We start from the raw sequence: 230,686 nt of genomic DNA, 5'->3' as shown, positions 1-230,686 counted from the left end.
TCGACTGGTGGACGATTCTTATCTGGGGAATTCCCCTGGCTTTCCTCGTAATCATCGGACTCCAGTTCTTCCGCCAGATGCGCATGCAGGGACAAAATATGTTTAAAATCGGTCAGTCTAAGGCCAAGCTGCAGGATGCCGAAAAGGTTGATACTACTTTTGATGACGTGGCCGGTCTTGAAGGAGCTAAAACCGAACTGCAGGAAATTGTCAGCTTTCTCAAAAATCCCAATCAATTTGATTCTCTTGGGGGCGAAATCCCTAAAGGACTGCTGATGGTAGGGCCTCCGGGGACCGGTAAAACCCTGTTAGCCCGGGCGGTCGCTGGTGAAGCAAAAGTACCTTACTTTACGATTACGGGTTCTGATTTTATGGAAATGTTTGTCGGAGTAGGTGCAAAGCGGGTACGCGACATGTTTGAAAAAGCCAAGGAGAAAGAACCTGCGATCATATTTATTGATGAAATTGACTCCATTGGACGTAAACGAGGGGCCGGCGTCGGCGGGGGACATGATGAACGTGAACAGACTCTTAACCAGCTACTAGCCGAACTAGACGGATTTGAACCTAACGAGGGCGTAGTCGTTATTGCAGCTACCAATCGGCCTGATATCCTGGATAAAGCGCTACTTCGTCCCGGACGTTTTGACCGGCAAATAACGGTTCACCTGCCTACCCAGGAACACCGTGCTGAAATATTGAAAATACACGCCAAGAATAAGAAGCTTTCTGATGAAATTGACATAGAGGAAATTGCCCGCTCTACGCCCGGATTTAGCGGAGCTGATTTGCAAAACCTTCTTAATGAAGCTGCTCTCATCGCTGCCAGACACAAGCGCAAGGCTGTTGAACAACAGGATGTGGACCAGGCACGGGACAAAGTCATGATGGGCTTGAAACGTGAAGGGATTCGCCTGTCGGACCATGAGAAAAAACTACTGGCTTATCACGAAGCGGGACACGCTGTTGTAGCAGCGGTATTGCCTAATACGGATCCCATTCATAAAGTCACTGTTATTCCACGCGGGAAGGCGATGGGTGTGACTATACAAATGCCGGAAAAAGAAAAACTGCTGTATGAAAAAAAATATATGCTTGATCGCATGGCAGTGATGATGGGTGGACGCGCCGCTGAAAATCTTATCTTTGATACTGCAACCAGTGGCGCTGAAAATGATCTAAAACAAATTACCAAGCTGGCCCGCAAGATGGTTCTCGACTGGGGCATGAGCGATAAATTTAACAATATTGCTTTCGGTGGTCAGCGCGAACAGGTTTTTCTCGGCGAACAGATGGGAAGTCAACAGGATTTCAGTGACAGTACGGCTCGGGAAATTGATCAGGAGGTTCATCAAATTCTCAAAACAGCCTATGAACGTGCGTTAGAAGCCATTACCGAACACCGTGATATCCTCGACCGTCTCGCAGATGAACTGATCGAGCATGAAGAAGTCTCCGGAAAGTTAGTAATGAAGTGGCTTAACGGCGAGGAGGGAGAGGAAGAAGAAGTTGGAAAAGGCGAGGAGGAAACAGACGAAAAGGATAAAAATTAAGGTGAATCTCATTCTTCCCGTTCAGAGAAAGAATAGTATCTTTATTCTCAACACCTGCTTGTATTTTTCTTTGATTTCTATCATTATGATCCTGAACTGACATTTCTGTCTTAACCTTTTGGAAGCTCTATGTGGAAAGAATTTAAAGCCTTTGCGGTTCGGGGCAATGTCATCGACATGGCGGTGGGTATCATTATTGGCGCAGCCTTTACGGCGGTGATTCAATCGCTTGTAAAAGATATTATGATGCCCCCGCTGGGACTTATTGTCAGCGATATCGACTTTAGCAACGCATACATTATCCTTGCGGAAGGAACTACTTCTGCTCCCTACGAATCTCTACAGGCTGCTGAACAAACCGGAGCGGTTATTCTGCGCTACGGCTCCTTTCTTAATAACTTTATCAGCTTTGCGTTTGTATCCTTTGCTGTCTTTATTTTAATACGATACATAAATAAGCTCAAAGATCCGAAAAAAACTCCGGAACCGGTTTCACCTACTATTAAAAAATGTCCCCACTGTTTATCGGACATTCCATTGGAAGCAACCCGCTGCCCGCATTGCACCTCTAATCTCAAAGAATCAGCTTCCTGATGTCATTTATTCTTCTCTTGGGATTAACGGCGGCTACCTTGACAACGATTGCATTTATTCCCCAAGTCATTAAAACCTGGAAGACAAAATCCGCCGATGACCTTTCTCTTGGCATGTACTCCATATTTTGTACCGGAGTTCTATTATGGCTTATATACGGTATCCTGATTGGAGATATCCCGGTTATTGCGGCTAATACTGTTACTCTGATACTGGCGTTGACGATCCTTTTCTTCAAATTTTTCTATAAAGAATAAGGCAGCTGACCAGCAACTCCATATTCTTTCTTACACAAAGAACATGACCATAAGCGTATATAAACCAGCAGCAAGGCCGGCAGCAGTAAGTGCCAGAGGTATTTGTGTATGAACGTGATCCATGAGATCACAACCAGTAGCTAATGAGGAAAGAATAGTGGTATCAGAAATAGGTGAGCACTGATCTCCAAAGACACTCCCCCCGACTACGGCCCCAAAGCAAAGAGTGATAAAAAACTCCTCCGGCAGTACCGCCCAGGCCAGAGGCATCGCAACCGGAAAAACGACTGCATACGTTCCCCAAGAAGTACCAGCTGAAAATGCGATGAGCATACAAAGTGCCATCAACAATGCTGGAAGCGCTACTGGCCCGATAGCATCTCCTACAAGGGCCACCACATACTCGGCAGTTCCTACTGCCTCTGCCACCTCTTTTAGCGTCACTGCCAGGGCCAGGATTATAGCGCCAATGGTCACTCCTTTACAGCCATCTACAAAACCATCCATTACCGTTTGTAAATCCATTCCCTTGGCCAGCGCAACAAACATTCCGGTCAGTACCGCCAAAACAAAAGCCTCAGCAATTAACAGTGTAGGGTCTTCAGTATTTCCCATAATATAGGCTGTATAGCCGTAGGGAATAATGGCTACTCCCAAGAGCGTGCCAATAGGACCAAAGAAGTCTACCAGTCCTGAACTATAGTCTTCCGGGATATCCAGCTCCGTAAGTTCTGAGGCGGCCATCGGCTGGGCCTCATCATCATCCAGCTTTCCCTCCTCCCGGGAACGGCTCATGGCGTTACGTATCTTCTTTCCTGGGATCCACGGCCATAGTTCCCATGCAAAAAGCAGGGTTAATAACAGGGCAATGATTCCATAGAAATTGAATGGCAATGCCTGAAAAAAGAAGTTTACGCCATCCTGCGTAGTCTCAAACAAGGGGATCGTTCCGGCTACCAGTCCCGCAATATAAATAGGCCACACATTAAAAGGGATAACAGTAGCAGCCGGTGAAGCCGTGGAATCCACCATATATGAAAGTTCTTCGTGAGAAACATCATGTTTGTCTGCAATAGGACGAACGGTTGCCCCGGTCAATACCGTGCTGATTGTACCGCCCTGGTGAAAAACCAAACCCATTAACCAGGTAAAAAACTTGGCACTTTTTGGACCCTGCACTATTTTAGCGCCCGCCCACTCAGCAAAACGCTCTGCACCACCTGTCCGCGTCCATATACCTATAAGTCCGCCGAGCGACCAAAGATAGACCAACAATATTAAAGCAAAGCTTTCTGTACCTATAGATGGAATCAGGAATCCCTGCACTACATTTAAATTACCCGATATAACCCCTCCCAATACAATGCCCACAAACAGGGAACTGATCACTTCCCGTGTCCAAAAAGCCAATCCTATGGCTACAAGCGGCGGCATTACTGACCACCATCCAAAGTGATTATCCTGCTCCGGGATATCACCGGCAAACACCACTCCTAATACGATAAGGATAAACGTAATCCCTAGATTAATTCTGTTTCCCTTTGAAATTTTGGCTATCAGCTGATTTGTATCTGGCATATATTCATTTCTTAATTGTGATGGGCTCCCTTAAGCTGTTTAAAAGCTGTCAACTAAGCAAGTTCACTCTATCATATACTTCTCAATTTTCTATATTAAAGCGTATTGATTAAATTTTTTATATATACCATCGGCTTTCTTTTTTATGCTCACAACGAAAGACTATTTACGAAGCATACTGGCTATCATCGTTTTTTTTGTGATGCTGATTATTGCCACTCCCCTTATTCTTTTTCTGCTGATTATAACCTTGGGACGGGCTTCCAATTTTGTTGTTGAATCTATTGCCCCAGTCATTGTTAAACCGGTATTCTGGGTAAGCGGAATCTCATTTAACATAGAACTGCATGCTGATTCAATTACTGCTCCTGCGGTCTTTATAATCAATCATACTTCTACGCTGGATGTATTGACTATCCTTGCTCTTGGGTTACCTAAAATACGTTATGTTGCCAAATGGGAATTCCAGTACAATCCTATTTTCTTTCTTCTGGGCAGATTAACGGGGCAGATATTTATTCAACGAAAAAAGTCCGAAGAAGCCATTGCCAGACTCCAGAACACATATGAACGTATACAAAAAAAGCAGCTCTCAGTAATTATGGCTCCGGAAGGCTCGCGCAGTCATCCCGGCGTTATCGGTCCCTTTAAAAAAGGCCCGTTCCATATGGCTATGGATCTGGATTATTCCATTGTGCCTATCTATTTCGAAGGCAATCGGGAACTCAGCAAGGGAAATTCCATGCTTACCCAGGCGGGAAAGTTAACTGCCCATATCCATGAACAAATTGATGTATCTGACTGGACGGAAGGAAACCTGGAAAAGCATATCATACAAGTACGGCAGCGGTATCTAAAATGGGCTGGTGTTAAGGACGATAATGTGGATCCAATTGCATAATTACACAGTTAAAATTTAAAATGTTGAAGGGTAAAGGTTAAAAGACTACAGTTATTGAAAGCCAAATATTTAATAAAGGATGGACATACATTTCTGGAAAGCCGTTTTCAATTAACTATTAACTGATAACCAGCAAACTGTTTACGATAACAATCATGAGTATTCACAATATTGAAATTAAAGCTCACTGCAATAATCCTGATGCTATCCGGGATATCCTACAGAAGCACGGTGCTGACTTCATAGGCACCGACCATCAGGTTGATATCTATTTCCAGGTGCCGCAGGGACGGCTAAAGCTGAGAAGGGGAACGATCGAACAAAAACTAATTTTTTATCAGCGTAATAATCAAAAAGGACCCAAATCCTCGGATATTCATCTCGTGCCGGCAACACATCCACAAAAAATGCAGGCCCTCCTGGAAAACGCACTCGGAACCAAGGTAACAGTGGACAAACAGCGGGAAATCTATTTCATCGACAATGTTAAATTCCACATAGATGAGGTAAAAGAGCTGGGTAGTTTTATGGAAATCGAAGCTATTGATGAAGACCGGACGGTCGGAGAAGAAAAGCTACAGCAACAGTGTCAAAAATATATGGCCCTTTTTAACATTCAAGAAGAAGACTTGGTTGCCGAGTCTTATTCCGATCTGCTTTTAAAAAGATAAAACTATCTTAACAGAGGCTTTGTAAAACCTCCTTATCCCCATCTTTTATTCTCTTCCACCTTGTGGCATTACCCCAAAAGGCTCATAAAACGCTAGGAGCATTTAACTCCTCAGGGTGGACAACCTCCGGATACGCTGATTACCGCTCTTGGCCACCCTTCGTCACACAGAAATGGTCCGGGGAGAGCTCTGTCGCTTTCAAGAAAAAAGTAGGAATACCCCGGCCTTGAAAAGTCAGGCATTTTATCCAACATAAGTTCACAGCCCTGATAAGTTACTATATTCAATCCTTCTGTCTTCCTTTCCTAAGGAAGAACTCAGATAAAACTTATACAGGACGAGAACCAAAGTTCCCTTTGGAGAAAGGGGATTTAGCGGAATTGAAAACTATCAGCCTGTAACATTCCTAAAAACCAATTCTCGTGCCCTATGGAATGGAGCTCAATTCCACGGGGCCTGTCCGCCTTCTCCAAGGCGGAACTCCTTTTCTAAGGTTATGACAATCTAAAAAAATATGGATACAGGAGCACTAACGATCGATACTGTTATCCGAAATCTGCCATCTGCTAACCGTCATCCCAGACAACCCATCACTATCGCCTTATTTTTAATTCACAATTGAACTTCGAACCTGCAACATTTAACCTTAAACCTGTAACCCTATATCCTCAAAATGGGCGATCTTTTCGATAACTGAAATAATTACTCAACCGAAAAGCCTATACCCTCGTACCGCCGCTGAGCAGGTATAGAATGGCCATACGGACTGCCACCCCATTGGTCACCTGGCTCAGGATTATCGACCGCTCATGATCGGCTACAGCGCTTTCCATCTCTACCCCGCGATTAACCGGACCGGGATGCATAATGGTAAAATCCGGATACTTCTCCAGATGCTCCATGGTTATGCCAAACATCTGGTGATACTCCCGTATACTTGGAAACAGCTCTGTACCATCCTCCTGCCTCTCCAACTGGATACGCAACGCCATAGCGATGTCGCACCAGGCAAGCGTCTCATCCAGATCGTAAGAGACATTGGCCCCCAGCTCATCAACATAAGCCGGCATCATGGTCTTTGGTCCACAGACCGCTACCTCGGCACCCAGCTTAAGCAACCCGATGATGTTTGATCGTACCACCCGGCTGTGAGCAATATCCCCGATAATAGCTATATGGCGACCGCTAAGATCCGGATAAACCTGCTGCATGGAAAAGAGATCCAGCAGCGCCTGCGTGGGATGCTCATGGGCTCCGTCTCCGGCATTAATAATAGCCGCATCCACACAGCGGGTCAGGAAATGCGGTACGCCGGGACTTTCGTGACGCACGACCACCATATCAATTTTCATGGAACTGATATTCCGAATGGTATCTTTGAGTGATTCCCCTTTTTTAACACTGGATGAACCCGTTGAAAAGTTAACGACATCGGCCCCCATACGTTTCTGCGCCAGTTCAAAAGAGAGCCGGGTGCGAGTGCTATTTTCATAAAAGAGATTAACAATCGTTTTGTCTCTTAACGTAGGCACCTTGGGTACCGGGCGATCCAAAATCTCCCGAAAATACTGAGCCTGGTCCAAAATATATTGAATATCATCGCCGGAATAGTGAGCCAATCCCAGCAGATGTTTTTGCTGAAAGTCGTAATCTCCTTCTCTTTCCTGGAGTTTTATCTCTTCACTCATTATTCCTCCTCTGAATTTTTAACCACGTATACCGCATCTTCTCCGTCCAGCTCCTGAACTTTTACCCGTACCTCTTCCTGAACATGGGTAGGAAGTTTCATACCTACATAATCCGCACAAATCGGAAGCTCCCTATGGCCCCGGTCAATCATACAGCAAAACTTAATACTGTGGGGGCGCCCATAATCCATTAGCGCATCCATTGCCGACCGTACCGTACGTCCAGTATAAAGTACATCATCAATGAGAATGACATCGCGATCGTAAAGATCGAAGGGAATTTCTGTGACTTTTACTTCCGGCATTTTCAGGCGGCTTCGGAAATCATCACGATAAAAGGTAACATCCAGCACTCCGAAATCAGGTTTAAAACCGTATTCCTGTTCAATAATATCCACAATGCGCCTGCCAATATGCACCCCGCGGGTCTGCATGCCGATAATAGCTACTTGTTGGGGATCGTCGTGCGGCTCCAAAAACTGATGGGCAAATCGCAAAAAGGTGCGATTCAGTTCTTCGGCCGACATGATTTTAATCGTGTTCAAACGGATATCCTCGTTTGGTCTTTTTTTAGTAGATGAAAGTAGGCAATGCACAGTAAGAACACAACCCTAAGATAAATAAGAGTTTTTATATATGGCAGCTTGAACTTTTTGGGTGGCGGATGAAGGATGGCGGATAACCTAGCCCCATCATAAAATAAGTTAAACGGCCAACCGGCTTCTGCGTTCAAGCTCGTTCGTCAATGCCTCTTTCTTTTATTAGGTTTTTCCCATTTATTTCTTTCCGCACCTATTTGTTTTGCTGAAGTTGGTGGGATCAGGTGTCATGGAGTTGCCACATCCCATATATATAGCGCGGGAATTAATTCCCGCGCTAGTGATAATAAGGTAATAAATCCATTCGGCCTTGAAGGAACAAAAACATATTCCCTCCGGCCTTTGGTTGTGAGCCGACCAGAGTAGGAACGGGAGAATCGGTCGTCAAAAAACATTTCTGAGCGACCATACAACAATTGAACTTTAGGAACCCTATCTAAGATAAGACCCATAAAAAAAGCCCCTTCCGTTGCCGGAAGAGGCTTTAAAATACTAGCTTAATGGGCTATGTCTTATTCGACATCCCACCAGAAGTTCGAAGTATTGTTATCTTCACCAGGAGTAAGGCTCGAAACACCAGCTTGGTAACTTTGGCTATTCGTTCCCTCCTCAGCACTTGGATAAATGTAACGGCTAGGAATCTCTCCACCGTTTGTCGCATCTACCGCAGGGTACAAGCCAGGATAACCCGTTGCGGTATAAGGATAATCACCGCCGCGGTTATTGCCCCAGTCCATATTATCATTAGTACGACGCCATTCGGACCATGCATCAAATCCCATGGGAAAGAGTGCGACCCATTTTTCTTCAGCAATAACCTGCTCCATACCACCATCAGCGGTTGCAGCATCAACAAGGCGCTGTGCTGCAAAATCTGAGCCATCACTATCTAATGCATCATTTTCATCCCAGTGTGTGTCAACACTTTCGTAGGACATCATGATACCGTTCGTCAACATATCAGCAGCACTTTCGTTGGTCCAGCCTAACTCAGCTGCTTCTGCACGATTTAAGTAGGTATAAGCCGCTGTCATATAGGGGAGATCACTACCGGCATCTGCAACTGCGCTGCTAATAGAGGCTCCACTATTTACAATTCCAGCTATACCATAGGCACCACCAGAAGAAGATGGCTCACTAGATAATACATTTAAACGATCATCATAAGTAGTATTAGAATATACGATTGTTGAATCGTCATTTGTATCACCCATTAAAGCATCTGTAAAAGAATCTGCTAATACGTAATCAGACCCCCGGTTTTGGGACAAAGGATTCGTCGCGCCCGGAGAGTTTTGATAATCGTACCAAGCTTCATTAGCAACGGTTTCTATGACCCCAGCCTCATGATTCAAAGCAGCTGCAAATTCCTGAGCAGCAAAGTCCGCCGACTCAGTATCAGATAACTGAATTGCTAACTGCAAAATGAAAGAGTTGGCAAATTTTTGCCATTTCTCCATTTCGCCACCGTAAAGAACATCTCCGGTCGGCCCCATAGCATCGGGATCTATCATATCTCGAGCGGCTTTTACGCGCTCAATAAGGTTCTGATAGATCGTCTGCTGATTACTATAGGCAGGCGTAGTATTATCCAGCCCGCGGAGTGCTTCTCCCACGGAACCGTCACCGTTACTATAGGGAATAGGTCCCCAAGTATCTGTAACGCGTTTGAATACCAATGCGCTCATAATTTCCGCCACGGCCGCCTGGTTATCGGGATGACCGAAACCGGGAACAGTGCTTGGGATTTCCTCGGCTGTAGTTATTTCATATACTTCCTTGAAATTACTCAGTACCCCGGAATAATAATCGGTCCAGGGATACTGATTCTCTCCATAGGTCATTTCCGTAGTATACGTACTTTGAGCCTGGTACTGCACATAAAGGGTTGGATTGTTGAAGTAGGCACGTCCCCAGTTCGTAAAAAACTGGTTCATCCCACCAGCAAGCAATCCTTCCACATTTGCTTCCTGCGGTACGTCATCATCCTGGTTAATATCGCCGAAATCGACGCTATCACAAGACACTAACGTTACCGTAAGAATACATAAGAATATTGGTAATAATCTAAGTTTCTTCATGGTTAACATCGTTAAAAGGTTACTTTTACATTAAAGCCATAGCTTTTCGTACCTGGCAGCTGACCATTTTCACCATACGTTTCGGCGAGTTCAGAAGGGTCCCATCCATGGACATTATTATCTGCGACAGCTATCATCCAGAGGTTACGACCAACTACTCCTACAGTGGCGGATTGGAGAAAATTACCTATCCACTCACTAGGCAAAGTATAGTTAATACTAAATTCACGAAGCTTCACAAAGTCAGCGTCACGAATAAATGGTTCTGCAATAGTATTTGACTGCCACTGACCGTAATAATCAAAGGCAGGTACATACGTATCAACTGCATTACCATCCGCATCAACACCAGTCACGTGAACACCACCGCCTTCAGAGACAGGATCACGCTTAGGATTACCGCGGTCATTATTGTCAGCTGTTTCCTCAAGCAGGCCTGAATATTGACCCCACTGTTCGGAAAGCGTAAAGAACTGACCACCCTTCTGGAAATCGATGCTGGCAGTCATACTCAATCCTTTATAAGAAAGGGTATTAACAAATCCACCAGTCCAGTCGGGAAGCACGCTGCCAAAGTATTGATTTTGTTCTACAGCAAATAATCCGCTTTCATTAACAATCGGCTGACCGCTCTCATTTCGGCGAATTCCGGGACCTCGTAACTGTCCCCATTCTTCGCCAAGTCTGTGATTTAACGATACATAACCAAAAGCCGCCGTAGTATTGGACATTTCATAAGAATCCAGTCCTTCAGGAAGGCCGGTTACGACAACACTATTTGTTGACCAGTTAACCGTTGCATCCCAGCGGAAATTCTGGTTGACTACCGGAGTTACATCCAGTGTAAGCTCAACCCCTTCACGCTCTAACGAACCTGCATTGGTTAGATATTCGGTGTATCCAGTACCTGAAGACAGGCTGGCCGGAACAATCTCATCATTACGATTCTCCAAATAATAGGTAGCATTTAAACCGAGACGATTACCGAAGAACTCGAGGTCGGTACCCAGCTCAAAAGAAGAACTAAGGGCCGGCTCGATATTAGGATCAACCAGTGTTTCGTCCGTAAAAAGTAACGGATTAGCATTTCCAGTTCTCGGATTTGTGAAAGGATCCTGCTGAAGTGAATATACCTGATTAATGCGTTCAGCAGCAACATCATTACCAACCTGCGCCCAACCAGCACGCAACTTACCGTTGGTAAGGATATCGGAATCAAAGAACTCAGTAAATATGAAGGATAGACCGACGGAAGGATAACCGTAGCCGTTGTTGCCTGAGGGCAGCGCAGAACTGTAGTCCTGACGATAGGTTCCGTCAAGATACAAGAAGTCCTGATATCCAACTGTCGCCTTGGCAAACATACTCAAGACTTTTTTATTCCAGTTGCGCTCAACAGGTATTACCTGCTCGGCAGAGTTGCTGAAACTATATACATCCGGCAGAATTAATCCTCCGTTTTGCCAGTTATCTCGTGCCATATCAGCACTGAATCGTTTAAACTCCTCTATTCGTACTTCACCACCAACGAAACCATTAATAGACACATCACCAAAGTCCTCATCATATCGCAATCGAGAACTGAAGTTATGCTCTTTGATTTGGTCGCTGTATTCACCGAATGAGTTAATCCATTCGTTATAGAGTGTTGGAGCTGCTGAGTACGTTAAACTATAAGGCAGTTCAAATCGCCTTCTATAATCTTCAGAAGTGGTACTGGCACTACCAACCAATTCTAAATTGCTATTTATCTGATAAGACAAATCAACATTCAACAATAAATTATCGGTGTCGCGTGTTTCGTTATACCGATCCATCCAGGTATATGGATTATACCAGAAAGCGGGCTTATAGTATTCTGACTCAGAACCCCCAAATAATGCAAAAGGTGCTGTAGCCATAATACCAGGTCCCCAGTTATTCCATGAAGCAGTATAACCCTCTGGTGTTTCCAGATCCTTAAGTTCTCGGATCTTATCCATTTCCAGGTTCCGTGCAAACCAAGAGTTGAACTGTCCGGATGTCTGGTTTCCATAACCGTCATCACGAACTTCTCCCTCAATAGCCTGAGTAGCGTAATTCACTTTCAGGCCTACGTGGAAGTCATCGGTAACGTCGTAATCAAAGCTACCGTTCAACGTCTGCTTGTTCAAGTTAGAGTATGGCAGAATACCTCCCTGGGTAAGATTGGAAAAAGCCAACCGGGTATTGTAGCGATCCGTGTTATAATTGATCGCAAAGCCGGTTTTATTGGTCACACCGGTTTCATAAAAGTTCTCAATATTGTTGGGAGCAGCATCCCACGTAGAAGTTTCTCCGTAATAGGGACTATCGGGATACATGTTATACCAGGCAATATAGGGTTCACCGTCAAATTCCGGACCCCAGCTCTCATCGGCATAGCCGCTTACGATATATCGCTCACCGTCAAGAGGTTCCAAATACTCTGGATAGTCTGCATAAAGGCCTTCCAGACTTCCAGCAAGATTACCCATATTAAATCCGTTCTCATAATCAAGTGTTACCCACTCTGATTCTCCAGAGTATCCTTTTCCATATTTATTCTGGAAATTCGGCAGATAAGCAACCTTGTCAAAGGTAGTAGCGCTATTCAATTCGACGCTCATACCGGCTTCCTGGGTTCCTTTTGTCGTAATAATAACAACACCATTCTCACCACGCTGTCCGTAGAGTGCCGTAGCATTCGGCCCCTTAAGCACGTTAACATCCTGAACATTATTCATATCCACAATATTAGGATTGTCAACCGGCACACCATCTATTACATAGAGTGGTTCGGCTAAGTCATCCGTAAGGGATATCGCTCCACGAATACGAATATTACCAAAATCGCCGAGCTTGGAACCAGCCTGTCCAACCATCTGGACACCGGCAACCTTTCCAGCAAGCCCTGTTTTGATATTCGCATCTTGTGTAACGTTCAGCTGTTCCTCAGAAACATTTTGCGTAGAAAACGAAACCGTTCGCTGGCTAACTTCTTCACCAAGCGCCGTAACAACGACCTCATCAAGCTCTACTCCTGATTCAAGCTGAATATCGATTGTAACATTTTCTTGATCAATGGTCACCTGCTGCTCAAATTCGGTGTATCCCACATAAGTGGCCCGAATAGTATAGGTCCCATATTCAATATTATCAATGGTAAATCCCCCATCTACATCTGTGGGAGCTCCTCGTTCAAGTTCGGGTATATAAACATTTACCCCTGGTAATGTTTCCCCGGAACTTGCATCCGTAACGGTACCGCTCAAACTACCGGTCTGGGCAAAAGCCGTACCGACAGAAAGAACACACACCATTACTGTGTATAGTAACTTTCTAAACATAAAGTACCTCATTATTTATTAACGATTAGATTATAGACCAAAGAAAAAAAGACATTAAGAATTTCCTTAATACATAAATGCATAAGGATATCTTTCTGTCTTCTATTAGATTATATATAGCCCATTGTAAAAGCCTGAACAGGATAATATATATTTAATTCCTTGATAATATAATAAACATTGGCTGTCAGCGTTAAGTTAGGTTTTCTTCGTAAGAATTGAAAACATTTTTTTACGCTGACCCCCTACTTTTACGAAATTCCATAAATAGTAAAGGAACAAAACCTTCACATAGTACAATGAAAGGGAAAAGGGATCTTTACTCAATATCTTCCCCTATCTTATCAGATTAAGGAATCAGGATTCTGCTGGGCTGAAAAGTCCAAAGTGTGCTTATTTGTTGTTCTGTCCGAACAAAAATGCTGAATTAAATCATTTTTATTAGCGGTCTATAGGAGTACAGATTACATGTTCAAGGTTAAATGCTTGAAAGATGCAGGTACCGGATTCTTCCAGTAAAAATTTTAAATGAAAAATTAGGAATTAAGAATTAGGCGGCAGCGGTCAGTTATCAGATTGTGGATTAAAAAATTAAAGGTTGAAAATTACATGTTGACGAAACGGATTCCGGATAGCAGATGCTTGATTATGGGCACCATATCATTAATATATTTTAAGAGGAAGCATAAACCGCTACTTTTTGACCCATCCTACACTATTACACTATAAAAATATAGCTTCGTAGAGAAGTGGGTAATGACAGGCGTTGTTTTATTTTTCATATATATGGAAAGGTGTCTGCCATATATATCGGAAGGAGATTCCCATTACTATGGGAAGGAGTCTCCTATATATATGGGAAAATGTTTGCCATTACTATTACAAACAGATTGTAAAAGTATTACAAAGTGTTTGTAATACTTTCGCAGGGAGATTGTCCTTACTAGGGCACAGTCTGTGCTCTTAGTAGGACATGATCTCTGTGCTTACTATGAGAATTAAATTACAGCTAACTGAGCCGAAATACACTGTCTCGGCACGTGATACGATAGTTTTTCTGCTATTTGACGGAACGCATTATTAGGTATTGGTTGAACTATAAGAATCATCACGTTAATCCCACGTTCTTACTGATACTTTTTCCATTGTTCAACCAGCAGGCGGACACAGTTAAAAAGTATCCAAAAAATCTAGATGTATTTAACTTGTTCGCACTGACAGCAGCTGCAGCCGCTGGTCACAGCCCGCAACACCGCGAATGTCAAACAGAAATTCGTCTGGAGAGGCATGTCACTTTATAAAAATTAATCTTCTTTATTCTTTACCGCCTCGTATGTTGAATTGGCACAAAAGGCTCCTAAAAAAGCCAAGGACCATTTAACTCCTCGGTGCGGACTGCGGTCGCGAACGTTGATGACGGCCACCGCCCGCCCCTCGTCAAGCAGAAATTTTCCGGGTTGATTTTATCGCTTTCAATAGGGTTACAAATACAAGGTTTAAACGGCTGGGTAGTTGGAGCCAAGAATGGCCTTTATTTCGATAATCGATCTATCTCTAGCGCGGGAACTAATCCCCGCACTACTCATTAACAAGCATATCCGATTAACTTATCAATACTCCTGCCCTCCTTCTCCAAGGAGGAACTCTCCAATACTTGCCTTATATAAACAAAAGTCTATTTCCTCCGGCCTTTGAATATGTTACTGGTAAAAGTGCAGGGGTTGTAGTGGCAAAAAACCATTTTTGTCTGACGACCAGCGGGAGGAGTTTTAAATGATTTTAACGAAGACCCCTAGACGAGAGCAACATTTTCATCGTCGATCATTTTTTTGGGTTCTTCCAGCTTGTTTGGTCTGCCCACTGGCGGATCGTCGTTTAAAAAATGGAACAAGACATTAAGGTAAAGGAGGCAGACATCTTATATTGTTTCAAGCTACCTGTCAATAAGCGTGCAATTTCGTACCTTTAAAATGAAATCATTTAAGATTCTCAATAATAAAACAAAGCTTTTCCCTTATGCCTGTAACAAATGATGAAATTGCTGAACGCCTTCGCGAAATATATCAGCTGATGCAGCTGGCAGGCGAAAACCGCTTTAGGGCTATCGCTTTTGACCGGGCGGCCCAGACCATCGAATCGCTCAATGACGATATCAACGACTATATTGAAAACGATTCACTGACCGATATTAAGGGCATCGGAGACTCCATTGCCGAGGATATTCGTTCGTACGCTGAAACGGGCACTATTGAAGTGCTAGAGTCGCTCCGAGAACGCATTCCGGAGGGCGTTATTAAATGGCTGGACATCTCGGGACTGGGGCCAAAGAATATTGCTAAAATCCACAAAGAGCTGGGCATCTCCGAATTGGAGGAACTTAAGGAAGCCTGTGAAGACGGACGGGTAGCTTCTCTCGACGGACTGGGAGAAAAGTCGGCACAAAAGATACTAAAATCCATTGAGTGGATGCAGCAGTTTGATAAGCGCTGCCGCCTGGATGAGGCCGTGGAAATTGCCGATCCCATGTATAACTTCCTCAGGGATCAGGAAGGGGTTGAAGCGATAGAAGTCGCCGGTTCGCTGCGGCGTTCCAAGGAGACCATCGGAGATGTTGATATCCTAATCGGGGCTGAGGAAAAATATATTAAAGACCTTTTTGATACTTTTGTGGGTCACGACCTGGTGGTAGAGGTACTTGGCCGCGGGGACACGAAAAGTTCTATCCGTACTAAAGACGGCAGGCAAGTAGACCTTCGTATCGTCAGTCCGGATCAGTTTCCCGCAGCACTGATGTACTTTACCGGCAGCAAGGAGCATAATGTGGTGCTGCGTCAGCGGGCCCGCGAGCGGGGGCTCTCACTCAATGAATATGGCCTTTTTGAACTAAATGAGGAGGGCGATACAGATTTTAACGAACCTATTGACTATTCTTCCGAAACAGATATCTACCAAAAGCTGGATCTGCATTTCATCCCTCCCGAGCTCCGGGAAGATCGCGGGGAGATCTCTTTCTTTGAGCAACATGAAGAGATGGATCTGGTAACCACGGAAGACATCCAGGGAGTCATACACGCACACAGCACCTGGAGCGACGGCAAGTACTCTATCCGCCAGATGGCCGAAGGCTGTATTGAACGCGGATATACCTACCTGGGAATTTCCGATCACTCCCAGACAGCAGCCTATGCCGGGGGACTTTCACCCGACGAAGTAAAGCAACAGTGGGAGGAAATCGATCGCCTGAACGAGGAGTTCCTGGAAGAGGGAACTGACTTCCATATCTTCAAAGGCATTGAGTCAGATATCCTGAGCGACGGCAGTCTTGACTATGAGGATAGCCTGCTGGAGGGCTTCGACTTTGTTATTGCCAGCGTACATTCGGGGTTGGGAATGGACCGAGAAAAAATGATGGAGCGCTTTCGTAATGCTATCAAACATCCCGCTACCCGTATTGTAGGTCATCCAACGGGACGTTTGCTGCTTAAACGCGACGGGAGCGATCTCAATATGAATGAACTTATTGAACTGGCAGCCAAACATAATACGGCCATTGAAATCAATGCCAACCCCCATCGATTGGATTTGGACTGGCGGCACGGTAATAAAGCGCGCGAAACGTTACTGATGTCTTCTATTAATCCTGATGCCCATTCCATCGACGGTATAGATCACATCCCCTATGGGGTACGTATTGCCCGAAAAGGAAAATTTGAAAAAGAACGCATCCTCAATACAAAGTCGGTTGAAGAATTCCGGAAGTGGCTTGTCGGAACATAACAACCGGGGGGGCATCAGTCCCTCCTTCATACTTAATCCAGCAAGTTTATTCGTTGTTAACTTGTGTTTGATGTATTTATATAAACTACATTGCCTGCACCTTCTTTAAAACCGGCGCCGGGTCTGTATCTTTGTCGTCTTCAAATTTATAGGAAGGTACAATCTGCTTCAGCATTCTTTTCGTCTGTTCATTATCTCCGATATAGGCGTATTTGAGAAGCTTATCAATCGTCATTTCAAAATTGTTGATCGGAAGCTCTTTTCTTTTTGCCACATGTATTTTTTCGTGCTGCGTAGAAGAAGTCTGCTCCTTATCGGTAAGTAACTCTTCATAAAGCTTCTCACCGGGACGCATACCGGTAAATACAATATGAACGTCTTCGTTCGGCACCAGTCCGGATAACTTTATGAGATCCCGGGCCATATCAACGATTTTGACAGGCTCTCCCATATCCAGTACATAAATAGAACCATTATTTGCCTGTCCCCCGGCCTGCAATACCAACTGGGAAGCTTCGGGAATAGTCATAAAATAACGAGTCATGTCGGGATGGGTAACCGTTATGGGATCTCCCCGCTTTATTTGCTGCTTAAATTTAGGGATAACACTCCCCCTACTGCCCAATACATTTCCAAAACGTACCGATACGAATACCTGATCTCCCCGGCATCGCTGGGCTCCCCACTGCACAATATACTCAGAAATACGCTTGGAGGTCCCCATGACCGAAGTGGGATTTACCGCTTTGTCAGTAGAGATATTAACAAGTCGATTGATATTATATTTAAGGGATAGCTCAACAAGATTTTTAGTACCTCCTACATTGTTCAAGATAGCCTGCTGTGGATTTTGCTCCATTAAAGGCACATGCTTATAAGCCGCTGCATGGAAAATAACCTCTGGCCGGTACGACTGTATGATAGATTCCAGCACATCCCGGTCGCATATATTTGCGATCCTCGTAATACAGTTTGCATCCATTTTAATGTTACTCAATTCCTGATCAATACTATAAATATTATATTCACTTTGATCTACCAGCAGTATCTCTTTTGGATCAAATTTCAGAACCTGACGCACCATCTCTGAACCTATAGATCCTCCTGCTCCGGTAATCATGACCACACGGTCTTTGACATAATCTGATATTTTTTTGTTTTCCAGCTCTACCGGTTCCCTTTTGAGCAGATCCTTCATATCTACATCACGTATTTCTGTAAGCGTAATATTTCCATTGATAAGTTCATGGAGGGATGGTAGAATCTTATAATTTGCTTCTACTTCCCGGGCCATCTCCACTACTTTTCTTACCACTTTACCAGGAGCAGAAGGAATAGCAATTAGTACTTCCTCTACTTCGTGCGTGCTTGCTACTTCCTGCAGGCTACTAAGAGGACCAAACACCGGGAGACCCAAAAACTTTTGAGACTGCTTATTCGGATTATCATCAAGAAATCCCACCGGCTTCATATTCGATTCGGGGTGCCTCAACATCTCGCGGGCCATCATCGTACCAGCTTCGCCAGCCCCCACAATGAGAATATTCCTTTGCTCGGATTGGTGCCCCTTGTTTTTCCTTCTATGTTCATCCCAGAAGCGAGCAGAAAACCGAACGGCAAACAATAACAAAAATGATAAAATTAGTTCGATAAAAGGAACGCTATAGGGTATGAAAAAGAAGCTACTCTCCCTGAATAATACGGCTAGTGCCATTAGCAAAGCGGAACTGCCTGCCGTTGCTTTAACGATGGAATATACATCCAGAACGCCCACCTTATGCCAACTTTGCCGGTTTAGCCCCAGTTGATAGACAAACAATGCCTTAAAAGGGAGCATGGCTGCCATGACATAAAGAATATGGGGTCCATAGTCAAAAACCGGCATCTCCAGACGTAACGCATACGCAATCGGAATGGCTAAAGTCCAAAGAGAAAGATCGATGATCGTTTTTAGGGCAACTTTTTGACGTATAGAATCCATTTTCGTAATAATGTCTGATGATAATATTTGACTGAATAATGTTGACCTGAAGACTTACCTGTTCCTCAAAGCTTCAGATACTACTGCGATAAAAAATAAATATGAGTCTTCTGACTACTCCTCAGGAGGAGTATTAAATATTATTCTTAATAATTAAGAGACTATTTTAACTTATATCCCTTAAATTTGTTCCCGTTTATATTTTTCATAATTGATAAATAACATACCGATAATATGCCCTGTATGGCTTCAAGGCCTATCATTATAAGAGAAGAAATGTCAAGGAAGCCAACTTGAAAAGACAACCGTCCTATACCTAGTAATAACTGTATCTTCCTGGACGAAACACTCTAATCAGGCCTTGAGTTATGAGCTGTTCGGAGCAAGGAGGGAGAACCGGCAGTAAATAAGCTTGTCTGAGCGACCAACGGGAGTGAGTTTGCTTTTTTACAGGTTCGAGCGGACGCGCTCAGGCGAAAAACCCTCAACCGGGATTCCACGGGGCCGGTCATTTTTTGGTTCCGTTTTTGCATGACTGAAAAAATGGAATAAGACAAGGAGATATTTTTAAAAATCCTGCTCTCTTGTCTCGGGAAATGTTCTTTATCTTCTCCCGCCTTTTAACGTTTCCCTACCACTTTTGGGTCGCCAAAAGTGACGCAAAAACGACCGGCGAACCGGCTTCGGCGTTCGGGATCGGGTGGTACGGAAATAAATGAAGATTTCGTTTGTTCGGTAGCCCTAAACAGAGATAGCCCGGAAGCGGTCATTGCTTTTACCACAGCGTTCCCCATTTATTTCTTTTTCGTACCTCCCGCTCCCTTTCCATGCCTCACCTGCTAAGGCCGGCGGGGTAGGTTGTGGAAGGACTAAAAAATTTAACCACAATCTAATCTTTCGCAAATACCGTAGCCCCCCCTTGTCAAGTAGAATTTTTCCGGGTTAGTTTTGTCGCTTTCAATATAGGATTAGTAATCACCCCGCGTTAAACAATCAGGGAACCAGACAGCTGCAAATCCCTAATCATCCCCCATAGTCCCCTTTGGTTCTCATGTGTTAACTTTCCAAAGGCCTTGCCAAAGGGGGGACTTTAATTTCCGGCTTTGAAAGGTATGATACCCACAACTGAAACTAAAAAACAGAAACAATCGTCTGTACGACTCTTTCACGATCTGCGGGCGTAAGATTTGATCCGGAGGGCAGGCATAACCCATTGTTAAATAGCTTATCCGATACTCCATTCCCATAATAAGGACATGAGTGAAACACCGGCTGTTGGTGCATTGGCTTCCATAGTGGACGCGACTCAATATTTTCTTCTTGTAATGCAAGTCGAAGATCTTCTCTGCTAACCCCATTGGTTTCATCCGGGTTAACCGTTATGGTCGTCAGCCAGCGGTTTGTACTCATATCCGGGTTAGGTTCTTCGTGAAAGGATATCCCCTCAATATCTGACAGTCTGGATTTATAGAATGAATAATTCTCCCTGCGCTGCGCTACTCTTTTGGGAAGCACCTGCATTTGTCCTCTTCCAATGCCGGCCACAACATTACTCATACGATAGTTATACCCAATTTGAGAATGCTGGTAATGCGGTGCGTCATCACGCGCCTGGGTACTCAAGAATCGTGCTTTTTCTATGAGCTTTTCTTCATCCGAAATAAGTGCCCCGCCTCCCGAGGTGGTAATTATTTTATTGCCATTAAAAGACAGGGTGCCCATTTTACCAAAGGTGCCGAGCGACTGTCCCTTATAGGTGGATCCCAAAGCTTCGGCGGCATCTTCTAAAACCGGGATCCCAAACTCTTCTGCTATATCCATGATTTCATCCATCTTACAGGGCATTCCATACAGGTGCACCAGGATGATAGCTTTGGGCTTTTTACCTTTTTCAATCCGATCTTCAATGGCGGTTCTCAAAAGCTCGGGATCCATATTCCAGGTATCCGGCTCACTGTCTATAAAAATGGGAGTTGCCCCCTGATATCTTATGGGATTTGCGGATGCGGCAAACGTAAAGCTTGAGCAAATAACTTCGTCGCCGGGCTGAACATCCAACAAGATTAACCCCAAGTGTAAGGCTGCAGTGCCAGAGGTTAAAACTGCCGTGTGCTTTGCACCGGTAAAGGCCGATATATCCTGCTCAAATCCATCGACATTGGGACCAAGCGGGGCAATCCAGTTTGTTTCAAATGCCTGTTGTACATATTCCTGTTCCTCTTCTCCCATATGGGGCGAGGAAAGCCAAATCTTTTCTTTCATTGCTTCACCTTTTTCTGTCTGTATAAAGGAAAATAGTCTTTGTCATCAAATTCTGTCTGGTCGTTTTCCTGCAGTGCGACGTAATTCAAGTTATTGTATCGCTGCTGATCATGTATGATTCTTAAAGTTGTAAACTGATTTTTTATGGGACTGAATCCTTTCTTAAAACGATAAAGCGAGTCTTCCTTGCTGTTTACTCCTCCCCCGAGGTGCAGCCATTTCTGAAATGAACCGGCGGCCCATTTTATCATCCCATCAAACATCAACTTTGAGGGGGCGTACTCCATGTAGGAAGTCCGGGTGGCACTAAGATGCGACTGTATAATGCCGTTAAAATCAGTAAAAAGTCCTCCAGCCACGACCTCTTTGCCTCTTTCGTCGGTGACGATCGCCAGATGAACATTTTCACCCAATACTTCAAATATCTTATCAAAGTACTCTTTGGAAAAATAGTAATAGTTGGAAGCGTCAAGCCGGTCCATTGACTGTTCATAGATAAATAGGAAATCTTTATAGTAGCTCATATCATCCAGGAAAAACTTAAATCCTTGCTCCCGGAGTTGCCGAATATCCTGGCGGTGATTGGAAGAGTAATCTTTTCGTATCAGATCCAGCTCTTTGTCAAGGGGGACCGATATGGTAAATCCGTGATACTTCTGTTCAACAAGTTTGCTTTGCTGCCATATAAAGGGATTGGACAGCGGATTCATTCGGATAAATGAAGTTATAAAATCTTCTTCGGCTGCATCCTCAATATACTGTTGAAGTATGGCATTCAACATATCCGGGGTAAAGGGTCTTTCAAAAAGAATACCCGGATAACCGTAAGGGCTGGTCAGATCATAATATTCTTTTCCCTTGGCAATGGAGTCTGGAATTTTCCGCTTGATCAGGGGAATCCATACTTTACCAGCATGGGTTTCTGCTATCCAGCAAATGGGCTCGCCTTCAATTATATTTGCGTCCAGCTGTACATATTCGGGAAGATGATAAAAATCATAGTAATCGGCCTGCTTCACCTGTTGCCACTTTCTTCCTTGTTTTTCTACAAACCCTGAAACCATATCGTAGCTATTTATTCATTAAATAAATTGTCTATTTTTGCTCGATTTTTATTTCACTGAAATCTTTTATAAAAACGTCTGGCCTCTGCACCTCCTCGTTTATTACCGAACTATTCTGTGGATGAATATTTGTACCGTCTTCCAATAAACAGACGGTATCCCACCCCAGGTTATTTGGGGCTATAAAGTCTTTCTGAATATTATCGCCGATATATATATAACCCTCGCCCTCTAGTTTATCTTGTATATACGCAAAAGTTCCGGGATCAGGCTTTTTACTGCCAAATTCTTCTGATATAAGAACTTCATCAAAATAATTTTGAAGCCCGAGGCTCTTCAGCTTATTTCTTTGGGTATGACTTCGTCCGTCTGTGATCAAGCCGGTGGTCATACCATTACGTTTAATTTCCTTCAATTTATCAGCAATATGGTCTTCGAGATATATATCCGGTTCATGGTTTCGGTACATCTGGATCAGATCGCTCTTGGTTTTTATCTCTACCTGATATTCTTCGATGATGGTTCCGAACACTTCTTCATCGTCTCGGTAAAGGCTCATCATTCTTTCAAACAGGCCTGGCTGCCCGGACTCTTTTTCCAGAACCTGTGCAATCTCCCGGAAAGCTGATTTCAGATAATCCACCTCCTTATACAGCGTATCATCGAGATCAAAAACAACCACGCTTTTATCACTAATTACCATAGCCATGCACCAGCACCTCATCATCATATCTTAGCATTAGTAGGTTTGCCTCCCACTTCTCATAGTATTCTATGGGTTGGTCAAACAGGTATTCTTCGATCAGCCACTTTGGGAAGTTCGCCCCGGACAGATAACTGAGCGGATATCCACCTCCAAAACGGGGATTAATCTCTATTCCATGGATATCCTGAGTTTCTTTATTCAAAAAGAGCTGCAGGGTAAGACATCCTCTTGCCCCGGATATATAGCCCAGCTTCTCTTTGACATAAGTAACAAGCAGATTCTTTTCGGTCAGACCTTTGTTTACTTCTCCACCCCTTACTTCAATACGTTTTCTGGGCACCACACATTTTAAATCTGAATTGCGGTCGTAGTATAAATCAAGGGTATATTCATCGTGCATCTGGTGATCCAGATATTCAAAGAAAAGCAGTTTTTCATCTTCCAGATGATAATCCCGCAGCTCGGAAGCATCTTTTATTACATAATTATTTTCACTACTGCTGCCATCACAGGGCTTGGCATAAATAGGATATCTTAAATTGTCTCTTTCTATAATTTGCGGCGTTGGAATATCTTTTTCCTCAAAAAATGCTATTGTATTCCGCTTATCCTGACATGCTTTTACCAGCTCTTTCTGTGATACCACCACCTTTACCCCACTCTTTTCCATTTGCTCTTTGTTTTCGGAAAGTATGGGTAATTCCGGATCGATAGTTGGGATAAGTAAATCCACATTGTGGTCCGCACATAGATCTGTGAGCGTAGAGATATAATCAGGACTGGTAACTTTCGGAACTTTAAAACTGCGATCTGATATTTGGCAGGCCGAGGAGAGCCCAGGATTTAAATCAACAGTAAATATTTTTGATTCCGATTCAACTTTCCGGGCTTCTTTCCGGAAAGCACGAACCAGAGAAACCCTCCTTCCTGCGGAAGTAATTAATATATTCATGGATAATACACGTTAATACTTTATTTATTAGCTATTTATACAATAAGTCCAGTGCCTCACAAACCTTCTCATATTCGGCGTAGTCGTCGCCCTTCTTTTTTGAGGGCTGCTGGGGCGAAGGGTCGTCAGCTGTAAGGTGTACTTCAGCTCCGTTGTTGTTGATTAATGATTTAATGGCAGTAATTGTTTCAAGCGGATCCCTACACACATCTTCATATTGCAGTACCAAGTAGTTAGATTCCGGTAACTGGTCAATCTGTTTGTGATAGGCCTTTTCCAGGTAATATACCTGTCCGGCCACCTGTTCCCAGGGAGTAAGATCGCGAAGCTGCTCAAAGTTTTGGGGTTTAAATGAGGCCCAACGGTCAACAGTTCCGAAGAGGCTCCGGCGTAGGTCCAACAATGATAATGCCGTATCTATAGGGGCCCTTTTAATCCAAACGAAGCAGGTTTTATTGAGCGTTTTTTGCATCCGCCGGGCATGCCAGCCGAGCATAAATGATTTAAAGGCTATGGGTTTTTCATAGGCCCACAACATATTTTTAAGGGTCCGGCCTACTCGCTCCCAATCTATATCTTTAGCCTGTTCTTCTGTCTTTTGATAGTGGGTATCATAGCTCAACAAATCGTACCACAGATAATTAAACTCATTCGGTTCATAAATTTTTTCTGTTTTACCATAATCTGAAGAGAGAGTGGAAGAGTAATTATCCCCCAGAAGTTTTTTAGATATTCGAATAGCTGAGACCGGAGCCTTCCAAAAACGGGCAATCAGGTTGTTGATATATCCGACGTCGAGGTGTGAATAAATAAGCTGGGTTAATAGAGTAGTACCGGATCGGGGAACCCCAATAACATGCACGCTTGGCAATGTCTCTTCCAGCTCCCTGTAGTGTTCCTGTTCAAACGGTTCGAGGTGATTGTTAAACGCCTCTATGAATTCTTCGTACCTACGATCTTTTTCAAATTTTTCAGTGACGTCCTGATACTTGATTTCTTCTTTTAGCATTTTACCATTTCTGTTTTCGTATATATGAAATTCAAAGAGTTTATTACTGATACTGCAAATCAGTTAAACTGTTTCTATTGCTCATTGTTATCGGATCCCTGAAAGGGTACGGTTATGACCTTGTCCCCGCCGGGTGAAACTCCCTGTTTTGTTAAAACGATATTCAGCGTTTTGGCTATTATTTTTATATCAAGCCACAGGGAATGATGATCTACATACCATACATCCATCTCAAATCTCTTTTCCCAGCTAACGGCATTTCGCCCATTTACCTGGGCCCAGCCGGTAACCCCCGGCCGTACTTCGTGACGCCTAGCCTGCTCTTCTGAGTAGCGGGGAAGGTATTCCATCTTTAGCGGACGCGGACCGACCAAGCTCATATCTCCTTTCAACACATTGACTAACTCGGGCAGTTCATCGAGACTGGTGCTCCGCAGTTTCTTTCCAAAGGGTGTGAGCCGTTCCTCATTATCAAGCAGATTCCCCTGATCATCTCGCTCATTAGTCATGGACCGAAACTTATACATTATAAATGGCTCGCCATGCAATCCCGGTCGTTTTTGTTTAAAAATAATGGGCAATCCTAATTTAAAATATATGACCAGTCCCAATACTAAATATACCGGCGATAAAAAAATAAGGCCGGCTACACTTGTGACAATGTCAAGCAGCCGCTTCAGTATATCATTTTGATTAGGTTTCATACGGATTTAGTTCGTTGGTTCTTCACAAGGAGTTCAAATACCTCTATGCATTTTCAACGGCAGCCAGCAGTGCAGCTTCTAATTGCTTAGCCAACAGGTTTCTGTTATATCTTTCTTTTGCGAGTGACTTTGCATTTTTTCCTGCCCTTTTTTGCCACTTCTTATCAGACAGATGTTCTGATAATTTAGCAGCAGCCTTTTTAAAATCATTGGGCGGAATAACAAGTCCGGCATCATTTTCTTGAAGGACTTCAGCCTGCCAGCCATAATAATTTATCGCAATGGGTGTACCTGATGCCAGTCCGTCAAAAAATTTATTGGCCGAATTTGCCCACATTTCTTCGAGATCCATAAAAAGAGAAGTAGTGATATCAGCAGCCGAAAAAAGAGCGGGCATCTCCTCTTTTGCCAACTTGCCAGGCATAAAAACATTGCTATTTAATACATCCAGTTCTTTAGCCAGTGATCTTATTTTTTGTTCTTCTGCCCCTCTCCCCACAATTAAAAATCGTACTTCCGGGGCGATCTTTTTCATCTCGGCTGCGACCCTCACCAAGTAGCAAACGTCGTTAATCTTGCCAAAGGTGCCTGCATAAATAACCAGGGGACGATCTCCAAGCCATTCATGGTTTTTCCTGAACTTTAGACCTTCTTCTTCGGGTACATCAAACAGCCCTATATCGCAGCTATTCGGAATCATATGAACCTTATTTTCTGGATAACCCGTGCGCAAAATCCCTGCTTTCATTCCGGGAGATAGGGCTACCACTTGGGAGGCGTTATTATAAGCTCTTCTTTCCAACCATTGTGCCATATAAATCAATAGTTTATTCTGGAGAGCACCGATGGCAATGGGAAGTTCCGGCCAGAGATCCCTGACCTCAAAGACCATCGGCCTGCCTTTTATTTTGGAAGCGAATATTCCTGGTATCGCAATGGTCAGCGGTGTACTTGTTGCAAAGACCACATCCCCCTCCAGCGATGCAGCCTTGGATGAAGCATAAGTAGCAAATTTTAGAAAGGCTTTGACCCGATTTTTAAATCCCATTTTATTGGAATAAGCTACCGGTAACCAATGTACCTGTATGCCGCTTTCTTCCGTTCTGTACCAGTCCGTTTTGTCGGTTGATTCCGACCGGTCTGAGGTTATCATATGCACTTCATGTCCCCAGTCCACGAATCGCCGCCCCATTTCATAGGAACGGGTACCTCCATACATTGATGGCGTATTAAAATATTGATGCAAATAAATAATCTTCATGGATCTTATACTCAGCTATAAGTTTAAAAATATGCCGAATTACAGAGTATCAATACTTTTCTGACCTCCAACACCAATTATTGATAGGTATATTATCTCTTAAAACATTACTCAATAATCTTTCAAGGTCTTTCATAATTATTTTTTGATTTATTGTGTAATCCCTGCATCAGTATTTTTATTATCCAATTTTTGCAAAAAATCTTTCGTTACCTTCCACCAGTCTGCATTACTATCCCATTCAAGCCGCGAAGGAGTCCAAATTACGATACCATCGGCATACTTACGGGCTGTTTTAAGCTGTATTTTCCAGAAATCGGGATCGAGAAACTCCCCTTTTAGCTTCTTGTTATACCCGTGATACTGCGGCCATAAAAACACATATACCGGTTTATCTTCGTTATATTTTCTTGCCTGTTTAATATTAGCGATAGCATAACGTACCCATCGCTGTCGGTCTTGATAGTATGTATAAAGAGAAGGGAAGAACACATCTACCTTGCTTGCAAGCTCCTCAAGATGACGATTTTTTTCTTCCCATTCCCGGTACCGTGATGAGGAGGTATCCTGTATGGCATTCCAGTAATCATGAACCGGCGGCAGGCTATAAAATCCGTATTGCATATCGGGCGTTAATTTCCTGAATGATTCCAGGACTTCTATATAGCGGTCAACACTTTGCTCAACGGTTTGCGCATTTCCTTTAATAGGCCAGTGCTCGATATCGATAACTGCAATATCGTTTTCCTGACGAGCCTTTTCAGCTTGTTTTTCAAGGAGGCTGTCAAAGGGTAAGCTTGTTGTGCCCTTAAGCTCCTGGGTCGTCTTTTTCCACAACCGGGTGGGATAAATAATATGGATCGGCTTTAAACCATATTGGGTTAAGTCTGGCTTCTCTCTATATCCCGTACCGTCAAAAACAACAAATGATGAATCAGGAACCATATTTCCTGTACTATCCGTTGCTGTCGCAAGAACATTTTCAGGTTCATCCTCTTTAACGGATAATGTGAATAGCAATAAAAAAATAAGGGATATATAAAGCTTAAAACGGGCCATGCTAAAACAGCCAGTATATATTATCGATAATTTTTTCTCTGGTTGAATCCTTTTAATTCAATTATCACAAAGATGTTTCATTGTTATTTAAAAATCTTACCCAATGAAACTACTGGCACACCTCCAATTTCCGTAAAGAGAGCTTTTAGATTTAGTGCCAAAGTAAATAGTTCGATACATAATAAGAAAAGGGGGGTCATAGCAACGTAAAATGGCAAGGGGGGGGCAGCTTTTAATGCCAATATTACTTATACACATCTAAAATTACATCCATAAATAAAAAAGCCATAAGACCCGTTTCTAAATAAGCGGATCTTACGGCTCAATTTTACAGGCAGAAACTCTTCCTGGTTTATTTATCTCATAACAAATAATCGATCTAAATTATATATAATATTCTAACTGCTAGTTAGCCCAATCGACCTTACCGAGGTCGACCATGAACTGCCGGGTGGCCACCCACCAGGGAGCATCGTTGTCCCAGTCCTCTTTATCTTTGCGGGGCATCCACAACACAATTCCATCAGCATACTTGCGGGCGGTCTGCAGCTGCAGCTCCCAAAAATCCTGCTCAATAAACCGCCCTCCAAATTCCTCGTAATACGGGTGGTACTGGGGCCACAAAAACACATACACCGGGTTGTCCCCATTTAAGTGGCGCGCCATTTCAATCTGGGCTTTGGCCTCTTTTACCCAGTACTCCTTGTCGTCGTTAAACGTATACAGGGAGGGATAAAAGGCATCCACTTTGTCGGCCAGCAGTTGCAGATCTTCGTTTTGCTGCTTCCATTCCTGGTAGCTGCCCGAATCCACGTTTTTGGTGGAGTTCCAGAAGCTGCGGATCGGCGGGACCCCGTAAAAGCCAACCTGCATGTCCGGGTCTTCGGCCTTGACCCAGTCCACTACCGTCATAAACCGGTCCAAATTGGCCTGGACGGTCTCTTGGTCGCCTTCCAGGGGCCAGTGCTCAATATTGATCACCATATCCCGGGTGCCGTTGCCGGTCGCATCGCGGACGATCCGGGCCAGCTTCTCCTGGTCGGGCATGGTGGTGGTCCCTTCCAGCTCGCTGGTGCTTTGCCCCCACAGGGACGGCGGATAGGCAATGCGAAGCGGGCTCAGTCCGTAGTTGTCCAGCGGCCACGGCTGCGGAACGTAACGCGTCCCGTCAAATACCTTGAAGGCCTCGTCAGATACTACCGGAAAATTGCCGTCGGTATTTGTAGGTTCTTTCCCCAAATCAGTCAAAAACTGCTGGGTTTCATTCCACCATGGAGCGGTACTATCCCATTCCATGCTGCCCGGCGTGGCAATAACTACTCCATCGGCATACTTGCGGGCGGTCTGCAGCTGCAACTGCCAGAAATCCTGCTCGATGGCCCTGTCTTCATATCCATCATAATAAGGATGATACTTAGGCCACAATATGACGTACACCGGGTTATCCCCGTTCAACTCATGAGCAAGCTTAATTTGCTCTTTGGCATCGGTTACCCACTTTTCCCGGTCATCAGTATAAGTGTACAGGGAGGGATAAAAGATATCCACCTGGTCGGCCAGGCTTTGGAGCCGGGTATTCATCTCTATCCAGCTCTGATACGCAATTGAATTCTCAGGCTTGGTCGACCTCGACACCTTTTGGACCGGCAGTGACCGGTATAAACCTACATCTAAATTAGGCTCAGCTTCATTAAGCCAATTTATAACCTCAACATATCTGTTCATCGCTTCCTGCACCTCAGTATCATTCCCAGTTAACGGCCAGTGCTGGATATTCAGGGAAAGCTCATTGGGTCCCAGGGCAGCATCATGGGCAATATTATTGACAAGTTCCTTGTCGGGCAGGGTTATTGTCCCCCGCAATTGTCCGAGACTTTGTCCCCACATCTCCGAAGAGTTTGCCATCTTGAAATATTCTATCCCTGACTGAGTTAACTCATCGGGTTTGGGACGAAAATTTGTGCCGTCGAGCACTTTAAATTCGCTGTCTGAAACTACCGGCAACTCGATACTATCCCAATAGTCTGGAGCTGATGTTTTCCCCAAATCAGTCAAAAACTGCTGGGTTTCATTCCACCATGGAGCGGTATTATCCCATTCCATGCTGCCCGGCGTGGCAATAACTACTCCATCGGCATACTTGCGGGCGGTCTCGAGCTGCAACTGCCAGAAATCCTGCTCGATGGCCCTGTCTTCATATCCATCATAATAAGGATGATACTTAGGCCACAAAATTACATACACCGGGTTATCCCCGTTCAACTCATGGGCAAGCTTAATTTGCTCTTTGGCATCGGTTACCCACTTTTCCCGGTCATCAGTATAAGTGTACAGGGAGGGATAAAAGATATCCACCTGGTCGGCCAGGCTTTGGAGCCGGGTATTCATCTCTATCCAGCTTTGATACGCATCCGAATCTGTGGGCTTCGTTGAGCGTGAGACCTTATGAATCGGGATCGAACGGTACAAGCCAATATTTAAATTGGGTTCGGTTTCTTTGAACTGATCGATGACATTGATATATCGGCTTACTGCTTCCTGCACCTCGGTATCATTCCCAGTTAACGACCAGTGCGGTATGCTAATAGAAAGCTCTGTAGAAGCTAAAATTGCATTATTGGCAAATTCATTAATTAGTTCCTGGTCGGGCAGGGTTGTTGTCCCCTGCAGCTGTCCCGGGCTTTTGCCCCACATGTCGTGAGTATTGGCCATAACAAAATAATCCATGCCTGATTCGGCCAGCTCATCGGGTTTGGGAGTAAAATTTGTGCCGTCAAAAACTTTAAAGTTACTATCAGATACCAGTGGTTCAGAGGTTGCCATCTCTCTTTCAGGGATACTTGAATCGGTACCAGTGATAGTATTTTCACTATCAGCACAACTCGCTATGAGGAGAATTACAAAAATATACTTTGTCCATGTAAATATGTTAGTGAGGTAAGATGGGCTAACATAGGTATTGTTAGCTTTGTTATTGGTGTACATTATGTGTGTTGTAAAGTTATAACTCATCCTTCCTATTTTAGATAGGGATAGTCCAGGACAAGATAATTGGTTGTTATTGAGGTATATAATAAGAAGTGAATACGCTTATTTAACTACAGCTATAATTCCTAAGAAGCCAAAGAAGTACACTTCAAACTTGTATCAATGGACCGTCCAAACCATATGGGTCAGTAGTATTCGTCCAAAATGATATCCTTTATTTATATACGTAATTTTTCGTAAATATACGTATATATACGTAAAAATAAAAGATAAATTTGTATTAATTAGCGAACTGGCTTGCTTCCCGATATTTAGCAGAGGATTTATATCAGATTAGTCTCTTATCTGGCATCCGGGGATAGAAAGGATCCCCTTTTTCTATCTCTCCCTATACAAAAAAAGATGGTGTGCATCAGAATAGTCTGGACTAAAGCCTCCGCATTAAAAATGCCGCGAAAAGTAGCTATTCGACCTTACCGAGGTCGACCATGAACTGCCGGGTGGCCACCCACCAGGGAGCATCGTTGTCCCAGTCCTCTTTATCTTTGCGGGGCATCCACAACACAATTCCATCAGCATACTTGCGGGCGGTCTGCAGCTGCAGCTCCCAAAAATCCTGCTCAATAAACCGCCCTCCAAATTCCTCGTAATACGGGTGGTACTGGGGCCATAAAAACACATATACCGGGTTGTCCCCATTTAAGTGGCGCGCCATTTCAATCTGGGCTTTGGCCTCTTTTACCCAGTACTCCTTGTCGTCGTTAAACGTATACAGGGAGGGATAAAAGGCATCCACTTTGTCGGCCAGCAGTTGCAGATCTTCGTTTTGCTGCTTCCATTCCTGGTAGCTGCCCGAATCCACGTTTTTGGTGGAGTTCCAGAAGCTGCGGATCGGCGGGACCCCGTAAAAGCCAACCTGCATGTCCGGGTCTTCGGCCTTGACCCAGTCCACCACCGTCATAAACCGGTCCAAATTGGCCTGGACGGTCTCTTGGTCGCCTTCCAGGGGCCAGTGCTCAATATTGATCACCATGTTCCGGGTGCCGTTGCCGGCCGCATCGCGGACGATCCGGGCCAGCTTCTCCTGGTCAGGCATGGTGGTGGTCCCTTCCAGCTCGCTGGTGCTTTGCCCCCACAGGGACGGCGGATAGGCAATGCGAAGCGGGCTCAGTCCGTAGTTGTCCAGCGGCCACGGCTGCGGAACGTAACGCGTCCCGTCAAATACCTTGAAGGTACTATCCGTAACTACGGGTGAGGACATACCCAAAAGCATATCCGCTATTTCTGTTTGCTTTGCCAGCTCTTTGTTATCGGAACAGCTGTTTATGAAAAAAGGTATGCTTATAATTAAACTAAGCGTTAAAATAGCGAGGATATTTCTTCCAAAATACATGTTATTGATCCTAAGAATTACTTCCCCATTATACTGAGAATGGTAGAACTAAGAATACAGGGAATAAATTAATGGCAGCCGTAAGCCAATAATTTTAACCAGAAAACATCCCTCATCCCTGTTTTGTATCAAGCCGTAGATACAATTACAGTATACTATGTATTGCAAAAGGCCTTAAATTGTTCCCCCAGAAAATCCTTTCTGCTCACTTTCAGACTTAAGTTATTGTCAATCAATAACTTGCTCGTAAAATTCATGCAGCTTCTTTGCCTCATTTTGCCAACTATATTTCTCTAGTACCGCCTGCCTCCCTCTTTCTCCCATTTCTCTGGCTTTATTGGGGTTACGAATCAGCCACTGAATTGCTTCGGCTATCCCATGTTCATTTTCCGGATCCACACAGATACCACACTCTTCCTCTTCTACTATACTTCTATAAAGCGGGAAGTCAGATGCTATCACAGGAAGACCCAGCGCCATATATTCAAAGATTTTGGTGGGCAGTGATTCCAGGTAATTTGGTACAGGCATCAATATTGCCATTCCGATATGGCAACCAGCCATGATCTTGAGTCCATCTTCCGGTTTTAAAAACCCATGGAGGCGAAGAGTTAAATCATTACTCTGGGCTATTTCTTGCAATTGATTTAAATGGGGATCCGCCCCACCTCCCACGCACTCGAAGTGAACTTCCATCCCCTGTTTGTCGAGTACTTTTAGTGCATCCAGTAAAATAGCGCTACCACGATTGGGTCCAATTCGTCCGATATATCCAATGGTTGGAGTTTGTTGCTTCTTTTTATGAATACGCGCAATCTTATGGGCTTTCGGCATATTTAACACGGTCTCAGAAGTGCGTATCCACGGATATTCCCGCTCATAGGATTCCTCAGCAAAAATTATCCCAAAACGATTTAAGGTTAATTTCTCGAATCCATGGTAAAGGGTGCACAGTATCTTTCGAATACTTTTAGGAACCCATCCCTTCGACCTGATGGAGCCCGGTACGTTTTCATGCATATCAAAAATCACCTTCTTGCCCTTCATACGTAGCAATAGTCCTACCGGAATAAGCTCCGGATCGTGCAGATGATATAACTGGGCATCCTCTTCGAGCGCGTGTTGGAAGGCTTGCATGGTCGTAATCAACATACGCTTTACACGGGATGATTGCCTTTCTAAACCGATAACCGGAATACCTTCAACCTTTCCACTTTCTGCATGAGGAATGATTAAGGTTAAATCATATTTCTCACTCAAACTTTTACATTCTTTCCAGAATATCCGATTGTCAAAAAGCTCATGTACAGAAGATATATGTACAATTTTATTCATCTGATAAAAAAGTTAATCGGGTTTATTTGTTTGAAATTTAAAACCAACATATTTACTGGATGTAGTATTTGTTGGAACAGTTAATCCAGTCCTACTTATATCCATAGCCAAAGCCTATTCTTCCACTTGATCTTCCTTAGTTTTCGGCAACATCATTAGACCCAAGGTGGCAAATAAAAATCGATTATCCGGTATATCCCCACTTACAAATGCGTTAAGCAGTGCGTTTGCAAAGACCATCAGAATAATTAACCGATATGGATTCGATTGTATGACTTTCCAGGATCCCAAATTGCGAAGGGCATAGACAAATAAGGTTGTCATAATCAACATCCCGGCGATACCAAATTCGAATAGCGTCTCCAGAATAATATTATGAGGATAGCCGCGTGCATCAGTACCTTCAACTAAAACCGGCCAGCTTCCCACTCCATACCCAATTAACGGCTGTTTTATCCATAGTTCGAGGGTGGTAACATAATAAGAAAAGCGGGCTTGGGCTGATCCGCCCATCCCATCATTACTTTCCAATAAGAGTTCTAATCGACGTAGAGTCGCTGGTGCGTCCTCTTGGTTCATAAGGTACACCATGCTGGCGATCGACAAAACGACAACCGCAGCTAGAAATGTAAACGACCTTTTGATCCATATTACCGAAGCCGATTCAAATTTGATACTGGCCAGAAGAGGTATCGAAATAGGAATGAGTGTTGCCAGTAAGGGTCCGCGTCCCCCTACGACAAAAAGTAAATAGAGTAAAAAACCGATTATGCCCAACCCTGCTATTTTCAATATTGTAGATCTGGAATAATACAGGATATATCCTAATATAATCAGTACGGCAGGTCCCAGTACTCGTCCGATTCCCAAATAATTTCCACCGAGAGCGGTGACCATCCGTCCCCCTGATTGTTGATAGGCAATAAAAGTTTCCACTGCAATCCAAAATGAAAAGAAGACCACCAGGATTATAAAGCGCTTCAACCGTTCGGTACGGGAGGAAACAATGATGCTAGTTGCCAGCAGGGGCCAATACACCAGCGTTGCTATATACATGGCTTTTTCACTGGCATATATTTCTCCCGGTGTCCAGAAGAAACTTAACAAAACGTACCCGACAAATATAAAATAGATAAAATTTAATTTTAGAGAATCGAGTACAAAGAAGAGATCTTTATAGATTAAGATATAAACACCTGCGGCTACACTTAATACAAGGAAGAGAGCGGTCAAATCTACCGGCACCCAGGCAAACCTCGGATCCGCTTTATACCGCCCGGCATTCAAAAAAAGCACCAGTAGTAATTCAAAGCTTAAAAAGCTTATGATATAGCCGCCAACTTTATTCATACCTTATAATCATATTTTTTGGCGAGCTCTCCTGCTATCGCTTGCAACTTTGCCTTATCCTCACCTTTCCAATGCTCATACCGCGGAAAATTGCCACTACGCTGTTTATTCTTAGGCCCCAAGTCCGTTTTCAGTTGTCTTGGCTGTGGTTCATTAACAAAGTTTAGGATCTCTGTAACCACTGCATCCGGCTGCTTAAACAATTCTTCTGATTTTACTGTCATGACCCTTTGTGGACAACTCTCTTTAAAGTCCTCAATCATCTGATTTGTCCGATTCCATAACCAGGATACCTTTTCAATCCTTGAATAGGTATCCCATTTATCAAAGGCTACATCCTTTTCAATAGGACGTATTTTCCCATAATCAGCTATATAATCACTAGTATAGTATCCTCTGCGCATGCCGCTGCGGACAAATGCACCGGGATGTCTGACTATGTGAACAAACTTTGCTTCGGGCATAAGATCTCGGACGGACGGGGCAAAAAATGTCAATCGGTTGTTTGTTTCCACATATCTTTTTTCGAACATGTAGGCATCCTGAATAAGATGGTATCGCGCCGCCAGGAAAGCAGCTTTCCCTCCTTTATGGTTTACCAGATCATTGTCGTAAAGATATCTTGAGGCAGTCGCTAATCTGGGTATAGCCTCGTGTTCAACATGCAGGGTATCGGACTGTTTCAGTAAATGGGTAACAAAGTCTGTCCCGCAACGACCAGTGGACAACACGAACAAGCCTTTTGTCTTTCCCATAACCCGCTCGGGCAGATCATCAAAATTCTGCATATTATCGATCGCCTTTTGACGGCGATATTTTGTTTTAAAGTAATCAACAGAGTTTGAAATGATTTCCTTTAAAACGCCGTTTATCTCTCGAACTCCAAATTTCATAAACTCATTATCTTTTAAAGGTTGAAAAAATAGACGAATCTATATTCAGATTTTTCTTGACCAATGCATATAGCCATACATTCCAAATGACCATGGAGATAGCCGTTGCTATAGCGGCCCCAATAGCTCCATACAAGTAAATCCCAACGATATTAAGCAGAATATTTATGACAGCGCTAATGCCAAACACTTTGGCACTTTGGTCTTGATTCCCGGTCATATTCATAAAATATCCTACGGATCCTACACTGGCATTTGCCAGTTGACCAAAAACCAAAATGATCAAAATGGTTCTTCCCTCTACAAATTCACTACCAAAAAGGGAAAGTATTAAACCTGAACCTGCAATCAGCACGAGACTGATTAAAAGAGTTGGCCAAAAAACATATTGAGCAATTTTTTTCGCTAACTCCCTCATGGCATTATGCTTTTCTTCCGCATAAAGTTTAGCAATAGTGGGAGCGGCAATAGCATTAACCGCTGACAAGATAAAACTTACCAAGGCAGCCGTTCGGGAAGCAGCATTATATATCCCCGCTTCTTCCGGACCTATCATAGCCCCGACTAAGATAAGATCGCTGCGCTGTATCACCACTAAAAAACTGGATACAAGCATTAACGGTAGTGATACCCTTAGCCAGGTAGGGGTTTCAAACCGAGCCTTTACATTGCTAATCTTCTGCCAGTTATTCTTGAGATAGACCAAAAACTGCCCGCCGACCGAAAGTACATGGCATAAGATTACCAGCACCATAGTATTGATAATACTTACATTACCATGATAGGCCTTATACAAAAAAAGGCTTGTAACTATTAGTATCGGCAGAACGATGACTTGTGGTGTAAAAGCGAGAGCCATTTTGTTTTCAGCTTTCGCCATACCCTGCTGTAAACTTAGCAGGGCACGTAAAGGAATAATGCAAAATCCTAACAGCAAGGTTAATCCGGCTAAACTTTGGAAACCAGGGCCATAGAGTTCTACAATAAACGAGGCTACCACCGCTACCAAAGCACCCGCACCCAGTGTAACCGCCCAGCTTTGGACAATTATACCTTTAAATAATCCCGTTTGCCTATTCGTAAGATAGTCAGGAATAAATCGCATTACCCCGGTGGAAAATCCCAAACCGGCTGGTATAGCCAGGAGGATAGCCCAAGATAGTGCATATACGTAAGGTCCGTATATTTCAGCTCCTAATATGCGGGCTAAAAAAATTTCTGAAAAATACGTCAGACCCGCACCTCCTACCCGAATGACAAATACGAGACTGGCACCTTTTACTAAAATTGACTTTAGTCCCTTTCCATCTAGCACCTCCCTGGCTTCCGCCTTTAGCTTGTCAATCAATTTCTATAGCCACCCTTATTTATAAAAAAGGTTCAAAACCAGATTATTTATCTGAGACGCTCAACAAGTAAAAACCCTGCAGCCGCACTGGATATGACAGGAGCTATAACCCGTACATAATCGATGAAGGCAGGACGGCGCTTTACCTGCAGTGTTACTATATCGTTATTCTGTAAATCATATTCAAACATCTCCTCCGGTTCCGGGTCCTTATAACGGTAATTAAATGTTTTCACATTTACCCGTTTATTACTCTCGTTATAGCGGGAAACTTTAATTTCCAACCGTACCTTTGACCAGTCCAGTGAAGTTTCATTACTCCGAAAACTTGTCGGGCCAAAACTGTAGGAAATGAGCTCTGGTAATTTGGTAGACTTCGGGACAAGATACCGGCCGGCACTATTTACATCTCCCCACACATTAAGGGTATCAGCAAACTCGCCGGGCTCCGCGATACGAATAATCCGCTCGGCCATCCGAAACTGATCACTGTATTGTAGTTGCCTGCCCTGTACTTGCGCTGTGGCCGGATAAGCCATTGCTACAAGAAATAAAACGATTATAAGATTATATACAATGTCTTTCAGCATAATAATGGAGGTGAAAGTTTTAGAGTTAAATAATGTGTATAACTGAATACTATCCTGATTAATGGAACATCACATCTTTAGTATGACATATCTTTAGTATGAGAATAATAATCGTTATAAGTGGATTGATAGTAGCTCGACCTGTTATAGTAATCCGTGCTCTTTGACGGATCAAAAGCCGTAATGGCGAATCCAAGTATATTCGCTCGAATTTTATGCAGATAGTCCAGGGTATGATCCAGTTCAACTTCTTCTGTTTTCCTGAATCTTGTAACTACTACAATTCCGTCTACCAGCTTCATAATAGGAGCTGCATCTGTAACGATACCATAGGGTGCAGTATCAATAAGCACATAGTCGTAGTGCATCCCGAGGTTTTCCAGCAGGTATTCAAATTTAGGATTTTGATTGATAGCAGCTGGATTTGTTGTCTGGCTACCGCTGGGTAAAATATCTACGTTATCAGATAAATAGGAAGGAGATTGAATGGCATTTTCCAGTTTCACATCTCCACGAATCACATCCACAACGCCGGGCGAACGATCTATCCCAAACATATTATGCATACTGGGCTTACCAAGATCCGTATCAACGACAATCACTTTCTTTTTCGCTTCGGCCAGCAGCACGGCTAAATTACTAACCGTTGTTGTTTTACCCTCGCCCTTCGTCGAGCTTGTGATCAAAATGGTTTTCCCCGAGTCATCATCCGACTGGGCATATATAATGTTATAATTCATTCGTCGAAATGCTTCCGCACCGGGTGAAATAGGGTCATGTACGGAAATCAGATCAGAAGAAATTTCCCTGTCTACAACATTTATTTTACTGGAAGAAACCTTCTTCTTAGTTGCTTTTTGCAATACGGGAATTATTCCTAAAACCGGATAATCCCTGGCTCGCAATTCTTCAATACTGGTAATTTTATCACCGAATGAATTCCGGATGGTTAGGTATCCAATGCTAAAGATACCTCCGATGAAAAAACTTACCAACAAATAAAGCTTCCTGTTGGGCTTAACGGGTTCTTGGGGGACATAGGCTTCGTCAACAACTCGTCCCACACCAAATTGAGTCTTTTGCCAAAGCATCATTTCATTGTATTGATCCGAAACGGTTCGATACATCTGCTCGTTGATTTCATGGTCCCTTCTCAATCGGGCAAGATCCATCATATTATCAGGAAGATTGCCAAAAAATTGGCGCTCCTCCTGTAGCCGTTCGTCCAAAACCTCTGCTTTGGCTTCGTACTGATTTTTTTCGGCCTGTAATTCTACCAGTCTTTGATTAATCTCACTAACATCTTGAGTTACTCCGCCATCGGAATTAGATAGCATACCAAGATATTGATCTTTTTCAGAGGTCAGCTCTCCCGTTAACTTCTTAATTTCCTCTTTCATATACTCAATCTCCCTATTAAGCTTTTTAAATTCTTCAGGGGGATTCTCGTCATTTTTCAAGCCGGGATTTTTTGAAAGATATAATGTCTTACGGGTCTGCAACTCAGCAAGCTGATACTGATAGCGTTCTAACCGTGGACCTGAAACCTCAGAATATTGCTCGGAAAGCCCGGGCTTAATATTATCTAAACGTTTCTTGTACTCCTCAATTGCAGAATTTACGGCCACTAAGTCTGCCTTCACTGTTTGTCGTTCCGTCTCCAGCTGACTCAAACTGGTAATAAGCTCCTGAGTTTGGGCATCGACCTCTACTACATTACTTTGATTCATAAAACTGCGGAGACGTTGCTCTGACTCCTTTAGTTTATTTTCCAGTCGATTCCGCTCTTCTTCCAAAAATTCTACGGCCGAATTGGCTGTTTTCCGGTTTATATTAGTAGAAGTGTTGGTATATGTCTCCATTGCCAAATCGACCATGTCCTTTGCTTCTAATCGCGAAGGGCTTTCAAAAGTAACCTGAACTAAATTAGCTTCGGTAGCTTTCTGACTAAAGTTTATCTTCTTTTGTATACGGTTAACCAAAGTATCCTGACTGACAACGGTGGAATCTTCCGGATAGTTTTTCCATAAAATTGGATATATTTCTCCATTCTCCATTCGTTGTCTATCCAATATTTCACTTGCCATATTCAGGGATATTTGACGGGAACGAAGAAATTGAAGCTCATTTTCCAAGGTACTGTTAGCACCAACGGCATAGGTCTTGTTAAGTAGATTTGCCAGCTCACCATTCTCAGCAGACCGATCCTGTGAAGTTTCCTGAATCATAATTGAACCGATCCCCTCGTAAACAGGAGTAACCTGGTAAGAGTAAACTAACGCCCCAACCATACATAAAAATATAGAACCAAGAATTAGTTTTTTGTGCTGCTTAAAAGCAGCAAATATTTTCTTTAGATCAATCCTTCTTTCTACCTCATCCCGTTTATTACGGTTTTGATCACTACTTCCCGGATTCCCTGAAGACATGCCTCCATTGTTATTGGTAAAGTCATTGCGATTCATGGTTTCATTAAATTTTATTGACCCTGATAATGATTTAACGCCTCATCCTACTTTTAATGGCTGTTTTTCTTAAACCTGAATCCGCGGAATTTGTTTCAATCAAAATAAAAAATACACTGTTCTCAGCTTTTGCCAATCGAAAGAAGAAAAAGCTGAGAAATTTACTCCGGCTAAAGTTTTTTTACACAGAGAGTAACTTTGAAAAGAGTTAGTTTTTATTACCTTTCAATAACTTTTTAATAAACAAAACCAGTGGATACATGGAATACAGAAAAATTGGATCTAGCGATTTAACGCTCTCGGCCGTTACTTTTGGCGCATGGGCTGCCGGCGGTTGGATGTGGGGCGGAACCGAACAAAATAATGCGGTGGAAGCCATTCGCACAGCCTATGATCACGGGGTCACTTCTATTGATACCGCTCCGGCCTACGGACAGGGACTAAGCGAAGAAATTGTCGGAGAAGCCATCAAGGACTATCCACGCGATAAGGTTCAGATCCTCACAAAATTTGGCCTGCGCTGGGATACCACAAAAGGAGCCTTCCACTTCGACAGCAAAGACAATGACGGCAACGATATTAAGATTCATAAATACGCCGGAAAGGATGGAATTATTAAGGAATGCGAAGAGAGTCTCCGGCGCCTTGATACCGATTATATAGACCTGTACCAAATTCACTGGCCCGATCCTACTACTCCAATTACTGAAACGATGGAGGCGGTTTATCAATTGAAAAAGGACGGAAAAATCCGCGAAGCTGGGGTTTGCAACTACGATGTGGCTCAAATGAAAGAAGCGGAAACCGTTATTAAGCTAGCATCTAACCAGGTGCCTTACAGTATGGTACGCAGGGATATTAAGGAAGAGGTAGTGCCTCACTGTATCGCAAATAATAAGGGAATTCTGGCCTATAGTCCCCTGCAACGAGGTCTCCTGACAGGCAAGATGGAACCGGGCTATTCATTTGCGGAAGGTGATACCAGGCCCAATGAATTTTATTTTTCTGATGAGAATATCCGGCGAACTAATCGTTTTCTAGATGCTATCCAGCCTCTTGCTGACGAAAAAGATGCGACCCTGGCCCAGCTGGTTATTAAATGGACCATTGAGCAGCCGGGTATCACTATTGCATTGGTAGGCGCACGTAATCCGGAACAGGCTGAACAAAATGCCAAAGCGGTTTCCATCGAATTAAGCGATGATGAAATCAGCTTTATAAATGAGGAACTTGATCAGCTTAGCTTGGTCAAGGAATAGTTATTTATCAAATATTTTACTAATACAAAGACCTGACAGGTTTTCTGCGACCTGTCAGGTCTATTAGCTTTGGGATCTTTACTCCACTTCCTCGATCTATTTATGAAAATAAGTGTCATTCCGTACTCTGACCTGATAATCCGGTATTTTCGCCCTGATGACTGGGCAGGATCTAAAGCAAATACACTTCTAAGCCATTATTTACACATTCCATAAGATCTTTCAACAGGTGTTCAGGATAAACTGAATTTGAAGTTTATAAAGCTATTAAATCTAAGAACTGGCAGGTAACAATAATTCTCGTATTTATTTAGTTTATTACTTGTTGGGAAACCACTAAAAAAAGGAAATTACTATGACACTACGAAGAAGAAGTATCCTGACATTCTTTATCGCTTTTGTGCTGTGTCTCTCTATGAGCGTAGAAAAAAGTACTGCACAACAGGCGCATAAAATAATTCTGGCCGGATATAACCACTCACCATCTGTGCCCACATCGGGTTCAGGGATGGCGACAGTTAGCTTTGAGAATGATACCTTAAAGGTGAAAGGTGACTTTAAAAATTTAGTAGGCGCCTTCAGAGGCGCCTACATCATGGTTGGAGAAAAAGGGAAACCCGGAAATATGCTGTTCCGGCTCGAGGTTGAAGTCAATGAGGAACGGACCGGTGGCGTGATAAAACCAAAGAACAATGCCTTTACCCTTAATGACGCACAAAAGCCACTACTCAAAGACGGCGAACTCTTTATCAATATAACCAGCTATGAACACCCCAGCGGTGAGCTGCGGGGACAGATTCCGGGCATGAATATTGACTAATGCTTTCTAGGCCTGCCAAATATGAATATCCGATTTCCGATTGATACCATTCATTTCATGGCGGCTGTCAATAATACAGTCACTCCATTCGGCTAGCTGCTGATAATCAATATCCGAATGATTCGTGGAAATAATAACGGCATCGAACCCACTAATGGTCTCTTCATCCCAATTTACGCTTTTTGTGCCAGTCCAGTAATCGTGCTCTCGCGTAGGCTTTACTTCCGGGATGTGGGGATCATAGTAGGATACTTCAGCACCATACTTATCCACCAGGTCCATTATCTTGAAGGTAGGTGATTCACGCATATCGTCTACATCAGGCTTATAAGCCAAACCAATAACCAATACCTTACTGCCATTCATCGGTTTTTTGTGGGCATTTAGCGCTTTTAAGGTCTGATTAACCACATATTGCGGCATGGAGGTATTAATCTCACCAGCCAGCTCAATAAAACGGGTATTCTGTTCGTATTCCCGCGCCTTCCAGGTCAAATAAAAGGGATCGATAGGAATACAGTGTCCGCCCAAACCCGGTCCCGGTACAAATTTCATGAAGCCAAAAGGCTTGGTATCGGCCGCATCCAAAACCTCATGCACATCAATTCCCATTTGTTGAAATACTACCTTTAGCTCGTTAACCAAAGCAATGTTCACGGCCCGAAATACATTTTCAGTTATTTTTACCGCTTCAGCTGTCTTGGTATTTGAAACAGGAACCGTCTGCACAATTGAGGTATCATAAAGAGCACAAGCCAGTTTGATTGCATCCTCTCCATGTCCTCCTACCACCTTGGGTATTTTAGAAGTATTGAAATTGGGGTTTCCGGGATCTTCTCGCTCGGGACTGTAAGCTACATAGAAATCTTCTCCCGAAGTAAGACCCGATTTGGATTCCAGTATCGGAATAATCAGTTCCTCGGTCGTACCGGGATAGGTGGTCGATTCCAAGATTACCAGCTGACCTTTTCGAAGATTTTCTCCAACGGTAAAGCAGGTCCGTTCTACATATTGCATATCGGGCTCGCGATGTTCGTCCAATGGTGTGGGCACACACATCATCAGAGCATCAGCTTCTGATAGACGCTTAAAGTCAGTCGTTGCATCAACACGGTCACTTTTTGCCAGTTTCTGCATCATCTCTTTGCCGAGATGTTTAATATACGGACGACCTTCATTAATACAGTTTATCTTATCTTTATCTATATCGAAACCGATAACCGGCATATCATTTTCATGAAAAGTCCACATGAGTGGTAGCCCTACATATCCCAGCCCTATAATACCTACAGTAAATTCTTTCTTGTCAATTTTGTCTAGTAACTCTTGAAGCATGATCTTTTATTTATGATAAATTCGTTATTCGTTTAATGTAATCAGATTATAAAAAGGATGAATATACGCATATTACTAATAGATATATACCCTTTTTATCTTACCCGATTTTTACTGCTTGAGTTCCAAAGGCTCAGAGTGAGCTATTGGCAGACTGAATACAAACGTCGTTCCCTCTCCCTCTTCACTCTCCACACTAATTGATCCACCCATTTTTGTAATAAATTCCTTACATAGTCCAAGTCCAAGCCCACTACCTTGTTCATTATGAGTTCCTGCACGCGATTTACTGTTTATACTGAATATTCCCTCCTGCTTTTCTCGGGGAATACCAATACCTGAATCCATAACCATGAATAATATTTCGTTACCGGTACTCTCTGCTTCTATCTCTATCTGATCGCCCTCATCGGTAAATTTAACAGCATTTGAAATCAAATTTCTGAGAACAAGTTGCAATAGAGTTTCATCCGCTTTTACTTTCAAGTCTTCTCTCACATTATTTACAAGGCTCACCCCCTTATACTCGGCAGCAGAATGATGCTCACTCATTACCATATCCGTTATCTGGCGGGCTGAAAGAGACTTTTGGTTTATTGTAAGTCCCGACATTTGATCCCGGGCCCATACCAATAAATTATCTAATAGATTGATGTTTTGATCAAGTCGAATCTCCAGCTCGCTTAACATCTGCCGACGCTCCTTTTCGGTAAGCTTATTATCTTTAAAGAGCTCAAGCATTCCCCTGAGAGAGGAAAGTGGTGAACGCAAATCGTGAGAAGCAATAGCCAGCAACTTATCCTTCACTTCATTTAACTCTTCCAGGTTTTTCCGTTCTTCCTGTAATACGGCATTCATTTGATCCCGTTCTTTCTTCCCCCGATACAACATGTAAAGCGAGATCAAAATAATAACTATAAATATTCCACCAACGATTAATCCTATATTTTGCGCTTTTATACGCTCTTCCTGGGCTTGCTGCTTTTCCCGCAGCAGACGGTTAACCTCTTGTTCATTTACTAGTAAAAGATGGGATTTCGTTTCGGCCAACTGTTGTTCATATGTCTCTGCATCCAGCACTTCTTTGCTCTCTCCCTCAGATTGCTTTTTCCCCTTCTGAACAATCTCAAATGGTACAGTTACCTTGCTATTTTCTGAAATAACACTCCCTTCTTCAGAAGACGGCAAAGCGTTTATATGTTGACTGCTTACCAATATTACAAGCAGCAGTAATATAATGCTTGCCAATCGCATTTGATGATATATTAAATGTTAAAATAAACCCTGAAAATCTATTTTTTGTCCTGCGAAAGTTCCAATTATTTATTTATAAATCAATGCAGAATGGGCAATATTAGCAAAACCTAATATTGAATTCGGGAGAGCTTTAAAATAAGAACAGCAACAGGTATGACCAGCACCTTGTCAAGCAAGGTTTGTCTTCAAAAAATTAGAATGGCTATCCTATACCAACATGGATACATGTGAAAATACTTAGAATCATAAATTCAATTCTAAATATTCGAAGTCATTACCAACTCATTTATTGGGTTGCCTAATCAGAAATAATATCCCCATTATTATGCTAATCCAGGTTGAAATCTATTGATACCTAAGTCTCATTCTCTCCTTTCCTATTTCCCGACTGCCTTATGTCCCATTGGCAAGCCGTCAATAACATTAAGGGCAGGTGTAGGATCTCCCATAATATAGAAATGGATACCGGGCACCCCTCCCTCCAACAATTCGGTACACTGTTGAATTCCCCATTCAATACCGATATTCCGCGCTTCGGTCGGATTAGCCTGTACCTCGTCAGAAAGTTCCTCAGGAATATTAAGATGGAAATATTTGGGCAAAAAGTTAAGATGCCGCTCTCTCGTCAGAATTTTCAGTCCGGGTACGATGGGGCACTCAATGCCCGCCTCCCGGCATTTATCCACAAACCGAAAAAAGGCTTCGTTATCAAAAAACATCTGTGTTACAATATAATCTCCGCCCGAATCCACTTTGTTTTTGAGCATCTGGATATCAAAATCAAGATTCGGAGCCTCAAAATGCTTCTCAGGATAACCGGCCACACCTACGCAAAAATTTGTTTCCTGGGCATTCGTGATATCATCCAGATAACGCCCTTCGTTCATGTCTTTAATCTGCTTGACTAAATCAACCGCATATTTATTGGTTGTCCCGTTCTTTAACCGCTGCACAGAATTTTCGGCGGCATCTCCCCGGATGGCCAGTACATTATCAATACCGAGATAATTCAGCTCAATCAGAGCATCCTCAGTTTCCTCCTTTGTAAACCCCTCACATATCAGATGCGGTACGGGATCCACTCCATATTTATGCATAATAGCAGCACATAGCCCAATCGTACCGGGACGCTTCCTCTTAATATGCCGCTTGATGGTTCCATCGCTCAGCTCCTCGTAATGTGATTCGGCGGCATGGTAAGTTACATCAATAAAGGGCGGATCATATTTCATCACCTGATCAAGCAGGTCAAATACCTTTTTTACGGACCCTCCTCTTTTAGGGGGAATAATCTCAAAGGATATTAGTGGCTCTTCTGCTCGACTATAATGTTCAACGACTTTCATTTAGTATACTATTTATTGTATCTTTGGGTAAGCAAAAAAATTTCAGCGGGTCATCGCTATATTGCGTATTTACGCATCAAAGGTAATCACTTGATGACTTAGTTGAAACTTTTTGTGCAAATACAAGTACCTAACAATCGATTACCGACCGAACGATATGACTTTTGACGAAATTCAGGATTTACTGAACGACCGTATTCTTATTCTGGATGGTGCCATGGGCACGATGATCCAAGAGCACAATCTTTCTGAAGAAGATTACCGCGGCGAGCGGTTTACTGACTATACAAAGGCTGAACTCAAAGGGAACAATGACCTTTTGAGCCTTACCCAGCCGGATATTATCAAAGATATCCACCGCCAATTCCTTGCCGCCGGTTCCGATATTATAGAAACCAATACTTTTAACAGCACGTCTATTTCACAGGCCGACTACCATATGCAGGACCTGGCCTATGAGCTCAATGTGGCCGCCGCTGAGAATGCACGCGAAGTAGCGGATGAGTTTACAAAAAAAACTCCCGACAAACCCCGCCTCGTTGCCGGTGCCATTGGCCCTACCAACAAAACGCTTTCCCTTTCACCGGATGTTGAAGATCCGGGCTACCGGGATATCACTTTCGATCAGCTGAAGGAATCTTATACTGAACAAATTAAAGGCTTGGTGGAGGGAGGCGTTGATATGCTGCTGGTGGAAACCATTTTTGATACACTGAACGCGAAGGCGGCCATTTACGCCATCCACAAATACGGGGAGGAAACCGGTAACGAAATGCCGGTAATGATTTCCGGTACTATTGTAGATCAAAGTGGACGTACACTCTCCGGGCAAACAACCGAGGCATTCTGGATTTCGGTTTCACACACCAAGAACCTGGTAAGTGTAGGACTCAACTGCTCGCTGGGATCCAAGCAGATGCGTCCCTATATCGAGGAACTAGCCAACATTGCCGACTGTCATACCAGCCTTTATCCCAATGCCGGGCTGCCCGATGAGATGGGCGACTATAATGAGTCACCGGAATTTATGGCGGATCAGATGCGAGATTACGCCGAATCCAATTTTGTAAACCTGGTAGGCGGCTGTTGTGGTACTACACCCGAACACATTGAAGCTATGGCTGAAGCTGCCAAAGAATGTGAACCGCGCCGGATTCCAGACCAAAAGCCATACCTGCGTCTCAGCGGCCTCGAACCCCTGGTGGTACGTCCCGATACCAATTTCGTTAATATCGGTGAGCGTACAAACGTCATGGGATCACGCAAGTTCAAACGTCTCATCAAGAACGAGGAATACGAGGAAGCGCTCTCGGTTGCACGGCAACAGGTAGAAAACGGTGCCCAGATTATCGACATTAATATGGATGAGGGCATGCTCGAATCGGAAGAAGTGATGGTCGATTTCCTGCAGCTGGTGGCTACCGAGCCAGATATCTCACGCGTTCCAATTATGATCGACTCCTCCAAATGGTCGGTACTTAAAGCGGGACTCAAAACGGTGCAAGGGAAATGCGTCGTGAACTCTATCAGCCTAAAAGAAGGCGAAGAAGAATTTAAAGAGCATGCGCGGGAGATCCTCAACTTTGGGGGTGCCGTGGTGGTCATGGGCTTTGACGAAAAAGGACAGGCCGACAGTTATGAACGTCGCATTGAAATTGCCGACCGGGCCTATCGTATCCTTACCGAAGAGGTTGGTTTTGCTCCACAGGATATCATTTTTGACCCCAATATCTTGACTGTGGCCACTGGGATAGAAGAGCATAATAATTATGCCGTTGATTTCATCCGCGCCACCGAATGGATTAAGGAGAATTTGCCGCTGGCCAAAGTAAGTGGGGGACTCAGCAACATTTCTTTCTCATTTCGGGGCAATAATAAGGTCCGTGAAGCGATGCACTCGGCTTTTCTGTATCACGCCATACAGGCCGGACTCGATATGGCTATTGTCAATGCGGGTCAGCTGGAAGTGTATGAAGAGATCCCTAAAAAGTTGCGGGAGCTTGTTGAGGATGTTCTGCTTAATCGCCGTGATGATGCAACACAACGGCTCGTGGATTATGCCGAGGAAATTAAGGATGATAAGACTGAATCCAAGGAAAAAACCCAGGAGTGGAGAACTAAATCTGTAGAAGAACGGATTCAACATGCACTGGTTAAAGGTATCGTCAAGCATATTGTGGATGACGTGGAAGAAGCGCGCCAAAAGTATGATCAACCTATCGAAGTGATTGAAGGTCCCATGATGTCCGGAATGGATGTGGTTGGTGATCTCTTCGGATCGGGCAAGATGTTTTTACCGCAGGTGGTAAAAAGTGCCCGGGTAATGAAAAAGGGCGTGGCTCATCTCATTCCCTATATCGAAAAAGAGAAAGCAAAGAATAAGAACAGTGAACCCAAAGCAAAAGTTCTGCTGGCTACCGTTAAAGGAGATGTACACGATATCGGCAAAAATATCGTGGCGGTGGTCCTCCGCTGTAACAATTTTGATGTAATTGATTTGGGAGTTATGGTTCCCTCAGATAAAATTCTTGAAGAAGCGCGCAAGAACAAGGTGGATATCATCGGACTCAGCGGACTTATTACCCCTTCGCTGGATGAAATGGTACACGTGGCCAAGGAGCTGAAACGAGAAGATTTTGAGCAGCCACTCCTCATTGGTGGAGCTACGACATCACGTACTCATACCGCCGTAAAAATTGAACCAAATTACGATCAGCCGGTTATTCACGTTCTAGACGCTTCCCGCTCTGTATCGGTAACCGGCAACCTGGTTTCCAAGACACTGCGCGAAGAATTCTTGAAAAAGACGAAGAACGAATATATAAAATTGCGCGAACGGCATGAGGGACGAGCCAATCGAAAAACCTATCTGCCGATTGAGGAGGCCCGGGAGAATGCCACTTCCATTAACTGGGAATCTACTGAGATCACCAAGCCCAATAAGCTGGGCAAACAGGTATTTGACAATTATCCCCTGGAAGAAATTCGGAATTATATCGACTGGGGACCATTTTTCATCGCTTGGCAGATGAAAGGAAAATTTCCCGAAGTTTTGGAAGACGAAAAGTACGGCGAAGAGGCTCAAAAACTCTACGACGATGCCAACGAGCTGCTCGATAAAATTATCGATCAAAAGCTGTTAAAGGCACGTGCCGTATTGGGATTGTATCCGGCCAATGCTGTGGGCGATGATGTGGAGCTTTATACTGATGACAGTCGTAAAGAGGTGCTTACCACCTTTCACATGCTGCGCCAGCAGGCCAAAAAGCGGAGAGGCCAGCCAAATAAAGCGTTATCTGATTTTGTAGCTCCCAAAGAGACGGGTATTCCCGATTATATGGGAGGTTTTGCCGTAACGGCCGGCATTGGCGCGCCAGAGCTCGTCCAGCAGTTCGAGGACGATCACGATGATTACAATGCCATTCTTACCAAGGCGTTGGCGGATAGACTGGCAGAGGCTTTTACGGAGCTACTGCATGAAAAAGTACGGAAAAATATCTGGGGGTATGCGCCAAATGAGAGCTATAGCAATGAATCGCTCATCCGCGAGCAGTATCAGGGCATACGACCCGCTGCCGGTTACCCGGCCCAGCCCGACCATACCGAAAAACGTATCCTATTTGACTTGCTTGATGTTGAAGAAGAAGCGGGCATTTACCTAACAGAACACTTTGCCATGAATCCAGCGGCCTCCGTTAGCGGTTTGTATTTTGCGCATCCCGACTCTACTTATTTCAATGTTGGTAATTTAGGCAAAGATCAAATCGAGCATTATGCACAGCGTAAAGATATGAGCGTGAAAGAAGTAGAGCGATGGTTAGGCTCGAACTTAAATTATGAGCCATGAAAAAGACATGCCAAGTCCTGGAAACCTGGCATGTCTGCTTCTTAAATAATTAAATTTATTCAGCTGGTTGCAGGCGTTCTACCTTGCTTTTATCCACAGCCTTCATAACCTCGTTCATATTACTCATATCCACCTTATTGGATTCTACATATTCAGCCGGCAAAATAACCACACGAAAGATCTGATCCTGCGTGTATTCACTGCCGACCGTGCTTAAGTCGGTATCTCCCGTTAAGAAGAGCTGTACATCGGCCACGGTATGATCAAAAGCATATTGAAGCTCACCATCATCAAAAAATACAGAAACGGGTAGCGGCTGCCACACGTCGTAACCCGTATCTCCATCCACCTCCCAAAGCAAATATACAGCGACAATATCAGATTCATATACTTCTATATTTGATGGAAAATCGAAATAACGACTGTAGTCATTCCCTCCATTAAAACTGGCTTCCACTTCAAAAGCCTGTCCCATAAGACTGGTTCCAGGAGGCCCTTCAGGTCCCATTGGCCCCCTTTCACCCTGACAACCAACTAAGATAAAGACAGATAATATAGCGACTAATGATTTCATAGGACCTCTGGTTTAAGTTATAATAATCAATTTTATATGAGCACTAACGCCTGTACACAACTTAATATTTCTAAAAAACTATACATTCACATATTCATGCTATTTCACTGATCACCCTCTTTGGATAGATTTTTTATAGACATTCATAACATCCGTTAACCTTTTATTCTTTTCAGTTATGAAACGTTTGTTGCTGTTTATTATCGGAGTTCTATTAGGAATTCAAGCCTGCTCTCCCGAACCTGTTTATCGTCTTAAAGCGGAAGCCGATAATAATCAAACCTCGTATTATCAGGGCGTGGAATATATCCATATGCAAAAAGACAGTGTGCAACTAACGGTAGGTTATTACGAGCATACCTCCAACCTTTTTGCTTTGGAAGTCGAAGTCATTAATAATTCTGACCGCTTTATCCGGGTAGCTCCCGACTCGTTTAAATACGAATCCTATGTCGGGGAGCAGCCTGAAAATCCCGGCAAGTTGCTTACCGTTAATACGGCTAAAGATCCTGAGCAAAAAATCCTGAATATTGATATGGAACTTTCCCGTCAGGAAGTCCGTCAAAAAGGCGATGAATTTCTATTTTATACCTTGCAGGGGTTAACAGTGGCAAGCGCAGTGGCAGCTGATACCAAGGAAGAACGAGAAGAGGCCGGGGAAGATTTGGCCGAAAATGCGGTACACCAACAAATTGATCGCGTGGAATATCGTTACGATCGCTCCAGCCTGCGACAAAGTCGCCAATTTTGGGAAGGTGAGGTCCTTCGCATTACCGATCTTTGGCCCAATGAGAGTATACGTGGACTCGTTTACTTTAAAACAGATCCTGAAGCCCGGCTATATAATATTATTATAAAGATCGAAGAGCTCCATTTTAACACTTGGTTTTTACAACAAAAGTATCAGCCGAAGCACAGTATTGATGAAGATTAAAAACTAGTTTATCTCTTGTGTAACTTCATCAAATATATCCTGCCGGAGAGGCCCTAAATCAAAGTAGTAGCCGTTTTCCTGGCGTCCTACATTCTGGCGATTGGTAAGCAAAATAATAGATATTGAATCCTGAGGTACAGCAACAATATTTGTACCCGTAAATCCAGTATGCCCAAAGGTCCCTTCCGGGGAACCTTTAGCAGATATCGTATTTTTATCCATAGCCCAGCCAAGCGCATTGCCATATTGATCTTTGGTCAAAAAGGTATCGATTACGGATGAGGAGATGAGGTGTCTTCCGTTCACTTCACCTCTTTCAAGCAACAGATCAACGAGCACCTGCAAATCATCAATGGTGGAAAAAAGTCCGGCATGGCCCGCTACACCATTATTGGCATACCAGGCATTGCCATCATTTACTTCGCCTCGGAGCGTATAATCCCGCCAATTGTTCCAGGAGTCGAGATCAACATCCACCTGGTACCCAAACGTATCATCATGTACCATCTGCTTTTCAAAAGGGTTGCCATGTGAAGTTGCGGCGATTGCTTCTGCCCTGACCTTTTTATTGAGAGGATTAAAAGTTGTATGTTGCAGGTTTAAAGGGATATATAATCTTTCATCGAAATAGTCATCCAGCTGTTGGCCCGAAATCCTCTCAATAATATCACCCAGCAGCATAAAACCGAGATCGCTATAGTGACGTTCGGCTCCCACCGGCCACTTAAGCGGTAGTGAAGCGATATATTGATACCGCTCCTGGATATTCGAAGCATGATAATAGGTAGGTACCCACTGTGGCAGTCCGGAAGTATGTGTTAACAAATGACGAATGGTAATCCCGGATTTTACTTCTCCCTTAAATTCCGGTAAATATTTATGAATAGGATCATCCAGTGCTATGGAGTCTGCATCGACAAGCATCATAATACCAAAAGTAGTGGCCATAACTTTGGTCAGAGATGCCAGATCAAATATATGCCCGGGAGTCATTCGTATGGGATCTTCCAATCGTTTCAGGCCATAATCATATTTTTGTGCATAACCGTAGGCCGCGCGGTGTAGGACTGAATCGCCTTTTTTTACCTGGATGACTGCTCCCGGGATATGGTCGGCGACAATCTCCCGCTGGATGAGTGAATCAATGGCCGGAACACGTGCAGACTGATTTATCGGAGCCGTTGAATCCTGTGAGCAGCCCGAAAACATGCCGACTAGTAGCAAAATTCCAAAAAATACTTTTCTATGCATTTACAGTGAAATTAGTCATTCATCCGATGCAATGGTGAGTACCGCCGACCCCTCAAAATTTCCATCCCTTAAATCATCAAGAGCCTCATTTGCCTGATCCAGCGGATACACCGTTATATTGCTGCGGACCGGAATTTGCGGAGCCAGTTTCATGAACTCTTCCCCATCACGCGTGGTCAGATTCGCCACTGATTTTATACTTCGCTCTCCCCAGAGGATCTTATAGGAGAACGAAGGAATATCGCTCATATGGATGCCCGCACATACCACCCGACCGCCTTTTTTCACACTTTTAAGTGCCTGGGGTACCAATGCGCCAACCGGAGCAAAGATAATAGCCGCATCCAGTGGTTCGGGCGGTAGCGTTTCTGATCCCCCGGCCCAGACGGCTCCCCGTTCCAGTGCAAACTGCTGCCCCGCTTCATCTCCCGGACGGGTAAAGGCATATACCTCTCGTTCCTGATGGACAATCAGCTGCGTAAGGATATGAGCTGAAGAGCCAAACCCATAGAGTCCTATTGTCTCACCTTCCCCGGCCATTCGCAGCGCCCGGTACCCGATCAGTCCCGCACAGAGCAGTGGTGCGGCCTGATGAGCATCATAAAATTCTGGAATAGGAAAGCAGTAACGCTCGTCGGCTACGGTAAACTCAGAAAATCCACCGTTAATATTATAACCTGTAAACCGAGCTTCATCACACAAATTCTCTTCCCCTCTTTCGCAGTACACGCACTCGCCACAGGTTTGTCCCAGCCACGGCACCCCGATTTTATCTCCTTTTTTAAATTTCCGTGCTTCAGACCCTGTTTTCTCCACCACACCAACGATCTGGTGACCGGGAATCAGCGGCAGGTTTAGCTCTTCAAGATCACCATCCAGAATATGGAGGTCGGTGCGACAAACCCCACACGACTGCACCCTGATCAGCACCTGTCGATTCCCCGGGGAGGGCTTATCCACCTCTTCAAGCTGGAGTGCTTCATTTGCCTTATGCAGGACCATTGCTTTCATAGTCCTGTAAATTAACGATTTCGAATCTGTGCTGAAAGCGATCCTACAATCACCACAATCAGGCTACCCACCACCGTATATAGCGGCCAGGCAATAGCCAGGGGCTCGCCAGGCAACAGATTGTGAATCGGACCCTCTACCATAAAAAGAAGTGAGGTTAATCCCGCGAAAAAACCGATCATTGCATCCCGCTTATCCGGCTTCGCAAACAGCCGACCTAACAGGAACGCCCCCAACAATCCCCCATAGGTATAAGAAGCGATACCGAGTCCCAATTCCACCACAGCAGGACGTTCCCCCTCTTGTAGCTGTAAAAATGCAAAAAAGAAGGCTGAGCCGGTCAAAATGATCGCCCAAACTACCGTAATAATGCGAGAAACATACAGGTCCTCATCCTGCGTATTACCTTTACCAAAGTATGGCTTGTAAAGATCAAAAGTAGTAGAGGAAGCCAGCGAATTAAGGGAGGAACTGAGACTGCTCATTGCCGCCGCAAACAGGGAAGCTACTATAAGTCCGGAAAAACCCATGGGTAGCTCTTCAACAATAAACTTTGCAAAAATTTCATCGTTGGTAGCCAGTCCCAGCTCAGTGGCCGACTGTGCATCATAAAATGCATACAGCAACAATCCGATAAATAAAAAGAGTCCAAACTGCAGAGCGACGACCACCCCACTCCATACCAACGCCTTCTGACTGTTCTTTGTATTACGGGTGGTTAACAATCGCTGTACAATCAGCTGATCGGTGCCGTGGGAAGCAACGGAAAAAACAGCCCCACCAATTAAAGCCGTAAAAAAAGTATAAGGTTGGGCAATAAATTCAGCAAAAGTTAGATCAAAACCGAAACGGATAACCTGAAGCTTATCTGTTTCGGCTGCCAGATTCAGAGCTCCACCTATTCCCTCCGGCAAATTGGAAATCATAATTGCTCCGGCAAAAACAGCTCCTCCTACATAAACAGCCATCTGCATGACATCCATCCAAACCACCGCCTTGATACCGCCAATAAGGGTATATATAAGAGTAACTACAGCAATAGCTGCAATTGCAAGCAAATAGACTTCAAAGTCAGTCCACCCCACAAAAGCTCCACCCAGTCGCATAATTATAGCCAGCGGAATGGCTGTAGCAAACAATCGTACTCCATCGGCCAACAATCGCGTAACCATAAACGTGGTGCTGGCTGCATTCCGCATAGAGTTGCCAAAACGCTCTTTTAAAAATTGATAGGCGGTTGTCATATTCCCGTCAACGTAGGAAGGAAGAAAGAGTAAGCTGACAATAATACGTCCCACAATATAACCCAGGGTTATCTGTAGAAAAGTCAGGTTTCCGCCATAAGCTACAGCGGGCACACTTATAAAAGTAAGCGTACTTGTTTCGGTGGCAACGACTGAAAACAGGACCGCCCACCAAGGAATATCATGCCCTCCCAAAAAATAATCTGCTGTTGAAGATTGCCGTCCGGCAATGCGTACTCCTATATATGCAACGCCCACAAGGTATACTAAAATAACGGCATAATCGACGAAAGAAAATTCCAATCCTACCCTTTTAATTTATTATTTGTCATTTACATTTCGCTCAAAATAGCGTTATTTACGAATTCAAATTATAGAACATTTTTTTTGTAACCCCAAAGTTACGACCAGCTATTTTTTTGCAGTTGGTATCCGTAATTAAAAAATTTGTCCATGAATTACTATAACGAAACCGAAAAAGTAACCTATTACGAACACATACCCACAGCTATTTACGGCAGTGCTTCCGATGCTTCCAAAGAGGTTGCCGGGGAAGTGGCCGATCTTATCCGCAAGCGTAATAAATCGGGAAAAAAAACGGTTCTGGGCCTGGCCACCGGTTCCACTCCGACCCAGGTCTACGGGGAGCTGATCCGGCTCCACAACGAAGAGGGGCTCTCTTTCGAGAATGTCATTACTTTCAACCTGGATGAATATTACCCGATGGAGCCTCACTCCCTGCAAAGCTATGTTCGGTTTATGAACGAGCACCTGTTCGATCATATCGATATCCCGGAGGAGCAGGTGCATATTCCGGACGGGACGCTGGAAGAAGAAAACATCAACGATTACTGTCGGGAGTATGAGGAAAAAATACGCGCCGCCGGCGGACTGGATATCCAGCTGCTGGGCATTGGGCGAACGGGCCATATCGGATTTAACGAGCCGGGCTCGCGTCCCGACTCCCGTACGCGACTAATCACCCTTGACCGCATTACCCGAAAGGATGCGGCAAGTGACTTTTTTGGGGAAGAAAACGTCCCCCGGCGCGCTATCACAATGGGCGTCGGAACCATCCTGGATGCTGACCGGGTCATCCTGATGGCTTGGGGGGAAGGGAAAGCTCCGATTATCCGGGAAGCCGTGGAAGGAAACATTCGCGAGCAGGTTCCGGCCACGTATCTTCAGGAACATGATAATGCCGAGGTTATTCTGGACGACGCTGCTGCGGAAAAGCTTACGCGCCGGAAGACGCCCTGGCTGCTTACCTCCTGCGACTGGGACGATCAACTTATCCGTAAAGCCGTGGTCTGGCTTTGCCAGGAAGTGGACAAACCGGTACTCAAGCTCACCGATGAAGACTATAACGAGCACGGCATGGGGGACCTGCTTACGCAATACGGTCCGGCTTATGATATTAATCTTAAAGTCTTTAATGAATTGCAGCATACCATTACCGGATGGCCGGGTGGAAAACCCAACGCAGATGATACCAACCGACCGGAGCGCGCCCAGCCCTTTCCCAAGCGGGCCCTGGTATTCAGTCCGCATCCCGATGATGATGTTATTTCCATGGGCGGTACCCTTATTCGCCTGGTAGAGCACGGACACGAGGTCCACGTGGCTTATCAAACGTCCGGTAATATTGCGGTGTTTGATGATGATGTGGTCCGTTTTGTGGATTTCGTCTCCGACTATAACGATATGTTTGATATGGAGCAGGAAGAAGCGGACCAGATGCTGGCAGAGATCAAACAGTTTCTGGACGAGAAAGCCCCTACCCAAGTAGATACCGATGAGATAAAACATATCAAAGGACTCATACGCAAGGGGGAGGCCAAGGCCGCGGGACGGTATTGTGGTATCCCCGAAGATCAGCTTCACTTTTTAGATATGCCATTTTATGAGACGGGGCGCGTTAAAAAGAAGCCCCTATCCCAAGAAGATATCGATATCGTCCGGGAACTCATTCGTGAGGTCCGGCCACACCAGATCTATGTGGCGGGTGACCTGTCAGATCCCCATGGCACCCACCGCGTCTGCTTAAAAGCCATCTTTTCCGCCTTGGAAGAATGCGGCGATGACGACTGGACCGGCGACTGCAAAGTGTGGATGTATCGCGGCGCCTGGCAGGAATGGGATATTAATGAGATCGAAATGGCCGTCCCGATTAGCCCACAGGAGCTGATGAAAAAACGTCGCGCCATTTTCAAACACCAGTCCCAGAAAGATCGTCCCCTCTTCCCTGGAGCCGACGAACGAGAGTTCTGGCAACGATCGGAAGATCGCAATCGCGGGACAGCCCAACTGTACGACAAGCTTGGCTTTGCCGAATACGAGGCCATCGAAGGCTTTGTAGAGTATAAGGACGTCTAAATGAATATATAATATATTTATCTGTTTCATATGGCCCATCGGATAAACAATGTTAATCCGATGGGCTTTTTTATTTAAAAAGGCTACAATTAACGTGAGTAAACAATAGACTTTATAGAGAAGTATTCCAGCTATGATAAGCTTTTAAGCTTATTCATATTACTTATTGTTTCAAGCCTAGACACTTAAAACAGCCATGCCTTTTATTTTAATCCTTTATCTCAAACACAGGCTAACTTAACAAGCCAGATTCAAGAGGCTTTCAACCATTCATAAAATTTCTGTATGGCCTTACCGCGATGGCTAATCTCATTTTTGACCTTCGAGGACAGCTCCGCAAAGGTCTGCTCATAACCATCAGGGCGAAATACCGGATCATATCCAAATCCCCCGTCACCATGTGGTTCAATAGTAATTGTTCCCTCGCAAACGCCTTCAAAAGTATAGGTATCCTTGTCAGTAACAAAGGCCACAACCGTTCGAAACCTGGCATTGCGCTCCGATGGATCCACATCCGAAAGTTCCATAAGCAATTTCTCCAGATTGTCCTCATCCGTTGCTGATTCACCGGCATAACGGGCCGAATAAACCCCCGGACGTCCGCCAAGAGCGTCTACTTCCAGGCCTGTATCATCCGACAAAGCCGGCAGTCCGGTTTCATTATGAACATAACGAGCTTTTTTCAAGGCATTACCCTCAAAGGTATCCGCATCTTCTATAACTTCTTCCAGATTCGGGAAATCGTAGGTAGACTTTAACTGGATATTCAGCGGAGCTAATGTCTCCCGAAGTTCTTTTATCTTGTGTTTATTCTGGGAAGCAAGAACAAAAGTATCCATCACAATAGCTGTTAGTCCGTTGATGAGATGCTGCGCAAGATATCCTGTGCCTGCGGCCACTCCAGTCGGGGACCAAACTGCGATACGATTTTTGATCCTGCCAGGCTGGCCAACCTTCCAGCACCGGCATATCCCAACCCATTGGTAATGCCATACAAGAACGCCCCTGCAAACATATCACCGGCGCCATTGCTATCTACAGCATTCACTTCGTAGGGTTCAATGTCGATAAAAGTTTCCCCATCGTAAATCATAGCGCCATTGGCTCCCTGAGTTATGACAAATCGCTTAGCTTCTTTTTTGAGCAAACTCCGGGCCTCCATAATATCATCTTTGTCAGTATATATTTTCGCTTCTTCTTCATTACAAAAAAGGAGATCAACGGAAGCCCCTATTACTTCATCGAAACGATCACGAAATGCTTCTGCGATAGCGGGATCCGACAACGTAAGAGCTGTTTTAACCCCTTGTTGCTGGGCAATCTTTTTCGTTTGCTTCATGGCCTCAAATCCGGAGTCTGAGGATACCAGGTAGCCCTCTATATAAGCATATTCAGAATCGTGGATAGCCCGCTCGTTAATCTCTTTAGGAGAAAGCGTAGATGTAATTCCCAGGAATGTATTCAGGGTACGCTGTGCTTCATCGGTCACCATTACGAGACACTTACCCGTAATTCCTTCTTCGCGATCCTGGTAATCAAAATTCGTATCGATGCCTGCCTCTCTCATATTTTCGAGATACAGGTCTCCGAATTTATCATTGGCTACCTTGCAAGAATAAAAGGATTTTCCCCCGAATTGATTGACCGCAAAAACCGTATTGGCTGCAGATCCTCCAGGCTTCTCTACTGTTTCCTTTCGATTAATATCCTCAATCAGCTTAAATTGCGTTTCCTCATCTACCAGCGTCATTACACCCTTCTGCACATCATGTTTATCCAGGAACTCATCAGAAACTTCAAACTCCATATCCACTAGTGCATTACCAATACCGTACACATCATACTTTTTACTCATAAAATCCTGATCAAATACTATCTTATCTTTAATCTTTAAGCCTAAAAAGTACGAACTATGATTGGCTGAACAAAGTTTAATCCACATTGAAATAAAAATAGGCACCTGCAAAAACAAGTGCCTATTACAAATATAAATTTGTAGAAAAACTCTAAGCGTTATTAGTTCTGAACAATAGGATCCGGATCTCCGTCGGGATCGCTACTGGCCGAACCATCTGAATTGGGATTTCCTCCGGTTACCAGCAGAATACCGGCAACGTGGGGAGACGCCATAGAAGTACCACTAATGGTATCCGTACCGCCATCTGTCCACAACGAAAGAATATCGACACCGGGCGCAGCGTATTCTATGGGAGGATCTGTCGGTCCCGACCAGTTGGAAAATGAAGCAAAAGTGTCGGTATCATCTGTAGCCGAAACAGTCCAAACATTGTTGTATTCCACACGGGCGGGAGAATAATTATTAGCATCATCCCCATCGTTTCCGGCTGCGATAGCGAAATATATTCCCTGATCGGCAGCATTACGTACAGCGTCATCTACGGCATCGGATGTTCCTCCACCCAGGCTCATATTCGCAACATCACCGGCGGATGCAATGGCTGCCACATAATCAATACCTTCGATAACGTTTGAATAAGAACCACTGCCCCGGTCATCGAGCACTTTTACTGCTACAACCGAAGCACCCGCAGCGACACCTACCACATCAATATTATTATCAATAGCGCCTATGGTACCTGCTACATGCGTACCATGACCATTTCCGTCATCAGGCGTTCCGGAACCGGGTCCCCTATCTACAAAAACTGCGCTTCTGTCCGTATCAACATTTAAGTCTGGATGATCCAGATCAATTCCAGTATCAATTATCCAAGCCGTGCCGTTATTGGCTGTTGCGCCACCTACACGCTCAATACCCCAGGGGACTACCTGACCTGAATCTTCTTCCTCCTCATCCTCATCCCTGCATGAAGGCCACGGCGAACATGATCCCGGAGGAGCTAAAGTAATAAAACGATCTTCCTCGATATAATTAATCCGATCGTCATTTTTTAGATCTTTGAGTTTTCCAGCATCAAGCCTGGCCGCAAAACCCTTCAGAGCTGTGTTATATTTCCCGATTACCGCATCTGCTTCAATACTGTAATCAGAAAATACTTTGTTACGTAACTCTTCAACGCTTTTAACGTCGGATAAAGCCTTGCCTTTGGCATCTTTGTCATTGAAAACGACAATATATTGCCCTTCTATGGCCGCTCCATTTTCCTGAGATTTCTGCTCTGTCTGCTCATCTTCCTGTAAATTGGTTGTTGGCTGATCACAAGCATAAAGGCCAAATGATAATATTATAGCCAATACGCTTATCCTTAGGAGTATTTTTCGCATAATCGTAAATTATTTTATTGAGGTTCTCTCCACCATCCGATGAAGTATTGTAATAGATTGACAACTTCGTGCCAAAATTATGGTCTCTTCCCTAAAAAGTATTTTACCATTATTTACAACCATTAATTATTTGTAACGATATTCATCAAAAACTGAAAATGCAAAAAATATCTCCCATCCCTTTTAGTTTTTTCAACATAAAAACCAATATTTTGACCCGCTCAAAACATTATTTTACCGATTTCCTCTTTTAAAGTGGATGCGTTACATTTATTTTAAGCTAAAATGCATAGCATGCAAAAGCTTATTAATTTTTTAACAGACAGGCTTTCTGGAAAGCTTCCGGGAACTCATTCTCAATTAGCAATGGCTCCCGAGCCGCTGGATGGCGGTGACGACCGGGAAATGGATCCCCCTGAGCATGCCAGCAGAAGCAGCGTTCTTTTGCTGCTGTTTCCCAATGATGAGAATAATCCGGAGCTTGTTCTCACTTTGCGCAGTCATGATATTGATCACGGGGGACAAATTAGCTTTCCCGGCGGACGGTCAGAAAAAAAAGAAAGTGTTCGGCAAACCGCACTGAGAGAAGCCCGGGAAGAAATTGGTGTTTCACCCAACGATATTACGATCATAGGAGAGCTCAGCGAACTCTATATCAGTAACTCAAACAACCTGGTTTTTCCCGTTGTAGGATATACCGATAACCGGCCAACATTTACTATTAATCCCGCTGAAGTTGAAGAAGTATTTGCCGTAGAACTCGATTCTCTCGTGCATAAAAAGAATATTACGGTGGAAGACTGGGACCTCCACTCCTATACCTACCGGGTTCCCTACTGGGATGTGCATCCTGTACCGCTCTGGGGAGCCACGGCCATGATGTTGAATGAATTTCTGGATTTATACCGGGAATTTTTAACTGAACATCCACCAAATTAACCGCGCCATCTGCATGGAAACTCATAAATGTAGTCTTTGCGAACTTGAAACACCGGATCCCCCGATTACAGATTCGGAAGTTAAAGGCACCTTTTGCTGCTCCGGATGCCTGCACGTTTATAAGTTACTGCAGGATATGGAAGGGGAACAGGCAGAACGGTTGCGCCAACAGACTATTAAGCAACGTGTAAGCGAGCAAAATAAAACAGAACTACCCGAAGATTATCAGCAGATCTTTTTTAAGGTAGAAGGAATGCACTGCTCTACTTGCGAATCTTTTCTGGAAACACTGGCAGGTCGCAAAGAGGGGATCTATAAATGTGAAGCGAGCTATGCTTCCGAAATGATCAAAGTCTATTACAATCCCGATGCGTTGGATCCCGATACCCTGCCTCCGGAACTAAGTAAACTGGGGTATGGTGTCCACCAAATGGATGAGGATGCCACCAGTGAGCAACTCAATGAAGTGGGAAGACTGGTCATTGGAGGCTTTTTAGGCATAGTGGGATTACTACTCTATATACTGTTTCTATATCCCTCTTATATATCTGGTGAAGGATTTATCCCACTTACTGCCTCAGAGAAACTTTTTTTCGTTTCCAATATTTTTGTGATGACCACCTTTGTTCTTTTCTATACCGGTTACCCGATCCTTCGGGGAGCGTGGGTGTCTATATCGGTAGCAAAACCGAATATGGATTTGCTGATCACTATTGCAGCGGTGAGTGCCTACCTTTATAGCGTTGGAGCACTACTGACCGGCTCGGCAGAAGTTTATTTTGACGTAACCATGGCTATTGTATTAGTGGTATCGATTGGCAACTACTATGAGAAAAAAATAAAGTCCGGCAAGCAGGATTTACTTTCAAAACTCACCCAAAAACGAATCAGCCATGCCCGACTTAAACAAAACGGACAATCAAGAGAAGTTGCCGTTGAAAACCTGCAGTCTGGCGATCAAATACTGGTTAAGGCTGGAGAACGCATTCCCATCGACGGGACAATTATTGATGGGAAAGGTATTGTAAATGAGGCCCTTATGACAGGAGAATCCATGCCGGTTCCCAAAGAAAAAGGCGACCAGGTACTTAGCGGCACTATTCTGACACAAAATGCACTAACTATTGAAATAGGTTCTACGGTAAAAAGTACCATTGATGAATTAATGCAGATGATGTGGAATATCCAGTCCTCTCGTCCGGGTAAGCAGCGTATAGCAGATCGGATTGCAGCTTGGTTTGTCCCTGCGGTACTTATTTTAGGAGTGGCTACATTCATCTTTCACCTGTGGAATGGAGCCGGCACCACAGATGCAATGCTTAGCTCTCTGGCCGTACTCATCGTATCCTGTCCCTGTGCATTGGGACTTGCCACTCCTCTGGCCATCGCTTCCGGCTTCAGAAGTGCCCTTACCCATGATATTATTTTCAAAACCGCGTCTGTCTTCGAAGAGCAACCGGATACATCCACGGTCGCCTTTGATAAAACCGGGACTTTAACAACCGGTCGCATGCACCTCTTGGATAAAGGAATGAACAGACAAGCACTCAAATATGCGGCCCTGCTAGAGCAATACGCATCGCATCCTATTGCAGAACCTATTGCCCGTGCTTATTCCAATAGTGATAGAGAAGTACAGGATTTCCAAACATTTTCTACTGGAATAAAAGGCATTATTGATGGACATCAAATTTATGTAGGTCAACCCGAATGGATCAGGAAAAATGAGTTTGCTATATCTGAAAAGCAGTGGCGTAAAGTGGAACAAAGCCGAGAGAAAGGCCATGTTCCGGTAGCCGTTGCTTGGGATAAACAGGTGCAAAGCATTCTTGTCGTTGGGGATCAGCTCAGAACAGAAGCTGAGAAAATTGTTTCTGCCCTAAAAAAAGAAGGTAAAAAGGTGGCAATCATTACGGGCGACAGTCAACTAGCAGGTGAAGCCATACAAAAGCAACTTCAACCCGACTTCCTGTTTAGCGAGACACAACCGGATTCTAAATCCAATATTATACGAGAACTCAAAAAGTTTGGCCGCGTTGCCATGATTGGTGATGGAAGCAACGACGCCCCGGCCCTGGCACAGGCAGATCTTGGTATTGCTTTTGGCGATCTTACAGCAATCGCTGCTGAATCAGCACACATTGTAATTCCAAACAATCACCTTCATCTAATACCGTCAGCATTTAAAGCAATACGACTAACTAAAAGTCGAGTCCATCAAAACCTGGGCTGGGCATTTCTCTACAATATTATCACCATTCCATTAGCTATTGCCGGGGCTATCAATCCTCTTTTCGCCGCCGTTGCCATGGCAACAAGCAGTCTCCTTGTGGTAAGCAACTCATCCCGTGATATGGATCTGACCGATAATTAATAAATCTTATTACAATGTTATCCCTTAATAACCGCTAAATATTTTTTATTGATTAACGGCTAAAAAACACACTACCTTCCTCTATTCTTGGTTATACCGGACAGGAATTTTACCAAGCGGAATTTCCTGTTGTATTCGCTTAGTTGAATCGCTCTCAATGTACTGAAATGAACTGATATACAATATGCCAGGAATATCTCCATTCGGCAGCTCCCACTCTGCCGACATTGCTAGCGGAACCGTATCGTCTATTTCCCAGGGATTATTGCCAGTACCGGACAAAATTTTACCGCTTTGCAGTTTCAGGCTGTCAACCTTCACCTGTAATTGCTGCTGAACCAAACTATCCACCGAATTCAAACCCAGTGCAAACCGCCACTCCTGGGCGCTTACTTTAATTCTTAACAAATTAATGGTCAAGGCATTGCTGTAATCGGCAAAAAGAGTATCTCCCTCTTCAATTGCTCTTAACTCAGCAATAGATTCGTTCTGTTGATTTACTTCCTGCTCACCTTCAAATATTTGAACATTAATCAGATTAAACAGGGTCATCAATTCTACCAAAACAGGAATTCCTATACCAATAATTACCAGAACCTTGACTAATCGTTTCGTAGAGTTGCCGGAGGGATCTTCTTTATGGGAATTACTCTCTGTCATAACGGAATCCTATTCGGGTAAAAGCAAGCATCAATTCTGGAAAAGCATTCTATCCACGGCTCCAAAACATAGGCCCTTGTACTGCTCAGGCAAAGACTGGAGCAATGAACAAGGACCTTCTATCAAATATTTAGACGTCATGTAGCAATCAAACAGTTTATCACGATGGTCTGGGCAGTGCTCCCGGCGAAAAGACACCATCTGCTACCATTTCCCAGAGCGGGAATGAATAAGCCAGAAGTACCAGAATAATAGCCAGCGCCAACCAAAGCTTAATATTATCAAGTATTGCAGGGGTATGCTCAACACCTGACAGAGGCTCCGGGATATAATCATCCACCGGCATATCAGACTTCTCTCCTCCCATCCAGGAAGCGATAATAACCCACAGGAAGAGGATCAACGAGATGGTAAGTATGGTTCCTCCGATTGCGATCTGCCACTTCATTTCTCCCATGGTCCCAAAAATGGGCTCAAATTCAAAACCACTGTATTGTGGTTCAGCAGTACGGCGCGGTACCCCGGATAATCCGGCACGGTGCATAGCATTTGACATTAGGGTCATCCCTAAAAACCACGCATAAGGTTGAATTAAAGCCAGAGTCTTAAACTTGAGTTTTCGCCCCGTTAACTGTGGAATAAGCCAGTAACTGATTGCCATGAAGGTCAGCGCCACGGCTGTACCCACGGTAAGGTGGAAGTGCCCGGGCACCCAGATAGTGTTGTGAATAAGAAGGTTAATATTCATCGACGCATTAATCATTCCGCTGAAACCACCCGCGGCAAACATGATTCCCGCCAGGGCACAGCCCACAAAAGCGGGACTGTCCCATGGCAGTTTTCCAATCCACTTTAGATATCCTTTGCCTCCGCGCTGCCGGGCCCCATGTTCCATACTTGCCACCACTGTAAAAAGTGTCATAAGACTGGGCAGTAATAATAGCAGGGTGGTAGCCATCGCATAGAATTTGAATCCGACCGAAATACCAGGATCCGCATACTGGTGATGATATCCCACCGGCGTCGAAAGAATAAGGAATATGATAAATACGATTCGCGTCATGGAATCACTGAATAGACGTCCGCCGGATAGTTTGGGAAGAATTGCGTACCACACATAGTAGGCTGGCAACAGCCAAAAGTACACGACCGCGTGACCAAAATACCAAAACAGTGTGCGAGGAAGCAGCGGTTCGATTTCCGTAACCAAACCCAAAGACCATGGGATCAGAAGCCCTACTACCTCAATGGCCACTCCAATGGTACAAACATACCACATCAGCATGGTAAAAAGGGCCATGAAAGTAAGAATTGGAATCCGATCATTGGGATGGTTATCCCGCCATTTATTATAAGACCAAAACCAGTCTGCTCCGGCCATCCACGAGGCAACAATAACAAGTGCTAGTCCTATATAAAAAGCGGGATGGGCCTGAAGCGGCGGATAAAATGTATAGAGAACAGCGGCCCTTATCGAACTATCCGGCACCAAGCCACCCAGTATCGTAAAGGCCGTCATCACCAATCCAATAACCATCAGCCAAAACCACGACCAGGTAAAGGTCATATTTTCCGGTTCACGATCAAGACTCCGTGTTACGCCCCAGATAAAAAGCCCGGCGATAAAAAAGGTAGTAAATATGAGTGCTAACAGAACACCATGTCCGGTAAGGAGCGTATAATATTCTCCGGAATTAAAAAATCCACGAAATACATCTGTCCGGTGCAATGCCTGTATAAAACCAAATAATCCTCCTATCGCCAGGGCGATAAAAGCAACAATAAAATTCGCTTTGGCTACTTTTGCGGCTTTGGGATACTTGTGTAAAAATGTCATTCTACCAGAGTACTTTTATCAAACTCAGATTCGGGAACTACGTTAATTTTTCCTTCCATCACATGATGGGCGGGACCACAGTATTCATTGCAAACAATACCATACTCCCTCGCTTCCGGAAAGATAGTCGTAAACTTAGAAATTTGTCCGGGAATAGTCATTGTATTCAAGTTCGTACCTACCACATCAAATCCGTGCAGCACATCGGGACTAGTGATATAAAAAGTAACCCGATGATTGGCCGGCACTTCAATAGGTTGCGCGGTACCCGGGACAAAAGAAAACTGAATTGTTTGCACATAAACCTCGTATTCAGTCTCTCCATTTTTTATAATCTCTCGTACGCCCGGATTTCCAAATGGAGTATCCTGCAGATTTTGTGGATCAATAGTCCCACTATCTCCAATTACCTTCAGATCCATCGCCACAAAACCATAAATAACAGTGGCAATGAAGAAGGCAATTAAACCATAGGATAACTTTATCCAGAATTGCTCAAATTTATGTATATGCATATTTCTTATCTATTAGCTAATCTATAATGGAAGGTGCGTTGCCTGCGAATTCTACGAAGTACATGAAAATCCACATCAGAACGACAATTGCAAAATAGATGAGCGTTAGGGTCAAGGTCCCTTTGGGTTGGAACTCATCAATTGTTATTTCACGTTCTATATCGGGATTTCGTTCTTCCCAGCTTCTATCAGCTCCTGCTGCATCAGGTGATTGACTGAGTTCATCGGACATAACAAAACGTATTTTATTATAAATTAAACATGCCGAATGGTTTTAAGACAATTAAGTATTAAATTAAGATAAGTTCAACCGATACTACCTATTTAGATTCATTTTTTTCTGGATGTCAATCCAAGCTTTTCGCTGGATAACAGGTATATTTATTAACTAGATTTACCATCATACAAGTCAAATTGTCCAACATGTCATCAATTAAGCCAAAAACATCAAATCGTGATTTGCTAATATGGACTGGATTTTAGCAGGGATAACATTTGGATTTTTGGGCAGTTTCCACTGCATCGGCATGTGTGGCCCCCTGGCCCTTTCCTTACCCAAAAAATCCCTCGATCAGGTCTATTTCATTGGCTCCAGACTCATATACAATACAGGAAGAGTTGTTACCTATACCGCATTGGGAGGTATCGTTGGTCTGTTCAGCAGGATGATATCCATAAGTGGGTATCAGCAAGCCCTTTCCATTGGAGTGGGAAGCTTGCTCTTGCTTACGCTGGGTTGGAGGAAAATCAGTAATGTGCTGTCCCAGCTGGAATCCCTTCCCTATAAGCTGATCGGCAACCTAACCAACCGGATGAAGTCCCTGTTTGCAAATGGAAGTATGGGCTCACTCTTTTTGATTGGAATCTTAAATGGCTTTCTACCCTGCGGCTTTGTTTACCTTGCTCTGGCAACCGCAGTTACATCCGGTAGTGCCGAATCCAGTATGTTTTTCATGGCCGGCTTTGGATTTGGGACTATTCCGGCCATGCTGGGCGTCAGTTTAGCCGGTGTATTAATCTCAGCCGAATGGCGGCAAAAGCTTAAAAACTTTTCTCCGTACTTTATTGCCGCTGTGGGAATTATCCTCATCCTGCGGGGATTGAATCTAGGTATTCCCTATATTAGTCCGGCCCTATAATAAATGAAGCATTAACTTACCCAGCTTGGGGCATCAATCAAGCGGTTATTATCGGATTCACAGACCGCAAAATTAAAGCCCTGCTGAATACTATACCCTCCAAACTGCCCCTGCTTATTAACAGCAATAAAACCTACCTGGATATTATTGACTGACTCATTCTTCTCAACAATACGCTGTACCGCTTTTTTACAGGCCGTTTCAGGATCATCACCTCGGCGCATATTTTCAACCACGAGGTGACTACCACAGGTACGGATCACCTCTTCTCCCAATCCCGTTGCCGCAGCGGCTCCCACTTCGTTATCCACAAACAGACCGGCCCCGATAAGGGGTGAATCACCCACGCGCCCGTGCATCTTCCAGGCAGCCCCGCTCGTGGTGCATGCACCGGATAGATTGCCATGGCTATCCAGGGCCAGCATCCCGATCGTATCATGATTTTCAATATTTATTTCGGGCTGATAGTCAGCATCTTCTTTCCATTCTTCCCAGTCTTTACGGGATGCTTCGGTCAACAGATTTTCTTTTTCAAACCCCTGATCCAGTGCAAACTGTAACGCTCCCTCTCCCACCAGCATCACATGCGGAGATTCCTCTATCACCTTCCGTGCTACCGATATCGGGTGTTTTATATGCTGAAGAGCCGCCACGGATCCACACTGCTCCTTTTCATCCATAATGCAGGCGTCAAGTGTTACGAACCCATCCCGATCGGGATAGCCGCCATAACCGACTGTACGAACTTCGGGATCCGCTTCCGGTATCCGAACACCGGCTTCAACCGCATCCAACGCGGTCCCTTTCCTGGATAAAATGTTCCAAGCTTCTTCATTTGCCGGGATTCCATGATTCCAGGTGGATATAACAACGGGCTTATTGTTTTTCCCCGAAGTGGTCGGTAAGTGGGGCGACCAGTTTGTTAAGGGGGTCAACCCTCCCAGGGCAGTCAGTTTCAAAAAGCTTTTTCGGCTAATCATAAAATAAAATTAGGAATTTGGTGAAAGAGGAAATAATGCTCATAGTTTACAAAAACAGAAGGGGATTATCATAGCTTTTATTACGGATATTTGACTTTATAATAAATAATCCCATATTAATCGTCGAATTATCCAGAAAATATAAAAGACGGATTTCATGCAATCTGACAGGCCACCTCAATCCTGGGGAGGTATCACATATGGACACAAAGGGGCTTTTTGGACCGGTATTTGGGCCGTAACAATCGGAGTGATCCTTCATCTGCCCATGTATATCAAAGCACATGATGTGGGATATCGCCTTGTCGGCACTCCTATGGATCTTCCGATGAAAATTGGGATGGTTTTAATTGTACTGGGCATGATACTTACTTTGTATGGTTTGCTTCCTAAAAAAGATAAAGCCGATCCGGATATTTTAAACCTAAAAGTACGTGCGCTGGATGACGCACCTATTCGTGGCTCCCATATTGCTCTTTTACTTGTAATGGCAGCGGCCGTTACCATCGATGTTATGAAGCCGACCACCCTCTCCTTTGTCATGCCCGGCATGACAGAAGAGTACGGGCTAAAATCCCCGCTTAATCCCGGTGGCACTATCCCGGCAGCAATCCTTCCTTTATCCGGTATTATCGGCACAGTTTTAGGCTCCTTTCTCTGGGGATGGCTGGGAGATCGTATCGGCCGACGTGCATCTATACTATTGGCTGCCGTGAGCTTTATAGGAACCAGCATATGCGGTTCAATGCCCACATTCGCTATGAATGTATTCATGTGTTTTATCATGGGCTTTGGCGTAGGAGGCATGCTTCCTATTATGTATACAATTATGGCCGAAACCATTCCCGCCCGCCACCGCGGATGGATTATGGTGCTAATAGGAGGTGATGTGGTCGGTGCCTATATTCTTACCAGCTGGCTTGCTGCAGAATTGGTCCCCATTTACAGCTGGCGCATCCTTTGGCTTATCGGACTTCCTACCGGTATCTTCCTTATTATTCTCAATAAATGGATACCCGAATCTCCCCGTTACCTGCTGGCCCAGGGACGAAATGAGGAAGCTAAAGCCGTGATGAGGCGGTTCGGTGCTAAGATTATAGAAGACAAATCTTCTAAATTAGAAGTAGAAAAAGGAGTTAAGGACCGCATGATTCAGCTCTTTCAACCTCCTTTTAGCTATATTACGACTGCTGTTTTACTGCTTGCTCTTGGAGTTGGGCTGGTTTCTTTCGGTTTTCAGCTATGGATTCCTACTAACTTGCAAAAGATGGGTTTTACAGAGGCTGAAGCTAATTATATGCTTCGTGATTCGGCCCTGATTGGATTTCCGCTCAATTTCCTTATTGCGTGGCTCTATGGATTTTGGAGCAGCAAACGAACGCTCATCATGTTAAGTGGACTAACCGCGGCGTCACTCATCGGGTTTTCACTCGCCGGGGAAGCGATAGCCTCAAACCAGATATTGCTTTATGCTCTCCTCATTATGCCTATTTGGGGTATTAGTTCTATTGTTTCTGTACTCTCTGCCTATTGCGTCGAAATATATCCCACACGGCTTCGGTCCCGTGGCAGTGGCCTCGGAGCAGGATTCAGCAAAGCGGGTGGGGTAATTATCATCGGACTGGTTGCTATTTCGGTTGCTCCCCCTTCTATTGCCGGTACAGCACTAATCGGAGCTGTACCAATGGCACTGGCTGCACTGGCTTTAACATTTTTTGGTGTTGAAACACATAAAAGACAACTGGAAGATATTACCGTTCAACAGTTAAAGAATTGGTCATTTCAACCTGTTGAGAAAGGGGAATAATTGTCGGATCGGTACTCAACATGACTGAACGTTTACCACGCTTTAATTAATCCATCATTTCAGCAGCACTCCTGCCAACATCCATACCTATGGCTATTCCCATTCCACTGAGTCCCGCTGCTATATAACGGCAACCATCAACGCGTTCAACAATAGGAGTTTTTGTTGGAGTAAATCCCATAATCCCGGACCACTCGTAATCGATCTGCCATCCTGGTGGTAATCGCAAAACATTAGATACAAAACCAATTAGATAATCTTTGATTCGTTCATTGATCCCAAACTGATTGGTCTCTTCCTCTTCGACTGCAATATTTCGTGCCCCGCCGATCAGCAGACGATTACCGATATTCCGGAAATAAATGTATCCCCGGTCGTGATGAAAAGTTCCTTTCCACGGCATTACATCCTGCTCATCCGTAACCAGTACAAGTCCCCGAGCGGGATGAACCTCTATTTCCGGGAGTAATTTACGGGCAAATCCATTTACGGCCATCAACACATTCTGCCCCTTTAATATTAATGAAGAACTTTCCCCATTCTGAAGCTCTACTTCTCCACTGCTCCCTACTTCCTGTACCGGAGCATTCCACCGTATCTCTACTCCGGACTCGGAGGTCTTTCGAATGAGCTCCTGCATCATCTTACCGGGATGCAAGGCTCCTTCCAAACGGTTATAAATAACCGGATATCCCTCCAATCTCTGGGCTTCATACACCCCTTCTTCGCCCAGCAGCTCTTCCAGCCATCCGTTAAAATGATCTATTTCGGGAGCCACTTCTTTAAACTTTTGCTGTGAATTAAAGAACTCGTACCCTCCACAGGCCTCATAGCCAATAGCTTTCTCACCGAGTGTTTCCTTCAGCAACTGAAGTCCCCGGTAGCGTCGGATGATTCTCCTTCCGATATTTTTCTCCGACTCCTTTTCCATATCCGCCAGATGCTCACCGATGGATCCCACACAGGCAAATCCGGCATTACGGGTGCTGGCACCGAGTGGATGGGAGGCGCGGTCTAATACAAGCACTTGTTTTTCGGAATGTTTTCGCTTATAGAAAAGAGCCGATGAAAGTCCCACGATGCCGGCACCAACAACGATTAAATCGTAGCGATTTTTAGAAACATCTGCTTCCCAAAAAGAGGCTTGAGATTTCATACAAGGTTGAACTCTTTGGAATATTTATTTATCCGACGGAATTGCCTGGAAAACAAAGGAGGCCATCAGGGCAGCGCCGGTCGTAAAGCACTCTTCATCAATGTTATATTTTGGATGATGCCACGAATAGGTAGAACCGGTTTCTTCCCTTCCGGTACCCAAAAAGAAAAATACACCTGGAAATTCCTGCTGGTAAAAGGCAAAATCCTCTCCCGCCATAATGGGCTTATCCAAAAGCACCACATTATCTGCCCCCAGCAACTCACCGGCTGTTTCCACAACCGCATCCGTGGCCCAACCGGTATTGTGTACCGCAGGATATCCATAGTTAAAACTATAGTTATAACTTCCACCCGAAGCCTCCGTTACGCCTTTGACAATTCCCTCAATACGGTCTTTAATCATATCTGCGGTCTCCTGTGCGAGCGTTCTGACCGTCCCCAGCATTTCCGCTTTCTCGGGAATGACATTGTGTACCGAGCCCGCCGCAAGTTTCCCTACCGTAATAACGGCTGCATCTGTGGGATTAACATTTCGACTGACAATGGACTGTATCTGATTTATAATCTGAGCAGACATCACAACCGGATCTACTGCTTCGTGGGGAGATGCGGCGTGCCCCCCTTCCCCAATTACCTCAATTTCAAACTCATCGGGCCGGGCCATGAGGGGTCCCTTGCGCAGGGCAATTCGTCCGGGTTCCAGACCCGGATATGTGTGTAATCCATAAATTACGTCCACGCCCATCCTCTGCAGATAACCTGTTTCACAGAGCAGACGTCCCCCGCCCGGCAGTTTCTCCTCTCCGGGTTGAAATATAAGCAGTACCTTTCCCTCAATCTCTTCTTTGAGATCAGCCAGTATATGAGCTGCTCCCAATAAGTTGGCGGTATGGGCATCATGGCCGCAACAGTGGGCAACTCCTTCATTTTTAGACTTAAATTCTGATTTATGTTCTCCTTCTTCCGTTATAGAAAGCGCATCTATATCCGCACGTAATGCTACAACCTTGTCAGATGATTTTCCTCCCTCAATAATTCCCACACAACCGGTATCCAACGGACGGTCAGCCGGAATATCCAGTTCTTTCAGCTTTTCCAGGATAAAAGTTGTGGTTTCCCTTTCTTCATAGCTCAACTCCGGATATTGATGCAGATGTCGGCGTATGGCCACCATCTCATCGTGATACTGCCGGGCTTTTTCTTTAATCGTATGTAAATCCATAGACATTCAAGTTTTATAGTGACTGCTATATTTCTCAAAAATAGGCAATTTAGCGGAAGTCCCTGAACTTAATTTTGTAACTTTTTTAAGAAGATTCCGTATTTTATGATACAATCATTTTGTTTGCGAACTATAACATCCTTTGTCTTATGAAACGTCGAAAAAAATCCTGGGAAATCATACTTACCGGACTTGTACTAACCGCTTTGGGGATCTACCTGTTAACCCCGGAAGAAACAACCTCTCAGCATCATATTGACCACGCTTCATTTTCGGTTCCGGCCATTCCATCTGTGGAAGGTAAGAACGATGTGTCGGATTCTATTTATGTCAGGCTCCAAAAACTGGAGAGCCTGAAAGTTCTGGAAAACTTTAAGAACATTGAAAATTTTGAGCAGTTCAAAAAAGAATTGGAGAATCTCAAGGAACTGGAAGAGTTGAAAGAACTAAAAAATTCCGAAGAGCTCAAGCAGTTGGAAAAGGAGCTACAGAAAATTGCAGAGCAACAACAGTAAAGCGCACACCGGGACGAACCGGAACATTTTTTATTATATTACAGCAAAAACTTTTTGATCTGATTAATAACCTGTAATGTCCCGCAAAAATTCCGGAAATCAACTTATTGAAACACGCGACGGCTCCCACACGGTTTACTCCTCTCAATTTGATCAGCATTATCACAATCCAAATGGAGCCGTAGCGGAAAGCCGCTATGTATTTTTTGAGCAAACAGGTCTGCCAGAGGCCCTATCCAAGCAAAAAGATATCACTATTCTTGAGCTGGGTTTTGGTACCGGACTCAACCTCATGCTTTTGCTGGATTACTATCTTAGCCGACAATCGGAAGCCCACATCCGGTATTATACCATTGAAGCCTTTCCTCTAAAAGCCGACCTTGTTCAACAGTTTAACTACGAGGATTATCTTACCCATCCCCAAATAGCCCGGAAAGTCATTGCACTTTTCGATAAACTCCAAAAGGGGCTCAATCACTTTACATTATTGGATAACATTGACATCTATCTTTTCAATGGATTCTTTTCGGATTTCAATCCGGACGATTCTATAAGAGCTGACTATATTTTCCATGACGCCTTCTCACCCGATACCAATCCCGACCTCTGGACCGGGAAAGTTTTTGAAACACTAGCACGGCATAGCCATCCGAATGTTATGCTCTCTACATACTGTGCTGCATCTAAAGTACAGGGCGCCATGGCGTGGGCGGGATGGAAAATTGCAAAAGCGCAGGGTGCCCTGGGTAAACGTGAAATGATTGTAGCATCCTTAAGTGATGAACCTCTCTCCCACCTAGAGCGCATCAACGAAGAACGGTTAGCCCGCCGATATAAAGAGGGGGATTTTTAAAGCCCGAACCCTATCGCTCCCGCTCGTTCTTCTGAAATTTCCGCAGTAACTGACCCAGAAATTTATCGCCGTACACTTTGTTGATATGATCCATATCGGCCAAAATAACAAGGCGCTCCTTGCTGCGGGAAAACGCTACGTTTAGCAGCCGCGGGACGGCCAGACCGTTTTTCTCCTCATCAAAGGGACGCACCGAGTAATGACGCCGGTGCCTGTATCTTCCTTCCCCGCTCATTACGGTATCAAATATGATCACATCCTTTTCCCGTCCCTGGAAAGTGTGGATGGTCCCCACCTCTATGGCATCATAACCTTGCTGATACAGTTCCCGACGGATATCGTAGACCGTACTCCGGAAAGGAACGATAATTCCAATCTCCTCAATAGGCACGTTATTTTTGAGCACCAGCCGCTTCAGAATCCGGATCAGCATGGCGCTGTGTACTTCATTAACAGGACTAAATCCGCGCCCCTCATCCTTCTGCGTTAACTCCGGACCGTACTTCCGAGTGTCAATGACATTAACGGTAGGATTACTGCTCTCCTGCTGCCGCAGCATCGGATCCGCATCCTGGTCCATCTCCGCTGTCTTTAGCCGCCCCTCATAAAATACCGTACTCAAAACCTCCGCCAGATCTTCATTCAACCGGTACTGCGTATCGTAAAAGGTCGTCAGGGGACGGTTTTTATCGTGCCAGGCAAACAGATCTTCTGTTTGGTCGGCATCCGAGACAAAGGTAAAGATATCCTCTTCGAGGAAATCTCGTGCCTTCTTATTATCGGTTACCGCTATGGGAGGCAGCTGCATCGGATCCCCCACTGCCACAATATGCGATTTTGCTTTAGCGGCCAATACCATCAGGTAGGGAAGGTTAGCCATTGAGGCCTCATCAATGACTACCGCATCAAACTCCTGTCCGTCAAGTAGTTCTGAGGTACACACTTTGGCAAGCGTTGAGGCTACCAGCTGCTTCTTTTCGAGTTCTACCCGCTCATTAACGGTAACCAGACGGTCGATCTTTTCCTCCACGGCAGCCTCTCCTCCATACTTGTCAAGTCGTTCTCCCAGCCGGGCAATTTCCTCATCCAACTCCTCCGGAACCGTTTCCCCATGCTCCATCAGGTTATCAATCTCCTTTTGGAGTTTCTGATATTTTCCCAGAAGATTGGAAAGTTCTGCTGCTTTTTGTTCCTGTTTCTTGGACTTTTCCTCCAGATGACGATCGAAGAGTACCTGCTCCAGGTGGTCGCTCTCCAGTGCCATCTCTCCAAAACGGGTCACTTTCTCTTCGAGATGCTCCTTCTCCACTGACATCAGGGCCTGAAGCGTGCTGAGTAATCCCACATCCACAGCCCGGTTGGTATTAGCGGCAAAAAGCACCCGTTTCCCTTTAACCAGGTAATTGGCGATCATAAATCCCAGCGTGGATGTCTTTCCCGTCCCCGGTGGTCCCCATACATAGAGCACTTCGTTCTGTAATGCCTTTAGTAGCGATTCGTGTTGGGACTCGTTACGCCGGCTGTCATCCAATACCCGGGTTTTATCATCATCCGTATGATGATGCTCACTATCGGGAAAGAAAAGGCGCTCTAATCGCTGGCGCTCATCCCGGCTGTGTTTATCCAATAATTTGTCAAGCTCCATGCGTAACTTTCGGAGCACAAAATCGTTCTCCCATTCCAGGCTCACTTTCGGAAGAGTATCCCCAAAATTGTGGGGAAAATGCAGTACGGCTTTTTCATCCGTTATTTCCACAGGATAGAGTTCAAACTCCTCATCATATCCCTCTATTTCGGCACGAATAACTTCTGCAAACCGCAGTGAGGTGTTTTTTGATTCGAATTCGTAATGAAAAACTCCCGGCGGGTGATGTTCCGAACGGACTCCCTTAAACAAGACGTCCCGGGCAGGTTTTTCTTGTACTGCCTCAATTTCAGCATTGATTGCCTCCAATGCCCGCTTGATGAGTTTTTTTATGCGCTTATCAGACAATCGGTTACTGGTTAAAAGTTAAAGATTGCAGGTTTCCAATCACCATAAAGGCAATAACAAGTCTTATTTTTTATTTCTTTATTCTTAATTGCTTATTGATCCCATAACTCCGCCCGGATGGTTTCCGCACTTTTTTCAGAAATGCGATACTCCAGTTTTATTCGTTTACGCTCAGGAATCTTCTGCTCAACCAAATTTGCACTTTGGGAGGTATACAAGATAAGATCAGTCTCCCGCACAAACAACGGCAAAGATTTCCCATAAGTGGCCCCCGCTACAAAGGAACCGCCGAATTTAATACTCACCTTCAGCTCGTCAATAACCTTGGGGATGGTCTGATCTTCAGCCGTTACCAATCCAATTGTTTCAATAGCCGCACGATCCACAATCGACAACAGGGTATCCGGATCAATACTGTATACCACCGGCAGCAGACGGCCCTTTTCCGCAAATTCCCGGAACTTATTCACCAGTTGAACGGGGACAAAAAGCGCATCGTACTTCACCGTTTCATTATATTGATTGGCATTGAGCACGCGGCTGCGTACGCCCACCTCTTTTTTAATGGCATCCGCCACCATTTTTCCGAGCTCGTCCGTTTCCCCAATACTGGCGCAACTTTCAATACGATCGGGCCACTCCATAAAGCTCAGTTGCTCCTGGAAAAGTTCATCCAGCTCCGATTCATCCAGGCCATATCCAATAAGCTCCTCCAGCAGCTTTCGGATTTTCTCGGCTCCTACCTCCAGGCGATCGCCTTTATCCAGGTTCGTATTCTGCCGCTCTACGATAAAGCCTTTGCCACGCTCACCCCGAATAAGGCCCTCATCAGCCAGAATATGATACGCCTTCCGTACGGTATGAAAACTGGATTCCAGCTGTTGCCCCAGTTGACGCGTTGAAGGCAACGTTTCGCCTACCTGAAACTGCTTGGTCGCAATCATCAACCGGATCCGGTCTGCAATATGTTTGGCAGAAGTTTTCAACCGTAATTGGATTTAATTTTAGTATTGAATGTTGTTCAGTTGGCAAAGTATCTGCTAAAAGCTCATCATCATGAAGATATCAGTTTTATGGGGGATTCTCATTATCTGTTTTGTCTCTTCCCTCTCGGCTCAAGAAACCGGCAATTACAGCTCGGAGTTTTTAGTATGCGGTTATCCAGATACTTTTAAATTGGACCTGACGGCATTGTCCTGGAAATGGATAGCTCATTAAAAGGTGAGCAATTGATTCCCACGCTGGAAAAATATTTAGAGTAGAGAAATGGACAAAAAATCCGCTGAGATCCTTACAAGTCTTCCAGAGATCTACTTACTGGAGACACAAACACCGCTAAGTCTAAACTGATCTAAAACCAATAGCTTAAAATTGGAACTATGTATGTCCCCTTCCTCAACCAGACCATTCCACTATAGTCAAGCAGGGTACTTCACTATCCTGAAGTACCCTACTTCAGGAACCTAACATTATCTGTGTGGGAGTAGATGTACCATTGTTATACTATTTTAAGAAGATATTTGTGTGGACATACCACGGTGCGTCCCAAAAGTCCTATTTTAGGATGAGTCCCCCGCAATCCGGAATCTGTCATCCGCTATCTGACATCCAGGAAACTAATTACTCTTATCCACCAGCTTTTTTAGCTCCGAAACCAGCATCAACGATTCGATGGGCGTCATTCGGTTGGGATCGCAGGCTTCAAGCTTATCCATCAGCACTTCAATGTTGGGATCCAGCTGAGCCTGAAACAGCGACGGCTGGTTGATCTGCTCCTGCTTCTCCATCTCCTTCGCCGCCTTCTTGACTGCCGCTTTCTTTTTCTTGGCTCCCTCTTCGAGCGTGCCGTTGCTGTCGGTGACATCCAGGCTATGGCTTTCGAGATTCTTGAGAATTTCCTTCGCCCGCTCGATGACAATAGACGGCAGCCCCGCCATATCGGCTACCTGAATACCATAGCTGTGGTCGGCCCCGCCGCGCACCAGCTTACGCAGGAAAATAACCTTGCCGTCATGCTCTTTGACCGACACATTGTAGTTGACGATATGATCGTACATGTTTTCCAGCTCATTCAGCTCATGGTAATGAGTGGCAAAAAGGGTCTTAGCTGCTACGGATGGTTGATTATGCAGATATTCGGCTAACGACCAGGCAATACTTAGTCCGTCGAAGGTACTTGTCCCCCGGCCTACCTCATCCAGAAGAATCAGCGAATTGCGGGTGGCATTATTAAGGATATTTGCGGCTTCATTCATTTCGACCAAGAATGTACTTTCACCAGCCGCCAGATTATCGGAAGCACCCACCCGGGTAAATATTTTATCTACCAGCCCGATATGCGCCTCTTCGGCCGGTACAAAACAACCAATCTGGGCAAGAAGTACGATCAGTCCCGTCTGGCGCAGGATAATACTTTTACCCGCCATATTGGGACCGGTGATAATGAGAATCTGCTCATCTTCGTTTTCCAGATGAATATCATTAGGAATAAAAGGATCGCCGGGTGGGAGTGTTTTCTCTACCACCGGATGGCGGCCTTTGGTAATGTCAATAACCTGATCGTCGGCAATAGCAGGTTTGCAGTAGTTGTTATTGTAGGCTACCTGCGCAAAACTCTGCAGGCAATCGAGTTCGGCCAGGGCCTGTGCAATTTGTTGAACATCCTCAGCAAATTCTGCTACATACAGGCGCAGCTCTTCAAAAAGCTCATACTCCAGCGTTTTACTGCGCTCCTCGGAAGAAAGTATTTTTTCCTCGACTTCTTTCAGTTCAGGAGTAATATACCGTTCCGAATTGACCAGCGTCTGCTTGCGGATAAAATGGTCAGGCACTTTTTCGGCATGCGTATTGGTCACTTCGATATAGTAGCCATACACCTTGTTATAGCCCACCTTAAGCGACTTGATCCCGGTTTCTGTGGCCAGTTCATCTTTAATTTCGCTGATATAATTCTTTCCATTACGGGCGATGTCTCGCAGTTCATCCAATTCCTCATTAAAACCATCCGCAAAAATACCGCCATCGCGCACGCTGGCCGGGGGATCTTCCACGATCGCTTTATCAATACGTTCCTGCACCTCTACCAGCAGCTTCATCCGTTCCCGGATATCATTTAACAGGGGCTCCTCCAGCTGACTAAATTGCATCTTAATGCGGGGCACTTGGGCCAGTGAAAGCTTAAGCTTCTCCAGGTCCCGCGCATTGGCCCGGCCCACACAAATACGTGATATCAATCGTTCCAGATCGCCTACCTGATCTAATTCCTCACGGAGCTTTTCCCGGATATCGTGATCCACATTCAGCGCTTCAACGGAATTCAGCCGATCCCGTATGGGGCCCATTCGCTTGAGGGGACGCATAATCCACTTACGCAGCAGGCGTCCGCCCATTGCTGTTATGGTATCATCCAGTATGGAGATCAACGTACCTTCACTTTGTCCCTCCTGTATGGTGGTCGTCAGTTCCAGATTTCGCTTGGTGGACCCATCCAGCGCCATATACTCTTGGTTTTCAAAAGACTGCAGCCGTTTGATATGGCCCAGAGACGCTTTTTGCGTTTCCTGTAGGTAGTGCATCAGCGCGCCGGCGGCAATTTGAGCAATTCCCTGTTCTTCAACACCAAATCCTTTAAGAGAATGCGTTTCGAAATGATCCGTAAGCAGGTTATAGCCATAATCGCCTTCATATACCCACTCTTCAATAAACGTGAGGTTATAGTCCAGCAGCGCTTCCGGGACATTATTTTTCAGATATTTCGGAAGCAGTAATTCTGAAGGAGTGACTGATTGCAGCAGATCATGCAACTGTTCCTTTTTTACCTGGCTAAGGGCAAACTCTCCCGTTGAGACATCCGAAAAAGCTACGCCTGCCGTTTTTCCTTCCCAGTAAACGGCCGCCGCGTAATTGTTCCGCTTGTGCTCCAGTAGCTTTTCCGACATGGTAACGCCGGGTGTCGTAATTTCCGTCACTTCACGGGATACGACCTTGCGTCCCGCGTCTTTGGCCTCCGAGGGATTTTCAACCTGTTCACAAACCGCTACCCGATGGCCTTTCTTCACAAGCTTCGGCAGGTAAGTGTCCAGGGCGTGGTATGGAAAGCCAGCCAGGGGCGTCTGATCGCTGCCGTTATTCCGCTTAGTGAGCGTAATACCCAGCTCTTCGCTCACCAGCTTGGCATCATCGGCAAAAGTCTCATAGAAATCTCCCACCCGGAAAAGTAAAATAGCGCCTTCGTGCTGCTCCTTGATCTCATGGTATTGGCGCATCAACGGCGTTAAATCTTTCTTCTTCGTGGTACTCATCGACAAATATGAATTAAATACGTTGAATTTGTTTCAATATTAATATAAAGTATCAAATTGACTGCTTTTTAAGAAGCCTTATTCGAACGATTTTGGTTTAAAAAACAGGAATTAATTACGGCAAATCAATACGATAATCTTCCCCTTAGGTATTAAACCGATATAAGTATGGAGACCGATGTGCCTTACCCGTATTTTTCTTCCCGATTCGATTCAGGCGGCCCGAGTTAACCATTTTCCGATGGAAACCAGACCGATTCAACTCTTTGCCCAGGATCGTTTCATAAAGATTACGCAACTCGCGCATGGTAAATTCATCATCCAGAAGGTTTAATCCCACCGCCCGGTGATCAATGTTTTCCCGGAGGCTTTCCAGCGCTTTTTGGATGATCTGCTCATGATCCCATAACAAAGACGGCAAGTCATGAATATCATACCACTGGCAGCTGTCCGATAAAAAATCGGCAATGGGTTCGGCTTCTTTAAAATCTACCAGTGCATAATAACCCGTTGACATAAACCGCTGGAGCAAAAAGTGGCTTTTAGTTGGTTCCAGCCCGTTTTTTTGCATGACAATCCGCATTGGTTCCGGATTAAAGCGACTAAGACTTCCAAATGTATAGAACTGATTCAAACTTATTTCCTGAAGCCTGGTACGCTCAAAAAGTACGCGGCTGGCCGCTTCATCGAGGTTTTCATCTTTAAGGACAAAGCCACCGGGCAGAGCAAAAAAATCCGTTTCCTTGTACTCCAGGATTAGAGTTTTCAGCACCTTCTCATGGTAGCCAAAGATTACACAATCTATGGCTACACCGGGCAGATATTCATTCCAGTCAACCTCATAATTTTTTTTTCCAGTATGTTCTTCCATGCTCATTTATATCCTTCTGTTTGTACCGTAAAATAAAAATCATTACTATTGTTGCATAGCGTAACAATAGTAACTGTTGATCATTAAACAGTCGCGTAGCTATCTCTGAAGTTATTCATTATAAAATTGAATACCATGTTTAAAAATAAACGGTCTTCTTCTACGGCTGTATTTATAATTTTTCTGTTAATGCTTACCGCCTCTCGGTCTAATGCCCAATCCGATAAACGCTCCGTCCTCACACAAACGACCATAGAAAACGGTACAATAGAAGGAATTGATGATTCCGGAATTGCCATTTATAAAGGCATTCCCTTTGCACAGCCCCCAGTCGGTGACCTGCGCTGGAAGCCCCCTGCGAATCCCGAGGACTGGCAAGGAGTACGAGAAGCAAAAACCTTTGGGCCAGGGTGTATGCAGCTGCCCGTATTTAGCGACATGAATTTCCGTTCGGAAGGATTTAGTGAAGACTGCCTGTATCTTAATGTATGGACACCGGCTAAGTCGGTGGATAAGAATCTTCCGGTTTTGGTTTATTTTTATGGAGGAGGATTTATGGCCGGAGACGGTTCGGAGCCCAGATATGGTGGCGGCAGCATGGCCCGAAACCACGGCATTGTAACGGTTACCGTTAATTATCGCCTGGGTGTATTTGGGTTTATGTCTCATCCTGAATTGACAGCGGAATCGCCACATAATGCTTCCGGCAATTATGGATTACTCGACCAGGCTAAAGCCCTGCAGTGGGTTAAAGATAATATTTCTGCTTTTGGCGGGAACCCGAACGATATTACCATTGCCGGGGAATCAGCGGGATCGATTTCTGTGAGTGCCCAGATGGCATCTCCGCTTTCAAGAGATCTTATTGCCGGGGCTATTGGTGAAAGTGGATCAATCATGGGAGCCCTCCCGGCCGTACCCCTTGAAGAAGCTGAAAATACGGGTCAACAATTCGCTGATTTTATCGATGTCCAATCTCTTTCGGAATTGAGAGCAATAGATGCCGATACTCTGTTAGAGCATACCGGAAAGCAGCAAGCACCGCAATTTAGTCCCACCGTTGACGGTTACTTTTTCCCGAAAGCTCCGGTTGAAATCTATGCGGATGCGGAACAGGCTAATGTGCCCCTTTTTATAGGATGGAACTCCCAGGAGATGAATTACCAGTTTATCATGCAAGGCAATGAGCCCACTCCGGATAATTATGCTCAAAAGGTAAAAGAGCTGTACGGTGAAGATGCCGATAAAATCCTGAAGCTTTATCCGGCTTCAACTACGGAAGAAGCCGTTTATTCAGCTACCGATCTGGCAAGTGATCGCTTTATCGGTTACAGTACCTGGAAGTGGAGTGATATCCACAGCGAGACAGGAACTCAGTCTGTTTACCGGTATTATTATACTCATCCACGTCCGCCTATGGCAAAAGAACAGGGGCAAGATCAGAATAATGGCGAAGAGGGAAACAATGATTTCCCGGAACCTAAAGGAGCTGCCCATGCGGTTGAAATTGAATATCTGATGGGAAATTTGCCCTCAAATAATGTTTTCGCATGGACGGAAGAGGATTACAAAGTTTCGGATATTTTCCAAAATTATGCGGCAAACTTTATCAAGAATAAAAACCCCAATGGACTCGGGGTGCCCTATTGGTCTGCTCTGAATGAAGGCGATACTCCCAAAGTGATTTACATTGGACCCGAAACTCAACTCAAAGAAGAACAACATCGAGAGCGGTACCTGCTGCTGGATGAACTGTATTACCAAGATCAAAACTAAACAGACGAATTTCTGTCTGATCTCCGCGCTGGCATGAGCTATGATCAACGGCTGTAACTGTTGTCAGCACGGACAAGTTAAATTTGTCTGTACTTTTTAGTGACTTTAGTTTATCTGGTCCGACCACTGTCACCTAATTTTTAATTTCCAATTGAAGAACCTCTAACCTTACTCCTCCAACAAAAATCTGTTCGAAATCGAACCCATCTCACCTTATTTCCCGTCCAGCATAAAAAGGGCATTACCAAACAGCAGTTTACCATTGTGCCAGAAGGCCCGGAATAACGGATTGTCTATCATATAGACCACTGATCCGCTCCCCATTGGTTGGACTCCAAAAGTAAGTGTATTTTCAAGGTCTTCTTTAGCTCTATATCCTATAAAGCCACTCATGTGGGCATTTTCTTCTGCGATACCTATATTCCACCCTTTTTCCAGGAAGGCATAAGCATCCGCATCCAGTTTTAGTGAGAAGTAAGGATCATCATAGCCGAAGGCCAATGGGTGTGTCGGGTCCATCGTTATTTTATAAATTGATCCCGCGTTAAAATCCGAAATATTTTCCCGCTGTTGCATTCCAAAACTTTCAACTACAGATATGGAAGAACTATCATTGCTAGGCGGGCTGATTCGCTTCAGTTCGAAGCCATCTTTTCCGGCCAACATCGCATTTGCACTTTGCAGTGCTATCAAGCGACCGCCGGAATGTATCCACTCCCTGATCACCTCCCATCGCTTTTCATTAATCTGATCGCTGTAAGAGCCCGGAGGTAAAATCAAAACATCATAGTTATTCAAGTCCACATCCAGGAAATAATTGGTTCTGAGCATAGTTAGCGGATAATTTATCTGCTGGTCAAAGAAATGCCACACTTCTCCTACTCCATTAGACGAAGTCCCCCTTCCCACGAGCAGTGCAACCCTGGGTTCATCCAAATAACGTACTGATGAAGAACCAAAATCGGGCCCCTTTTCCACTAAACCTGTGGGCACCGCCTTAAGTTGTTCTTTGTGTTCATTGGCAATCTGTTGAATGGTACGATCAAAATCGCCAGTATAATCTTTATTATCACGACGGGTAATAATTAGTGTACCCCGGTCATAGCTTGCCCCATCAACCTCAAAATATTTTTCGGAATAACGTATTTGGATATTTTCTTTTAACAGGGCACTTAACAAACGGACATCTGAAAGATCCTTCCACGATGCCAAATACGCATAGGGAGCCCCAGCTTCGGTGTTATTAATTTCCTTCTGTGGCTTCGGAGCGGGTTCTACATCCAGTCGTTCTTTTAACGCATATCCATCGAGACCAAAGGCATAGTGCTGCTCCCAAGCTGTAATATCATAGGTGACTGAATCCACCAGTTGGGGACGGGGTTCAAAAAAGATACGGGCCAGTACCGACTTCGGCTGATAGGCACTCACCAGGTAATCTTCTTCGGTAACCTCCACACGTTCCGTTTCACCGGTCTGATAATTATATCCCTGAACCGACCGGCTATCCGATGCCTTGCCATAGGTTATTTTATGATGGTCCAGCAGCGTTAAAAGAGATTGTATTTTATCCGTGCTATTATCTCTTTTTATAACATACGTTTTGTATTCACCTTCCGGTTCATTCCTGGAATTATTATAGTAAGAAGAAAATTGCTCAACCAATTTTCCGGCATTTTCAGAGGCGGTTTCAATGGTAGCAAGTCCACTCACTTTGTGATGGATTAATCGGTCATGGAGCGTCAGGGTATCTCCTTCTACCTTTTTGATAGCCAGTCCCGCCCGGCTGTGTCCACCCTGTTCATAGGTCATGCCAATCGCCCCGTTGAAAATGGGATAGGTATCTCCATAACTGGGGTAAAAAAGATCAAAGATTTCGCCCGTAAAATAGAGCCAGTCATTTTCATCAAAGTAGGAGGCATTATTTTTACCGATGGTATACTGAAAATCTTGCTGCCAATCCGTTATGGCCTCATGAAAAGGTTCGGCAGCAGGCGCAAAATAATAGGGGGCATCGTAGCCCTGTTCGTGGAAATCTACATGGATATGAGGCATCCACTGCTGGTATTTCTGCAACCGGAGCCAACTTTCTTTCTGGGTTAGCCAGGCCCAATCCCTGTTCAGATCAAAATAATAGTGATTGGTACGTCCCCCCGGCCACGGCTCGTGATGTTCCCGGGCATCCAACCTGGCGTTAGGCTCCTCACCAGCTGACTGCCTGTACCAATTTGTATAGCGGGTACGTCCATCGGGATTAAGCATTGGATCTATAATCACAACGGTATTATCGAGCCATTCTTTGGTTTCCGGGTTGTCGGCGCGAAGCAACTCATACAATGTTTCCAGAGCTGCTTCGCTGCTGGAGGGCTCATTCCCGTGTACATTATAACTCAACCAGATAATTGCCGTTTCATCATCATCCGCCTTACCATTGATGAGTCCCACGCGCCGCAGATTATTTTGCCTGATCTCTTCCAGTCGATCCATATTTTCTTCTGAAGACACATACATCAGTTTCAGGTTACGTCCTTCATAGCTTTCGCCATAGGTCTCTGCTTGGGCCATAGGAGATTCCTCCGCCAAGTGATCCACATAATCCATCACCTTATGGTGTGGAGTCCACTGACTTCCCAACTCATATCCTAAAAATTGAGAAGGCGACTGCAGCTGAGCTTTTGCAGTATTATGGACACTCAACAGTCCGGATAAACATAGAAAGATCCCTAAAAAACGATATTTCATCCGTATCAACAGCATAAATATTTGCAAAAATTGATTGACCTGATATTTCGATCAGATCGGTATTCTTATTGAATTGAACTTACAATCAGGACGAAGAAGGCGCAAGTCATCAAAGCTCGGAAAGTTTTTCAAAGACTTCAGCAGATACTTTAAAAGCCGTACCGTGACGTATGCCTTCGGGCATTTCCAGGTTTTCTGAAGATTCCTCCCACTCTTCCAGGTCATCTGAAACCAATACCCCAAAACTACCCTGACGATATTTATCAAAATAGAGATGCCATCTTCCGTCTATATTCAAGATTGTAGGGCCCTCTGCCCAATAATCTCCGGTAATAGGTTCCGTGGGTTCAGACCATGGACCTTCAACTTTATCCGCAAATGCAAGACGAATATTTTTTTGAGGGGGAAAAGGCTCATTGGTTTCATCTTTCAATAGCATAGCGTATTGATCGCCGGTATGAAAAATTGCGCCATCTATAACATTAAATCCTTTATCATAGAAAAGCTCAGTATCACTAAAAGAGTTAAAATCTTTGGTTTTAGTATAGTATAAGCGGTGATTATATTGGTCTCCATCTTGTCCGTCGGTTTCAGGAAAACGTCCCGGTATGGTTGTAGCCCAAACAATAATAAACTCCTTCTGTGCTTCGTCATAAAATAGCTCCGGGGCCCATGAATTCAACGCATCCGGTTCATGCTCCATAACAGGAATATACTGTTGCTCCGACCAATTGATCAGATCTTCCGAATGGGCATATCCAATTCCCTTTTCACCCCAGCTGACCGTCCACACCATATGAAAAGTTCCGTCAGATCCCTGTACAATCGAAGGATCACGCATAAGTTGATCCTCTCCTACCTTCGGCTCCAATAACGGTTTCCCCTCGTTAATAGCCTCCCAATTCATTCCATCAGTGCTATGAGCCAAATGCAATCCGTTCTCCCCATTGCCTGTAAAATAAGAAAACAGGTAATGGTCCTCTGTTGAATTGCTGCTACAAGAAATAGCAGTTAATATCAACGACGTAAAAACCAATAGAACGACTGCAGGGAACTTGTTTTTGAAAGTCATAGGGAAATATTTCTCTTAAAAATTATTTGTCCCTATTATAGATTTATTCCCGCATTGCTGCAATAGATTTTTATATGCGCTTTTCTATTAAAACGTAATGGAAGTAATTCCGCTTTTAACTCTTTAAATCAGACAATAAAAAAGGACAGACCCTTACATTACGGGGCCTGTCCTTTCAACCTTCTAATCTAATCTTACAATATATCTGTCGACTATAGTTTAAACGAGAGCTGAAACAAAAAATTGCGTCCGGCCTGTGGATAATAATAATTAAAGAATTGCTCCTCGCCTCCGGCTATATAGCCAAAGGTATATCCGTTGGATGAATACTGTTCATCCAACAGGTTATTAACCATCAAATTGAGGTCTATGCCTTTAAACAGCGGTGCCGCTGTCCAGTTATATCCCAGTCTAAGATCATTAACCAAGTACGGATCAATTGAACGACTCAGGCTTTGTGTATTGTCCAGGTATTGACGCGACACATATTTGGTTGATATCTCAGCTGAAAAATTGTTCATGCTATACCGTAACACAGAATTTCCAATAAAATCGGGAGAAAAGGAGATGTCCGTATTCTCGTAGGTCATTGTTTCTTGGTTGTTCGTATCATAATTATCCAGGTAATAAGTATAATCCTGAATCTTATTGCGGCTTAAGGTGGCATTGCCCGACCATTCAAGGCCATCGAGTAGCTGGATACCTGCCATCAGTTCTATTCCTGCACGATAGCTGTCCGGTACATTTTGCCGGATATCAGCTCCCACATCGTTAATTTCTCCCGTTAGAATAAGCTGATTTTTGTAATCCATATAATAGAAACTAGTCTCTATATGGAACCGCTCAAAAGACCCTTTGTATCCGGCCTCCCAATCGTAGAGTGTTTCATGAGAAGGACGACTTTCGGGCGTGGAATCTACATATTCATTCCGGGTGGGCTCTTTATTCCCAATACTTAGGGAAACAAATGCACGATGATTTTCCTCTAAACGATAGGTAAGTCCTGCCTTCGGATTGAAAAAGGTAAGCCTGTCACTCTGCTGCACATCCACAACTTCTTGTCCACCTTCCGGCAATTCCTGCTGATCCTTACCAAGGAAGTCATAGGTAATGTGCCGGATCTGTGCATCCGCAAAGGCCGTCAGCTCATCACTGAGCTTAAACTCCCCTTTCAAATAGGTATTGAAATCGGTCTTGAAACCATTATTAAAATAATAGCGATCATTAATCATATCACTATCGCCGGCAAATTGTGCCCAAACAACCTCCCCAAAATGATCGCCGTCATATTCATTATAACCGCCTCCCAGGGTAATCGACCACTGGTCGTTGTGCTGATAATCCGTAGAAAAGACCATCCCGTAAAAGTGGTTGTCGAGCCAGAGCTGCCGGATCAAATCGCTTTGACTAATTGTGGTATCAGGCAGTTCAACGGGTGTAATGCTGTACGTGGGAAGGGACTGGTCGGCCTTATACTCTTCGTAGTACCCGCGTCCGTATGTATAATGAAGAGACGCATTCGCATTCCAGCTGTCACCCAGCTGATATGAATAGTGTAGCTGGTAATGGTCCTGCTGGTAATTGTCCGTCTGGTTGTCATAAGGCTCTCCCGGCTTTTCTGTACCGGCAGGATTATATGTACGGTCACCATCTTCAATACGACTTTCAGGTACGCCATACCAAGCCTGATAGGTCTTCTCCTTTCCCGAGAATACATCGGCCCGTAACAGACTGTGATCTCCGTGCCGGGCTGCTGACAAATAGAATGACTTCAAATCCGATTCCGCCCTGTCAATATACCCGTCCGATTCTATTTTAGACAGGCGGCCCTGAACCTGCCAGCCATTATCCATAAGTCCGGAACCGAACAGGACATTAGCCTTCCGGGTATTGAACGAGCCGACAGAAGTATTGACCTCCCCATACGGATCGGGACGCATCTGGGTTGTCTGTATATCCATGGTAGCCCCGAATGCTGCGGCTCCATTGGTAGATGTTCCCACTCCACGCTGCACTTGAATATTCTCTACGGATGAAGCCAGATCGGGCATATTGACCCACCAAACGCCGTGCGATTCAGCATCATTAACCGGTATTCCATTGATCGTAACGTTAATACGCCCCTGATCAACGCCCCGAATACGCAAGCCCGTATATCCGATACCGCCCCCTGCATCCGAAGTAGTCGTTACTGAAGTCATCCCACTAAGCATATATGGCATATCCTGCCCCAGGTTAGAAGACTCAATTTCAGTACGTTCCAGGTTTTCATAAGCCATTGGAGAGGCCTCATCCACGCGTAAAGCCTGTACAAAAACCTGGTTACTCATAATCGCTTCAGGCGTCAACCGGATATCAAGCGGCGTATCCCGTTCTGCCGTATCTATCGTCTTGTTTTTGTAGCCCACATAGGTAATTGTAATTTGGGCGGATTCTTCTTCAAACAATACCAGAGAGAAGGTACCGTCTACTTCGGTTGAAACACCATTTGAGGTATTAACCTGGAGAATATTGGCTCCCGCCAGCGGTTCACCCGTTCGGGCATCGGTTACGGTTCCCGTAATGGCTTGTTGCGCTGCGACTGATGTACTTATCGCAGTGAGCAGACACAGAAAAACTGTGCGTAATAATTGTTTGTAAAACATAAGTTCCTCCGTCTTATAGAGTTATAAGAGCGGGAGATGAACTTGCAAGAAATGCTGATCTGAAGGTGACGATAACGCCACCGGGTTTCCCTACGCCGGTGTTATCCGGGTCAGGTTCTCAGGGTATGATCTCAGCCTGCTTTTGCAAGCACCCCCAACCATGGGTTGTGTTTTTATTGCACACTAAAGATAACGGCTAATAAAATGATCTTCAAAAGAAATGATTCCTATTTTTAACTACCGGATATCTCTTATCCCAGCCAGCCCTCCCGATCGAGACTTCGATACTGAATAGCCTCCGCTATATGATTCGAGCGAATATTTTCAGATTGTTCAAGATCGGCTATGGTTCTGGATACTTTCAGGATACGATCATAGGCACGCGCCGAAAGCCCCAGGGCCGTCATCGCTTTCTTGAGCATCTGCTTTCCGGCTGTATCGAGCGCACAAATTTTGCGTGACATTTTGGTATTCATCTGGGCATTACAATAAATGCCCTCTATTCCCATAAATCTCCGTGTTTGTATTTCCCGCGCCTCAATTACGCGTCCCCGAATAGCAGCAGAGGGTTCGCCTTTGGCCTTAGATGATAATTCTTCGTAGCTCACTTTCTGCACTTCAATATGCAGATCTATCCGATCAAGCAGCGGACCACTGATTTTACTCAAATATCTCTGCATCTGAGCGGGTGTGGAACCGGAAGGATCGGTGGGATCATACCAGTCGCCCGTAGGTGAAGGATTCATTGAAGCCACCAACATAATACGACTTGGATAACTGACACTCATTCGCGCTCTTGAGATACTTACCGAACCATCCTCCAGCGGCTGGCGCATCACTTCCAGTGCACTTCGCTTGAACTCCGGTAGCTCATCTAAAAACAGCACCCCATTATGAGCCATAGATATTTCTCCGGGCATCGGAATGCTCCCGCCGCCTACCAAGGCGACATCAGATACTGTATGATGCGGAGAACGAAATGGACGTGCAGTAACCAAGGCCTCTCCTCCGGGCAATAGGCCAGCCACGGAATGAATTTTAGTCGTTTCCAGGGCCTCATCAAGCGTTAAGGGCGGCAGGATGGCGGGCAGGCGCCGTGCCATCATGGTCTTGCCCGATCCCGGCGGACCGACCATAATAACCGTGTATAGGGTACAACTAATAATTATAAAAAAAATATTAATCCTGTGCGTGGAAGCTATGAAGACACCTCAAAATCCTTTAACGCAATAAGTGGAACATCTCCCTTTGACTCATCCTTACGGGGTAGTTTGTGATCACCTGGTATCCGCATCTCTCGAAGTATCTCATTTGCAAAATATAAATCAAGCTTCAGGAATTGCCCTCCCTTTATATTCTCCTTCCACCCGACCTCAATCTTATCTATTAAACGTCGGAGCTTCTGGTTCAGTTTTACCCGTAAATCAATTAGTGCCTGTCCATCCAGCTCCTCCACACGTTTCCAGAGATCAGTAATATCTTTTATTCGCTGACCTGTGCGTTCTGCAACCTCACGAAGTTGGGTGAGTTCGGCCTCAATATCTTTAATTTTTTGATTTAGTTTTTCGGCTTCATCATCCAGATCGTCTAGAATTTCGTCATATCGCTTCTGTCTTTTCAGACTTGTAGTTTCTCCCAGAATCCGCTCGTAGTTTTTAATCTTATTCTTAACATCATTCAATGCTCCTTTGACACTTAGCAACTCATTTTCTTTGCGTTTTATCTTTAAGTCTCGTTGTTCGGCATCTGGCAAAAGTTCTTCTACAGACAATCCTTTACAATAATCCAAAAGAGATGGTTCAAAATAAAGGTCATATCGTACTGTATCGGTCTGCTCACATTCACCTTTTTGGGCGTTATAACAACGTAAGTACCGCAAACCGTTACCTTTGTTTTGATGGTGCATGGCCCCTCCACATTCCGAACACTTTACAATATGACGGAAAAGATTAGACATCTTACCTGTTGGACCACCCGTGTTGTTTTCACTATTCTGGTCCATAAGCTCCTGAACTGCATCAAAATTATTCTTTTTAATCACTTCTGGATAATAATCCTCCCAAACCTCACCCTCGATCTTTTTTCGTTCTTCATTAGTTTGACGGTTCTTCAAATGGGGGTTGTATTCTCCTATAAGCCGACGATCCCGGAGATATCTATTAATAGTACTTTTAGCCCATTTGCCAGTCGAATTGCGATCTGACTTTTCTAAAAACGGATAACTTTTTTTGTTTAGTTCCTTCATTATCCGGTAGGTGCCTTTCTTGTCCAGTTTCATTTCAAACATTTTTTGAATGACCTCGACTACTTCCTCACGTTCTTTGAATTCAGTTTTGTCATCACTAAGCTTCAGCCACATAGGACATATTTCTGTCAGTTTCTTTCCTCCTTCCTTTGCCTTCTTTCGCTTCTCCTGCCACGTTTCTTGGAGCATTTCGGACTTGCGTTTTGACTCATCATGAGCCCTTTGAATTTCTCCAGTGAGTCGATAGATATTTCCATTCTTACTATAATTTTCTTCAGTAATTTCCCAACGCCTTCCTCCTCCTAAAACAACCAACTTAATTCCGGCGTCAAGAATATCTATTAGTAGTCTCTGGGCTTTCAATGGTTCCAGTCGGGTGAGCCTATCAATATTTTCAATAAGTAGGCAAGAGCCTGCTGTGATTTTATTCGCTTTCACTTTATCAAGGAATTCTCCAAGAGCTCCTTCGGTGATATGTTTTCCTGAAAAGCCAGAAATGCCTTCATCCCGAAGTGATACCAACTTAAGACCTTCATCATCAGCATAGTTTTCTGCATTTTCTATGGCGTCTGTTTGCCTTCGTTCTGTATCACCTTCTTTTTGTTCAGGTGTTGAAAATCTGATGTACGAATATGCTTTTGGTTCACTCATAATACTTGGTAGGTTTTATTGGAATGTAACTTAATGACTTTATACGGGTATATCCATATATGCGGACAACCGAGAACTACAGTCTATGCCCACTGTCGACCGGCTGTCAAAGTGGATAAACCACTGGAACAGGCTATTCCTCTTGGTCTACGGGATTTAAAGTGCCCTCCTTTTTGTCCATCCGCTCTCGTTCCTCTTTGCTGACTCGACCACTGCGGAGCCAGTCATCATTGGCTTCAGTGAGAGGTACCTCTTTGACTATGTTTCCATCCCCATCTTTAAGGGTCATTTTTGCTTTTTTCTTTTTTCGTTTACTCATGGTGGTAGGTTTTTGTGGTTGGTGGTTTCAATTGTCGTCCTCAGTAAACCGCAAGTATATCCTGCGGACAGTAGCGGGGTAGAATTTTTTACCTTCCCGGGTGCGGAAACCTGCATCGTTCAAGCGCTCTGCAATACGAGCATAAGATTCACCTTGATCACGGCGGGGCTCAATGACAGCCATTGCCTGGCGGACGGCATCTGCATTGCGGGCATTCTCGGATATACTGGCCCATGCCTTTTGCCGTGCTTCGTCTGTTAGATTTTCAGGATTCCCCAGCTTGATACCCTTATCCTTGAGGGTATCGAGTGCGGCTTTGGTACGTCGCCCAATTTCTTCTCGTTCATGCTGTATGGTAGTCAGGTTAATACCAAAGGTCAACGTATTGTCGCAAGGAGGTGAAAGAATGCGGAAGTTCATATTAGATCGCTCAAACCGTTCCTTTAGCTCAAATCCAAACTTGACGTTCCGGGTCAGGCGGGACAGGTGGGCGACCAGCAGAGTAGCTCCGGTGGCTTCACACTGCTGTATAGCTTCCTCAAGTATAGGGCGGTTGTCCTCGGCTCCGCTTTCAATCTCTGTATAGGTATCAATGACTTTCGCATCTGTACCATCCAAAAAACGTTCAACCTGTTGGCGCTGGGCTTTTAGTCCCAGCCCGGATGAACCTTGCTGTTTAGTTGAAACTCGGTAATAACAAATGTATTTCATGTTAAGGGGGTTTGGGTTGAGATTTTTTCATCATCAGATGATGAGTTTGGTTTCATGGATTTTTGGTATCAATTTAAAAAGGGTCCTTGTCGCCCTATCACCTTTCCAAAGCGTCAATCAATTATTGGAAAGGTGGAGGTGGTGGGGATTACTCAAATGTATAACAGCCATCTTCATCCTCAATCACCAGCTTTTCAAACTGGTTGTACTTAGGATTCTTACTGTCTGTCAGGATTACATCCGCAGTAGTTTCGGTGATATCTTCTTCAAGTAATATCTCCTTTAACTCCTGTCGGGTATGCTCACCTTCCTTAATCAGTGGCTTCAATATCTGTCGCGAGCGTGCGGCCATGGACATTGTGGCTTTATCATACGCTTCTAAAACAGTAACCCGGTCTTCACTATCAGTGATAAAGCCGTTGAGCTCTTTTTTAGGAGTGTTTTCAATATGCTCAATGGCTTCGTCTGCTTTCAGGTCAGTTGATACTATTTCTTCTTTGGACATAAGTGGTAGGTTTTTGGTTTGTGGGTTCAAGTACAATAAAAACAAGTACTTATCGCTAAGTTGTTGTAATGTAAGAAGATGACCCCCAAAGGACAACGGAATTTATACGGTCGTTTAAAAAATGTTATTTATAAGTATATGGAGGGCAGGAACTTACGAGAACAGTATCTAAGCGGATCATGTTAAGGGGGTTATACGTAGGTACAAGGAAAGGGGAGAGAGTAAGGGATCGCTTGTTGTCAAGGGGATGTCGGGCAGTCTACCCTACTTCGGCGGCTTGTATCCTGCCGGTGTTATCGTTTCATCCAGTCAGGGTCAGTTCTTTCACTTGGGATAGTGTTATCTTCTGTGAGGTCTAATTCATCCAAATCCAGGTCGAGATCGTCAACCATATCGGGCTCATGTGTTTGATTATTCCTCGGTTGGTTTACACGGTTACTCGGGGTATCTGAACCTGCTGTACCACCATCACCGCTTGAACCACTGTATTTTGTCCGTACCATATCACCACTATCAGTATCACCAAACCTATCAGAAGTAACATGGTTAACAAACCTCTTGGTATCCATATCTAATGTATGTTCGGGATTAGCTGATAAAATTTTTGCTTGTAAGCCCATATATGCTTTTAGCTCTGTATCACTTAATGCTTTAAGACCTTTTTTCACTTGGTGGACCGCTTTGCTTATTTCATCCTGTTTATCCTCCCTGCGGTACTCTTCAAGCTTCACCGCTATCTTTGATAACAGCTCATAGGTGGAGCGTGCTTCTTTTATGGCTTTCAGCTGGGTATTTTTTTGTCCATCCTCTTTGGCATCTTCCATCACCTGTTTGGTACTTTGGAGCAGGTCATTGATTCCGCTTAGGATATTTTCAGCGTGACGTTCTTCATCCTCTTTGAAGGCCTTCACCAATTTATCAGGGAGGTGGTTTAAGCGGTGGTACCTGACAGACTGGGGATTAACACCATACTTTTCACCAATTTGGGTATCAGGTTTCCCTTGGATGATTAATTTATTCATTTCCTTTGTCTTGTTGTGGGAGCATACTCGGCAGCGTTGTGGCATAATAAATTATTTTAGTTTCAGGTGAAATCAGGCTTTTTTTTTATCAACTATACTATTCACTCTATTCTATCATTCTTAATACTCACTATATATACCAATCATATTATTATTCTTACCATTATACATGTATTAACTAACAAGGTTAGAAACTAATATGTTGGCTTCCAAGGACTTAACCTTTGTTGGACAGCGGTATCCTTTCGTATGTTTTTTATAGGTGGTATTCATCACCTTTACCAGCTCATCCTTGTACTGATCTTGAATCAAAAAACTATCATGCACCGGGATACACGGAATCCCTTTTTGGGCAAAATTATACAGCACATCAATCGCTATACTGCTGTCTTGGTTCCGGAGTTTGAAGCCCGTAGGTTTCGGGGTGCATAAATGGTGAGCAATCGGTTCATGTACTTCACTAAATTCATCTATCAACGGTCCAGCCTTGGTGATACCTATGCGTTTCAGCTTCTGCTGTAAAAACCATTTATCATAGCTAAGGTGCGGTGAAATGTACTCCCCCGTCTCTTTGTCTTTCCGGGGGAATTGCCACAGCCAATCATTCGCCGCTTTTTCTGCTTCTGTCTTGCCGGGATTATTGATCATGCACAGGAGAATAATTTTTAGGAAGGCCCTTACATAGGGGTTCCGGTGAACTGCGGTATAAGGGTCGTCATCGTACTGACAGCCCTCCCACGTATATAACAACCGAGGGTGTAAGCCGGAGTAATCAACCTCAACCACAGGATCACCATTGATAGAGAGCTGTAATCGTTCTTCCTCTTCGAGCCCCTGAATATGCCGATAACCGCTGGTGTACAATCTGCCATCCCATGACCATTTTTCAACAAACTGACGCTGGACATAGGCATATATTCTGTAGTTCAAAAACAAGACATCAGCATTGGTATTAACTTCATTAATGAGTTCAAGCTTCTTGCGGGTCTTCCGGGTGAAACGGGTATCCCGGTAATCCTTCAGTGGACGTTTGCCGTTTGGGCCCTTAGGTCCTTTCAGTATCACAACCTCATAGGGTACCTCAACGATATTTTTAGGGGAAACTGGGCAAGTCTCTAACAGCTTATCAGTAGCCCATACCCGAGTCTGGGCGGCATTATTTTCATCCTCAAATTTATATCCTTTTTTCATTCCAATGTATCCGTGTTTGTGAAGGGTGTCCATTATATCAATTACAACAGGCCCAACATTGTTGTAGTGGTTCTTTTTGTACTTTGATTCAGTACGGGGCAAACGAACAGCTTTCCATTTATTTTGGAGCACACAAGCAACCAGCTGGAAAAAAGCCCACCGGGTTTCAGATCGGTTAGCGAGTGGTAGATTTTCGAACAACTCCCAAACCATATCTTCCTGATAGTCTGACTGCACTTTCCAAATCCAGCCGCTCCGGCGGAAAAAAGAAATGGCTTCTTTGAGCCATGAGTCAGAACCTTTGCGCTGTTGTAATTCTTTTTCAGCATTTCTGCTAATCGCTTGTGGATTTATTTTTTTCATTATTCCGATCCTTTGCTCCGATCCTAATTAAAAAGAAAGCAGGGGGTGAAGGAGCGGATCGGAAAACTCCTTAAAGCCTGCAGAGCTTTACCCCCTGCTGATATTCGTTATTATTTGCCCTTTCGGGCAGGAGGAAGAAAGTGGTCAAGCTTTCCCCTTCGTGTTTATGAAAAAAGTGGCCTGGGAAAACCCGGTAGGACGACTGCCGGTCAAACCCCAGGCCGGACGGAGAAGCCCTGTCTATGGGGCTCTGTCTTATTATGAGCTTTCATTTTGCTCTAATTCTGTAATTGATTTAGCTCCTTCTGGCCATTCAGGCCAATCAGCTTTGGTAATTTCTAATCTGTCTATCCACTTGGCAATTTTTCCGGGAGTTACAATGAGCTTTTTTGTAGGAGGTTCTTTCCCTTGGGCAGTGGCCTCCTTACAACGTTTGCGGTGAATCTCATCTCGTTTCTCCCGCAGTCCGTTTAGATCAAAAGGTTGTTTGTCAATACCTACTTCTTTTCTCCATTGTATCACCATCTTTTTGTAGTGAAAAATCGGCATCTGGTGATAAGGGGAGTCGGGTTCATCAATATATGGGACATCACTTTTGCTATACTTCACTACCTGACCGTCAACTTCCGTACCTTCCTTAAAACCTTTTTTAGGGTTGACTCCTTTACCAAGCGGGCCATGTGGGAGCAATCTTTGTTTTTTCAGCTGTCCGCGTTTGCGTTTTTCTTCCCGTTTATTTTGCTCAATCGCTTTCTCAACTGTAAACTTTTCAGCCCTGCGGACGTCTAATCTTGCTTCAACTTTTAAACGTTCTTTTAGCAATTCATCCGGCCATTCCTTAGGAGGTTTAAGAGCTTCACCACTGCGGACTTGTTGCTTTTGCCATATTTTGAAATCCCTGTACACCTCCTTAAGATTCTCTTTGGCAAGCGGAATAAGGGCTGTTTTCCATGAGCCCCCTTGTTTGTATCGCCCGTCATCGTTTCCTTCAAGCTGAATCAGATTCGGTTTCAAGTTCTTTATGGACCCCTTTAGGATATCGGAGCGCTTTTCCAGTCTTTGATATTCAGTATCATAAGCCGGAAACGTTCCTTTATCATATCTACGGGAACCATCTGCGGGAGCTTTTGATTTCAGTTTACTTTGATCGTTTCGTGTGGCTGTACTCTGCATATTATTCAAAGTTTATTCCGGTTGGGGGTAAGGGTTTCACTTTACCATTTGACTGGACGGGTCGCTGTTTGGTGATAAACGGAGTATCCTGGTCATTCAGCTCATCATCCTGCATAGGGGGCATCATATAGCCCTGACCAGTTTCTTGATCTTCCTGAACTCCTTCTTGCGTTTTTTCACCGGGCCCGTACAACTTGTCTTCGTCTTCATTAAGCTGCATTCCTGATGGATACAAGGGTTCAACTTTCTGCTTCTTCATAGTGTGTCCTCCTGCTGAGAATATTTGTAATTTCATTTTGATAATATTAATTGGTTAAAATTCTTCGCTTTACTTGCCCTTCATCAAATGTTCTTTCCCAGTCCACGGAACCTATAACCTTCTCAATCTTTTCCCGAGTTGTGGGATTAGGTTTGACTTGCCCGTTTTCAATGTTTGATATCGTCACATTGGTAATACCAGCTACGAATGCAAGCTGTTCCTGAGTGAGTCCCTTACGTACTCGAGCTCTTTTTAAAGGCAAGGCATTATTCATTTTTAAGAAATTTAAAAAAGGTGTTCTGTATTTTAATTTTCTTAAATCTAACGGCAGAGCTCCTGAAGTCCAAATAACGATGTTACATAATGGATAAAACATAGATAGGGCGTTAGATCGAAAATATGAGCCTAATTGGTTTAGGATGGGCTGAAAATTATTATATTAACAGTATGAAAACAGTTATTCCCATATCAATTAAGCGACAAGCGGTAGAACATCTGTCAGCAGTACGGCAGGGGCAGATGAGCCGCAGAGAAGCGGAGCAAACACTTAAGGCCCACCTACGGTATTCCTCAAAGTTAAGGGAGGATCTTGTGGAAGCTCTAAGCCGAGACTATGATCAAGAAGCGGTTGAGGCTATGAAGTATTTTAGGCTGATTTAAAGGAGACTTCAGTATCCAAAAAGAAATTTATAAAGTGCCGCAAGTACAAAAAGGATTAGGCAAATAACAGCAACAATGGCTGGAGGTGTGAGTATATCAGTTATTGTGGCATTTGATCTTTTCATTGCATCGTAAATTGCATAAGCGACAAAACAAAAAAAGATTATTGCAATTACTTGTGACATAGTTATCAAAACTTAATTGAAAAGTGAAAAAAACCAATTCCTAATACTTGGTATAGATAATAAGCCGACAAAAATACTTAACAAGCCTATAATTATTGTCAATACATAACCTGGTGTTTTAAACATTGGAACAGGCTCCTTTCTCTCCATTTCTTTTTGGTGTTCTTTATACGCTTTTTCGACCTCCGGCTCTCCGGGTTCAAATTTCTTAAATCGGTTTTTTTCGTCACATTCAGGCCGACCCTTTGTAATCTTTTCTAAACGATGTCTTTCTTTCTCTTTGAAATTATCACTCCAAACGCCCTGAAAGCATGCTAAATGAAGTTTTGGATTTAGCCAGGTATCAATTCGACCCTTTTCAATTTGTCTACGCTCTTGAATTTTTACTTTTCCTCTATTTATAGCGCCGCCCATACCATCACTTTCAAACTTTGTGAGGAAATAACAATCAACGCATTTAGGCTTCTTTTTAAATAGCCACTTTATATCACTTGGTTTCATAATCTGTTATTAAACTTCATTTCCTCTTTGAACTATTGTACTGATGCTAAGAGAAAATTGAAAATAATTTGTAAGGATTGGCTCCTAAAAGGTACTTACTTATGTGAACTCATAATGTGTCGGGGTCAGTCGCTAAAGGGCTGGCCCTATTATTTACTATGGCAGATCCAGAAAATTTTAAAAATTGGTGGAAAATAGGCCTCGCTTATTTTCTTGTCTATGGCTTAATCATATTAGTGATGTGGTTGTTGGGTATTAATCCAAGATAAATTACTTGTACTCATCAGACTAATTCTAAGAACGGATGATTTGATTAAGAATATTACCGAACTATCTGATAGTTTATTATTATTGAGGAAGTCACTACTTTTATTACTAAACTAAGATGATTATGTTCTAACAGCTTAAAAAAATACCTTTACGGAGAAGAGTGTAAATTAAACAGTTGTTGAAGCTTAATGAATATATCGTGGTATAAGTCTAAAAAAGTTCCAACTTCATCATTTGAGTTAGTATTAGATTGTGGATTAAAGGAACAAATTTATAAAATTAAAAGTTATACGGTTCCGGATGGTTCATCTGAATACAAAAATATAATTGAGGATGATAGGATTCAAAGGAGTATTTATGATAATGAGGCAATTAGAAAAAATCTTCCTACCGTTTGTTATAATTGTCATGGCTTAACTTTAGCAAATCGAAGAGGATGGTTTACAGAACCACAAAGAGTAATTGATAATGAAGGATATCAAGAATTAAAAGGCGATGAAATACTAAGAATTGGAGATATAATCGCTTATTATAAAAAAAGAAATGGTTCGAATAGAAATATACATACGGGAATAATTTGTAATATAGAAGGTTGTAAAGTTAAAGAAGTAAGTAATAAGCAATCAAAAGGGATTAAAGTTCTCTCTAAATGGGGAGCTTTTGGAGAATATATACATGGTATCAATAGCAATCCCTACAACTATGATAGCATAAAATTTTATAGATATCTTAAAACAAACCATTAAAAATATGTTACAGCAAGATATTGATTTTATAGAAAGCCGTGAGATAGCTGCAGATATAATGCTGGGAAATACTGCAATTGATATGTATTACAGAGCAATTGATAACCCTAAATTGAAAAAAGTTTTCAAATCAATTGAAAGTGACCCAACACTAATTGAATTAGTTTTAACAAAGTTCAAAAACTTTATTGATAAAGAACATAGTTATACTTTTGTAGGTACTTTTTTAGCTTATTTAGCGGTATTTTCCAAATCTAAATCAGTATCAGTTAAGAAAGAACTTATTCGTGTTTGTAAAATGATTGACAATGAGTCGTTACTTTATGATGCACTAAATCTTACAATTGAAGAATTAAATAAAAAAATAGAAAACCAAGCCAATTTAATTAGTGAAAAGGAATACTTGATTGGAGAAAGCGGAATATTTAGTGTAGGCTCAGATCTTGGTCAAAGTGAAGGTTTAGCCCTTAAGATAAGTACTGAGGACTTTACTCAAGAAAGAAGTAAGATGAAAATTGCTGAAAGCTAAATTTATAAAAGATTTAATTATAAGTTATGAGAGTAGATTTTTTAATACTTTGTAGATCGTCTTCTATTGATGCAAGTACTGGTTCACTTAGCCTATTCGATATTGTAGAGGAAATAACAGCTGAAAAAGAAGAAAGTGAAAACGAAGATAGCTTTACTCCACCTGAAATCAATTTTAGTATTCAAGCTATTGCAAATTTCACACGAGAGGAAAGTGATGGCAAAGGAGTTTTAGATAAAGAATTTGTTTTACAGCTTGAAAATCCACAAGGTGATGCTAAAATAATTCGAGAAGATTTGCCCGTAAGGTTTGAAGAAAATCACAAAAGATTTCGATTACGAGTAACTATAAATATTACAATTCAAGAAGAAGGGCAATATTTTGTAAGGCTTCTTGATGAAAATAAAAAGCAAGTCGCGATGAATGACATAATATTTAATATTAAAGAAGTTTAAATTTTGAAATTTTGCGATCAATTAATTTGCCCGACCCACTACTTGAGCAGGCCGGGCACCTGAATCAGTTGCAAGCCACTGGCCAGCTCTCCATTGTAGCACTTACGGCTTCAGTAAGTGTTCTGTAACCATCAACTTTCAAGGCAAACCTCTTGTCTTGGGATACCGTCCTCGCCCTGCTATCTTCCCTCTCTTTAACTGACCTGCACCTTGACCACCCACCGGGTACCTTGGTGAAACTATACTTCCATATAGAACGCTCTCTTTTTGTCTCAAATTGGAGTGTAGCACCTGGGTAGATAAAGCCGCGATGAGGACTAATTCTATCAAGTACATCCCGGGCGGGTAAAGGTAACTCTATTCCCATAATTTCTGTGCATTTCACCTCATCTAAAGTCAGCCGTTTTGATGGGGGCAAAGTATGGTTTTCTACGTATTCTGTTTCTTTTTCTGCTGTTTTTGTGGTAGTCATTTTATTACCTCTTTAATTTAGATTATTTGATAACATTCAATATCGTCCAAGGAGATAGAGCTATCCAAATTCCATAAACACAGAAAATCAGTAGTAAGGAAGAAGTAAAAACACCCCTAAAATGCCGTTTACAGCTTATATGAACCGTATATAACAGGATCACATTATGCCCCCCAGCGGCCGATACCTCCAATGCCCGCTTAACGTTTTCTTGTCCCCTCACATCGCTGAAGTCCAGTATTTCCTGCTCTCCATTGCGGCTGAACATTGCCTTAACATCCACATCCAGCGGATGATGGCTTCCCTCGCCTCTCAACCATTCCATTACATCGGACAGGTACTCAAAAGCATGAACATTTATTCCATCTACGACCGCTGCCTCAGGACCGTTTTCGGAAGGAACTACCATATGCTTGAGACCTTTTTTGCGGGCCTGAACCGCCATAGGGAGTACGCCCTTAATGGGACGCAGCTTGCCATCCAGTGCCAGCTCCCCCAAAACCAATGTCTGCTCAAGACGGTCCGTCTCAATTTGTCCGGATACATGCAGCAGGGTTAAGGCGATAGGCAAATCAAAAGCACTGCCTTCCTTGGGAAGATCAGCCGGGGCCAAATTCACGGTTATCCGTCCCCCGGGAAAACTCGCACCCGAATTTTTTAGTGCGGCCTCAATGCGATCACTTGACTCGCTCACCGCCCGATCCGGCAAACCCACCAAAAAATATTTGGGCATCCCTCCCGTTCTATTGACTTCTACTTCAATTAACCTGGCATCCACCCCAATAGTTGAGGCACAATATACTCTTGATAGCATAGGAACTCCTCCAATGATTTTTTTATGGCCAATCTGTAGTAGTGTTATCTTACCAGGAAACCGAAGATTATTTAAATGGATCCCAGTCAAACGCTCAGACCGATTAGCACGTTTTATGAATCTTTACCAATATATTTTCGTATTAAGTAAGTCCTCTAAGGAGGTTATTCCTTACAAAAAAATTTAAAAAGGTACTATTTTTATGAAAGACTCAAGCTCTAGAAAAACCATAAATGAGGAAATACAGGGAACAATATCTGAGATTATCGCCCAGGTAAAGCGACTGATCAGGGAAGGAAATGCCCGACGCGTGCTCATTAAGGATAAAAATGGGAAGGTATTGTTTCAGTCGCAATTAACGGTTGGACTTGCCGGGAGCGCCTTAATCACCATTATCGCCCCTATTGTTTCGGCCATCAGCATGTTCGCCCTGTTGATGAATGATATAAAGATCATAGTAGAACGCTATCCCGAAGATGAAACTGAATCAACGGATGAATACGAAGTGGAAGCCGAATATATTGAAATTCAGGATGAAGAAGAGGAGGAAGGGGAAGACGAAACAGGAACTCCCGAAATGGAAGAAAATTCAACTACGGAAGAAAGAACAGATAAGACCGTAGGAAAAAGTAACAGTGACCAGTAAACAGTGAACAACATTTTGTGCTGTTATCTGGTAACTGATCACTGTTCACTGAAATCATTTCCAGTGTTGCTCGGCTACAGCTTCCTCGCTTACTTCTGCCTCTGCCAGGTACCGTTCGGCATCCAAGGCAGCCTTACATCCGGTTCCCGCGGCCGTCACTGCTTGTCGATATACCGCATCCATTGCATCCCCACAGGCAAAAATACCCGGCATGCCTGTTTTTGTTGACTGTCCTTCAGTCTGGATATATCCGACATCATCCATCTTCACAACCCCTTTAAACAGATCTGTATTGGGTTTATGCCCGATAGCAATAAATACGCCCGTAACATCATCGAGGATGGTAGTTTCCTGCGTTTCATTATTAATAACTTTTACGCCATTTACAGCCTCCTCACCCAATACTTCTTCAAGCTCAGTATCCCACATGAACTCTATTTTTTTATCATTAAAAGCGCGGGTCTGCATCGCTTTGGATGCGCGCAGTTCCTGGCGGCGATGAAGTACCGTTACCTTGCTGGCAAACTTGGTTAGGAATGTAGCCTCTTCCATGGCCGTATCACCGCCTCCGACGACAATCACATGTTCATCCCGAAAAAAGGCTCCGTCACAGGTAGCACAGGCTGAAACACCTTTTCCTCTCAGGCGTTGCTCACTGTCCAGTCCCAGCCATTTGGCCGAAGCACCGGTAGAAACGATGATAGCCTTAGCTTGTATTTGGACTTCTTCATCAATCGTCATGGCATAAGGTCGTTCATCAAAATCGATATTAGTTACCATTCCATAGCGGGTATCAGCCCCGAAACGCTGTGCCTGCTCCCGGAAATCCTGCATCATTTTAGGCCCCATCACGCCTTCCGGGTATCCGGGATAGTTTTCCACATCCGTGGTCTGCATGAGCTGCCCACCGGGCTCCGGCCCTTCAAATACAATTGGATTCAAATCGGCCCGTGCCGCATAAAGTGCTGCCGTTAATCCGGCCGGACCGCTTCCTACAATCACTACGTCAAATGTTTTTCCTGCAATATCTTCCATCAGTCGTCAAAGTTATCTTCTTCAAAATTCATCTAATAATACAAAAATTAGTCGTAAGAATTGAGTCGATATTTTTTATAGAGCATATAGAGTCTATTGAATTAGTAATATTTATAGATCCCGAATGCAACTCTCACCCTTTTACTGTGGAATTCAGGCCGGGAAAGATAATCCCATATGATCTTTTAAAAAGTATTTGCAAAAGTAAATCTTTTACATAAGTTATGGCCGTTAACTTTTAACTGCTTATTTATTGATTGTGACTGTTGCAATTCCCAAAGAAACAGCGGAACATGAAAATCGGGTAGCGCTTATTCCCGAAACAGTAAAGAAACTCACAGATCTGGGACTGGATGTAGTGGTGGAGAAAGAGGCGGGACTTGCCTCTAATTATCTTGATGATGCCTATATTGAATCAGGGGCAACAATTCAGGATGATCGATCCGAATTACTCAAGTCTGCTGATATTCTAATCAGCATTCAAACTCCTCCCTCTGAAGACCTGGAAACGCTTTCCGAAGGCACGATTCTTATCTGCTTTTTATGGGCACTTCAGAATGAAGAGACCGTTGAATTGCTAAAATCCAAGAGCATTACTGCCTTGGGTATGGACGCAATCCCACGCATTTCTCGCGCACAAAACATGGATGCGCTCTCTTCTATGAGCTCTATTGCCGGCTATAAATCGGCTCTTATTGGAGCCAACGAACTGGATCGCTATCTGCCCATGATGATGACCGCAGCCGGAACCATCGCCCCCGCTAAAGTTCTGGTATTGGGTGCCGGAGTAGCAGGCCTGCAGGCCATCGCTACCGCTAAGCGACTGGGTGCCGTGGTAGAAGCTTTTGATATACGTCCGGCCGTAAAGGAACAGGTCGAAAGCTTGGGTGCAACTTTTGTAGAAGTACCCGATCTGGATGACGAATCGGAAACAGAAGGCGGGTATGCCAAAGAACTGGCCGAAGATGAACAGGAAAGGCAGCGGCAGGTTATTCATGAACACGCCAAGAAATCGGATATTATTATAACAACAGCACTCATACCCGGGAAGCCGGCTCCGCTATTGGTGACCAAAGAAATGGTTAATGATATGCATGCAGGCGCTGTTATTGTGGACCTGGCGGCAGAAAATGGAGGGAACTGCGAACTGACAGAAGCGGGTGAAACCGTTATTGAGAATGAAGTTAAGGTCATTGGCCCGATCAATATAACCAGTATGTTAGCCTATCATGCCAGTCAGCTTTATTCCAAAAACATGTGGGGATTACTAAACCACCTGCTGGATGAAGAAGGGAAACCGCACTTCGATTTCGAAGATGAAATTACGCTCAATACTACCATTACGCATGAAGGGGACATCATAAGCCCTATGCTAAAAGAAAATTAAGAATTAATAATGATGAATTAGGAATGGGATAAGCGAAAGCTTTTAATGCCTAATTTTTAATTCATAATTCCTAATTAATAAACACCATGTCGGGACTCATATTTAACCTATTTATTTTTGTCTTAGCCTCCTTTATAGGCTTTGAACTTATATCCAAAGTGCCACCCACGCTACACACTCCACTAATGTCGGGAGCAAATGCCATCTCCGGCATAACCATTATCGGTGCGGTAGTCGTAGCGGGACAAGTGGACAGTCAAGTAGCCCAATTAATCGGATTTTGTGCTATCGTTTTCGCAACAATTAATGTTGTCGGGGGATTTATGGTAACCGACCGCATGCTCGAAATGTTTAAGAAAAAAGATCGTTCCAATGAGTGAGTTTTTACCTTCTGGTATTCAGGCCATACTGCCTGATATTATTCAACTTGTATATCTTGTAGCAACCGGCATTTTTATTGTCGGGATTAAAAGGCTCGGATCTCCGGACACAGCCCGTTCCGGTAATCAGCTTGCTGCCCTAGGCATGTTAATTGGTCTCGTAGTCACTCTATTTGACCAGCAAATAATCAGTTATGAATATATCATTGCCGGTATTGTAATCGGTAGTGCCATTGGTGCCTTTGCAGCCAAGAAAGTAGAAATGACCGCCATGCCGGAAATGGTCGCTATTTTTAATGGTTTTGGTGGTGGGGCCTCCGCATTAGTCGCCTGGGGTGAATTTCGTCGCACCGCCCCGGAACTTTTTGCCGGACAAGAGATTGCCACTATTGGGCTCAGTATTCTGATTGGTTCCATCACCTTTACCGGCAGCTTTGTGGCTTTTGGAAAGCTTAAAGGATTTATCAGCGGTAATCCCATTACCTTTCCGGCACAAAATATTTTCAATGCATTCATTACCATAGTGGGACTTGCGCTGGTCGGATGGCTAACTTTTGATCCTGCCAGTCAGCTCGTCTTCTGGATTATCTTCGGGATTGCCCTTGTTCTGGGTGTGCTTACCGTACTACCCATTGGCGGAGCTGATATGCCGGTCGTCATTTCGCTGCTCAACTCTTACTCAGGTCTTGCTGCCTCCATGGCCGGATTTGTCATTAATAACAACCTCCTGATTATCAGTGGTGCATTAGTAGGAGCTGCGGGACTTATCCTTACCAACATCATGTGTAAGGCCATGAATCGAACGCTGGGCAATGTACTCTTTGGTGCTTTCGGCGGTGATAACGGAGACAGTGGTAGCGGACCCGCCGCAGATACCGATAAAACTGTTCACGAAACGACTGCCCAGGATGTAGCCATTCAATGTGCTTATGCCGACAAGGTAGTTATTACACCTGGTTACGGATTGGCAGTTGCCCAGGCACAACACGTACTGAAGGAAGTGGTTGACAAGCTTGAAAAGAAAGGCGTGGAAGTGAAATATGGCATTCATCCGGTGGCGGGACGTATGCCCGGACATATGAACGTATTGCTGGCCGAGGCTGATGTACCTTACGATCAGCTTTATGATATGGAACAGATTAATCCTGAATTTAAGTCTACCGATGTCGTACTTATTATCGGGGCCAACGACGTTGTCAATCCTGCTGCAAAAACTACACAGGGTAGTCCTATTTACGGTATGCCGATCTTAAACGTAGACGAAGCGGAACGCACTATTGTCTTTAAGCGGAGTCTGAGTCCCGGTTTTGCCGGTATTGATAACGCCCTCTTTTATGAAGAGTCTAACCAGATGTTCTTTGGGGACGCCAAAGAAACCCTGCAGGACCTCTCACAGGCGCTGAGTAATTTATAAAAAGTACTATTAAAGAAAACAGGCTTCAGGAAGCAACATGCAATTTGATTAATTAGCCTTTGCTTTGGTGCTTTTCAACTGACTGAATAAACGGATGCAGTTTTTTTTGCCTGCTATGTCCACTTTGCGATATTTCCTGAAATATATCTACACCATTTAATAATCTATTTGGTCTATAGACCTGTCTTTATATTAATCCCAGGCCTATAACCGGTAATGACAATTCCATCTAATGGGTTTGTATTACATCTCCTGATTAGTAGCCTCACCCAGTTCCCAACAGTAGGAATAGCACTAACTCCTAATGATAGTGGCGCCGACTCTTGGTGTCAGTAACACTAACTGCTAATGTTAGCGCCAATGACTCCCAGTATTAGTATCACTAACTCCTGGTGTTAACGACACTGGCTCCCAGTGTTAGGGGTACTAACTCCAGGTGATAGGGCCGTTCTCATGATAAGGCACAGTTCCGACCATAGGGGTGTCGTTACGGTGCTACGGTTACTGGATCGGCAAGGCGGCCTGACCCTATGCTTGGGTACCGTTTGGGACGATATTCTACTTAGATATACTGCAATAGAGTGGAAAAACTCTCATAAATGTGCAACTGAAGCTGGTATACAAGAACTATTGCCAGACATCTAATATCAAGAATCGGAAATTCAGCATCCGAAACCTGTATCCCACATCTTATCCAGCCCCTAAATACCTACCCAACTTCAGTATCCTGATCATAGCTTTTCATTGCCCTCCAAAAACAGAGGCTCCCCAGCACGCCAGAACAAGTAAAAACCAGCATCAATGCCTTGGCAGGACCATAAGGACCAATAAAAAAGGTATCCATAAGCCAACCTGTAAGTGGAGGACCGATACCGAATCCAACTACACTAATTACAAACAAATACAATCCCCCGGCCAAGGCACGCATATTCGGCTTTACCAAATACTGTATAATGGCCGCTGCTACTCCGTTATACGACGAAGAGATTATATTGGCAAAGCCAATAAGTAGAAGAGCAGTTATTGCCGTTTCAGCAAAAAGACCAAAGTAATACAGAGGTAAACACACCAGTCCCGCTACCGCTCCCATAATGAAACGGTGCCCCCCACCCCACCGGGTTGCCAGCCTATCGGCTACCCAGCCTGATGCCATCACACTAAGGCCCGTAGCCATCATAAACCAGCCATATTGGGGGACCAAGGCCCCGGCATTATGAATATCCGTAAGTACAATTCCAATAAAACCAAGAATGGTGTAGCCGATAAAGGCCAAAAATGAAAATCCCAAAAAATGATATCGAACCGTTTTTTTCCTAAGAATATAAGTAACGACTTCCCTGAAACTACTGACCGCTTCATATCGCTCGTTGTCTTGGGTGATACCCCGTGGTAATTCCCGAATAACCAGCCAGGCGATGACCGCGATCAACAATCCGGGTACACCGACAACCCATAAGGAAGTACGCCAGTCGTAGGCCTGAGCAACAGATCCACCTGCTAAAAACGAAACTCCGATACCGATGAATATTCCCGCCGCGTAAATGGAAAAGACGGTCCCTCGCTGTTCGGGCCTAAAATAATCGGAAAGCAGCGAGTACACTGCCGGACTTAATGCCGACTCGCTGATACCCACAAAAAAACGAGCCACTATTAAAAAAGTAAGTGAACTTGCAAATCCGCTGATAACCGTCATAAGACTCCACACTACCAATCCTGATATGATCATAAGCTTCCGTGAATAAATATCAGCCAAACGACCCATCGGGATACCACAGATGGCATAAATAAACGAAAAGGCCGTACCGTACAATAATCCCACCTGGAAATTACTGAGCACAAGCTCGTCCTGTATTTGTGGAGCAAGAACTGCTATAATCTGCCGGTCAACAAAACTGGAAATATAAATGAGCGTTAATACCCCTAATACCACCCAGGCGTAAGGGGATGAGACAATCTTTTTAGCCTGATCTTTTGGTAGAGACATTATGATAGTTTTCGTTTATTTTAATCAGGCTTAAGGTAGGGGAATTTTTCTGCCTAAATCTACCTTTATTTACTGTCTATTTGTTTACATTATTTAGTTTTTAACGTTTTATCTAACAGCGGCAATGGCCAAAACCAAACAATACGAAGACCTGCAAAAACTACCGGAAAAAACAGAAGAGCAAAAAGCGCACGCTCAAAAAATCCTGAATGCCCTTTATGAACACTATCCCAATCCCCATTGCGCACTCGATTATCGTAATCCGTTTGAATTACTCTGTGCTACCATCTTGAGTGCACAGTGCACGGATGTCCGGGTCAATAAGGTAACCCCGGAGCTTTTTAAAACTTATCCCACCCCGGAAGCGATGGCTGAAGCCCCTATCCAGGAGTTGGAAGAACTGGTGCGCTCTACCGGTTTTTATCGCAATAAGGCAAAAGCATTGAAACAGTCTTCTCAGGCTATCGTCGAAAAACACAATGGCGAAGTACCACAGGATATGGATGCATTACTGGATCTGTACGGTGTAGCCCGAAAAACAGCTAACGTAGTGCTCGGCAACGCCTTTAACATCAATAACGGCGTGGTAGTGGATACCCATGTAAGACGATTTGCCAATCGCTACGGACTTACCGAACACGAAAAAAATACCGACAAGATAGAACGCGATCTTATGGCCCTATTTCCCCGCGAACACTGGACAAACCTATCCCATTTGATTATTCATCATGGACGTAATGCCTGTAAAGCACGCATTTCTACTCCTCCTGACCACCCGCTATGCGAGAAATATGGAATACGTTGTGAATGCCAGGAAATGAGAACATAAACAAAGCATCAGGAATGAAAACGAACGATCTTTTTGACTCCTTAACGGATCCGATTCCACAACTACGTCGTGATATCCAGGTTATTCCCGTACAAAATAACGGGAGCTCATACCTCTATTTCCATGACAGCCGGGGATACGTTCCTTCCGACTTTGCCCTGCATCGGGAAACAGAAACACTACTATCACTGATAGACGGCCGGAAAAGCATCAATGACCTGAAGCCCTACTTCGGAGATGAAGTCTCGGTTCAACAGCTCAAGGAATTCGTCCAATTCCTGGACAAAAACCGCCTGTTATCCTCCGGTTATTACCAGTCATATGCCCGAAAGGTTGAAAGCCAATATGAACAATCCACCATACATACCTCCAATACAGCCGGCAATTCTTATCCCGCTGATCCTAATGAGTTAAAGGGCTTTCTGGGCAACTCCTTCGACAAGCACGACTCTGAAGAAACAAATACATCGGCGAAAGCGCTCTATGCCCCCCATATTGATCCCCGCATAGCACTGGATAGTTATATTAAGGCTTTTGCTCCTATTCGGAACCTAAAACCGAAACGAGTGGTTATGATAGCCACCTCGCACTATGCCGGCTTATATCCGGATACCTACCAGGAGCGCCCTTTTATCCTGGTCAACAAGGATTTTGAACTGCCCTTAGGTACGATCCGCCGTGACCAGGAATCTATCCAACAACTATTGGATAGTGATTGCGGTATTACAACCCATGACCGGGCTCATCGCACCGAGCACAGTATTGAACTACACTTGCTTTTCCTAAGCTATTTATGGGATCATGACTTTCAAATTATTCCCTTTTTAGTACGAAACCTAGATGAGTTGTATTACATGGAAGACGGGCATTTGGGTGAGCAACTAAAGGATTTTTCCCAGTTGATGGACAATAACTTTTCCGGAGATCCGGATACCTTTTTCCTGATCAGCGGCGACCTGGCTCACTTCGGAAAGAAGTTCGGTGATTCCACTGCCGCATCTGACCTTTTCAACGAGGTTGAACACTTTGATCGACAATTTTTAGAGTATGGCTCACAAAACAGAAGGGACTTGCTTCTCAAGTTAATGAAGGAGGAGACCGATCCTTACCGGATTTGCGGATTCCCTCCCCTCTACACATTTCTGAATATTATGCCCGGCTTAAAAGGAAAAATTTTAGACTACGATTTATGGGATGAACGAGAACGTAAAAGTGCGGTGACTTTTGGCTCTATTTTGTACAGTTAACAGGTCGAGGTTTAAATGTTTAAGGTTGGAAAGTTAAAGGTTAAACCCCAACTTTTAACCTTCCTAACTAGCTTAACACTTGAAACTTTCCACTCCTTCTTGTTTCCACAACCTGATTCCTACCTACTGTACCGAACAACTGACACTGTTCGCTGCAGAATGGTCACTCCACAATTTCCATCTTGTCGGCAAAGTACGAAGTAAAATCCCGCATATCTTCCGCCATACCCTCTTCTTCGGTCGAGTTCTCCAGCGTATCCGCCATAGTTACCAGCGTCTGATGAAAAAAGATCTTCATCTCATCTTTCGTCATTTCCTTGGTCCACAGATCCAATCGCAATGTGTCTTTCTGTTCAGGATCCCACATCGATAAGAGCATAGCTTTACAGTTAGCAATCCCTTCTCCCTCTTTATCCGTAGCATTCCAGTCAATTTTTTCGGGAATATTATTGTCGTCGAGTTCTACCGTAATACTTATTTCTTTTTTATTAGCAGACATATTTCCTAAATATTAAATTATTGAAAATTCATTTTTGGCAATGCAGATCCTTGCGGCCGACCTTCTTTTGATCCCCCAACAAGCAAGAGAAAATCCAGATAACTAACAAAGTATCCCATCCTGATTTCAGGAAGGATCACATAAAAAATGGCCTCATCCATCGCGAAATGAATGAGGCCAAAATTACAAACTACTACCGAAAATTAATAACGATAATGGTCAGGCTTGTACGGCCCCTCTTTGGGGACATCAATATATTCGGCCTGATCCTCGGTAAGTTCTTCCAGCTCAACACCGATCTTCTTCAGGTGCAGACGTGCTACTTTCTCATCCAGATCTTTAGGTAATACACTTACCTCCAAATCAAAATCTTCCGGACGATTCCAGAGTGCAATCTGGGCCAAGGTTTGATTGGTAAAGCTGTTTGACATCACAAAAGAGGGATGTCCCGTTGCATTACCCAGGTTCATTAGACGACCTTCGGAAAGGAGGATAATCTCTTTTCCATTGTCATCAAGCTTAAACAGGTCAACCTGTGGCTTAATATTATCGCGCTCGGAATTCTCCTTGAGCCACGCAACATCAATCTCATTATCAAAATGACCGATATTTCCGACGATGGTCTTGTCCTTCATGTTCTTGAAATGGCGCTCCGTAATAATATCCTTATTACCGGTAGCCGTAACCACGATATCGGCTTCCTTAACCGCATCGTCCATCTTCATCACTTCATATCCTTCCATTGCGGCCTGCAATGCACAAATAGGATCGATTTCCGTAACAATGACGCGCGCTCCTGCTCCTCTCAGGGAAGCGGCAGAACCTTTTCCAACATCACCGAAACCAGCTACTACTGCTACTTTACCGGCCAGCATAATATCAGTGGCCCGTTTAACCGCATCTACACACGACTCACGGCAACCATATTTATTATCAAACTTGGATTTAGTAACCGAGTCGTTCACATTAATTGCGGGTGCACCCAGGGTACCATTTTTCGCCATCTTGTAGAGGCGATTCACCCCGGTTGTTGTTTCCTCAGAAATTCCGTTGATACCGTCAAGCAACTCCGGATATTCTTCGTGAACCAGCTTGGTAAGATCTCCGCCGTCATCCAAAATCATATTCAGCGGCTCCCCATCTTCAAAAAACAATGTCTGTTCGATGGCCCACCAAAACTCTTCTTCGTTCATTCCTTTCCATGCATAAACCGGAATACCCTCATCTGCAATAGCAGCTGCAGCGTGATCCTGCGTTGAAAAAATGTTGCAGGAAGACCACTGTACTTCGGCTCCCAACTCTATCAGAGTTTCAATTAACACGGCTGTTTGTATAGTCATGTGCAAGCAACCTGCAATTCGTGCTCCTTCCAGGGGCTGCTCATCAGCATACTCTTCACGCAGCGCTATCAGTCCCGGCATCTCTGCTTCAGCCAGACGTATTTCCTTTCGGCCATATTCAGCCAATCCAATATCTTTTACCTTGTAGGGTAGTTTTTCTTTTACCTTCTGTGCCATAAATAAATTCCTTTTTTCAATTTTATGTAAGCTCTTTAAAATACAACATTTCCTACCGCTACTCAACAAACGGCTGCATAAATAGATTCCTTTGCGATTTACGAATCTTTATGCTCTTCGATAATCTCTTTCAATATTCTATAATCCTCATCAGGACCGGCACTTCCCATGGACTTCTTGATGAAATTGCCGTCCGCATCCACATATACTTTAAAAGGAATGCCCTGAACCCCCAATTTTCGATGCAGCTTATTGGTATCCATCGCATATTGAAAGGTATAATCATTTTCTTCGGCAAATGCCTGAGCATCTTTTTTTGTATCTGTGAAACCGGGTGTTACAGCCAATACCACAAAATCATCCGGATATTCTTCTACCAGCTTTTGCATCGTAGGAAAACTGGCCAGACATGGCTTGCACCACGTTTCCCAGAAATCAATCATTACCACTTTCCCTTCGAATTGATCAACACTTAACGTATCTCCCTCCAGTGAAACAAAAGTTGCCTGTTCCACATACCCAGCATCGGTTGTTGGTTCGGGAACCTGTTCTTTTTGCTCAGTCTGCTCAGATCCTGAGCCTCCGCAGCCTACAGCAAAAGCAAGGAGGAGAGCACAAATTATTCCGTTTATTGAATTCCTAATCATGAAAAAACTTATTTTAAAATTGTTAGCGGTGATTTATACACCAAAGCCCTGTTTAAATCTAATGGCTTAAAATAATCAATTTACAGCAAAAGCCATGACGTTATGATCCTTTACTTTTTTATTTACCACCGGCGCTCGTTTTTGTATCTTAGCGGCTCATTATTAGGGATAAAAAAATAACTACTCTATGACACAGCACGATTTTATTATTGTGGGCGCCGGCATTGTAGGGCTCTCAACGGCGTATAAGCTTTTACTGGCCTATCCGGATGTCAGTATCCTCGTACTTGAAAAAGAAGACAAGGTGGCTGCGCATCAGACGGGTAATAATTCCGGAGTTATTCACTCGGGCATCTACTATAAACCCAACAGCTATCGCGCCAAAAACTGTGTGGAAGGGCGCCATCAACTCGTTGACTTTTGCCAGGAATATGATGTAGATCATGAAATATGCGGCAAAGTGATCGTAGCTACAGAGGAAGAAGATATTCCACGGCTCAAAAATATTTTTGCCACCGGACAGATTAATGGGATTGAAGGCATTTCATTAATTGATCCCCCGGAAATATCAGAAATTGAACCCTACGTCAGCGGTGTTAAAGCTATTCACGTACCCTGTTCGGGTATCGTAGATTATGTGGGGGTTTGCCAAACACTTCGTTCGCTGATTGAAGACCATGGACATACCGTTTTATGCGGACAGGAGGTTCAAAAAGTAAAGACTCAGGAAACTAATATTGACGTTTATACCCAAAAGGAAGCCTTCCATAGCAAATACCTGATTAACTGCGCCGGCCTGTACAGCGACCATGTGGCAGAGTCGGCAGGGGTTGTACCGGATCTGCAAATTGTACCTTTTCGGGGAGAATACTTCGAACTAAAACCAGAAGTTGAACACTTCGTAAACGGACTTATTTATCCCATGCCTAATCCGGCCTTCCCATTTCTGGGCGTACACTTCACCAAGATGGTGCGGGGCGCGATTGAGTGCGGTCCCAATGCGGTTTTTGCTTTCAAACGCGAGGGATACGATAAACTTTCGTTTGATCTTGAAGAAACTATCGAAACACTCAATTTTCCAGGATTCTACAATCTGGCGCGAAAATATTGGAAAATGGGGCTCGAAGAATGGTATCGATCTTTTTCCAAGAAAGCGTTTGTAGAAAATTTGCAGGATTTGATTCCTGCGATACGTCTCCAGCATCTAAAAAAATCTCCTTCAGGTGTACGTGCCATGGCTCTAAAACCCAATGGCGAAATCCTGAATGACTTCCAGTTTGAAGTAACCGCCAACGAGATACATGTACTCAATGCGCCAAGTCCGGCGGCTACGGCGGGACTGGCCATCGGTGATGAAATCGTCAAACGTGCAGAGAAGGCCTTTATGTAGCCCTTATCGGATAAATACTGTTTTCTAATATTCCAGAATAATTATTAGAAACGCAGTCGTTGTCTGATTATACTCAACTTCCTGCTTTCCATCTTGCAAAGGCAGCTAAATATTAGTATATCTTTCCTTTATGGATACCGAATCAAAGTCTTCGCGAGTTAACATTCATACCGATTTTCAAACCCGTCGGCTCTATGCAAATGATGCCTCCAGCTACGAGGAGCTGCCCGAAGGGGTGGCTTTTCCAATATCCCCCGAGGAGATTATTTCACTGGTACATTACGCCAACAAGCATAACCAATCTATAACGGCCCGGGGGGCTGGTACCAGTCTGGCGGGACAGACCACCGGGGGGGGTATCATTATGGATGTCGGGCGCAATATGAATAAAATCTTGGATATTGACCCGCAAAAAAAAACTGCGGATGTTCAACCCGGCGTCATTCGTGATACCCTCAACAGAGAAGCGGGAAAACACGATTTACTCTTTGGTCCCGATACCGCAACCACCAACCGCTGCATGATCGGCGGGATGATCGGCAATAATTCCTGCGGAATTTTTTCTATTAAACATCAAACAACCCGGGAACACCTGCTGGAGCTGGAGACTGTTTTAAGCGACGGCTCCCAAGTCCGATTCAAAGCTCTTACTGAAGAAGAACTATCCGCCAAGATGAAGCTAGACTCCCTCGAAGGGAAGATCTATCGAGAGATGGTGGAGCTTATTCGCAATCACCGGGAAGCCATCCTGGATAACTATCCCCATCCCGAAATTATCCGCCGCAATACCGGCTACGCGCTGGACAGGCTCTGTGAGATGCAGCCTTTTAATCCCGATGGGAGAAAGTTCAACCTGGCAGAGTTACTCTGCGGCAGTGAGGGCACGCTGGCCATGACAACCCGGGCAAAATTGAATCTATTGCCTAAAGACTCCGAGCGGGTAATGGTGGTACCCCATTTTCCCTCTATCCGGAAGGCTATGGAAGCTACCGTTGAAGCCGTCAAAATGGAACCAGCTGCGGTAGAACTGGTGGATGATATTATTTTAGATGCCACCAAAGGGAATATTGAGCAGCGAAACAACCGCTTTTTTCTGGAGGGAAATCCGAAAGGTATTCTCATCATTCAGTTTGAAGGCAATAACAGAAAAATACTGGAGCAAAAAGCACGGAATCTGGCCGATCGTCTGGACAAAAGTGGTCACAGCGATACCGCTCCCATTATTACAGAGAATGATAAAATTGAGCGAGTTTGGAATCTCCGTAAAGCGGGTCTGGGCCTGCTTATGGGACTTGGTTCCAAAGGACGCACGCCCACTTTTAGTGAGGATACGGCCGTTCGCGTTGCCGACCTGCCCGATTATATAGATGATTTCCAGAGAATACTGGATAAACATAACAGCGACTGCGTCTTCTATGCCCATGCCTCCGTAGGTGAGCTGCACCTGCGCCCCGTCATCAACCTACAGGAACCGGAAGAGATTGAAAAAATGAAAACCATGGCCGAAGAAATAGCCGACCTGGTGCGGAGGTATCGCGGCTCCCTTTCCGGTGAGCACGGAGACGGACGTGCCCGTGCTCCGTATATCGAAAAGGTACTCGGATCAGACATGATGCCTCTCCTAAAAAAGGTGAAGCAGATCTGGGATCCCAATAACATCTTTAATCCCGGAAAAATTGTCGATCCCAAACCTATGGAAGCAGACCTGCGGTACTCCCCCTCCTATCATCGCCCACAGGTAGATACCCATTTTAACTGGCGCAAGGAAGAGAGTTTTGCCGACGCCGTGGAGCTGTGTAACGGGGCTGGTGTCTGCCGCAAGCTCTCGGAAAGCGGCGGAACGATGTGCCCTTCGTATATGGCTACCCGGGAAGAAAAAGATTCTACCCGCGGACGTGCGAACCTTTTCCGCCAGCTTTTTTCAGGGAGGGACAAAGAAGCCTTTCAGTCGGAAGAGCTGAACGATGCCCTTGACCTGTGCCTCAGCTGCAAAGCCTGCAAGAGCGAATGTCCCGCTAATGTAGATATGGCTCGCATGAAAGCCGAGTTTAAGCAGGGATGGCACGAAGAGCACCGCATTACCCTTGGGGAGCGCTTCTTTGCCCAGGCCGGCAAGCTATATCCCATTGCCAGTCGGTTTCCCAGACTATCCAACTGGATGATGAAACAGCCTGCCGTGAAAGAACTACTGCAACAGCTGCTGGGTATTGACAAGCGGAGAGACCTGCCCGCCTTTGCCGAATCTACGTTTATGGAATGGTTTGCGAACCGACCACAGAACGATATCCCCGAAACGGATCCACACAATGAGGTGGTTCTTTTAATCGATATTTTCACCAATTACCATGAGCCCGGAATCGGCAAGGCTGCGATTCGGTTTTTAGAGTCGCAGGAGTATACCGTAATCGTCCCTGACATTCATGAAATAGGGCGGCCCCAAATATCCAAAGGGATGCTCGGTCATGCCAAAACCGTACTGGATGATACCCTCGCGACACTCTCGGCTTTTGCCTCCCAGGAAATTCCCATCGTCGGTCTTGAACCTTCGGAAACCCTGACCATTCGCGATGAATACCTCGATCTCTGTGACGACGACCAGCTACAAACAGCACAACAGGTAGCGGATCATACCTACACCTTTGAAGAATTTTCCGCCAACCTAGTACAAGAATCCCCCAAAAGCGACCCCAGGCAAAAGGTCTATGTCCAAACACACTGCCATGCCCAGTCACTCATAGGAAGCTCCTCCATAAAAGGAGCATTACAACAAGCAGGCTATCAAGTACAAATCATGGATGCTGGCTGTTGTGGCATGGCGGGCAGCTTCGGCTATGAAAGAAACCACTATGATGTTTCAATGGATGTTGGGGAGCTGCGGCTCTTTCCCGCCCTTCGTTCGCTACCCGAAGATGCTTTAATCTGCGCGCCTGGGTTCTCCTGCCGGCATCAAATAAAAGACGGTACCAATCGCAAAGCCTTTCACCCGGCACAAATACTTACCAATATATTCGACTAAAGATTCACTCCTGCCAACTGCTTTATTTTTTAGGGAAGCAACCCCAAGTCTCAATTCCTTGTATAGGCAAATAGAAGCGATATCTATTACTTTTAAATCTATTTGTTATGGAAAACTTAAATCGAAGACATTACTTGGTAATTTCCGTCTCACTTGTTCTAACACTGATCATTGCAGGATGTAGTTCCACGAATTCAGACCCAGATCCTGACCCTAATCCTGATCCGAATCCCACCGTAAATTTTAACAGCGGTACCGTAAGTCCAGATGAATCATACAGCTACACCTTTGAAAATGAAGGAAATGTGGAATATTACTGTCAATTTCATACTCCCGACATGCAGGGTGAAATTACGATTAGCAGCAGTGTCGAAGCAGTAGAAAGAGACACGGTTTATATGGAAGGCATGCAATTTAATCCGGCTCAACTCTCCGTTGCTCCTGGTACCGAAGTAGTTTGGCTTAACATTTCTGACCTTGATCACACCGCAACAAGCGGCAATCCTGATTCCAATGATGACAATATAGGCTATTAGAGCTCAGCAGGATCGATAGAAAGCAACTATATTTTCTCCCGTTCAATACGACTATACCTTATAACAGTAAACCCATATCAGGTATCGGCCTTTTCGATGGGGTAGCCCGCCTGCGTCCACGACCGAAAACCACCCTTCAGTGACTTTACATTCGTATAGCCCATTTTCTGCAGGTTATCAGCCGCCAGCGCGGAACGATAACCGCCTCCACAATACAGTACGATCTCACTGTCAGTATTTGGATACTCCTCCTCGACATCCCGTTCCAGGATACCTTTACCAAGGTATTCAGCCCCGGAAATGTGGGATTTATCCCATTCATCCTGCTCGCGCACATCCAGCAGCACAAAATCTTCTTTATTATCGTCATCTAGCTTGTCCTTTACTTCATCCGGACTAATCTCGTCAATACGTGTTTTGGCGTCGTTAACCAAAGTGATGAATCGTTCGGAATGACCTTTACTCATGGTATTTTGTTTAAGACTACTTTAAGATTTAGCGGCATTCAACATTATGAATCCTGCCGTTCTACTTAGTTCTTAAAGGTACTTTTCTCAATAAGTTCCTGCGCACTTTCGATTGCGGCATCCGTAATTTCTTCCCCGCTCATCAGGGTAGCTACCTCATGGATATGCTCGTCGTTATCCAGCGGTTTAATTCGGGAGACTGTGCGATCTTTCTCTTCCACTTTTTCCACCCGGTAATGCTTGTGGGCCTGGCTGGCGATCTGCGGCTGATGCGTAATGGCGATGATCTGACAACGCTTAGACAAGCGCCGCATCGTACGTCCTACTTTCTCAGAAATTTCACCGCTGATACCAGTGTCAATTTCATCAAAAATCATCACCGGCAGACTTTGCTCCCGGGCAATAATTGATTTTAAGGCCAGCATCACGCGGCTGATCTCTCCTCCGGATGCAATCTTAGCCAGCGGCTTGGGCTCTTCCCCCTTATTGGTTGAAATGAAAAGCCGAACCTCGTCTGCTCCATGCTCCGTACACTCAACGGGCTGACCTTCAACGGTAATCCATCCCTGCTCCTCCGAAGAAAACATCCAGTCAATACGGACCTCAAAATTCGCGTGTGGTATGCCCAGATCATACAATTCTTCTTCTACCTGCTGACTTACGTTGCGCCCAACCTGCTCACGAATATCATGCAGCTTTTGGGCTGCCTCAGCAAGAACTTGGGACTGAGTATCAATTGCCTCCTCCATTTTTTCAATCTCGAGATCAAAATTATCCGCCAAATTCAGCTCCTGGCGTATTTCATGCAGGTACTCAATCAATTCTGGGATACTTCTGTGGTACTTCTTCCGCAACCGGTTCAACTCATTCTGACGATTCCGGAGCTGCTCCAGCCGATTGGGATTAAATTCTATTTTGCTGCGATAGCGCTCCGCAAACTGAACGGCTTCCTGAATGGTAATACGGGCTGAGGTTATTTCATCCAGGTAACTCTCGAAATCAGATTCTATACGCGCAAGATCCTCAAGATGCAGCTTCATCCGGTTTAGCAGGTCAACCGCATTCAGTTCATCACCCTCACCGATCTCCACAATTGCAGCCGCCTTTTGCTCCAGCTCTTCGGCATTATCCAACAATTTCATTTCTGCTTCCAGCTCTTCCTCTTCATGGGGATCGAGCTCAGCCTCTTCCAGCTCCTGTACCTGGAATTTATAGAGTTCCACCTTTTCATGGAGATCACGTTCCCGCTTCCGAAGTTCCCGAAGCTCTTTTTGCAATCTTTTCATCTCGTGGTATTCCCGGCGGTACTCCTTTAACGGCGAAATGACCTTTTCAAAACCATCAATAACACTGCGATGGTTCTCTTCTTTTAACAACAGCTGATGATCGTGTTGCCCATGCAGATCTACCAGAAAGTCGCCGACTTCTCTCAATACAGAAATGGTAACCGGCGTATCATTAATAAAGCCGCGGCTTCCGGAGGAACGGATCTCGCGCCGGAGAATAAGCTCGGATCGGATTTCTACGGCATTCTCCTCGAATATCTGCTCAAATTCCGAATAATCATCTACTTCCAGAATGGCTTCGGCTATTGCTTTATCAGCTCCCTGCCGAATCACCTCGGTATCGGCCCGTTCTCCCAAAATCATATTCAGCGCCCCGATAATGATAGACTTTCCGGCGCCGGTCTGACCCGTAAGTATATTCAGCCCTTCCTGAAAGGAAACTTCCAGTTCATCAATCAGCGCAAAATCTTTTATATAAAGCGTCTTTATCATAATGATCACTAATTTAGTAATGCCACAAGGTACAAAGCAACCTGCAAAATATCTGTACTCAATGATTTCTTATTTCTAAAACTTATGTCGGTCTAAATGACTTTAGATTTCGAACTGAAATCCCTTACTTCCCATTTCAAAAGTGGAGGTTTAGTTTTTAGGTATATATTTTGTTATCCTCATCCACCCACAAAAAAAGAAGGCCCCTGCTATAGCAGGAGCCTAAACTTTGGCCTCGGTATTAATCCCTCTTAATAAATAGTCATTAAGTAAGTACGTTTCAGAGGCTAATCCTTACAGAATAATTTGTATTTTCTTCTTTATTAGAAATTTTTAATCTAATTTTACCATGAGTGATCGTCCCATTAAAGAATTTAAAGAATATCATTTGACCGTACCCTCGGAAGATGCAGATGGAATGAGACTGGACAAATACATCGCCACATGCTTAGAAAAAATCTCCCGCACTAAAATTCAAAAAGCGATTGATAAAGATTATGTGACGGTCAACGGTAAAAGCGAGAAATCGTCGTATAATATTGAAGCCGGTGATGAAATAGATATTCGTATCCCCATCCCAGAGCCGCCTGAAGCCAAGCCGCAAAAACTGGATTTGGACATTGTCTTTGAGGATAACGATCTGCTTATCGTCAATAAAGAAGCGGGCATGGTCGTCCACCCGGCCTATGGAAACTGGGACGGTACGCTCGTAAACGGATTAATGTGGCATACAAATGAAGAGCTTTCCAATACGGATAAGGATACCGTACGTCCCGGCATCGTTCATCGACTGGATAAAGATACCAGCGGCATTTTGGTGGTAGCCAAAAACGACGAAACCCACCGGATACTCAGTAAGTACTTCCGGACCAAAGATATAGAGCGGAATTACTGGGCTATTATTTGGGGTACTCCGGATAAGGAAAAGGGTACCATTACTGGCAATATCGGGCGCAACCCGAATGATCGTAAAAACATGACAGTGCTTCCCGGTGACAAAGGCAAAGAGGCCGTAACCCACTACGAGGTGCTGGAATATTTCGATCATCTGACCTTGGTTAAAGTCCGCCTTGAAACGGGCCGTACGCATCAGATACGCGTCCACTTTGCCAATGAGCATCACTGGGTATTTGGGGATCAGCAGTATGGAGGAGACGCCGTGCGGTATGGTCCCAATACCGGCAGTCGTAAGCAGATGTTTCAGAACCTAATGGGGACGCTACAACGACAATGCCTGCATGCCAAAACACTAGGGTTCGAACACCCGTCTACCGGAGAAATGGTGGAGTTTGATTCTCCGCTGCCGGATGATTTCGCCCATGTCCTTCAAATGCTGCAGCAAAATTGCAAGCCTACACTTTAGTTAGCAGAAAAATATATTGCGGGACTTTACTCACCCTTAGATCGATATAAAAATCTTTCGCTTGTAGAGGAAATAGGTTAAGTACCACATGAGACCCAGAACAATGAGCGAGGTGATAACACCCACCCAGGCTGTGGGGAGCGGACCGCCCAGAAACCCGGAAGTAAACACATCCACCATATCATAAAACCAATCTACACCGCCCATCTCGCTGAAAAGATAGATAAACAGGGGATTCATTCCCACAATGGCAAAAAAGCGTCCGGAATATTCATAGCTCTTTCTGACATCAAAAATATAGAATGATGCCGCAAGTACCAGCAAGCACCAACCCCCACTGACAATAGTAAAAGAGGTTGTGGCAATGCGCTTAATAATCGGTGTTAGTGGGTCCATCAGGTAACCCAAGACCACCAGACCTATCCCAAACAGCAGTAATTTTTTCAGTTTATCAGTTGTTTCTCGCTTGCTGATGAGAAGTTGCCCTGCGATCACGCCCCAGATGGTATGAGCAGCCGTAGGGATGGCATTGACGGCCACCCAATGTCCACCGCTTAGTTTGCCCATCAGTACAAGATCCATCCATGCCCCAAAATTTTTGTCGGGTGTAAATGGCTGATTAAATCCCTCGACCGACCACAGGCGATACAATAACTCCGTAATGATAAGTAACCCTACCGAGAAACTAATCTGGAACTTCCAGCTTTTGCGCATAATCAGGAAGGCGACCAAGTAGGTAAAAGAAAGTTGGGATAACACATTCCACAGTTCAAAAACCGGCTCGCCGGAATAAATACAATGCAGAGTAAGCCCCAGCATAAGCAGCATGAATGAACGATAAAGCGTATGTTTGAACGTATCGCCCCACGAGTGTCCCTTATCCCATCGCTTTCCAAAAGAAATAGGCATAGCCACCCCAACGATGAACATAAAAAAGGGCTGTACCAAGTCCCAGAACCGCAGACCGTTCCAGGGATGGTGGTGAAACTGGCTTCCTATGGCGCTAATGATACTTCCCTGAAAGTAGGGTTCCACCACTGCATACCAAAGACCCGCCCCCTCGGCAACCAGCAAAAACATTGTGAGTCCACGGTAAAAATCTAGCGAAAGCAACCGTCCATACTTGTCAAGCAATGAATTGTCAATTTTGTCCATTGATGCCATCCCTTATATTAAAAAAAGTATCCCTTTCCTTTCGTATCCTTTCAATATTCGAATATAAATACGTATATAGGTGAAAATTTTAGCAAAAACAAGGTTAATAGGTTATTAATCCTTTTTATTTGACATTCCTTTGCTTCATTTCAATAATTGACGAAAGGATCGATCAACATTCCCATTGGCCAGCGGATAGGATCTCTGGTCATAAACCTTTACATGTAGATCAATAAAACCCCGTATATCTTCATCGGTTCCGTAGACGTATCCCGGGGCGGTACTGGCCCTTGTCATCTACTCAAATTGATTAAATCGTTTCCGGGCTTCTTTCTCCAGGGTCTCCCGGTGATCAGGATGGGCGATATCAATGAGTGCCCGGGCCCGTTGATGCAGATTTTTGCCATACAGATTGGCAATTCCATATTCGGTCACAATAAAATGGGCATGGGCACGGGTGGTTACTACACCGGCCCCCCGTTTCAGGAAAGGAACAATCTTACTTTCCCCGCGATTGGTAGTGGAAGGCAACGCAATAATCGGCTTCCCGCCTTCGCTGAGCGACGCCCCACGAATAAAGTCCATCTGCCCTCCTACTCCTGAATAGTGATAGGTTCCGATGGAATCTGCGCAAACCTGTCCCGTAATATCCACCTCCACAGCACTATTAATGGCTGTCACTTTCGGGTTTTTACGTATCACTGCCGTATCGTTCACATAGGCCACATCCAGCATCGCAATCATGGGATTATCATCTACAAAGTCATATAAATCGCGGCTGCCCATTACAAAGCTGGCCACTACTTTTTCCGGGTGACTTCTTTTCTTCTTGCCTGTAATTACACCCTTTTTAACCAAGTCAATGACTCCATCACTAAACATCTCCGTATGGATTCCCAAATCGCGATGACCGTCCAGAGCATCCAGAACGGCATTTGGAATAGCGCCAATCCCCATCTGCAGGGTCGCCCCGTCTTCTACCAGCTCCGCACAGTTTTGGCCGATCTGTTGCTCTACATCCGTCGGATTTGGGATGGTTAACTCATGCAGCGGCTCATCTGCTTTGACCAGGGCATTAAACCGGCTGGCATGGAAGATACCATCGCCGTGGGTTCGCGGCATATTGGGATTGACCAGGGCGATCGCCTTCTTCGCGCTCTGGAGAGCCGCGCGACTGGCATCCACCGAAACGCCCAGCGAGCAGTAGCCGTGTTTATCCGGCGGCGAGACCTGAACCAGCGCCATATCAATAGGCAAAATATCTTTTCGGAACAGGCCCGGGACCTCGCTTAAAAAGATGGGCAGATAATCAGCACTCCCCTCGTTTACCGCCTTTCGGACATTAGAGCCCACGAATAACGCATTCGTACTAAACGTATCGCTGTATTCCGGTTTTACATAAGGAGCATCTCCCTCGGTATGAAGATGGATGACCTCGATATCCTCCAATTCAGGTGCACGGTCGGTCATCGCATTGATAAGCGGCTGTGGAGCCGCCGCCACACTGTGGACAAAAACCCGGTCGCCTGAATTAATAAGTTTTACGGCTTCTTCTGCAGTGGTGTATTTTGATTGGTAGGACATAGGGTATTCTTACCTAAAAATGACAGTGAGAGTGATAATAAAATGTGAATAAATTTAGAAAATACTTTTTCTAAATGATATTTTTTCATGAGGGATAAATCTGACAAAGTTCAGACCCAATGTCTACCCGGAACTAGCAATTTAAATCGAATAAATAGTTGATTAAAAAACTGACAAACCTTATCATTGGGGTCTATTCTGAATGCGCCTGTAGCTCAACTGGATAGAGCACCTGATTACGGATCAGGAGGTTAGGGGTTCGAATCCTCTCAGGCGTACTTCCTAAAAAACTTAAACTTTTATAAAACATTTAATCCGAATTTAAAAAAGGAAGGTGATCCCCGCCTCAATCGTCTCCCGGCTATCCAGATAGACCGGAAATTGTCCCCGGTTGTATTGCAGGTAGAGATATTCAAAAAAATGAAACAGACCGGAATCTCTCTCTTCAAATACGTACCCCAAAGAAATGGCTGTGTGCAGTCCCTCATCAAGGCCATTTTCTTTGAGTGCTTGGGCCAAATCCAACGATCGAAAATAGCGAAAATCAGGATTCAGGAGAAACGGCCCAAATCGGACCGCCCAAAATGCTCTCGCATCAAACCGTTGGAATAGGTTGTTGTCTGTATTCAGCACTTCCCGGAAATCAGACCGAACAGGGGTCACAAAAAGGTACGAGAGCTCAACAACCGGCAAAAATTTCTTTGACGAATTGGTATATCTCAGTTCCGTACCCAGTTCAACATTTTGTTCTGTAAACGTTTGATTAGCCTCAAAATTCGCGTTTATACCCAACCCGAGTGCGCCGTAATCTTTGCTTGGTCCCGGTTCCTGACCGATTTGGAGCTCCTGTGCCTTCTTGAATGAAACCAGGTATCCGAAATAGAGATCCAGATGTTGATGATTAGGATTGAGCGCGGGTTTGGAGAGAACCGTTCCGTTTATATTCATATCGAATTCAATATATCGCGGAAATCCGGTTTCGGTGGTGATGGTATATTCGTTCTCCCAACGCATCTCAAAATCTACACCGACTCCAATTTTCTCATTGTCCATCCGCGCCAAGTTGGGTTCAAAGGAAAATGACTGTGCAACCACTGAAGAGTTTACAGCCAATCCCAGTAAAGTAAGCCAATAAATAAAAATACTATTTTTCATCTCATTCATCGTATGTAAAGTTATACATTACATCAATTTGGCAGGAAAGATCCAGTAGGCGCGTTGAGTTCTGACGAATCATACTTTCATACTTTGCACGTGCTTCATTCACAGTCCATTGACCCTCCAGCTTTCCTTCTGCCTCGCATTGATTTACCAAATCAAGCGACATTTTTTTACACTCCTGGTCGAAGGCGGACTGATCTACAAAAGCAAAATCCCAAAATTTCAACTCCTGCATGGTAATGTACGCTCGTCTCGAAAAAGCCTGTTCCTTCTGTTTTGAATACATTTGAGACCCGATAGCAGCAATTACGATTAACGCTGGGTATTTCTGAACCGTCCAATTTGGATGATCGCGCTTCATAGTAAATTCGGCATCTACGCGATCGTGCAACCATGAATTTGGTTGGGCTCCAACATTCTTCCTGTTTTTCTTATGAAAGTTGATGTACCACTCGAAATTTTTCTTCAGAGGTTCAATCCCCAAAAACACTTTAGGGTTGTTGGACGCAATACGTTTAAACTGTTGATTGGATAGCTTATCCCTGAAATAGGACCAAAACAGTTCGTCGGACATATTGAGCCGCAACAGCCAGGAATCCGTCCCAAAGAGAATTCGATCTTGTACAACCGGTCGGTTTAGCAGATTGTTAAGCGTTTGCAAATAGTGAACTTCAAGACCCGGTTCACCCATCATGTCGGTATGATAGGAAACATCGGCATAGACGCCGGTATAATCATCATTTTCCATGAGGTCGAGAATCTTCTTGCCCCAGGTACCATCATCAAATCCATTTGAATGGGATAGAGTCTCGTGTCCGTCGAAATGGGCAAAGCAAATTTTTAGTGTAGGGTGCTGAGCCAAAATCGTCTCCCAGTGTACGGGATTGCAGTAGTCAATGAAGTCTTCCTCAACGTAAAACCCCGTGTGGTTACAATGCATGGTGATAGGAATGTCGTGCTCTTCGCAATAAGCGTAGACATTCATCATTTTAGGACTATCTACCTGATAACCTAACGAGGGATAGAGTTTTACGCCCACAAAACCTCGGTTCTCCAATGCATCTTTCATCAAATCAAAATGGTCCGAGCGTTTCGGATTTACAGCAAAAAACAGAAAAAGTCGTCCTGGGCGCTGCAAGTTAGCTTCTATTAGATCATTTCGCTGGTCGTGAAATCGCTGTTTATCACGATCAGATTCGTTATCCCCGCGAATATCCATCATCAATCCAACAAGAGCATCGTCAGTTGTAAGATGACTAAGCAGATGATCTGTAATGTCAGTGGAGTTTGGTTTGAGGGCAATTCTCAGCGTTTCATAGATATCAAAAAGGTTGGATTCGGAATTATCATTGGCATCACCCCAGGCTGAAAGGGAATTTAAAACCTGCTTTAGTGCAGCCTGGCTCAGATGCTCATTGTTGATATTGATGGCATTGAGTGCCGGGATTTGGTGCAAGTGATTTGAGGCAAAATTTTGAAACAGATCGGTGCTTATAATCGCCTTAATCAACTCCTCCAGGAGCTGATCTTCTGTGAGATGACGAGGTTTATTTGACAGATCGTGGATGAAATTTTCAATCCCCTTAACCAGGTATTCGGGCACATTTTTATGTCGCAATCGATTTCCAATGGCCCGGACGGCTTCACGAGACAACACATTTCGTAGTGTAAATAGATGAGTATGCGTATTGATATTCATAGCTTGAAAGATTCTCTCATATTTATATAGATATATGAGAATTTTACGATTTTGGCAACATTATTTCTTTCAAGTTGTAGCAGTGATTACTTTGCCCCCCTTTCGAAAAAACCTATTGGCGGTATTTACTTAGGATTTCACTCCTCCATAAAAATTTATTTCTATTTAATTGTTATATTATTTTTATAGTCATATTTGGCTCAACGTAATATTACCGACAAAATAGGGAGGGGAGGGATTATGCCATATTTAAATCTGTTTGATGAGATAAGCAGCATTGGTGAGAAGTTTTTAAAGTCTACTGATCGGGGTCATAAAGTATTAAAAAAATATGCCTGGCAGCTGGGCAGCATCAATGAGTTGATCAAGCATACACATTCGCTGGTCATAGAAAAACTTGAGGCTATTGAGGGGACAACGGATATGTCTGAAGCACAACAAATTATCAATAGTTTATCTGGCGGACCTCTATCAGACAGTTTCCGTGTTAACGGTCTTTGCGATATCTTTGTGGGATATGGGGTGTCATTACGAAAGATCGTCGAATCTGATTCCGGGAATAATGAAAAGGAGGCGCCACCGCTCTCTGCTGAAGAAGAAAATCACTGGATCTATTTTTGTGATGCCCTGGAGGAACGAGAACTACAAGTAGCGAACCTTTATTCTAATGAAATCCAAGAAATAGGAGACTTGGTTTGGAACGCGCAAAATATCAATGATCTGGAGGAGCTCAAAGAGCGTGCCCGGCGTGCTAAATATATTCTTACCGATCAGATGGCTGACTTTAACAGCTTGTCAAAAAAATTTCATAAACAATTAGGCAGATCAATATGACACCCGGAGATACTACTGGTTTTAGAACTTTGTCTCATGCACTACGCCAGGTTATTGCCCGGCCAGATATGATTACAGAACTTCAATCCAGGGAAACTCGTAGTAAAACTGCAGCCAAACTCAATTTATCTGAAGAGCAGGCTACCGATTTACTAAACATTATCAACGATCTGGAACAGAATTGGGAGAAGGCTCCATCAGAAGTTCACATCGATCCGCCCGATAATGATATACAGACGGATAAGGAGTTTTTCTCGGAAACGTTTAAACAATTGAGAACAACCTATCGCATCTCCTTAAGCATGAGTGTGACTATTTTTGCAATTGGGATATCATTTTTAATCATTGCTGCCGTACGCTCCTTTACCCAGCCTGAAAGCATTGAAATTACTTCCGTTATTGGAGGCATTGGAATCGTACAAATTATTGCCCTGTTTTACCAAAATCCCCTTTCGGATGTTGCCCGTACAGTATCAAATGCGCAGCAAGGTAAAATTGCAGTTATGTCATACCTTATCGGAGTCTCACTTGTCAATCAACAAATTGGGAAAAAGAGTCCAACCGCTAAACACTTAGAAGAGTTAGTTCAACTGACGGAAGCGACACTCGGCCAGTTACAAACATATGTTGAAGGGACCGTCTCCCCCAAAAAACCGGATGAAGGTTCTGGATCGAATAAGGCCGATAAGGGTACAGATCATTAGTTTGATACGGAAGGGAAACAGATGTAAACTAGCTATTACACTGACTAACTTTACAGAAAGATGATCTGAGATTTAGTATAAATAGATTTTTTATGCCAATCATGATGCTGGATAAGTTGACATAATTGCCGAAAAGCACGTAATCATCGGCTGCTGGGATGATTAATTAGGGCCACAACCATTGATGATCTTGCATTGCCCCTCCCACCGCTGATCAACGCTACTGTAAATCCTGGTTCGTTACCCCTCCATAGGTTTGCCGGATAATCTTACCATCCCTGATAATAAAAGTGTCCGTAGCAAAGCGGAGCTTAAAATCTTCCGTTGATGCTTGCCACAGGATATATCCGACATCTTTTTCCACCACGCTTTTATTAAGGGTAAGCGTACTGCTGTCGCTCGGAAAGGCTTCAAAAGCGTTTACAAAATTTTCTCTTATGGCATCCAGTCCCCGGTAAGTGGCATCCGGCGTTATGAGTACCGATTCTTCGGTATAGTCTTCCATCACCCCTTCCAGATCGTTGTTTACAAATGTTTCCCAGTGATGATCCAGCACTTTTTTTGTCACATCCGGATCTATTGATGTACCTTCATCGGACGTTTCTGTGACACAACTAGCCAACACAAGCATGACTATTACCGTATACATCGTGTATTTTATCATCTGAACCCCTGCTATTAATTGTTAACTTATTTTTGATTTTCCTTATCCGTATCCCTTACTGTTTGAATGATACGCTGGGCGCATCATTTCTTCTTATTCCAATAAACTGTTCCTGAATATTATAAATCCACTGTGTCCGGTCAAATAAAAAGTCAGAATAAACCTGCAGGATGCCTAGATGCAAAAAGAAAAGGCCAGCCGACCAAGGCTGACCTTCCCACCCTCATTAATCAAGGTTATTCAACGGCTATATAGTAAGTACGTTTCAAAGGGCAATCCTTACAAACTTTTTTATTTATTTTTTTCCTTCCCGCCACATTAGGCTGGGGAATATTATATTCACCTGTTATATCAACTCAACGAAAAACTCACTATATGACTATGTTTATCAAAAGGCTATTCAAAAAGTAAGGGAAAAAGCTCAGGGATTATTAACTAACCAGCAATTAGAGATTGGCAAGATCCTCAATCTAAGTGAAAATGTAGAAAAGACCTTCGAAGTTGTTTCTATAAAACAACCTAGTCAAACGGCAAGAATAAATTTAGATGCCGGTCTTAATATAGTTCCTGTAGCGCCCTTTATTTAATAAAAAGTACTATCACAAAACAATCGAATTCACGATTGAATTTACATTAAATTAAAATAAGATCCCTTCCAAAAAGAATTTCCGCAGCATATAGGCTCCACTAAATCACCGATACCTGGATTTGAAAAGAAAATGTGCTCATTTACTAAATAATACTCCAAAATGTCATCAATATTTCCACGCCTATCGACAGCTATTAATTACCCTTTAATTACATTTTATTTACTTATTAGTTATAGATCACTTATATATTACCCTGCCCATGTTAGAATGATTTGCTCTGAATGGGGTAATCAGTGTATATTGTAAATAGTTGATTGAAGAAAAGCTCTGCACCCGCAGGGCTTTTGCTTTATCCCTTCCCTTTTCCGCTCCTTCTCAATACTGATTGATGTATATGCAAATAACGTGGTTAAGTGCCGGTAAGTGCAGTTCATTACGAACCCGCGAAGCAATCTGCCGATCAAAGTTCCTAAAAGGAGATCGCCACACTACATTCGCTATGACAGTATAGTTTTTCAAAAGTCTCTGTAAGACTTTCAAGAGACTCACTCTTCAAAAAATAAATTTATATATGTGTTTTCATATGTAAATTATTACATTATGGTCATATGAGATCACTTACCGACAAACAACAGCAACTTTGGGAGTACATCATTGGGTATATCGTCGATCACGATCAATTCCCAACCTTTTCCAATATACAGGAAGAGTTTGGGTACGCTTCTCCCAATAGCGTTACGCAGCAAATCAATTCACTGGTTCAAAAAAATTACCTGGAGAAAGTGGACTGGGGTAAATATGTCATCCATCCGTCCAGGCGAAATCAAATACCCGGTATTGATCCGGGCATTCCCGTGAAGGGACGCATTGCGGCCGGGGGCATGCACGAGGCCATCCAGGAGAATTTGGGGCACCTACCTGTCGAGATCCATCCGGCAAATACGGATCATTATTTTGCCCTTATCGTTGACGGGGACAGCATGATCGATGCCGATATTAATGATGGCGATTATATCATCATCGACCCCCGGGAGCCCCGCGACGGGGAGATCGGAGCTATTTTATATAATGGAGAAACTACCCTGAAGACCATTCGGAAAAAAAAGCAGGGTATTACCCTGCATCCGGAGAACCCCTCTTACGAACCCATTCATATAACCCCCGACGAATGGGAGCAGGTGCAAGTCTTCGGCACGCTGGTTGGCAAGGCCTGGAAAAAAGACGGGCAGTGGGGACTGGTGTTTCGGGCGGCCTGAGTAAGCTATCCCATAAACTATTTTTCATCAATTTTTCCCGCTTAGTTTCAGCTTTATGAAAACATGGTTTGTATATATGATACGCTGTACCAATGGTAGTCTCTATACCGGAAGTACGAATCATCTGATACGGCGCTGGCATGAACACCGGCAGGGCGACGGAGCCAAATACCTGCAGGCGAACGATCCGAAAGCGGTCGTTTATGTAGAAGAACACCCCGATCGTTCCCAGACCTGCCGGCGGGAATACCGCATTAAGCAATATACCAAGGAGGAGAAAGAATCATTGGTTGCCCCTGCGGAATCCGATGATGGTTGAACTCCGGAATAATGGCTGTTGGATTCGATTGTTTTGTTGTTAACCGTTGTCATTGACCGCATCAATTATCATATTGACTACTTACCAGGGAATTGAATTGATAACATTAACCTAGAACTATGGCTCCCAACAAAAACAGGTCTGAATACAAAAATGACTGGCAAAATACGGTCGTTGCCACGTTCGTCTCGGGACTTCTCTTGGTGGTCATTTTCCTCTGCCCCTGGCGAGTCGAGTCGACCGGGGAGCTCAGATGGAGCCCCATATACCAGCAGCCGATGTCCTATGTACAATCTTATGACGGACAGCGCGGTAGGCAAGGCGGTTCTCAAATTGTATCGGAAAAAGCCCACATTGCCTACGAAATCCTGGCTCTTGAGGTACTTATTTTTACTATCACTGGTGGGATATTGTATATGTTCAGTGCTGGCTCGAACTCTGACGAGGGCGAAAAATCATTGCCCGGGCAATAATCCCCTTCAAAAGCTATTGCTTCCATCCTCACAGTCTTATCACAAATAAGTTCGGGAGGCTTGCATATCAACAGTGGGATAAATAGATTGAATAAAATCTGAAAATATCCTGATCGTTCCTATTTATAAACTAATGTAAGTTCGAGATAATTTTGTACGGTTTAATTACTCTCTGTATTCCATTTAGGGCGTCATCTCGACCACTAGGGAGAGATCTTTGTTGAATGGGCATTCCTTTAGAACAAAAGATTTCTCATTTCTCCCGAGGCGCACCAAAATCAATTCGAAATGACGGAGTAGTTGTTCAGGATTCTACTCTTATAAACTAACGTTACACTAACTATCTCTCTATAAATTCAATAAATAATAACCTGCAAATATGATTAAGCGCTTAACGACCTTTATTTCACTTCCCCTGGTCTTGTTATTGCTCGGGGCTTTTATATTAAATCCATCAGAAAAAACGGAAAAGAGTGACTGGATATCACTATTTGACGGAAAATCCCTGAACGGCTGGGTTCAGAAAAACGGTACGGCCACTTATGAAGTTGTGGATGGAACAATCAAGGGTACGACGAACACCGGCAGCCCTAATTCTTTTCTATGCACCTTTAACGAATTCGGTGATTTTGAACTATCCTTTGAAGTGTTGCTCCACGACGAGGAGCTCAACTCAGGTGTTCAGATTCGTTCCGCAACGCGGGAAGCCGAGGGGGACGAAGCATTCGGGCGGGTCAATGGTCCCCAGGTTGAGATTGAAGCCAGCAGCTCCGGCAGTCCCGAATCCGGATACATCTATGGCGAAGGAGGAACCGGCGGATGGCTGGTAGAAAAAGATGATCGTAACTATCACGATGCTTTCCGGGATGGGGAATGGAACCAATACAAAGTAATCGCCGAAGGACCCCGCATCCAGGTATGGATAAATGGCGAAAAAATAACGGATTTATGGCACGAAGATATATATATGACCCATCCCCGGGGATTTATCGGTCTTCAGGTTCATGGGATTAGTAAAAACGAAGGCCCCTATTCAGTCTCATGGAAAAATATCCGTATCAGGTCTTTATAACAAACGGATATTAATTCTCCAAGGGAGTTTTCACGCCTCTGTCTTTGCCAGTGCTATTACCGCACTCCTTGGAAATATTAAGGTACCTCCCCCCAAAAATAAAAAAAGGCAGCCCGCACTAGCAGGCTGCCTTTGATATCCGGTATAACTGAAATCGAAGTTACTTCAGATCGAAGCGATCCAATTGCATCACTTTGGTCCACGCCTCGACGAAGTCCTTAACAAACTTCTCTTCAGCGTCATCTGCGGCATACGTTTCAGAAAGCGCACGCAGCTCAGACTGAGAACCAAAGATCAGGTCGGTTCGGGTAGCCGTCCACTTAACCTCACCCGTCTCACGATCCTGGCCTTCAAAGAGTTGTTTCTTATCAGAAACCGGCTGCCATACGTAATCCATGTCAAGCAGGTTGACAAAGAAATCGTTAGTCAGCGTTTCCGGACGGTCGGTAAATACGCCGTGATCGGAGTTGTCGTAATTAGCATCCAGCGCACGCATTCCACCTATCAGAACCGTCATTTCAGGCGGGGTAAGCGAGAGCAAGTTAGCCTTATCAACCAGTAGCTCTTCGGGCTTACCTTTACGTACCTTGGGACTGTAATAATTACGGAATCCGTCGGCATCCGGGTTGAGCCATTCAAATGATTCTTCATCCGTCTGTTCGGCAGTGGCATCGTTACGTCCCGGTGCAAAAGGTACTTCTACCTCATGTCCAGCATCACGGGCCGCCTTTTCAACCGCAGCAGAACCACCCAGAACAATCAGGTCAGCAAGCGAAACCCGCTTATTACCGGATTGCGTATTATTGAATTCTTTCTGGATGTTTTTAAGCGATCCAAGCACCTTGGATAATTGCTTGGGATTATTGACTTCCCAATCTTTTTGAGGCGCCAGACGAATGCGGGCACCGTTGGCACCGCCCCGCTTGTCAGAATCGCGATACGTAGATGCGGATGCCCAGGCTGTGGTTACGAGTTCAGATACAGTTAAATCGGTATCCAGGATCTTGCCCTTGAGTTCTTCAATATCCTGAGCGTCAATCAGCTCATAATCAATTTCCGGAATCGGATCCTGCCAGAGCAGGTCTTCTTCAGGAACTTCTGGTCCCAGATAGCGTTCTTTGGGTCCCATATCACGGTGAATAAGTTTAAACCATGCACGGGCATAAGCATCAGCAAATTCATCCGGATTTTCATAAAATCGCTTGGATATTTTCCGGTAGTCGGGATCTACTTTCAGTGCGAGATCCGTAGTCAGCATCATCGGAGCATTTTTCTTATCCGGATCATGGGCGTCAGGCACGGTTCCGTCTCCTTCCCCATCTTTGGGTTGCCACTGGTACGAACCAGCCGGACTCTTCGTTAGCTCCCACTCATATTCAAATAGGTTTTCGAAGAAGCCCATGTCCCACTGGGTTGGATTATTGGTCCATGCCCCCTCTTCACCATCGGTAATGGTGTCTCCGGCATTTCCTGATCCATAGTCACTGGTCCAACCGAAACCCTGTTCTTCGATATCGGCGGCTTCAGGCTCTGGCCCTTTATGTTCTAATGGACCGGCCCCGTGGGTCTTACCAAACGTATGTCCGCCGGCAATGAGCGCAACTGTTTCTTCATCATTCATGGCCATTCGCTTAAACGACTGCCGAATAAAATCAGCTGATTTTTCTGGATCGGGTTCACCATTCGGTCCCTCGGGATTAACATAGATCAAACCCATGTGATCAGCGGCAAGTGGTCCTTGCAGATTACCTTCCTCGTCATGACGCTCACTGGCCAACCACTCTTCTTCGGAACCCCAGTTGACAGAAGTATCCGGTTCCCAGTCGTCTTCACGTCCACCGGCAAAACCAAAGGTCTCAAAGCCCATTGATTCCATCGCAACATTACCGGCCAGTACTAATAAGTCGGCCCAGGATAGTTTTCGTCCATATTTTTGCTTAACAGGCCAAAGCAAGCGACGCGCCTTGTCTAGATTAGCATTATCCGGCCAACTATTAAGGGGTGCAAAACGTTGTTGACCACCGGCAGTACCGCCGCGACCGTCTGCAACGCGGTACGTACCTGCAGCATGCCAGGACATCCTGATAAAGAGTCCACCATAGTGCCCCCAGTCGGCTGGCCACCAGTCCTTGGAATCGGTCATCAGATCGTGCAAATCCTGCTTTACAGCCTCAAAATCCAGCTTTTGAAATTCTTTTGCGTAATCAAAATCGTCATCCATTGGGTTGCCCTTGGATGAATGCTGGCGCAACATATCCACATTTAATCTTTCGGGCCACCATTTATCGAGTTTTGTACCACTAGCTGTGGTTTCATTAGAATCTCCATTATGAAATGGACACTCGCTCACACTACTATTTGATCCATTCTGAGTTTTGTCTTTATCCATACTAAAACCATTTTATCAATTGATATTTATCATTTTTAATGTAATTAAATGATCGCTTCTTCTCTGATAGAAAAATACTATAACCGGTATTAGACTCAGTTATATGATTTGCCTGAAAACGGTATTGCTCACCCGACCTTTCAGCCCTCGATGCCTTGTTCAATACTGTGATAGATAAGTCGATTCCCGTATTGGAGTAGACTATTATTGGCGCAAGATTTAAATTCCGCGCTATTAATAAACTATACCAACCTGTTAAAGCAAATCACTTTTATCGGACAAAGACCGGCTCACCTTTGTCTTCTGTGTGTTCTTCGCTATAGCTGTAATCATTTCCGTTAAAGCCAAGTAATCCCTGATAACTATCCACTTCATTTTCAATCAGGTAGCGTGTCATGGTTCCGCGGTTCTTTTTGGCGTAGAAACCGATGACTTTTAAATCGCCGTTTTTGAAGTCTTTAAACTTGGGTTTAATAACATCCACCTTGAGCTTGTGCGGCTGCAATGCTTTGAAATATTCCTTACTGGCAAGGTTAACGAAAAGCTCATCATCCTCAAGCTCGTCATTCAGAGCTTCGGTAAGGCTGTCGCCCCAGAAATCATATAACCGGTCGTGGCCGTTAATCGACAGCTTGGTCCCCATTTCCAGGCGATAGGGCTGCATCAAATCCAGCGGACGGAGCAGGCCATACATCCCGGATAAAATGCGCAGACTATCCTGAAGCGTATCAATATGGGAATCATCAATAGAATAGGCATCCAGCTCTTTGTAGGCCGATCCGTTAAAAGCGTAGATACATGGACGTGCATTGTCTTTGTTGAACGGCGTTGAGAATTGTTGATACCGCTCGTAATTCAGGTCAGCTAAGTCCTGACTGATGTCCATCAGATCTTTAAGCTCATCTTTCGACATTTCAGCCAGCTTATTATTCAGTGTTTCAGCTTCATCCAGGAAGCGCGGCTTAGTAGCTTCATCCGTGGGTATCTCGCTTTCGTAGTCCAGTGATTTTGCAGGGGAGAGAACAATCTTCATAATAAAAAGGTATCAGCGTTTTAATATTTACATTCCGAATGTCGGATGTAGTAACCCATTTTTACTGGTGGATCATTCCATTTGATGACAATCGGTTGGAGCAGCAAACATATTTACTGACTTGATATCGCCACCTAAAGAATTTTCACCCACTTTTAATAAGATTACGCGCAACTAGCTCTTCCGGATTATTCGCCCCTGCTCTTATACACTGCCCAGGCTGTCAGACCCAAAACGGTCGTGGCCGCTCCGAGCATCAAGGCAATATTTACATCTCTTTGTACCCGTTCGACCTTTTGCACGTACTCCGATCCTACTCCATTCCTGGCAATAATTCCTTCCAGCTCCTTAACTTTTGTTTCCAGTTCTTCGCGTGTTTTATCTTTGATACTCATATTAACTATTTCTCTTTTATGAATTAAGAAATTCTAGTGCATGAGGTTTAAAACACATCTATAAAGTTTTATGAATATCCACTGCAGTATGTTTCCTGTCTAAATGTGCTTACCGAGAACACCTTATGGCTATATTCACTTGTTTTTAACATGAGTATGGCCTCAGCAATTCACTTACTAAAGACCGATCCTATTCCATTTAACGAAACCAGAAAACTGTGGATGTTAATAGCAGTTAATTGCTGCACTTCCAAGAGAAAAGCAGGCTGAAAGTTTCTAATGTCGGGCTTATATTTTATAAGCCCGACATTAGCGCTACCAACTACGACCAATTAAATAGCATATTTCACAAGTTTTTCATAGATAGGCCGGCACTTCTCCAGCAGAGGATTCAAGGCCTCCGGGAAGGGTTCGGTTTTGGGTTGATAGGGTTTAAAACCAGTGGATTGATGAACGCTATCATACCAGTATTTTGCCCAAACGCCGTCCTCCGGACGGGCTCCCTTTTCCCAGCTCAGCATCGCTTCATCAAAAGGGATGCCAATGGAATCACAAAGCTTACGCAATGTACCCGGAGGATCCACAAGAACAGATTTAGAAGTAAGCACCACAAATTCACTCTCCCTCTCCTGAAGGTATTGCAGCAACTCCAGGTGCTGGGCATATCCCACATCCCGCATAGAGGGATTCTTTACCTGCTTGGCGTATGAGGGAAGCATCTCTTTCGGGTCTCGGGTGAGAATAATATTAATGGTGTCTTCTAGAAATGAATGATCCAAATTGACAAGATGGTGGGTCATCTGCTTAAAAAAGACCACCGGTTTATCGTGTGGCCCCATCATCCAGTCTACCACCTTCTGTCCGTCGGTTTCCATGCTTTCCAGCACCTCTTCCGCACCCGGATGATATTCATCCGCATCGGTCTGGCTCATATAATGCCCATATAGCGGCTCGTCATACACTCGAGTATCTTCCCGCTGGGCAAAGGAATACATCAGCGCCGTAGAGATATTACGGGGACCCGACCACAAGCAAACACGTTTGGTATTATTTTTCTCCAATTATTCGTTATTAATCCGTTTAACTTCTGATTCAATAAGCTGCTCGTACAAGGAGCTAAGTTTTCGGGATATCTCCCCATACTCCCCCTTTCCAATGGTTCGTCCGTCCACTTCCGTAACCGGTGTCACGCCTCCAAAAGTACCAGTAACAAACGCTTCATCGGCCCCATAAACATCAAAAAGCGAAAAGTTCTTTTGCCGGCAGGGAATACCATTTCCTTCACAAATCCGAATGATATTTCCCCTTGTAACTCCATTCATGCAGTATTGACCGGTAGAGGTCCACACCTCCCCTTCGGTCACCATAAAGAAATTGGTGGCGTTGCAGGTGGATACGAACCCATTTATATCCAGCATCAGGGCCTCATCGGCGCCGGCTTCCAGCGCCTGGATCAGCGCCTGCACCTCGTGAATTTTACTGTGACAATTGAGCCGGGGGTCAAGATAATCGGGAGAGCCGCGTCGGATGGTACTGGTAAAGAGCGTAATTCCCTTTTCTTTCGTCTCTTTGGAAGCGACCTTGTATTCTGCTATAATCACAAGGTTGGGTCCGCTGATGGTAAGCCGGGGATCCTGTGAGGGTGTCTTCTTTATGCCTCGGGTAAGCATAAAACGAACATGGACATTGTCATTCATATCATTGGCACCCAGCGTGCGCCATATCTTATCAACGAGTTCCTCACGGCTCATCTTCAAATCCATACCCACCGTTGCCGCCGCTTTCCATAGGCGATCGAGGTGTTGATCCAGAAAAACCAGTACTCCTTTATGAAGACGGACTGCTTCCCAAACGCCATCCCCTACCAGGTAACCGCTATCGAATACCGATATCCTGGCCTCCTGGCGGGGTACCAACTCTCCGTTGACATAGATCAATACATCTTCATTTCTGGGGTCTTCAACGGCATCATGTGTTCCGTGCGTCATATTATTACCTCTTTTACAGATTGAACTTGGAGGATCTTCGTTTGCATCAATAGCTTCATAAAATAGGTTGATTAAAAATAAATAATGATTAGTTGCGCCTCTTTTTAAAACGTTTGTGAGTACAGTCTTGATTATATCAAAGTAGAGATTGAAATAAAACTGTGATTCTTTAATTTCGGATAATATTCCAGAACTCCTCATACTACAATTTCTGCTATTCAAGTTTCCTAATCAGTTTATTCATTATTGACCCGGTTGATTCGCTAACCCTAAAGAATCACTACTATTAAAGCTGATACTTTCAAGATTATTACGCTCATAAATTCAATCTAGCTCAAACTATCCCCCTTTCTTTAAGTCCATTAAAATCCTTTAATATGCTTGAAGTTAAAGCAAAATAGCCCCATCATTTAATCGCAATAGAGATAGATATCATCAAAATCGGAATCAGGGTTTAGCAGTAAAGAGAGCAATTAATTGTTGTACGTTGGAGTCATTCATTGACTAATTGCTAATATATCTAACTCTTGAGAGATAAAAAGTAAACAGGCTAAAAAGCCGTTTAGTTGGTGTTCATTTATGGGGCTAAGATCTAGCATTATTATATCTTTTGTTGCTACCATTCTTTTTAGCACAACGCTTTGTGCTCAAGATCAAAATAAAAATGTGCCTTACCAGTATACCGTTAAAGATGGTGATTACCTGATCAGCATCGCCGTAGATTTTGGCAATCCCAACTACTGGGAACAAATCTACAATGCTAACTCAGACAAGATTAAAAGGCCCGATATCATTTATATTGGTCAAAAACTGGATATCCCCGCCGAGATGGTAAGCATCCGGGATACTGCCCTAGTCGATAATCCTGAGCGGCTGAAGAAAGAATACCAAAAACAATTTACAGACAACAAAAAGGAAGGTCTGGATAAAAAAACCCTAAATAAATTTCAGAAGGCCTTTAAGAAGGTCGTTGAACAAGAAAGACGGGAAGAGAAAAAACAGCAAACAGAATCTTCCGGCCAAAGTTCGACGATCGCCATTGATGGCATGGTACTCGACGAAACACGTAGCAAAATGGGGACCGACTTTTACAATGTTTTTTATCGCCACTGGGAGCCCCCTTCAAAAGCCAAAAACTTTATGATCACGATCTCTGAGCAGCCTACGCCGGGGCGTGGATCCGTGATTTCTATTAGTATTGATAACGAAAAGGTATTTCAGAATCGACTGCAGCCCAAATATGCTTACACTGAGAAAGTTGCCAAACATGCAGTGGCAATCTGCTATCGCAGCTTATTGCGTCAACAATCTTCATCAAACGCAATGCTGGGCTATTAATACAAAGAAAATGAAGAAATAAGACTATGAACAGCAAAAAATTAATATTCGCATTTATTCTTTCGGGCATTATGATATTGGGCTTATCGCTTTCGGCTGCCGCCCAGGACTTTGTATACCAGCCCAAAAACCCGGCCTTTGGCGGGACATATGCTAACTACAGCTGGTTGATGAATTCCGCTAACCAGCAGAACAAATTTCAGGGCGGACGTTCGGGTTTCAACCGGGATCCCTTGGCGAATTTTGAACAATCGCTGCAGCGGCAGGTTTTATCACAGCTGACTCGGCAAATTATCGGGGATCGATTTGGGGAAGATAACATCAATCTTGATGAACAAAACACATATGAATTCGGAGAGTTTAACATAAATGTCAATCCAGGCCCCGATGGCGTAAGCATTGATATTCAAAATATTCTTTCCGGGGAATCAACAAGTATTACCATACCGACAGGATTTTCGGGAAATAATTAGTTTAGTAATGAGAAGCAATAAATTAAAACACAAAATTGCACTAAGAATATAGGAGATGAGACAAAAAAAGAGGGCAGCGCCAGAGAACGTTCTGCTGACAATTACTGCCAGCAGAAGTTAGGGAAACTTCTGACGCCACCCGTTGAATATCCTTAATTAAATAAGGTACAAACTCTTCGATAGTTGTTCAACGGTTAGCTCTCTTCATTGTTTCACTCCTTCTTGATTTGGAAATATTTCCAAATCACATCCGAATAATCGGAATAGCTTAATCAAGCTAACTCAAATAAAACAAGAGGATAACTACTATGAAGAAGCTAATGACACTTACATTTGCATTATTTTTGACTGCAGGCTTGGCCTTCGGTCAAAACAACGATGCCAATATCGATCAGGTAAATACTGGCAACGAGGCCAGCATCGATCAGGTCGGTGACAATAACCAAGCTACCGTTGGTCAAGGTGAGAATACCACTGACTTTGCAATAAGAACAACTAGTCCCACAGGTCCATTCTCTACCATTGCTGTAGGATCTGGACATGCCGATGACAACGATGCAACGATTGAACAGAGTGGTTCTTGGAATGCAGCCCTAGTTAGCCAAGGCTATGACGGAGGAAACTCCCAAAACAACGAGGCTATCATCCAGCAATCGGGTACACAAAACTTTACAAATCCCGGACAAGCTGTTGGTGCCTATGCCGAGAATAATTTACTCGAGGTAATTCAGGATGGCTACCGCAACCACGCTACTGTGGGACAGGGTGTTAATGCAAATACCTTCAATAGTGATGCTCTTATCCTTCAGGATGGAGATCACAATTACGCTAATGTTGGACAAACCGGTAGTGGTCAATTTGCTGACGTAGATCAAATCGGTAACAGTAATACTGCTAATATCACGCAATCTAACTAATCATTCTGTTTTGAAAGCATCCCTTGAACGGGATGCTTTCTTTTTTTGATATGATGTAATAATTAAAAAACCTCATATCAGTAAATATTCAATGATAAAATTTTAGTCACATTGATGATGAAAAAGATAATTATACTTGCAATGGCCGTTATACTCACTGCGAGCATAACGCATGCACAAAACAATGCTGAAACTGAACAAATTGGGGATAACAATGAAGCAATAGTAACCCAAGTGGGTAGCAACAATGCATCAGTATATCAAGGGACTCAAAAATATGGTTCAAGTCCTAAAGCATTAGCAGAAAATAACGAAGCGACAGTCACTCAAAACGGTAATTTTGAAGCATTCATTATTCAGGGTGATGCCGGTACTGCTATTAATTCTACAAGTTCAATAAATCAATCCGGAACTAGTGGTTATGCTGCCATCCTACAGGGAGTATATCAAGGCGGTACTGCTATTTCAGCAAATGCTTCAGTAGAGCAAAAACAACAAGGAAATACCGCTCAGATTCGTCAGGGTCTTTTAGGTACAACCGAGGGAGGAAATGCAACTATAAATCAAGCTGGAGCAGGAAACACAGGTATAATCTATCAAGGTGTTCAGGCACAATCATTCTCTTTGGATAATGTTGCTTCGCTAACCCAAAATGGGAATAATAATTCGTCAACTACCATCTTGCAAGGATCAAAATTATCACTCGCCGGGCCCGGTTCAGGAGCAGGAACGGCTGATAATAACACGGGTACTATTATTCAAAATGGTGATAGTAATGGTACTAATGGCGATGGTGTGCGTATACACCAAGGTATTAACGGGGGGTCTGCATTTAATAATACCGGTTACATATTACAGGATGGAGACTTAAATAATGCGATTATCTATCAAGGCGTTGGTAATAACATGTTGTCTCAAGACAGTGATGCTTCTATTTACCAATATTCGGATAACAACATTGCTACCGTTGACCAAATTGGTGCCGCTAATACCGCAACGGTTACACAAAACTAAATGAGGTTTCTGACCGGGGAGGCTTGAACCTGCCTCCCGCGGTTTTTCTTTTTATACACTTTAACCTAACCGTAATGAACGGCTGCCTTTTGATGCATAAAAAAGTATCCATATTTCTACTGTTTTGCTTGCTATTAACGGCTGGATGTGCCTCTTCTCTTCAACCGCTGGAAACCGAGCGCGTTAAACCGGGAATAAACAGCAAAGTACATGAATCTCTTACCAATATGCCGGCCCCGCAGGATAAGGTGGTGGCGGCTGTCTATCGATTCCGGGACCAAACAGGACAGTATAAACCCTCTAATCGCGGAGCAAGCTGGTCGACCGCTGTAACACAGGGAGCTACTTCCATCCTCATAAAATCAATGGAAGATTCAGGATGGTTTACCCCTATTGAACGTGAAGGTATTTCGAACCTGCTCAATGAACGCGAAATTATCAGCAAAACACGACAGCAGAACAACCAAAGCGGGCAGCTCCCTCCCCTGCTCTTTGGTGGTGTACTGCTTGAGGGCGGCATCATCGGCTACGATACTAACGTCATTACTGGGGGTGGCGGCGTTCGATTTTTAGGAACGGGCGGTTCCGGGCAGTTCCGCAAGGATCAGGTAACAATTTATCTGAGAGCTGTTTCAACCCAGACAGGGCGTATTATGAAAACCGTTCATACTACCAAATCCGTTATCTCCCAGCAGCTCGAAAGCGGGGCATTTCGCTATGTGGATACCAATCGCCTGCTGGAAGCCGAGGCTGGCTTTACCTATAACGAGCCTCCCGTAATGGCAGTAACCGAAGCTATTGACGAAGCGGTTAAAACACTGATTGTGGAAGGAGTAGAAGATGGGTTATGGAGTCCACAGGATAGCTCTGAATACGCGCAGTATAAAGAGAATTTTGAACAAGTGAAGGAATGGAAACAAAGGGCAGAAACTAATTATTTCGGCATGACTGAAAATAGTAATCTGCGTTCCGGACTCAACCTGTCCACTAACCTAATTTTTGGAAGCCATATCGGAAGCTATCCGATATCTAAAAAGGCAGGTGGAATTGCCCTGCAGAGCGAATATTTCTTTGGTTCCTCCAATTCGCTTAAACTGAGCGGTCACCGGTCTCAATTAGGTGCACAGGATGTTTTCTCAGAACCTTATACAAATATCGACTTTAGTTTCAATAAGTATTTAACACCGGAATTTACGCTTTCACCTTATATTGGTCTGGGTGGTGGCATCTTAATGTACGACCAGCAGCCAGACTTTACGAACAACACATTCTTTCCTTCGGTAAACGCCGAAGCGGGGCTGGATTACCGGCTTTCTGAAAATCTTGGGCTCCGCATCGGATTTAATTATCGCTACCTGATTCAGGACGGTATTGATGGAGTCACCCGGGGGTCAATACACGATCAACAGTGGAATATATCCACAGGCGTTTCCATTGGATTATGATTTTTGTGGAACTGTCTAATCAAATTACACGGAGGTTATTATGAAAATTTACAAACTACTACTGATTCTAATCACATTTTGCCTTTTCGGGCCTGTTTCTATGCTGGCCCAGGACAGTGAAGCATTTGTCAACCAGGTTGAAAATCCTGGCATTGAACATAACAGTGCCGTCAAAGAGTTTAGCTTCAAATATGCTTTTGGGTTATTGGATGTACTTAACGAGTCGGATTTAGACTTCAGTAATAATAACCGGGCAATTATCAATCAGGAGGGAAGTGGCAATGAAGCTATCCTTGAACAATACGGCAGTGGCAATACGGGCATTATCAACATGCTGGGCAATAATAACTATGCCAAATCCACACAGCAAGGGAGTTCTTTGCTTTCGATTATTAACATGGAAGGAAATAATAATGCCCTCGAATTTCTGCAGCAGGGCCAAAATCGCGGAGCATTATTTCTGTTTCAAGGAAATGACATAAAATATAATGCCAGTCAGTCGGGCAACACCTTTAGCCTTACGCCTCAAAACAGTACTACGCCGGCATTTAATATCCGATCAACCCGACGCAATCTTCCGATTATAATAAGAAACAATTAAAAAACACTTTACCTTTCTGTTTTATGAGTATTAAATATTTTCTGACATTCATTACTTGCATCATCATCTTTGTGGGCTGTTCCAAGGAAACGATTTCCCCGGAATTGTTCGGAAGTATTGAGGGACAGATTTTCAATAGTGAAACGGAGGAAGGGATCCGGGGAGTCAATGTAACAACCAATCCTGCTACTAATTCCATTACCACTAATGAAGATGGCACTTTTGTACTAAATGAAGTCCCCACCGGACAGTATTCTGTGTCCGCCCAAAAATCAGATTTCGAATCTTCAAGTGTAAGCGTTCGGGTTCGTGAAAATAAGGCAGCAACCGCCCAAATCTATTTAGATCCGGAAGGCGGAAACGGGGAAAAGTATCTTTCAGCCCGGGTAACGACATGGGCTGAAACCTCAAATAATGACAGTACTTTTGCTGAAGTCCAATATGAAGTAGAAAATACCAGCGATGATACCGATATCAACCAATATGAAGTCTACTTCGACATACATACTTCTGGGGAGACCTTCTCCTGGGAAGAACGTGATACGACCCTGGCTGCGGGAGAAAAAGATATTGCAGAATTTAAAAAGTATGTCCGGCAGGCCACTATAGATTCTGTGACCGTAAGTGGGACATTTACTTCTAACTAATTGCCCTTGGAATAAAAAGGCAATATCACAATATCAGAACATATTTAGTGAAGACAGTCCTAACAAAATATTGCCTTCCAGGGCTTCTGACTTTTCTACTTGTCAGCAGCCTTATTTTTCTGAATTTTAATAAAGAAGGAAGCCAGAATGGAATTTCGTTTGGTGTAATATCTAAACCAGACACTTTTGAGGTTAACTCCCCTTCTTTACGATCAATTGGTTTCAATAATAACCTCTCGATAAGCAAACAGGCCTTTACCTTGATTGGTACCAGTCAAGTGGCTTCCGGAAAGGATCGTACAGACACAACCGATACCCTCAAGTCGCATTATTATAATGATATGGGTTCGAATAACGAATATAAACAGCTAAAGGCGAACAGCCCGTTCAATGATCAAGTAGTTACTCAGGTTGGATACTCAAATTATGCGGGGCATTCTGTTCTAAACAACAGCTTTTCAGATCTTGTTATTTGCTCAATAGGAAATCAAAATACAGCCGTTCAAAATATTCTGAATGGATATTATAACTCTTTGATGGTCACCCAGAACGGTTCATCCAATGCAGCATACCAGGATATTGCCTTTGAAGGCTTAACCAATATAGCCAATATCAATAACGCACTGCAGACTGGATATAACAATTGGATTAAAAGCTCTCAAACAGGTAGAAACAATAGCATTGATGCCGTTCAGAATGGGGATTCAAATTGGGTTAATATTGAGCAGATCGGTAACAATAATGAGGCAACCATTCGACAATCAGGAAAGGGTAATACGGTCGAAATAAATCAAAATTAAGCGCATATTAATGTACAAATATCTGCTTATTTCCTTCATTCCCTATTCTGAATAGCCTCTCATTTAAAACCGGTGGGTATAACTTATCTTCAGTGCACCGCTCCGTTCAATAGTTCGCAAGCCGGAAAGCTCATCCAGCCAGTTTTGATTATACACCAAATATAAGTCTGAACCTGGTGTAATAATCCAGCGCAGGCGATTATTCATACCTAATCGGCTGCTGAGATTATCGAATTGAACGTTTGTGGTTAAGAAAAGGGATGTTGTAAAATCAATATTTGCTTCGAATCGCAGCAAATCTGCCGTAAAGTTACCCTCTGCAAGATTTACATTCGTTCTAATATATTCCGGAGAAAGTTCAATTCCCGGATAGGGTCGAAGTGTAACCTCTGCAGCATACTCTTTCCGGTTACCAGACCAGAATCCACCAGCCTCAAAACTCAGTTCTGCAGAAATTTTACGATAAGAGGCTGTTTCAACCGTCGTTTCGGTATACCAGTTTATATATTCCTGTTCAGGTATAATAATGGATCCATCTCTTTTTATATCAAAGGGATTCTGCAGTCGCTCGAAATTTCTCGTAATACTAAATGACAGCCCATCATTACTCATAAATTCGATGTCAAACAAAGTGAAGGTTAAGTCCTGTGTAAGCAGGCTAAAGTCAAGATCGGTTAGGTGTTCAAATCGAATGCCCCATTCAATCTGTTGAATAATATCACTGTTACTGAATTGAGGAGCATAACCTATGGAGGGCTGTAATCGGCGAAAAGCATTACGTGGGGTAAATCCAACTGCCGGATCAAAAGCATTTCCAAATTCCCGGTATGATACATGACCCGACCAAGGTTGGTTGGGATAATTAAGGCGTATTCCCCGGGATGACCGATCCCAGATATTTGTTGTATCAATAGATGCAAAGGGCGAGTTGTGAAATACAAAGAATGCCTGAAACTGTAAGTTTTTGTTTCCCATAAAACTGGAAGTTCCCAACTCCAAATCTCCTCCAAACGTATGTCTGTTCTGTAGCTCAGGAGACAGGTCCGAAGCATTTTGCGTTGATCGACGAGTATAAATAACTCCTACCGTACTTTCTGAACCAATATTACGCTTCACCCTGGCCACAGAAAAATTTTCGGGGTTGACCTCTCCGCTTTCACCTGTACGTACATGTAACATGGCTAAATTATAGTCTCCTGTATTACCCAGTAAGCGTGCTCCATAGGTAATAGGAATGGGATTCCCATCCTGCAGACCAATTCTACGGCTAAAATAGGGGTTTACTCCACTACGGGGTGCAAACTCATATATATTACTTCCCTCCAAAAAGAAATCTCGCTGCTCCGGGAAACGTAATGGGAATCGGGTTAAGTTAACCTGACGCTGATCCACTTCTGCTTCAGCAAAATCGGTGTTAAAAGTTACTGAGGCTTTCAGGCTCGGTGTAATACTATAATTGATATCCAATCCGCCATCAATAGTACTATTTGTATTGTCTCCATTCGTATCCTTCTGCTCGGTTCCCTTTATGATACCAAAAGGAACAACCTCAAGGCCTACGCCCTGAGACATTCCCGTCAGTCCGGTAAGTACTCCCGCATTTTGGGGACGGCTTATTCCCTGATTACGGCGATGGCCACTCCAAAGCACCGTTTCACTTTTCCGGCGAATAACCCGCATAAAGTTTGCACCCCATCGCTCACTTTCTACATCAAAATTAAAAGTTCGAAAAGGTATTTTAATTTCGACAGACCAACCGAAATCACCAATAACCGTTCGAGCTTCCCAGATTCCATCCCAATTAAGATTTATGCCCCCTCCCTGTCCCGTATTTATCAGTCCGTCGGTCTTAAGTCCGTTTGGGTTAACCTCTAAAAAGTAAGCGTTTCGCTGATCATTGAACGTATCAAAGATCCAGGTAAAACGTTCATCCGCTACGATGCGGGCATCACGGCGTTTTTGATTCGCTTTAATTTTTGATGGGTTGCTATCATACAAAATTACTCCCAAATAAAGGTACTCCTCATCATAAGCAACGCGCACCTCTGTCTTTTCGGTAGCTTTGGCACCTTCATTGGGCTCCTGCTGAAGAAAGTTCGTGGCAGGACGTATGGTATTCCAAAAGGCCTCTTCAACTTTTCCGTCAAAAACCACCTCTTCTGAAGGCTTAAGCTGATGAGCTTCAATTTGTGGACGCTTTTCAACATCCTGCGCCCACAAGGTCGAAGAAAAAACCACCAGCCAAACTATCGATGCACCAAAAATTCTGAAGTATCTCATTTCCTCATTAATATTCATTGCGAAATAATAAAGAATCCGCAACTATATACTTTGATTCCGTTCCGCTTAATAAAAGAGTTCGTTATAAAGAAACAAAATTAGATATAACTTGGATAGCGATTGACTTATAATATTCAGATGTCCATCCTTAATTCTCTAACAGGTTGTATTTCAGAGGGCTGTTTTTGATCTTCGGTTAATGATCGGGAAAACTCTAAATTCTTTTTAACCATGCCATACATTTCGGATCTTCATGTTCACTCTCATTTCTCCCGGGCTACCAGCAAAAATCTGAATCTTAAGTCACTATACCAGTGGGCAAAAATTAAAGGTATCAATGTGGTTGGAACCGGGGATTTTACTCATCCGGAATGGTTTTCCGAACTCAAAGAAAAGTTACAGCCGGACGGTAGCGGTTTCTTTACGCTAAAAGATCCCCCGGGCGATCCAGCTATCCCGGGCATTCGGACAAAAGATATTGATGTCCGCTTCTGCCTGACAACCGAAATAAGCTCCATTTATAAGTACGGAGACCGGATCCGTAAAAATCATAACCTAGTCTATGCTCCGGATCTGGATACCGTGGAGCGCCTTAATCACAAGCTCGCATCCATTGGAAATTTAGAAGCCGATGGACGCCCTATCCTGGGTCTTCCTTCCCGCGACCTGCTGGAGATTGTTCTGGATACTTCTGAACGCGCTCATCTGGTTCCCGCCCATATCTGGACCCCTTGGTTTTCAACGCTTGGATCCAAGGCGGGCTACGATAGCATTGATAACTGTTTTCGTGATCTTTCCAATCATCTTTTTGCCGTTGAAACGGGGCTTTCGTCCGATCCGGCTATGAATTGGAAGCTTAGCGCCCTTGACCGTTTCACGCTCATTTCCAATTCTGATGCCCACTCTCCCTCCAAGCTGGGGCGCGAAGCCAACCTATTGGATACCGAGCTCAGCTATGATGCTATGTTCGAGGCGTTCAAAACAGGTAATGGATTTATGGGCACCTATGAATTCTATCCGCAGGAAGGCAAGTATCATCACGATGGGCATAGAAAGTGTGATATCTCATTTGAGCCCCAACAAAGTATGGAGCATGATAATATTTGTCCCCAGTGTGGCAAACCACTAACTGTTGGTGTACTTCACCGTGTTGAGGCACTGGCCGACCGGGTGGAATCGCAGCAACCCACGAATGCAGCTGATTATCAATATATCATTCCCCTGCCCGAAGTCTTAGGTGAAATTGAAGACGTAGGTCCCGATACTAAAACCGTCCGAAAGAAATTCCGGCGTATAATTTCAGCATTCGGAAACGAGTTTACCCTGCTCCATGAAGTACCCATTGAAGATATCCGCAAAAAAGCGGGACCTGTATTAGCGGAAGCAATCAAACGTATTCGTAATAATGCAGTTCATCCCCAGCCCGGCTATGACGGGGTATATGGAGTTATCAATGTTTTTGGGCGCGGTGAAATTGAACGCATACGAGGACAACTGGGATTCTTTTCCAATCAGAACACAAACCAAACAGAATCCAATAATCCTGAATCATCAAACATCGCGCCTGCGAAAGAAACAAAGGCACCGGCTACCAACACGCCTAAATTAAATAAGGAGCAACAGTCTGTTGTGGATGCAACAAAAGGTGCAACATTGGTAAAAGCGGGTCCGGGAACCGGCAAAACCCATACTCTCATTGAATGGCTATCCCGACAAATAAAAGAAAACAATACTCCTTCAGAGATTACAGCCATAACCTTTACAAACAAAGCAGCTGATGAAATCAAAGACCGGCTTCTCAGTCGTGTTGGTCCACAAGCTGAAAGCATATCCACTGGTACTTTTCACGCCCTCTGCTGGCGATGGCTACAAGAACAATTCCCCCACCTTACAACAGTTTACGATGCCTCTAACCGAAAGATGACATTGCGAATACTTTTCCCCGATTTAAACAAAACAGATCGTAATAGTCTCTTTGAGCAGTTGACGGACTTTTTAGAATTTGATAAAGATATAGAACCGCGATTTAAAGATCAGGTTGCTACTTATCGCAAACATCTTTGGGAGCAGGGCGTTATAGATATCTCCGACATTATTCACCGTACCCTCGGAGAACTAAAGTCGAACAGGCAATGGCGTTCAGGACTTCGTAAGCGCTGTAGTATATTGGCTGTGGATGAATTTCAGGATATCAATCCCCTGCAGTACCAGCTAGTCAAATTATTGGGCCGGGAACAGGATTTACTGGCCATTGGGGATGCCGATCAAGCTATTTATGGTTTCCGCGGATCCGATGTATCCCTTTTCTTTCGCTTCGAGAGTGATTTTGATGCCCGTAATATTTCGCTTAAACAAAATTACCGGTCAACCGATTCTATTCTGAAAGCAGCATCCTCGCTTATTCAGCATAATAGAGAGCATATAAGAAATGAACTGGCGGCCCAGCGTACATCTGATCATCCCATTTTCAGTGTTGGTACCGAAAATCCCTACCGGGAAGCAGATTATATTCTTAACCAGATCAATCGCTATGTCGGGGGTACTGAAAGCCTTACAACCGGCACGCATACCGACAGCCAATACAGCTATGGGTTTGGAGATATAGCCATACTTTTCCGCACCAATTCGGTAGGAGAAGCACTCTTCAAATCATTATTAAAATCTGGAATTCCCGTCCATTTTGGGGACGGTACTTCTTTTTTAAAAGAACCTCCGTTTACGGTCGTAGGGGACCTACTTCGATTAGTACAGCAACCCAACGATCGCCTTATTCTCAGTAACATCCTCAAAGAAGTATATGAGTGGAACCAAAAACAAATTACTTCATTGCTTCAATCTTTAACAAAATCCCAAACATCTCTGTTTAGTAAAGCCATAAAAGAAACAATTAGCCAATCTCTGTTCGAAGACCTTACTGATTTATCCAATATATATAAAAAAACCGCCTCACTAACCGAATCTAATCCACAGCTGTTGGACGCTGTAACCACTATCTGTGATCACTTCATCGAAGATGAAAAAATGAGCAAACCCCAGCAATTAAAAAAAGAGACACTCCTGGAGCTTGCCGCAGAATCAGAAGGAGAAATCAGCCGCTTTGTGGAACGGCTCCAGCTTAATCCTTATACAGATGCAGGACGGCTCAAAAAGCAAGCTGTACATCTTCTGACATTTCACTCAGCTAAGGGACTTGAATTTCCGGTCGTTTTTATTGCTGCCGCCGAAGAAGGAGTTACTCCTATATTGCGTGAAGATACTAATATTGAAGAAGAGCGCAGGCTTTTTTATGTAGCCATGACCCGGGCCGAAGATGAGCTTCAAATTACTCATTCCAAGGAGCGCTGGCGCTTTGGAACAAAAGAATCTATGCAGCCTTCCCGTTTTATTGACGAAATTTCGAAGGATTATATCACTAAAAAGGTGTCATTTTTAAAAAAATCATCAGACAGCGAGCAAAATAAGGAAGAACAACTCGGACTTTTTTAGATACCCATACCCTTTATATATCCCAAATTCAACTCATTTTAAAATTCGGTAGGTAATCCAAAAAAAATATACTATACTTAGGTGTTTGATCATCATTTATTGCGTAAGCAATGCGATATCAAACATTTAAGTAGCACACGAAGTAAAATTTTTTGGAGATTTACAATGGCAGAACGCGAAGTAGGAACAGTAAAGTGGTTTCATAACGGAAAAGGTTATGGATTCATCACTCGAGAAGAAGGCGAAGACATCTTTGTTCACTATAGTGAAATAGAGATGGAAGGCTATAAAAAGCTAGAGGAAGGTCAAGAAGTCGAATTCACTGTGGCTGAAGGAGATAAAGGCCTTCAAGCTCAAGAGGTAATTCCGATTTAAGAAGCTCTAACATATAGTAAAAGCACCATTGTTAAACAATGGTGCTTTTTTAATATCCCTATATACTTAATTTATTTTAGGGACTGGTTGGCTCTTCAGCGAGCTTGGACTTGTAAGCCATGGCGTAAATCTTCATTTGCTTAACCATGGAAGCAAGACCATTCGACCGGGTGGGTGACAAATGCTGCTCCATCCCTATCTTTTTGATAAATTGGGGATCGTTTGCAATAATATCGTCGGGAGTTTGATTAGAATAAAAACGAACCATGAGAGCGACTAATCCCTTGGTGATAGCCGCGTCACTATCCGCCTCAAATATAACTTTATCCCCTTCCAAGCGGGTATGAAGCCATACCTGTGACTGACATCCCCGTACTAAATTCTCTTCTACTTTATGTTTATCATCTAAGGGATCTAATGTTCTTCCCTGCTTGATAATATGCTTATAGCGTTCAGTCCAATCACTCAGGGCTTGAAACTCATCTATAATCTGTTGTTGAACTTCTTGAATATCTGACATAACAATTCTGTGAAATCCTCATTAATATATTTCAAAAATACAAATTAATGAAGATAATTTAAGTTTGTAAACCTATAAAAGTCCTTTCTCTTCAGTACGCAATCTTTATTAAACTAATTGGACTCTAATTTTTCTCCTAACTCGTGGCATCGCTTGTTTAGCGTTTCCATAACCTTTTTCTGTAGCGAAATATTCTCAACTTCTGCCCGGATTATAGTTTCATTCTTAAGTTTAAATAGACGTGAAGTGCCTTTAACCTGAATAGGAAGACCCGATTTATGCTTAATAATCCCTTTAAACTCTTTATCATTAAAAAAGGCATGTTCATCGGCCTGGTCAAAACGATGCTTTAGAGAGGTCAGGTACTTTTCATGCAACAAATCCCAGATTTTAATTCCCCTCAGCTCGTCTTTTTTATAGCCAATGAGAGATCGAAATGCTTTATTTGCCGAAATAATATTTCCCTGTACGTCTACATCAATTAGTGTCCGATGGGTTTCTTCCCGCAATTCATCAAACTCAATCTTGGTATTTATATACTGCTTTTCAGCCTCTTTCCGTTCCGTAATATCATGCTGGTATGAAACCCAATGCGTAATATTTCCCTCTTTATCGGTAAGCGGATGGATATCCCATTGGTTTACAAATGTACTTCCATCTTTCCGGTAATTAATAGTCTGGCCAAAAAAGCACTGCCCGTTAGATAAGCGTTCTTTAAGCTTGTCTAATACCTTTCGATCCGTCTTAGGTCCCTGTAAAATTCGTGGAGTTTTTCCAATAACTTCATCTTTCGAGTATCCCGTCATTTTACAAAACCCTTCGTTCACATAGACAATTTCAGGGCCCGGCTCTTCCAGCTGCAGATCAGTGATTAGAATAGAGTCGTAGTCGGTGCGTATAGCTGATTCCAATAACTCAAGGTGGCGCTCTTTTTCTTTTTTCTGATTTTTTAGATCAGATACAATTTTTTTTAGCTTGTTAAAGCACTGCTCGTTTTTACAAAGACCTTTCAGCTCTTTTAATTCATCCGACTGCATATTAGGAATCTACTTCTATTTTGGGTTTTGGCGTAGGCTAATGACACTTTAATACTTAGTCCCAACACAAATGTAAAATTAAATCATTCCAAAAAAATACATTTTTTTCTTAAAATCCTCTTTCCGTTACTTCAATAAAAGTTTAGATATGGTATTTAGCTGCATATTAGAAGTTCCTTCGTAAATCTTTCCGATCTTGGCATCCCGGTAATATTTTTCTACGGGATATTCTTTTACGTATCCGTATCCTCCAAACAGGTCAATGGCCTGGGAGGTCACATTTTCCGCCACTTCAGAAGAATGGTATTTCGCCATAGCCGCTTCCTTGAGAAAATCCTTCCCATTCTCTTTTAAACGAGCCGCGTTATATACGAGCAAGCGTGCCGTCTCAATATCAGTAGCCATCTTTGCCAGTTGAAAACGAACCCCCTGGAAATCAGAAATTGTCTGCCCAAACTGCTCGCGTTCCTGAGTATATTCAAGAGTAGCATCCAATGCACCCTGGGCAACACCAACCATCTGTGCTCCGATGCCTATTCGCCCCTCATTCAGAGTTTCCATCGCTACCTTGTATCCTTTTCCTACTTCACCAAGGATATTTTCTTTAGGAACCTTACAATCCTCCAACAAAATCTCACAGGTGGAACTGGCGCGTATACCTAATTTATTTTCTTTTTTGGATACCGAAAAGCCCTCAAAATCACGTTCAACTACAAAAGCCGTAATGCCTTTATATCCAGCATCGGGATTAATATTCGCAAATACTAAAAAAATGTCTGCCTCATTAGCATTGGTAATCCACATTTTAGATCCGTTCAGCACATAGTAATCCCCCTCTTCTGTAGCAGTGGTTTTGAGAGCGAAAGCATCGCTGCCTGAACCAGCCTCGGAAAGACAATACGCACCCACCTTTTCAGTAGCCAATTGTGGGAGATAGCGTTCCTTAATACGTTCACTTCCAAAGTTAAGAAAAGCATTATTGACTAAGGTATTTTGCACATCCATAAATACTCCGGCTGAGGCATCTACCCGGGAAATCTGCTCAATAGCTACAATAGACATAAAAAAGGATCCTCCCCCGCCACCATAGGCTTCAGGAATTTCGACTCCCATTAATCCCATTTCAAAAAACTGCTGTACCAAATCAGGATCCAGCTTTGCTTTTTCATCCATCTCCCGAACCTTAGGCCTTATAACACTTTCCGCAAAGTCGCGGGCTGCATCCTGTAACATTTTTTCATCTTCAGTTAGATTGCTTAGCGGCGACATTGGCTGATCTGCTTGTTCCATGGAATAGTTTTTTTATATACATTTTATTTTAATCCTAAATATAGGAAATACACTTAAAAGTATCGGGCCTTATATAGAATATTATAGAATGGAACCAACAAGAGGAGGCAATTATTTAGTAAATAAAGATTAAGCTCTTTATCTTAAATTCTAATCAACCAGATAAGATTGATTATTATGAGTGACACATCATCAGGCAAAAAGTCGTTATTTAAAGAGTTTCCTCCCATATCGACTGAAGAGTGGGAAAAAATCATTGAACGTGATTTAAAAGGTGCCAACTATAAAAAAAAGCTCCGCTGGCAAACTAACGAAGGTATTGCCCCTCTTCCGTTTTATCGCCGGGATGAGCTGGACCGACAACATCCGGTCTCGAAAAAAAATGGGTGCAAAAGAGCCAATAGCTGGGAAATTCGAGAACCTATTTTTGCAAAAGATATTAGCTCTGCAAATCAATCGGCCAGGAATGCGCTTAAGCGCGGGTCAGATGCATTACAATTCCATTTGACCCTACATCGTACCGAAGGCCTGCTGGGCGGCGACCTGCAGGGATTACCAATTCAAAACCAAAAGGGCTTCCACCAACTTTTTGATAATATCTCAATTGAAGATACAGCGCTTCATTTTGACGCAGGCCTTGCCTCTCCTGCCCTTTTAGGGATGCTCTGGAACGAGAGCAAAGAAATTGCTTCAACTCCTAAAAAAATTAAAGCCAGCTTTAGCTACGACCCGTTTATTTATCTGCTGTCGAACGGACATTATCCTAAAGGAAAAAAACAGCTTAGCCGCGACATCCTACAACTTGCTGAATTTACCGATCTCAGACTGCCGAACGTATATCCGCTGTGCATAGATGCTCGGACCTATCACAATATGGGGGGCACAATTGTACAGGAACTCGGTTACGCATTGGCAGGAGCTTCCGAATACCTGACGATGCTTACCAACAACGGATATGATGTTAATAAAGCAAGTGATCGTCTCTACTTTAGCTATTCCATAGGATCCAACTACTTTCTGGAGATAGCCAAGTTTCGGGCCGCGCGGCTGCTTTGGAAGAATTTATTAGAAGCTTATGGTGGCAATCCTGAACATCATAATATCTATCTGCATGGTGAAACTTCCCGGTGGAATAAGACACTTTATGACCCCTATACAAATATGCTGCGTACTTCAACAGAAGGCATGTCCGCTGCTATAGCAGGATGTGACTCCATAACTGTACTTCCCTTTGATCAACATTTCCGGCATAATGATAATTTTTCCCAGCGGATTGCCAGGAACCAGCAGCTTATCTTAAGAGAAGAAGCCTACCTGGATAAAGTCGAAGATCCGTCGGCCGGCTCCTATTATATTGAAAAGCTAACCGATAAACTGGGACAAGAAGCCTGGAATATCTTTCAAGAAGTGGAAACTGAAGGCGGTCTGTTGAAAGCTATAGAAAACGGCACCATACAGTCGGCTATTCAGGAATCCCAACAACTCCGGTATCAGGCAATTGCCAGCCGCGGACGTATTTTTGTAGGGACCAATCAGTATACCAATCCCGACGATCAAATGGCTGCTGAAATTGATTCTGATTATCAAACGGTAGCGCTGAACGACTCCGATATAGATATTCGGAGTGATAGTAATAACCTGCCGGAGTATTTAGCAGAGGCCTTTAATCAGGGGGCCGGCATCGCAGATATAGCATCCCGCTTATTTGATTTCGGGAAACAGCATTATAGAATTGTCCATACCTACCGCGGCCCCCAAGCATTTGAAGAACTGCGGCTAGCTACTGAAAAGCATAAAATGACTCCGAAGGTGCTTAACCTTCCACTCGGTGATAAAAATTGGAGAAAAGCCCGATCCGCATTCTCGGCTAACTTTTTTGGTTGTGCCGGTTTTGATATTGAAGATCCCATCAGTTTTGAAAATATAGATGCCGCCATTAAGGCCGTAAAAGAACAGCAGCCGGATATTGCTGTCATCTGTAGCTCCGACAAGGAATACAAAGAACTCGTACCGGCTATTGCGAAGGAAGTTAATAGCCTTGAGAATCAGCCCATTCTGGTATTAGCCGGACATCCACAGGAAGATCTGGATCACTACAAAGAAGCAGGAATAGATGAATTTATTTATGCCAAATGTAACGTACTTGAAACTTTAAAAAAATTTCAGACAAAGCTTTGTATCATTGACAATTAAAATATGCAACAGATTTAATATTTAGTTCTCAAATTTCACGGCATTTTTAGCCAAATAACTGCATACTTTTTTCAACCCTATTCAACTTCATAAACTAATGAGTTATTCATCGGCTGCCTTAAAGGCTCCGACCTTTTTTATTTATTGTCTGATTATACTGGGTCTTTTGGGATGTAGTCATACTGCTGAACTAACCAGAGACGCTCCTCCGGATAAGCCTATTAATATTGACTATTCAATCATTTATTATATCCATGCCGATGCCGACTATCTATTTCATGATCCCAATGGAAAACCCGTTCGGGCAAATTCTCAGGTATTGGATACTGCCCTTAATGTAGCAGAAAATGCCCGTTCCGGTGAAGTATTTATTTTTTACCAGCAGCCAGAGAAAAAAATCCTGGCACTATTCCCACGTAAAAGCAGCATGTTATATCACTATACAAACGGAGAGAAGACCACCCAGATAAAGTATCGGTATCCTGACGGAAATGAAGATTTCCTCGCTACCGAAGCTCAACTTTACAACCGATACCACTTTCATTCCGGAGATCAGAGCCTACAGAATTATTTTCTCTATTTTGGACATGAGATACCAAATGAGGAAGGAACGAACTATCATCAAACATTGCCAAACCTACGGGTAAATACCTCTTCATTTACAGAAGGTATTGAGCATTTTCTATCAACTGATCAAAAAAAGTTTGATCTTGTTGTGCTTTCTACCTGTAATAACGGGACTCCTGCCATGGCATATTCTCTTGCTCCTGTTGCTAATCGCTTGCTGGCTTCTCCTCAGAATTTACACTTGTCGCATATCGATACAGAAGGCTTGCAATTATTGGAGGATAATCCTGAGACTTCGGCCCGAAAAGTAGCACAATCCGTAGCTGATAGCACTTTTAAACGCCTTAAAAAGGAAATCCAAACTACCATTACACTGGCAGAATATGACTTGGAATCTGTCGGAAGATATATTAACGACCTTTATGATCGCACCACAGCCTTCCAAGATTCGACCCGAATAAATCCATACCGCGAAAATGTGGATTGTGCGCAATTCCCTTTTTTTGATGCGAAAAAATATACACAAGGAATAACAACCTGGTACAGGCCAGCCCGGTTTGGTAGAAATGCTAATACGATGACCCAGCATTCGGGCTGGGGATGCAAGCCCATATCAGAAAATTAAGGAAAAGCCTACACAGCATAATACCTAACGGATAAAAAACAAAACCACTCGAGAGTATCCTATTGTTTGTCACGCCCTCGCTTCGGAATAAGAATAATCTGGGTCCCCAAACTTTTTTAGCGTGCGATAATGAGATGCCACGGCTCCAAAAAAGGTGTCATGATGATTATAAGGGATATCATGCTCCTTTGCCGTTTTCTCAACAATATGGCTGATAGCCGGGTAGTGTACACTGCATATCCTTGGAAAGAGATGATGCTCAATCTGAAAATTCAATCCACCCACAAACCAACACAACGCTTTATTATCACGCCCAAAATTATTTGTAGTAACCATTTCATGAATCATCCAGTGTTCATCAATCATATTTTCTTCATCCGGCACCGGATGGTCGGTCCCCTCAACAACATGAGCAAGCTGGAAGATTATGCCAAGTATGAGTCCGGCTGTAATATGAAGAGTCGTAAATCCAATCAGAAGGTGAATCCATGTAATATCAAGAAAAAGCATCGGCAAAGCCAGCATATAGGTATAGTAAATGGCTTTCGTTACGAATAGAATCACCCATTCGCTGGTTGGATGGGTTTTATTTTTATAGGGACCGATATCATCTTGCAAAAAATATTTATAGTCCTTAATAAAAACCCAGAAAAAGGTAGCCAGACTATAGGCAAAGAAAGCAAGAATATGCTGAATGCGATGAATCGTTTTAAATTCAGAATGGGGCGAGAGGCGGATGAATTCGGCAACTTCAAGATCCTCATCATGTCCGTGAATATTTGTGTAAGTATGATGGATTATATTGTGGGTTATCTTCCAGATATAGCCATTCGCTCCCAGAAGATCGAAAGTAAATCCTAAAGCACGATTAATATATTTATTCGAAGAATAGGCCCCGTGCAGCGCATCATGGGAAACAGAAAACCCGATACCGGCCATCCCTACCCCCATTAAAAAGGTTAAACCCCACATGGCTCCGAGAGAGAGCTGCCCCGACATAATTAATGCATAGGATCCAAAATAAAGGGTCAGTAATACAATGGTTTTTACTACCATTTGCAGATTAGCATGCTTTGAGAGATTATTCTCCTCAAAATACTCATTAACCCGCTTTTTCACGGTTTTACTAAAAGCACGGCTTGTACTATTGTTAAACGTTACTTTCTCAACGTTAGACATAAGCTAATCATCCTGTTATTTATTAGACATATATTTAAAATAGCACAACATTTGCGACAGTATCTTACAAAAGGTCTGGCTGGTATTATAAAAACCCATATAAAGACGAGTAAACGACAAATAATCCTCCTATCAGCCAAAACATTCCTGATAATGAATAAGGATCATCCATTACATAACTTACGTTACAATAAACAAGTTATTTTGCGATTTCCCCACAAATAATTACTCTATATCAAATTAACGGCTATAAACCTATAATAGGTACAAAGGAAAATGATTTTTCACATCCAATAAAGAAATAATAATATATTTTTGGGGCTCCCAGGAAATTATAAAGCCCATGAAATATACCTGTCCAGCTTTTTAAAGCTATCCAGATTTCGTAGGTTAGAACAAAACAACAGCTAAGCCAATAGCATTATTTAATAGGGATTCATTGTCATTCGTAACTTTTTAGCTCTTAATATTTAATGTATTATCGGGTATATCATACTATCAATCTGCCATACTCCCTTTGGGCATGAAATATTGTGCTTATGAGACCAGATTTTTCTGACATACCATTTAGATCGGATTTCCTTTCAGATGACCAAGAAAATGGAGAGCAGACATGGAATACCGCCGAGCAGATTCCCGTAAAGTCTCGTTTCGAAAAATCAGATATTAAAAATTTAGAACATCTGGATTTTGCTGCAGGCATCCCCCCCTATCTGCGCGGGCCTTACGCTACCATGTATACCTACCGACCGTGGACCATACGCCAGTATGCTGGTTTTTCAACAGCGGAAGAATCCAATGAGTTTTATCGCAAGGCACTGGCACAGGGACAAAAAGGACTTTCCGTCGCCTTTGACTTGGCTACCCACCGCGGCTATGACTCTGACCACCCGCGCGTTTCCGGCGATGTGGGCAAAGCAGGCGTGGCCATCGACTCTATCCTAGATATGAAGGTTCTTTTCAATCAGATTCCGCTGGATAAGATGTCAGTTTCCATGACTATGAACGGGGCCGTCATTCCGATTATGGCTTTTTATATCGTAACAGCTGAAGAACAAGGCATATCCAAAGAAAAGCTGGCGGGCACCATCCAGAACGATATCCTAAAAGAATTTATGGTGCGCAATACCTATATATACCCACCTAATCCGTCGATGTGCATTGTCGGAGATATTTTCGAGTATACTTCGGAATATATGCCAAAGTTCAACTCTATCAGCGTGAGTGGTTATCACATGCAGGAAGCGGGGGCTACCTGCGACATTGAGTTGGCTTACACGCTCGCAGACGGTCTTGAATACCTCCGCACGGGTATTGATGCCGGACTAGACATTGATGACTTTGCACCGCGTATCTCGTTTTTCTGGGCTATCGGGATGAATCACTTTATGGAAATTGCCAAGATGCGCGCCGCGCGTATGCTATGGGCAAAACTGGTTAAACGCTTTGATCCTGATAATCCCAAATCGATGTCGCTACGTACGCACAGCCAAACATCAGGATGGAGTCTGACCAAACAAGATCCCTACAACAATGTAGCAAGAACCACAATTGAAGCGATGGCAGCGGCTCTTGGACATACCCAATCCCTGCACACGAATGCGCTGGATGAAGCCATTGCACTCCCTTCTGATTTTTCTGCACGCATTGCCCGTAATACGCAAATATACCTGCAGGAAGAAACGGGCATAACTAAAGCAGTTGATCCCTGGGCAGGCTCTTACTATGTGGAATATCTGACCGACCGAATTGCCCGACGTGCCTGGGAACTGATTGAAGAAGTGGAAGAACTTGGCGGGATGGCCAAAGCCATTGAAACGGGGGTTCCCAAAATGCGGATCGAAGAAGCTGCCGCAAAAAAGCAGGCACGCATCGATTCCGGCAAAGAAACCATTGTGGGTGTTAACAAATATTCCCTTGACAAAGAAGAGCCAATTGACATTCTTGAGGTGGATAATGAAAAAGTTCGAAAGGCCCAGCTCGACAGACTTGATAAGCTCCGGTCCCAACGCAACGAAGAAGAAGTACAATCGGCGTTAAGCGCCATCACAAAAGTAGCCGAAACCGGAGAGGGCAATCTTCTGGATGTTGCAGTGAAGGCCGCCCGCAAACGGGCTACGCTCGGCGAAATATCCGATGCGATGGAGAAAGAGTTCGGACGTTACAAAGCAACCGTAAGATCGGTATCAGGCGTGTATTCCTCAGAAATTGATAAAGATGAAAACTTCCAAAAGGCCCAGAAGCTAGCTGATGAGTTTGCAGATCTGGCCGGACGACGTCCCCGTATTATGGTCGCCAAGATGGGTCAGGATGGCCATGATCGCGGAGCAAAAGTGATATCCACCAGCTTTGCTGATCTTGGTTTTGATGTGGATATCGGTCCGCTGTTCCAGACTCCGGAAGAAGCCGCCCGACAAGCTGTTGAAAATGATGTGCATATTCTGGGTGTTTCCAGCCTGGCTGGCGGACATAAAAGCCTGGTTCCACAAGTGCTTGAAGAACTCAAAAAACTTGGCCGGGATGATATCATGGTTATTGTTGGTGGGGTAGTGCCGGAACAGGACTATGAATTCTTATATGAGAAAGGCGTAGTCGGTATTTTTGGTCCGGGTACGGTTATTTCACTGGCTGCCCAGCAAATTTTGGAGATTTTGATTGATGCTCAGAAATAATTCATTCTCAATAAACTTTCGTTTTTTTAGTTTCCTTAAATTTGTCTGACAAAAACAAAAATAACAACTCTTCACTTTCGTCAACTGAAGGGACGCGGCAAAATAATGCCATCAACAATGAGGCATTAAATCGATTTAAAAACCGGCGCTCCTCCCTTTCTCTGGACGATTATATAGCTGGCATCAAGAATGGTGATCGAACTATTTTGAGCCGTGCCATTACGCTCATTGAAAGCACGAAGTCATCCCATCGGGAACTGGCGCAGAATATCATTGAACAATGCCTTCCTGAAGCCGGAAACTCAATTCGCGTAGGGATTACCGGAGTGCCCGGCGTCGGCAAAAGTACGTTTATCGAATCAATGGGTAATCATATTCTGGAAGAAGGACATAATCTAGCAGTTTTAGCCATCGACCCCAGCAGCATGCGCTCCAGAGGGAGTATTCTCGGTGATAAAACACGCATGGAAACGTTAGCTAATCATGGTAATGCCTTTATTCGTCCCTCTCCCACAGGCGGATCGCTGGGCGGTGTAGCCCGTAAAACACGCGAAACAATTTATCTCTGTGAAGCTGCGGGATATGACACTATTTTTATAGAAACCGTTGGTGTCGGACAGTCAGAAACGGCCGTACATTCTATGGTTGATTTCTTTTTATTATTAATGCTGGCCGGGGCCGGGGATGAATTGCAGGGCATCAAAAGGGGGGTCATGGAGATGGCGGATGCCATTGCCATTAATAAAATCGATGAAGCCAGTAAAAAAGCAGTTTCGCAGGCAGTCCGTGAATATAAAAATGCGCTTCATCTGTATCCGGAAGATCAATCAGGATGGCGTCCCGAAGTTACAACCTGTTCGGCCGTAACTGAAAAAGGTATTCCGGAAATCTGGACTCTCATCCAAGAGTATGTCCGCCTAACAAAGGATAACGGCTACTTCCAGGATAAGCGAAACCGTCAGGCTAAGCATTGGATGTATGATACCATTAGCAATCGACTCAGGGAACACTTTTATGAAAATAAGGCCGTACAAAAACAAAAAGATCAAATTGAACAACAAGTCTTAAACGGGGAAATAAGTTCTTTTAAGGCTGCGCATCAACTACTGGAGTTGTATTTTAAGTCGAAATAAAATTACATTGTTTTTGTAGGTTACCATCATTGACTATCAGATAATACCATAGAAGAACAAATGTCTGATCGGAATCAGCAAATAGCACTCGTTTTATCAGGTGGCGGAGCAAAAGGTGCATTTCAGGTAGGAGCCCTTGAAATTTTTTTTGATCAGGATTATGAATTCGATGTGATCAGCGGTGTTAGCGTTGGGGCCTTGAATGGAGCCATGATTGCCACACAACAATTTTCTGAATTACAACAGCTCTGGCAGTCAGTTAGCAAAAGCGATATTCTGCGCACCCGTCCCATTGCCGGGATTATTAAACAGTTTGCGTTATACAAAATAGGGATCTCCAGTCCTCCACGCGGGATCCACGATCATAAGCCGCTTAAACGACTTCTCTCCAGCTATTTGATTGGTCAAAAAGTCCACACTCCTTTTCACTTTGGCTTCGTTACGCTCGAAAACGGAAACTATGTCAAAGCTACCGTACAAAGAGGAGATCATCGTATAGATGAAGATGATATTTTGCGCATTTTAGCATCTTCTGCCATACCCGTACAATTTGATCCGGTGGATTTCTACAACCAAACACTTGTGGACGGCGGAATACGCAATATTTCTCCCATTGCACAAGTACTGCCGTATAATCCTGATGAGATTGTTATTATGCCTACCGAGCCGCTTGATCGCCAACAGAATAAAGTCAAAGTAAATGATATTCTTCGCATCGCTAAGCGTTCGATTGATGTAATGCTGGAAGAAATTTTCAAAGAAGATATAGAGCGATTTGTCCAAATTAATCGACTTGTCGGACAAGCAGCAAAGCAGGATGCTTCTCTTCAAAAACCCAACGGCACACCCTATAAATACATTGAATCCAATATTGTAGCTCCCCAGAAACCACTGGGCGATTCTCTTGATTTTTCTGAGGATATGATTGATAAGCGCTATGAAGCCGGCAAAGAGCGGGCCCGCCAGGTGCTTGAACTTTCGAATAAAAACGGATCTAGCTAATATTGAGCTCTGATTGTGATGGAGTAAAGGCAACTTCATCCTCTTCTATATCCTGATCCCCAAGTACTTTTGTCATCTCACTGCGGAGTTTCTGGATACTCAATCCACTGGTTAATGAACCATTTTGCGCTACAGATATTCGTCCTGTTTCTTCTGAAACCACTACTACAAAAACATTATTCGTTTCGGTTATCCCCACGGCTGCCCGGTGCCGTGTTCCAAATACAGACGAAATATTTTGATTCTGAGAAATCGGCAGATAGCAACTGGCCGCAACAATCCGGTTACTTCTGATTACAACCGCGCCGTCATGCAGCGGAGTATGCCGGTTAAAAATAGTTTGTAAAAGCTGACTGTTTACGCGAGCATCCAGCTGAATACCTACATCCACCAAATCCTGCAGCGTAGAAGAACGGGCAAATACAATGAGGGCTCCTGTCTGAGTATGTGACATATTACGAACGGCTTCAATCACTTCATCAATAATATCCTCGGAGTTGGACTGTACGAAAAAGCGATCGATATTGGTATTTTGCCCCAACCGGTAGAGAAGTTTTCTTATTTCCGGTTGAAAGATGATAAATACGGCCAGAATTCCTACATCCAGAATACCGCGCAGGATAAAGTTAATAGTACTAAGCCCCATTGCACTTACGGCAGCATTTACGAGAATAATAAAAACAAGTCCTACAGCAGCCTGAATGGCAAAGGTTCCCCGTATCCACCGGTAAAGGTAGAATAATACCATCGTAATAATTAGGACTTCAACAAAGTCCGTAATTCCAAATTCTAAGAATCCAATGGGGATCAACGGAGTATCCTCTTTAACTAAAATTATTTATATGTGCATAAATATAACTATAATTTTAGCAACTTAAATATCCTGATGGAATAGACTTCCTTCATATATAACAGCAATCCAAGCTCACAACTAACCTTTTAAACTGAAGTGAGGACGTTATAGACCATTAACGAATCATGGGCTTCTTTCACATCGTGTACGCGAATAATATTCGCCCCCTGCAACATCGCATGATAGTGTACAGCAATAGTCCCGATAAGACGTCCATTGACATCCCGGCCTTTTAAAATGTCCCCAATCATCGATTTTCGGGAAGCACCTACCATGATAGGATAGCCCAAAGATCGAAAAGCATCCAGATCCGCTATAAGTTTTCGATTATGCTCCAGTGTTTTGCCAAAACCAATGCCCGGATCTATGATAATCGTATCCAGTTCCCTCTCTTCGGCCAGAGCAATTTTTTGTTTTAAAAAAAGGTAGACATCATTGGTTACTTCATCATAGGTAGGATTCTCCTGCATGGTTTCCGGATTTCCCTGCGTATGCATTAGAATATAACCGGCATCATATTCTGCACATAAACCTGCTAACAACGGTTCCTTAAGTCCGCTCACATCATTAACTAAATGCACACCCCGCTCCAATGCCTCCCTTGCCACCTTATACTTTGTAGTATCAATTGAAAAAAAGGTATCCGGAAATTGTTTTACTGCTTTTTCAATGATCGGAATTACCCGATCAATCTCCTCCTCTTCTGATACCGGTTCTGCACCAGGACGGGTGGATTCTCCTCCAATATCAATGATGGCCGCCCCCTCGGAGATCATTCTCCCAATACGATTGAGCGCTTCATCCGTCTGATTAAACTTACCACCATCAGAAAAAGAATCCGGGGTAGCATTCAGAATCCCCATGATTTTAGGGGATGAGAGAACCAAATCTTTACCTCTTACAGAAAATTGATTGCTGAATTTAGAGTTAGCCATTATTTAAGTAAGACTTAAGCTGATATAGATAAAGTTTTAATTTAAATGGAAATAACAGCATTTTAAGCCTGCTTGGAGCCAATCAGAAGATCGACCAGCTCCCACTCTATTTATTCGGCGGAAATTGGTATCAGTTCAATATCCGAAAACCAAAGACTAATCCCACTCTTCCTGCAGGTGATCCAGTTTGTCTTCCACTTCGGCCCACTCATCCGCATCAGGCAGGTCATCTTTGGTCATATTAATAATGCGATCGGACCACTTCTCTGCCAGCCGTTCATTCAGTTCAATATAATGCTCCCATTCCATGGGCACTTCATCGTCCGGATAGATAGCCTCAACCGGACACTCAGCTACACATGCATCACAGTCAATACATTCCAGCGGATCAATGGTTAAAAAGTTGGGTCCTTCACGAAAGGCATCCACCGGACATACAGCCGCACAGTTGGTATATTTACAATTAATGCACGGTTCTGTTACTATATATGCCATTAGAAATCTGTTCTTCTATTGTGTTTCAAAGTTGGCCTAAATATCCCGGCTTCAGCGGATAGATGCAACGTTTTTGGCAAACAAATTTATTTTAAAAGGACTCTAACGCTATCCAGGGAACCATCATTAGGAGCGGGCTCAGTCCCCATAAGCTCATTCATTAGCTCATAGAGATGAATATTCTGAAAAGCTTCCACAGTGGTATCCTTTTTAAATGCAGGCCCATGCGCTAAAAAGAAGGCATGCATCGCCTTTTTATTCGGATCATATCCATGGGTGCCTCGCGGAAGCGATTTAATAAATTGCTCTCTGTTTTTCGAATCCAAAATGGTATATCCCAAATCAGCAATTAGCACTATATCCGATACACGCCGGCTATTCTTTATATGATACCGATCTGGTATATTTTCTTTTTTATAAACGCGATAGAACTCCTCTTGTGCTTTTAACGCTTCGAAAATCTCCGTTTCTTTTCCGGATTCGGGCTGTATCATCGTTAGGGGACCCCATATGATTCGCTCGATATCATCCATATTTACGATCTTATCGAGATCAATAATTTTCTCCTCTGATAAGTCAATCATCCCGTGATCAGAAACGACCAGAATATTCGTTCTGTCCCATAGGCCGCTATCCTGAAGCTGCTCTTTGAGGTAACCCATAATACGATCGGCTTCCCTAATAGCGACCTCCAACGAATCCGATTTTGTCCCGTAACGATGTCCTTGCGTATCTAAGTGACTAAAATAGAGGGTAGCAAAATCAACGTCCTCTTCTTCGGAGTCCGAAAGCCACTTCACAACAGTATCTACACGAGCCTTATGGGGCATATCGTCGTTGTATCGTTTCCAGTGTGTGGGATGCATCCCCTGAATGTCGGCTTCCGATCCTATCCAAAACATCGTTCCGGTTTTAATACCCTGCTTTTCGAGGGTATTCCAGATGGGTTCACCGCCGTACCATTTTCCATCTTCTACGGCTTCGCGGTCGCGTATACGATACCATTCCTCCCACTCCGGGTCGTACATGGTATTATTGACAAAGCCGGAATTTTCGGGATACAGTCCCGTCGCAATGGCGTAGTGATTGGGGAACGTTTTGCTTGGGAATACGGGAATAAGTCCCTCTGCCCTAACTCCTTCAGAAACCAAGGTATCAAAACGGAGAGTTTCTACCTTTTCGAGATAATTGTATCGAAACCCGTCAAAGGAAATTAATAATAGCTTATCATTTTGGGACGGTTCTGTCGAGTTATCACCACAACCGGTTAGCCCATTGATTAAAATGAGATAAACAAAGAATTGAACAAATATCTTACTCATTGTTGGTAATCATTTATTACAAATAAAAAAGGGCAGCTCAAAGGACTGCCCTGTACAATTAACCTATCTTCAAATCTCCAAACAGCTACTTAGAATTCGTATGACAAAGAGACATTCCAGGTTCTTCCAAACCCGTACCATACAAAATTACGCTTATCAATGCCGTTCCATGTCTCGTCACCGGAAGACGCGTGAATGTTGGTATTTGATTCTGCTATATATGTGGTATCAAACAGGTTATTGACATTAACCCGAAGCGAAGCTGACTGTCCAAACAGATCGAAGCGGTATGTAGAACCAACGTCTACCAATCCATAAGCAGGCAGCTTTAAGGCTCCCTCATTGTCTGGATCTGTAAAATAACTGCCTCCACCTTCCGTAAGATCGTAATCAGCATACAGGTTATCTACATGACGATAACCGGCATCCACGCTCAAATCACCAAGTTGATAATCCGCACCGATGAATCCAACAAATTGAGCCGCATCACCTACCTTCACGCCATCGGTATAAAGAGTGGCCGTACCAATTTGATTTCGGTCATCGTCAAATAGAGTTGCTTCGAAGTTATTGTTATACTTCCAATCACCTATTGACAACATTCCTTCTAATGTTAAATTTTCTGTGGGTCGAGTGGTCGTTTCAAGCTCAATACCATTGTGGCGCTGATCAACATCATCGAATTGTGCAGTTCCAAATGTACCACCCTCATTCGGAAAACTATCTTCAATGAAACGGTTACCCCAAACTGTAGAGTAGAGGTTCAAACTAACATCAAGCCAGTATGAACTATAACCGTATCCTAACTCAACAGATGTAATCTGTTCGTTTTGAAGATCCGGATTGATATCATTTTGGAAGTTAGGGAAAACAGCATCAAAGAGTGGCTGTCTGGAAATGAAACCAGCGTTGGCAAAAACATTATGCCGATCACTAATGTTATAGTTTGCACCACCTTTTACATACCCTCCGAGAACATTCTTTTCCTCAGAAAGTGCATTACCAGGTTCGGCAAAAAAGTCTTCACGCTGATAACCCTGATTTGATAAACCTCCCTGAAGAACAGCTGAAAACTGATCAGTATCATATTCAACCATCCCGTTAACGCCTTGCCAATCAACAAAACCTATATTGTAATAATCGATCTTCGGACCAGTAAGGCCTGTGTCATTAAATGGGGATGCGTCTATGGTATTGTCGGGCTCAATAATTTGACCCATCGAGTTCGCATTACCTGTAGAAAAATAGCCATCTAATCCTAACATATCATTCATCGCACGGTAGTGATACCCGGTGTAATCACGCAGGTCTATACCTAAAGAGAATGTAAACTTATCCACTTCTGCTTCTAACTTTGAGATTGCCCCATACCAGTTATGAGAGTTCATGGAAGCTCTGCGAACCAGTACTGCATTATTGACATTATTATCACTGTAACCGTTAGATCCAATCAGTTGGCCGTTGTAGACATCTGGTGATCCCGTGTAACCCGAAGTAGTTGACCGATTGATCTCTACTACGCGATCAAAGTTTATTGTTCCATCGGAATTTCTGACCCCGTCGCCATCTTCTAAATAATGGGCAGTAAGATCTTCATTACCTCCGAAAGGATAAAGGTCTAGATCTGAATTAAAATAATAGTTTCCACGAGGTCCGGTACCGCCACCACGACCGGCAGAACCATAAAGTGAGCTAGCAAGCGTAACATTCTCACTGATTTCCCAATCCCAGTTCAATGTAGCAAGGGGCTTATTATAAAAATTACGCTCCATATTATATTCTTCACCATTTAGCGTACCTCCGTTGGTATTCCACCGGCGGTCAATTCCATCATCCCCAAAGTTCTCATAGTCGCGAATAGACACATAAGTACTACGTTGATGGTGCCACTGGCCTGCCCCGAGAACAGATAAGTTAAAAGAGTGGCTGTCATTAGGTTCATATCCGACTGCAGCAAAATAGGTCCAACCTTCACCACTGGTGTTATTTATATATCCATCTCCTTGCCAGTGACTTAAAAGGAATGAAGCGGACCAACCATTTTCACTAAGCCCGGTATTATATGAGGCCGTAGATTTAAGGTATCCGTCATTTCCTACCATTTGAGAAACAGAACCGCCTCTCTCATTCTCGGCTGTCCTTGTAAAAATCGAAACGGTTCCACCAACAGAAGGGACCGCAAGATTCGATGCACCCAAACCGCGTTGAATCTGGATTCCAGATGCAACATCCGTTAAACCTTGCCAGTTAGACCAATAGACCCATCCATTTTCCATATCATTAACTGGCTGTCCATTAATGAGGAATGCAGTATTTCTTTGGCTAAATCCACGTAGCGAAATACGGGAATCTCCATAACCACCGCCCTCTTTCGTTGCATAAGCACCAGGCGTTTCATTCATTATTTCTGGAAATTCCTGATTACCAACCTCTTGAGAAATTTCTCTTGGTGTAATTGTAGTTACCGCAATAGGCGTCTCCCTTTCTCGAGCAATATCAATAGTGCGGCTTGAGACTACTATCTCGCCTAAAGCTTTTTCATCTGGCTGAAGATATATTTCCATTCCTTGTTCTGCGGAAACCTCTTGCTGTCGGTATCCAACAAATGATACTACCAGGATATCTCCTTCCTGTGCATTAATTGTAAAAGTACCATCAGTATCTGTAGATGTACCCGTCTGCGTACCTTGTATAATAACATTAGCACCTGGTAGAGGTTCATTTGAACTTCCATCAAATACTGTACCGCTTATTTGCGCTACTGACACCAAAGGGAATATCAATAGAGCAATAAGAAAAAGTCCGTATCGTTTCATAGTCGATAGATGTGTTCGTTTTAGATTAGTGATTGTAACGTGCTGTATCCACACGCTTGATTTTGTAGTGAATAAATATAACTAACTCAAAGTTACGAAAACATTAAGTCTGGCTGATCTATTTTAGCCTAATAAGATAATAAAATGACGGGACTTATTGTATAAACTGATACTTCCTTGCAGGATAAAAAAATTTTATTAAAAAATTTCTCTGTATAGAACGGAGAGTAGATTCTGGTTACAGGGGATAGTACCCCATTGCTCTACGGCCAAAAATCTTTTTTTCAATTATTTTCTACAAAACTCTCTCTTAATTCTTCAAATAATTTAAAATCTTTTCAAACTTAATATGCACTATTTGCATATAATTCAAGCTATTAGCTGTGCGAGTGACCTGGATTTTCTAAAAAAAATACTTGTTGTGCTTGCGGGAATAGCTATATTTGCTTCAAGTTGTAACCACATCTAATTCAACAAAGATGGAACTTTCCTTTCCTAACTTCATTTAAAAATGACACAAACAATTAAATATCTTAAATCAACCCTAATTAATTCTATTTCCATGAAAAAGACATTAACGGCTATCTTTTTAGCAGCTTTATTAAGTGTATCTCTTAATTCAGTTACTAAAGCACAACAGCAGGCTGGTAGCGGTACCGGCATCGGCTTTATGGTGGGTGAACCAACGGGTCTGAGTCTCAAGTCATGGACCGGCGGAAATAATGCTTTTGATGCAGGATTAGCATGGTCTTTAGGCAGATATGATGCCATTAACATCCATGCTGATTATCTGTGGCACAATTTCGACCTATTTGATGTAAATACCGGAACCATGCCTCTCTATTACGGAATCGGAGGGCGCCTGGTTTTGGCAGAAAATGATGCCATTATTGGGGCACGTGTGCCGGTAGGAATCAACTATCTTTTTGAGAATGATCCTATTGGCTTATTCCTGGAGGTCGCACCAATTTTTAACTTAGCACCCGCAACCGACTTTGATGTGGATGGGGCATTAGGTGTTCGATTTTATCTCTAAAACCATATTCCCTTAAATAAAAAAAAGGCGGACCGGATGTAACCTGTCCGCCTTTTTTTATTTCTATTCTTTTTCCTATAACCTGTTAATTGGACTCAGCACGTATTTCATCCATCTTCTCCGTCAGGTCATCCATCTTTTGTTGTTTCGCTTCTAGTTTCTGCTCAACTTTTTCAATTTTTTCCTCTACTTGATCGAGCAGGCTATTGCCTCCGCTGGATGGCTTGAAATAGGTTTTCTTCTCCTTGAACTGGAGTACTTCTTTTTCCAAACTACGGGCTTCTTTCTTAACCTTTTTATACTCCTTGCGCAGTTTCTGGATCTGATTCCGCTCCTTAGTATCCAAGTCGGCTTTTGCCAGCTCCTGATCAAACTTGTCTCCCGACTTAGCCGCCCGCATGCGATCATAAATTACATCACAAACCTCACGGTATTGCTTCCACATTTCGTTTTTATGCTTAATAGGAACATAGCCTACATTTTTGAACTTTTCCTGAAGTCCTTTGGCTATATCAACAGCCTCAATAGGATCTTCATGCTGTCCCAGTTCACGCAGCTTTTCTAAAATCTCTTTCTTTTTTTCGAGATTCTCTTTGCGTTCCTCCTTAACCTCTTTGAAATGATCTCTGCGGCGATCATAAAATTCATCCATCGCCCCTTTGAACTGTTTCCATATTTTATTGGATTTGTTACGGGCTACCGGACCAATTTCTTTCCACCGGTCCATCAGGTTTTGCATTTGCGAATGGCCCTTCTCAAAATCATCAGTATGCTTTATTTCATTCGCTTTATCAATAAGCTCGAGCTTTTGCTCGTAGTGCTTTTCTTCCTGCTTCTTTATCTTCTCCTGATTCTCTGACTTAATCTTATTAAACTCATCCGTTGCCTCCTTAAACCGCGACCACAGCTTATCTTCGGCACGCTGCGGCAGATTACCCACTTTTTTCCATCGCCGGTGCAGCTTATTTATTTTCCGGGCTGCTGTAGCAAGGTCATCCGCCTCCAACAGTGATTCAGCCTCTTCAATAAGATTTTCCTTTTTACTGGTAAAACTATCTACCTTACTCTGATGCTCGGGGTTATAGCGATATTTTCGGTCGTAAAACTCATCCTGGGCATTTTTATATCGTTCCCAAACCTCATTTGCCTTTTCCTTGGGAACCCGGCCTATCTTCTTCCACTGATTTGTCAGATCTTCAAATTTTTCGTCTATTTCCTCCCAGTTTTCGGTCTCATGATCTATCGACTTTGCCACCCGCTCCATCTTTTCCAGGACCGTTAGCTTAACCATAAGATTGTCTTCTCGCTTCTGGCGCTGCTGCACCAAGCGATCTACCTTATGCTCATTGAAGGTACTGAGCAACTCCTCAAAACGCTCATCAAAACCTTCACCCTTACCCGAAGGCATGGGTCCGATACTATTCCACTGTCCTTTTATTTGGCTGACTCTCTTGGTGGCTGTCCATGTTTCGTTTGAGATAATACCCTCAAACTCTTCCAGTAATTTCTTTTTTGTTTCAAAGTTTTCTTCTTTCTGTTTATTTAGCTGCTCGTAATGCTCCTCTTTCCGTTGTTCAAATTCTTCTACGGCCTCATTGAACTTTTTAAAAAGCTTTTTGACCTCATCCGAATCTGTCTCAGGTCCGTCTGACCATTCGTGACTCAGTTTATCTAATTCCATCGATACATACGGCCAGTCCGTTTGCTTGGCAAGATCCTGGGCTTTCTCAACAATAGACCGATAATACTCCACTGGATCTTCTTCTGAATCCTCTTCAGTGGCTTCTTCATCCTCATCACTTTCATTTTCGGAAACAGTATCTTCTGCTACTTTTTCTTCCTCAGATCCCTCAGCCTCCACAGATTCCGTTTTATCACTGCCATTGGCCTCAGACTCTTCGGCGACGACTTCTTCTTTTTCTCCCTCATCCGAGGACTCTTTGTCATCTATCGATTCAGTCTTTTCAGCAACTTCATCACTTTCTTCTGTTTCTCCCTTTTTAAGAGCTGTTTTCTGTTCTTTTATTTTATCTATGAGTTTCCCAACATCACCAATACAATCCGTATTCTTGACTTCTTCCTCAAGCTCATTCAGTGTATCCAGGTTCAAGTCACCTGCCTCATTTTCCAACAGGTCGTTGACTTTTTCTTTCAGCTCCGCGAAGGCACCTTTCAATTCTTCTACTGTTGACTCAACCTCATCTTCTGAGATCTCGCTAATTTTTTGGGGAGGCTCTCCCTTTAAAAACAGTTCATTTTCTTCAGTTAAAAATACGTCTTCATCCTCGTACAGGTATTCGGATGTCTTCTTATGATCTTCCATAGTCGATTTCACAGAAACCTCAATTGTAACACTTCACAATTCAAATTAACAGCTACACAGCTTTTTTATGTTAAGGTAAGATAATATTTCTAATCAACTTATTACAATTGTATACCAAGACAAAAATTTTGGGCAAATAAAAAGGAGCCACCCTTAATTTGGTGGCTCCTTATATCTCAAATATTAATACAACCGGACTCTACGATTCGTCCTGATTATATAAGTATACATCCTGCGAAGGATAAGGAAAATTGATACCCTCTTCATCAAAACGTTCCTTAATGCGTTTGGTAAGGTCAAATTTGAGCGCCCAATAATCCTCTTTACTTGTCCATGGACGCACGTTAATATTTACCGAACTTCCCCCCAGTTCCGAAACTGCAACTTGTGGAGCCGGATCTTCCAGGACTCGATTATCTTCAGCAAGTATCTCATTGACAACCCGCATCGCTTCATCCATATCATCATCGTAGCCAAAGCCGATTACCATATCGAGTCGGCGGATAGCATTTTCGGACATATTTTTAATATTGGTGCCCCAGACATTTGAGTTGGGTAAAGTCATAGCAATATTATCAAACGTATTTAATTTTGTAACGACAATACCAATCTCTTGTACTACTCCGGAGGTGCCTGCGATATCAACAGCATCTCCCACCTTAAAGGGACGCATCACCAATATCATAATACCGGCTGCAAAATCAGCAAGAACGCCTTGCCATGCCAGACCAACGGCCAGACCCAAGGCACCCAAAACAGCAACTAAACTAGCAGTTTGGACTCCAAACTGCCCAAGTACCGCCATGACGACCACAACCAAAATAAGTATTTTGGTAACCTTGGCGAAGAGGAGTGTCAGCGTATCATCAAGTTTCTCAGATGCTCTGCCTTTTTGGGTAATCTTTCCCTTGGCCCAGTTAGCTACAATCCATCCAACTATGAGTATGAGAATGGCAAAAATAACATTTAGCCCATACTCTATAACATAGGGCGTCGCCGTCTCCATCATTCCATTTATATCTTCCATATTACCCCCAAAGTTTGATTAAATATAAGATTCCAATGTACTCGTTTATTTATTCTTTATCAGATATAGTTTGCCCACCGACCAACTTCCTTAATTAAACAGGCAAATGGATCTGCCTGTTATTTACTTCTTTAAAATAGATTTTATTTCGGTAAACCCTTCTTTTATATCATCCCAAAGAAGCTCTGCATCTTTCTTTATTTCTTCGAATGCGTCCTCTCCGGAATCTTTAATTTTTTCTAGTTTATCGCGCAGCTTAGAACGCTTCTGCTTAAGCTCTGCTGTTTTCTTATTTAATTTTACTTTCAATTCATCCGATTCCTGTTCGGCTTTTTCCTGGAACTCATCAATACGTTTATTCCATTCTTTAAGCTTTGCTTCCAGCTTATCAATATATTCTTCTCGTGTGGCCATAATAAATATTTTCTTTAATTTTTTAGCTTTATTACGCTCGTTATAGTCATGCTTATTCGATATAAAAAATAATCCTGGCGAGTAGTAAAATACTCTCTCGGCAGAATAAATATCAATATATGTGTGAATGAATTACTCGAGGTGACTTCGAAGCATCCAGGCTGTTTTGGAATGTACCTTCAATCGTTCTGTTAACAGATCTATAGTTGCCTCATCTTCGGCCTCATTTGCAGGTTTCAGAGCCTCTCGTGCTGTACGTAGTACCTGCTCATTCCCCAAAGCCAAACGGCGGACCATTTCCAACGCTTCAGGTTCCTCCGTATCTTCCTCAATAGAAGTTAATTGATGAAACTCTTTAAACGTACCCGGTGCCCGATAACCCAACGCCCGGATGCGTTCTGCAATTTCATCGATAGCATCAGCCAGTTCTGTATACTGATGCTCGAACTGCTCATGGAGCGAATGGAATAGTTCTCCAGTTACATTCCAATGGTAATTATGCGTTTTCAAATACAACATATATGAATCTGCCAACACCTTTGACAGTTCATCTGCAATGGCCTTACGATTCTTTTCACTTATTCCAATATTAATTTTCATCCGTGGTGCCGTTTTTGTTTGAATATCACTCATAGTCAAACCTCTTTCTTTTAGTTTTTTACAACAATTACTGAAAGATGTTTCCTTTATAGTATTTAAGAAATACTTTCTTACTTATTGCTACTTCTGCTCCAATCTCGATATAGATATAACAAAAAAAGGGGAGGTAGTATTCCGAATACGTGATAAAATGTTTTTATAGAGAGGATAAAAAAAACTAAAGGTCCCGCCCTTATTCCGTATGACTTTCTTTCTTCCACCGGTAATGGTCTATGAGCCGAAGCATATCAGCCGGTATCTTAGCCTCATAACGTACCATGCGCTTTTTTCGGGGATGTTTAAAAGCCAGTTGATAAGCATGTAATGCCTGACGATTGATAAGCTGCTCCTCCTCTTCTTCAGGTGCATAATGCTGATCTCCCACCAGCTGATGCCCTATATGCTCAAATTGTACCCGAATCTGATTTTTCAGACCGGTGTCCAATTCTACTTCTAACAGGGTATTTTCCAAAAATCGTTCTTTGACCTTGTATGAAAGGCGGGCTGGTGTAGCCCCCTCCTCATCCGGATCTACGACAATATTGCGAAATCCTTCTTTAATAAGTTTCAGGTGATGTTCAAGCGTTCCCTCATCTCTCTCTACAATCCCGCGGACCACCGCTAAATAGGTTCGTTTAGGCTCGTGGTTACGAAATTTTTGATATAAGTCATCGTATGCACGCTTATTTTTTGCAAATACCATGATACCGCTGGTGTAGCGATCAATACGATGAACCGTTCCCACCCGCACTCCATGTTTTCCCAGGTGATCAGCCACCAGGTCAAATAGATTTTTTACACTACTATTGGGAATAGGAACCGCTAATAGTCCTGCAGGTTTGTCGACAACAAAAATATCCTTATCCTGATGAATAATATAAAAAGGACGCTTTTTTGCTGCCATAGATATCCTACGAGTTTAAAACTGAAGCAATGACGTGAAGTGGTATGCGTATTATGCTTCTGCTTCTACATCATGCACTTCTTTAAGAATGGCTTTGGCATTGGAATCACCTTCTTGTAAAACGCGATGCTGCAGATTGGTTATAATCTCCTGCTGAGCTTTTTCAAAGGCTTCATCTTTAGCCTGTTTTTCGTTTCCCGTACGGATAAGATCGTATACATCATCCGCACGAATAATACTGTACAGATCGTCATCATTAAAAGCATGAGAACGTAATTTTTCATACTCCTTGAAGACTTCAGGAAACTGCTTGCTATCTTCTACTTTAGTAATAATTTCTACATCTTTGGGGCCCTCAGCACTGAGAGGTGTCTTACATAAATAGAAAAACTTGTGCTCGTATTTCATACGATATAGACTTTAACAGTTAATTTTTTTGATATCGATTTCTAGCAAAGATAACAAAAAAATATATACCTTCTTAAAAGAAGGTGGATATGATATTTAATTAATTACTTCCCTGGTTTATACTTTTTTACGCCTCCCTTTCATACACATAGCCTAATTAAATAGATTTTTTTGTTAAACGATCTTATAATTTCATCACACGCACCCTTATTTATAAGTTAAATATTCAATATTTTACCCAGCCATTTATGCATCTTTTGAAATAAGTTGTTTAGCAACAATGTCTTTCGAAATTATTTTTGTTTTTGCCTTGCTTGGGCTTGCTCTTTTCTTATTTGCTACAGACTATGTATCGTTTGATGTAGCTGCCATTATATTAGTCGTCTGTCTTTTAGCATCAGGCATACTTACACCCCAAGAGGGATTTTCAGGAGTCAGTAATCCCGCGACCATTACTATCGCGGCCATGTTTGTAATCAGTGAGGGCCTCCGCAGAACCGGAATACTCAATAAAGCTGGTAACTTTTTTTGTGCCAAAATGGAAAACAGCTTTTGGCCGTGGCTCCTTGTTATGTTGCTATTTGTGAGCTTTACCTCCTCTTTTATGAATAATACGGCCGTGATTATGATTTTCATTCCGGTCATGATTGATATTGCAACCCGTATTGGCATCAGTCCCTCAAAGTTGTTAATGCCTCTTTCTTTTGCCGGCATTTTTGGTGGTATCAGTACCCTTATCGGAACCTCAACAAATTTATTGGTAAGTTCTATTGTAGAAGATCGGGGAGGCACAGGATTTAGCATGTTCGACTTTACACCAATGGGACTGTTATTTTTGGGAGCCGGTTTTCTTTATATGTTTTTATATGGAATAAACGCCATCCCATCACGGCGCGAGGAAGAAGAAGATGAACTGACGGCAGAATTTGGAATGAACGAGTACCTCACCGACTTAACTGTCCAGCCGGGGTCAGACCTTATTGGCAATATTCTGGATGCCGAAAAGCTAACGCGTGCGCTTGACCTTGACGTTTTGCGAATCTTCAAATCAGGGTACGACTCCTCCGCACAACGAAACGAGGTTCGAATCCAGAAAAATGATATATTACGTATCCGCGGTAGCGCCGATGAAATTGAAAAATTACTTCGTCGTGAGGATTTGGCCTTACGTCCCTCCCATGAATGGGTTGACATGGATCTTCAACACGGACGGGATGCCCTCGTCGAGGCAGCGGTGGCTCCGGAATCTTCCCTCGAAGCCTTAAAACTATCTGATATCGATTTTGGAGAACGTTTTGGAGCAGTTCCACTGGCTATTCGACATCATGGAAAACTCCAACAAGAAAAGCTGGGAGACATTCAGCTCAGTGGTGGAGATTCTATTTTACTCAGCATGAGCAAAGAGCGTATTCAAGAACTGAGTAACGATCCGGCCTTTGTCATTACCTCTGAACTTGATGTCATGCGGCCCCGCACCGAGAAAACTCCCATTGTCCTCGGCATATTAGCAATGGTAGTGGGTATTGCAGCACTGGGAATTGCCCCCATAGTCGTTACGGCTCCGGCCGGAGTTATTGCGCTGATTCTTACCGGATGCATATCTACTGAAGAAGCCTACACGGCCATAAACTGGAAAATTATTATGCTGCTGGTCGGAGTTTTACCATTGGGAACTGCCATTGACAAAACAGGGGCAGGAGCTATAATTGCAGAAACTCTGATTAATCTGCTACATGACTTGGGGCCAGTAGCACTTCTGTCAGGTTTATATCTGATTACCACCATGATTACTGCTATAATAACAACGAACGCTTCTGTGGCACTGTTGGCCCCCATTGCCTTTGAGGTAGCCGGGCAAATAGGAGTAAATCCTGAACCCATGGTCCTTGCGGTAAGTTATGCCGCATGCCTTACCTTTATCACTCCCTTTGGACATCATGCGAATACCCTCATTTATGGTCCGGGGCAATACAAATTCACTGATTTTACAAAAATAGGATTGCCGTTAAACCTTATTTACTGGATTATCGCTACGGTTTTTATACCTATCATCTGGCCGCTATAGAAAAGAAACAGCAAATACTATGGACGTTAGTCCTTATCCTTTTTTATTCACTGTAACCTATGCGGCTTCGTTAAGCTTTATTACCCCTTTTTGTTTTCAGACAAATACCTTGATTTACAGTGCTGGACAGTATAAATTTACTGACTTTACCAAAATAGGTTTACCTCTTAATATCATTTTTTGGATTCTGGCAACTATTTTTATTCCCATATTTTGGTCATTTTAACTTATGCTTAAATGGCTCAAGAAGACTTTTAAAATCGTTGATTGGCTTCCCTTTTATAGCCTATCAAAATTCCAGGGAGATTTGTCTGCGGGACTTACTACGGGTATTATGTTCATTCCGCAGGGAATGGCTTATGCCGTAATTGCCGGCGTACCTCCCATTTATGGACTATATGCCGGAGTTATTCCCCTCTTGGTCTATCCTTTTCTGGGGACTTCTAAAAATCTTTCTGTGGGGCCCGTTGCGGTTGACATGCTTATTATCGCGGCGGGAGTTAGTTTATTGGCAGAACCCAACAGTGCCGAATATATATCGCTGGCTATCCTGCTTACAATGATGGCCGGCGGATTACAATTGATCATGGGATCCATGCAGCTTGGCGCGGTCTTTAATGTGTTTTCACGTCCGGTTATTGCCGGATTTACCCTTGCCGCTCCGCTCATAATCGCCTTCACGCAGATGAACAATCTTTTAGGCATAGAGCTATCCAACAGTCAGTACATTGTTGTTATTATAGAAGAAGTGATTCAAAAGTTCGATCAAATAGATCCCTATACATTTGCCTGGGGCGGAACAGCCATTGCTCTTTTAGCAATAATCAAGTACATAAAATCTAGCTTCCCTGCTTCGGTGGTTATTTTAGTTCTTAGTATTGCGACAGCCTGGTTTTTAAATGCCGGTACCCAGGGCATTCAACTGGTTGGAGATATTCCTACCGGACTTCCCCCGCTGACGATGCCTGACATTAACTTTAATAATATGAGAGAGCTGTTGCCCACCGCCATAACCCTTGCGCTTGTACAATTTATGGTTGTTGCCTCACTGGGACGTACTTTTGCTAAAAAACACGATTATATTATTGATGCCAACCATGAACTGGTTGCTATTGGGGCTTCCAATTTCCTAGGAAGTTTTTTCCAATCTATACCGGTTTCCGGAAGTTTTTCACGATCAGCGGCTTCAGAACAGGCTAATGTTCAAACTCCCCTAGCCAATATCATTACTTCTTCAGTAATAATAGCGACCCTACTATTTCTTACTCCGATTTTCTATTTCCTGCCCATGCCAATCCTGGCAGCAATCATCATCGTATCTGCCCTCAATTTGATCGACATCCAGGAATTTAAGTTTCTGTTCACTACCAAAAAGAGCGAGGGATTAATTGCCACTTTTACTGCAGTCTGTACTCTTTTTATTGGTATTCAGGAAGGCATTTTATTGGGAGTAGTAGCCTCTATGGTTAACATGCTGTATAAATATAGCCGGCCCAATGTTGCTGAGCTGGGACTCATCCCGGGGACGAGACTGTTCCAAAACATTAACCGGAATTCTGAGGCACAACCCATTGATGGTATTCTGATACTCCGCGTTGATGCTTCCTTTTCTTTCATGAACGCCGACTTTTTCCGCGATTACATCATCAAGAAAACGGAAGAACGAAATGAACGCACTCGGTATGTCATTATTGACGGAAGCACGATTAATACACTGGATACCACTGCGGTTGACCAGCTAAAATCAATGATTACAACCCTAAAGAACTGGGATATTGAACTTTATATAACCGGCCTCAAGGGTCCGGTTCGGGATGTCGTTGACAAGTCGGGAGTCCGTAACTTCCTGGGAGCCGACCATTTCTACCGAGAGCCTCATGAAGCAGTCAAACATATCTTAGAAAAAATGGATAAAGCAGACGATACTTCGCGACTTCCTATCTATAAAAAAGAAGTAGACAATACGGATCTATAAATCCGAAGCTATATCTATTATACCTTGCTACGTATCAACTGTTTTTAAAATGTACCTTGGGGCATAGTAAGTAAGGGTCGCTCCCCGGGCAAGCATAAAAAGCGTCATCGCAAACCAGAGCGCATGATTGCCCAAAAATTCCACTCCTATAAAATAGGCCGGCAAGAAACAGCCGATGGTTGCAATAATCATTGAATTGCGCATAGGAATTGTTTCGGTGGCTCCTATAAAAACCCCGTCCCAAAGATAAGAGAAGCTGCTCACCGTGGGCCCTGCAATTGTCCAGGCAAATACCGTCATGGCCGTAGCAATGACTTTCTGCTGGTCGGTAAATATTTCGAGGATATGTACATTAAAGACCGCATATATCGCTGACGCAAGAACTCCAATGCCGACTCCCCAAATAAAACAATATTTCACAGCTAGCTTTAACCGTTTTTGCTGGCGCGACCCCTTATAGCGTCCGATCAAACTTTCTGCGGCATAGGCAAAGCCATCAATTCCATACGAGACCATCATCCAAAGTTGTAGCAAAATGGAATTCGCAGCTAATATTACATCCCCAAAAGAAGCTGACTTGGCTGTAAAGAAGGAAAAAGTAAAAATCAGGCAAAGAGTACGGATAAAAATATCGCGATTTACCGAAAAGAATTTTTTCAATGCTTTAACTTCGAGTAAAACCGTCTGCGCATATCCCTTTAGCCAATCCCTGTATTTATATATCAGTAATGTAACAGCTAAAGAGATCCCTGCATAACGGGCAATAAGCGTTCCGATAGCCACTCCATCCACATGCATGCCAAGCGCGTATACGAAATACACATCAAGCGCTATATTCAGCGCATTTAGAAAGATAGTGACGATCATCGGATAACGAGCGTTCTGCATCCCAAGGAACCAACCGTTAATTGCATAGAGTCCAAGCGTGGCAGGAGCCGAATAGATTCGAATATCAAAATAGATCCGGGTATAGCGTTCCACTTCCGGAGATGCCTCAACCAGCCAAAAGCTAATATCTGCTATCCAGGCCTGAAGTAAGATGATAAGAAAGCTAAACAGACCCGCCACCATCAGGGCTCGCGCCAGCGTCATAACGCTTTCTGTTTTGTTTTCTTCTCCGTAGGCTTGGGCAGTAATACCCGTTGTCCCCATCCGCAAAAATCCAAACCCCCAAAATATAAAGTTGAAAATCATTCCTCCGAGAGAAATAGCGCCCAGATAGTACGCATCTTCCAAGTGTCCCACCAGTGCGGTATCTACTGCGCCTAACAACGGAACCGATAGGTTGCTGATAATATTGGGTATAGCCAGGTTTAGAATCTTACGATTCAATGGATGCTATTTTTTGCTGTTGGTATTATCGCCGTATATCTGCTTGCGAAGTTTTTTGATAAGGCGCTCAATATAACCCAAGCCCAACAAAATTACGATTACGATAACCGTAAGAATAGAGGCCAGCATGAACTCTTGTAACGCAACAGTAATACCGATTGCAGCTGCAAATAAGATAGAAGCAGCAGTGGTTAGTCCCTCAACACTCTCTTTCTGGTTACGAAAAATGATAGTACCTGCTCCCAAAAAACTAATGCCGGTAATAATTGCCTCCATAATTCGAATAGGATCGGCCTGGATGACTTCTACAACCGGTCCGTTACTATAATTAGCGATCATAATATCTCCCAACACTACTAAAAGAGAAGAAGCTCCACATACGAGCATATGGGTTCGAAGCCCGGCGGGTTTTTCTGCTAATTCACGTTCCAGACCAATTAAGCTACCTAGCAATATAGCAAATACTACTTTAGTGGTCGGCATCCATAAAAATGAAGGTTCCATAATATTCGTTTAAACTAAAATTTTAACACAGTTGAATATCTTTAACTGTAAGAATTACCTTTTAGGTTCCAAAATAAATATAAAATGTTATTCTAAATGAATATTAGTTATTGGAAAAACCGCTGGGAAAAAGGCAACACAGGATGGCATATGGATCATGTTTATCCACTACTGCCTAAACTTTGGCCTCAATTTAATCTTCCCGCTAATGCAAAAGTGCTAGTACCTCTCTGTGGAAAGAGCATAGATTTACTTTGGCTACTACAGAAAAACTTTCATGTAATTGGAATTGAAGTATCAGCAAAAGCCATAAAACAGCTTGAACGAAACAGCTCTCTTTTTTTTACGTGCACAAATCGCAAGGGACATACTGTTTTTGAAGCGAACTCAATGGAGATTTGGAAGGATGATTTCCTGAATATTTCGCCTGACGTAATTGGCAAAGTTGATGCTATTTACGACAAAGCTGCTCTTATTGCTTTACCTCCGGAAATAAGAAAAAAATATATCCCACATCTACAATCTTTTTGCCATTCTCATACTCAAATTCTCCTGCAAACCTTCGAATATAAACAGGAAGAGATGCAGGGACCTCCCTTCTCAGTGTCTCAAAAAGAATTGAGGACTTATTTTAATCCCAACTTTGAAATTAAGCTGTTATATGAAAAATCAAAACTAAATGAATTTGAAAGATTCAAAGAACGCGGACTAACATCCTATTTCATCGAAAAAGTATATCAAATTTATCCAAAATAGAACATGGCTTTTCCAACTTTTACTTTTAGCTTGCTATCGGCAGGCAGCTTTTTTTAGTTACAGTTGCATATCAATATGCCGGAATGTATTTTCAAAGTCGTAATTTCGCTAAACACTATAATAACATATCCATCGCCACATGAATGTTGAAAAGCGTAATAAACTTATTAGTATTGTACTGGCAATTATCATTATTGCTTTAGGGTATTGGCTCTATCGTTCAATTGTAGACCCTTATCAAGAAGTTATTGACCGTGAACAAATGACCGAAAGGGTTCGCAATCAAATGATGAGCGTTCGAGACGCTCTTATCCATTACGATCGAAATGTCGGAGACTTTCCACCAACTGAGGGTGGACTTGATACGCTGGTACAATATATTAAATCAGATTCGGTGAGACAGGTAGCAGACTCTCTGTTTATACCTGAGAATACTCCCGGAGAATTCAATCCCGATTCGCTGATTTATTCACCGCGTCCTCCGCACAATAAATTTGAATATACTCTCAACGATACCCTTCGCCCTCCAATTTATCTGTTGGAAGACCCTGACAGCGAAGATAAAATCGGATCGCTTGAGAACACTACCCAACTCAACGAAACCAGCTGGAATTAATGGCAAATGGAGCAGAAACATCCAAGCTTAGGACTATGTTTTTTCGGCAGTCAGCTTTTTTATGCTGTCAATGAGCCGAATGCTCCAAATTCCCTGGCACGAATAGGTTCTTTTGATTTTAATACGGATACCACAAAAATGTTAATGGGCCAGTCATTGGCCCATTTTCGTGGTATCAATCAAACCATATCTCAGCTTAAGGAAGAATATGGCATACGCCATCTTCGTATCCACTCCTTCCCTAAACAGGAATGCTGGACTACCGTTCCCAAAATAGTATATGATAATGCGGATGAACGGGAACGCTATATCAGTATTTTAATGCGGGAAACCGATCGCAGTGAAATCCATCCAACCTGGTATAACCTTAGCAACCAGGACTATAAGTTTTTGCTGCTGCGTACCGACCATTACCAGTCTAACCTGCAAAAGCTTTCAACAAACACCTCTTCAACTGATCTTATAAGCGATTTTGAAATAGGCGGCCGTTGGACCCAGCATGCCAATCCCGGTGGATCATTTATGACGATCGGCTGCTTTGAAAACTGTATCAGCATAAGCTCCTTTATCTTAGGGAAACTGCGCGGGGCCACCTATCTCACCTTTGAGGAGCCCGAAAACCTGCCCTATTTTTGGCTCCAGAGCTCAAAGGAATTGGGATGGATGAATGGACTCCATGAACAAATATACGTTTATGGCATTAACACCTTTCAAATAATTGATTTACTTAAGTCGTTTTGGGACGATTCGGGGACCGTTACCAAAATGAATACGCTCGAACAAATGCAGATAGAAGCTGATGAGTCCACCTACGGCTTTGCTCTTGAAAAAGCCTTCCCTGCTATTATGTTGGCTCTAAATTATAACTAACTTTTCTGCTTGCTATACAGATACGGCTTCAATATAATTTTTCGTACCTTTGAGTGAGCCACTGTGTAAATAAAAATACTACTATTTTTTTTATGCGTATTATTACCGGCCTTTTGAAGGGTCGAAATATCCATATTCCCAAAACGCTGAATGTACGTCCCACTACGAACCGGGTAAAAGAGGGACTTTTTTCCACCCTTGACTCCCGAAAGTATATTCGCGGGGCAAGAGTGCTTGATCTTTTCGGTGGTTCTGGTAATTTAGGAATTGAAGCCTTATCCCGAGGGGCTGAAAGCGTTCTTTTTGTCGATAGTGATCGGCGTAATATTAAGCATATTGAAAGAGTTGCCAAAGAATTTGATCTTTCAGACCAAATACGGACCACGCCCTCAAAAGTAGAGGATTTTTTAGAGGGAATGGCTCTTCCTTACGATATAATTTTTTCCGATCCTCCCTATGATTATCCATATATGGAACAGATGATTAGTACCATTATTCAGGATGGGTGGCTGGCTAAAAATGGATGGCTTATTGTGGAACATGATAAACGCCATAACTTTAAGGAAAATCCGCACTGTGCTTCTGAAAAAACCTACGGACGTACCTGTGTCAGTTTCTTTCTGGCTGAAAAAGGAGCCGAATTCTAACCCAACAATACCTTTATGGATACTTTAGCTCTTTATCCCGGTTCTTTTGATCCCTTTACCTATGGACATCTGGATATCCTCGAACGCGCTACCGACCTGTTCGATAAAATTATTGTTACTATTGCCATTAATAACAGGAAAGATTCCGTATTCAGCGGGGATGAACGGGAAGCATTAATACAACAAAGTATTGAAGATAAGGAGTGGTCCTCGAGGGTTGAAATACAACAATTTACCGGATTACTGGTTGATTTCGCCAAAGAAAAAAATGCTCAGACACTTGTTCGCGGGGTGCGGCAAATCTCAGATTTCGAATATGAATTTCGGATGGCTCTTACCAATCGTCGTCTTGCTCCAGATGTCGATACGGTTTTCCTCATGCCCAACGAACAGCTGACCTTCATATCGGCTTCACTGGTGAAAGAGGTGGGTTACTGGGGTGGCGACCTATCTTCCTTTGTACCCGAACATGTAGCAAAGGCTCTGAAAGAAAAGTTTGAAGAACAAAAGCAAAAAGAACTTTAACGATATTATAAGAGCTGACACCAAAAATACAATGAAGAATAACCGAAAATGGATGATAACGATGGCGCTTCTGTTTTGTATAACAGCAGGAGTAGCTGCACAAGACCATTCTTCTATCCGTACGCTGGTCATAACCGGAGCCGCCCCGTATGGATATCACCCGTGGAAGAATAATATCGAATTGATAGAGCCCCGTCTGGAAGCTTTCGGACTTGATAAACCCAAATACCACATAGCCAAAGGGCTTGAAGACTGGCGTAAGTGGGAGGGCGATTACCACAACTTCGATGCCATTGTAATTATCTATTATTGGTCTCAGGCTCCTGAAGCTGAGCTGGAAAAGCTCGACCAATATGTTCGTGACGGCGGAGCACTGGTAGTGGTTCACTCAGCACTGGCTGGCTTTTGGAAACAGGATATTTTTGACCATTGGACGGGAATCGCCTATCGTGAGCGTGATTCAGAATATGGGCATAGCCTGGCATTCGATAAGGAGGGCAAAAAAATGGTCCTTCCGCCCGGTAAAGGAAAGGGATCGGGCCACGCGCCCATCGATACCTTCCGGATTCATACCCGTGATCCCGGCCATCCGATCATGAAAGACCTCCCCGAAACATGGATGCAGTCGGAGGACGAACTCTATTACAATCTGAGGGGGCCGAATCCCAATCTGCAGGTACTTGCCGTTGCACGGGCACACGACGGTACGTACGCTCCCCAGGCTTGGGTGCGAAATCACGGGGAGGGCCGAATTTTCAGTCTTACACCCGGACATCACCAGCCCGGCGCCTCTTCAGTAGGTTTCATTACCCTGCTGGCCAGGGGGATAGAATGGGCGGCAACCGGCGATGTAACTTTTGAGGTCCCTTCGAACTTCCCCGGCGAACATACGCCTTCCACAGCATTGCCGCGTTTTGAGCGATGAGCAATAGCATGCCGCAGGTGTAATCACCCACCTGGTATTCAAACACCATCCCGTCCCAATATTCTAATCCCGAGCCCAAATTCTCGGAACGGATATGGATATGAATAAAAGCGACGCATTTAAGGAGTTATAAATACAACCATTTAGCTATGTTTTTGATGATGATACCTTGAATTGCCATTTCCATACCCACGCAACTCATCGTATTTCTTTACCTGTTCTGTAGTCAAAATTCCTATCATTTGAATATGTGTATTAACATGCGCAGCACGTAATGTTCCTTTAATCTTACCAATCTCGACAAGCAAAGAATCAACAGTTGAAGAGGAAACGTTGCCAGACTCAAACATTTGATTGAGTGCTTGTTCTTTGGCAATGTATGTTTCTCCAATATTTATCGCTTTCTCTTTCATTTTATTGAAAAGCAATTGGGTTTGCTCTTTTTGCTTACTCGACAATTCAAGCTCATCTGCTAATTCAAGAACATGCTTTGGTCCAGGATATTGATTTAATTCTGCGACTTTTGATAATCCCATACCCTTGCCATTCAAATAACCCTCAACTTCCTGGGTAGTCAAAGCTTTAATTTCCCTGGCTTCTTGTCCAGTATAATGTAAGTGTTGATTGTGAGAACACCCAATTAGAAAGGCCAAACAAAGTATAAATACGAGATAAGAAATTCGATTCATAGTAGTATGGTTTAATATGATTCGTTTTTGTTTTAGGCCATAGAACAACATTGCTCATAAGCTACAACATCAAAGTGAGATAAAAATAACACCATTTAAAGACCCTTATCTGACTTGAATGTCAACACTTTTGAAATGATAACTTCATAGCCGCTATACCATTTATTATAACTCTGCTTGGCTTTTTGGTGGTCTGGATGATTTGAAAACTCCTTCAGTGATTCTAAGCTATCCCAATAGTAAACCACTGATCTTTTATTTTCTTCTTCATTAGACCAACTTTCCTTACCCAAAAAGCCAGTATTGGTATTTGCAGCTTTATCTATGATATTATTTAAGTGCTCAAATTCTGACTCATAATTTTTAAAGCGGAATATAAAAGTAGCCGAATACACGGAAGAGTCGCTATTGGTTAGCTCACTTATTTGTTGAGCACTTCTTTTCATACTTTATGTCATTTTTGGATTGATAAAAATGGATATAACAACCTTGCAGCCACTACGCTGAAGTAGCATACCTACGTAGACTGTAGATAAGGGCGCACGCATTGATAGTTGAATTAGAAACTAACAAAAGAAGCGCCTTAAAACCAAGAGCGGCAAATTTAAGACGGTATCGGTAAGCAAGGGTAATCACCGAACTCGGTCGACAGCTAAAGGTTTGAACCAAGGATTTATAGAAATGAAATACCTAAAATCTAGGGAAGGACTGTCTGCTTAACATTTTCCTTTTTTGAAAGGATTATACCGCCTCTCAATATTGGTTATAATCCCTCAATCTTACCTACCCTTACCACCGGCATATCGTTATGGTCAATAAAATAGAACCGGTCCTTTTCATCCATCCAAATAGCCGGATGATGGGATTCAAAATTTAAAAGATGATTGTTAATCGCTATTTCATCAAAGGAGCCGGTTCCGATCAAACTCCCCTCTGGATCAAAAACCTCAACCATGGTCTGCAGTGAATCCTGATCCTGCATACGCTGACCACTGAAGTGAAGCACTTTCCCATCGTTTGCTTGCACAATACCAATGCTATAGCTGTTAATTTTGCCCCGTGACCGTTGCTGTCCTTCATCTCCATAGGTAACAATAGACATGCTGCCTTTCTCATCTGTATCTACGACTACCGCTTCCTCCCAATTCGTTTGTCCATCAAACGTATTAACGAGCTTCCATTCATCTGCTGATTTTTCAAATTCATAAACCTTCCCGTCGTAAATGCCCGGGACATACCAGAAGCTGTCTTCACCTGTTTTTATAAAATTTCCGCTATTCATGCTGTTGCTGATCATATCAACAAATTTGGCATCGCCCTTTGACACCAGCTGATCAAAAGCTCCAAAAGAATTGATACGATTCTCGAATGATTTACTGTAGCGATGAAAAACGTATTTTCGGTAATTGCTGGGATCATCCTCCCCAATATTTCTTGGCTTTTTTAGCATAATGTAGTTTCCATCAGCTGTTTGGAAAAACTTTTCCGACCATACCGTTCCCGCTTGCGAAGGCGCGTACTCTGAGAGAATATCACCCTTTTTTGAGAACCACGTGACGCGCTGACTCTCCATATCAAGCGCCACAATTTCATTTTTGTTGTTTAAATTGAAAATAGGTCCGGAAGGAAACTCTCCCGGGCCGTTGCCCGACCTGCCGATAGAGCGTAAGTATTTGCCTTGTGGTCCAAACGCCATGATCGTTTTTTGCTGGCCCTCTGCGATATAGAGGTTTTGCCGATTATCTGTACGTATTTGATAAGGTGATACCAGGAAATATTTTGTATCTGCATCCGAATTTTCGCCAATGGTGAATGATTCTTCAAAAGAGAGAGATAATTTTTCAGGTGCCATCTCTGAAACAAATCCGCTAATGGTAAAAAGCAGAATGAATACTACAGCACAAAATAGTTTTGGATAGAAAGAATAAATATTCGGCTTCATGACATGCAATTATGAACTGAAATTTATTACAAATGCAAAATGTGTGTTACGGATTATTTACATAATTCATTGGGCTACCTACTCAATTTTAACGGTATAACCTCGCGTTATAAATACTATCTAAATAATATATATTAGGTGTATAATATGCAACAATGCCAAGAATTCAGTCAAAAGGCCTTTAAATGGAATGTTATCTGCATTGGCAATGCCTCTTAGACGCCCATTTGCAGAGCCTTTACCCTTCCCTATAATAAAACAGACCACTTTCCGGTAGGGAAGCAGGGTACTTCGGGATAGGGAAGTAGCCTTCCGCATAGGTAAGTGGTCCGTTACAGGTAGGCAAAGTACTTACTGCGCCAGATTAACCGGTGCTATTCTACCGTTAGTACCGGGGCGAATATACCGGTGCGCAGCGTATTGCTGTTATAGGCTGTATTGCGAACTTCCAGCCGATAGGTGCCGGCAGCCAAATCCCCGGGGATCTGCAGAGTGAGGGTCTTGGGTTCGTTGGTGCGGACCTGGGCGGCCTCGGTCTCCGAATCGTCTGACTGGCTGACAAAGAAGACCCCTTCCTCTTCAAGATTGCTGAGGATCTTCAGGTTGGTGCCAGTAACTTCCAGCACACCATCGGGCGTTATGATATCATTGTTGGTGGTACTGCTCCAATCATAGATACTGTCAATTTCAGGCGTAATTTGCCGTCCATCAACCCTGCGCAGGGTAATCTCATCAGTAACTCCGGTAACGGATTTTTTGGGGATTATACTCACCAGCACCTCGTGGCGGGCCGGATCGAATTTATCATCGTCGTTCTGGAATACTCCGCTGGTGCCAAAGCGTGTGCGGACGTACTCGTCGGTGTAGCCTTCGCCCTCGCGGATGTAATCGGTTATTTTTTGCCAGTAGTTATCAATGACGGCATTCGTTTCGGTAGTTTTGAGAATAGAACCGGGGCCTGTTATTTCCTCGATCAGGTCCTAGCGAGTATTCATGGTTACATCCACCGGCTGGGCCAGGCGGTCGTCGGGGTTGTCTGCGGTAAAGTTATTGTTGTATAAACTATAGTGTAACATGTTACCAGGATTATGTTGTTGTGTTTTTGTTCGTAACGATGTGACGGTGCAGAGGACAGGCAGGGCGTATCCCTCTTGATACTTACTATTTTTACTTGATGAGTTATACTTCCCGGGTCGCCTGTAGCACCAACGTATATAGGTAAGTACCTTTGGGGGAGAAATCCTTACACATTTTTTTAAAAATTTGACGAAGGAATGGCCGCTGGCATATACTCATCGCATGAGCAGCAGGGTATAGACCCCAGATGTTCTTGCATCTTTTTTCACAATCAGTATTTGCAGATCAATTCCCAAATCAAAGCAATCAATCTCCCTAAATCCCTCTTTTCTAAGAGGTACTTAGGGACTCCTTAACTAAAACAACGAGTTCTTCCTTGGAGAAAGAAACCAGCAGGATTGAATAATGGGTTTTCTTACTTCCCTTTTTGGATGATCAAAAGCCTGCTGGCTGGTAAAGAATAGCGTTTAAACTCCTTTTAGAATAAGAGCCCACTTTTTTCTATTTTCAGTCCTCTGTTAAACTCAATTTAAACCGAAGGAACCAACTCCAATGATTTCCAAGCGTGCCCAAGCCGTTGCCCCCTCGGCAACGCTCAAAATTTCAGCAAAAGCCAAAGAACTCCAGCGACAGGGAGTTTCCATTATCTCTTTAAGTGCCGGAGAACCGGATTTCCCAACTCCCAGACACGTTTGCGATGCCGCTATCAACGCAATTAACGAAGGATTCCATGGCTACACCATGAATACGGGAACCCCGGAACTGCGCGAAAGTATTTCCGATAAGTTACAGCGCGATAACAGCCTTTCCTATGATCCCTCCCAGATTGTATGTACTAACGGAGCCAAACAAGCGCTTGGATTTAGTATGCTGGCTATGCTCGATGAAGGCGACGAAGTTATCATACCCGCTCCATACTGGGTTTCGTATCCGGAAATGGTAAAAGTAGCGGGAGCAACCCCGGTAACCATACGCACTTCGTTCGAAAATAACTATCGAATGAGTGCAGACCAGCTGGAAAAAGCAATTACGGATCAAACCAAAGCGGTAATGCTCTGCTCTCCTTCCAATCCTACCGGCACCTGCTATACAGCCGAGGAACTGGAAACATTAGCTGACGTCCTGCGCAAACACCCGCAGGTTACTATCATATCAGATGAGATCTATGAATACATTGTATTTGAAGAAGATCATGTGGGCATTTTAAATGTAGCGCCCGATCTTAAAGACCGGACCGTGCTCATTAACGGATTTTCCAAGGGATTCGCCATGACTGGATGGCGGCTGGGCTATCTTGCAGCACCACAGGAGTTTGCGGATGCAGTGGCGAAAATACAGAGCCAGGAGACCTCCGCTCCTTCGGCCATCTCTCAAAAAGCCGGAGAGGCAGCTTATCGTGGCAACCTGGATGCCGTACTGGAAATGCGTGCTTCCTTTAAAAAGAGGCGTGATTTCATCTATAACAAACTCTCCGAGATCGAAGGACTAAAGTGTTTTAAACCCTCTGGCGCCTTTTACGTATTCCCTGATATTTCTCACTATCTGGGTACAACTACTGATGGGGGTACCAGCATTGAAACGAGTACGGACCTTTGCCTGTACTTGATTGAAGAGCAGGGACTGGCCGCCGTGCCCGGCGACGCTTTTGGAGAGCCCAATGGTATTCGTTTGAGTTACGCATCGTCAATGGAGGATTTAACCGAAGCAATTAAACGGCTTGAAAAAGGGCTAAAGTCACTTGCCTGAAAAAATGGCCTGCAGATATATTTTGGCACACTTTATGCTTATTCAAAGTGCTAATTATTTATTATAAACAACTATCACTTTTTAAAACATTATGCCTACGTATAAATACAAGCGAGAAGACGGAACCACCTTTGAAATTAAACAAAGTATTAATGACGATGCATTGGAGGAATGTCCCGAAACCGGCCAAAAAGTGAAGCGAGTCATCTCTGGCGGGGGCGGAGTTGTATATAAAGGCGATGGCTGGTACGTTACCGATTACAAAGATAGCGACCGAAAAGAAAAACGTGCCAAAGCTGCTGAAAAAAACAACGGCAATGGAGAAGCTTCCAAAGCATCCGAAAATTCCAGCAGCAGTACATAAAATAACGACTCATAACTAAACAAGGAGTTCCTTTGCCTCCCAAGCGCTCTCAAATACATGAAGAAGCTTTAGAACGATTCGTATTGCTTTGGGGGGAAATGGCATCGGCTTGGGGCATCAACAAGACCATGGCGCAAATTCATGCCTTGCTCTATGCAGAGACTGATCCTTTGGATACGGATGCCATTATGAATCAACTGGATATCAGCCGGGGAAATGCCAACATGAATCTCCGGAATCTCCTGCAGTGGGACCTCATTCATAAAGTCCATTTCAAGGGAAATAGAAAAGACTATTACACGGCTGAAAAGGAAGTCTGGAATATCGTTTCTACTATCATCAGAGAACGACAGCAGCGCGAGGTAGCGCCCATTACACAAAATCTGAATGAATGCCTGCAGCTTTTCGAAAAAAAGGAACAACTATCGGAGGAGGAAGAAGCATTCAAGGAACGTATAGAAAACTTTACCGATTTTCTGAATATGTTCGATCGCTTTACCGAAGCCTTGCTACCCTATATCAACAAGCGCAACCTGAAATTCCTAAAGCACCTGGTGAAACTGGCTGAGATGAAGCATTCTATTTCCGACAGCAGTACCTCATCAACAGAAGGAAATAATATAAATGAGTAACAAGTCTACAAGAGAAATCGGCCGCGAGGGAGAGGAATTAGCTGCGGCCTATCTTGAATCCAAGGGATATACTATCCTGGATAAAAACTATCACTTTATGCAGGCAGAAGTGGATATTGTAGCCTATGATAATGAAGCATGTATTGTGTTTGTTGAGGTTAAAAAACGATCTTCCAACCGGTACGGAGAGCCCGAAGAGTATATTGACCAGGAAAAGAAGGAAAATATTTATAAAGCGGCCGAAGCCTGGATATATGAACGAAAAATGGATGGGGCCCCTATTCGATTTGACGTTATCTCCATTATCCAAAAATCAAATGAAGCCCCGCATATTAAACATTTTGAGCGCGCCTTTACTCCCGGACGAAATTAATACCTGAAGTGCCCAAAATTTCTTTCGTTGCGTTTCATACTTTTTTTAAGCTATCTTTGGGAGTACCAGATATAAACTACTACCTTAACAGGCTGTATGAATCTTCAGCATTTTAATCCACTTAGATGGCGAAAATCATTCCTCGGACTCATCCTTGGAGGATTCCTATTCATATGGTTTGCATTTATTGATACTTATAGCATATGGACGCGAATTCAACTCAACCACCAGATGAATGATCTTCAGGAGAAGAAACAGGAGCTGCAGGAAGAAACCCATATCCTTAGAGAGAAAATTGATAAATTAAAAACCGATCCCAATCTCCTGGAACGAATTGCACGAGAAGAATATGGCATGAAAAGAGAAGGAGAAACGGTATACAAAATAAAGGAAGTGGATTAGTCTTTTTGTATTTTACACTTCATTTCTTAGAACATCTGCCTTATACTAAGCTATCTCTTATTTATTTATCATTTTGTGGGTCTTTTTGCTCCCATAATTCATTTCGGTGCTCAGCAATATCGTTAAATGAACAGAAGTCAAACATATCCCAAAAGAAAATTTGTATTGTGTGGGTGGATATTCCTACTTCTTTGTTTGACTTTCGCACCAACCGTAAAAGGTCAGGATAGAGGCCGGCCAGAAACCCCACGCACAGATCCCAGCAGCCAACAGCGCCAGCAACGGCAACAGCAGCAACAAGGGCAAGGAGGAGGCATTCCGAACCAGCCCGAACAGGAAGGACAGATAAACTTTCAATCAAGTGATTCACTGGTTTTTGTTTTTGACACCAGCCGCACAGCTACGCTCTATGGGTCAGCATCGGTCACCCATACTTCCGGGCAGCTAAAGGCGGGGAAGGTGTCAATGGATATTGATAATAATCTTGTGAGCGCCAATACCCAAACACCGGAAGATACTCTTTCAAAACCAGTTCTAGTCCGTGAAAATGACGAGGTGCGTAGTGATCGCATTGATTATAATTACAAAACTGAGAAAGGTCGATTTGAAGTAGCTCGGGTAAATATCCAGGATGGCAATATTATCGGAACCCGGGTAAAAAAAACAGGCCCCCACGTTATCTTTCTGGAGGATGCCATCTACTCCACCTGTACGCTCGATCACCCGCACTACTATATCAAGGCAGACCGTATGAAGGTAGTGGATGAGGAAAAAGTCTTTTTTGAGCGGGCTCGCCTATATATACTGGATATTCCCTATCCGCTTGTTTTTCCTTTTGGGTATTTACCCGGGCGGTTTGACCGGCAGCAATCGGGACTCCTGGAGCCTACTTATGCTTTTCAAAATAAGCAAACAAGGGGCTTGGGACTTCAAAACCTAGGGTGGTTCCAATATTTTAATGATTATATAACAGGGCAAGCTTCAGTCGATATCTTTACCTCGGGCACTTATTTTGTAGATGCGCAAACAAATTATCGTCTCCGCAACAAATTCAACGGCGGTATTCAGATAGGATATTCTAAAGAACGTCAGGGGCTGGAGCCAACGGATCCCGACTTTTCAACCAGCGTACAGAAAAGACTTAGCATTTCTCACCAGCAGGATATTTCTCCCTATGCCAGTTTTAATGCCAATATAAACCTGCGTACCGCCGACTATTTCCAACAGAATTCTTACGATCCCACTGATCGGGCAGAAACCAGTACCAGCTCTAACATTAATTACCGTTATCGACATCCGGAGAACCTCTATAATTTCAATGTTTCTGTCCGCCAAAATCAAAATTTCAAGACGAACAGAACGCGTCTCTCCGGACCTGACATGAATTTCAGCTTAAAACGTTTTTCTCCTTTTGAGAACAGTCAGACGACCTCCCAAAATTCTAAGTGGTACGAAAATATTTCATTAAGCTATCAAAATACCTTTGACTCGGAGTTTGACTACTCTCCGATCCGCCAAGACTCTGCCCGCTACAATTGGTTTGAAGCCCTTCGGGATCCTGCTAAATACGAAGAGGCCACGGGCAATTCTGAACATTATGAATTCGGGTTTCGCCAGCAAGCCGACATCAGCTTGGGACAAATTTTATCCAGCCGCTTTGTTAACTTGAGCGCTAATGCCAATTATAATGAATACTGGTTTCCCCAAACAACGCGAAAGTTTTTTAATCCCGATTCCAACCGGGTCGAAGAAGAGCGAGTAAGAGGATTTACGACAGCGCGTGATTTTTCAACAGGTCTGAATTTCTCCACGACCGTTTATGGACTTATGAATGCCAATATCGGCAACTTTGAGAGCTTCCGGCATACGATACGTCCTTCCCTGTCCCTCACCTATCGTCCCGACTTCAGCAACGATTTCTGGGGTTTTTACCGCACTGTACAAACGGATACCACAGTACAAGCGGATGGAACCGTGCCCACCCAGCGTTACTCAATTTTTGAAAACGAAGTGTTTAGCGGTCCGGGACAAGGTGAACAACGGGCGCTTGGATTTAGTATCGACAATACTTTTGAAGGAAAGCAAGTTAAACGCGATTCCACGGGTGAAAAACAAGAGAATGTCGTCCGGCTAATCGACCGGCTCAGCCTTAGCTCAAGCTATAACTTTGCTGCCGACAGTATTAAACTGGCTGACTTAAATACATCATTTTCTGCAAAAATCATTGATGGCATGAACATACGGGCCAATGCACGGTTTAACTTTTATGAGCGCAATGAACGGGGAAGAAAAATTGACAAATTTTTGCTGACCAATTCGGGCAAACCCTTTGAAATGACTCAATTCTCAGCCAGTACCAGTTATTCCTTTGATTGGGGCAGAAGTAGCGGTCTTCAAACCAGTAATCGGGAGCCAAGCTACCCAGAGTATTACGATCCGCTTAACCAAAGCATATTTCACCCGGTTGATCCCCACTTCAACCGACAACCTGTGCAGGATTTTAGTTCCCCCTTATCCTTTTCCGTCAACCTCAGCTACCGCTGGAATTTGAATCCCACGGGATCAAACAATACCTCTGCCACAATAAATGCCAGTAATATTAATCTAAAACTGACACCCAAGTGGGATTTCCGTACTCAAATTGGCTATGACTTTGTACGTAAAGAATTGACTCCCTCCCAATTTTCCCTTAACAGGCGCCTGCATTGCTGGAATCTTTCATTTACTATGAATCCCTTTGGAGAATCACAGTATTACTTCTTTTCCCTCCGCATTGATGCTGGTCGCCTGCAAGGAATTATTCAAAAACTTCCGATCCTCAATAACCTTGAACGAAGCTCAAGTCCCACCGGTCGTGGAGCACCACGCGGATTTTAATCCTCCCGGCTTTCCATATATTTCACAACGTATTTCCCCAGAACGTCAAACTCCAGGTTTACGGAATCTCCTGTTTCTCTGGCATTCAAGTTCGTATGATTATAGGTATAGGGAATAATGGCAATAGTAAATTGGCAATCCTTTTCATTTGCCACGGTAAGGCTGATACCATCCACAGATATACTTCCGCGCCCTACAATAAGAGATTGGTATTCATCCGGATAGGAGATAGTGAACAGATAATCGGTCCCTTCCTGATCTATCTTTTCAATGGTACCAACTGCATCTACATGTCCCTGCACCAAATGCCCATCCAGTAATTGATCGGGGTGGAGCGAGCGCTCTAAATTAACCGGGTCGTTCTGCGCCAGATCACCAATATTGGTCTTACGGAGCGTTTCTTCTACGCTTTGTACCGTAAAGCCATATTCATCAAACGCAGTTACGGTGTGGCATACCCCATTGATGCTGATACTTTGATCGACCTGAAGCTGGTCTGAAAATTCACACGCAATAGTGAGCTCTTTGCCACCTTGCAAATCCTTTACCCTCGCAATCGTACCAACCTCTTGTATTATTCCTGTAAACATATGTTCGCTCTATGTTAAAAGTATCCTGTAAACAACAAATCCTGGCCTACCTGTCGCCATTTCACTTCCCTGAATTCCATAACCTCTTCCATCCTGTTGATGCCAACGCCCAGCACCGACTTTGTTCCTCCTCCTAACATCTTAGGAGCTATAAAGCATTCCACCTTATCAACCAGCTGCTCACTTAGCAGTGCAGAATTTAGATTTTGTCCTCCTTCTACCAAAATAGATGTAAGAGGCAATTTCCCCAGCTCTATAAGCGATTTTTTAAGGTCAGTATGCCCCTCCTTTTCATCAATAAGCAAGGTTTTACCTCGAAAATAATCCGACTTTAGTATACTAAGCATTGGATCGGCTTCATTGGTGAACTTTTCCTCATTATGGGTCAACACAATGGTATTTTCCTCATATTGATCAGTAAAAAGATTTAGATCATCCGGTAAATCCAGAGGACCGTCTATCACAATCCGATGAGGCTGACGTCCCTCTACATGTCGCACTGTAAGGCGGGGATTATCTAGCAGAGCCGTATTACGTCCCACCATAACCGCATCATACCGGCTGCGCCACTCATGGACCAATGTTCGGGATTGTGTACCAGTGATCCATTCCGAATTTCCATCCGGCGCAGCGATATAACCGTCCAGTGTCTGAGCAATCTTGAGGGTTACAAACGGTCGGTTAAACGCTTGATGATACAAGAAAAATTCATTTAGCCGCTTTGCTTCCTCTTCGAGTACTCCCACATCAACAGTAATATCATGGTTGCGCAAGTACTCTATTCCCTTGCCGGCTACTTTGGGGGTAGGGTCTTCCATTGCCACTACTACGCGATCAATAGGAAGGGTCGCCAACATCTCGCAACAGGGGGGCGTGTTCCCCTGATGAGCACAAGGCTCAAGCGTTACATAAACCGTAGCATTCTTCAACAGGTCGGGATCAGCGATATCATCCACAGCATTTTGTTCTGCATGGGCCTGTCCGTATCGTTCATGATATCCCTGCCCAATTTTTTTTCCCTCGGCAGATATAATGACACAACCAACCATAGGATTAGGTGAAACATGCCCGGCCCCGTGTTCTGCAATTTCAAGGGCCAATTTCATCCACTTTTCGTCTTTGTTGGTCATATTCCACCTTTTAAAATAAGAGCAACTAATTTACAAGACTATCTAAAACAAAACAGGGCAAGAAGCATTCCCTCTTGCCCTGTTAATTTACTATTAAACTATAATAATATTCTAGCCCCTTAACACCCGGGAACGGTTATCTACGATATCTGCATTCTCCCTCAGCTGCTCAATCCATGTATTCATAAAGGCTGCTCCTTTTTGTTGGCGAAGCGTATCACGAATTTCTTGCCGCTGCGATTGCGTCATATTACTGGAATCGGCTTCCTGCAGGGTCTCCACTCGAACAACAAAAACAGCACTGTTGCCTTCAATAGCGCCGGATAGATTCCCTTCTTCAAGCCCAAATATGGCTCCAACAACCTTCGGTTCACGTCCAGCCCCCGGTATATTTGAGGCATTCATTGCAATACTCTCTGCTGATGAAACTTCCTTCCCGGCAGACTCAGCCAGAGAAGTTAAATCATCATTTTGTTCCAACAGACCTTCAACACGTTCGTGTAATTGCTGCTTGCGCTTTTGTGTGGTTACTATTGAACGAATCTGTTCTTGAACTTCCTCAAACGGACGTACTCCGGCAGGTACAATTTCATCCACCTTGATAACTACAAACTGATTAGATAGTTCGAGCGCACCCGAAATTTCGCCTTCGCTTGCGCTTTCAAGGAAGCTCATCACCTGTTGACTCTCTCCAATACCCGGAATGAACCCTGAGCCTTTTGTTGCTGAAGTTTCCTGTTCCTCGAGCCCGCGCCGCTCGGCCTCTCCTTCGAAGCCGTCTTCCTCGGCAAAGAAGCTAAAGTCATCTGCCTCTTTTGCCCGTTCATCGACCGTATTAACAGGATCGGCAATAATATCCATACTAAAAACTACAAAGCTGACTTCGGAACCACTCTCACCAACTTTCTTAAGCAGGTATAAACGACCCTGTTCCGCAATCACTTCGCTGACTTCTCCTACTTCTAAATCAATAACGGGTGTAAAGAGGTCACGTATGTTCTCTTCCTCTACGGTTCTGACTGAATACTCTGTCGTAGATTGATAATTACTTAAAAACAGCGAATCATTTTCAGCTTGGGCAAAATCCTCTCGCAAGTCTTCCATCTCCTGAAATGTGCGAGCCGTATCCTGAGCAGTCGGCGTCTTATCAAAGCTTACATAGCTAAACTGATAGGTCTCCTCGCGTTCAAACTGACTCGAATTATTATTGTAGTACTCTCGCAGGTCATCTTCGGTTACAGAAATCTCACTTTCTGCTACATCTGCATATGGGAACCGCACAAAAGCAATATCAGCGGTAGTATTTCTCCGGATATACTCTTGTTCAATCTCATATTGACTAACTTCCATCGAAGACTGCAGATAGCTATTCATCTTCTGCTGGCGTCGTTTTTGACGCATCTGATCCTCTATAGCAATCCACAGCTCCCGGTTTTCGGGTGATTCGATAGCCGTACGAAGTGCCACACGATCTATGGTACCGTCCTCACCCTGGAATTGCTGGCGAATGAACGGATCAGGGTTTTCGCCCATAATCATATCCACCACCTCTTGGTCCGTAACCTTAATACCCAGATCATTCATTTTCTGCTGGAGAAGCTTCCCCGTTACTACTTCATTCCAGGCACGCTCCTCAAAATTAGCCCTTGTTTCAGGATCTACAGAATTGCCGGTTTGCTGAGAGTACTGCTCAATATAATAGCTGATACGATTATTATATTCCTCAATTGAAATCTCTTCTCCATTTACCGAACCCAAAGATCGGGGCCCTTGCATAATTGCATCAAAAAACTGGGTATCGGCCAGCACCCATAATAATCCGAATGAGATAATAAGTACCCATAAGATTACACCGGTACTTTGCCTCATTTTATCCATTACACCCATAAATAAAACCTCTTATCTACTTCTTAATTTTTTTCAAAAATATTGTTTCCAACAGAATTGCTCATCTGCTTTCTAGCCTCTAAATATACAAGAAGCCTGTGCTAAGAGCAATTGAGCCTTCACTGAAATTTATTTCTTATACAAGGGGATCCAGAGTACAAAATTTAAAAAACCTCGATGAGCCTCATATGCTTCAGGTATTTCCCAGGATCTTCGTTGATATTTTTGATGAGCTTCTCCATTTCTCCTGAAAGCCCCTCTAAATTTTCATAAAGAGTTGGATCATTCACCAATTTGCCAAGGCTTCCCTCTCCGTCATTAATTTTTACCAGAATCTCCTGCAGCTGCTTATTAGTTTCTGTTAGATCCCGGCTCAAAACCTCAAGCTCTTGGACAGTTCCTTCCAAACCCACCATCACAGAATCAATCCGTTCCTTATTTCGAGTACTTACCGTATCTACGTTGGCTAAAAATTGCTGAGCATGTGTAATGCTTTGCTCCAGATCGGACCGCTTATTCCGGAAAAGGGTAGAAATTTCATCTGTAGTACTTTGTATATTGGTTAGTGTAGTATCCACTTTTGCCTGGGCTTCCTCATCAAAAAGTGTATTTAGCTCTTCAAGCAGGTTGTTTAACTTTCCAAACGACTCAGAAACATCCTCACTGAGCTGGCGGCCTTCCTGGCTGAGAACTTCCATCATTCCACTCTCGTAAACGCCTTTCATCCGGTCATTGTGTTCCAGATACTGATCTGAATTTCCCCGTCTAACGACTATTGCCTTTTCATCCAGAAGACCGGAGGAACGAAGGTGTGCTTCCGAATCTACCGGTATCTCCGTATCCAAACCAAAGCTCATTGTTACCCTTACGCTATCTCCTTCAACGAGTGACATCCCTTTAACAGAACCAACCTTGACGCCATTAATGTAAACATAACTTCCCGGAGTAAGTCCGTCTGCCTTTTCAAACTGGGTATACATTATCTTTGACTGGCGAAAGAGAGGCATATCTCCCATTATACGGTAGCCCAATACTGATATCAGCAGAGCAACCAAAATTGTTAGTGCGACCTTTAATTCATTACTAATTTTCAAAATAACTCCTGTCCGTTTCTAAATTTTATATTCGCTGGCTGTTATAAAATCCATTAGTTCCTTATTATCACTTTCTCGCATCTCCTCAACCGTACCATACCAACACAATCCCTTATTCTCTAAAAAAACTACGTTATCAGCAATTTTCAGTACGCTGTGGATATCGTGCGTTACAACGATGGAGGTAATATTCAAATTCTCCGCCATATAAATAATTAACTGGTTTATTTCTTCTGATGTTTGCGGATCCAGTCCCGATGTAGGTTCGTCATAAATCAGGAAATCGGGCTGTAAAATCGTTGCCCGTGCCAAGGCAACCCGGCGGCGCATTCCCCCCGAAAGCTCAGCTGGTGATCGATCGCCCGTACCTGCCAAGTTAACCATTTCCAGAGCTTCTTCTACTTTTTCGGAAATTTCTTTGTCCGTTAAATCAGAGAAATAATGCAACGGAAAAGCAATGTTTTCAGCCGTATTCAGTGAATCGAACAAGGCCGACCCCTGAAAAAGAACGCCAAATCGTTGACGCATCTTACGCAACTCTACATATTCAAGCTCAAAAATATTTTTATCATCAATGATTACCTCTCCGGAATCCGGATAGATGAGCGCATTCAGATGCTTAACCAATACTGATTTCCCACATCCGGAGCGACCTATAATAGCTACAGTTTCTCCTTCTGCAATTTTAAAGGAAATATCTTCCCAAACAAGGTTAGAACCAAAACTTTTGCTAAGATTACGAATCTCTATCATAGATTTCTTCGAACATTATAGAAATACAGCGGCAAGTACAAAATCAGCTAATAATACATAAATACAGCTTAAAACCGTAGCCTGTGTTGTTCCTTTCCCAACGCCTTCAGCGCCCCCACTAGCATAATATCCTTTAAAACAGGAAACGGAAGTTATCACAAAACCGAATACAAAGGCTTTAAGTATACCAAATGTTACATCCCATGGGAAAAAGAATTCACGTGCACCGGACATAAACTCTGTTGGAGATATCGCACCGGATACATAACCGGCCGTAACGCCTCCTATAATACCCGAAGCGCTGGCAAATATATATAATATAGGAAACATAATAAGTCCGGCGAGCACTCGGGGCAGAACCAGAAATGAAACCGAATTAAATCCCATAGATTCCAGTGCATCAATTTGCTCGGTTACCCGCATGGTGCCAAGTTCTGTTGCTATGCGTGCGCCCACCTTGCCAGCCAGTACCAAACTAGTAATCACAGCTGCAAGCTCAATAAGTAACGACTCCGAAGTAATAGCCCCAATTACTGAAATGGGGATAAAGGCAATATCCAGCTGGTATGCAGTCTGTATAGTCATTACAGCCCCGGTAAACACCCCGGTGAGCAAAACGATAGGAACGGATTCATACCCTATCTTTAGCAACTCACTAACCAGATTTTTTTTATATGTGTTTACCTCGTACAGCGATCGTAAAGATCTGTATAAGAGCAGGCTGTACTTTCCAAATTTTTCAAGTGATTCCATAAAATATCTTTTCTATATCAACCTTGGAAACTATTAAATTTCTATGTCGTTGTCATTTCGTACACTTTATTTTTTCAACTATATTGTAATCCTTCGATTATGCCAATAATATTTAGGATATGAAAAGTTTTTTTAAAGACATTATTGATAATATTATAGCTTTGCGCATTGGCATTGCGCTTGTGGTATTAACCGTTATCTTTTTTATCGGATCTACCGGGTACCATCTAATTGATGGGATGAGTTTTTTTGATGGTTTTTATATGACTTTCATTACCATAACAACTATTGGCTTTTCTGAGCTAACGAACCTGTCAGCAGCAGGCCGTGTGTTTACTATCGTTGTCTTTGTAATGGGTATAGGAGTAATATCGTATATTGCCACACAAACAACGCAACTTATTTTTGAAAGCGAAATTTTTAGAATTAAAGCTATGAAAGCCCAACTTCAAAAAATGAACAACCATTATATTGTCGCGGGTTATGGGCGCATTGGTCATCGTATCGCCCAGGTACTCAAGGAGGCTGATATTCCATTGGTCATTATTGAAAAAAGCGATAGCAAAATTGAAGATATTAAAGATGACCAGCTTCTGTACGTTTCCGGAGATGCCCAAGAGGAAGACACTCTCATGGAGGCCGGTATTGACCGTGCCAAAGGATTCATATGTACGTTATCCCGCGACCAGGATAATGTATTTGCTACTCTTGTTGCCCGGGAACTGAATAAAGATTTACTTATTTTAGTTAGAACGAACCAGCATAAAAATACAAAAAAGATTTTACGAGCGGGAGCGGATAAAGTTATCTCCCCTTACGAGATTGGAGCAGATCGAATGGCTAACGTCATATTGCGTCCCCATGTGGATCAATTTATCAATCATATACAGGGCGGAACAACCGATGATGATGTGCAGAATCATGTCTTTGAAGAAATTCGGGTTGGAGAAGGATCAGAACTTGACGGAGAAACGCTTTCCGAAGCTAAAATACGTCAAAAATATTTTGTCGCTATTATTGCAATCATTTCGAAGGATAAAGATCTTATCCAATTTAATCCCGGAAGTGAGGATACTATTTCGGCCGGCGACTCCCTTATTGTTCTGGGCGATGTTGACGATATAAAGAAGTTACGCAGAGATGGATGTGATGATGACAGATCTATCTCTGATCGCGTCTCCACTTATAATTTTTTAGATATAATTAATTCACAGACTACTAATAATCCTGATATTGTATGATACGTTATTTAACAGCAGGCGAATCTCATGGTCCCCAATTAACCGGTATTATTGAAGGTGTTCCTGCAGGACTCCCTATTACGGAAGATGAAATTGCGTTACACCTTGCGCGCCGCCAAAAGGGGTATGGCCGCGGCGGACGAATGGCATTTGAAAAAGATCGCGCTGAGATACTCTCTGGAGTACGCTTTGGAAAAACAACTGGGGCACCTATAGCCCTGCAAATGCCCAATCGTGCTTTTGAAAAAGATGATGCCAACTGGCCTAAGGTAATGGCAAAGGAAGGCGACGGGAAAGATGTGGAGCCCATTACAGTACCGAGACCGGGCCATGCAGATCTCACCGGCGTACAGAAATATCGATACGATGATATTCGTCCCTCGATAGAACGGTCCAGTGCCCGAGAAACCGCTATGCGCGTAGCCTGTAGCTCAATAGCCCGCAAATTGTTAAAATATTTTGGTATTGAAATAGGCGGACATGTTACCCGCATTGGAAGCGTAGGGTATGAACAGCCATGGGAATCGGTCCGATCGATTGTTGACCCCATGCTAAAGGATGGTGCTGAAACCGTATTTCGGACGGCTGATGAATCAGCGGTACGCTGCCTTGACGAAGAGCTTACCGAACGAATGCGTGAGCTTATTATCAAGCGGCGGAAAGAAGGAAGCTCTCTAGGAGGCCATTGGGAAATACTGGTAACTGGCCTCCCCGCCGGACTGGGAAGTTTTGTGCACTGGGACCGAAAGCTTGACGGGCAATTGGCTCAGGCTATTATCGGAACTCAGGCTATGAAGGGTGTTGAAATTGGACAAGGATTTGAATCCGGTCGGCGCCACGGTCAGGTTGTACACGATGAAATCACCTACGAAGATGACCAATTTAAGCGCCGTACTAATCGGATGGGTGGTATCGAAGGGGGCGTAACAACCGGCATGCCGCTTATTATCCGCGGCGTGATGAAACCAATCCCTACCATGCTTACGCCTATAGGCACTGTGGACATCAATACAAAGGAAGAAAAAGACACTCGTTATGAGCGGTCGGATGTTTGTGCACTACCTCGCGCTGTTGTAGTAATAGAAAGTGTTGTTGCCCCGGTACTGGCTAACGCTTTTCTGGAAAAATTTGGCGGTGATTCGGTTTCTGAAATTGAAGAACGCTATCAAAAAAACTAAAATAGGATGAATCCTGATACGTTACCTATAACGTTATGAATGAGGATACCAAATCAAAAATAAAACAGCTGGCTCAACAGATTAAGAAAAATCCGGGTGATTCTTTTTCTAAATTTGCTTTGGCCCTGGAATTTAGAAAAGAGGGCCAGCAAAAAAATGCACGTATTTTGTTTGAAGATATTCTTAATAACGATCCTGACTATGTGGGAGTATATTATCACCTGGGGAAGCTTTATGAATTACAGGATCGACTAGATGATGCCAAAAACATCTATGAGCGAGGTATCCCAAAAGCTGAACAACAAAACAAAATGCGTACAAAATCAGAATTGAAAGAAGCTCTGCAAAATGTACAACTAGAAATTGATGAAATTAGTCATGACTAAAAACAAACCGTACTTTTTTGCCGACATTCTTGGGATTGTTTTGGTTTTATTCATGTTGCTGCCGGGAAGCTCTCTGGCACAAACCACGACCCATACCGTCCAGCAAGGAGAAACACTGTACAAAATTGCAGATCAATATAATGTTGAGGTAGAGCAGCTGGAGGCATGGAATGATATTAATGCTAATGAGCTTTCGGTGGGTACCGAATTGGTTATCCGGCAGACCTCCTCTTCCAACCAAAGCCAAGATGAAAATGCTGTACTTCATACCGTCAAAGATAACGAAACCCTTTTTTCGATATCCAAACAGTATAATGTTACCATTGCCGAACTAAAATCGTGGAATAATCTCGAATCAAACAATTTAAATATCGGACAAGAGCTTACGATATATCCCTCTGAGTCCAGTGAGGACGGAGAGCAATCCATTACTACTGAAGAGGACACCCAAACTAATACCTATTATACCGTTAAAAATAACGACTCTCTGTTTAAAATTGCCCGGGACCACGAAATGACGGTTGACCAGTTGAAGGAGTTAAACAATCTTTCATCGAACACTATACGGGTTGGACAACAATTAACGGTTCGAGCGACCTCTTCTACTCCCTCTGTTTCGTCAGCAGCCAGCTCTTCGGCACAGGGACAATTTATCAATCACCGGATAAGTGGTTCTACATCAATATCAGAATTGATCGAAGAATTCGAAATGGATGAAGAGGAATTTCGTGCTTTAAATCCGGATATTACCTCCTCGACGCTCCGAAGCGGCCAGGAAGTAACAGTCTTGGCTCCCCCCAGCAAAACATTCGAAAACCCTTATGCAAAAAACAGCAGCTCCATGGAAAACCTTGGATCAATATCGGTTTCTCCTTACGAGCAAAAAGCCAAAGCAACCCCAACTACCAGTGGTGAGCTCTATAATCCCGACGCGCTAACCGGCGCTCATTCAAACATCGCATTGGGTTCTGTTATTTTTGTGGAAAATCCCGATTACCCACATGGTATTTTTGTGCGAATAAATGATCGTATTACCGGCAACGGACTAAAGCTATCGTCCGCCGCATGGAACGTCCTAAACTATTCCGGCAGTAGCGGCTCTGCAACAATTTTCCAAAACTGATGACAAAACCCGGCAGTACTATAAAGCGGTATTTCTCTACCACCCATTCTTTACTGTATAGCTACCTTATAAGTCTTCCGCTGTTGATTCTCTACGAAGTTCTTATTCGGGTATCTCAACCCGGACAGGATCAAATCGTCCGAATTTCAGTGGATATGTGGATCAAAACGTTATTTTCCTACGTAGATCCAAATGTTCTTTCCATTACCTTGATTCTGGTTGCGGTTCTTGGTCTTTTTATCCTATATAAAGAACGGCACCGCCTCTCGTCCCTCAAGTTAAAGTATTTCCTCATCATGATATTTGAGGCGTCAATCTATGCTTTCGTCCTCTCAATACTTATTTCTCTTACTGTTGGAAGCCTGGTACAACTTATACAAAGCTCTCCTATTGAAAGCCTGTCAATACTACAAAAAATGGCTCTTTCTCTGGGTGCCGGACTTTATGAAGAATTATTTTTTCGCGTCATTTTAGTCTCGACATTGCTCTGGATATTCAACCATTTCTTCAAGAAACAAGTGGTAGCTTATACCGGGGCCATTATTATAGCAGCCCTCCTTTTTAGTTTAGCTCATTATTTTGGATCAATGGGCGATCCTTTTACCCTTGGATCTTTCTTATTTCGATTTCTTTTCGGCCTATCTCTAAATGCCATTTACATATGGCGGGGATTTGGCATGGCTGCCTGGACTCATGCGATTTATGATCTTATGGTGATCGTTTTTTAATAAAATATAATTGGTATGTAAAAGATTATATTGTCTTTAAGAAAGCTTCACAAAATTTATGTATGTTAAATGACATATGTATTGCCTATGAAGCTCATTAGATAAACCGATTAAGATTTTAAATACAAAATCAATATTATACTAATTGATCAAGCTGAGTAGCACAGGTAATAGTAAATCCATAGTGATTTTAAACATTAGCAATCAGAAGCTGATATAGGGAATGGCCGAATTAACGAAGGAGGAAGTCCAGAAGCAGGAAGATTTCGAGGAAGAAATTATTCCTCATTTGGACGCTATGTATAATTTTGCTCTGCGCCTGACATCCGATCCCAGTGATGCGGAGGATCTGGTACAGGATACTATTGTCAAGGCGTATCGCTTTTTCAGCAGTTACGAAAAAGGTACCAACGCCAAAGCATGGCTTTTCCGTATTCTAAAAAACTCCTATATAAACAACTACAGGAAAAAGTCTAAAAAGCCTAATCAGGTTGACTATGATGAGGTGTCTACTTTCTATGAAACAATCCGTGCCGAAAGAACGGATACCTCGGACCTCGAAGATAAGATGTTTCGTGATCTTATCGACGATGACATCTCTAACGCCCTGGATGAACTTCCAGAGGACTTTAGAACGGTTGTTTTGCTTTGCGACGTAGAAGGATTTACCTACGAAGAGATAGCGAATATGCTGGATGTTCCCATTGGCACTATCCGGTCGAGACTACATCGGGGACGTAATTTGCTGAAATCCCAATTAATGGAATATGCCCAGGAACGCGGTTATCAGCCAGATTAAATTAGTATTTAATCACTATGTTTTAGCCGTTGAGGGCTCTGATGATTTTTGTTCGGAAAGTTCTGTGAGATCTACCTTCAGGATTATTCGCATGGTTGTCCCCTTCCCTACTTCTGTATCATAAACCATCAACTTACCTTTGTGGTATCCTTCAACAATCCGTTTGGTGAGGCTAAGTCCAAGTCCCCAGCCTCTCTTCTTAGTACTATATCCCGGTTTAAAGATCTCATTTTGATATTTCTTTTCAATTCCCACTCCGGTATCAGCAATTTCTATAATGACCTCATTTTCTACCCGCTTCATCTTTATGGAAACCTGTGCTTTGGTTGCAGAGGACTTAATGGCATCCATCGCATTTTTAATTAAATTCTCCAAGGCCCACTGAAATAAATCGGGATTAACTTTAGCCTGAATTCCCGACTCAAGTTCGCAGAATACATCCACATTTTTGCCCCGCTTCGGTAAACGGTGCTTCATGTAATTGACAACGTCTTCAATAATAGGACCCAGACGATGATATTCAAGTTCAGGTTCTGATCCGATCTGATTGAACCGTTCTGACACTCCGCGAAGCCTGCTAATATCATTTTCCAGCTCATCACAAATACGCTCTGTAAACTCATCACCCTTTTTCTCTTCCCTCAACAACTCTATCCAACCATACATACTCGAAAGGGGCGTGCCTAATTGGTGTGCAGCCTCTTTAGTCATGCCCACCCATAGGTTCGATTGTTCTGATCGGCTAATCGTGCGGTAACTTACAAATCCAATTCCCAATAATAGAGCCAACAAACTAAGTTGAATGTATGGAAAGTAGCGCAAATACCGGACCGTAGGACTTTCTCCATAATACACATACTGAGTCATATCGTAGTCATCACCCACCATCCTTATTTCAATAGGATCGTTCATGGAGGAGTAGTACTCAATGAGATCTTGGTCATCCATATTCGTATCTACATCCTCTTTAAAGAAAACCTCTCCATTTTCATCCGCAATAATTCTGGGAACCAAAAAACGATCTTCACTTAACACAATTTCCTGTGTTACAAAGGTTTGTGATGTACGGTCTGCCTCTGCATCCTCAATAAGCTTAATAATACTGTCCGGTACAAATGATTCCCTGCGAAGATAGTCCGCGGCTTCAAGTAAATTTTGGCTAATTTCCTCCTGAACAGGATTACTCGTGTATTCAATAGCCTTTGCCCACAGTTCCACTCCCGATTTTTCCTGTTGCAGTATGCGACTTATCAAATACTGATTGTAAGCAAAAGAACCGATACCCAGTAATATAAACAGTACTACCAGGAAAATATTAATTCTATTTGACGTAACGTATGGTTTCATAGCACCCGTTCAGGGTATTCTCACAAGATTATCAGATATATATTTTACAAAATAAAAAAGGCATCACCGAATGATGATGCCTTTTCTTCTAATTTTTTATCAAAGTTATTATGCCGATGCCTTCCGCTTCTCATAAACCGGCGGAGCATCTTCATCAATAGTTTCTTTGGTTATTACGCATCGCTCTATGTTTTTCATAGAAGGAAGCGTAAACATGATCTCCAGCATTGACGACTCCATGATAGAACGAAGTCCCCGGGCGCCGGTTTTTCTCTTAAGCGCTTTCTCAACGATAAGTTCAAGTGCCTCTTCCTCAAAAATAAGTTCAACCCCTTCCATCTGGAACAGCTTCTTATACTGTTTCAGCAAAGAATTCTTGGGCTTGACAAGAATATCGATCATAGCATCTTTTGAGAGCTGGTGGAGGCCTGAAATAACGGGCAGGCGTCCGATAAGCTCCGGAATAAGCCCATAGCGTTGTAAATCCTCTGATTCTACATAGGTAAAAATATCCGGATCTTCTTTATCGAAAGTTACCTGCTCTTCAGAATGGAAACCAAGAGAGCTAACGGACATTCGTCGCGCTATAATCTCTTCAAGGCCACTAAAAGCTCCACCGCATATAAACAGGATATCAGAAGTATCTACCTGAATAAAGCTCTGCTCGGGATGCTTTCGTCCTCCTTTGGGAGGTATATTAGCAACCGTTCCCTCCAGAATTTTCAAAAGGGCTTGCTGTACTCCTTCACCGGATACATCACGCGTGATAGAAGGATTATCGCTTTTACGGGCAACCTTATCCACTTCGTCGATATAAACAATGCCTCGTTTTGCCTGTTCTACATCGTAATCGGCTGACTGTAAAAGACTCGAAAGAATGCTTTCCACATCTTCTCCCACATAACCCGCTTCCGTAAGTACGGTTGCATCGGCAATGGTAAACGGGACGTCAATAATATTTGCCATGGTACGCGCCAACAGCGTTTTACCGCAGCCGGTCGGACCCAATAGCATAATATTACTCTTTTCAACCTCCGTATCGTCAAACTCATCCTGAAGGTCAGAGTTAATACGCTTGTAATGGTTATATACCGCCACAGAAAGCGTTTTCTTTGCTCCCTCCTGGCCGATCACATATTCATCAAGCTTGGCCTTAATTTCTGCCGGCTTAAGCAGCTGTTGATAGTTCTTCTCTCGTTTCTTGGACATAGAGGCCAGATCACTCTTCACGATGCCGGAAGCATCAGCCACGCAGCGGTCACAGATGTATACGTCATCAGGTCCTGCTACCATACTATTAACTTCATGGCTTGATCGGCCACAAAAAGAACAGTGGATGGTATTGTCATTATTGTGCTGTTCTTTATCGCTCATAATCTTTACTAAACTATAAGATTACTCTTCTTTATTTTTGTCGCGCTCCATGATATTATCAATCAATCCGTAGTCCTTTGCTTCATCGGCGCTCATCCATTTATTCCGATCGGAATCTTCCATGACCTGCTCAGCATCTTTGCCGCTGTGCTTGGCCAAAATACTGCTAATTAGCTTCTTTATACGAAGGATTTCCTGTGCCTCAATCTCAATATCGCTTGCTTGTCCGCGCACACCACCCAGAGGCTGGTGAATCATCACACGGGCATTGGGCAATAAATTTCTCTTCCCTGCTGCTCCACCAGCCAGCAGAACGGCTCCCATGGATGCCGCCATACCCACACAGGTAGTTGCCACATCACACTTAACATACTGCATGGTATCATAAATTGCGAATCCTGATGATACAACCCCCCCGGGGCTATTAATATAAAGATTAATATCCTTTTCGGGATCTTCGGATTCAAGAAATAATAACTGTGCTACAATCGAGCTTGCTACGGTATCATTAACCGGCGTTCCCAAAAAGATAATGCGATCCTTAAGTAGTCGGGAATATATATCAAATGCGCGCTCTCCCCGCTCGGTCTTCTCGACCACCATTGGCACCAAATTGTTATTCTGTATCTGGGAAACATCGGCATTTTCCGTATCGGGCATTTCAAATAATGGTTGTTTGTTCATAATCTACTTGGAAATAAAACTAAATTTTATTCAAAAAAATTGATCGCAGCCTTCACTTAAGCTTTGACTTTTTCATCATGCTTTTGCTGATAAGTTTCCTTATCGATTTCATTGACTTCAACAACTTCCTTCAACTTGTCGAACACCTTATTCTCGCGAATATTATTTCTCAGGCTTTCCAGTTGCTGTGGGTTCTGTGCAAAAAGGTTCCTTAATTGATCAACACTTACCCCGTACTGCGCCGCCTGTTGCTCAAGTTGAGCATCTATATCTTCGGGTTTTATCTCGATATCGTCAAATTTTTCTTGCAGTTTTTCATTTAGGAAAAACCACATTGCATCGCGCACAGCCCTGTCATGTATTTCTTCTTTGTACTCCTCTTCATCGAAACTAGGAGGAAGTTCTCCGCCGGACTGCTGCTTTACGCGCTCTACATATTGGTTCTCCACTTGGTTCACAAACACTTCCGGAACCTCGAAATCATGTTTATCAACAAGTTCATCGACCACATCGTTCTTAAATAGATCATCAGCAGACTGATCGTAATAGTCCTGGATACGGCTTTTCACAAGACTTTTATATTCATCTACATTTTTTGCTTCTTCATTACTCTGCTGCTTGGCAAATGCATCCGTAAGCTCAGCCTTATGTAATTTTTCCACCTTTTGAATAGTTAGCCGGAAGGTATCTGCTTCCTCTCCTTCTCCGAGGGTAACATCTACCTCATCACCGGTTTCATGTCCCAACAGATCGTCCTTAAACTGCGCAAATTCCTCCTTGCGTAAATCGATAACCTGTCCTTCGTCCGTTTCTTCCTCAACAGGCTCACCCTCTTCATTCAGATGGGTTGCATCAACCGTTACTTTACTTTCTTCAGTAATTTCTTCTTCTACAACTTCCCAATTCCCTTGCTGTTCAAGCTGGCGATCAATCTCTTCCTGAACTTCTTCATCCGTCACATCATGCACTAACCGATCAACAGAGACCTCTTCCAAATCACCCAACTCAAAATCAGGACGGGCACCAATCTTAAATTTAGCCTCCAGCTCATCGTCTTCCCAAATCAGGTCGAGCATTTGGCTTTCTCCCACGGGATCATATTCAGGAACGACCTCGTTTTCGAATACATCCTGAACATATTTGTTAACTTCTTCCCGTTCTATTTCATCGCCAAAACGCTTTCGAACAATCTTAAGCGGTACCTTACCGGGACGAAAGCCAGGCATATTAATTTGTCCGCGATACTTTTTATAAGCCTCTTTAAAATTCGGCTCCAGATCTTCGCGTTGTGCCGAAATAACAATTTCTTTGTCAACAGAGGTGATGTCGTTTACAGTAATTTCCACAGAATTTGCTTATTTAATTAGAATAGTAATACTATATTACTTAACTATTGTGTTGGTATAATTTAACTTGTACGAGAGGGGGGACTCGAACCCCCACGCCAAAAAAGGCACTAGATCCTAAATCTAGCGCGTCTACCAATTCCGCCACTCTCGCAGAAACGCTAACCCCCGATCATCCATGATTCACGGGGGTTTCAGAGCCACGAAAACTACGGTTTTTTTGCCCATTTTTCAACAGAAATAATTTAACCGGCCGCCGCAAATCGCTATGAGCCATTTAATGTTTTTTGTAGCTTATAGGTTCCGCCAAATTCTTAATAAACTCAAACTGCCATGTTTTTCAATCTGCGTCTCGTTTACATAACAGCTCCAAACAAGGAAGAAGCTAAATCCATAGGTCGCACTCTGGTTGAAGAAAAACTGGCGGCTTGCGTAAATATTGTAGACGGCATGGAATCCATTTATCGCTGGGAGGGAGAAATAGTCGAGGATCAGGAAACAATTTTGATCGCCAAAACACCTTATCATAACGTAAAAGACCTTACCAGCCGGGTAAAAGAACTACATAACTACGACTGTCCATGCATCATTTCACTACAGCTTACCGAACAGGAAGGGAATGAAGAATACCAGCATTGGCTACTTAAAAATTCAAGAAATCAAGAAATAAATTACGAAATCGATGATATTTGAGAGTAAAGGAGAGCAAAACCATCAAAATTACTCCTGTATTTCTCAATTATTGTGTAATCCGCATTCCGTCTTCGACTGCTCATTCCATCGCCCATTGCGTCCCACCCCGGGTACCGTACAATGCGTACAGCCTACAGAGTGGTATCCCTGCTCTTTTAGTGGATGTTGGGGCAATCCATGACCAACAATATATTCCTCAACCAGCGAACTATTCCAATCTATTAGAGGATAAAATTTAAGCATCTCGTCTTTTTCATCGACAATCTGCAAGGTGTTGCGATGATCATTTTGGAAACCAATCAGTCCCGACATCCACACATCGTGTTTACCTTTCATCTTTTCGATAGGCTCAACCTTATTTATCTCACAACATCTATCAGCGTCCTGACTCCATAACTGTTTTTCCTTAGTCATCCCATGCCTCTCCTCGTCAGGATGAACATCTATTACATTAAGATCCAGCAGGCGTGTCAGTCGTTTTTTATAGGTAAGTGTTTCATCAAAGTGGTACCCAGTATCAATAAAATAAATAGGGTAGCCAGGGTTAATCCGACTTACCAAATGCAGTAATACAGCAGATGTAGTTCCAAAAGAGGATGTGACAAGTACCTTTTCAAACGAATTAAAAACCTGGGCTACGCGTGCATCTACTATCTTTGTAGAGAGCGATCGATTTATTTTTTCTTTATTGACAAGATACATATAGTTTCCATTTACTATTGATCATACATATCACCTTAATTAATACGGCCTTAATCTAACATTGCCTAACCTAAAAGTCGAATTTAAAAATAATATCTGTCAGGCCGTTGTCAACCGGCCCGAAAAGCACAACGCTGTAAACTTCGAAGTGATAGAAGCACTGGAAGATCTCATCGGGCGTATCGAGAAGGATGAAGAGACACGATGTCTGATTCTGAAGGGAGCAGGCAGCCAGTCATTTATTTCCGGAGGTGACCTGCGTGAGTTTCATACCCTTAAAAAAGCTGAGGATGCAAAGCCTATGGCCCAGCGCATGGTCAGCCTGCTCACACGCATAGAAAAGCTACCTTGCTGGACCATTGCCTCTATAAACGGGGCTGCTTACGGGGGCGGATGTGAAATAATGCTTGCCTTTGACTTTCGGATTGCTTCCTTCGATGCGGTCTTTGGCTTTACCCAAAGCAAGTTCTATCTCCCTCCGGGCTGGGGCGGACTTACCCGCCTTGTGGAACGCGTCGGTCGCTCTACAGCCCTGCGCTGGCTGGGAGCAGCAAAAGTAGTTAATGCCAAAGAAGCACTCCGATATAACCTAGTAGACCGGTTGACCGATCCTAAAAAACTCTCCGGGGAAAGCTGGGAATGGGCAGAACAGCTCACTCGTAACGATAGGGCTTTTATCAAAAACTTAAAAGAACAGGCTCTGCAATTGGCCCATGCCCGGTGGAAGGCTATTGAGTCCGAACTTGATTCCTTTGCTAAATTCTGGGAAAGTGACCTCCATCATAAACGGGTACAAAAATTCCTGGATCGAAAAGAGGATTAATCCGGATTAAAATTACTCTTTCACTTTTTGTCGCAGGTATATCTCCGTTTCATACCGGTCTCCACGCCGCCATAACTCTACTTGCATGGAATCTCCTTCCGAAAACTCTCTCATAAGCGCCTGGGCATGCATTTGGCTTTGTATCCGCTCATCACCAATTCTCAAGATAATATCTCCCGGCACAATTCCTGCTTCAAAAGCCGGTCCATCACGATTGACACTTTGTACCAGCAGTCCCGTCACCGCCGGAAGATTATAGCGAGCAGCTAATTGATAGGTCATCTCAGCGGTGCTAAAACCCGGATCAAAGGGAAGCTGTACCTCCCCTGAAAGTTCGAGTTGACGTATAATCTTCTGTACCCGGTTACTGGGAATAGCAAATCCCAATCCTACAAAACCAGAACTGGTTCCTCCGGTGAAAATAAAGGTATTCACCCCAATCACTTTGCCTTCGCTATCAACCAGCGGTCCCCCTGAGTTTCCGCGATTAATAGCGGCATCGGTCTGTATCATATCCATATATACCCGCGGCTCATTAGGATTGGGGCGAAAATCCCTGTTTTTAGCACTCACCACCCCCACCGTTACAGAAGGTCGTGCGGATTTAAACAATCCAAATGGATTACCGACTGCCAATGACCACTCTCCAACAATTACACTGTCCGAATTACCAAACTCTACAGCAGGAAATTCGCGGTCGGCATCCATTTTAAGCAGGGTAAGATCGGCGAGTTCATCCGAGCCGAGAACTTCAGCTTCATACTGCGATCCCTCCGGCAGAGAAATCATTACTTTTTTGGCATTTTCTCCCGCTACATGCTGATTTGTCACCACCAGACCATCTTTACTTATGATAAATCCCGAGCCCATACTGCTAACCTCTTGCTCCATGGGAACAGAAAAGAATCGGTTATAAAATTCGCTGAACGCCTGGCCTCTGCGCGTCACAACTTCCGTTACCGTAATGCTGACTACCGCCGGGCTTACCTTTTCCACCGCATTGGTGATGGCGGTTCTTCGACTTTGGGAAATATTTTGAGTGACTGGCTGACTGTTGCTTTCTACTGTTTGCGAGCGGGTCCCTTCCCCATTTGCCGAAGGAGAAGTAGACTGAGAGAGAGAAGAGCCCGAGGCCTGCATCACCCGCTGGACCTTATTGGTATTTTCCTGCTGAGGTACATCAGCGCAACTAGTAATAAAAAGGAGAAACAGGAATGTGGCATTCATGCCAAAAAGAGAATATTTCATCTCGATATTCGGAAAATTTATGTTACGACTTATCTACGCTTACTAACTGCTTGGACCCAATTTCCACAATTTCCCGGATGGTTTCCTCAAGGGGGCCCGGATGCCAGGCTCCAGAAGCCTTTTTATGGCCTCCACCGCCAATCTCACGAGCCCATTTATTGACATCTACTTCATCACTTTTAGACCGCAGGCTCATCTTAACGCCATCGCCGAGCGCTTTAAACAGTACGGCGGCTTTAATACCCCGCACGCTCAGCGGATAGGCTACAAAGCCTTCAGTATCATCATTGGTGGTATTGGTTTCTTCAAGCATTTCTTTGGTAACGTACATTATAGCGATTTGATTGTCTTCGAATAATTCAATCGTGCCCATCGCCTTACTGAGCAGGTGCAGTTGATTTAAACTTTTATTGGAAAACACCTTCTCGGCCACTTCATTGGGACGGAACTGGCCGAGGCGTAACAACTCAGAAGCAATATTCATCGTCTCTGGCGTAACGCTGTCATATTGCAGGGAGCCGGTATCCGTTAAAATACCCGTATAGAGCGCTTTTGCTACTTTTTCGTCAACCTGCGAGACATCATTTTGAAGGAAAAGATGAAATATGAGCTCACACGTTGATGAAGCCTCCTCTACCGATATACTGAAATCAAAGCCATCATAAGGATCGGGATGATGATCAACCATATAGGTTGGTTTGGGATCATCCTGAATATAATCTGAAAAGCTACCAAAACGCTTCGGAGAATTTCCGTCAAGGACAAGAAATGCATCACATTTTTTCAAAAGAGACTCATCCGGCTTCTGTATGGGATAGTATTCAGCAAGCCAATGAAGATTTAAAGGTACTTCATCATCATTAAAGGCATACGTCTCGATACCATTTTTCTCCAACCAGAGGCAGGCGGCTATCTGCGCACCTATACAATCACCGTCTGGCCGAATATGAGAATAAACGCCTACGGTACGATATTCCTTTAATTTTTGAATGAGTTCTTCAAACATAATAACGGATTAGACCGCAAAAAATAAGCTTATTAAAATGGTACATAGCTATGAAGAAAGCAATATTTTTTTCAGGGGTATAATCTATCCCAATTTTACCGTATCATACTCGTTCCATATCCGGTTAAAAACTATTAAGGCCTCTTTTTATGGATAAAATGCTCATTTTATGCAATGGCGAGCCCCCGTCTGAAAAATTGTTTTACAAATATCGAGCGAAGACAGACTACTTTATTGCGGCGGATGGCGGAGGCAATATAGCTCGTCAATTCAGTGATACCCCCGATGTAGTGATTGGAGATTTGGATAGTTTTGAGGATCGAGACACCGATAACTTCAGAATTATTCATAGACCCGGCCAGGAATCAAATGATCTTGAAAAAGCACTATCCCTGGCCCAACAAAAGGGAGGATCACATATCTATATTTTGGGAGCAACCGGACTTCGCCTCGACCATACGCTCAAAAATTTATCCGTCCTCAAACAGTTCAACCGTCAGTTCGAAGATCTCTTCCTCATTGACAATTTTGGAAAGAGCCAGATTCTCCCCCACTCTTTTTCCAAAGAACTTCCCATAGGAACATTGGTTTCCCTTTTTCCGCTCTCCGGCAAAGTTACCAATATCACCACCGAAGGGCTCAAATACTCCCTCAAAGACGAAACCCTGGAAAATGGAGTGAGGGATGGCTCTTCCAATACAGTTGTCGGTACCCCCATTACGATCACTCATAAAAAAGGAGACCTACTCTTCTTCGAAGCTTTTTAGAGGCTCTTAACTTCTTTTGAAAGTAGCCACTTTCGGAATATCTTTAACCCATTTTAATTCAATCGTAGCCGTCCCTTGACTGAACTTGAATTTACACTCATTGACTGGGCAATGATTCTGATCTATTTTGGGTTGCTGGTCTATTTGACCTGGCAGCGCGACTGGGATCCTGACGATGAGGAATCGTACCTGCTTTCCGGACGAAAAATGAGTCTACCGGCCTTCGTTGCTACGCTCGTATCTACGTGGTACGGCGGAATACTCGGAGTCGGAGAATACAGCTACCAGTTTGGTATCTCGCAATGGCTGCTGTTCGGATTTCCCTTCTATGTGTTTTCCGCCCTCTTTGCGTGGCTACTGGCCGGCAAAATCCGGATGAACAAAGCCCTCTCCCTGCCGGAAGCAGTGGGCAACTTCTATGGCGAAAAAGCCGGACGCTTTTCGGCCCTCCCCATCTTTATCCTGGTTAGTCCCGCCCCCTATATTCTGATGCTGGGACTTATTTTCCAATATCTTACCGGCGGATCGGGCGACTTCCTATGGTATGCGAGCGCAGTAGCCCTCTTTTCGGTAGCCTATGTTACTTTTGGCGGATTCAGTGCCGTAGTGCATACCGATATGCTTCAGATTGCGCTCATGTTCGGGGGTTTTATCTCCCTGCTTATCTTTGCCGGGATGGATTTCGGGGGAATGGGACAGCTCTGGAGCCAGATGCCAGACAACTATCGCGATATTACCGGCGGACATGATCTGCAATACATCCTGGTCTGGTTTTTTATTGCCCTGTGGACCTTCGTTGATCCGAGTTTTCATCAGCGCGCCGCAGCAGCCAAAAATCCAAAGACCGCTAAAAAAGGGATCTTTATCTCCATCCTGCTTTGGTCCGTCTTTGATTTCCTAACCATGTTCAGCGGTATTTACGGGTGGGCCATCCTCGGTCCTGATCTAGCCGAACCCGTCATGGTATATCCCTATTTAGCCAACGAAATACTGCCTATTGGCTTCAAGGGCCTGTTTTTTGTGGCTCTACTGGCGACCATCATGTCCACACTGGACAGCTACCTCTTCTTATCGGGACAAACACTCGGGCGTGATTTCCTGGTAAAATTCTTCCCCAAGGTAAAGAATAATACGTTAACACAGATCAGCATCATCATTGCGGCCATCCTGGGAATTTTGCTGATTATCGTCTATCCCAGTGTAATCGATCTCTGGTATATTATCGGCTCGGTGATGCTTCCCGGTCTCCTGATTCCTGTTTTGGGCGTTTACCTGCGCTTCTTCACACTGAAAAAAGGTTGGGTCTTGCCCACCATGGTTACTAGTATAGGTGTTTCCCTACTGTGGCTTGTCATTGGGACCATCACCGCGGAAGGGAGCTATGAATATAAATTCCTGGGAATGGAGCCTTTCTATCCGGGCCTTGGGATCAGTATCCTATTTTGGCTGGTTGGCAGAAATCCCGATGGCGGACTGCTCGAAGAAACGGAGTTCACCAAAGAAATTACGGAATGAGCCAATAGCCCAGTACCATCACCGATCTAAGAAGTTATTTTTTCTTACAGTATTTTATGAATAAGAACCTCCTAGAAGTTCTTTTCCTACCACAACCCAGCCTTCGACTGGATCCTTTTTTATATATAATCGAAATGATAATTCTGAATACGATGTATATTCATCTGCTCTTACTGCAAAACATTGAAAGTTAGGACTTTCATTTTGTTCAAAATCAGACTCTGCACAATTATCTATAGAAGTACTTTTGGGCTGACCAAAAATAATAGATAGGAAAAAACCCTTTTTCTTACAATGCGGTGGAACATCGGATCGTAATTTTTCAGGGTCTTTTAGGTTTGATGGATCTGGAAGTCCTTGTGAAAAAACACAATCAAGATCAGCAATTATATCTGTATCTTCCAAATCAAATTTCTCAATTATCTTGATACGCTTCTTTAATAGCTTGGAAGAACTCGATTGCAAATGTTCTTCTTCTAATCGTGTAAATTGTTGATATGTAGAATCTATCATTCGAGGATCAATACGCAGATATTCTAGGTCTTTTGGATCATCAAATTGTAAACCTGCAGTGTCTACATATTGTACAAGTGTAGTAAAAAGAGCAGCATCAGATTCCAAAGAATAAAGTGTGCCTTTGGTTTTACAGGAATAAGAGTTAGTTATAAGAAGTATACTACCAATAAGTAGAAAACATGAATGTAAGTGTATCCATCTCATTTTTAAAACTAGCTTGTTAATAAACCTTTTGAAGAATGGTAAATCCACTTGCCATTACTTTTTTTCTTAAAAGTATCTATGACTATGACTCCCATAGTTTTATTTCTTTTTATTGTATGTACTATAATAGCGTATTTTTTCCTACTAAGGGAATGGAAAAATAGTGAATAATCGTCAACTCCGAAGGGAGTTGATATCCAGGCGGGGGAACGCTGTAGTCATAATACTCAGGGAACTCCTCCCGACTGATCAAATAATCGGTATCCCAGCCCCATTCTTTCCACTCTGCCGGTTCGTAGTTTTCCCATTGCTTTTGCCAAGCCTCCAAGTCTTCTTGCGAGATAGTCAGACTGTCGCTGTTAAGATAATCAGCCGTCAGCTTATCTTTGGATAGTACAATGCTAGTATCCTTGATCGATTCCTCATAAACAGCGATACTGTCGCCCTCGGCATATTTTTGGAGCAGCGTGTTGAGGATTTGCAGGCGCTCCTCATGCAGCTGCTGTTTGGGATTCATACCACATCCGGAGGTAACTAAAAGAACACATAGCCCTCCTGCTACAAATAAGTAAAGAAGTCGCCGGTTAATTGCCTTAAACCTCAAAACACAAACTTAAGTTGTGGTGATGTTACTTTTTGATTGGACCTTCCAAACTTTATCAGTTTTTTTCAACAGCACAATATCAACATTCCAGTTATACTTCCCAGATTTGTAGGCAACTTCTACAAAAGCATGTTTACTGCTGATAAGCGGTATAGAAAAAAAATAAACTGTTAAGGACGTTTCTATGGTTACTCCAGGTGGCGGTGGCCCCTCATAATCAAATGATTTGGGATACTCCTTTTCCGTTATAAAAGAGGGAGTTTCCCATCCCCATTCTTTCCATTCAACTGTTTCTATTTCACGGAGTTGTTTTTCCCACGCCTGCATATCTTTCCTAGTGATGGAGGAAAAAGCTTCCCTGAAATAGTCACTGTCTTTGTAACTAGTAAAGTTAATATCTTCAGTATCATACTCATACGATTCGTGGAAAACCGCTATTGAATCTTCATAAGTTTGATAATGAGAAACCAGTGCATTTAACACATTAATTTTTTCGGGTTTAGAAACATTATTTTTGTCACACCCCTGCATTAAGAGTAGAACAATTAATCCAAATAAGACAAAAACTATACATTTTTTGTTAATGCTAATTGCATATATCATTATTACGACTTCTTAGTTCTTCTTTAGCATTATTATATCCTTTTCTTATTTTAGCTTTATAAGCTTCGGAAGCGTTTTTCCATCCTTCATTATCTTTATCATATATGCCAACCCAAGCTAATCCTTGATAATAACTAAAGGGCATCCTTCCATTATCAAAATCGGAGGTCGCTTCGGCAATTAAGGTGATGTATTCTTCGTAGCCCATAGCTTGGTGTTCGGCATTACTTTGATTGGCTTCATCAGTTTCTTGGTTCCTGGTAGCTACATAGTTTTCCCAATCTTCAGTAATCGATCCCGGAAAGTTCGGAAGTGTCGAAGTATCTGCATTATCCAACAGGTATCGTCGCATCTCGGCGTGCATAGCTTCGTGCATCATTGTAACCGCTGTTTCTATTGGATATCTATTCGATATCCTTGTTTCATTTAGTACCATTGTGAAATTATTACTTCCACGTTCACTCTCAAGAAACGGGACATCAGAATTTAACTTTACTTTAATAGTTAAATTAAAGTTAGTGCTTTTCCCGGCATTGTGTTGATTACTTTTAATGATGCAGCAGTTTGAGATACAAAATCCTTTTTAATATTCACCTCATAGGGCTTTAAGAGGTAGAAATATAAAGTGTAACTCTATAAATGGGAGACCAAGTATCTCCCTTATTACTTAAAATGTATAATTGCCTTATCTTGCTGGATTTCGAAATCTTATTTTGATAGATAAGAGCTTTATCTCCCTCCTTATTAAAGAAAGGTGTAGAATAGTAAAAAAAAGATTCCAATTTTTCCTGTTGTGTGTAAAATTCTTCAATTTCATGGTGGCTTTTGGCAATAATAGGAAGGCTCCTGCTCTCCTGCCGACTCCACTTCTTTGATTTATAATTAGATATATCCTCATTCCACTGGCCAACTTCCTCTTTAGTAAAAAGAGTATCTATATCATTTCCATATGTGAAACCATATTGGTTCAAAAATTCCACCGTAAGTGGTTTCTCAAATTTTAAGGTATCAACAGATTTATAATATAATACAATGCTGTCGGGTTCATCTGTATATGAAATATGTTTTTTAAATTTTTTTGTCCCCGCTGAATCTATCGGTTCAAAATAAATATTAAGGCTATCCTGTTGTTCCTCGATTAAGGTCCGAAGAATTTTATTGGTTTCTACCTCTTTTGATTGTTCAGCACAACCAACAAAGATTACCAATATTATAACTATTATGGTAATGTTAGCTACATCTTTCATTGACAAAGGCCCCCCAGTCACTCGAAAAATCTCCCAGGAATCCTGGCAGGGTTGATGTATCTGTCGCACCATGCAAATATCTCCTCATTTTAAGGATATCTTCTGATGTGTGTCTCTTATTGGATAATCTCGGTATATTCGACTGGGGTGATAATTGCATATCTATTTAGCGAATCAATTTGGACAATGAATATTTGTTTAAAGCTTTTGTTCAAATCGAATATTTGGATTGGTTCTTTTCTACTTGCCTTTTCCTGAACTTCCTGAAAATATTCTGAATAGTATTCTTTCAGCCAGTTATAATTTCTAATATTTAAACTATTTAATTCTGAAATAGATATGGTATCCTTTTGGGATATATTTTTTGCTCTAAAATCCAACGGATCGCTTCTCAACTTTTGAGGATAAAGGTCAAAATGAAAATTAAGCTGGCAGAGAGAATCTGCAGTCGATCTTTTACTGTCCATCATTGTTTCTCCATCTTCTTGAAACAAGAGATAGAGTGAGGAATTGGTTTGTGCTACAGTTGTATTCCAAAATAAAATTATTGGAACAAAAATTAGAAACATCAATATAGGCCTTTTCATCACATTTGATGGCTTTAGGTTATATCATTGGCAATTCTTACTACCTGTGCTCAAAAATACTTGGTACTCTGAATTATAATATTCTTGCTGATCAGTCGATAATTGATTCCAAACAGTTGTCCCTTGTAAGCCTTTCCATGCTATACTTTCGTAAAAAGATTCTGAATGCTGATTATTATCATATTCTTGGAGGCCATTAACAATAGTATTTATATAATGAGCGGCCATTTGTTGATGGCTCCAATCTCCTTCCCTACCGTATCTTGTATAATAATCATAGATTCCAGGAAAATTTTTTGTCGTTATTTCTCCACCTACCGATGCTATTTTTCTCTTCATTTCTGCGTGAATGGCTTCATGTAAAAGGGTTCTGGCTATATCTAAGGAAGGAAGATCTAAATATCGACTATTTAGTGTAATAGTAAATTGTTTGCTACCAGTCATACTAGTTTCACCCAGTGTTATTGTGTTATTTTCATCTGGAATATCATCTGCCTTAATCTCCAAATCAAAGTTGGGGAAAATCTGCCGGAAGGAGCTATAAATCATTGGAAACTCAAAAAAAGGAAGGAAACTCAACTACAGCTTATGGACTTACGTACTCTACAGAATTAAGCATCCATCTCAATTTTAAGACTAGCTTGTAAATAAGCCTTTTGAAGAATGATAGATCCATTTTCCATTTTTCTTTTCCATTATTATATACACAACAACCCATGAATGTTTACCGCGGGAAGTAGCTACATTAACAAAGGCATGATTTTCTCCCACTATAGGCATAGAAAAGTAAACGATCTTAACAAAAGTTTTAACTTCAAACCCGGGCGGAGGAACGCTGTAATCATAATACTCGGGAAACTCCTCCCGACTGATCAAATAATCGGTATCCCAGCCCCATTCTTTCCACTCTGCCGGTTCGTAGTTTTCCCATTGCTTTTGCCAAGCCTCCAAGTCTTCTTGCGAGATGGTCAGGCTATCATTATTTAGATAATTAGTCGCTAGCTTTTCTTTGGGTAAAGAAATACTGATATCCTGAATCGACTCTTCATAGACGGCAATACTGTCGCCTTCTGCATATTTTTGGAGCAACGTGTTGAGGATTTGCAGGCGCTCCTCATGCAGCTGCTGTTTGGAATTCGTATGACATCCAGAGGACACTAAAAGAACGCATAGTCCTCCTGCTGCAAGTAAGTAAATAAGTCGCCCGTTAATTGCTGCAAACATCGGAGCTCCTGTTTCGTGCAGCCTGGTATTTTTGACCATCTTATTCTGGTCTGCAGGCTCCTTTAAGAGTACGATTAGTAATACGATAGCTACTTAGGTAGAATAAATCTCAATTCTATTGCTAAAAATAATTAGATTAAGATCTCTAAGTAGTAATAATATTTCTTTTTGACGCAATACTCCATTCACCCGCTGTCTTTTTTAAAATGATCCTATACACATTCCAAGAATACTTACCTGATTTTTTTGCAACAAATAGCAATGCATTTTCTTTACCTACCAATGGAACGGAGAAATAAAGTACAGTAATATAATTAGTAATTTCAGTACCTGGAGGAGGAATACTATACTCAAAGTAGTCAGGAAATTCGTTTTTGCTAATCAAAGAGATATTCTTCCATCCCCATTTTTCCCAATATACCCTCTTATAGTTTTCATGTTGATTATTCCATCTTTGAATATCTTCATTTGATATTTTTGTAGTATTAAAACTGGTTAACTTCATATACCGGTCAATATCACTCAATGAGCTTTCAAATACGGCAATGCTATCCTTATAGCTATTCTCATATTCCTGATAAACTAAATGAAGAATATGATTCCGCTGAGAATATATCTCCTTTTCTTCATTACAATTAGTTAAAAATGAGATAATGAAGAAAAAAGAAAAAGAGAATACTATTAATCTTTTCATTGTTAATTACAATAATCAGAATTTCTATTATCTAATTCTTCTTGAGCATCAATGTAGTTTTGTCCTACAGCATTTCGTTCCGTTAAAGGCGAATGGCAACCCTTGCCTTTAATAGCCTGATCACTCTTATGTCGTAAAAACATTGTTTACAGCAATAACAACCCACTTACCATCTTTTTTGCCAAGTAAATACACATCTACTGCCACAGAACCATAACCTTTATTCGTTTCAGCAGCTACAAATGCCCGATTAGAACTAACCAAGGGTACAGAAAGGGAAATAATACGTATGCGTTTGGAAGCAGGCCTTTCAACGGGAGGCAATTGGGCCTCTCCTGAAAAATAGTCGGGATAGTCCTCCCTGGAGATAAAGTTAGGCGTATCCCAACCCCAGCGAGGCCAAAAAGCCTCAGGTTTTTCATTTAATTGGTTATTAAATGTTTGAATATCTTCATCCGTAAAAGTAAAAGCTTTCCGCAAAGAATCTTCATCACCATATAAAGAATGTGCTTGGATAGACTCTATCTCTGATAAGCTAAGTGTATCCCAGTCTTTCAATGAACTCTCATAAGAATAGGAATTTTTAGCAATACGAATACTGTTGTCTTCAAATGTTTGGTAGTATAATGCGTTTAGAACAGCTACCCGCTGTTCATTTACGCTTGTACCTTCACAACCTGCTATACATAAGAATGAGAGACAAAGAAATGAAATAAAAAAATACAGCTTCATAATTAATTACACATTTTATTAGTTCTATCTTCCAAGATTTCTTTTGCAGCGTCCAAATTATTAAGTATTTGTGTTCTTTCTTGTGGCGTATATTCCGTATACCAAACATTATTAGCATCGGGTGAAAGACCAATCCAACTTAATGCTTGATAATATTCAAAGGACATTCTGTTATTATCAAAATCGGAAGCAGCCTGGGCTATAAAATCGACATATTCTTTAGCCATTGCGATATGTTCGGCATTTTCTTGATTTCTTGTAGCTACGTAATTTTTCCAATCTTCGGTAATCGATCCCGGGAAGTTTTGTAGGGTAGAGGTATCAGCATTATCTAATAGATACCGGCGCATTTCTGCATGCATGGCTTCATGTAAATATGTAATGGCCACCTCAACCGAGCTTCGGTCCTGCGCTAAATGATTGTTAGCCATTATGACAAAATTCTTTCTTCCATCATTATCATCAACGATATCTAAACCACCAAGGAACTCGTCCCCATTTTCATCTTCTAATATTGGAGCACCTGAAAAGATCAAATCATAATTGGTGTAAGACATGCCGAATTCGGCAATAAGATCTTGCATACTATTTGTATCAAGTACTCGGTCGACCGTGCATTTAAGTTTGGGAAATTTATCTAATTCTTTAGTATCAATGCCAATAGTTCCCATAAAGCCCACGATCTTATCCTTCACTTCCATTTCAAAGCATCCATGGACGGGATCCCCGCACGGGGCGCCTCCATCGCCTGAGCTACCGCCTCCTGAATCTCCACCACTTCCGCCAGTGGAGCCTCCATCACCTCCTGATCCACCGCCTCCACCTGAGGAACACACCCTGCTCGTGGTACTACCACTACAGGTTCGACCTGTATATTCACGGGATCCATCGCTATAGACTCTGTACCAGTCAGTACAATGATGCGTGGTAACCGTAACGCACACCAGTTGCATTTCATCCGTATCCGTTTTTCCTCTGGTATTATCCCACATTTCAAACTCATCTTTTGTTTCCTCCGGAATAAAGTCGGTTACTTCCCCTTCTTTATAAATGGTGGCTAACACTTTCTCCCCTGCTTCGTCAAACAGCGAAACCCGGCCGGTAAAATCCCCCGCATCCGCCCAGCTAAGGTCCGGGGTCTTTGTATTTCCCGGTTCCAAAAACTGCAATAAATAAAATTCAGGCTGATCTCCGGGCACAG

The 230,686-nt window shown here is 43.4% G+C and carries 203 protein-coding genes, 2 tRNA genes, 1 pseudogene and 1 riboswitch (1 of these 207 cut by a window edge); of the genes and pseudogenes, 81 read left to right on the top strand and 125 right to left on the bottom strand.

All coding sequences use genetic code 11. From position 1 onward, the window contains the following. From ftsH to ABEB05_RS08845, 3 genes are all read left to right on the top strand, one after another. Positions 1-1,553, top strand: the 3' portion of a protein-coding gene (gene ftsH, locus ABEB05_RS08855; RefSeq protein ID WP_265789416.1) for an ATP-dependent zinc metalloprotease FtsH. Its footprint begins 406 nt before the window's first position; the window shows 1,553 of its 1,959 coding nt (coding positions 407-1,959); its start codon lies beyond the left edge, outside the window; it ends in the stop codon at positions 1,551-1,553. Positions 1,554-1,682: 129 nt separating this feature from the next. Continuing rightward, entirely contained in the window at positions 1,683-2,147 is a 465-nt protein-coding gene (gene mscL, locus ABEB05_RS08850) for a large conductance mechanosensitive channel protein MscL (protein WP_265789414.1), read from the top strand. Continuing rightward, positions 2,147-2,404 carry a SemiSWEET transporter gene (locus tag ABEB05_RS08845; RefSeq protein WP_265789412.1) on the top strand — a complete coding sequence of 86 codons (258 nt, stop codon included), beginning with the start codon at positions 2,147-2,149 and terminating at the stop codon, positions 2,402-2,404. Before mscL ends, ABEB05_RS08845 begins: the two co-directional genes overlap by 1 nt. Positions 2,405-2,434: 30 nt before the next feature. Here ABEB05_RS08845 and ABEB05_RS08840 read toward each other — a convergent pair whose 3' ends face one another. Then, positions 2,435-3,982: a Na+/H+ antiporter NhaC family protein gene (locus tag ABEB05_RS08840; RefSeq protein WP_265789410.1), complete on the bottom strand. Its 1,548-nt coding sequence runs from the start codon at positions 3,980-3,982 to the stop codon at positions 2,435-2,437. Between the two features lie 145 nt (positions 3,983-4,127). On the opposite strand from ABEB05_RS08840, the gene ABEB05_RS08835 reads away from it, so the two are divergent. Beyond that, positions 4,128-4,883, top strand: a complete 756-nt coding sequence (locus ABEB05_RS08835; protein WP_345694263.1) for a lysophospholipid acyltransferase family protein — start codon at positions 4,128-4,130, stop codon at positions 4,881-4,883. A 155-nt stretch (positions 4,884-5,038) separates the two neighbouring features. Further along, positions 5,039-5,554, top strand: coding sequence for a class IV adenylate cyclase (locus ABEB05_RS08830; protein WP_265789406.1), 516 nt, complete (start codon positions 5,039-5,041; stop codon positions 5,552-5,554). Positions 5,555-6,273: 719 nt separating this feature from the next. Here the strand turns inward: ABEB05_RS08830 and ABEB05_RS08825 are convergent. The 4 genes from ABEB05_RS08825 to ABEB05_RS08810 all read right to left on the bottom strand — a co-directional run bounded on the left by ABEB05_RS08825 (position 6,274) and on the right by ABEB05_RS08810 (position 13,242). After that, the gene (locus tag ABEB05_RS08825) at positions 6,274-7,242 is read right to left on the bottom strand and encodes an aspartate carbamoyltransferase catalytic subunit (protein WP_265789404.1); all 969 of its coding nucleotides are present in this window, start codon (positions 7,240-7,242) and stop codon (positions 6,274-6,276) included. Beyond that, positions 7,242-7,787 (bottom strand): bifunctional pyr operon transcriptional regulator/uracil phosphoribosyltransferase PyrR, encoded by a 546-nt coding sequence (gene pyrR / locus ABEB05_RS08820; RefSeq protein WP_265789403.1) that lies wholly within the window; start codon positions 7,785-7,787, stop codon positions 7,242-7,244. The genes ABEB05_RS08825 and pyrR overlap by 1 nt, the downstream gene beginning before the upstream one ends. A 566-nt stretch (positions 7,788-8,353) precedes the next feature. Then, positions 8,354-9,922: a SusD/RagB family nutrient-binding outer membrane lipoprotein gene (locus tag ABEB05_RS08815; protein WP_265789401.1), complete on the bottom strand. Its 1,569-nt coding sequence runs from the start codon at positions 9,920-9,922 to the stop codon at positions 8,354-8,356. An 11-nt stretch (positions 9,923-9,933) separates the two neighbouring features. After that, positions 9,934-13,242, bottom strand: a complete 3,309-nt coding sequence (locus tag ABEB05_RS08810; protein WP_425558406.1) for a SusC/RagA family TonB-linked outer membrane protein — start codon at positions 13,240-13,242, stop codon at positions 9,934-9,936. A gap of 2,043 nt (positions 13,243-15,285) precedes the next feature. Here ABEB05_RS08810 and polX point away from each other — a divergent pair. Continuing rightward, positions 15,286-17,046, top strand: coding sequence for a DNA polymerase/3'-5' exonuclease PolX (polX, locus tag ABEB05_RS08805; RefSeq protein ID WP_265789397.1), 1,761 nt, complete (start codon positions 15,286-15,288; stop codon positions 17,044-17,046). 85 nt (positions 17,047-17,131) lie between these two features. On the opposite strand, the gene ABEB05_RS08800 is transcribed toward polX, so the two are convergent. The 18 genes from ABEB05_RS08800 to ABEB05_RS08715 form a co-directional block, all read right to left on the bottom strand. Next, positions 17,132-19,027, bottom strand: a complete 1,896-nt coding sequence (locus tag ABEB05_RS08800) for a polysaccharide biosynthesis protein (protein WP_265789395.1) — start codon at positions 19,025-19,027, stop codon at positions 17,132-17,134. 620 nt (positions 19,028-19,647) lie between these two features. Next, positions 19,648-19,821, bottom strand: a complete 174-nt coding sequence (locus ABEB05_RS08795; protein ID WP_265789393.1) for a hypothetical protein — start codon at positions 19,819-19,821, stop codon at positions 19,648-19,650. Between the two features lie 337 nt (positions 19,822-20,158). Next, positions 20,159-21,289, bottom strand: coding sequence for a DegT/DnrJ/EryC1/StrS family aminotransferase (locus tag ABEB05_RS08790; RefSeq protein ID WP_265789390.1), 1,131 nt, complete (start codon positions 21,287-21,289; stop codon positions 20,159-20,161). Further along, positions 21,286-22,353, bottom strand: coding sequence for a peptidoglycan bridge formation glycyltransferase FemA/FemB family protein (locus ABEB05_RS08785; protein ID WP_265789388.1), 1,068 nt, complete (start codon positions 22,351-22,353; stop codon positions 21,286-21,288). Before ABEB05_RS08785 ends, ABEB05_RS08790 begins: the two co-directional genes overlap by 4 nt. Before the next feature lie 31 nt (positions 22,354-22,384). After that, the gene (locus ABEB05_RS08780) at positions 22,385-23,062 is read right to left on the bottom strand and encodes an HAD family hydrolase (RefSeq protein WP_265789387.1); all 678 of its coding nucleotides are present in this window, start codon (positions 23,060-23,062) and stop codon (positions 22,385-22,387) included. After that, positions 23,046-24,011 (bottom strand): ATP-grasp domain-containing protein, encoded by a 966-nt coding sequence (locus tag ABEB05_RS08775; RefSeq protein ID WP_265789386.1) that lies wholly within the window; start codon positions 24,009-24,011, stop codon positions 23,046-23,048. Before ABEB05_RS08775 ends, ABEB05_RS08780 begins: the two co-directional genes overlap by 17 nt. 31 nt (positions 24,012-24,042) lie before the next feature. Then, entirely contained in the window at positions 24,043-25,020 is a 978-nt protein-coding gene (locus ABEB05_RS08770) for a sulfotransferase (protein WP_265789384.1), read from the bottom strand. A gap of 74 nt (positions 25,021-25,094) precedes the next feature. After that, positions 25,095-25,724 (bottom strand): sugar transferase, encoded by a 630-nt coding sequence (locus ABEB05_RS08765; protein ID WP_265789381.1) that lies wholly within the window; start codon positions 25,722-25,724, stop codon positions 25,095-25,097. Positions 25,725-25,767: 43 nt separating this feature from the next. Next, positions 25,768-26,985: a glycosyltransferase family 4 protein gene (locus ABEB05_RS08760; protein WP_265789379.1), complete on the bottom strand. Its 1,218-nt coding sequence runs from the start codon at positions 26,983-26,985 to the stop codon at positions 25,768-25,770. Between the two features lie 150 nt (positions 26,986-27,135). Further along, the gene (locus ABEB05_RS08755) at positions 27,136-28,044 is read right to left on the bottom strand and encodes an SGNH/GDSL hydrolase family protein (protein WP_265789378.1); all 909 of its coding nucleotides are present in this window, start codon (positions 28,042-28,044) and stop codon (positions 27,136-27,138) included. A 405-nt stretch (positions 28,045-28,449) separates the two neighbouring features. After that, a complete protein-coding gene (locus ABEB05_RS08750; RefSeq protein ID WP_265789376.1) occupies positions 28,450-30,867 on the bottom strand; it encodes a hypothetical protein in 2,418 nt (805 codons plus the stop codon). A gap of 628 nt (positions 30,868-31,495) precedes the next feature. Further along, positions 31,496-32,425, bottom strand: coding sequence for a hypothetical protein (locus ABEB05_RS08745; RefSeq protein WP_265789374.1), 930 nt, complete (start codon positions 32,423-32,425; stop codon positions 31,496-31,498). Between the two features lie 228 nt (positions 32,426-32,653). Next, positions 32,654-33,760, bottom strand: coding sequence for a glycosyltransferase family 4 protein (locus tag ABEB05_RS08740; protein WP_265789373.1), 1,107 nt, complete (start codon positions 33,758-33,760; stop codon positions 32,654-32,656). Between the two features lie 114 nt (positions 33,761-33,874). After that, positions 33,875-35,110 carry an O-antigen ligase family protein gene (locus tag ABEB05_RS08735; RefSeq protein ID WP_265789372.1) on the bottom strand — a complete coding sequence of 412 codons (1,236 nt, stop codon included), beginning with the start codon at positions 35,108-35,110 and terminating at the stop codon, positions 33,875-33,877. Further along, the gene (locus tag ABEB05_RS08730) at positions 35,107-36,003 is read right to left on the bottom strand and encodes a sulfotransferase (protein WP_265789371.1); all 897 of its coding nucleotides are present in this window, start codon (positions 36,001-36,003) and stop codon (positions 35,107-35,109) included. The genes ABEB05_RS08735 and ABEB05_RS08730 overlap by 4 nt, the downstream gene beginning before the upstream one ends. Before the next feature lie 7 nt (positions 36,004-36,010). Beyond that, positions 36,011-37,351, bottom strand: a complete 1,341-nt coding sequence (locus tag ABEB05_RS08725) for a flippase (RefSeq protein WP_265789370.1) — start codon at positions 37,349-37,351, stop codon at positions 36,011-36,013. 47 nt (positions 37,352-37,398) lie between these two features. Beyond that, positions 37,399-37,941 carry a hypothetical protein gene (locus ABEB05_RS08720; protein WP_265789368.1) on the bottom strand — a complete coding sequence of 181 codons (543 nt, stop codon included), beginning with the start codon at positions 37,939-37,941 and terminating at the stop codon, positions 37,399-37,401. A 77-nt stretch (positions 37,942-38,018) separates the two neighbouring features. Beyond that, positions 38,019-40,406: a GumC family protein gene (locus ABEB05_RS08715; RefSeq protein WP_265789367.1), complete on the bottom strand. Its 2,388-nt coding sequence runs from the start codon at positions 40,404-40,406 to the stop codon at positions 38,019-38,021. 260 nt (positions 40,407-40,666) lie between these two features. Here ABEB05_RS08715 and ABEB05_RS08710 point away from each other — a divergent pair, with 260 nt between their 5' ends. Next, positions 40,667-41,665, top strand: coding sequence for an aldo/keto reductase (locus tag ABEB05_RS08710; protein WP_265789366.1), 999 nt, complete (start codon positions 40,667-40,669; stop codon positions 41,663-41,665). A gap of 355 nt (positions 41,666-42,020) precedes the next feature. Continuing rightward, a complete protein-coding gene (locus ABEB05_RS08705) occupies positions 42,021-42,485 on the top strand; it encodes a CHRD domain-containing protein (RefSeq protein ID WP_265789365.1) in 465 nt (154 codons plus the stop codon). A 6-nt stretch (positions 42,486-42,491) separates the two neighbouring features. Here the strand turns inward: ABEB05_RS08705 and ABEB05_RS08700 are convergent, their stop codons facing one another. From ABEB05_RS08700 to ABEB05_RS08690, 3 genes are all read right to left on the bottom strand, one after another. Next, the gene (locus ABEB05_RS08700; RefSeq protein WP_265789364.1) at positions 42,492-43,820 is read right to left on the bottom strand and encodes a nucleotide sugar dehydrogenase; all 1,329 of its coding nucleotides are present in this window, start codon (positions 43,818-43,820) and stop codon (positions 42,492-42,494) included. A 111-nt stretch (positions 43,821-43,931) separates the two neighbouring features. Next, complete coding sequence (locus tag ABEB05_RS08695) at positions 43,932-45,008, bottom strand: sensor histidine kinase (protein WP_345694262.1); 1,077 nt, start codon at positions 45,006-45,008, stop codon at positions 43,932-43,934. A 446-nt stretch (positions 45,009-45,454) separates the two neighbouring features. After that, complete coding sequence (locus ABEB05_RS08690; RefSeq protein ID WP_265789361.1) at positions 45,455-46,423, bottom strand: methylenetetrahydrofolate reductase; 969 nt, start codon at positions 46,421-46,423, stop codon at positions 45,455-45,457. A 157-nt stretch (positions 46,424-46,580) separates the two neighbouring features. On the opposite strand from ABEB05_RS08690, the gene metH reads away from it, so the two are divergent. Then, positions 46,581-50,270, top strand: coding sequence for a methionine synthase (metH, locus tag ABEB05_RS08685; protein WP_265789359.1), 3,690 nt, complete (start codon positions 46,581-46,583; stop codon positions 50,268-50,270). A 55-nt stretch (positions 50,271-50,325) separates the two neighbouring features. On the opposite strand, the gene ABEB05_RS08680 is transcribed toward metH, so the two are convergent. Further along, on the bottom strand, positions 50,326-50,844 hold the full coding sequence (locus tag ABEB05_RS08680; protein ID WP_265789357.1) for a hypothetical protein: 519 nt from the start codon (positions 50,842-50,844) through the stop codon (positions 50,326-50,328). 178 nt (positions 50,845-51,022) lie between these two features. Here ABEB05_RS08680 and ABEB05_RS08675 point away from each other — a divergent pair, with 178 nt between their 5' ends. Beyond that, on the top strand, positions 51,023-51,778 hold the full coding sequence (locus ABEB05_RS08675) for a hypothetical protein (RefSeq protein ID WP_265789355.1): 756 nt from the start codon (positions 51,023-51,025) through the stop codon (positions 51,776-51,778). A gap of 3 nt (positions 51,779-51,781) precedes the next feature. Here the strand turns inward: ABEB05_RS08675 and ABEB05_RS08670 are convergent, their stop codons facing one another. From ABEB05_RS08670 to ABEB05_RS08660, 3 genes are read right to left on the bottom strand one after another with little or no spacing between them, the layout of a single operon-like run. Further along, complete coding sequence (locus ABEB05_RS08670; protein WP_265789354.1) at positions 51,782-53,029, bottom strand: serine hydrolase domain-containing protein; 1,248 nt, start codon at positions 53,027-53,029, stop codon at positions 51,782-51,784. A 15-nt stretch (positions 53,030-53,044) separates the two neighbouring features. Then, on the bottom strand, positions 53,045-54,040 hold the full coding sequence (locus ABEB05_RS08665) for a zinc-dependent alcohol dehydrogenase family protein (protein WP_265789352.1): 996 nt from the start codon (positions 54,038-54,040) through the stop codon (positions 53,045-53,047). Between the two features lie 11 nt (positions 54,041-54,051). Continuing rightward, positions 54,052-55,587 (bottom strand): sodium:solute symporter, encoded by a 1,536-nt coding sequence (locus tag ABEB05_RS08660; RefSeq protein ID WP_265789350.1) that lies wholly within the window; start codon positions 55,585-55,587, stop codon positions 54,052-54,054. Between the two features lie 150 nt (positions 55,588-55,737). Between ABEB05_RS08660 and nagB the strand changes: the two genes are divergently transcribed. Then, positions 55,738-57,660 carry a glucosamine-6-phosphate deaminase gene (gene nagB / locus ABEB05_RS08655; protein WP_265789349.1) on the top strand — a complete coding sequence of 641 codons (1,923 nt, stop codon included), beginning with the start codon at positions 55,738-55,740 and terminating at the stop codon, positions 57,658-57,660. 251 nt (positions 57,661-57,911) lie between these two features. Here nagB and ABEB05_RS08650 read toward each other — a convergent pair whose 3' ends face one another. The 3 genes from ABEB05_RS08650 to ABEB05_RS08640 all read right to left on the bottom strand — a co-directional run bounded on the left by ABEB05_RS08650 (position 57,912) and on the right by ABEB05_RS08640 (position 60,906). Continuing rightward, positions 57,912-58,499, bottom strand: a complete 588-nt coding sequence (locus ABEB05_RS08650) for an XTP/dITP diphosphatase (RefSeq protein ID WP_265789347.1) — start codon at positions 58,497-58,499, stop codon at positions 57,912-57,914. Positions 58,500-58,510: 11 nt separating this feature from the next. Beyond that, positions 58,511-59,515 carry an adenosine kinase gene (locus ABEB05_RS08645; protein ID WP_265789345.1) on the bottom strand — a complete coding sequence of 335 codons (1,005 nt, stop codon included), beginning with the start codon at positions 59,513-59,515 and terminating at the stop codon, positions 58,511-58,513. A 161-nt stretch (positions 59,516-59,676) separates the two neighbouring features. Continuing rightward, entirely contained in the window at positions 59,677-60,906 is a 1,230-nt protein-coding gene (locus ABEB05_RS08640; protein WP_265789343.1) for a S8 family serine peptidase, read from the bottom strand. 294 nt (positions 60,907-61,200) lie between these two features. On the opposite strand from ABEB05_RS08640, the gene ABEB05_RS08635 reads away from it, so the two are divergent. Both ABEB05_RS08635 and ABEB05_RS08630 read left to right on the top strand, forming a co-directional pair. Beyond that, on the top strand, positions 61,201-61,845 hold the full coding sequence (locus ABEB05_RS08635) for an NUDIX hydrolase (RefSeq protein ID WP_265789341.1): 645 nt from the start codon (positions 61,201-61,203) through the stop codon (positions 61,843-61,845). Between the two features lie 13 nt (positions 61,846-61,858). Beyond that, the gene (locus ABEB05_RS08630) at positions 61,859-64,219 is read left to right on the top strand and encodes a heavy metal translocating P-type ATPase (protein WP_265789339.1); all 2,361 of its coding nucleotides are present in this window, start codon (positions 61,859-61,861) and stop codon (positions 64,217-64,219) included. An 81-nt stretch (positions 64,220-64,300) separates the two neighbouring features. On the opposite strand, the gene ABEB05_RS08625 is transcribed toward ABEB05_RS08630, so the two are convergent. The 4 genes from ABEB05_RS08625 to ABEB05_RS08610 form a co-directional block, all read right to left on the bottom strand. Then, positions 64,301-64,879, bottom strand: coding sequence for a hypothetical protein (locus ABEB05_RS08625; RefSeq protein ID WP_265789337.1), 579 nt, complete (start codon positions 64,877-64,879; stop codon positions 64,301-64,303). Between the two features lie 160 nt (positions 64,880-65,039). Beyond that, positions 65,040-66,716: a b(o/a)3-type cytochrome-c oxidase subunit 1 gene (locus ABEB05_RS08620; RefSeq protein ID WP_265789335.1), complete on the bottom strand. Its 1,677-nt coding sequence runs from the start codon at positions 66,714-66,716 to the stop codon at positions 65,040-65,042. Further along, a complete protein-coding gene (locus tag ABEB05_RS08615; RefSeq protein WP_265789333.1) occupies positions 66,713-67,231 on the bottom strand; it encodes a cupredoxin domain-containing protein in 519 nt (172 codons plus the stop codon). Before ABEB05_RS08615 ends, ABEB05_RS08620 begins: the two co-directional genes overlap by 4 nt. A 16-nt stretch (positions 67,232-67,247) precedes the next feature. Then, on the bottom strand, positions 67,248-67,463 hold the full coding sequence (locus tag ABEB05_RS08610; RefSeq protein ID WP_265789331.1) for a hypothetical protein: 216 nt from the start codon (positions 67,461-67,463) through the stop codon (positions 67,248-67,250). Between the two features lie 235 nt (positions 67,464-67,698). On the opposite strand from ABEB05_RS08610, the gene ABEB05_RS08605 reads away from it, so the two are divergent. Next, entirely contained in the window at positions 67,699-68,370 is a 672-nt protein-coding gene (locus tag ABEB05_RS08605; protein ID WP_265789329.1) for a sulfite exporter TauE/SafE family protein, read from the top strand. Between the two features lie 11 nt (positions 68,371-68,381). Here the strand turns inward: ABEB05_RS08605 and ABEB05_RS08600 are convergent, their stop codons facing one another. Next, on the bottom strand, positions 68,382-69,350 hold the full coding sequence (locus ABEB05_RS08600) for an isoaspartyl peptidase/L-asparaginase family protein (protein ID WP_345694261.1): 969 nt from the start codon (positions 69,348-69,350) through the stop codon (positions 68,382-68,384). 157 nt (positions 69,351-69,507) lie between these two features. Between ABEB05_RS08600 and ABEB05_RS08595 the strand changes: the two genes are divergently transcribed. Continuing rightward, complete coding sequence (locus ABEB05_RS08595; protein ID WP_265789326.1) at positions 69,508-71,157, top strand: MFS transporter; 1,650 nt, start codon at positions 69,508-69,510, stop codon at positions 71,155-71,157. Between the two features lie 46 nt (positions 71,158-71,203). Here the strand turns inward: ABEB05_RS08595 and ABEB05_RS08590 are convergent, their stop codons facing one another. Both ABEB05_RS08590 and ABEB05_RS08585 read right to left on the bottom strand, forming a co-directional pair. Next, on the bottom strand, positions 71,204-72,313 hold the full coding sequence (locus ABEB05_RS08590; RefSeq protein ID WP_265789324.1) for an NAD(P)/FAD-dependent oxidoreductase: 1,110 nt from the start codon (positions 72,311-72,313) through the stop codon (positions 71,204-71,206). Positions 72,314-72,337: 24 nt separating this feature from the next. Next, complete coding sequence (locus tag ABEB05_RS08585) at positions 72,338-73,537, bottom strand: M20 metallopeptidase family protein (protein WP_265789322.1); 1,200 nt, start codon at positions 73,535-73,537, stop codon at positions 72,338-72,340. Between the two features lie 149 nt (positions 73,538-73,686). On the opposite strand from ABEB05_RS08585, the gene ABEB05_RS08580 reads away from it, so the two are divergent. Together ABEB05_RS08580 and mnmC2 are read left to right on the top strand one after the other, a co-directional pair. Further along, complete coding sequence (locus ABEB05_RS08580) at positions 73,687-74,052, top strand: hypothetical protein (RefSeq protein WP_265789320.1); 366 nt, start codon at positions 73,687-73,689, stop codon at positions 74,050-74,052. Between the two features lie 76 nt (positions 74,053-74,128). Further along, positions 74,129-74,905 (top strand): tRNA (5-methylaminomethyl-2-thiouridine)(34)-methyltransferase MnmC2, encoded by a 777-nt coding sequence (mnmC2, locus tag ABEB05_RS08575; RefSeq protein WP_265789318.1) that lies wholly within the window; start codon positions 74,129-74,131, stop codon positions 74,903-74,905. 10 nt (positions 74,906-74,915) lie between these two features. On the opposite strand, the gene ABEB05_RS08570 is transcribed toward mnmC2, so the two are convergent. Together ABEB05_RS08570 and ABEB05_RS08565 are read right to left on the bottom strand one after the other, a co-directional pair. Continuing rightward, a complete protein-coding gene (locus ABEB05_RS08570; protein ID WP_265789316.1) occupies positions 74,916-76,898 on the bottom strand; it encodes a DEAD/DEAH box helicase in 1,983 nt (660 codons plus the stop codon). Between the two features lie 92 nt (positions 76,899-76,990). Further along, positions 76,991-77,884 (bottom strand): GntR family transcriptional regulator, encoded by an 894-nt coding sequence (locus tag ABEB05_RS08565; RefSeq protein WP_265789314.1) that lies wholly within the window; start codon positions 77,882-77,884, stop codon positions 76,991-76,993. Between the two features lie 70 nt (positions 77,885-77,954). Here ABEB05_RS08565 and ABEB05_RS08560 point away from each other — a divergent pair, with 70 nt between their 5' ends. Continuing rightward, positions 77,955-78,116 carry a hypothetical protein gene (locus ABEB05_RS08560; protein WP_345694260.1) on the top strand — a complete coding sequence of 54 codons (162 nt, stop codon included), beginning with the start codon at positions 77,955-77,957 and terminating at the stop codon, positions 78,114-78,116. Positions 78,117-78,514: 398 nt separating this feature from the next. On the opposite strand, the gene mutS is transcribed toward ABEB05_RS08560, so the two are convergent. Together mutS and ABEB05_RS08550 are read right to left on the bottom strand one after the other, a co-directional pair. Beyond that, positions 78,515-81,199 carry a DNA mismatch repair protein MutS gene (gene mutS / locus ABEB05_RS08555; RefSeq protein WP_265789312.1) on the bottom strand — a complete coding sequence of 895 codons (2,685 nt, stop codon included), beginning with the start codon at positions 81,197-81,199 and terminating at the stop codon, positions 78,515-78,517. A 145-nt stretch (positions 81,200-81,344) separates the two neighbouring features. Continuing rightward, a complete protein-coding gene (locus ABEB05_RS08550; protein ID WP_265789311.1) occupies positions 81,345-82,070 on the bottom strand; it encodes an NUDIX hydrolase in 726 nt (241 codons plus the stop codon). Between the two features lie 135 nt (positions 82,071-82,205). Between ABEB05_RS08550 and ABEB05_RS08545 the strand changes: the two genes are divergently transcribed. Beyond that, entirely contained in the window at positions 82,206-83,846 is a 1,641-nt protein-coding gene (locus tag ABEB05_RS08545; RefSeq protein ID WP_265789309.1) for a carboxylesterase/lipase family protein, read from the top strand. 213 nt (positions 83,847-84,059) lie between these two features. Here ABEB05_RS08545 and ABEB05_RS08540 read toward each other — a convergent pair whose 3' ends face one another. From ABEB05_RS08540 to ABEB05_RS08480, 13 genes and pseudogenes are all read right to left on the bottom strand, one after another. After that, a complete protein-coding gene (locus ABEB05_RS08540; protein WP_265789307.1) occupies positions 84,060-86,585 on the bottom strand; it encodes a M14 family metallopeptidase in 2,526 nt (841 codons plus the stop codon). 109 nt (positions 86,586-86,694) lie between these two features. Further along, positions 86,695-87,657: a glycoside hydrolase family 43 protein gene (locus ABEB05_RS08535; protein WP_265789305.1), complete on the bottom strand. Its 963-nt coding sequence runs from the start codon at positions 87,655-87,657 to the stop codon at positions 86,695-86,697. Positions 87,658-87,869: 212 nt separating this feature from the next. Beyond that, positions 87,870-90,302 (bottom strand): TonB-dependent receptor, encoded by a 2,433-nt coding sequence (locus ABEB05_RS08530; RefSeq protein ID WP_265789303.1) that lies wholly within the window; start codon positions 90,300-90,302, stop codon positions 87,870-87,872. Between the two features lie 70 nt (positions 90,303-90,372). After that, positions 90,373-90,468: riboswitch (TPP riboswitch) on the bottom strand. A gap of 85 nt (positions 90,469-90,553) precedes the next feature. After that, positions 90,554-91,450: pseudogene (locus ABEB05_RS08525) on the bottom strand (YifB family Mg chelatase-like AAA ATPase); the annotation flags it as partial. Positions 91,451-91,500: 50 nt separating this feature from the next. Continuing rightward, entirely contained in the window at positions 91,501-93,198 is a 1,698-nt protein-coding gene (locus ABEB05_RS08520; RefSeq protein WP_265789299.1) for a recombinase family protein, read from the bottom strand. Positions 93,199-93,331: 133 nt separating this feature from the next. Beyond that, entirely contained in the window at positions 93,332-93,517 is a 186-nt protein-coding gene (locus tag ABEB05_RS08515) for a hypothetical protein (protein ID WP_265789298.1), read from the bottom strand. Positions 93,518-93,544: 27 nt separating this feature from the next. Next, entirely contained in the window at positions 93,545-94,228 is a 684-nt protein-coding gene (locus ABEB05_RS08510) for a recombinase family protein (RefSeq protein WP_265789296.1), read from the bottom strand. Between the two features lie 148 nt (positions 94,229-94,376). Beyond that, on the bottom strand, positions 94,377-94,733 hold the full coding sequence (locus ABEB05_RS08505) for a hypothetical protein (protein WP_265789294.1): 357 nt from the start codon (positions 94,731-94,733) through the stop codon (positions 94,377-94,379). 293 nt (positions 94,734-95,026) lie between these two features. Beyond that, positions 95,027-95,755 (bottom strand): hypothetical protein, encoded by a 729-nt coding sequence (locus tag ABEB05_RS08500; protein WP_265789292.1) that lies wholly within the window; start codon positions 95,753-95,755, stop codon positions 95,027-95,029. A 174-nt stretch (positions 95,756-95,929) separates the two neighbouring features. Beyond that, the gene (locus ABEB05_RS08495) at positions 95,930-97,309 is read right to left on the bottom strand and encodes a hypothetical protein (protein ID WP_265789290.1); all 1,380 of its coding nucleotides are present in this window, start codon (positions 97,307-97,309) and stop codon (positions 95,930-95,932) included. A gap of 258 nt (positions 97,310-97,567) precedes the next feature. Beyond that, entirely contained in the window at positions 97,568-98,491 is a 924-nt protein-coding gene (locus ABEB05_RS08490) for a hypothetical protein (protein WP_265789288.1), read from the bottom strand. Next, positions 98,484-98,741, bottom strand: coding sequence for a hypothetical protein (locus tag ABEB05_RS08485; protein WP_345694259.1), 258 nt, complete (start codon positions 98,739-98,741; stop codon positions 98,484-98,486). Before ABEB05_RS08485 ends, ABEB05_RS08490 begins: the two co-directional genes overlap by 8 nt. Before the next feature lie 46 nt (positions 98,742-98,787). Continuing rightward, positions 98,788-99,117, bottom strand: coding sequence for a helix-turn-helix domain-containing protein (locus ABEB05_RS08480; RefSeq protein ID WP_265789284.1), 330 nt, complete (start codon positions 99,115-99,117; stop codon positions 98,788-98,790). A gap of 71 nt (positions 99,118-99,188) precedes the next feature. On the opposite strand from ABEB05_RS08480, the gene ABEB05_RS08475 reads away from it, so the two are divergent. Next, positions 99,189-99,401, top strand: coding sequence for a hypothetical protein (locus ABEB05_RS08475; protein WP_265789283.1), 213 nt, complete (start codon positions 99,189-99,191; stop codon positions 99,399-99,401). A 197-nt stretch (positions 99,402-99,598) separates the two neighbouring features. On the opposite strand, the gene ABEB05_RS08470 is transcribed toward ABEB05_RS08475, so the two are convergent. Further along, on the bottom strand, positions 99,599-100,087 hold the full coding sequence (locus ABEB05_RS08470) for a hypothetical protein (protein ID WP_265789281.1): 489 nt from the start codon (positions 100,085-100,087) through the stop codon (positions 99,599-99,601). Positions 100,088-100,545: 458 nt separating this feature from the next. On the opposite strand from ABEB05_RS08470, the gene ABEB05_RS08465 reads away from it, so the two are divergent. The 3 genes from ABEB05_RS08465 to ABEB05_RS08455 are packed head-to-tail and all read left to right on the top strand — an operon-like array spanning position 100,546 to position 102,087. Further along, positions 100,546-101,103 carry a hypothetical protein gene (locus ABEB05_RS08465; protein WP_265789280.1) on the top strand — a complete coding sequence of 186 codons (558 nt, stop codon included), beginning with the start codon at positions 100,546-100,548 and terminating at the stop codon, positions 101,101-101,103. Between the two features lie 4 nt (positions 101,104-101,107). Continuing rightward, complete coding sequence (locus ABEB05_RS08460; RefSeq protein ID WP_265789278.1) at positions 101,108-101,632, top strand: hypothetical protein; 525 nt, start codon at positions 101,108-101,110, stop codon at positions 101,630-101,632. 26 nt (positions 101,633-101,658) lie between these two features. Next, positions 101,659-102,087, top strand: coding sequence for a hypothetical protein (locus tag ABEB05_RS08455; protein ID WP_265789276.1), 429 nt, complete (start codon positions 101,659-101,661; stop codon positions 102,085-102,087). A 64-nt stretch (positions 102,088-102,151) separates the two neighbouring features. On the opposite strand, the gene ABEB05_RS08450 is transcribed toward ABEB05_RS08455, so the two are convergent. Together ABEB05_RS08450 and ABEB05_RS08445 are read right to left on the bottom strand one after the other, a co-directional pair. Further along, positions 102,152-102,559: a hypothetical protein gene (locus ABEB05_RS08450; protein WP_265789274.1), complete on the bottom strand. Its 408-nt coding sequence runs from the start codon at positions 102,557-102,559 to the stop codon at positions 102,152-102,154. A gap of 22 nt (positions 102,560-102,581) precedes the next feature. Continuing rightward, positions 102,582-103,373, bottom strand: a complete 792-nt coding sequence (locus ABEB05_RS08445; RefSeq protein WP_265789272.1) for a magnesium chelatase domain-containing protein — start codon at positions 103,371-103,373, stop codon at positions 102,582-102,584. A 202-nt stretch (positions 103,374-103,575) separates the two neighbouring features. Between ABEB05_RS08445 and ABEB05_RS08440 the strand changes: the two genes are divergently transcribed. Continuing rightward, on the top strand, positions 103,576-104,019 hold the full coding sequence (locus ABEB05_RS08440) for a DUF4342 domain-containing protein (protein ID WP_265789271.1): 444 nt from the start codon (positions 103,576-103,578) through the stop codon (positions 104,017-104,019). Positions 104,020-104,073: 54 nt separating this feature from the next. Here ABEB05_RS08440 and trxB read toward each other — a convergent pair whose 3' ends face one another. Further along, positions 104,074-105,054, bottom strand: a complete 981-nt coding sequence (trxB, locus tag ABEB05_RS08435) for a thioredoxin-disulfide reductase (protein WP_265789270.1) — start codon at positions 105,052-105,054, stop codon at positions 104,074-104,076. Positions 105,055-105,313: 259 nt separating this feature from the next. Between trxB and ABEB05_RS08430 the strand changes: the two genes are divergently transcribed. The 3 genes from ABEB05_RS08430 (at position 105,314) to ABEB05_RS08420 (ending at position 108,235) form a co-directional block, all read left to right on the top strand. After that, positions 105,314-106,441 (top strand): Re/Si-specific NAD(P)(+) transhydrogenase subunit alpha, encoded by a 1,128-nt coding sequence (locus ABEB05_RS08430; protein WP_265789269.1) that lies wholly within the window; start codon positions 105,314-105,316, stop codon positions 106,439-106,441. An 86-nt stretch (positions 106,442-106,527) separates the two neighbouring features. Next, entirely contained in the window at positions 106,528-106,821 is a 294-nt protein-coding gene (locus ABEB05_RS08425) for an NAD(P) transhydrogenase subunit alpha part 2 (protein WP_265789268.1), read from the top strand. Then, on the top strand, positions 106,814-108,235 hold the full coding sequence (locus tag ABEB05_RS08420; protein WP_265789267.1) for an NAD(P)(+) transhydrogenase (Re/Si-specific) subunit beta: 1,422 nt from the start codon (positions 106,814-106,816) through the stop codon (positions 108,233-108,235). The genes ABEB05_RS08425 and ABEB05_RS08420 overlap by 8 nt, the downstream gene beginning before the upstream one ends. A 709-nt stretch (positions 108,236-108,944) precedes the next feature. On the opposite strand, the gene ABEB05_RS08415 is transcribed toward ABEB05_RS08420, so the two are convergent. Then, a complete protein-coding gene (locus tag ABEB05_RS08415; protein WP_265789265.1) occupies positions 108,945-110,219 on the bottom strand; it encodes a spinster family MFS transporter in 1,275 nt (424 codons plus the stop codon). Between the two features lie 124 nt (positions 110,220-110,343). On the opposite strand from ABEB05_RS08415, the gene nth reads away from it, so the two are divergent. Together nth and amrB are read left to right on the top strand one after the other, a co-directional pair. Then, positions 110,344-111,048 carry an endonuclease III gene (nth, locus tag ABEB05_RS08410; RefSeq protein ID WP_265789263.1) on the top strand — a complete coding sequence of 235 codons (705 nt, stop codon included), beginning with the start codon at positions 110,344-110,346 and terminating at the stop codon, positions 111,046-111,048. Positions 111,049-111,062: 14 nt separating this feature from the next. After that, complete coding sequence (gene amrB / locus ABEB05_RS08405; protein ID WP_265789261.1) at positions 111,063-112,295, top strand: AmmeMemoRadiSam system protein B; 1,233 nt, start codon at positions 111,063-111,065, stop codon at positions 112,293-112,295. A 163-nt stretch (positions 112,296-112,458) separates the two neighbouring features. On the opposite strand, the gene gldC is transcribed toward amrB, so the two are convergent. The 3 genes from gldC to ABEB05_RS08390 all read right to left on the bottom strand — a co-directional run bounded on the left by gldC (position 112,459) and on the right by ABEB05_RS08390 (position 114,958). Next, on the bottom strand, positions 112,459-112,794 hold the full coding sequence (gene gldC / locus ABEB05_RS08400) for a gliding motility protein GldC (RefSeq protein WP_265789260.1): 336 nt from the start codon (positions 112,792-112,794) through the stop codon (positions 112,459-112,461). A gap of 203 nt (positions 112,795-112,997) precedes the next feature. After that, the gene (gene ahcY / locus ABEB05_RS08395; RefSeq protein ID WP_265789258.1) at positions 112,998-114,311 is read right to left on the bottom strand and encodes an adenosylhomocysteinase; all 1,314 of its coding nucleotides are present in this window, start codon (positions 114,309-114,311) and stop codon (positions 112,998-113,000) included. Positions 114,312-114,409: 98 nt separating this feature from the next. After that, positions 114,410-114,958, bottom strand: coding sequence for a TlpA family protein disulfide reductase (locus tag ABEB05_RS08390; RefSeq protein WP_265789256.1), 549 nt, complete (start codon positions 114,956-114,958; stop codon positions 114,410-114,412). Positions 114,959-115,145: 187 nt separating this feature from the next. Between ABEB05_RS08390 and lhgO the strand changes: the two genes are divergently transcribed. The 3 genes from lhgO (at position 115,146) to ABEB05_RS08375 (ending at position 119,900) form a co-directional block, all read left to right on the top strand. Next, a complete protein-coding gene (gene lhgO / locus ABEB05_RS08385; protein WP_265789254.1) occupies positions 115,146-116,348 on the top strand; it encodes an L-2-hydroxyglutarate oxidase in 1,203 nt (400 codons plus the stop codon). Positions 116,349-116,478: 130 nt separating this feature from the next. Continuing rightward, positions 116,479-119,364, top strand: a complete 2,886-nt coding sequence (locus tag ABEB05_RS08380; RefSeq protein ID WP_265789252.1) for an FAD-binding and (Fe-S)-binding domain-containing protein — start codon at positions 116,479-116,481, stop codon at positions 119,362-119,364. 107 nt (positions 119,365-119,471) lie between these two features. Further along, entirely contained in the window at positions 119,472-119,900 is a 429-nt protein-coding gene (locus ABEB05_RS08375) for a cupredoxin domain-containing protein (RefSeq protein ID WP_265789250.1), read from the top strand. 77 nt (positions 119,901-119,977) lie between these two features. On the opposite strand, the gene ABEB05_RS08370 is transcribed toward ABEB05_RS08375, so the two are convergent. Continuing rightward, complete coding sequence (locus ABEB05_RS08370; RefSeq protein ID WP_265789248.1) at positions 119,978-120,367, bottom strand: rhodanese-like domain-containing protein; 390 nt, start codon at positions 120,365-120,367, stop codon at positions 119,978-119,980. A 65-nt stretch (positions 120,368-120,432) separates the two neighbouring features. After that, a complete protein-coding gene (gene recN, locus ABEB05_RS08365; protein WP_265789246.1) occupies positions 120,433-122,145 on the bottom strand; it encodes a DNA repair protein RecN in 1,713 nt (570 codons plus the stop codon). Between the two features lie 349 nt (positions 122,146-122,494). On the opposite strand from recN, the gene ABEB05_RS08360 reads away from it, so the two are divergent. Continuing rightward, entirely contained in the window at positions 122,495-123,508 is a 1,014-nt protein-coding gene (locus tag ABEB05_RS08360) for an RluA family pseudouridine synthase (RefSeq protein ID WP_265789244.1), read from the top strand. Between the two features lie 36 nt (positions 123,509-123,544). Here the strand turns inward: ABEB05_RS08360 and ABEB05_RS08355 are convergent, their stop codons facing one another. The 3 genes from ABEB05_RS08355 to ABEB05_RS08345 form a co-directional block, all read right to left on the bottom strand. Then, a complete protein-coding gene (locus ABEB05_RS08355) occupies positions 123,545-124,663 on the bottom strand; it encodes an acyltransferase family protein (RefSeq protein ID WP_265789242.1) in 1,119 nt (372 codons plus the stop codon). Between the two features lie 144 nt (positions 124,664-124,807). Continuing rightward, positions 124,808-124,960, bottom strand: coding sequence for a hypothetical protein (locus ABEB05_RS08350; RefSeq protein WP_265789241.1), 153 nt, complete (start codon positions 124,958-124,960; stop codon positions 124,808-124,810). Then, positions 124,961-126,247 (bottom strand): acetyl-CoA hydrolase/transferase family protein, encoded by a 1,287-nt coding sequence (locus tag ABEB05_RS08345; RefSeq protein ID WP_265789239.1) that lies wholly within the window; start codon positions 126,245-126,247, stop codon positions 124,961-124,963. Between the two features lie 204 nt (positions 126,248-126,451). Between ABEB05_RS08345 and ABEB05_RS08340 the strand changes: the two genes are divergently transcribed. Continuing rightward, positions 126,452-126,525 (top strand) — tRNA-Arg (locus ABEB05_RS08340). Between the two features lie 43 nt (positions 126,526-126,568). Here ABEB05_RS08340 and ABEB05_RS08335 read toward each other — a convergent pair. Both ABEB05_RS08335 and ABEB05_RS08330 read right to left on the bottom strand, forming a co-directional pair. Continuing rightward, entirely contained in the window at positions 126,569-127,402 is an 834-nt protein-coding gene (locus ABEB05_RS08335) for a hypothetical protein (RefSeq protein ID WP_265789238.1), read from the bottom strand. Position 127,403: 1 nt separating this feature from the next. Continuing rightward, positions 127,404-129,107: an amidohydrolase family protein gene (locus tag ABEB05_RS08330; protein WP_265789236.1), complete on the bottom strand. Its 1,704-nt coding sequence runs from the start codon at positions 129,105-129,107 to the stop codon at positions 127,404-127,406. A gap of 240 nt (positions 129,108-129,347) precedes the next feature. Here ABEB05_RS08330 and ABEB05_RS08325 point away from each other — a divergent pair, with 240 nt between their 5' ends. Together ABEB05_RS08325 and ABEB05_RS08320 are read left to right on the top strand one after the other, a co-directional pair. Further along, on the top strand, positions 129,348-129,941 hold the full coding sequence (locus tag ABEB05_RS08325) for a hypothetical protein (RefSeq protein WP_265789235.1): 594 nt from the start codon (positions 129,348-129,350) through the stop codon (positions 129,939-129,941). Beyond that, entirely contained in the window at positions 129,938-130,645 is a 708-nt protein-coding gene (locus tag ABEB05_RS08320; RefSeq protein WP_265789234.1) for a hypothetical protein, read from the top strand. The genes ABEB05_RS08325 and ABEB05_RS08320 overlap by 4 nt, the downstream gene beginning before the upstream one ends. Before the next feature lie 220 nt (positions 130,646-130,865). Here ABEB05_RS08320 and ABEB05_RS08315 read toward each other — a convergent pair whose 3' ends face one another. Continuing rightward, a complete protein-coding gene (locus ABEB05_RS08315; RefSeq protein ID WP_265789232.1) occupies positions 130,866-131,309 on the bottom strand; it encodes a nuclear transport factor 2 family protein in 444 nt (147 codons plus the stop codon). Between the two features lie 1,198 nt (positions 131,310-132,507). Between ABEB05_RS08315 and ABEB05_RS08310 the strand changes: the two genes are divergently transcribed. The 4 genes from ABEB05_RS08310 (at position 132,508) to ABEB05_RS08295 (ending at position 135,019) form a co-directional block, all read left to right on the top strand. Next, entirely contained in the window at positions 132,508-133,155 is a 648-nt protein-coding gene (locus tag ABEB05_RS08310; RefSeq protein WP_265789231.1) for a LexA family protein, read from the top strand. 76 nt (positions 133,156-133,231) lie between these two features. Continuing rightward, positions 133,232-133,474 carry a GIY-YIG nuclease family protein gene (locus ABEB05_RS08305; RefSeq protein ID WP_265789230.1) on the top strand — a complete coding sequence of 81 codons (243 nt, stop codon included), beginning with the start codon at positions 133,232-133,234 and terminating at the stop codon, positions 133,472-133,474. A gap of 119 nt (positions 133,475-133,593) precedes the next feature. Beyond that, positions 133,594-133,947, top strand: coding sequence for a hypothetical protein (locus ABEB05_RS08300; protein ID WP_265789229.1), 354 nt, complete (start codon positions 133,594-133,596; stop codon positions 133,945-133,947). A 379-nt stretch (positions 133,948-134,326) separates the two neighbouring features. After that, positions 134,327-135,019 (top strand): 3-keto-disaccharide hydrolase, encoded by a 693-nt coding sequence (locus ABEB05_RS08295; protein WP_265789227.1) that lies wholly within the window; start codon positions 134,327-134,329, stop codon positions 135,017-135,019. Between the two features lie 160 nt (positions 135,020-135,179). On the opposite strand, the gene katG is transcribed toward ABEB05_RS08295, so the two are convergent. The 5 genes from katG to ABEB05_RS08270 all read right to left on the bottom strand — a co-directional run bounded on the left by katG (position 135,180) and on the right by ABEB05_RS08270 (position 140,824). Further along, the gene (gene katG, locus ABEB05_RS08290) at positions 135,180-137,408 is read right to left on the bottom strand and encodes a catalase/peroxidase HPI (RefSeq protein WP_265789226.1); all 2,229 of its coding nucleotides are present in this window, start codon (positions 137,406-137,408) and stop codon (positions 135,180-135,182) included. Positions 137,409-137,679: 271 nt separating this feature from the next. After that, positions 137,680-138,441 carry a peroxide stress protein YaaA gene (yaaA, locus tag ABEB05_RS08285; protein WP_265789224.1) on the bottom strand — a complete coding sequence of 254 codons (762 nt, stop codon included), beginning with the start codon at positions 138,439-138,441 and terminating at the stop codon, positions 137,680-137,682. Between the two features lie 188 nt (positions 138,442-138,629). Next, positions 138,630-138,836 carry a hypothetical protein gene (locus ABEB05_RS08280; protein ID WP_265789222.1) on the bottom strand — a complete coding sequence of 69 codons (207 nt, stop codon included), beginning with the start codon at positions 138,834-138,836 and terminating at the stop codon, positions 138,630-138,632. A gap of 332 nt (positions 138,837-139,168) precedes the next feature. Further along, positions 139,169-139,897, bottom strand: coding sequence for a sulfotransferase-like domain-containing protein (locus ABEB05_RS08275; protein ID WP_265789220.1), 729 nt, complete (start codon positions 139,895-139,897; stop codon positions 139,169-139,171). Continuing rightward, positions 139,898-140,824: an aminotransferase class IV gene (locus ABEB05_RS08270; protein ID WP_265789218.1), complete on the bottom strand. Its 927-nt coding sequence runs from the start codon at positions 140,822-140,824 to the stop codon at positions 139,898-139,900. A 579-nt stretch (positions 140,825-141,403) separates the two neighbouring features. Here ABEB05_RS08270 and ABEB05_RS08265 point away from each other — a divergent pair. The 8 genes from ABEB05_RS08265 to ABEB05_RS08230 all read left to right on the top strand — a co-directional run bounded on the left by ABEB05_RS08265 (position 141,404) and on the right by ABEB05_RS08230 (position 148,059). Continuing rightward, positions 141,404-142,162, top strand: coding sequence for a CsgE family curli-type amyloid fiber assembly protein (locus tag ABEB05_RS08265; RefSeq protein ID WP_265789216.1), 759 nt, complete (start codon positions 141,404-141,406; stop codon positions 142,160-142,162). A 26-nt stretch (positions 142,163-142,188) separates the two neighbouring features. Beyond that, positions 142,189-142,635 carry a curli production assembly/transport component CsgF gene (locus tag ABEB05_RS08260; protein ID WP_265789214.1) on the top strand — a complete coding sequence of 149 codons (447 nt, stop codon included), beginning with the start codon at positions 142,189-142,191 and terminating at the stop codon, positions 142,633-142,635. Between the two features lie 308 nt (positions 142,636-142,943). Continuing rightward, complete coding sequence (locus ABEB05_RS08255) at positions 142,944-143,552, top strand: hypothetical protein (protein ID WP_265789212.1); 609 nt, start codon at positions 142,944-142,946, stop codon at positions 143,550-143,552. A gap of 114 nt (positions 143,553-143,666) precedes the next feature. After that, positions 143,667-144,566, top strand: a complete 900-nt coding sequence (locus ABEB05_RS08250) for a hypothetical protein (protein WP_265789210.1) — start codon at positions 143,667-143,669, stop codon at positions 144,564-144,566. A 92-nt stretch (positions 144,567-144,658) separates the two neighbouring features. Further along, positions 144,659-146,011 (top strand): CsgG/HfaB family protein, encoded by a 1,353-nt coding sequence (locus ABEB05_RS08245; RefSeq protein WP_265789208.1) that lies wholly within the window; start codon positions 144,659-144,661, stop codon positions 146,009-146,011. Between the two features lie 40 nt (positions 146,012-146,051). Beyond that, on the top strand, positions 146,052-146,612 hold the full coding sequence (locus tag ABEB05_RS08240; protein ID WP_265789206.1) for a hypothetical protein: 561 nt from the start codon (positions 146,052-146,054) through the stop codon (positions 146,610-146,612). Positions 146,613-146,635: 23 nt separating this feature from the next. Further along, the gene (locus ABEB05_RS08235) at positions 146,636-147,259 is read left to right on the top strand and encodes a carboxypeptidase-like regulatory domain-containing protein (protein WP_265789204.1); all 624 of its coding nucleotides are present in this window, start codon (positions 146,636-146,638) and stop codon (positions 147,257-147,259) included. A gap of 260 nt (positions 147,260-147,519) precedes the next feature. After that, on the top strand, positions 147,520-148,059 hold the full coding sequence (locus tag ABEB05_RS08230; RefSeq protein ID WP_265789202.1) for a curlin repeat-containing protein: 540 nt from the start codon (positions 147,520-147,522) through the stop codon (positions 148,057-148,059). Positions 148,060-148,122: 63 nt separating this feature from the next. Here ABEB05_RS08230 and ABEB05_RS08225 read toward each other — a convergent pair whose 3' ends face one another. Beyond that, the gene (locus tag ABEB05_RS08225) at positions 148,123-150,339 is read right to left on the bottom strand and encodes a carbohydrate binding family 9 domain-containing protein (RefSeq protein ID WP_265789199.1); all 2,217 of its coding nucleotides are present in this window, start codon (positions 150,337-150,339) and stop codon (positions 148,123-148,125) included. A gap of 231 nt (positions 150,340-150,570) precedes the next feature. Between ABEB05_RS08225 and ABEB05_RS08220 the strand changes: the two genes are divergently transcribed. Together ABEB05_RS08220 and ABEB05_RS08215 are read left to right on the top strand one after the other, a co-directional pair. Next, positions 150,571-153,825 (top strand): UvrD-helicase domain-containing protein, encoded by a 3,255-nt coding sequence (locus ABEB05_RS08220; protein WP_265789197.1) that lies wholly within the window; start codon positions 150,571-150,573, stop codon positions 153,823-153,825. Positions 153,826-153,990: 165 nt separating this feature from the next. Next, positions 153,991-154,200 carry a cold-shock protein gene (locus ABEB05_RS08215; RefSeq protein ID WP_265789195.1) on the top strand — a complete coding sequence of 70 codons (210 nt, stop codon included), beginning with the start codon at positions 153,991-153,993 and terminating at the stop codon, positions 154,198-154,200. A gap of 76 nt (positions 154,201-154,276) precedes the next feature. Here the strand turns inward: ABEB05_RS08215 and ABEB05_RS08210 are convergent, their stop codons facing one another. The 3 genes from ABEB05_RS08210 to ABEB05_RS08200 form a co-directional block, all read right to left on the bottom strand. Continuing rightward, a complete protein-coding gene (locus ABEB05_RS08210) occupies positions 154,277-154,720 on the bottom strand; it encodes a SufE family protein (RefSeq protein WP_265789193.1) in 444 nt (147 codons plus the stop codon). Positions 154,721-154,833: 113 nt separating this feature from the next. After that, positions 154,834-155,757, bottom strand: a complete 924-nt coding sequence (locus ABEB05_RS08205; protein WP_265789191.1) for a PAS domain-containing protein — start codon at positions 155,755-155,757, stop codon at positions 154,834-154,836. A 126-nt stretch (positions 155,758-155,883) separates the two neighbouring features. Next, on the bottom strand, positions 155,884-157,047 hold the full coding sequence (locus ABEB05_RS08200; RefSeq protein WP_286669093.1) for an acyl-CoA dehydrogenase: 1,164 nt from the start codon (positions 157,045-157,047) through the stop codon (positions 155,884-155,886). Between the two features lie 177 nt (positions 157,048-157,224). Here ABEB05_RS08200 and ABEB05_RS08195 point away from each other — a divergent pair, with 177 nt between their 5' ends. Both ABEB05_RS08195 and ABEB05_RS08190 read left to right on the top strand, forming a co-directional pair. Then, entirely contained in the window at positions 157,225-159,240 is a 2,016-nt protein-coding gene (locus ABEB05_RS08195) for a methylmalonyl-CoA mutase family protein (protein WP_265789190.1), read from the top strand. Positions 159,241-159,337: 97 nt separating this feature from the next. Then, positions 159,338-160,432, top strand: coding sequence for a hypothetical protein (locus tag ABEB05_RS08190; protein WP_265789189.1), 1,095 nt, complete (start codon positions 159,338-159,340; stop codon positions 160,430-160,432). Between the two features lie 69 nt (positions 160,433-160,501). On the opposite strand, the gene ABEB05_RS08185 is transcribed toward ABEB05_RS08190, so the two are convergent. Beyond that, positions 160,502-161,611 carry a fatty acid desaturase family protein gene (locus tag ABEB05_RS08185; RefSeq protein WP_265789188.1) on the bottom strand — a complete coding sequence of 370 codons (1,110 nt, stop codon included), beginning with the start codon at positions 161,609-161,611 and terminating at the stop codon, positions 160,502-160,504. Positions 161,612-162,150: 539 nt separating this feature from the next. On the opposite strand from ABEB05_RS08185, the gene scpA reads away from it, so the two are divergent. Genes scpA through ABEB05_RS08170 form a run of 3 tightly spaced genes read left to right on the top strand, consistent with a single transcriptional unit; the run spans position 162,151 to position 166,418 of the window. Beyond that, positions 162,151-164,283: a methylmalonyl-CoA mutase gene (scpA, locus tag ABEB05_RS08180; RefSeq protein WP_265789186.1), complete on the top strand. Its 2,133-nt coding sequence runs from the start codon at positions 162,151-162,153 to the stop codon at positions 164,281-164,283. A 41-nt stretch (positions 164,284-164,324) separates the two neighbouring features. Continuing rightward, positions 164,325-165,416, top strand: coding sequence for a methylmalonyl Co-A mutase-associated GTPase MeaB (gene meaB / locus ABEB05_RS08175; RefSeq protein WP_265789184.1), 1,092 nt, complete (start codon positions 164,325-164,327; stop codon positions 165,414-165,416). 60 nt (positions 165,417-165,476) lie between these two features. After that, the gene (locus ABEB05_RS08170; RefSeq protein ID WP_265789182.1) at positions 165,477-166,418 is read left to right on the top strand and encodes a patatin-like phospholipase family protein; all 942 of its coding nucleotides are present in this window, start codon (positions 165,477-165,479) and stop codon (positions 166,416-166,418) included. Here the strand turns inward: ABEB05_RS08170 and cdaA are convergent. From cdaA to ABEB05_RS08145, 5 genes are all read right to left on the bottom strand, one after another. Next, positions 166,411-167,229, bottom strand: a complete 819-nt coding sequence (gene cdaA / locus ABEB05_RS08165) for a diadenylate cyclase CdaA (RefSeq protein ID WP_265789180.1) — start codon at positions 167,227-167,229, stop codon at positions 166,411-166,413. The two genes, ABEB05_RS08170 and cdaA, sit on opposite strands and share 8 nt — an antisense overlap. Before the next feature lie 128 nt (positions 167,230-167,357). Then, a complete protein-coding gene (gene folP, locus ABEB05_RS08160) occupies positions 167,358-168,206 on the bottom strand; it encodes a dihydropteroate synthase (RefSeq protein WP_265789178.1) in 849 nt (282 codons plus the stop codon). 156 nt (positions 168,207-168,362) lie between these two features. Continuing rightward, positions 168,363-168,701, bottom strand: coding sequence for a ferredoxin FdxA (gene fdxA, locus ABEB05_RS08155; protein ID WP_265789176.1), 339 nt, complete (start codon positions 168,699-168,701; stop codon positions 168,363-168,365). 86 nt (positions 168,702-168,787) lie between these two features. Then, on the bottom strand, positions 168,788-170,023 hold the full coding sequence (locus tag ABEB05_RS08150) for an alkaline phosphatase family protein (protein ID WP_265789174.1): 1,236 nt from the start codon (positions 170,021-170,023) through the stop codon (positions 168,788-168,790). An 89-nt stretch (positions 170,024-170,112) separates the two neighbouring features. After that, entirely contained in the window at positions 170,113-172,839 is a 2,727-nt protein-coding gene (locus ABEB05_RS08145) for a TonB-dependent receptor (protein ID WP_265789173.1), read from the bottom strand. Between the two features lie 562 nt (positions 172,840-173,401). On the opposite strand from ABEB05_RS08145, the gene ABEB05_RS08140 reads away from it, so the two are divergent. After that, entirely contained in the window at positions 173,402-173,875 is a 474-nt protein-coding gene (locus ABEB05_RS08140; RefSeq protein ID WP_265789171.1) for a hypothetical protein, read from the top strand. Positions 173,876-173,960: 85 nt separating this feature from the next. Here the strand turns inward: ABEB05_RS08140 and ABEB05_RS08135 are convergent, their stop codons facing one another. The 6 genes from ABEB05_RS08135 to ABEB05_RS08110 all read right to left on the bottom strand — a co-directional run bounded on the left by ABEB05_RS08135 (position 173,961) and on the right by ABEB05_RS08110 (position 179,590). Next, a complete protein-coding gene (locus ABEB05_RS08135; protein ID WP_265789169.1) occupies positions 173,961-176,198 on the bottom strand; it encodes a DUF349 domain-containing protein in 2,238 nt (745 codons plus the stop codon). Positions 176,199-176,397: 199 nt separating this feature from the next. Beyond that, on the bottom strand, positions 176,398-177,225 hold the full coding sequence (locus ABEB05_RS08130) for a mechanosensitive ion channel family protein (RefSeq protein ID WP_265789167.1): 828 nt from the start codon (positions 177,223-177,225) through the stop codon (positions 176,398-176,400). Positions 177,226-177,348: 123 nt separating this feature from the next. Then, on the bottom strand, positions 177,349-177,639 hold the full coding sequence (locus ABEB05_RS08125) for a sll1863 family stress response protein (RefSeq protein ID WP_265789165.1): 291 nt from the start codon (positions 177,637-177,639) through the stop codon (positions 177,349-177,351). 132 nt (positions 177,640-177,771) lie between these two features. Then, the gene (locus ABEB05_RS08120) at positions 177,772-178,272 is read right to left on the bottom strand and encodes a Dps family protein (RefSeq protein ID WP_265789163.1); all 501 of its coding nucleotides are present in this window, start codon (positions 178,270-178,272) and stop codon (positions 177,772-177,774) included. A gap of 199 nt (positions 178,273-178,471) precedes the next feature. Beyond that, positions 178,472-179,182 (bottom strand): RluA family pseudouridine synthase, encoded by a 711-nt coding sequence (locus ABEB05_RS08115; RefSeq protein WP_265789160.1) that lies wholly within the window; start codon positions 179,180-179,182, stop codon positions 178,472-178,474. 51 nt (positions 179,183-179,233) lie between these two features. After that, entirely contained in the window at positions 179,234-179,590 is a 357-nt protein-coding gene (locus tag ABEB05_RS08110; protein WP_265789158.1) for a hypothetical protein, read from the bottom strand. Positions 179,591-179,870: 280 nt separating this feature from the next. On the opposite strand from ABEB05_RS08110, the gene ABEB05_RS08105 reads away from it, so the two are divergent. Genes ABEB05_RS08105 through ABEB05_RS08095 form a run of 3 tightly spaced genes read left to right on the top strand, consistent with a single transcriptional unit; the run spans position 179,871 to position 183,630 of the window. Continuing rightward, on the top strand, positions 179,871-181,655 hold the full coding sequence (locus ABEB05_RS08105) for an SLC13 family permease (protein WP_265789156.1): 1,785 nt from the start codon (positions 179,871-179,873) through the stop codon (positions 181,653-181,655). A 19-nt stretch (positions 181,656-181,674) separates the two neighbouring features. Further along, entirely contained in the window at positions 181,675-181,881 is a 207-nt protein-coding gene (locus ABEB05_RS08100; RefSeq protein WP_345694258.1) for an anion permease, read from the top strand. 3 nt (positions 181,882-181,884) lie between these two features. Further along, positions 181,885-183,630, top strand: a complete 1,746-nt coding sequence (locus ABEB05_RS08095; RefSeq protein WP_265789155.1) for a SulP family inorganic anion transporter — start codon at positions 181,885-181,887, stop codon at positions 183,628-183,630. A 27-nt stretch (positions 183,631-183,657) separates the two neighbouring features. Here the strand turns inward: ABEB05_RS08095 and ABEB05_RS08090 are convergent, their stop codons facing one another. Together ABEB05_RS08090 and ABEB05_RS08085 are read right to left on the bottom strand one after the other, a co-directional pair. Next, positions 183,658-184,962 (bottom strand): MATE family efflux transporter, encoded by a 1,305-nt coding sequence (locus tag ABEB05_RS08090; RefSeq protein ID WP_265789153.1) that lies wholly within the window; start codon positions 184,960-184,962, stop codon positions 183,658-183,660. A 6-nt stretch (positions 184,963-184,968) separates the two neighbouring features. Continuing rightward, the gene (locus ABEB05_RS08085; RefSeq protein WP_265789152.1) at positions 184,969-185,466 is read right to left on the bottom strand and encodes an MgtC/SapB family protein; all 498 of its coding nucleotides are present in this window, start codon (positions 185,464-185,466) and stop codon (positions 184,969-184,971) included. 96 nt (positions 185,467-185,562) lie between these two features. Between ABEB05_RS08085 and tmpT the strand changes: the two genes are divergently transcribed. The 6 genes from tmpT to ABEB05_RS08055 all read left to right on the top strand — a co-directional run bounded on the left by tmpT (position 185,563) and on the right by ABEB05_RS08055 (position 189,805). Beyond that, positions 185,563-186,222 carry a thiopurine S-methyltransferase gene (tmpT, locus tag ABEB05_RS08080; RefSeq protein WP_265789151.1) on the top strand — a complete coding sequence of 220 codons (660 nt, stop codon included), beginning with the start codon at positions 185,563-185,565 and terminating at the stop codon, positions 186,220-186,222. Between the two features lie 139 nt (positions 186,223-186,361). Continuing rightward, positions 186,362-186,838: a hypothetical protein gene (locus tag ABEB05_RS08075; RefSeq protein ID WP_265789150.1), complete on the top strand. Its 477-nt coding sequence runs from the start codon at positions 186,362-186,364 to the stop codon at positions 186,836-186,838. A 6-nt stretch (positions 186,839-186,844) separates the two neighbouring features. After that, positions 186,845-187,708, top strand: coding sequence for a hypothetical protein (locus ABEB05_RS08070; protein ID WP_265789149.1), 864 nt, complete (start codon positions 186,845-186,847; stop codon positions 187,706-187,708). A gap of 92 nt (positions 187,709-187,800) precedes the next feature. Continuing rightward, on the top strand, positions 187,801-188,355 hold the full coding sequence (rsmD, locus tag ABEB05_RS08065) for a 16S rRNA (guanine(966)-N(2))-methyltransferase RsmD (RefSeq protein WP_265789148.1): 555 nt from the start codon (positions 187,801-187,803) through the stop codon (positions 188,353-188,355). Positions 188,356-188,370: 15 nt separating this feature from the next. Continuing rightward, positions 188,371-188,880 (top strand): pantetheine-phosphate adenylyltransferase, encoded by a 510-nt coding sequence (coaD, locus tag ABEB05_RS08060; RefSeq protein ID WP_265789145.1) that lies wholly within the window; start codon positions 188,371-188,373, stop codon positions 188,878-188,880. A 31-nt stretch (positions 188,881-188,911) separates the two neighbouring features. Beyond that, entirely contained in the window at positions 188,912-189,805 is an 894-nt protein-coding gene (locus ABEB05_RS08055; RefSeq protein ID WP_265789143.1) for a ThuA domain-containing protein, read from the top strand. Positions 189,806-189,948: 143 nt separating this feature from the next. Here the strand turns inward: ABEB05_RS08055 and ABEB05_RS08050 are convergent, their stop codons facing one another. The 4 genes from ABEB05_RS08050 to ABEB05_RS08035 all read right to left on the bottom strand — a co-directional run bounded on the left by ABEB05_RS08050 (position 189,949) and on the right by ABEB05_RS08035 (position 193,410). Next, positions 189,949-190,494: a Spy/CpxP family protein refolding chaperone gene (locus ABEB05_RS08050; protein ID WP_265789141.1), complete on the bottom strand. Its 546-nt coding sequence runs from the start codon at positions 190,492-190,494 to the stop codon at positions 189,949-189,951. Between the two features lie 95 nt (positions 190,495-190,589). Further along, positions 190,590-190,940, bottom strand: a complete 351-nt coding sequence (locus ABEB05_RS08045; RefSeq protein ID WP_265789139.1) for an antibiotic biosynthesis monooxygenase family protein — start codon at positions 190,938-190,940, stop codon at positions 190,590-190,592. Between the two features lie 317 nt (positions 190,941-191,257). Beyond that, entirely contained in the window at positions 191,258-192,436 is a 1,179-nt protein-coding gene (locus tag ABEB05_RS08040) for a 6-bladed beta-propeller (RefSeq protein ID WP_265789136.1), read from the bottom strand. A gap of 374 nt (positions 192,437-192,810) precedes the next feature. Next, on the bottom strand, positions 192,811-193,410 hold the full coding sequence (locus ABEB05_RS08035) for a DUF4469 domain-containing protein (protein ID WP_345694275.1): 600 nt from the start codon (positions 193,408-193,410) through the stop codon (positions 192,811-192,813). 655 nt (positions 193,411-194,065) lie between these two features. On the opposite strand from ABEB05_RS08035, the gene ABEB05_RS08030 reads away from it, so the two are divergent. The 6 genes from ABEB05_RS08030 (at position 194,066) to ABEB05_RS08005 (ending at position 199,907) form a co-directional block, all read left to right on the top strand. After that, a complete protein-coding gene (locus ABEB05_RS08030; protein WP_265789135.1) occupies positions 194,066-195,259 on the top strand; it encodes a pyridoxal phosphate-dependent aminotransferase in 1,194 nt (397 codons plus the stop codon). Positions 195,260-195,350: 91 nt separating this feature from the next. After that, positions 195,351-195,623: an FmdB family zinc ribbon protein gene (locus ABEB05_RS08025; protein WP_265789133.1), complete on the top strand. Its 273-nt coding sequence runs from the start codon at positions 195,351-195,353 to the stop codon at positions 195,621-195,623. 32 nt (positions 195,624-195,655) lie between these two features. After that, complete coding sequence (locus tag ABEB05_RS08020) at positions 195,656-196,255, top strand: GbsR/MarR family transcriptional regulator (RefSeq protein WP_265789131.1); 600 nt, start codon at positions 195,656-195,658, stop codon at positions 196,253-196,255. Next, positions 196,248-196,628: a YraN family protein gene (locus ABEB05_RS08015; RefSeq protein WP_265789129.1), complete on the top strand. Its 381-nt coding sequence runs from the start codon at positions 196,248-196,250 to the stop codon at positions 196,626-196,628. Before ABEB05_RS08020 ends, ABEB05_RS08015 begins: the two co-directional genes overlap by 8 nt. A gap of 96 nt (positions 196,629-196,724) precedes the next feature. Next, positions 196,725-197,030 (top strand): FtsB family cell division protein, encoded by a 306-nt coding sequence (locus tag ABEB05_RS08010; protein ID WP_265789126.1) that lies wholly within the window; start codon positions 196,725-196,727, stop codon positions 197,028-197,030. 195 nt (positions 197,031-197,225) lie between these two features. Then, a complete protein-coding gene (locus ABEB05_RS08005; protein ID WP_265789124.1) occupies positions 197,226-199,907 on the top strand; it encodes a putative LPS assembly protein LptD in 2,682 nt (893 codons plus the stop codon). Here ABEB05_RS08005 and ABEB05_RS08000 read toward each other — a convergent pair. The 6 genes from ABEB05_RS08000 to ABEB05_RS07975 all read right to left on the bottom strand — a co-directional run bounded on the left by ABEB05_RS08000 (position 199,904) and on the right by ABEB05_RS07975 (position 206,114). Further along, complete coding sequence (locus ABEB05_RS08000) at positions 199,904-200,497, bottom strand: riboflavin synthase (RefSeq protein WP_265789122.1); 594 nt, start codon at positions 200,495-200,497, stop codon at positions 199,904-199,906. The two genes, ABEB05_RS08005 and ABEB05_RS08000, sit on opposite strands and share 4 nt — an antisense overlap. 14 nt (positions 200,498-200,511) lie before the next feature. Beyond that, complete coding sequence (gene ribD / locus ABEB05_RS07995) at positions 200,512-201,627, bottom strand: bifunctional diaminohydroxyphosphoribosylaminopyrimidine deaminase/5-amino-6-(5-phosphoribosylamino)uracil reductase RibD (protein WP_265789120.1); 1,116 nt, start codon at positions 201,625-201,627, stop codon at positions 200,512-200,514. A 111-nt stretch (positions 201,628-201,738) separates the two neighbouring features. Then, positions 201,739-203,514 carry a SurA N-terminal domain-containing protein gene (locus tag ABEB05_RS07990; protein ID WP_265789118.1) on the bottom strand — a complete coding sequence of 592 codons (1,776 nt, stop codon included), beginning with the start codon at positions 203,512-203,514 and terminating at the stop codon, positions 201,739-201,741. A 164-nt stretch (positions 203,515-203,678) separates the two neighbouring features. After that, a complete protein-coding gene (locus ABEB05_RS07985) occupies positions 203,679-204,608 on the bottom strand; it encodes an MlaD family protein (RefSeq protein WP_265789116.1) in 930 nt (309 codons plus the stop codon). Positions 204,609-204,626: 18 nt separating this feature from the next. Beyond that, entirely contained in the window at positions 204,627-205,361 is a 735-nt protein-coding gene (locus ABEB05_RS07980; RefSeq protein ID WP_265789114.1) for an ABC transporter ATP-binding protein, read from the bottom strand. Between the two features lie 15 nt (positions 205,362-205,376). Then, complete coding sequence (locus tag ABEB05_RS07975; RefSeq protein ID WP_265789112.1) at positions 205,377-206,114, bottom strand: MlaE family ABC transporter permease; 738 nt, start codon at positions 206,112-206,114, stop codon at positions 205,377-205,379. Positions 206,115-206,233: 119 nt separating this feature from the next. On the opposite strand from ABEB05_RS07975, the gene ABEB05_RS07970 reads away from it, so the two are divergent. The 6 genes from ABEB05_RS07970 to ABEB05_RS07945 all read left to right on the top strand — a co-directional run bounded on the left by ABEB05_RS07970 (position 206,234) and on the right by ABEB05_RS07945 (position 211,569). Then, positions 206,234-207,355 (top strand): potassium channel family protein, encoded by a 1,122-nt coding sequence (locus ABEB05_RS07970; protein WP_265789110.1) that lies wholly within the window; start codon positions 206,234-206,236, stop codon positions 207,353-207,355. Continuing rightward, a complete protein-coding gene (gene aroC, locus ABEB05_RS07965; RefSeq protein ID WP_265789108.1) occupies positions 207,352-208,533 on the top strand; it encodes a chorismate synthase in 1,182 nt (393 codons plus the stop codon). The genes ABEB05_RS07970 and aroC overlap by 4 nt, the downstream gene beginning before the upstream one ends. Positions 208,534-208,568: 35 nt before the next feature. After that, the gene (locus ABEB05_RS07960; RefSeq protein WP_265789106.1) at positions 208,569-208,919 is read left to right on the top strand and encodes a tetratricopeptide repeat protein; all 351 of its coding nucleotides are present in this window, start codon (positions 208,569-208,571) and stop codon (positions 208,917-208,919) included. Beyond that, positions 208,912-210,042, top strand: a complete 1,131-nt coding sequence (locus ABEB05_RS07955; protein ID WP_265789105.1) for a LysM peptidoglycan-binding domain-containing protein — start codon at positions 208,912-208,914, stop codon at positions 210,040-210,042. Before ABEB05_RS07960 ends, ABEB05_RS07955 begins: the two co-directional genes overlap by 8 nt. Beyond that, the gene (locus ABEB05_RS07950) at positions 210,042-210,770 is read left to right on the top strand and encodes a CPBP family intramembrane glutamic endopeptidase (RefSeq protein WP_265789103.1); all 729 of its coding nucleotides are present in this window, start codon (positions 210,042-210,044) and stop codon (positions 210,768-210,770) included. Before ABEB05_RS07955 ends, ABEB05_RS07950 begins: the two co-directional genes overlap by 1 nt. Positions 210,771-210,993: 223 nt before the next feature. Then, positions 210,994-211,569 (top strand): sigma-70 family RNA polymerase sigma factor, encoded by a 576-nt coding sequence (locus tag ABEB05_RS07945; RefSeq protein ID WP_265789101.1) that lies wholly within the window; start codon positions 210,994-210,996, stop codon positions 211,567-211,569. Positions 211,570-211,584: 15 nt separating this feature from the next. Here the strand turns inward: ABEB05_RS07945 and ABEB05_RS07940 are convergent, their stop codons facing one another. The 5 genes from ABEB05_RS07940 to ABEB05_RS07920 form a co-directional block, all read right to left on the bottom strand. Then, positions 211,585-212,916, bottom strand: a complete 1,332-nt coding sequence (locus ABEB05_RS07940) for a sensor histidine kinase (RefSeq protein ID WP_265789099.1) — start codon at positions 212,914-212,916, stop codon at positions 211,585-211,587. A gap of 108 nt (positions 212,917-213,024) precedes the next feature. Then, positions 213,025-214,290 carry an ATP-dependent Clp protease ATP-binding subunit ClpX gene (gene clpX, locus ABEB05_RS07935; protein WP_265789097.1) on the bottom strand — a complete coding sequence of 422 codons (1,266 nt, stop codon included), beginning with the start codon at positions 214,288-214,290 and terminating at the stop codon, positions 213,025-213,027. Positions 214,291-214,311: 21 nt separating this feature from the next. Further along, positions 214,312-214,950, bottom strand: coding sequence for an ATP-dependent Clp endopeptidase proteolytic subunit ClpP (gene clpP, locus ABEB05_RS07930; RefSeq protein ID WP_265790129.1), 639 nt, complete (start codon positions 214,948-214,950; stop codon positions 214,312-214,314). 80 nt (positions 214,951-215,030) lie between these two features. After that, positions 215,031-216,320 (bottom strand): trigger factor, encoded by a 1,290-nt coding sequence (gene tig / locus ABEB05_RS07925; protein ID WP_265789095.1) that lies wholly within the window; start codon positions 216,318-216,320, stop codon positions 215,031-215,033. 70 nt (positions 216,321-216,390) lie between these two features. Beyond that, positions 216,391-216,474, bottom strand: a tRNA-Leu gene (locus ABEB05_RS07920). Between the two features lie 179 nt (positions 216,475-216,653). On the opposite strand from ABEB05_RS07920, the gene cutA reads away from it, so the two are divergent. Beyond that, positions 216,654-217,013, top strand: a complete 360-nt coding sequence (gene cutA / locus ABEB05_RS07915) for a divalent-cation tolerance protein CutA (RefSeq protein WP_265789093.1) — start codon at positions 216,654-216,656, stop codon at positions 217,011-217,013. A 42-nt stretch (positions 217,014-217,055) separates the two neighbouring features. Here the strand turns inward: cutA and ABEB05_RS07910 are convergent, their stop codons facing one another. After that, on the bottom strand, positions 217,056-217,715 hold the full coding sequence (locus ABEB05_RS07910) for a phosphoadenylyl-sulfate reductase (RefSeq protein ID WP_265789091.1): 660 nt from the start codon (positions 217,713-217,715) through the stop codon (positions 217,056-217,058). A 61-nt stretch (positions 217,716-217,776) separates the two neighbouring features. Between ABEB05_RS07910 and ABEB05_RS07905 the strand changes: the two genes are divergently transcribed. Then, positions 217,777-218,538: an enoyl-CoA hydratase/isomerase family protein gene (locus tag ABEB05_RS07905; RefSeq protein ID WP_265789089.1), complete on the top strand. Its 762-nt coding sequence runs from the start codon at positions 217,777-217,779 to the stop codon at positions 218,536-218,538. A 12-nt stretch (positions 218,539-218,550) separates the two neighbouring features. Here the strand turns inward: ABEB05_RS07905 and ABEB05_RS07900 are convergent, their stop codons facing one another. Then, positions 218,551-219,786, bottom strand: a complete 1,236-nt coding sequence (locus ABEB05_RS07900; protein ID WP_265789087.1) for a S1C family serine protease — start codon at positions 219,784-219,786, stop codon at positions 218,551-218,553. Between the two features lie 22 nt (positions 219,787-219,808). Next, positions 219,809-220,792, bottom strand: coding sequence for a DHH family phosphoesterase (locus ABEB05_RS07895; RefSeq protein WP_265789085.1), 984 nt, complete (start codon positions 220,790-220,792; stop codon positions 219,809-219,811). Positions 220,793-220,941: 149 nt separating this feature from the next. On the opposite strand from ABEB05_RS07895, the gene ABEB05_RS07890 reads away from it, so the two are divergent. Both ABEB05_RS07890 and ABEB05_RS07885 read left to right on the top strand, forming a co-directional pair. Continuing rightward, positions 220,942-221,559, top strand: coding sequence for a thiamine diphosphokinase (locus ABEB05_RS07890; RefSeq protein ID WP_265789083.1), 618 nt, complete (start codon positions 220,942-220,944; stop codon positions 221,557-221,559). A 75-nt stretch (positions 221,560-221,634) separates the two neighbouring features. Continuing rightward, complete coding sequence (locus ABEB05_RS07885; RefSeq protein ID WP_265789082.1) at positions 221,635-223,074, top strand: sodium:solute symporter family protein; 1,440 nt, start codon at positions 221,635-221,637, stop codon at positions 223,072-223,074. A 54-nt stretch (positions 223,075-223,128) separates the two neighbouring features. Here ABEB05_RS07885 and ABEB05_RS07880 read toward each other — a convergent pair whose 3' ends face one another. The 11 genes from ABEB05_RS07880 to ABEB05_RS07830 form a co-directional block, all read right to left on the bottom strand. Beyond that, the gene (locus ABEB05_RS07880) at positions 223,129-223,695 is read right to left on the bottom strand and encodes a hypothetical protein (RefSeq protein ID WP_265789081.1); all 567 of its coding nucleotides are present in this window, start codon (positions 223,693-223,695) and stop codon (positions 223,129-223,131) included. A gap of 220 nt (positions 223,696-223,915) precedes the next feature. Beyond that, positions 223,916-224,311 carry a hypothetical protein gene (locus ABEB05_RS07875; protein ID WP_265789080.1) on the bottom strand — a complete coding sequence of 132 codons (396 nt, stop codon included), beginning with the start codon at positions 224,309-224,311 and terminating at the stop codon, positions 223,916-223,918. A gap of 96 nt (positions 224,312-224,407) precedes the next feature. Further along, entirely contained in the window at positions 224,408-224,929 is a 522-nt protein-coding gene (locus tag ABEB05_RS07870) for a hypothetical protein (protein ID WP_265789078.1), read from the bottom strand. A 55-nt stretch (positions 224,930-224,984) separates the two neighbouring features. Beyond that, positions 224,985-225,380 carry a hypothetical protein gene (locus ABEB05_RS07865; RefSeq protein ID WP_265789077.1) on the bottom strand — a complete coding sequence of 132 codons (396 nt, stop codon included), beginning with the start codon at positions 225,378-225,380 and terminating at the stop codon, positions 224,985-224,987. Positions 225,381-225,606: 226 nt separating this feature from the next. After that, the gene (locus ABEB05_RS07860; protein WP_345694257.1) at positions 225,607-226,248 is read right to left on the bottom strand and encodes a hypothetical protein; all 642 of its coding nucleotides are present in this window, start codon (positions 226,246-226,248) and stop codon (positions 225,607-225,609) included. Positions 226,249-226,364: 116 nt separating this feature from the next. Then, positions 226,365-226,817, bottom strand: coding sequence for a hypothetical protein (locus tag ABEB05_RS07855; RefSeq protein WP_265789073.1), 453 nt, complete (start codon positions 226,815-226,817; stop codon positions 226,365-226,367). Positions 226,818-226,859: 42 nt separating this feature from the next. Then, on the bottom strand, positions 226,860-227,414 hold the full coding sequence (locus tag ABEB05_RS07850) for a hypothetical protein (protein WP_265789071.1): 555 nt from the start codon (positions 227,412-227,414) through the stop codon (positions 226,860-226,862). 57 nt (positions 227,415-227,471) lie between these two features. Next, positions 227,472-228,098 (bottom strand): hypothetical protein, encoded by a 627-nt coding sequence (locus tag ABEB05_RS07845; RefSeq protein WP_265789069.1) that lies wholly within the window; start codon positions 228,096-228,098, stop codon positions 227,472-227,474. Between the two features lie 106 nt (positions 228,099-228,204). Next, positions 228,205-228,753, bottom strand: a complete 549-nt coding sequence (locus ABEB05_RS07840; RefSeq protein ID WP_265789067.1) for a hypothetical protein — start codon at positions 228,751-228,753, stop codon at positions 228,205-228,207. A 126-nt stretch (positions 228,754-228,879) separates the two neighbouring features. After that, entirely contained in the window at positions 228,880-229,485 is a 606-nt protein-coding gene (locus ABEB05_RS07835; protein WP_265789065.1) for a hypothetical protein, read from the bottom strand. Positions 229,486-229,487: 2 nt separating this feature from the next. Beyond that, a partial coding sequence (locus ABEB05_RS07830) for a hypothetical protein (protein ID WP_265789063.1) occupies positions 229,488-230,686 on the bottom strand: 1,199 nt, incomplete at its 5' end.

Origin of the sequence: Fodinibius salicampi (assembly GCF_039545095.1) — a bacterium.
Taxonomy (GTDB): Bacteria; Bacteroidota; Rhodothermia; order Balneolales; family Balneolaceae; genus Fodinibius; species Fodinibius salicampi.
This window is presented reverse-complemented; position numbering and strand designations above follow the sequence as displayed.

Excerpts from the sequence above, each read along its gene's own strand:
- ABEB05_RS08145 (WP_265789173.1), bottom strand. The coding sequence starts at position 172,839 with ATGAAACGATACGGACTTTTTCTTATTGCTCTATTGATATTCCCTTTG.
- ABEB05_RS08515 (WP_265789298.1), bottom strand. The coding sequence starts at position 93,517 with ATGAGTAAACGAAAAAAGAAAAAAGCAAAAATGACCCTTAAAGATGGG.
- ABEB05_RS08845 (WP_265789412.1), top strand. The coding sequence starts at position 2,147 with ATGTCATTTATTCTTCTCTTGGGATTAACGGCGGCTACCTTGACAACG.
- ABEB05_RS08370 (WP_265789248.1), bottom strand. The coding sequence starts at position 120,367 with ATGAGTAAAGGTCATTCCGAACGATTCATCACTTTGGTTAACGACGCC.
- ABEB05_RS08780 (WP_265789387.1), bottom strand. The coding sequence starts at position 23,062 with ATGGCTATGGTAATTAGTGATAAAAGCGTGGTTGTTTTTGATCTCGAT.
- ABEB05_RS08675 (WP_265789355.1), top strand. The coding sequence starts at position 51,023 with ATGAAACGTTTGTTGCTGTTTATTATCGGAGTTCTATTAGGAATTCAA.
- ABEB05_RS08650 (WP_265789347.1), bottom strand. The coding sequence starts at position 58,499 with ATGGATACTTTTGTTCTTGCTTCCCAGAATAAACACAAGATAAAAGAA.
- ABEB05_RS08120 (WP_265789163.1), bottom strand. The coding sequence starts at position 178,272 with ATGAGTGATATTCAAACAAAAACGGCACCACGGATGAAAATTAATATT.
- ABEB05_RS08580 (WP_265789320.1), top strand. The coding sequence starts at position 73,687 with ATGAAACGTCGAAAAAAATCCTGGGAAATCATACTTACCGGACTTGTA.
- ABEB05_RS08540 (WP_265789307.1), bottom strand. The coding sequence starts at position 86,585 with ATGAAATATCGTTTTTTAGGGATCTTTCTATGTTTATCCGGACTGTTG.
- ABEB05_RS08595 (WP_265789326.1), top strand. The coding sequence starts at position 69,508 with ATGCAATCTGACAGGCCACCTCAATCCTGGGGAGGTATCACATATGGA.
- ABEB05_RS08625 (WP_265789337.1), bottom strand. The coding sequence starts at position 64,879 with ATGACAGAGAGTAATTCCCATAAAGAAGATCCCTCCGGCAACTCTACG.
- ABEB05_RS08835 (WP_345694263.1), top strand. The coding sequence starts at position 4,128 with ATGCTCACAACGAAAGACTATTTACGAAGCATACTGGCTATCATCGTT.
- ABEB05_RS08630 (WP_265789339.1), top strand. The coding sequence starts at position 61,859 with ATGGAAACTCATAAATGTAGTCTTTGCGAACTTGAAACACCGGATCCC.
- clpP (WP_265790129.1), bottom strand. The coding sequence starts at position 214,950 with ATGCCCGATACGGAAAATGCCGATGTTTCCCAGATACAGAATAACAAT.
- ABEB05_RS08190 (WP_265789189.1), top strand. The coding sequence starts at position 159,338 with ATGAGTTATTCATCGGCTGCCTTAAAGGCTCCGACCTTTTTTATTTAT.
- coaD (WP_265789145.1), top strand. The coding sequence starts at position 188,371 with ATGGATACTTTAGCTCTTTATCCCGGTTCTTTTGATCCCTTTACCTAT.
- lhgO (WP_265789254.1), top strand. The coding sequence starts at position 115,146 with ATGACACAGCACGATTTTATTATTGTGGGCGCCGGCATTGTAGGGCTC.
- ABEB05_RS08545 (WP_265789309.1), top strand. The coding sequence starts at position 82,206 with ATGTTTAAAAATAAACGGTCTTCTTCTACGGCTGTATTTATAATTTTT.
- ABEB05_RS08355 (WP_265789242.1), bottom strand. The coding sequence starts at position 124,663 with ATGGACAAAATTGACAATTCATTGCTTGACAAGTATGGACGGTTGCTT.
- ABEB05_RS08045 (WP_265789139.1), bottom strand. The coding sequence starts at position 190,940 with ATGAAAAGAAGTGCTCAACAAATAAGTGAGCTAACCAATAGCGACTCT.
- ABEB05_RS08330 (WP_265789236.1), bottom strand. The coding sequence starts at position 129,107 with ATGAATATCAATACGCATACTCATCTATTTACACTACGAAATGTGTTG.
- ABEB05_RS08390 (WP_265789256.1), bottom strand. The coding sequence starts at position 114,958 with ATGATTAGGAATTCAATAAACGGAATAATTTGTGCTCTCCTCCTTGCT.
- ABEB05_RS08440 (WP_265789271.1), top strand. The coding sequence starts at position 103,576 with ATGAAAGACTCAAGCTCTAGAAAAACCATAAATGAGGAAATACAGGGA.
- ABEB05_RS07950 (WP_265789103.1), top strand. The coding sequence starts at position 210,042 with ATGACAAAACCCGGCAGTACTATAAAGCGGTATTTCTCTACCACCCAT.
- ABEB05_RS08425 (WP_265789268.1), top strand. The coding sequence starts at position 106,528 with ATGTCGGGACTCATATTTAACCTATTTATTTTTGTCTTAGCCTCCTTT.
- ABEB05_RS08665 (WP_265789352.1), bottom strand. The coding sequence starts at position 54,040 with ATGAAAGCAATGGTCCTGCATAAGGCAAATGAAGCACTCCAGCTTGAA.
- ABEB05_RS08295 (WP_265789227.1), top strand. The coding sequence starts at position 134,327 with ATGATTAAGCGCTTAACGACCTTTATTTCACTTCCCCTGGTCTTGTTA.
- folP (WP_265789178.1), bottom strand. The coding sequence starts at position 168,206 with ATGGCTAACTCTAAATTCAGCAATCAATTTTCTGTAAGAGGTAAAGAT.
- ABEB05_RS08495 (WP_265789290.1), bottom strand. The coding sequence starts at position 97,309 with ATGAAAAAAATAAATCCACAAGCGATTAGCAGAAATGCTGAAAAAGAA.
- ABEB05_RS08765 (WP_265789381.1), bottom strand. The coding sequence starts at position 25,724 with ATGAAACCTAATCAAAATGATATACTGAAGCGGCTGCTTGACATTGTC.
- polX (WP_265789397.1), top strand. The coding sequence starts at position 15,286 with ATGCCTGTAACAAATGATGAAATTGCTGAACGCCTTCGCGAAATATAT.
- ABEB05_RS08150 (WP_265789174.1), bottom strand. The coding sequence starts at position 170,023 with ATGAGTAAGATATTTGTTCAATTCTTTGTTTATCTCATTTTAATCAAT.
- ABEB05_RS08745 (WP_265789374.1), bottom strand. The coding sequence starts at position 32,425 with ATGTATTTTGGAAGAAATATCCTCGCTATTTTAACGCTTAGTTTAATT.
- ABEB05_RS08750 (WP_265789376.1), bottom strand. The coding sequence starts at position 30,867 with ATGGCAACCTCTGAACCACTGGTATCTGATAGTAACTTTAAAGTTTTT.
- ABEB05_RS08105 (WP_265789156.1), top strand. The coding sequence starts at position 179,871 with ATGTCTTTCGAAATTATTTTTGTTTTTGCCTTGCTTGGGCTTGCTCTT.
- ABEB05_RS08260 (WP_265789214.1), top strand. The coding sequence starts at position 142,189 with ATGAACAGCAAAAAATTAATATTCGCATTTATTCTTTCGGGCATTATG.
- ABEB05_RS08420 (WP_265789267.1), top strand. The coding sequence starts at position 106,814 with ATGAGTGAGTTTTTACCTTCTGGTATTCAGGCCATACTGCCTGATATT.
- fdxA (WP_265789176.1), bottom strand. The coding sequence starts at position 168,701 with ATGGCATATATAGTAACAGAACCGTGCATTAATTGTAAATATACCAAC.
- ABEB05_RS08335 (WP_265789238.1), bottom strand. The coding sequence starts at position 127,402 with ATGAAAAATAGTATTTTTATTTATTGGCTTACTTTACTGGGATTGGCT.
- ABEB05_RS08220 (WP_265789197.1), top strand. The coding sequence starts at position 150,571 with ATGCCATACATTTCGGATCTTCATGTTCACTCTCATTTCTCCCGGGCT.
- ABEB05_RS08700 (WP_265789364.1), bottom strand. The coding sequence starts at position 43,820 with ATGCTTCAAGAGTTACTAGACAAAATTGACAAGAAAGAATTTACTGTA.
- ABEB05_RS07890 (WP_265789083.1), top strand. The coding sequence starts at position 220,942 with ATGGATAAAATGCTCATTTTATGCAATGGCGAGCCCCCGTCTGAAAAA.
- ABEB05_RS08715 (WP_265789367.1), bottom strand. The coding sequence starts at position 40,406 with ATGAATCGCAATGACTTTACCAATAACAATGGAGGCATGTCTTCAGGG.
- ABEB05_RS08505 (WP_265789294.1), bottom strand. The coding sequence starts at position 94,733 with ATGTCCAAAGAAGAAATAGTATCAACTGACCTGAAAGCAGACGAAGCC.
- ABEB05_RS08015 (WP_265789129.1), top strand. The coding sequence starts at position 196,248 with ATGAGTAACAAGTCTACAAGAGAAATCGGCCGCGAGGGAGAGGAATTA.
- ABEB05_RS08265 (WP_265789216.1), top strand. The coding sequence starts at position 141,404 with ATGGGGCTAAGATCTAGCATTATTATATCTTTTGTTGCTACCATTCTT.
- ABEB05_RS08320 (WP_265789234.1), top strand. The coding sequence starts at position 129,938 with ATGACACCCGGAGATACTACTGGTTTTAGAACTTTGTCTCATGCACTA.
- aroC (WP_265789108.1), top strand. The coding sequence starts at position 207,352 with ATGATACGTTATTTAACAGCAGGCGAATCTCATGGTCCCCAATTAACC.
- ABEB05_RS07960 (WP_265789106.1), top strand. The coding sequence starts at position 208,569 with ATGAATGAGGATACCAAATCAAAAATAAAACAGCTGGCTCAACAGATT.
- ABEB05_RS08380 (WP_265789252.1), top strand. The coding sequence starts at position 116,479 with ATGGATACCGAATCAAAGTCTTCGCGAGTTAACATTCATACCGATTTT.
- ABEB05_RS08315 (WP_265789232.1), bottom strand. The coding sequence starts at position 131,309 with ATGATAAAATACACGATGTATACGGTAATAGTCATGCTTGTGTTGGCT.
- ABEB05_RS08590 (WP_265789324.1), bottom strand. The coding sequence starts at position 72,313 with ATGAAATCTCAAGCCTCTTTTTGGGAAGCAGATGTTTCTAAAAATCGC.
- ABEB05_RS07860 (WP_345694257.1), bottom strand. The coding sequence starts at position 226,248 with ATGAAAGATGTAGCTAACATTACCATAATAGTTATAATATTGGTAATC.
- ABEB05_RS08245 (WP_265789208.1), top strand. The coding sequence starts at position 144,659 with ATGCATAAAAAAGTATCCATATTTCTACTGTTTTGCTTGCTATTAACG.
- ABEB05_RS08455 (WP_265789276.1), top strand. The coding sequence starts at position 101,659 with ATGAGAGTAGATTTTTTAATACTTTGTAGATCGTCTTCTATTGATGCA.
- ABEB05_RS08225 (WP_265789199.1), bottom strand. The coding sequence starts at position 150,339 with ATGAGATACTTCAGAATTTTTGGTGCATCGATAGTTTGGCTGGTGGTT.
- tmpT (WP_265789151.1), top strand. The coding sequence starts at position 185,563 with ATGAATATTAGTTATTGGAAAAACCGCTGGGAAAAAGGCAACACAGGA.
- trxB (WP_265789270.1), bottom strand. The coding sequence starts at position 105,054 with ATGGAAGATATTGCAGGAAAAACATTTGACGTAGTGATTGTAGGAAGC.
- ABEB05_RS07875 (WP_265789080.1), bottom strand. The coding sequence starts at position 224,311 with ATGAATCCCAAACAGCAGCTGCATGAGGAGCGCCTGCAAATCCTCAAC.
- ABEB05_RS08415 (WP_265789265.1), bottom strand. The coding sequence starts at position 110,219 with ATGTCTCTACCAAAAGATCAGGCTAAAAAGATTGTCTCATCCCCTTAC.
- ABEB05_RS08480 (WP_265789284.1), bottom strand. The coding sequence starts at position 99,117 with ATGTTTTATCCATTATGTAACATCGTTATTTGGACTTCAGGAGCTCTG.
- ABEB05_RS07835 (WP_265789065.1), bottom strand. The coding sequence starts at position 229,485 with ATGAAGCTGTATTTTTTTATTTCATTTCTTTGTCTCTCATTCTTATGT.
- ABEB05_RS08680 (WP_265789357.1), bottom strand. The coding sequence starts at position 50,844 with ATGAAATCATTAGTCGCTATATTATCTGTCTTTATCTTAGTTGGTTGT.
- metH (WP_265789359.1), top strand. The coding sequence starts at position 46,581 with ATGACTTTTGACGAAATTCAGGATTTACTGAACGACCGTATTCTTATT.
- nagB (WP_265789349.1), top strand. The coding sequence starts at position 55,738 with ATGAATTACTATAACGAAACCGAAAAAGTAACCTATTACGAACACATA.
- ABEB05_RS08485 (WP_345694259.1), bottom strand. The coding sequence starts at position 98,741 with ATGAAGAAGCAGAAAGTTGAACCCTTGTATCCATCAGGAATGCAGCTT.
- ABEB05_RS08815 (WP_265789401.1), bottom strand. The coding sequence starts at position 9,922 with ATGAAGAAACTTAGATTATTACCAATATTCTTATGTATTCTTACGGTA.
- ABEB05_RS08645 (WP_265789345.1), bottom strand. The coding sequence starts at position 59,515 with ATGAGTAAAAAGTATGATGTGTACGGTATTGGTAATGCACTAGTGGAT.
- ABEB05_RS08670 (WP_265789354.1), bottom strand. The coding sequence starts at position 53,029 with ATGCATAGAAAAGTATTTTTTGGAATTTTGCTACTAGTCGGCATGTTT.
- rsmD (WP_265789148.1), top strand. The coding sequence starts at position 187,801 with ATGCGTATTATTACCGGCCTTTTGAAGGGTCGAAATATCCATATTCCC.
- ABEB05_RS08305 (WP_265789230.1), top strand. The coding sequence starts at position 133,232 with ATGATACGCTGTACCAATGGTAGTCTCTATACCGGAAGTACGAATCAT.
- ABEB05_RS08605 (WP_265789329.1), top strand. The coding sequence starts at position 67,699 with ATGGACTGGATTTTAGCAGGGATAACATTTGGATTTTTGGGCAGTTTC.
- ABEB05_RS08710 (WP_265789366.1), top strand. The coding sequence starts at position 40,667 with ATGGAATACAGAAAAATTGGATCTAGCGATTTAACGCTCTCGGCCGTT.
- ABEB05_RS08360 (WP_265789244.1), top strand. The coding sequence starts at position 122,495 with ATGAGTGATCGTCCCATTAAAGAATTTAAAGAATATCATTTGACCGTA.
- ABEB05_RS08740 (WP_265789373.1), bottom strand. The coding sequence starts at position 33,760 with ATGAATAAAATTGTACATATATCTTCTGTACATGAGCTTTTTGACAAT.
- ABEB05_RS08250 (WP_265789210.1), top strand. The coding sequence starts at position 143,667 with ATGATGAAAAAGATAATTATACTTGCAATGGCCGTTATACTCACTGCG.
- ABEB05_RS08310 (WP_265789231.1), top strand. The coding sequence starts at position 132,508 with ATGAGATCACTTACCGACAAACAACAGCAACTTTGGGAGTACATCATT.
- ABEB05_RS08130 (WP_265789167.1), bottom strand. The coding sequence starts at position 177,225 with ATGGAAGATATAAATGGAATGATGGAGACGGCGACGCCCTATGTTATA.
- ABEB05_RS08115 (WP_265789160.1), bottom strand. The coding sequence starts at position 179,182 with ATGGCAGCAAAAAAGCGTCCTTTTTATATTATTCATCAGGATAAGGAT.
- ABEB05_RS08025 (WP_265789133.1), top strand. The coding sequence starts at position 195,351 with ATGCCTACGTATAAATACAAGCGAGAAGACGGAACCACCTTTGAAATT.
- ABEB05_RS07855 (WP_265789073.1), bottom strand. The coding sequence starts at position 226,817 with ATGTTTCTAATTTTTGTTCCAATAATTTTATTTTGGAATACAACTGTA.
- ABEB05_RS08620 (WP_265789335.1), bottom strand. The coding sequence starts at position 66,716 with ATGACATTTTTACACAAGTATCCCAAAGCCGCAAAAGTAGCCAAAGCG.
- ABEB05_RS07945 (WP_265789101.1), top strand. The coding sequence starts at position 210,994 with ATGGCCGAATTAACGAAGGAGGAAGTCCAGAAGCAGGAAGATTTCGAG.
- ABEB05_RS08735 (WP_265789372.1), bottom strand. The coding sequence starts at position 35,110 with ATGAATAAAGTTGGCGGCTATATCATAAGCTTTTTAAGCTTTGAATTA.
- mutS (WP_265789312.1), bottom strand. The coding sequence starts at position 81,199 with ATGAGTACCACGAAGAAGAAAGATTTAACGCCGTTGATGCGCCAATAC.
- ABEB05_RS08640 (WP_265789343.1), bottom strand. The coding sequence starts at position 60,906 with ATGCGAAAAATACTCCTAAGGATAAGCGTATTGGCTATAATATTATCA.
- cutA (WP_265789093.1), top strand. The coding sequence starts at position 216,654 with ATGTTTTTCAATCTGCGTCTCGTTTACATAACAGCTCCAAACAAGGAA.
- ABEB05_RS08200 (WP_286669093.1), bottom strand. The coding sequence starts at position 157,047 with ATGGAACAAGCAGATCAGCCAATGTCGCCGCTAAGCAATCTAACTGAA.
- ABEB05_RS08615 (WP_265789333.1), bottom strand. The coding sequence starts at position 67,231 with ATGCATATACATAAATTTGAGCAATTCTGGATAAAGTTATCCTATGGT.
- ABEB05_RS07955 (WP_265789105.1), top strand. The coding sequence starts at position 208,912 with ATGACTAAAAACAAACCGTACTTTTTTGCCGACATTCTTGGGATTGTT.
- ABEB05_RS07940 (WP_265789099.1), bottom strand. The coding sequence starts at position 212,916 with ATGAAACCATACGTTACGTCAAATAGAATTAATATTTTCCTGGTAGTA.
- ABEB05_RS08270 (WP_265789218.1), bottom strand. The coding sequence starts at position 140,824 with ATGACGCACGGAACACATGATGCCGTTGAAGACCCCAGAAATGAAGAT.
- ABEB05_RS07895 (WP_265789085.1), bottom strand. The coding sequence starts at position 220,792 with ATGTTTGAAGAACTCATTCAAAAATTAAAGGAATATCGTACCGTAGGC.
- ABEB05_RS08050 (WP_265789141.1), bottom strand. The coding sequence starts at position 190,494 with ATGAATCGAATTTCTTATCTCGTATTTATACTTTGTTTGGCCTTTCTA.
- ABEB05_RS08775 (WP_265789386.1), bottom strand. The coding sequence starts at position 24,011 with ATGAATATATTAATTACTTCCGCAGGAAGGAGGGTTTCTCTGGTTCGT.
- ABEB05_RS08690 (WP_265789361.1), bottom strand. The coding sequence starts at position 46,423 with ATGAAAGTCGTTGAACATTATAGTCGAGCAGAAGAGCCACTAATATCC.
- ABEB05_RS08110 (WP_265789158.1), bottom strand. The coding sequence starts at position 179,590 with ATGAAATACGAGCACAAGTTTTTCTATTTATGTAAGACACCTCTCAGT.
- ABEB05_RS08345 (WP_265789239.1), bottom strand. The coding sequence starts at position 126,247 with ATGTCCTACCAATCAAAATACACCACTGCAGAAGAAGCCGTAAAACTT.
- mscL (WP_265789414.1), top strand. The coding sequence starts at position 1,683 with ATGTGGAAAGAATTTAAAGCCTTTGCGGTTCGGGGCAATGTCATCGAC.
- ABEB05_RS08840 (WP_265789410.1), bottom strand. The coding sequence starts at position 3,982 with ATGCCAGATACAAATCAGCTGATAGCCAAAATTTCAAAGGGAAACAGA.
- ABEB05_RS08040 (WP_265789136.1), bottom strand. The coding sequence starts at position 192,436 with ATGAAGCCGAATATTTATTCTTTCTATCCAAAACTATTTTGTGCTGTA.
- ABEB05_RS08215 (WP_265789195.1), top strand. The coding sequence starts at position 153,991 with ATGGCAGAACGCGAAGTAGGAACAGTAAAGTGGTTTCATAACGGAAAA.
- amrB (WP_265789261.1), top strand. The coding sequence starts at position 111,063 with ATGAAAACGAACGATCTTTTTGACTCCTTAACGGATCCGATTCCACAA.
- ABEB05_RS08610 (WP_265789331.1), bottom strand. The coding sequence starts at position 67,463 with ATGTCCGATGAACTCAGTCAATCACCTGATGCAGCAGGAGCTGATAGA.
- ABEB05_RS08825 (WP_265789404.1), bottom strand. The coding sequence starts at position 7,242 with ATGAGTGAAGAGATAAAACTCCAGGAAAGAGAAGGAGATTACGACTTT.
- ABEB05_RS08465 (WP_265789280.1), top strand. The coding sequence starts at position 100,546 with ATGAATATATCGTGGTATAAGTCTAAAAAAGTTCCAACTTCATCATTT.
- ABEB05_RS08500 (WP_265789292.1), bottom strand. The coding sequence starts at position 95,755 with ATGAATAAATTAATCATCCAAGGGAAACCTGATACCCAAATTGGTGAA.
- mnmC2 (WP_265789318.1), top strand. The coding sequence starts at position 74,129 with ATGTCCCGCAAAAATTCCGGAAATCAACTTATTGAAACACGCGACGGC.
- ABEB05_RS08195 (WP_265789190.1), top strand. The coding sequence starts at position 157,225 with ATGAGTGACACATCATCAGGCAAAAAGTCGTTATTTAAAGAGTTTCCT.
- ABEB05_RS08255 (WP_265789212.1), top strand. The coding sequence starts at position 142,944 with ATGAAGAAGCTAATGACACTTACATTTGCATTATTTTTGACTGCAGGC.
- ABEB05_RS08300 (WP_265789229.1), top strand. The coding sequence starts at position 133,594 with ATGGCTCCCAACAAAAACAGGTCTGAATACAAAAATGACTGGCAAAAT.
- ABEB05_RS08170 (WP_265789182.1), top strand. The coding sequence starts at position 165,477 with ATGTCTGATCGGAATCAGCAAATAGCACTCGTTTTATCAGGTGGCGGA.
- ABEB05_RS08085 (WP_265789152.1), bottom strand. The coding sequence starts at position 185,466 with ATGGAACCTTCATTTTTATGGATGCCGACCACTAAAGTAGTATTTGCT.
- ABEB05_RS07990 (WP_265789118.1), bottom strand. The coding sequence starts at position 203,514 with ATGGGTGTAATGGATAAAATGAGGCAAAGTACCGGTGTAATCTTATGG.
- ABEB05_RS08795 (WP_265789393.1), bottom strand. The coding sequence starts at position 19,821 with ATGGGGAACGCTGTGGTAAAAGCAATGACCGCTTCCGGGCTATCTCTG.
- ABEB05_RS08530 (WP_265789303.1), bottom strand. The coding sequence starts at position 90,302 with ATGTTTTACAAACAATTATTACGCACAGTTTTTCTGTGTCTGCTCACT.
- ABEB05_RS08030 (WP_265789135.1), top strand. The coding sequence starts at position 194,066 with ATGATTTCCAAGCGTGCCCAAGCCGTTGCCCCCTCGGCAACGCTCAAA.
- scpA (WP_265789186.1), top strand. The coding sequence starts at position 162,151 with ATGAGACCAGATTTTTCTGACATACCATTTAGATCGGATTTCCTTTCA.
- ABEB05_RS08375 (WP_265789250.1), top strand. The coding sequence starts at position 119,472 with ATGGAAAACTTAAATCGAAGACATTACTTGGTAATTTCCGTCTCACTT.
- ABEB05_RS08790 (WP_265789390.1), bottom strand. The coding sequence starts at position 21,289 with ATGAAAGAAAAGATTTGGCTTTCCTCGCCCCATATGGGAGAAGAGGAA.
- ABEB05_RS08135 (WP_265789169.1), bottom strand. The coding sequence starts at position 176,198 with ATGGAAGATCATAAGAAGACATCCGAATACCTGTACGAGGATGAAGAC.
- ABEB05_RS08785 (WP_265789388.1), bottom strand. The coding sequence starts at position 22,353 with ATGGTTTCAGGGTTTGTAGAAAAACAAGGAAGAAAGTGGCAACAGGTG.
- ABEB05_RS08760 (WP_265789379.1), bottom strand. The coding sequence starts at position 26,985 with ATGAAGATTATTTATTTGCATCAATATTTTAATACGCCATCAATGTAT.
- ABEB05_RS08325 (WP_265789235.1), top strand. The coding sequence starts at position 129,348 with ATGCCATATTTAAATCTGTTTGATGAGATAAGCAGCATTGGTGAGAAG.
- ABEB05_RS08470 (WP_265789281.1), bottom strand. The coding sequence starts at position 100,087 with ATGAAACCAAGTGATATAAAGTGGCTATTTAAAAAGAAGCCTAAATGC.
- ABEB05_RS08475 (WP_265789283.1), top strand. The coding sequence starts at position 99,189 with ATGAAAACAGTTATTCCCATATCAATTAAGCGACAAGCGGTAGAACAT.
- ABEB05_RS08560 (WP_345694260.1), top strand. The coding sequence starts at position 77,955 with ATGAAGATATCAGTTTTATGGGGGATTCTCATTATCTGTTTTGTCTCT.
- ABEB05_RS07870 (WP_265789078.1), bottom strand. The coding sequence starts at position 224,929 with ATGCAGGGGTGTGACAAAAATAATGTTTCTAAACCCGAAAAAATTAAT.
- ABEB05_RS08635 (WP_265789341.1), top strand. The coding sequence starts at position 61,201 with ATGCAAAAGCTTATTAATTTTTTAACAGACAGGCTTTCTGGAAAGCTT.
- ABEB05_RS08055 (WP_265789143.1), top strand. The coding sequence starts at position 188,912 with ATGAAGAATAACCGAAAATGGATGATAACGATGGCGCTTCTGTTTTGT.
- nth (WP_265789263.1), top strand. The coding sequence starts at position 110,344 with ATGGCCAAAACCAAACAATACGAAGACCTGCAAAAACTACCGGAAAAA.
- ABEB05_RS08350 (WP_265789241.1), bottom strand. The coding sequence starts at position 124,960 with ATGACAAGGGCCAGTACCGCCCCGGGATACGTCTACGGAACCGATGAA.
- ABEB05_RS08755 (WP_265789378.1), bottom strand. The coding sequence starts at position 28,044 with ATGGCCCGTTTTAAGCTTTATATATCCCTTATTTTTTTATTGCTATTC.
- ABEB05_RS08185 (WP_265789188.1), bottom strand. The coding sequence starts at position 161,611 with ATGTCTAACGTTGAGAAAGTAACGTTTAACAATAGTACAAGCCGTGCT.
- ABEB05_RS08000 (WP_265789122.1), bottom strand. The coding sequence starts at position 200,497 with ATGTTTACAGGAATAATACAAGAGGTTGGTACGATTGCGAGGGTAAAG.
- ABEB05_RS08205 (WP_265789191.1), bottom strand. The coding sequence starts at position 155,757 with ATGCAGTCGGATGAATTAAAAGAGCTGAAAGGTCTTTGTAAAAACGAG.
- ABEB05_RS08720 (WP_265789368.1), bottom strand. The coding sequence starts at position 37,941 with ATGCTGAAAGACATTGTATATAATCTTATAATCGTTTTATTTCTTGTA.
- ABEB05_RS08810 (WP_425558406.1), bottom strand. The coding sequence starts at position 13,242 with ATGGTGTGTGTTCTTTCTGTCGGTACGGCTTTTGCCCAGACCGGTAGT.
- katG (WP_265789226.1), bottom strand. The coding sequence starts at position 137,408 with ATGGATAAAGACAAAACTCAGAATGGATCAAATAGTAGTGTGAGCGAG.
- ribD (WP_265789120.1), bottom strand. The coding sequence starts at position 201,627 with ATGACCAACAAAGACGAAAAGTGGATGAAATTGGCCCTTGAAATTGCA.
- gldC (WP_265789260.1), bottom strand. The coding sequence starts at position 112,794 with ATGTCTGCTAATAAAAAAGAAATAAGTATTACGGTAGAACTCGACGAC.
- ABEB05_RS08445 (WP_265789272.1), bottom strand. The coding sequence starts at position 103,373 with ATGCTATCAAGAGTATATTGTGCCTCAACTATTGGGGTGGATGCCAGG.
- ABEB05_RS08010 (WP_265789126.1), top strand. The coding sequence starts at position 196,725 with ATGAATCTTCAGCATTTTAATCCACTTAGATGGCGAAAATCATTCCTC.
- ABEB05_RS07845 (WP_265789069.1), bottom strand. The coding sequence starts at position 228,098 with ATGGTCAAAAATACCAGGCTGCACGAAACAGGAGCTCCGATGTTTGCA.
- ABEB05_RS08240 (WP_265789206.1), top strand. The coding sequence starts at position 146,052 with ATGAAAATTTACAAACTACTACTGATTCTAATCACATTTTGCCTTTTC.
- ABEB05_RS08585 (WP_265789322.1), bottom strand. The coding sequence starts at position 73,537 with ATGGATTTACATACGATTAAAGAAAAAGCCCGGCAGTATCACGATGAG.
- ABEB05_RS08800 (WP_265789395.1), bottom strand. The coding sequence starts at position 19,027 with ATGGATTCTATACGTCAAAAAGTTGCCCTAAAAACGATCATCGATCTT.
- ABEB05_RS07900 (WP_265789087.1), bottom strand. The coding sequence starts at position 219,786 with ATGAAATATTCTCTTTTTGGCATGAATGCCACATTCCTGTTTCTCCTT.
- ABEB05_RS08830 (WP_265789406.1), top strand. The coding sequence starts at position 5,039 with ATGAGTATTCACAATATTGAAATTAAAGCTCACTGCAATAATCCTGAT.
- clpX (WP_265789097.1), bottom strand. The coding sequence starts at position 214,290 with ATGAGCGATAAAGAACAGCACAATAATGACAATACCATCCACTGTTCT.
- ABEB05_RS08100 (WP_345694258.1), top strand. The coding sequence starts at position 181,675 with ATGGACGTTAGTCCTTATCCTTTTTTATTCACTGTAACCTATGCGGCT.
- ABEB05_RS08535 (WP_265789305.1), bottom strand. The coding sequence starts at position 87,657 with ATGACTTTCAAAAACAAGTTCCCTGCAGTCGTTCTATTGGTTTTTACG.
- ABEB05_RS07910 (WP_265789091.1), bottom strand. The coding sequence starts at position 217,715 with ATGTATCTTGTCAATAAAGAAAAAATAAATCGATCGCTCTCTACAAAG.
- ABEB05_RS08600 (WP_345694261.1), bottom strand. The coding sequence starts at position 69,350 with ATGATTAGCCGAAAAAGCTTTTTGAAACTGACTGCCCTGGGAGGGTTG.
- ABEB05_RS08075 (WP_265789150.1), top strand. The coding sequence starts at position 186,362 with ATGAATGTTGAAAAGCGTAATAAACTTATTAGTATTGTACTGGCAATT.
- ABEB05_RS07840 (WP_265789067.1), bottom strand. The coding sequence starts at position 228,753 with ATGAAAAGATTAATAGTATTCTCTTTTTCTTTTTTCTTCATTATCTCA.
- ABEB05_RS08550 (WP_265789311.1), bottom strand. The coding sequence starts at position 82,070 with ATGGAAGAACATACTGGAAAAAAAAATTATGAGGTTGACTGGAATGAA.
- ABEB05_RS08450 (WP_265789274.1), bottom strand. The coding sequence starts at position 102,559 with ATGACTACCACAAAAACAGCAGAAAAAGAAACAGAATACGTAGAAAAC.
- yaaA (WP_265789224.1), bottom strand. The coding sequence starts at position 138,441 with ATGAAGATTGTTCTCTCCCCTGCAAAATCACTGGACTACGAAAGCGAG.
- ABEB05_RS08705 (WP_265789365.1), top strand. The coding sequence starts at position 42,021 with ATGACACTACGAAGAAGAAGTATCCTGACATTCTTTATCGCTTTTGTG.
- ABEB05_RS08280 (WP_265789222.1), bottom strand. The coding sequence starts at position 138,836 with ATGAGTATCAAAGATAAAACACGCGAAGAACTGGAAACAAAAGTTAAG.
- ABEB05_RS08095 (WP_265789155.1), top strand. The coding sequence starts at position 181,885 with ATGCTTAAATGGCTCAAGAAGACTTTTAAAATCGTTGATTGGCTTCCC.
- ABEB05_RS08235 (WP_265789204.1), top strand. The coding sequence starts at position 146,636 with ATGAGTATTAAATATTTTCTGACATTCATTACTTGCATCATCATCTTT.
- recN (WP_265789246.1), bottom strand. The coding sequence starts at position 122,145 with ATGATAAAGACGCTTTATATAAAAGATTTTGCGCTGATTGATGAACTG.
- ABEB05_RS08140 (WP_265789171.1), top strand. The coding sequence starts at position 173,402 with ATGAAAAAGACATTAACGGCTATCTTTTTAGCAGCTTTATTAAGTGTA.
- ABEB05_RS08510 (WP_265789296.1), bottom strand. The coding sequence starts at position 94,228 with ATGAAATACATTTGTTATTACCGAGTTTCAACTAAACAGCAAGGTTCA.
- ABEB05_RS07980 (WP_265789114.1), bottom strand. The coding sequence starts at position 205,361 with ATGATAGAGATTCGTAATCTTAGCAAAAGTTTTGGTTCTAACCTTGTT.
- ahcY (WP_265789258.1), bottom strand. The coding sequence starts at position 114,311 with ATGGCACAGAAGGTAAAAGAAAAACTACCCTACAAGGTAAAAGATATT.
- ABEB05_RS08125 (WP_265789165.1), bottom strand. The coding sequence starts at position 177,639 with ATGGCCACACGAGAAGAATATATTGATAAGCTGGAAGCAAAGCTTAAA.
- ABEB05_RS08520 (WP_265789299.1), bottom strand. The coding sequence starts at position 93,198 with ATGAGTGAACCAAAAGCATATTCGTACATCAGATTTTCAACACCTGAA.
- ABEB05_RS07975 (WP_265789112.1), bottom strand. The coding sequence starts at position 206,114 with ATGGAATCACTTGAAAAATTTGGAAAGTACAGCCTGCTCTTATACAGA.
- ABEB05_RS07970 (WP_265789110.1), top strand. The coding sequence starts at position 206,234 with ATGAAAAGTTTTTTTAAAGACATTATTGATAATATTATAGCTTTGCGC.
- ABEB05_RS07865 (WP_265789077.1), bottom strand. The coding sequence starts at position 225,380 with ATGATGCACGAAGCTATGCACGCCGAGATGCGACGATACCTGTTGGAT.
- ABEB05_RS08460 (WP_265789278.1), top strand. The coding sequence starts at position 101,108 with ATGTTACAGCAAGATATTGATTTTATAGAAAGCCGTGAGATAGCTGCA.
- ABEB05_RS08730 (WP_265789371.1), bottom strand. The coding sequence starts at position 36,003 with ATGAAATTTGGAGTTCGAGAGATAAACGGCGTTTTAAAGGAAATCATT.
- ABEB05_RS08770 (WP_265789384.1), bottom strand. The coding sequence starts at position 25,020 with ATGCTAAAAGAAGAAATCAAGTATCAGGACGTCACTGAAAAATTTGAA.
- ABEB05_RS08070 (WP_265789149.1), top strand. The coding sequence starts at position 186,845 with ATGGAGCAGAAACATCCAAGCTTAGGACTATGTTTTTTCGGCAGTCAG.
- ABEB05_RS08210 (WP_265789193.1), bottom strand. The coding sequence starts at position 154,720 with ATGTCAGATATTCAAGAAGTTCAACAACAGATTATAGATGAGTTTCAA.